General features: G+C 67.6%; 171 protein-coding genes, 2 tRNA genes and 1 other RNA gene. 85 read left to right on the top strand and 89 right to left on the bottom strand.

Going from position 1 to position 173,748, the window contains the following annotated elements; genetic code table 11:
- Positions 1 to 96 (top strand): IS3 family transposase (locus NHN26_RS17570; protein ID WP_331429120.1); only part of this gene is annotated, 96 nt, incomplete at its 5' end.
- Positions 97 to 667: 571 nt separating this feature from the next.
- Here NHN26_RS17570 and glmS read toward each other — a convergent pair.
- Entirely contained in the window at positions 668 to 2,488 is a 1,821-nt protein-coding gene (gene glmS / locus NHN26_RS07175; protein ID WP_253088815.1) for a glutamine--fructose-6-phosphate transaminase (isomerizing), read from the bottom strand.
- A gap of 4 nt (positions 2,489 to 2,492) precedes the next feature.
- A complete protein-coding gene (glmU, locus tag NHN26_RS07170) occupies positions 2,493 to 3,842 on the bottom strand; it encodes a bifunctional UDP-N-acetylglucosamine diphosphorylase/glucosamine-1-phosphate N-acetyltransferase GlmU (RefSeq protein WP_253088814.1) in 1,350 nt (449 codons plus the stop codon).
- 123 nt (positions 3,843 to 3,965) lie between these two features.
- Here glmU and NHN26_RS07165 point away from each other — a divergent pair, with 123 nt between their 5' ends.
- The 5 genes from NHN26_RS07165 (at position 3,966) to NHN26_RS07145 (ending at position 7,308) form a co-directional block, all read left to right on the top strand.
- Positions 3,966 to 4,643, top strand: coding sequence for an HAD-IA family hydrolase (locus NHN26_RS07165; RefSeq protein WP_253088813.1), 678 nt, complete (start codon positions 3,966 to 3,968; stop codon positions 4,641 to 4,643).
- A complete protein-coding gene (locus NHN26_RS07160) occupies positions 4,640 to 5,827 on the top strand; it encodes a DegT/DnrJ/EryC1/StrS family aminotransferase (RefSeq protein WP_253088812.1) in 1,188 nt (395 codons plus the stop codon). The genes NHN26_RS07165 and NHN26_RS07160 overlap by 4 nt, the downstream gene beginning before the upstream one ends.
- 83 nt (positions 5,828 to 5,910) lie before the next feature.
- Entirely contained in the window at positions 5,911 to 6,294 is a 384-nt protein-coding gene (locus NHN26_RS07155; RefSeq protein ID WP_253088811.1) for an NADH:ubiquinone oxidoreductase subunit NDUFA12, read from the top strand.
- A gap of 4 nt (positions 6,295 to 6,298) precedes the next feature.
- Entirely contained in the window at positions 6,299 to 6,760 is a 462-nt protein-coding gene (gene mlaD / locus NHN26_RS07150) for an outer membrane lipid asymmetry maintenance protein MlaD (protein ID WP_253088810.1), read from the top strand.
- Positions 6,757 to 7,308, top strand: a complete 552-nt coding sequence (locus tag NHN26_RS07145) for a DUF2155 domain-containing protein (protein WP_253088809.1) — start codon at positions 6,757 to 6,759, stop codon at positions 7,306 to 7,308. Before mlaD ends, NHN26_RS07145 begins: the two co-directional genes overlap by 4 nt.
- Here the strand turns inward: NHN26_RS07145 and aat are convergent.
- From aat to accB, 3 genes are read right to left on the bottom strand one after another with little or no spacing between them, the layout of a single operon-like run.
- Positions 7,272 to 7,916, bottom strand: coding sequence for a leucyl/phenylalanyl-tRNA--protein transferase (gene aat / locus NHN26_RS07140; RefSeq protein ID WP_253088808.1), 645 nt, complete (start codon positions 7,914 to 7,916; stop codon positions 7,272 to 7,274). The two genes, NHN26_RS07145 and aat, sit on opposite strands and share 37 nt — an antisense overlap.
- A 34-nt stretch (positions 7,917 to 7,950) precedes the next feature.
- Positions 7,951 to 9,300, bottom strand: coding sequence for an acetyl-CoA carboxylase biotin carboxylase subunit (accC, locus tag NHN26_RS07135; RefSeq protein ID WP_253088807.1), 1,350 nt, complete (start codon positions 9,298 to 9,300; stop codon positions 7,951 to 7,953).
- 12 nt (positions 9,301 to 9,312) lie between these two features.
- Positions 9,313 to 9,798: an acetyl-CoA carboxylase biotin carboxyl carrier protein gene (gene accB / locus NHN26_RS07130; protein ID WP_253088806.1), complete on the bottom strand. Its 486-nt coding sequence runs from the start codon at positions 9,796 to 9,798 to the stop codon at positions 9,313 to 9,315.
- Between the two features lie 272 nt (positions 9,799 to 10,070).
- Between accB and NHN26_RS07125 the strand changes: the two genes are divergently transcribed.
- Both NHN26_RS07125 and preA read left to right on the top strand, forming a co-directional pair.
- Positions 10,071 to 11,411 carry an NAD(P)-dependent oxidoreductase gene (locus NHN26_RS07125; protein WP_253088805.1) on the top strand — a complete coding sequence of 447 codons (1,341 nt, stop codon included), beginning with the start codon at positions 10,071 to 10,073 and terminating at the stop codon, positions 11,409 to 11,411.
- A gap of 3 nt (positions 11,412 to 11,414) precedes the next feature.
- Positions 11,415 to 12,719, top strand: a complete 1,305-nt coding sequence (gene preA, locus NHN26_RS07120; RefSeq protein WP_253088804.1) for an NAD-dependent dihydropyrimidine dehydrogenase subunit PreA — start codon at positions 11,415 to 11,417, stop codon at positions 12,717 to 12,719.
- 28 nt (positions 12,720 to 12,747) lie between these two features.
- Here preA and NHN26_RS07115 read toward each other — a convergent pair whose 3' ends face one another.
- Together NHN26_RS07115 and NHN26_RS07110 are read right to left on the bottom strand one after the other, a co-directional pair.
- Positions 12,748 to 13,080 carry a hypothetical protein gene (locus NHN26_RS07115; protein WP_253088803.1) on the bottom strand — a complete coding sequence of 111 codons (333 nt, stop codon included), beginning with the start codon at positions 13,078 to 13,080 and terminating at the stop codon, positions 12,748 to 12,750.
- Between the two features lie 129 nt (positions 13,081 to 13,209).
- Positions 13,210 to 13,824, bottom strand: coding sequence for a TetR family transcriptional regulator C-terminal domain-containing protein (locus tag NHN26_RS07110; RefSeq protein WP_253088802.1), 615 nt, complete (start codon positions 13,822 to 13,824; stop codon positions 13,210 to 13,212).
- A gap of 178 nt (positions 13,825 to 14,002) precedes the next feature.
- Between NHN26_RS07110 and aptA the strand changes: the two genes are divergently transcribed.
- Entirely contained in the window at positions 14,003 to 15,331 is a 1,329-nt protein-coding gene (gene aptA / locus NHN26_RS07105; protein WP_253088819.1) for an omega-aminotransferase AptA, read from the top strand.
- Positions 15,332 to 15,378: 47 nt separating this feature from the next.
- Here aptA and NHN26_RS07100 read toward each other — a convergent pair whose 3' ends face one another.
- Positions 15,379 to 16,215 carry a hypothetical protein gene (locus tag NHN26_RS07100; RefSeq protein ID WP_253088801.1) on the bottom strand — a complete coding sequence of 279 codons (837 nt, stop codon included), beginning with the start codon at positions 16,213 to 16,215 and terminating at the stop codon, positions 15,379 to 15,381.
- Between the two features lie 237 nt (positions 16,216 to 16,452).
- On the opposite strand from NHN26_RS07100, the gene NHN26_RS07095 reads away from it, so the two are divergent.
- The 7 genes from NHN26_RS07095 to NHN26_RS07065 all read left to right on the top strand — a co-directional run bounded on the left by NHN26_RS07095 (position 16,453) and on the right by NHN26_RS07065 (position 23,164).
- Positions 16,453 to 17,703, top strand: a complete 1,251-nt coding sequence (locus tag NHN26_RS07095) for a Zn-dependent hydrolase (protein ID WP_253088818.1) — start codon at positions 16,453 to 16,455, stop codon at positions 17,701 to 17,703.
- 99 nt (positions 17,704 to 17,802) lie between these two features.
- On the top strand, positions 17,803 to 19,257 hold the full coding sequence (gene hydA / locus NHN26_RS07090) for a dihydropyrimidinase (protein ID WP_253088800.1): 1,455 nt from the start codon (positions 17,803 to 17,805) through the stop codon (positions 19,255 to 19,257).
- Between the two features lie 24 nt (positions 19,258 to 19,281).
- On the top strand, positions 19,282 to 20,091 hold the full coding sequence (locus tag NHN26_RS07085; protein WP_253088799.1) for an ABC transporter ATP-binding protein: 810 nt from the start codon (positions 19,282 to 19,284) through the stop codon (positions 20,089 to 20,091).
- Positions 20,092 to 20,220: 129 nt separating this feature from the next.
- The gene (locus NHN26_RS07080) at positions 20,221 to 20,436 is read left to right on the top strand and encodes a hypothetical protein (protein WP_253088798.1); all 216 of its coding nucleotides are present in this window, start codon (positions 20,221 to 20,223) and stop codon (positions 20,434 to 20,436) included.
- Positions 20,429 to 21,304: an ABC transporter permease gene (locus NHN26_RS07075; protein ID WP_253088797.1), complete on the top strand. Its 876-nt coding sequence runs from the start codon at positions 20,429 to 20,431 to the stop codon at positions 21,302 to 21,304. Before NHN26_RS07080 ends, NHN26_RS07075 begins: the two co-directional genes overlap by 8 nt.
- Positions 21,301 to 22,149, top strand: coding sequence for an ABC transporter permease (locus tag NHN26_RS07070; protein ID WP_253088796.1), 849 nt, complete (start codon positions 21,301 to 21,303; stop codon positions 22,147 to 22,149). The genes NHN26_RS07075 and NHN26_RS07070 overlap by 4 nt, the downstream gene beginning before the upstream one ends.
- 22 nt (positions 22,150 to 22,171) lie before the next feature.
- On the top strand, positions 22,172 to 23,164 hold the full coding sequence (locus tag NHN26_RS07065; protein ID WP_253088795.1) for an ABC transporter substrate-binding protein: 993 nt from the start codon (positions 22,172 to 22,174) through the stop codon (positions 23,162 to 23,164).
- A 36-nt stretch (positions 23,165 to 23,200) separates the two neighbouring features.
- On the opposite strand, the gene argE is transcribed toward NHN26_RS07065, so the two are convergent.
- Positions 23,201 to 24,367, bottom strand: coding sequence for an acetylornithine deacetylase (gene argE, locus NHN26_RS07060; RefSeq protein WP_253088794.1), 1,167 nt, complete (start codon positions 24,365 to 24,367; stop codon positions 23,201 to 23,203).
- Entirely contained in the window at positions 24,364 to 25,578 is a 1,215-nt protein-coding gene (locus tag NHN26_RS07055) for a M24 family metallopeptidase (RefSeq protein ID WP_132696539.1), read from the bottom strand. Before NHN26_RS07055 ends, argE begins: the two co-directional genes overlap by 4 nt.
- A 192-nt stretch (positions 25,579 to 25,770) precedes the next feature.
- Between NHN26_RS07055 and NHN26_RS07050 the strand changes: the two genes are divergently transcribed.
- The 3 genes from NHN26_RS07050 (at position 25,771) to NHN26_RS07040 (ending at position 30,511) form a co-directional block, all read left to right on the top strand.
- Complete coding sequence (locus NHN26_RS07050) at positions 25,771 to 27,141, top strand: aspartate aminotransferase family protein (RefSeq protein ID WP_253088793.1); 1,371 nt, start codon at positions 25,771 to 25,773, stop codon at positions 27,139 to 27,141.
- Positions 27,142 to 27,404: 263 nt separating this feature from the next.
- On the top strand, positions 27,405 to 29,156 hold the full coding sequence (locus NHN26_RS07045; protein ID WP_253088792.1) for a type I secretion system permease/ATPase: 1,752 nt from the start codon (positions 27,405 to 27,407) through the stop codon (positions 29,154 to 29,156).
- A complete protein-coding gene (locus tag NHN26_RS07040; RefSeq protein WP_253088791.1) occupies positions 29,153 to 30,511 on the top strand; it encodes an HlyD family type I secretion periplasmic adaptor subunit in 1,359 nt (452 codons plus the stop codon). The genes NHN26_RS07045 and NHN26_RS07040 overlap by 4 nt, the downstream gene beginning before the upstream one ends.
- Positions 30,512 to 30,596: 85 nt before the next feature.
- Here NHN26_RS07040 and NHN26_RS07035 read toward each other — a convergent pair whose 3' ends face one another.
- The 3 genes from NHN26_RS07035 to NHN26_RS07025 form a co-directional block, all read right to left on the bottom strand.
- A complete protein-coding gene (locus tag NHN26_RS07035; RefSeq protein ID WP_290442860.1) occupies positions 30,597 to 31,640 on the bottom strand; it encodes a cytochrome-c peroxidase in 1,044 nt (347 codons plus the stop codon).
- Positions 31,641 to 31,848: 208 nt separating this feature from the next.
- Positions 31,849 to 32,442: a hypothetical protein gene (locus NHN26_RS07030; protein ID WP_253088790.1), complete on the bottom strand. Its 594-nt coding sequence runs from the start codon at positions 32,440 to 32,442 to the stop codon at positions 31,849 to 31,851.
- Positions 32,443 to 32,479: 37 nt separating this feature from the next.
- Positions 32,480 to 33,121, bottom strand: coding sequence for a hypothetical protein (locus tag NHN26_RS07025; protein WP_253088789.1), 642 nt, complete (start codon positions 33,119 to 33,121; stop codon positions 32,480 to 32,482).
- A 278-nt stretch (positions 33,122 to 33,399) separates the two neighbouring features.
- On the opposite strand from NHN26_RS07025, the gene NHN26_RS07020 reads away from it, so the two are divergent.
- A complete protein-coding gene (locus NHN26_RS07020; RefSeq protein ID WP_253088788.1) occupies positions 33,400 to 34,863 on the top strand; it encodes a caspase family protein in 1,464 nt (487 codons plus the stop codon).
- Positions 34,864 to 34,973: 110 nt separating this feature from the next.
- Here the strand turns inward: NHN26_RS07020 and NHN26_RS07015 are convergent, their stop codons facing one another.
- Entirely contained in the window at positions 34,974 to 35,672 is a 699-nt protein-coding gene (locus NHN26_RS07015; protein WP_253088787.1) for an OmpA family protein, read from the bottom strand.
- A gap of 130 nt (positions 35,673 to 35,802) precedes the next feature.
- Between NHN26_RS07015 and NHN26_RS07010 the strand changes: the two genes are divergently transcribed.
- The 4 genes from NHN26_RS07010 (at position 35,803) to NHN26_RS06995 (ending at position 42,241) form a co-directional block, all read left to right on the top strand.
- On the top strand, positions 35,803 to 36,567 hold the full coding sequence (locus NHN26_RS07010; RefSeq protein WP_253088786.1) for a PP2C family protein-serine/threonine phosphatase: 765 nt from the start codon (positions 35,803 to 35,805) through the stop codon (positions 36,565 to 36,567).
- 4 nt (positions 36,568 to 36,571) lie between these two features.
- Entirely contained in the window at positions 36,572 to 37,447 is an 876-nt protein-coding gene (locus tag NHN26_RS07005) for a M15 family metallopeptidase (protein WP_253088785.1), read from the top strand.
- Complete coding sequence (locus NHN26_RS07000) at positions 37,447 to 39,870, top strand: ImcF-related family protein (RefSeq protein WP_253088784.1); 2,424 nt, start codon at positions 37,447 to 37,449, stop codon at positions 39,868 to 39,870. Before NHN26_RS07005 ends, NHN26_RS07000 begins: the two co-directional genes overlap by 1 nt.
- Before the next feature lie 79 nt (positions 39,871 to 39,949).
- Complete coding sequence (locus tag NHN26_RS06995; protein ID WP_253088783.1) at positions 39,950 to 42,241, top strand: type VI secretion system Vgr family protein; 2,292 nt, start codon at positions 39,950 to 39,952, stop codon at positions 42,239 to 42,241.
- Here NHN26_RS06995 and tagF read toward each other — a convergent pair.
- The 14 genes from tagF to NHN26_RS17475 all read right to left on the bottom strand — a co-directional run bounded on the left by tagF (position 42,228) and on the right by NHN26_RS17475 (position 60,221).
- Entirely contained in the window at positions 42,228 to 42,713 is a 486-nt protein-coding gene (gene tagF / locus NHN26_RS06990) for a type VI secretion system-associated protein TagF (RefSeq protein ID WP_253088782.1), read from the bottom strand. The genes NHN26_RS06995 and tagF overlap by 14 nt on opposite strands.
- 3 nt (positions 42,714 to 42,716) lie before the next feature.
- Positions 42,717 to 46,250 (bottom strand): type VI secretion system membrane subunit TssM, encoded by a 3,534-nt coding sequence (gene tssM, locus NHN26_RS06985; protein WP_253088781.1) that lies wholly within the window; start codon positions 46,248 to 46,250, stop codon positions 42,717 to 42,719.
- A 3-nt stretch (positions 46,251 to 46,253) separates the two neighbouring features.
- Positions 46,254 to 47,609, bottom strand: a complete 1,356-nt coding sequence (gene icmH / locus NHN26_RS06980; RefSeq protein ID WP_253088780.1) for a type IVB secretion system protein IcmH/DotU — start codon at positions 47,607 to 47,609, stop codon at positions 46,254 to 46,256.
- Positions 47,610 to 47,613: 4 nt separating this feature from the next.
- Positions 47,614 to 48,948, bottom strand: a complete 1,335-nt coding sequence (gene tssK / locus NHN26_RS06975; protein ID WP_253088779.1) for a type VI secretion system baseplate subunit TssK — start codon at positions 48,946 to 48,948, stop codon at positions 47,614 to 47,616.
- Positions 48,949 to 48,958: 10 nt separating this feature from the next.
- Complete coding sequence (gene tssJ / locus NHN26_RS06970; RefSeq protein ID WP_253088778.1) at positions 48,959 to 49,414, bottom strand: type VI secretion system lipoprotein TssJ; 456 nt, start codon at positions 49,412 to 49,414, stop codon at positions 48,959 to 48,961.
- A 4-nt stretch (positions 49,415 to 49,418) separates the two neighbouring features.
- A complete protein-coding gene (tagH, locus tag NHN26_RS06965; RefSeq protein ID WP_253088777.1) occupies positions 49,419 to 50,675 on the bottom strand; it encodes a type VI secretion system-associated FHA domain protein TagH in 1,257 nt (418 codons plus the stop codon).
- Positions 50,672 to 51,718, bottom strand: a complete 1,047-nt coding sequence (gene tssG / locus NHN26_RS06960) for a type VI secretion system baseplate subunit TssG (RefSeq protein WP_253088776.1) — start codon at positions 51,716 to 51,718, stop codon at positions 50,672 to 50,674. Before tssG ends, tagH begins: the two co-directional genes overlap by 4 nt.
- Positions 51,682 to 53,553, bottom strand: a complete 1,872-nt coding sequence (gene tssF, locus NHN26_RS06955) for a type VI secretion system baseplate subunit TssF (protein WP_253088775.1) — start codon at positions 53,551 to 53,553, stop codon at positions 51,682 to 51,684. Before tssF ends, tssG begins: the two co-directional genes overlap by 37 nt.
- Positions 53,553 to 54,263, bottom strand: a complete 711-nt coding sequence (gene tssE, locus NHN26_RS06950; RefSeq protein ID WP_253088774.1) for a type VI secretion system baseplate subunit TssE — start codon at positions 54,261 to 54,263, stop codon at positions 53,553 to 53,555. The genes tssF and tssE overlap by 1 nt, the downstream gene beginning before the upstream one ends.
- A gap of 21 nt (positions 54,264 to 54,284) precedes the next feature.
- Positions 54,285 to 54,767: an Hcp family type VI secretion system effector gene (locus tag NHN26_RS06945; protein WP_253088773.1), complete on the bottom strand. Its 483-nt coding sequence runs from the start codon at positions 54,765 to 54,767 to the stop codon at positions 54,285 to 54,287.
- 34 nt (positions 54,768 to 54,801) lie between these two features.
- Entirely contained in the window at positions 54,802 to 56,313 is a 1,512-nt protein-coding gene (tssC, locus tag NHN26_RS06940; protein ID WP_253088772.1) for a type VI secretion system contractile sheath large subunit, read from the bottom strand.
- A gap of 3 nt (positions 56,314 to 56,316) precedes the next feature.
- Positions 56,317 to 56,850: a type VI secretion system contractile sheath small subunit gene (gene tssB, locus NHN26_RS06935; RefSeq protein WP_253088771.1), complete on the bottom strand. Its 534-nt coding sequence runs from the start codon at positions 56,848 to 56,850 to the stop codon at positions 56,317 to 56,319.
- Positions 56,851 to 56,880: 30 nt separating this feature from the next.
- Positions 56,881 to 58,059, bottom strand: coding sequence for a type VI secretion system protein TssA (locus tag NHN26_RS06930; RefSeq protein ID WP_253088770.1), 1,179 nt, complete (start codon positions 58,057 to 58,059; stop codon positions 56,881 to 56,883).
- A gap of 74 nt (positions 58,060 to 58,133) precedes the next feature.
- On the bottom strand, positions 58,134 to 60,221 hold the full coding sequence (locus NHN26_RS17475) for a protein kinase domain-containing protein (protein ID WP_290442859.1): 2,088 nt from the start codon (positions 60,219 to 60,221) through the stop codon (positions 58,134 to 58,136).
- A 144-nt stretch (positions 60,222 to 60,365) separates the two neighbouring features.
- On the opposite strand from NHN26_RS17475, the gene tssH reads away from it, so the two are divergent.
- From tssH to NHN26_RS06895, 5 genes are read left to right on the top strand one after another with little or no spacing between them, the layout of a single operon-like run.
- The gene (gene tssH, locus NHN26_RS06915) at positions 60,366 to 63,116 is read left to right on the top strand and encodes a type VI secretion system ATPase TssH (protein WP_253088769.1); all 2,751 of its coding nucleotides are present in this window, start codon (positions 60,366 to 60,368) and stop codon (positions 63,114 to 63,116) included.
- Positions 63,117 to 63,125: 9 nt separating this feature from the next.
- A complete protein-coding gene (locus NHN26_RS06910) occupies positions 63,126 to 64,226 on the top strand; it encodes a DUF2169 family type VI secretion system accessory protein (protein ID WP_253088768.1) in 1,101 nt (366 codons plus the stop codon).
- Positions 64,223 to 65,254 carry a beta-ketoacyl synthase N-terminal-like domain-containing protein gene (locus tag NHN26_RS06905; protein WP_253088767.1) on the top strand — a complete coding sequence of 344 codons (1,032 nt, stop codon included), beginning with the start codon at positions 64,223 to 64,225 and terminating at the stop codon, positions 65,252 to 65,254. The genes NHN26_RS06910 and NHN26_RS06905 overlap by 4 nt, the downstream gene beginning before the upstream one ends.
- A complete protein-coding gene (locus NHN26_RS06900) occupies positions 65,254 to 66,189 on the top strand; it encodes a DUF4150 domain-containing protein (protein WP_253088766.1) in 936 nt (311 codons plus the stop codon). The genes NHN26_RS06905 and NHN26_RS06900 overlap by 1 nt, the downstream gene beginning before the upstream one ends.
- Position 66,190: 1 nt before the next feature.
- Positions 66,191 to 67,243 carry a hypothetical protein gene (locus tag NHN26_RS06895; RefSeq protein WP_253088765.1) on the top strand — a complete coding sequence of 351 codons (1,053 nt, stop codon included), beginning with the start codon at positions 66,191 to 66,193 and terminating at the stop codon, positions 67,241 to 67,243.
- 3 nt (positions 67,244 to 67,246) lie between these two features.
- Here the strand turns inward: NHN26_RS06895 and NHN26_RS06890 are convergent, their stop codons facing one another.
- The 7 genes from NHN26_RS06890 to NHN26_RS06860 all read right to left on the bottom strand — a co-directional run bounded on the left by NHN26_RS06890 (position 67,247) and on the right by NHN26_RS06860 (position 72,510).
- Positions 67,247 to 67,585 (bottom strand): hypothetical protein, encoded by a 339-nt coding sequence (locus NHN26_RS06890; protein WP_253088764.1) that lies wholly within the window; start codon positions 67,583 to 67,585, stop codon positions 67,247 to 67,249.
- Complete coding sequence (locus NHN26_RS06885) at positions 67,585 to 68,007, bottom strand: DUF6484 domain-containing protein (protein ID WP_253088763.1); 423 nt, start codon at positions 68,005 to 68,007, stop codon at positions 67,585 to 67,587. Before NHN26_RS06885 ends, NHN26_RS06890 begins: the two co-directional genes overlap by 1 nt.
- Before the next feature lie 71 nt (positions 68,008 to 68,078).
- Positions 68,079 to 68,930: an ABC transporter permease gene (locus NHN26_RS06880; RefSeq protein ID WP_253088762.1), complete on the bottom strand. Its 852-nt coding sequence runs from the start codon at positions 68,928 to 68,930 to the stop codon at positions 68,079 to 68,081.
- Positions 68,931 to 68,934: 4 nt separating this feature from the next.
- Positions 68,935 to 69,792, bottom strand: a complete 858-nt coding sequence (locus tag NHN26_RS06875; RefSeq protein WP_253088761.1) for an ABC transporter permease — start codon at positions 69,790 to 69,792, stop codon at positions 68,935 to 68,937.
- The gene (locus tag NHN26_RS06870; protein ID WP_253088760.1) at positions 69,789 to 70,886 is read right to left on the bottom strand and encodes an ABC transporter ATP-binding protein; all 1,098 of its coding nucleotides are present in this window, start codon (positions 70,884 to 70,886) and stop codon (positions 69,789 to 69,791) included. The genes NHN26_RS06875 and NHN26_RS06870 overlap by 4 nt, the downstream gene beginning before the upstream one ends.
- A 56-nt stretch (positions 70,887 to 70,942) precedes the next feature.
- A complete protein-coding gene (locus tag NHN26_RS06865; protein WP_253088759.1) occupies positions 70,943 to 71,974 on the bottom strand; it encodes an extracellular solute-binding protein in 1,032 nt (343 codons plus the stop codon).
- Positions 71,975 to 72,135: 161 nt separating this feature from the next.
- Positions 72,136 to 72,510, bottom strand: a complete 375-nt coding sequence (locus tag NHN26_RS06860; protein ID WP_253088758.1) for a rhodanese-like domain-containing protein — start codon at positions 72,508 to 72,510, stop codon at positions 72,136 to 72,138.
- 168 nt (positions 72,511 to 72,678) lie between these two features.
- Between NHN26_RS06860 and uvrA the strand changes: the two genes are divergently transcribed.
- Positions 72,679 to 75,537, top strand: coding sequence for an excinuclease ABC subunit UvrA (gene uvrA, locus NHN26_RS06855; protein ID WP_253088757.1), 2,859 nt, complete (start codon positions 72,679 to 72,681; stop codon positions 75,535 to 75,537).
- Between the two features lie 4 nt (positions 75,538 to 75,541).
- Entirely contained in the window at positions 75,542 to 76,435 is an 894-nt protein-coding gene (locus tag NHN26_RS06850; protein WP_253088756.1) for a patatin-like phospholipase family protein, read from the top strand.
- 4 nt (positions 76,436 to 76,439) lie between these two features.
- On the opposite strand, the gene NHN26_RS06845 is transcribed toward NHN26_RS06850, so the two are convergent.
- The 8 genes from NHN26_RS06845 to NHN26_RS06810 all read right to left on the bottom strand — a co-directional run bounded on the left by NHN26_RS06845 (position 76,440) and on the right by NHN26_RS06810 (position 82,460).
- Complete coding sequence (locus NHN26_RS06845; RefSeq protein WP_253088755.1) at positions 76,440 to 76,769, bottom strand: excinuclease ABC subunit A; 330 nt, start codon at positions 76,767 to 76,769, stop codon at positions 76,440 to 76,442.
- A 138-nt stretch (positions 76,770 to 76,907) separates the two neighbouring features.
- Positions 76,908 to 77,114, bottom strand: coding sequence for a YgaP family membrane protein (locus NHN26_RS06840; protein WP_132693692.1), 207 nt, complete (start codon positions 77,112 to 77,114; stop codon positions 76,908 to 76,910).
- Between the two features lie 131 nt (positions 77,115 to 77,245).
- The gene (locus tag NHN26_RS06835) at positions 77,246 to 77,443 is read right to left on the bottom strand and encodes a YgaP family membrane protein (RefSeq protein WP_132693693.1); all 198 of its coding nucleotides are present in this window, start codon (positions 77,441 to 77,443) and stop codon (positions 77,246 to 77,248) included.
- Between the two features lie 96 nt (positions 77,444 to 77,539).
- On the bottom strand, positions 77,540 to 78,199 hold the full coding sequence (locus NHN26_RS06830; RefSeq protein WP_253088754.1) for a Crp/Fnr family transcriptional regulator: 660 nt from the start codon (positions 78,197 to 78,199) through the stop codon (positions 77,540 to 77,542).
- Complete coding sequence (gene mmsB / locus NHN26_RS06825; protein ID WP_253088753.1) at positions 78,196 to 79,068, bottom strand: 3-hydroxyisobutyrate dehydrogenase; 873 nt, start codon at positions 79,066 to 79,068, stop codon at positions 78,196 to 78,198. Before mmsB ends, NHN26_RS06830 begins: the two co-directional genes overlap by 4 nt.
- Positions 79,065 to 80,111 (bottom strand): enoyl-CoA hydratase/isomerase family protein, encoded by a 1,047-nt coding sequence (locus tag NHN26_RS06820; RefSeq protein WP_253088752.1) that lies wholly within the window; start codon positions 80,109 to 80,111, stop codon positions 79,065 to 79,067. Before NHN26_RS06820 ends, mmsB begins: the two co-directional genes overlap by 4 nt.
- Positions 80,108 to 81,253 (bottom strand): acyl-CoA dehydrogenase family protein, encoded by a 1,146-nt coding sequence (locus tag NHN26_RS06815; protein ID WP_253088751.1) that lies wholly within the window; start codon positions 81,251 to 81,253, stop codon positions 80,108 to 80,110. Before NHN26_RS06815 ends, NHN26_RS06820 begins: the two co-directional genes overlap by 4 nt.
- Before the next feature lie 73 nt (positions 81,254 to 81,326).
- Positions 81,327 to 82,460 (bottom strand): carboxylate-amine ligase, encoded by a 1,134-nt coding sequence (locus NHN26_RS06810; RefSeq protein ID WP_253088750.1) that lies wholly within the window; start codon positions 82,458 to 82,460, stop codon positions 81,327 to 81,329.
- Positions 82,461 to 82,773: 313 nt separating this feature from the next.
- Between NHN26_RS06810 and NHN26_RS06805 the strand changes: the two genes are divergently transcribed.
- Positions 82,774 to 83,337 (top strand): VPLPA-CTERM sorting domain-containing protein, encoded by a 564-nt coding sequence (locus NHN26_RS06805; protein ID WP_253088749.1) that lies wholly within the window; start codon positions 82,774 to 82,776, stop codon positions 83,335 to 83,337.
- Positions 83,338 to 83,392: 55 nt separating this feature from the next.
- Here the strand turns inward: NHN26_RS06805 and NHN26_RS06800 are convergent, their stop codons facing one another.
- On the bottom strand, positions 83,393 to 84,892 hold the full coding sequence (locus NHN26_RS06800; RefSeq protein WP_253088748.1) for a CoA-acylating methylmalonate-semialdehyde dehydrogenase: 1,500 nt from the start codon (positions 84,890 to 84,892) through the stop codon (positions 83,393 to 83,395).
- Between the two features lie 106 nt (positions 84,893 to 84,998).
- Here NHN26_RS06800 and NHN26_RS06795 point away from each other — a divergent pair, with 106 nt between their 5' ends.
- The 3 genes from NHN26_RS06795 to coaD all read left to right on the top strand — a co-directional run bounded on the left by NHN26_RS06795 (position 84,999) and on the right by coaD (position 86,985).
- Positions 84,999 to 85,892 carry a LysR family transcriptional regulator gene (locus NHN26_RS06795; protein WP_253088747.1) on the top strand — a complete coding sequence of 298 codons (894 nt, stop codon included), beginning with the start codon at positions 84,999 to 85,001 and terminating at the stop codon, positions 85,890 to 85,892.
- A 67-nt stretch (positions 85,893 to 85,959) separates the two neighbouring features.
- Positions 85,960 to 86,394, top strand: coding sequence for a CBS domain-containing protein (locus tag NHN26_RS06790; protein ID WP_253088746.1), 435 nt, complete (start codon positions 85,960 to 85,962; stop codon positions 86,392 to 86,394).
- A 99-nt stretch (positions 86,395 to 86,493) separates the two neighbouring features.
- Complete coding sequence (gene coaD, locus NHN26_RS06785) at positions 86,494 to 86,985, top strand: pantetheine-phosphate adenylyltransferase (RefSeq protein ID WP_253088745.1); 492 nt, start codon at positions 86,494 to 86,496, stop codon at positions 86,983 to 86,985.
- A 105-nt stretch (positions 86,986 to 87,090) separates the two neighbouring features.
- Here the strand turns inward: coaD and NHN26_RS06780 are convergent, their stop codons facing one another.
- Positions 87,091 to 87,234, bottom strand: a complete 144-nt coding sequence (locus NHN26_RS06780) for a hypothetical protein (RefSeq protein WP_253088744.1) — start codon at positions 87,232 to 87,234, stop codon at positions 87,091 to 87,093.
- Positions 87,235 to 87,475: 241 nt separating this feature from the next.
- On the opposite strand from NHN26_RS06780, the gene NHN26_RS06775 reads away from it, so the two are divergent.
- Complete coding sequence (locus NHN26_RS06775; protein ID WP_253088743.1) at positions 87,476 to 87,964, top strand: Atg14 domain-containing protein; 489 nt, start codon at positions 87,476 to 87,478, stop codon at positions 87,962 to 87,964.
- Positions 87,957 to 88,355 (top strand): cell division protein ZapA, encoded by a 399-nt coding sequence (locus tag NHN26_RS06770; RefSeq protein ID WP_253088742.1) that lies wholly within the window; start codon positions 87,957 to 87,959, stop codon positions 88,353 to 88,355. Before NHN26_RS06775 ends, NHN26_RS06770 begins: the two co-directional genes overlap by 8 nt.
- Before the next feature lie 6 nt (positions 88,356 to 88,361).
- On the opposite strand, the gene NHN26_RS06765 is transcribed toward NHN26_RS06770, so the two are convergent.
- The 6 genes from NHN26_RS06765 to NHN26_RS06740 all read right to left on the bottom strand — a co-directional run bounded on the left by NHN26_RS06765 (position 88,362) and on the right by NHN26_RS06740 (position 93,838).
- On the bottom strand, positions 88,362 to 88,856 hold the full coding sequence (locus NHN26_RS06765; RefSeq protein WP_253088741.1) for a hypothetical protein: 495 nt from the start codon (positions 88,854 to 88,856) through the stop codon (positions 88,362 to 88,364).
- 7 nt (positions 88,857 to 88,863) lie between these two features.
- Positions 88,864 to 89,226 (bottom strand): Grx4 family monothiol glutaredoxin, encoded by a 363-nt coding sequence (grxD, locus tag NHN26_RS06760; protein WP_253088740.1) that lies wholly within the window; start codon positions 89,224 to 89,226, stop codon positions 88,864 to 88,866.
- Positions 89,227 to 89,231: 5 nt separating this feature from the next.
- On the bottom strand, positions 89,232 to 89,474 hold the full coding sequence (locus NHN26_RS06755) for a BolA/IbaG family iron-sulfur metabolism protein (RefSeq protein WP_132693708.1): 243 nt from the start codon (positions 89,472 to 89,474) through the stop codon (positions 89,232 to 89,234).
- Positions 89,475 to 89,546: 72 nt separating this feature from the next.
- Positions 89,547 to 91,706, bottom strand: coding sequence for a phosphoribosylformylglycinamidine synthase subunit PurL (gene purL, locus NHN26_RS06750; RefSeq protein ID WP_253088739.1), 2,160 nt, complete (start codon positions 91,704 to 91,706; stop codon positions 89,547 to 89,549).
- A gap of 74 nt (positions 91,707 to 91,780) precedes the next feature.
- Positions 91,781 to 92,578, bottom strand: coding sequence for a lytic murein transglycosylase (locus NHN26_RS06745; RefSeq protein WP_253088738.1), 798 nt, complete (start codon positions 92,576 to 92,578; stop codon positions 91,781 to 91,783).
- Positions 92,579 to 92,932: 354 nt separating this feature from the next.
- Positions 92,933 to 93,838: a LysR family transcriptional regulator gene (locus tag NHN26_RS06740; RefSeq protein WP_253088737.1), complete on the bottom strand. Its 906-nt coding sequence runs from the start codon at positions 93,836 to 93,838 to the stop codon at positions 92,933 to 92,935.
- 154 nt (positions 93,839 to 93,992) lie between these two features.
- On the opposite strand from NHN26_RS06740, the gene NHN26_RS06735 reads away from it, so the two are divergent.
- The 7 genes from NHN26_RS06735 to NHN26_RS06705 all read left to right on the top strand — a co-directional run bounded on the left by NHN26_RS06735 (position 93,993) and on the right by NHN26_RS06705 (position 101,354).
- Complete coding sequence (locus NHN26_RS06735; RefSeq protein ID WP_253088736.1) at positions 93,993 to 97,391, top strand: indolepyruvate ferredoxin oxidoreductase family protein; 3,399 nt, start codon at positions 93,993 to 93,995, stop codon at positions 97,389 to 97,391.
- Between the two features lie 132 nt (positions 97,392 to 97,523).
- Complete coding sequence (locus NHN26_RS06730; protein ID WP_253088735.1) at positions 97,524 to 98,336, top strand: glutamate racemase; 813 nt, start codon at positions 97,524 to 97,526, stop codon at positions 98,334 to 98,336.
- Positions 98,337 to 98,393: 57 nt separating this feature from the next.
- On the top strand, positions 98,394 to 99,422 hold the full coding sequence (gene argC / locus NHN26_RS06725; RefSeq protein ID WP_253088734.1) for an N-acetyl-gamma-glutamyl-phosphate reductase: 1,029 nt from the start codon (positions 98,394 to 98,396) through the stop codon (positions 99,420 to 99,422).
- Between the two features lie 12 nt (positions 99,423 to 99,434).
- Positions 99,435 to 99,896 (top strand): cytochrome c maturation protein CcmE, encoded by a 462-nt coding sequence (gene ccmE, locus NHN26_RS06720; RefSeq protein ID WP_253088733.1) that lies wholly within the window; start codon positions 99,435 to 99,437, stop codon positions 99,894 to 99,896.
- Between the two features lie 104 nt (positions 99,897 to 100,000).
- Positions 100,001 to 100,612 carry a holin-associated N-acetylmuramidase gene (locus NHN26_RS06715; RefSeq protein ID WP_253088732.1) on the top strand — a complete coding sequence of 204 codons (612 nt, stop codon included), beginning with the start codon at positions 100,001 to 100,003 and terminating at the stop codon, positions 100,610 to 100,612.
- The gene (locus NHN26_RS06710; protein WP_253088731.1) at positions 100,603 to 101,211 is read left to right on the top strand and encodes a holin family protein; all 609 of its coding nucleotides are present in this window, start codon (positions 100,603 to 100,605) and stop codon (positions 101,209 to 101,211) included. Before NHN26_RS06715 ends, NHN26_RS06710 begins: the two co-directional genes overlap by 10 nt.
- Complete coding sequence (locus NHN26_RS06705; protein WP_253088730.1) at positions 101,208 to 101,354, top strand: hypothetical protein; 147 nt, start codon at positions 101,208 to 101,210, stop codon at positions 101,352 to 101,354. The genes NHN26_RS06710 and NHN26_RS06705 overlap by 4 nt, the downstream gene beginning before the upstream one ends.
- Before the next feature lie 27 nt (positions 101,355 to 101,381).
- Here the strand turns inward: NHN26_RS06705 and bmt are convergent, their stop codons facing one another.
- The 3 genes from bmt to NHN26_RS06690 all read right to left on the bottom strand — a co-directional run bounded on the left by bmt (position 101,382) and on the right by NHN26_RS06690 (position 103,391).
- Positions 101,382 to 102,392, bottom strand: a complete 1,011-nt coding sequence (gene bmt, locus NHN26_RS06700; protein WP_253088729.1) for a betaine--homocysteine S-methyltransferase — start codon at positions 102,390 to 102,392, stop codon at positions 101,382 to 101,384.
- 115 nt (positions 102,393 to 102,507) lie between these two features.
- Positions 102,508 to 102,822 carry a DUF1476 domain-containing protein gene (locus tag NHN26_RS06695; protein ID WP_253088728.1) on the bottom strand — a complete coding sequence of 105 codons (315 nt, stop codon included), beginning with the start codon at positions 102,820 to 102,822 and terminating at the stop codon, positions 102,508 to 102,510.
- 110 nt (positions 102,823 to 102,932) lie between these two features.
- Positions 102,933 to 103,391, bottom strand: coding sequence for an SRPBCC family protein (locus NHN26_RS06690; RefSeq protein ID WP_253088727.1), 459 nt, complete (start codon positions 103,389 to 103,391; stop codon positions 102,933 to 102,935).
- Between the two features lie 288 nt (positions 103,392 to 103,679).
- On the opposite strand from NHN26_RS06690, the gene purC reads away from it, so the two are divergent.
- The 6 genes from purC to NHN26_RS06660 all read left to right on the top strand — a co-directional run bounded on the left by purC (position 103,680) and on the right by NHN26_RS06660 (position 111,854).
- Positions 103,680 to 104,441, top strand: coding sequence for a phosphoribosylaminoimidazolesuccinocarboxamide synthase (purC, locus tag NHN26_RS06685; protein WP_253088726.1), 762 nt, complete (start codon positions 103,680 to 103,682; stop codon positions 104,439 to 104,441).
- A gap of 183 nt (positions 104,442 to 104,624) precedes the next feature.
- Positions 104,625 to 104,864 carry a phosphoribosylformylglycinamidine synthase subunit PurS gene (gene purS, locus NHN26_RS06680; protein WP_253088725.1) on the top strand — a complete coding sequence of 80 codons (240 nt, stop codon included), beginning with the start codon at positions 104,625 to 104,627 and terminating at the stop codon, positions 104,862 to 104,864.
- A gap of 14 nt (positions 104,865 to 104,878) precedes the next feature.
- Complete coding sequence (purQ, locus tag NHN26_RS06675) at positions 104,879 to 105,547, top strand: phosphoribosylformylglycinamidine synthase subunit PurQ (protein WP_253088724.1); 669 nt, start codon at positions 104,879 to 104,881, stop codon at positions 105,545 to 105,547.
- Positions 105,548 to 105,593: 46 nt separating this feature from the next.
- Positions 105,594 to 107,357 carry a sensor histidine kinase gene (locus NHN26_RS06670; protein WP_253088723.1) on the top strand — a complete coding sequence of 588 codons (1,764 nt, stop codon included), beginning with the start codon at positions 105,594 to 105,596 and terminating at the stop codon, positions 107,355 to 107,357.
- Between the two features lie 9 nt (positions 107,358 to 107,366).
- Positions 107,367 to 108,698, top strand: coding sequence for a sigma-54-dependent transcriptional regulator (locus NHN26_RS06665; protein ID WP_253088722.1), 1,332 nt, complete (start codon positions 107,367 to 107,369; stop codon positions 108,696 to 108,698).
- Between the two features lie 408 nt (positions 108,699 to 109,106).
- Complete coding sequence (locus tag NHN26_RS06660; protein ID WP_253088721.1) at positions 109,107 to 111,854, top strand: ribonuclease E/G; 2,748 nt, start codon at positions 109,107 to 109,109, stop codon at positions 111,852 to 111,854.
- A gap of 42 nt (positions 111,855 to 111,896) precedes the next feature.
- On the opposite strand, the gene NHN26_RS06655 is transcribed toward NHN26_RS06660, so the two are convergent.
- On the bottom strand, positions 111,897 to 112,124 hold the full coding sequence (locus tag NHN26_RS06655) for a sulfurtransferase TusA family protein (RefSeq protein ID WP_253088720.1): 228 nt from the start codon (positions 112,122 to 112,124) through the stop codon (positions 111,897 to 111,899).
- A 108-nt stretch (positions 112,125 to 112,232) separates the two neighbouring features.
- Here NHN26_RS06655 and NHN26_RS06650 point away from each other — a divergent pair, with 108 nt between their 5' ends.
- The 3 genes from NHN26_RS06650 to NHN26_RS06640 are packed head-to-tail and all read left to right on the top strand — an operon-like array spanning position 112,233 to position 115,576.
- Positions 112,233 to 112,985, top strand: coding sequence for a cytochrome c biogenesis CcdA family protein (locus NHN26_RS06650; protein WP_253088719.1), 753 nt, complete (start codon positions 112,233 to 112,235; stop codon positions 112,983 to 112,985).
- A 45-nt stretch (positions 112,986 to 113,030) separates the two neighbouring features.
- Positions 113,031 to 114,233: a hypothetical protein gene (locus NHN26_RS06645; protein WP_253088718.1), complete on the top strand. Its 1,203-nt coding sequence runs from the start codon at positions 113,031 to 113,033 to the stop codon at positions 114,231 to 114,233.
- Complete coding sequence (locus NHN26_RS06640; RefSeq protein ID WP_253088717.1) at positions 114,230 to 115,576, top strand: cytochrome P450; 1,347 nt, start codon at positions 114,230 to 114,232, stop codon at positions 115,574 to 115,576. The genes NHN26_RS06645 and NHN26_RS06640 overlap by 4 nt, the downstream gene beginning before the upstream one ends.
- A gap of 122 nt (positions 115,577 to 115,698) precedes the next feature.
- Here the strand turns inward: NHN26_RS06640 and NHN26_RS06635 are convergent, their stop codons facing one another.
- The 10 genes from NHN26_RS06635 to NHN26_RS06590 all read right to left on the bottom strand — a co-directional run bounded on the left by NHN26_RS06635 (position 115,699) and on the right by NHN26_RS06590 (position 122,595).
- A complete protein-coding gene (locus tag NHN26_RS06635; RefSeq protein WP_253088716.1) occupies positions 115,699 to 115,914 on the bottom strand; it encodes a ribbon-helix-helix domain-containing protein in 216 nt (71 codons plus the stop codon).
- Positions 115,911 to 116,093: a DUF4169 family protein gene (locus tag NHN26_RS06630; RefSeq protein WP_253088715.1), complete on the bottom strand. Its 183-nt coding sequence runs from the start codon at positions 116,091 to 116,093 to the stop codon at positions 115,911 to 115,913. The genes NHN26_RS06635 and NHN26_RS06630 overlap by 4 nt, the downstream gene beginning before the upstream one ends.
- Positions 116,093 to 117,487, bottom strand: coding sequence for a class II fumarate hydratase (fumC, locus tag NHN26_RS06625; RefSeq protein WP_253088714.1), 1,395 nt, complete (start codon positions 117,485 to 117,487; stop codon positions 116,093 to 116,095). The genes NHN26_RS06630 and fumC overlap by 1 nt, the downstream gene beginning before the upstream one ends.
- 75 nt (positions 117,488 to 117,562) lie before the next feature.
- On the bottom strand, positions 117,563 to 118,033 hold the full coding sequence (locus NHN26_RS06620; protein WP_253088713.1) for an SspB family protein: 471 nt from the start codon (positions 118,031 to 118,033) through the stop codon (positions 117,563 to 117,565).
- Between the two features lie 118 nt (positions 118,034 to 118,151).
- The gene (locus tag NHN26_RS06615) at positions 118,152 to 118,577 is read right to left on the bottom strand and encodes a nuclear transport factor 2 family protein (protein WP_253088712.1); all 426 of its coding nucleotides are present in this window, start codon (positions 118,575 to 118,577) and stop codon (positions 118,152 to 118,154) included.
- 92 nt (positions 118,578 to 118,669) lie between these two features.
- Positions 118,670 to 119,020, bottom strand: a transfer-messenger RNA (tmRNA) gene (gene ssrA / locus NHN26_RS06610).
- Between the two features lie 3 nt (positions 119,021 to 119,023).
- Positions 119,024 to 119,194, bottom strand: a complete 171-nt coding sequence (locus NHN26_RS06605) for a hypothetical protein (RefSeq protein ID WP_165899225.1) — start codon at positions 119,192 to 119,194, stop codon at positions 119,024 to 119,026.
- Complete coding sequence (locus NHN26_RS06600; RefSeq protein ID WP_132695319.1) at positions 119,191 to 120,315, bottom strand: YeeE/YedE family protein; 1,125 nt, start codon at positions 120,313 to 120,315, stop codon at positions 119,191 to 119,193. The genes NHN26_RS06605 and NHN26_RS06600 overlap by 4 nt, the downstream gene beginning before the upstream one ends.
- Before the next feature lie 7 nt (positions 120,316 to 120,322).
- Complete coding sequence (locus NHN26_RS06595; protein ID WP_253088711.1) at positions 120,323 to 121,282, bottom strand: sulfurtransferase; 960 nt, start codon at positions 121,280 to 121,282, stop codon at positions 120,323 to 120,325.
- Positions 121,283 to 121,554: 272 nt separating this feature from the next.
- The gene (locus tag NHN26_RS06590; protein WP_253088710.1) at positions 121,555 to 122,595 is read right to left on the bottom strand and encodes an extracellular solute-binding protein; all 1,041 of its coding nucleotides are present in this window, start codon (positions 122,593 to 122,595) and stop codon (positions 121,555 to 121,557) included.
- A 132-nt stretch (positions 122,596 to 122,727) separates the two neighbouring features.
- On the opposite strand from NHN26_RS06590, the gene NHN26_RS06585 reads away from it, so the two are divergent.
- From NHN26_RS06585 to NHN26_RS06545, 9 genes are all read left to right on the top strand, one after another.
- A complete protein-coding gene (locus NHN26_RS06585; RefSeq protein WP_253088709.1) occupies positions 122,728 to 123,249 on the top strand; it encodes a DinB family protein in 522 nt (173 codons plus the stop codon).
- A gap of 18 nt (positions 123,250 to 123,267) precedes the next feature.
- Positions 123,268 to 124,260 carry an MDR family oxidoreductase gene (locus NHN26_RS06580; RefSeq protein ID WP_253088708.1) on the top strand — a complete coding sequence of 331 codons (993 nt, stop codon included), beginning with the start codon at positions 123,268 to 123,270 and terminating at the stop codon, positions 124,258 to 124,260.
- Between the two features lie 107 nt (positions 124,261 to 124,367).
- Positions 124,368 to 125,597, top strand: a complete 1,230-nt coding sequence (locus NHN26_RS06575) for an aminotransferase class V-fold PLP-dependent enzyme (protein WP_253088816.1) — start codon at positions 124,368 to 124,370, stop codon at positions 125,595 to 125,597.
- Positions 125,598 to 125,610: 13 nt separating this feature from the next.
- Positions 125,611 to 127,032, top strand: coding sequence for a cryptochrome/photolyase family protein (locus NHN26_RS06570; protein ID WP_253088707.1), 1,422 nt, complete (start codon positions 125,611 to 125,613; stop codon positions 127,030 to 127,032).
- 65 nt (positions 127,033 to 127,097) lie between these two features.
- Entirely contained in the window at positions 127,098 to 128,309 is a 1,212-nt protein-coding gene (locus tag NHN26_RS06565; RefSeq protein ID WP_253088706.1) for an SAM-dependent methyltransferase, read from the top strand.
- 3 nt (positions 128,310 to 128,312) lie between these two features.
- A complete protein-coding gene (locus NHN26_RS06560; RefSeq protein WP_253088705.1) occupies positions 128,313 to 128,756 on the top strand; it encodes a TrgA family protein in 444 nt (147 codons plus the stop codon).
- A 10-nt stretch (positions 128,757 to 128,766) separates the two neighbouring features.
- Positions 128,767 to 129,894: an NUDIX domain-containing protein gene (locus tag NHN26_RS06555; RefSeq protein ID WP_253088704.1), complete on the top strand. Its 1,128-nt coding sequence runs from the start codon at positions 128,767 to 128,769 to the stop codon at positions 129,892 to 129,894.
- A gap of 51 nt (positions 129,895 to 129,945) precedes the next feature.
- The gene (locus NHN26_RS06550) at positions 129,946 to 130,977 is read left to right on the top strand and encodes a cysteine synthase A (RefSeq protein ID WP_253088703.1); all 1,032 of its coding nucleotides are present in this window, start codon (positions 129,946 to 129,948) and stop codon (positions 130,975 to 130,977) included.
- Positions 130,974 to 133,451, top strand: coding sequence for a DUF3772 domain-containing protein (locus NHN26_RS06545; RefSeq protein ID WP_253088702.1), 2,478 nt, complete (start codon positions 130,974 to 130,976; stop codon positions 133,449 to 133,451). The genes NHN26_RS06550 and NHN26_RS06545 overlap by 4 nt, the downstream gene beginning before the upstream one ends.
- Positions 133,452 to 133,633: 182 nt before the next feature.
- On the opposite strand, the gene NHN26_RS06540 is transcribed toward NHN26_RS06545, so the two are convergent.
- From NHN26_RS06540 to NHN26_RS06530, 3 genes are read right to left on the bottom strand one after another with little or no spacing between them, the layout of a single operon-like run.
- Positions 133,634 to 134,605, bottom strand: coding sequence for a quinone oxidoreductase family protein (locus tag NHN26_RS06540; RefSeq protein WP_253088701.1), 972 nt, complete (start codon positions 134,603 to 134,605; stop codon positions 133,634 to 133,636).
- A 3-nt stretch (positions 134,606 to 134,608) separates the two neighbouring features.
- Complete coding sequence (locus tag NHN26_RS06535; RefSeq protein ID WP_253088700.1) at positions 134,609 to 135,013, bottom strand: carboxymuconolactone decarboxylase family protein; 405 nt, start codon at positions 135,011 to 135,013, stop codon at positions 134,609 to 134,611.
- A 32-nt stretch (positions 135,014 to 135,045) separates the two neighbouring features.
- Positions 135,046 to 135,867, bottom strand: coding sequence for a cyclase family protein (locus NHN26_RS06530; protein WP_253088699.1), 822 nt, complete (start codon positions 135,865 to 135,867; stop codon positions 135,046 to 135,048).
- Positions 135,868 to 136,034: 167 nt separating this feature from the next.
- On the opposite strand from NHN26_RS06530, the gene aroQ reads away from it, so the two are divergent.
- The 7 genes from aroQ (at position 136,035) to NHN26_RS06495 (ending at position 143,321) form a co-directional block, all read left to right on the top strand.
- Entirely contained in the window at positions 136,035 to 136,472 is a 438-nt protein-coding gene (gene aroQ, locus NHN26_RS06525) for a type II 3-dehydroquinate dehydratase (RefSeq protein WP_253088698.1), read from the top strand.
- Between the two features lie 563 nt (positions 136,473 to 137,035).
- Positions 137,036 to 138,253: a tyrosine-type recombinase/integrase gene (locus tag NHN26_RS06520; protein ID WP_253088697.1), complete on the top strand. Its 1,218-nt coding sequence runs from the start codon at positions 137,036 to 137,038 to the stop codon at positions 138,251 to 138,253.
- Positions 138,254 to 138,487: 234 nt separating this feature from the next.
- Entirely contained in the window at positions 138,488 to 138,727 is a 240-nt protein-coding gene (locus NHN26_RS06515) for a helix-turn-helix transcriptional regulator (RefSeq protein ID WP_253088696.1), read from the top strand.
- Positions 138,728 to 138,858: 131 nt separating this feature from the next.
- Positions 138,859 to 141,195, top strand: coding sequence for a DUF5906 domain-containing protein (locus NHN26_RS06510; RefSeq protein WP_253088695.1), 2,337 nt, complete (start codon positions 138,859 to 138,861; stop codon positions 141,193 to 141,195).
- Positions 141,196 to 141,623: 428 nt separating this feature from the next.
- The gene (locus tag NHN26_RS06505) at positions 141,624 to 142,106 is read left to right on the top strand and encodes a hypothetical protein (RefSeq protein ID WP_253088694.1); all 483 of its coding nucleotides are present in this window, start codon (positions 141,624 to 141,626) and stop codon (positions 142,104 to 142,106) included.
- Between the two features lie 163 nt (positions 142,107 to 142,269).
- Positions 142,270 to 142,878: a recombinase family protein gene (locus NHN26_RS06500; protein ID WP_253088693.1), complete on the top strand. Its 609-nt coding sequence runs from the start codon at positions 142,270 to 142,272 to the stop codon at positions 142,876 to 142,878.
- On the top strand, positions 142,875 to 143,321 hold the full coding sequence (locus NHN26_RS06495) for a hypothetical protein (RefSeq protein WP_253088692.1): 447 nt from the start codon (positions 142,875 to 142,877) through the stop codon (positions 143,319 to 143,321). Before NHN26_RS06500 ends, NHN26_RS06495 begins: the two co-directional genes overlap by 4 nt.
- On the opposite strand, the gene NHN26_RS06490 is transcribed toward NHN26_RS06495, so the two are convergent.
- Entirely contained in the window at positions 143,318 to 143,803 is a 486-nt protein-coding gene (locus NHN26_RS06490) for a hypothetical protein (RefSeq protein ID WP_253088691.1), read from the bottom strand. The genes NHN26_RS06495 and NHN26_RS06490 overlap by 4 nt on opposite strands.
- Positions 143,804 to 143,851: 48 nt before the next feature.
- Here NHN26_RS06490 and NHN26_RS06485 point away from each other — a divergent pair, with 48 nt between their 5' ends.
- From NHN26_RS06485 to NHN26_RS06465, 5 genes are all read left to right on the top strand, one after another.
- Positions 143,852 to 145,246 carry a phage terminase large subunit gene (locus tag NHN26_RS06485; RefSeq protein ID WP_253088690.1) on the top strand — a complete coding sequence of 465 codons (1,395 nt, stop codon included), beginning with the start codon at positions 143,852 to 143,854 and terminating at the stop codon, positions 145,244 to 145,246.
- A gap of 2 nt (positions 145,247 to 145,248) precedes the next feature.
- The gene (locus tag NHN26_RS06480; RefSeq protein ID WP_253088689.1) at positions 145,249 to 145,530 is read left to right on the top strand and encodes a hypothetical protein; all 282 of its coding nucleotides are present in this window, start codon (positions 145,249 to 145,251) and stop codon (positions 145,528 to 145,530) included.
- An 85-nt stretch (positions 145,531 to 145,615) separates the two neighbouring features.
- A complete protein-coding gene (locus tag NHN26_RS06475) occupies positions 145,616 to 146,332 on the top strand; it encodes a hypothetical protein (RefSeq protein WP_253088688.1) in 717 nt (238 codons plus the stop codon).
- Positions 146,333 to 146,334: 2 nt separating this feature from the next.
- Entirely contained in the window at positions 146,335 to 146,592 is a 258-nt protein-coding gene (locus NHN26_RS06470) for a hypothetical protein (RefSeq protein WP_253088687.1), read from the top strand.
- Positions 146,589 to 146,957: a hypothetical protein gene (locus NHN26_RS06465; RefSeq protein WP_253088686.1), complete on the top strand. Its 369-nt coding sequence runs from the start codon at positions 146,589 to 146,591 to the stop codon at positions 146,955 to 146,957. Before NHN26_RS06470 ends, NHN26_RS06465 begins: the two co-directional genes overlap by 4 nt.
- A gap of 34 nt (positions 146,958 to 146,991) precedes the next feature.
- Here NHN26_RS06465 and NHN26_RS06460 read toward each other — a convergent pair whose 3' ends face one another.
- Both NHN26_RS06460 and NHN26_RS06455 read right to left on the bottom strand, forming a co-directional pair.
- Positions 146,992 to 147,396 (bottom strand): hypothetical protein, encoded by a 405-nt coding sequence (locus NHN26_RS06460; RefSeq protein WP_253088685.1) that lies wholly within the window; start codon positions 147,394 to 147,396, stop codon positions 146,992 to 146,994.
- Positions 147,397 to 147,453: 57 nt separating this feature from the next.
- Positions 147,454 to 147,813, bottom strand: coding sequence for a hypothetical protein (locus NHN26_RS06455; RefSeq protein WP_253088684.1), 360 nt, complete (start codon positions 147,811 to 147,813; stop codon positions 147,454 to 147,456).
- A 293-nt stretch (positions 147,814 to 148,106) separates the two neighbouring features.
- Here NHN26_RS06455 and NHN26_RS06450 point away from each other — a divergent pair, with 293 nt between their 5' ends.
- A complete protein-coding gene (locus tag NHN26_RS06450; RefSeq protein ID WP_253088683.1) occupies positions 148,107 to 149,558 on the top strand; it encodes an Eco57I restriction-modification methylase domain-containing protein in 1,452 nt (483 codons plus the stop codon).
- Here NHN26_RS06450 and NHN26_RS06445 read toward each other — a convergent pair.
- From NHN26_RS06445 to NHN26_RS06435, 3 genes are all read right to left on the bottom strand, one after another.
- Positions 149,555 to 150,550 (bottom strand): BsuBI/PstI family type II restriction endonuclease, encoded by a 996-nt coding sequence (locus NHN26_RS06445; RefSeq protein ID WP_253088682.1) that lies wholly within the window; start codon positions 150,548 to 150,550, stop codon positions 149,555 to 149,557. The genes NHN26_RS06450 and NHN26_RS06445 overlap by 4 nt on opposite strands.
- Positions 150,551 to 150,713: 163 nt before the next feature.
- Positions 150,714 to 150,788: transfer RNA gene (locus NHN26_RS06440), tRNA-Asn, on the bottom strand.
- Between the two features lie 68 nt (positions 150,789 to 150,856).
- Positions 150,857 to 151,765 carry an MBL fold metallo-hydrolase gene (locus NHN26_RS06435; protein WP_253088681.1) on the bottom strand — a complete coding sequence of 303 codons (909 nt, stop codon included), beginning with the start codon at positions 151,763 to 151,765 and terminating at the stop codon, positions 150,857 to 150,859.
- 73 nt (positions 151,766 to 151,838) lie between these two features.
- Here NHN26_RS06435 and NHN26_RS06430 point away from each other — a divergent pair, with 73 nt between their 5' ends.
- Positions 151,839 to 153,134, top strand: a complete 1,296-nt coding sequence (locus NHN26_RS06430) for an ATP-binding protein (RefSeq protein ID WP_253088680.1) — start codon at positions 151,839 to 151,841, stop codon at positions 153,132 to 153,134.
- A 75-nt stretch (positions 153,135 to 153,209) separates the two neighbouring features.
- Here NHN26_RS06430 and NHN26_RS06425 read toward each other — a convergent pair whose 3' ends face one another.
- Entirely contained in the window at positions 153,210 to 154,772 is a 1,563-nt protein-coding gene (locus tag NHN26_RS06425; protein WP_253088679.1) for an alkaline phosphatase, read from the bottom strand.
- Between the two features lie 686 nt (positions 154,773 to 155,458).
- Between NHN26_RS06425 and NHN26_RS06420 the strand changes: the two genes are divergently transcribed.
- A tRNA-Arg gene (locus NHN26_RS06420) sits at positions 155,459 to 155,535 on the top strand.
- Positions 155,536 to 155,618: 83 nt separating this feature from the next.
- Here the strand turns inward: NHN26_RS06420 and NHN26_RS06415 are convergent.
- The 5 genes from NHN26_RS06415 to NHN26_RS06395 are packed head-to-tail and all read right to left on the bottom strand — an operon-like array spanning position 155,619 to position 157,784.
- Positions 155,619 to 156,620: a tyrosine-type recombinase/integrase gene (locus tag NHN26_RS06415; protein WP_253088678.1), complete on the bottom strand. Its 1,002-nt coding sequence runs from the start codon at positions 156,618 to 156,620 to the stop codon at positions 155,619 to 155,621.
- Positions 156,617 to 156,811, bottom strand: a complete 195-nt coding sequence (locus NHN26_RS06410; protein WP_253088677.1) for a hypothetical protein — start codon at positions 156,809 to 156,811, stop codon at positions 156,617 to 156,619. Before NHN26_RS06410 ends, NHN26_RS06415 begins: the two co-directional genes overlap by 4 nt.
- Positions 156,812 to 156,815: 4 nt before the next feature.
- The gene (locus NHN26_RS06405; RefSeq protein ID WP_253088676.1) at positions 156,816 to 156,992 is read right to left on the bottom strand and encodes a hypothetical protein; all 177 of its coding nucleotides are present in this window, start codon (positions 156,990 to 156,992) and stop codon (positions 156,816 to 156,818) included.
- Positions 156,989 to 157,483, bottom strand: coding sequence for a MerR family transcriptional regulator (locus tag NHN26_RS06400; RefSeq protein WP_253088675.1), 495 nt, complete (start codon positions 157,481 to 157,483; stop codon positions 156,989 to 156,991). Before NHN26_RS06400 ends, NHN26_RS06405 begins: the two co-directional genes overlap by 4 nt.
- Before the next feature lie 52 nt (positions 157,484 to 157,535).
- Complete coding sequence (locus NHN26_RS06395) at positions 157,536 to 157,784, bottom strand: hypothetical protein (RefSeq protein ID WP_253088674.1); 249 nt, start codon at positions 157,782 to 157,784, stop codon at positions 157,536 to 157,538.
- A gap of 315 nt (positions 157,785 to 158,099) precedes the next feature.
- Between NHN26_RS06395 and NHN26_RS06385 the strand changes: the two genes are divergently transcribed.
- Positions 158,100 to 158,258 carry a hypothetical protein gene (locus tag NHN26_RS06385; protein WP_253088672.1) on the top strand — a complete coding sequence of 53 codons (159 nt, stop codon included), beginning with the start codon at positions 158,100 to 158,102 and terminating at the stop codon, positions 158,256 to 158,258.
- A 190-nt stretch (positions 158,259 to 158,448) separates the two neighbouring features.
- Here the strand turns inward: NHN26_RS06385 and NHN26_RS06380 are convergent, their stop codons facing one another.
- Both NHN26_RS06380 and NHN26_RS06375 read right to left on the bottom strand, forming a co-directional pair.
- Positions 158,449 to 159,513 carry a phage portal protein gene (locus tag NHN26_RS06380; protein ID WP_253088671.1) on the bottom strand — a complete coding sequence of 355 codons (1,065 nt, stop codon included), beginning with the start codon at positions 159,511 to 159,513 and terminating at the stop codon, positions 158,449 to 158,451.
- Positions 159,513 to 159,905 (bottom strand): HK97 family phage prohead protease, encoded by a 393-nt coding sequence (locus NHN26_RS06375; protein ID WP_253088670.1) that lies wholly within the window; start codon positions 159,903 to 159,905, stop codon positions 159,513 to 159,515. The genes NHN26_RS06380 and NHN26_RS06375 overlap by 1 nt, the downstream gene beginning before the upstream one ends.
- Before the next feature lie 145 nt (positions 159,906 to 160,050).
- Between NHN26_RS06375 and NHN26_RS06370 the strand changes: the two genes are divergently transcribed.
- Both NHN26_RS06370 and NHN26_RS06365 read left to right on the top strand, forming a co-directional pair.
- A complete protein-coding gene (locus NHN26_RS06370; protein WP_253088669.1) occupies positions 160,051 to 160,710 on the top strand; it encodes a hypothetical protein in 660 nt (219 codons plus the stop codon).
- Between the two features lie 96 nt (positions 160,711 to 160,806).
- Positions 160,807 to 161,214 carry a helix-turn-helix domain-containing protein gene (locus tag NHN26_RS06365; protein WP_253088668.1) on the top strand — a complete coding sequence of 136 codons (408 nt, stop codon included), beginning with the start codon at positions 160,807 to 160,809 and terminating at the stop codon, positions 161,212 to 161,214.
- Positions 161,215 to 161,365: 151 nt separating this feature from the next.
- Here NHN26_RS06365 and NHN26_RS06360 read toward each other — a convergent pair whose 3' ends face one another.
- Together NHN26_RS06360 and NHN26_RS06355 are read right to left on the bottom strand one after the other, a co-directional pair.
- Positions 161,366 to 162,700, bottom strand: a complete 1,335-nt coding sequence (locus tag NHN26_RS06360) for a type II toxin-antitoxin system HipA family toxin (RefSeq protein ID WP_253088667.1) — start codon at positions 162,698 to 162,700, stop codon at positions 161,366 to 161,368.
- A 1-nt stretch (position 162,701) separates the two neighbouring features.
- Entirely contained in the window at positions 162,702 to 162,950 is a 249-nt protein-coding gene (locus NHN26_RS06355; RefSeq protein ID WP_253088666.1) for a helix-turn-helix domain-containing protein, read from the bottom strand.
- Positions 162,951 to 163,242: 292 nt separating this feature from the next.
- Here NHN26_RS06355 and NHN26_RS06350 point away from each other — a divergent pair, with 292 nt between their 5' ends.
- Together NHN26_RS06350 and NHN26_RS06345 are read left to right on the top strand one after the other, a co-directional pair.
- The gene (locus tag NHN26_RS06350) at positions 163,243 to 163,494 is read left to right on the top strand and encodes a helix-turn-helix domain-containing protein (protein ID WP_253088665.1); all 252 of its coding nucleotides are present in this window, start codon (positions 163,243 to 163,245) and stop codon (positions 163,492 to 163,494) included.
- Complete coding sequence (locus NHN26_RS06345; RefSeq protein WP_253088664.1) at positions 163,494 to 164,810, top strand: type II toxin-antitoxin system HipA family toxin; 1,317 nt, start codon at positions 163,494 to 163,496, stop codon at positions 164,808 to 164,810. Before NHN26_RS06350 ends, NHN26_RS06345 begins: the two co-directional genes overlap by 1 nt.
- A gap of 18 nt (positions 164,811 to 164,828) precedes the next feature.
- Here NHN26_RS06345 and NHN26_RS06340 read toward each other — a convergent pair whose 3' ends face one another.
- From NHN26_RS06340 to NHN26_RS06320, 5 genes are all read right to left on the bottom strand, one after another.
- The gene (locus tag NHN26_RS06340) at positions 164,829 to 166,097 is read right to left on the bottom strand and encodes a DNA cytosine methyltransferase (protein ID WP_253088663.1); all 1,269 of its coding nucleotides are present in this window, start codon (positions 166,095 to 166,097) and stop codon (positions 164,829 to 164,831) included.
- A 27-nt stretch (positions 166,098 to 166,124) separates the two neighbouring features.
- Positions 166,125 to 166,931: a DUF6339 family protein gene (locus NHN26_RS06335; protein WP_253088662.1), complete on the bottom strand. Its 807-nt coding sequence runs from the start codon at positions 166,929 to 166,931 to the stop codon at positions 166,125 to 166,127.
- Positions 166,931 to 167,761, bottom strand: a complete 831-nt coding sequence (locus tag NHN26_RS06330) for a hypothetical protein (RefSeq protein ID WP_253088661.1) — start codon at positions 167,759 to 167,761, stop codon at positions 166,931 to 166,933. The genes NHN26_RS06335 and NHN26_RS06330 overlap by 1 nt, the downstream gene beginning before the upstream one ends.
- A 77-nt stretch (positions 167,762 to 167,838) precedes the next feature.
- Positions 167,839 to 169,623, bottom strand: coding sequence for a hypothetical protein (locus tag NHN26_RS06325; protein ID WP_253088660.1), 1,785 nt, complete (start codon positions 169,621 to 169,623; stop codon positions 167,839 to 167,841).
- A 46-nt stretch (positions 169,624 to 169,669) separates the two neighbouring features.
- Positions 169,670 to 169,894, bottom strand: coding sequence for a hypothetical protein (locus NHN26_RS06320; protein ID WP_253088659.1), 225 nt, complete (start codon positions 169,892 to 169,894; stop codon positions 169,670 to 169,672).
- Between the two features lie 252 nt (positions 169,895 to 170,146).
- On the opposite strand from NHN26_RS06320, the gene NHN26_RS06315 reads away from it, so the two are divergent.
- The 3 genes from NHN26_RS06315 to NHN26_RS06305 all read left to right on the top strand — a co-directional run bounded on the left by NHN26_RS06315 (position 170,147) and on the right by NHN26_RS06305 (position 173,653).
- The gene (locus NHN26_RS06315) at positions 170,147 to 170,617 is read left to right on the top strand and encodes a very short patch repair endonuclease (RefSeq protein WP_253088658.1); all 471 of its coding nucleotides are present in this window, start codon (positions 170,147 to 170,149) and stop codon (positions 170,615 to 170,617) included.
- A 211-nt stretch (positions 170,618 to 170,828) separates the two neighbouring features.
- Positions 170,829 to 171,419, top strand: a complete 591-nt coding sequence (locus NHN26_RS06310) for a class I SAM-dependent methyltransferase (protein ID WP_253088657.1) — start codon at positions 170,829 to 170,831, stop codon at positions 171,417 to 171,419.
- Positions 171,416 to 173,653: a DEAD/DEAH box helicase family protein gene (locus tag NHN26_RS06305; RefSeq protein ID WP_253088656.1), complete on the top strand. Its 2,238-nt coding sequence runs from the start codon at positions 171,416 to 171,418 to the stop codon at positions 173,651 to 173,653. The genes NHN26_RS06310 and NHN26_RS06305 overlap by 4 nt, the downstream gene beginning before the upstream one ends.
- Positions 173,654 to 173,748: the final 95 nt, after the last annotated feature.

Genomic DNA, 173,748 nt, shown 5'->3' with positions numbered 1-173,748 from the left:
GACTACATCGAGCGCTTCTACAACCCGCGCAGACGGCATTCGAAACTGGGCTACATCAGCCCCATGGAGTTCGAGGCCCGCGCTATGCTAGCTTAACCTGCTGTCCACGAAACCGGCAGCAGGCCATCGCCGCCGGCCATCCGCAAGGCCGACTGGACGAGTTGCTCCCGTGGAATTACCAGCCGTCAACCTGAAAACCGGGTGGCCGTCCAACGACGCTTACGTTCAAACTACAGGATCTGGATCCGATCCGGCTCCGCCCGCCCCGAGTTGTTCAGGAATCCGCCTGAGTTTTTATTTCAGTTTTCGCTAAGAAAGGCCCGCTTCGGCGGGCCTTTTTTCATACATACTCCGCGACGGGAGGATTTTTGGCCCGAATTGGGAGAAATTTTACCCCGACGGTCCCATACGCCCGTTGAAAAGAAAGGACTTTCTGGGGCGATCGGGAAGAACTATGATCGCAGGGACACGCAGTGCCTTGTGCAGCGCCTCCCCAGATAATCGGTGCAGCATGTAGTGGATGAGCGCAGCCTGCGTCTTGAACGCATCACCCTGGCTGGAGCGGATGTCCGCAAGTTGGCGTCGTGATAAGTGGCTCGGCTGGATATCCGGCCGACCACGATCCGTTGCCCATGACCAGTTCAAAAGTTCCTGGTGGTCCGAGCCGCTATTCCACCGTCACCGATTTCGCGAGGTTCCGCGGCTGGTCCACGTCGGTACCCTTGGCCACCGCCGTGTGATAGGCCAGAAGCTGGGCGGGCAGCGCATAGAGGATCGGCGCGAATAACTCGGGCACCTCGGGCATCACCAGCGTCTGCCAGACGCCGTGCCCCGCCTCGGCCGCGCCGCGCGCATCGGTCACCAGCAGCACCTTGCCGCCGCGGGCCATCACCTCCTGCATGTTCGACACGGTCTTGTCGAACAGCCGGTCATGGGGGGCCATCACGATCACCGGCACGGTCTTGTCCACCAGCGCGATGGGGCCGTGTTTCAACTCGCCGCTCGCATAGCCCTCGGCGTGGATATAGCTGATTTCCTTGAGCTTCAGCGCGCCCTCAAGGGCCAGCGGATACATCGCGCCGCGGCCCAGGAACAGGACGTCCTTGGCCTCGGACAGCTGGCGGGCGATGGTCTCGACCCGCGGTTCGGTGGCCAGCGCGGCGTTCAGCCGACCGGGCATCGAGCGCAGATCCTCAACATGCCGGGCCAGCCCGACCTCATCCAGCACCCCGCGCTGGCGCGCGGCCTCGAGCGCGACAAGCGCCAGGACGGCCAGCTGGCAGGTGAAGCCCTTGGTCGAGGCCACCGAGATCTCGGCGCCTGCAAGGATCGGCAGCGCGAGGTCGCTTTCCCGCGCGATCGAGCTTTCGGCGACATTGACGACCGAGACGATGCGCTGTGCCTTTCCGGCACAATAGCGCAGCGCGGCAAGCGTGTCGGCGGTTTCGCCCGACTGACTGACGAACACGGCCACCGTGCCTTCGGGGATCGGCGGCTCGCGATAGCGGAATTCCGACGCGATATCGACATCGACGGGCAGGCCCGCCAGTTGCTCGATCCAGTATTTCGCCGTCATGCAGGCCAGATAGGCGGTGCCGCAGGCGACCATCGTCAGGCGGCTGACGCGGGTGAAGTCGATGCCGCCGCCGGGCAGGACGATCTCGCCGCTTTCGCTGATGTAGTGGCGCAGCGCGTCGCCCATCACGCTGGGCTGTTCGGCGATTTCCTTGGCCATAAAATGCTTGTAGCCGGCCTTTTCCACCCGGGTCGCGTCGATCTCTATGGTGCGGATCTTGCGGTTCACGGGACGGCCCTGATCGTCGAAGAACTGGGCGCCCGCGCGGGTAACGATGGCGCGGTCGCCTTCCTCCAGGTAGGTGATCCGGTGCGTCAGCGGCGCCAGCGCGATGGCGTCCGAGCCCACGAACATCTCGCCCTCGCCATGGCCCACGGCCAGCGGGCTGCCCTTGCGGGCGGCGATCATCAGGTCGTTCTCGCCCTCGAACAGGAACAAGAGCGCGAACGCCCCTTCGAGCCGTTCAAGCGTGCGTTCGGCCGCCTCGCGCGGGGCAAGCCCCTGATCGAGGAAGACCTGCGCCAGATGCGCGACCGTCTCGGTGTCGGTGTCGCTTTCGAAGCCTGCGCCCTGCGCCACCAGCTCCTCGCGCAGCGTGCGGAAATTCTCGATGATGCCGTTATGGACAACCGCGACCCGACGCGCGCGGTGAGGATGGGCGTTGGCGACCGTGGGCGCGCCATGAGTTGCCCAGCGGGTGTGCCCGATGCCCGACTTGCCCGCCAGCGGATCATGCACCAGAAGGTCCGAGAGGTTCACCAGCTTGCCCACCGCGCGCCGACGATCCAGCTTGCCCGCGTTGATCGTGGCAATGCCCGCGCTGTCATAGCCGCGGTATTCCAGGCGTCTCAGCGCCTCGACGAGGATGGGGGCGACCTCGTGATCGCCCAGAATGCCGACAATTCCGCACATGAGTTCAATTCCCTTTGCGCCGGGCCTTTTCGGCCCGCAATCTTTCAAACAGTTTCGCCGCCAGCCCCGGCTTGTTGTCCTGCCGCGCCCGACCCAGCGCCAATGCGCCATCCGGCACGTTCGAGGTGATGACCGATCCGCTGGCGGTCATCGCGCCTTCGCCGATGCGGACCGGGGCCACCAGCATCGTGTCGGAACCGATGAAGGCGCGCGCGCCGATCTCGGTATGGTGCTTGAAGACGCCATCGTAATTGCAGGTGACGGTGCCCGCGCCGATATTGGCCTCTGCGCCGACGGTCGCATCGCCGATGTAACTCAGGTGGTTGATCTTGGCGCCCTCGGCCACCAGCGCGTTCTTGACCTCGACGAAATTGCCGACGCGCACGTCTTCGGACAGTTCCGCGCCCGGGCGCAGCCGGGCAAAGGGGCCGACGACCGCGCCGCGGCTGACATGGGCGCCTTCGAGATGGCTGAACGCGCGGATATGGGCGCCGGATTCGACGGTGACGCCGGCGCCGAAGATCACGTTGGGCTCGATCAGGGCATCGCGGCCGATCACGGTGTCATGGGCGAAGAACACGGTTTCCGGCGCGACCAGCGTGACGCCGTTTTCCAGCGCCTCGGCGCGGGCACGGGCCTGGAACGCCGCCTCGGCCCGGGCCAGATCGGCGCGGGAATTGACGCCCAGCGTCTCGGCCTCGTCACAGACCACGATGCCCGCAGAAAGGCCCCGCGCGCGCGCCAGTCCGACGATATCGGTCAGGTAGTACTCGCCCGCGGCATTGTCGTTGCCGACCGCGTCGATCAACTCGAACAACAGCGCGCAATCCGCTGCGATCACGCCGGAATTGCACAGCCCTATGGCCTGTTCCTCCGGGGTTGCGTCCTTGAATTCCACGATCGTGTCCAGCGCGTCGCCCGCCATGACCAGCCGCCCGTACCGGCCCGGATCGGCCGGTTCGAAGCCCAGCACGACAACCGCATGGCGCGCGCGCGCCTCGGCCATCGCCTCAAGCGTTTCGGGCCGGATGAAGGGGGTGTCGCCGTAAAGCACGATGGCATCGCCCGTGAACCCGTCCAGCACCGCGCGCGTCTGTGCCACCGCATGCGCTGTGCCCAGCTGTTCCTGCTGAACGACGACCGCAACATCCGGGTCGATGTCCAGTACCGCAGCGCGCACCGCGTCGGCGCCATGGCCCGCCACGATCACTGTGCGCTCGGGCGCAAGCGCGGCACCGGCCGCCATGGCATGCGCGATCAGCGGCGCGCCCGCCACCTCGTGCAGCACCTTGGGGCGGTCGGACTGCATCCGCGTGCCCTGGCCCGCGGCCAGGATGATCAGGGCTGTCGGCATGGGGCCTCTGCTCTTTCCTTTTGGTTGCATCCCTTTTATCGCGGATGCGTGGGCGCGCAACCGTCGCCCGGATCACTTGGCGTTTCGCTCTGTTTCAGGGCGCGCAACGGGCAGCGGGGGCACATGCGCACGGTCATCTTCGATCTCGACGGCACGCTCGCCGATACCAGCCGCGACCTGATCGACGCGGCGAATGCCTGTTTCGAGGATGTGGGGCTGGGCCTGCCGCTTGACCCGTTGCAGGACGCCACGACCGCCTTTCTGGGCGGGCGGGCGATGCTGCGGCTGGCGTTCCAGCGGCTGGGCGTGGCCGCGCCCGAGGCAGAGGTCGAGGCGCAGTTTCCCGTCTTCCTGGCCCATTACGCGCAGAACCTGGACCGGCATACGCGGATCTATCCCGGCGCCGTCGATGCGGTCGAGCGGCTGCGCAGCGCGGGCTACCGCGTGGGCATCTGCACCAACAAGCCCGAGGCGCTGGCCGAGGATCTGCTGGCGCGGCTGGGGGTGCGGGGCATGTTCGGCTCGCTGGTGGGCGCCGACACGCTGCCCGTGCGCAAGCCCGATCCGGCACCCTATCGCGCCGCGGTGGAACGTGCAGGGGGTGCGGTGCCGCTGTCGATCCTGATCGGCGACAGCGCAACCGACCGCAACACCGCGCGCGCTGCCGGCGTGCCCTGCGTGCTGGTCACCTTCGGCCCGGCCGCGGCTGAGATGCCCGCGCTGGAGCCCGAGGCGCTGTTGGCCGATTATGCCGAGCTGTTCGACCTGGCCGGGCGGCTGATTCCGCAGGCGGTGCCATGACCGACCGGTTCACCGGCAGCTTCACCCAGCAGGAGCCGATCCCCGACGAGGCGAGCGCGGCGGCCGTTGCGGTGATGCGGCATGGGCGGCTGCACCGCTACAACCTTGCCCCCGGCGAGGCGGGCGAGGTGACGGCGCTGGAACAGGACTTCGCGGCCTTCACCGGGGCGCGCTATTGCCTTGCGGTCGCCTCGGGCGGCTATGCGCTGGCCTGCGCGCTGCGGGCCTTGCAGGTCGAACCGGGCGAGGCGGTGCTGACCAATGCCTTCACGCTGGCCCCGGTGCCGGGCGCGATTGCCAGCCTTGGCGCGAGGCCGGTCTTCGTCGAGACGACCGAGGCGCTGACCATCGACCTTGCCCATCTGGAACGGCGGATCGAGGAAACCGACGCGCGGGTGCTGATGCTGTCCCACATGCGCGGCCATCTCTGCGACATGCCCTCGCTGATGGCGCTGTGTGACGGGGCAGGCGTCGCTGTCATCGAGGATTGCGCGCATACGATGGGCGCCGACTGGGCGGGCGTGCCATCGGGGCGGCATGGGGTGATGGGCTGCTATTCGACCCAGACCTACAAGCACATCAATTCGGGCGAGGGCGGGCTGATCGTCACCGACGATGCGGAACTTGCCGCCCGCGCGGTGCTGTTGTCGGGCAGCTACATGCATTTCGACCGCCACGGCGCCGCGCCCTCCGCCGAGGCGTTTGCCCGGCTTCTGGGCGAGGTGCCGAATGTCTCGGGCCGGATGGACAACCTGCGCGCCGCGATCCTGCGCCCGCAACTGGCCCGCCTGCCCGAACAGGTGGCGCGCTGGAACGGGCTTTACCGGGTGATCGAGGCGGGGCTGGCGGATGTGCCGGGGCTTGCGCTGATCGCGCGGCCGCCCGAGGAGGGGTTCGTCGGCTCGTCCTTCCAGTTCCGCCTGCCGGACTGGCCCGCGCCCCGGATCGAGGCGTTCCTGGCCCGCTGTGCCGCCCGGGGGGTCGAGCTGAAATGGTTCGGCGCCGCGCGCCCGCAGGGCTTCACATCGCGCTATGCCCATTGGACCTGGGCCGACCCGGACCCGCTGCCGCGGACCGACCGGGTGCTGGCGGGGCTGATCGACATGCGCCTGCCGCTGACCTTTTCGGAAGACGACTGCGCCCTGATCGCGCGCATCATCCGCGCCGAGGCAGGTGCAATCTGAACAGACCGCGAGGCCCGGGGCAGGGCACTGGACCTTGTGGCCCGCATGCGGCATATGTCGCATAGCACCACGCGGAGGATCCCATGGGCGTGATCGACGACCTTCTGAAATATGTCACCTGGTGGAACGCCGAAACGCTCGGCACGCGCCTGTTCACCGCCCGCCACGGCCAGAAGGTCGGCGAGGACGCACAGGGCAATGTCTTCTACCAGTCGAAGGACGGCACGCGGCGCTGGGTGATCTACAATGGCGAGGTCGAGGCCAGCCGCATTGCGCCGGACTGGCATGGCTGGCTGCACCACACCTATGCCGAGGCCCCGACCGAGAAGCCGCTTCCGCGCAAGTCTTGGGAAAAGCCGCATCAGGAGAATCTGACCGGCACGCCGCTGGCCTACGCCCCGCCGGGGTCGATCCGCAGGCCCGAGCCCGCCCCGCGGCGGGATTACGAGGCGTGGCAACCCGAATAGCACCATGGCCGAGAATACCACGACAGAGGTGATCACGGGCGGCGCGGTGCTGGCGCTGGCGGTGGGGTTCTTCCTGTACGCCAGCCAATCCACCGGCATCGGCGGCGCCGCGGGCAGCTATGAACTGACGGCAAGCTTCCGTTCGGTCGAGGGGGTCAATGTCGGCACCGATGTCCGGCTGGCCGGCGTCAAGGTGGGCACCGTCACCGCGCTTGAGCTGAACCCCCAGACCTTTCGCGCCGATGCCCGTTTCACCATGAAGAAGGGGATCGAACTGCCCGATGACAGCGCGGTTCTGGTTTCGACCGAGGGGCTTCTGGGCGGCACCTTTGTCGAGATCATCCCCGGCGGCTCGCCCTTCAACCTGTCGCCAGGCGACGAGATGCTGGACACCCAGGGCTCGGTCAGCCTGATCTCTCTGCTGATGAAGGTCTTTACCGCAACCGCCGACGAGGCGGGTCGATGACCGGCGGGCGGCTGGCCCTTGTCCTAATGCTGGTCGCCGCGCCTCTGGCGGCGCAGCAGGAACCCGTCTGGGATCCAGACAGCTGGACGACCGAGGGCTGGTCGGTCGGTCCGCTCGACGACCTGCCGCCGGGCGAGACGATGCTGAACGAGCAGTTGCTGGGCGAGCCACTGCCGACGATCGAGCAGGAAGACCCGCTTGTGATGCTGCCGGTCGCGCCCGACCCGCAGGCCGATCCGGCGATCCGGACCGAAACCGCGCAGGCGGGCGCGGTGCTGCGCGGGCTTGACCGGGTGTCGGGCGAGGTGGTCGATCTGGACCTTGCGCCTGGGCAGGGCGCGCGGGTGGGGCGGTTGCAGGTGATGCTGCGCGAATGCCGCTATCCTGCGGACAACCCGGCCTCTGACGCCTTTGCGCTGATCGAGATTTCCGACGAGACGGGGGTTTCGCGGCTGTTTTCGGGCTGGATGTTGGCGTCAAGCCCGGCGCTGAACCCGTTGGACCATGCCCGCTACGATGTCTGGGTCCTGCGCTGCAAGAGCGCCTGACCCGAGGCGGGCGTCTGGGGGCCGGTGAAATCCGCCTGCCCGGCCAGTGCCGCCCCAAGCTGCCGCATATAGGCGTCGCGGCCGATCTCGATGGCGCCGAGGCTTTGCAGATGCGGCGTCAGGAATTGCGCGTCGAACAGCTGGAAACCGCCCGCGCGCAGCCGGTCCACCAGATAGGCCAGCGCGATCTTTGACGCATCCGTGCGGCGCGAGAACATGCTTTCGCCGAAGAAGGCCGCGCCCAGCGTCACGCCATAGACCCCGCCGACCAGCGTGTCGCCCTCCCAGACTTCCAGCGAATGGGCGTGCCCCATCGCGTGCAGCTCGCGGTACAGCGCAAAGATCGTGTCGTTGATCCAGGTCTCGTCGCGGTCCGCGCAGCCCGCGACGACGCCTGCGAAATCGGTGTCGATGCAGGTCATGAAGGGATCGCGGCGGATATGCCGGGCGAGGCTCTTCGAGATGTGAAAGCCGTCGAGCGGAAAGATCCCGCGCCGCCGCGGCCGGACCCAGAAGACCTCCGGATCCTCGCGCGACTCCGCCATGGGAAAGATGCCCGCAGCATAGGCGTTCAGCAGAACCCGGGGCGTCAGTCTGTCGGCCGTCATTCCCTCGATCCCGGCGGGCCGGAGCGCGAGTCCGTCAGAGATCCGGCCCGGCCTCCAGCCAGCGTTCCAGCCAGTGGATGTTGTAATTGCCCTTCTGGATGTCAGGCTCCAGCAAGAGCGAGCGGAACAGCGGTGCCGTGGTGTCCACGCCATCCACGATCAACTCGCCCAGCGCCCGGTCAAGCCGCGCCAGCGCCTCGCCCCGATCGCGGCCATGCACGATCAGCTTGCCGATCAGGCTGTCGTAATAGGGCGGAATCGAATAGCCGTCGTAAAGCGCGGAATCCATCCTGACGCCCAGACCGCCGGGCGCGTGATAGGCGGTGATCCGGCCCGGGCAGGGGGCAAAGTTCGGCAGCCGCTCGGCATTGATCCGCACCTCGATCGCGTGCCCGTTCAGCACCAGATCATCCTGGTCGAAGGACAAGGGCCGCCCCTCGGCCACGCGGATCTGTTCGCGCACGAGATCCACGCCAAAGATCGCCTCGGTCACGGGATGTTCGACCTGCAAGCGGGTGTTCATCTCGATGAAGTAGAATTCGCCGTCTTCGTACAGGAACTCGATCGTGCCCGCGCCGCGATAGTTGATGCGCGCCACCGCGTCGGCACAGATCTTGCCGATCCGCGCCCGCGTCTCGGCGTCGATCGCGGGGCCGGGTGCCTCCTCCAGAACCTTCTGGTGCCGTCGCTGCAGCGAACAGTCCCGCTCGCCCAGATGCACCGCGCGGCCCTGTCCGTCGCCGAAGACCTGGATCTCGATATGGCGCGGCTTCTGCAGGTATTTCTCGATGTAGACCTCGTCATTGCCGAAGGCCGCCTTGGCTTCGGCACGCGCAGTCTGGAAGGCGCGTTCCAGATCGTCGGCGGTCTTGGCCAGCTTCATGCCCCGCCCGCCGCCGCCCGCGGTCGCCTTGACGATGACCGGATAGCCCATGTCTCCCGCAAGTTTCCGGGCGGTCTCGACATCGGGCACGCCGCCATCTGAGCCCGGCACGCAAGGAACCCCCAGCGCCTTCATCGTTTCCTTGGCGGTGATCTTGTCGCCCATCATGCGGATGTGCTCGGCCGAGGGGCCGATGAAGGTCAGGCCGTGATCCTCGACGATCTGCACGAAGCGGGCGTTCTCGGACAGGAAGCCATAGCCCGGATGGATCGCCTGAGCGCCCGTGATCTCGCAGGCCGAGATGATGGACGGGATCGACAGATAGCTTTCGGTGCCCGGCGGCGGGCCGATGCAGACGCTTTCATCGGCCATCCGCACATGCATCGCATCGGCATCGGCGGTCGAATGCACCGCGACCGAGCGGATGCCCATCTCGCGGCAGGCGCGGATCACGCGGAGCGCGATTTCGCCGCGGTTCGCGATCAGGATCTTGTCGAACATGCGCCGCCCGCCCTATTCGAGGATCATCAGCGGTGCGCCATATTCCACCGGGGCACCATCCTCGATCAGGATGCGCTTGACGGTGCCCGAGCGTGGCGCCGGGATGTGGTTCATCGTCTTCATGGCCTCGATGATCAGCAGCGTCTGGCCTTCGCTGACCGTGTCGCCGACCTTGACGAAGGCATCCGAGCCCGGTTCGGGTTGCAGATAGGCGGTACCGACCATGGGCGAAGTCACCGCGCCCGGATGCTGGGCGGGATCGTCCACGGGGGCGGTGGCGGGCGCGCTGGCCTGCGTGGCGGGCATGGCAAGGGGCGCGGGCGCGTGCATCACGGGGGCGGCCATCGGCGCGGGCAAGGACCGCGACACCCGCACGTCCAGCGAGTCGTCCTCGCCATATTCGCGCTTCACCTGAAGCTCGGTCAGGTCGTGTTCGCGCAGCAGTTCCGCCAGCGCCTGGATGAAGGCGACGTCCGCCTCGTGGGAAGTCTTGGTCATGCCTGTCCTCGATCGGTCGCGATCCGGCCCGTCGCGGGGCCGCCCGCTTCGTGAATTGGGCCGCTTATACGCGAGGGTCACCCCCATGGAAAGCGGGTGCGGCGGTTTTTGCCGATGGGGGCCTGCCGCCGTCTCTGCTCATTCCTTGGGCAGCATCCTCTGCCGCTCCGGCAAACCGGCCGTCTCTGCCACTACCTCGGAATTTACCGTTTGATAAAATCCGTTGCTGTGGCAGGCTGCACCGAAAAGGGAAGGCAGCAGGGAGGGCCGGAATGGCCAATACGCCACTTACCCCCGGGGTCGTTTCCGGGCGCCTCGCGCCCGAAGCCTACCGCGACAATTTCGCCGACAAGACGCCGCCTTTGACGGCGCATGAGGCACGGGTTGCCGCTGACCGCTGTTATTTCTGCCATGACGCGCCCTGCGTCGCGGCCTGTCCCACCGCCATCGACATCCCGCTCTTCATTCGAGAGATCGCGACCGGGGCGCCCAGGGCGGCCGCGCGGACGATCTTCGAGCAGAACATCCTGGGCGGCATGTGCGCCCGCGTCTGCCCGACCGAGCAGCTTTGCGAAGAGGTCTGCGTGCGTGAGGTGGCAGAGGGCAAGCCGGTCGAGATCGGCCGGCTGCAGCGTTATGCCACGGACACGCTGATGGCCGCGGGCGGGCACCCCTACACGCGGGGGCAGCCGACCGGCCGGCGGATCGCCGTGGTGGGGGCGGGGCCCGCGGGGCTGGCCTGCGCGCATCGTCTGGCGATGAAGGGGCACGCGGTCGACCTGTTCGACGCGAAGCCCAAGGCGGGCGGGCTGAACGAATACGGCATCGCCGCCTACAAGACGGTGGACGGCTTCGCCCAGGCCGAGGTGGATTGGCTGCTGGGGATAGGCGGCATCGCGGTCCACAACGGCAGGGCGCTGGGGCGTGACCTCTCGCTCGACGGGCTGCGGGGGGACTACGACGCGGTGTTCCTCGCGATCGGGCTGGGCGGCGTCAACGCGCTCCGCGCCGAGGGCGAGGAGAAATCCCATGTCCGCGACGCCGTCGACTTCATCGCGGATCTGCGGCAGGCCGACGACCTGTCGACCATCGCCGTGGGCCGCAACGTGGTGGTGATCGGGGGCGGCATGACGGCGGTGGATGCCGCGGTCCAGTCGAAACTGCTGGGCGCCGAGACGGTGACCATCGTCTACCGCCGTGGCCGCGACGCGATGAGCGCCTCGGAAGAGGAACAGAACCTCGCCGCGTCCAAGGGCGTGCGCATCGTCACCGGGGCCGCGCCCCTGCGCATCCTGGGCGAGGGCGCGGTCGAGGCGGTGGAATTCGCCTATACCCGCGAGACCGGGGCAGGGCTGGAGATGACCGACGAGACCTTCCGCATCCGGGCAGACCAGGTGTTCAAGGCGATCGGCCAGAGCCTCGAGGGCGCGCCCGAGGGGCTGGCGCTGTCGGGCCGCAAGATCGCCGTGACCGGGCCGGGGCGGACCAGCCTGCCGGGCGTCTGGGCCGGTGGCGATTGTGCGGCGGGCGGCGACGATCTGACCGTGACGGCGGTGGCCGAGGGCCGCGACGCCGCCGAGGACATCCATGCAACCCTGATGGCGGAGGGCTGAGCCATGGCCGACCTGAGAAACGATTTCGTGGGGATCAAGTCGCCGAACCCGTTCTGGCTGGCCTCGGCGCCGCCCACCGACAAGGAATACAACGTCGTGCGCGCGTTCGAGGCGGGCTGGGGCGGCGTTGTGTGGAAGACGCTGGGCGAGGACGGCCCGCCCGTGGTCAATGTCAACGGCCCCCGCTATGGCGCGATCTACGGGGCCGACCGGCGGCTTCTGGGGCTCAACAATATCGAACTGATCACCGATCGCCCGCTGGAGGTGAACCTGCGCGAGATCAAGACGGTCAAGCGCGACTGGCCCGACCGGGCGATGGTCGTGAGCCTGATGGTGCCCTGCGAGGAGGAGGCGTGGAAGCGCATCCTCGCGCGGGTCGAGGAGACGGGCGCGGACGGGGTGGAACTCAATTTCGGTTGCCCCCACGGGATGAGCGAGCGCGGCATGGGCTCGGCCGTCGGGCAGGTGCCCGAATATGTCGAGATGGTCACCCGCTGGTGCAAGGCGAATACGCGCATGCCGGTGATCGTGAAACTGACGCCCAACATCACCGATATCCGGCTGGCCTCCCGCGCGGCGCACAAGGGCGGCGCGGATGCGGTGTCGCTCATCAACACGATCAACTCGATCACTTCGGTTGACCTCGACCTGATGTGTCCGGAACCCACCATCGACGGCAAGGGCACCCATGGCGGCTATTGCGGCCCGGCGGTGAAGCCCATCGCGCTGAACATGGTGGCCGAGATCGCCCGAGATCCGCAGACGCGGGGTCTGCCGATTTCCGGCATCGGCGGCGTGACGACATGGAAGGATGCGGCCGAGTTCATGGCGCTGGGCGCGGGCAATGTGCAGGTCTGTACGGCGGTCATGACCTACGGCTTCCGCATCGTGCAGGAAATGATCGCGGGCATGTCGGACTGGATGGACCGCAAGGGGTTCTCAACCCTGTCGGACTTTACCGGGATGGCCGTGCCGAACGTAACGGATTGGCAATATCTGAACCTTAACTACATCACCAAGGCGGTGATCGACCAGGAGGCGTGCATCAAGTGCGGACGGTGCTATGCGGCCTGCGAGGATACCAGCCATCAGGCGATCGGGATGACGCCCGAGAGGCGATTCGTGGTGAAGGACGAGGAATGCGTTGCCTGCAATCTGTGCGTCGATGTTTGTCCGGTCGAGGGCTGCATCACCATGCGCCGCCTGGCGCCGGGCGAGGTCGATCCGCGCACGGGAAAGACTGTTCCCGCGGACTACGGGAACTGGACGGCGCATCCCAACAATCCGGCTGTGCGCGCCACGGAATAGGCACGCGTGCCTGCGGCGGCTGTCCGGCTCAGACCTCGATGTCGAGCTGGCGTTGCGCCGGTTCGGCGGGAGGGGCGCTACTGCGCCAGAAGGCCGATGCCTCGCTGAGGCGCCGCTCCGCTTCGAGTTGGAGCGGAGTGGTGTCGAAGGTTGGCGGCGGACCCGCCGGGCGGTCCGGGTCGGGTGCGGGGAAGATCGCGCGCGGCGGCTGCTGGCCGCGCTCGCCTGTTTCGTTGCGGGTCTGTCCGGACGCGTTCCCGCCGCCCGTTGCCGCGACGGTTGTCGTCGCGGCAATGGCACTGACGGCGGTCACGCCGCTGTCCTGGATACCGACCGCCGGAATCGGGCCGATGATCTGCATTGGTCCCAAGCTCCTGCTCAGGCCCCCACCCCATGAAAAGATGTATTCAGCATGCGCGCGCGAAAAGGGTTTGGCGAGAAGATTTGCGGCTCATGGTTAACACCGTCCCGGTGGCGGGCGCGGGTCTGCTCAGGGGGTCAGCAGCCGGGTGAAGAGCGTGACCAGATGGCGCTCGGCCCCATCGAACGGATCGCCGCGATCCGGTCCCAGCACGGCGCGGACCTGCACGTCGAAATCGGCATAATGCTGGGTCAGCGCCCAGATCGAGAAGATCAGGTGCCAAGGGTCGACATCGGCAATCCGCCCTTCGCCGGACCAGCCCGCGATCACCGCCGCCTTCTCGTCCACCAGCTTTTTCAGTTCGCCGTCCAGCGTCGGTCCGATCCGCGGTGCGCCTTGCAGGATCTCGTTGGCAAATAGCCTGCTCTCGCGCGGAAAATCCCGGCTCATCGCCAGCTTGCGGCGGACATAGCCGAGGATCTCCTCGATGGGTTCGCCCGCGGGGTCGAGCGCGCGAAGCGGGTCGAGCCAGGTTTCCAGAAGCCCGGCCAGAAGCGTCTCGTGGATCGCCTCCTTGGAGGGGAAATAGTAGAGCAGGTTGGGCTTCGACAGCCCCGCCTCGGCCGCGATCCGGTCGAGCGTGGCGCCACGAAAACCATGCTGCGAGAATACCGCCAGGGCGGCATCGAGGATCGCACGGCGATTGCGGCGCTGGATGCGGGTGCGGGGGAGATGGGAAGTCATCAAAAAGGGATCGCTGGAAAACTCTCGGGTTTCGTTTACCATGAGCGCCGGCGGACAGTTCCCGACGGACATGGGGCGGTGCGCTTGACTGCCCCCAAGCCTCTGCTAGCGTGGTCCTGACCGCCCGGTCAAACGTTTTGCCCGCCCGATCCGGGCGGCCCGCCTTCTGGAGATGTTCATGGCCCTCGACCGCAACCCCGGCCCCAACGACCTGTCCGCCTTCTGGATGCCGTTCACCGCGAACCGCCAGTTCAAGAAGTCCCCGCGGATGTTCGTGGGTGCCGAGGGGATGTATTACAAGACGTCCGACGGACGAGAGGTGTTGGACGGCACCGCCGGGCTCTGGTGCTGCAACGCGGGCCATTGCCGTCCGAAGATCACTGAGGCGATCCAGAAACAGGCGGCCGAACTGGACTATGCGCCGGCCTTCCAGATGGGCCACCCCAAGGCGTTCGAACTGGCCAGCGCCGTGCGCGACATGGCCCCCGAGGGGATGGAGCATGTGTTCTTCACCAACTCGGGTTCCGAGTCGGTCGAGACCGCGCTGAAGATCGCCATTGCCTACCATCGCGCCCGCGGCGAAGGCGCGCGCACCCGGCTGATCGGGCGCGAGCGGGGCTATCACGGGGTGAACTTCGGCGGCATCTCGGTCGGCGGCATCGTCAACAACCGCAAGATGTTCGGCACGCTTCTCGCGGGCGTCGACCACCTGCCGCATACCCATCTGCCCGCGCAGAACGCCTTTACCCGCGGCCAGCCCGAACATGGCGCGCATCTCGCCGACGATCTGGAGCGGATCGTGGCGCTGCACGGGGCGGAAACCATCGCCGCCGTGATCGTGGAACCCATGGCGGGGTCCACCGGCGTGCTGATGCCGCCCAGGGGCTATCTGGAAAAGCTGCGCGAGATCTGCACGAAACACGGCATCCTGCTGATCTTCGACGAGGTGATCACCGGCTTCGGGCGGCTGGGCAGCCCCTTTGCGGCCGACCATTTCGGCGTGCTGCCCGACATGATGACCGTGGCCAAGGGCCTGACCAACGGCGTGATCCCCATGGGCGCGGTGCTGACGACGGCGGCCATTCACGACGCCTTCATGCAGGGGCCCGAGCACCTGATCGAGCTCTTTCACGGCTACACCTATTCCGGCAACCCGATCGCGTCCGCTGCGGGGCTGGCCACGCTGGAAACCTATCGCGAGGAGGGGCTGTTCGAGAACGCCGCGCGCCTCGCCCCCTATTGGGAGGATGCGCTGCACAGCCTGAAGGGCCTGCCGCATGTCATCGACATCCGCAACATGGGCCTGATCGGCGCGGTCGAACTGGAACCGATCGCGGGCGAGCCAACGAAACGCGCCTTCACCGCCTTCCTGAACGCCTATGAGGCGGGGCTCTTGATCCGCACCACCGGCGACATCATCGCGCTGAGCCCGCCGCTGATGATCGACCGGTCGCAGATCGACGAGCTGTTCGGCAAGCTGTCCGCCGTGCTGAAGGCGCTGGACTGATCCGACCGCAAGCGCCCGCCCGGACAGGCCGGGCGGGCGGCTGACTGTCAGCTTCCGCAGGCGTAGCCGAGGCTTGCCCGGTTGCCCTCGACCCCGCCCAGCGCGACCGAGCAGGCCCCGTCGGCCTCGACGCTTTCGCCCACGGCCAGCGTGGTGGTGGCAAGCCCGTTGACCGCAATGCGCGCCGTGCCCGCCGCCGCATCGACCCGCGACAGGAACACCCGCACCGCGCCATCGCCGAAGATCGCGGTCTCGCCCACAGCGATGCCTGTTCCATCACCGATCCCGGCCGGGGCAGCGGCGCTTTCGGTCGCCGTCGCGGCGCATTCGGCGCTGAGGCTGACCTTGCCATCCGCGATGGCATCGGCCGTCACGTCGCAGGTCTGGCCGTCCACCGCCAAGGTGACCGACCTGCCCGCCGCGATATCGGACATCATGCCGTTCATCGACAGCCGCGCCATCTGGCCCGCCGCGTCCACGCGCGAGACGAAGGCGCGGATCGCGCCATCGGCAAGGATCGCGGTCTCGCCCACGCCGGTGCCCGGCGCCGCTGCGGCGGCCGTTTCCGGGGCGGCTTCGGGCGCCTCGGCGGGGGCGGGTGCCGCGGCGGTCTGCGCGACCGATCCCGAGACCTCGCCCAGCCCCTGGACGGTTTCGGCCAGCCGGCTGCCCAGCGTGGCGGTCTCGGCGATCACCGCGGCCTGGGCGTCGGCGCGCTCCGTCACCTCGGCGAGCGAGCTTTCCAACTCGCCGATCCGGTCGTTGAGGGCGGCGACCCGGGACTCGATCTCGGCGTCCTCCGTGCCGGAGCGCTTCTGGGTCACCACGAAAGCAAAGGCCGCGGCCACAACCACCCCTCCGATCAGCAACGTGTTGTTGTTCATCTTTGTTTTCCTCCCTGATCTGTTTCCCAAGACTGCCCGCCCCGGTTGTCATTGGTCCCGTTTTGCCCGGGACGACGGCACTTTAACCGCTTGCGGCGCCGAATCGCGAAAATTTTTCGGCCGCCGCCCCGCGCCGCTTGAACTCGGGTCGGGGGGAGGCAAGAGTGATCGGCGACAACGCTCCGCAGAGGGCGTGGGCGGCACGACCGCAGGCAAACAGGTGAGGATGACGTGACCATGACAGCCCCCGGAGAGAACCTGAAGATCAACGGACAAAGGCTGTGGGACAGCCTGATGGAAATGGCGCAGATCGGCCCCGGCATCGCGGGCGGCAACAACCGCCAGACCCTGACCGACGCCGATGCCGAGGGTCGCGCGCTGTTCCGGCGCTGGTGTGACGAGGCGGGCTGCACCATGGGGGTGGACGAGATGGGCACCATGTTCGCCCGGCGCGAGGGCACGGATCCGGAGGCGCTGCCGGTCTATGTGGGCAGCCACCTCGACACCCAGCCCACGGGCGGCAAGTATGACGGCGTGCTGGGGGTGTTGGGGGGCCTCGAGATCATCCGCACGCTGAACGATCTTGGCATCCGCACGAAACACCCCATCGTTGTCACCAACTGGACCAACGAGGAGGGCACGCGCTTTGCCCCCGCGATGCTGGCCTCGGGCGTCTTTGCCGGCGTGCTCGAGCGGGACTGGGCCTATGACCGGCGGGATGCCAGGGGGCTGCGCTTCGGCGACGAACTGGAACGCATCGGCTGGAAGGGCGAGGAACCCGTGGGCGCGCGCAAGATGCACGCCTTTTTCGAACTGCATATCGAGCAGGGCCCGATCCTCGAGGCCGAGGGCAAGGAGATCGGCGTCGTCACCCACGGCCAGGGCCTGCGCTGGATCGAATGCACGGTGACCGGCAAGGGCCAGCACACGGGGTCCACGCCGATGTATCTGCGCCGCAACGCGGGCCGCGGGATGGCGCGACTGATCGAGCTTGTCCACGAGATCGCCATCGCGCGGCAACCGAACGCGGTGGGGGCGGTGGGGCACATCGACGTCCATCCGAACAGCCGCAACATCATCCCTGAAAAGGTCGTCTTCACGGTCGATTTCCGCAGCCACATCCTGGACACGCTGGACGCGATGGTGGCCGAGTTCCTAGCCCGCGCGCCGGGGGTCTGCGCCGATATCGGGGTCAAGTTCTCGTCCGAACTGGTCGGCTTCTTCGACCCCCCCGCCTTCGACCCGGTGCTTGTGGGCCGCGTGCGCGACGCCGCCGAGCGGCTGGGCTATTCCCACATGGACATCGTCTCGGGCGCGGGCCACGACGCCTGCTGGATCAACCGCGTGGCCCCCACCACCATGGTGATGTGCCCCTGCGTGGACGGGCTCAGCCACAACGAGGCCGAGGAGATTTCCCCCGACTGGGCCGAGAAGGGCGCGAACGTGTTGTTCCACGCGGTGGTGGAGACGGCGGAGATCGTGGGGTGAGCTTTCGAGGGCCGGGGGGCCAGCCCCCCGGACCCCCCGGGGTATTTTGACCAAGAAGAAGATCAGAGGCCGGGACAGGCTTCAACAGGGAGAAACGCAATGACCACCATCATCAAGAACGGCACGATCGTCACCGCCGATCTGACCTACAAGGCGGACGTGGCCGTGGAGGGCGGCAGGATCGTCGAGATCGGGCCGGACCTGAAGGGCGATGAAACGCTGGATGCGACCGGTTGCTACGTCATGCCGGGCGGGATTGATCCGCATACGCATCTGGAGATGCCCTTCATGGGCACCTATTCGGCGGATGATTTCGAGTCCGGCACCCGCGCGGCATTGTCGGGCGGCACGACGATGGTGGTGGATTTCGCGCTGCCGTCCCCGGGGCAGGGGCTGCTCGACGCGCTTCAGATGTGGGACAACAAGTCGACGCGGGCGCATTGCGATTACTCGTTCCACATGGCGGTCACTTGGTGGTCGGAACAGGTCTTCAACGAGATGGAGGCCGTGGTTCGCCAGAAGGGCATCACCAGCTTCAAGCATTTCATGGCCTACAAGGGCGCGCTGATGGTGAATGATGACGAGATGTATGCCTCGTTCCGCCGCTGCGCAGACCTTGGGGCCATCCCGCTGGTCCATGCCGAGAATGGCGACGTGGTGGCGGAGCTTCAGCGCCGCCTGATGGATGAGGGCAACACCGGCCCCGAGGCGCATGCCTATTCCCGCCCCCCCGAGGTCGAGGGCGAGGCGACCAATCGCGCGATCATGATCGCCGACATGGCGGGCGTGCCGCTCTATGTCGTCCATGTCTCCTGTGAAGAGGCGCATGAGGCGATCCGGCGGGCGCGGATGTTGGGCAAGCGGGTCTGGGGCGAACCCCTGATCCAGCACCTGACGCTGGACGACAGCGAATATGCCCATCCCGACTGGGACCATGCCGCGCGCCGCGTGATGTCGCCGCCCTTCCGCAACAAGCGCCATCAGGACAGCCTGTGGGCCGGGCTGCAATCGGGGTCTCTGTCGGTCGTGGCCACCGACCATTGCGCCTTTACCACCGCGCAGAAACGCTTTGGCGTGGGCGATTTCACCAGGATCCCGAATGGCACCGGCGGGCTGGAGGACCGGTTGCCGATGCTCTGGACCCATGGGGTCGGCACGGGGCGGCTGACGCCGAACGAGTTCGTCGCCGTGACCTCGACCAATATCGCCAAGATCCTGAACTGCTATCCGCAGAAGGGCGCGGTGCTGGTCGGCTCGGACGCCGATCTGGTGGTCTGGGATCCCGAGAAGGAAAAGACGATCCAGGCGGCGACCCAGCAATCTGCGATAGATTACAACGTGTTCGAGGGCCACAAGGTCAAGGGCCTGCCGCGTTTCACGCTGACGCGGGGGCGGGTCGCGGTCCATGACGGCGAGTTCCGGGGCGAGGAAGGGCATGGGCAATTCGTGCGGCGCGAGCCGAACGGGCCGGTGAACCGGGCGCTGTCGTCCTGGAAGGAACTGACCGCGCCGCGCAGGGTGGAGCGGACGGGGATTCCGGCAAGCGGGGTCTGAGGCAGGGGCAGGGTGGCGGGGCCTGTGGCCCGCCCGGGCAAGGGAACGATTGTGAAGTCTGCGGTAATCAAGGCGGATCACCTCGATCTGGTGTTCCAGACGAATGACGGGCCGGTTCATGCACTTAGCGATGTATCGCTGAGCATTGAAAAGGGCGAGTTCGTCAGTTTCATCGGGCCAAGCGGTTGTGGGAAAACGACTTTCCTGCGCTGTGTGGCGGCGTTGGAGCATCCGACGGGGGGCAGCCTGAGCGTGAACGGCATGACGCCGGATGCCGCGCGGCAGGCGCGGAGCTATGGCTATGTGTTCCAGGCGGCGGGGTTGTATCCGTGGCGGACGATTGCGAAGAACATCAAGCTGCCGCTGGAGATCATGGGTTTTCCCCGGGCCGAACAGGAGGAACGGGTCGCCCGCGTGCTGGAGCTGGTGGACCTGAAAGGGTTCGGCAACAAGTATCCCTGGCAGTTGTCGGGGGGGATGCAGCAGCGCGCCAGCATTGCCCGCGCGCTGGCCTTCGATGCCGATATTCTGCTTATGGATGAACCCTTTGGCGCCCTGGACGAGATCGTGCGCGACCACCTGAACGAGCAGCTTCTGGCGCTCTGGGCGCGGACGGGGAAGACCTGTCTGTTCGTGACGCACTCGATCCCCGAGGCGGTCTATCTGTCCACCAGGATCGTGGTGATGAGTCCCCGCCCGGGGCGGATCACGGATGTGATCGAGAGCCCGCTGCCGAAGGATCGGCCGCTGGATATCCGTGACACGGCGCAGTTTCTGGAGGTCGCGCACCGGGTCCGCGAAGGGTTGCGCGCGGGGCATGCCTATGACGATTGAGGCCGAAACCGGGTATCGGAATTCCATCGGAATTCCATCGGACTTTCATCGGACTTTGGGCCGCGCCCCGCGTGACGCCGCGACATCCGCAAATCGTTCGTCGCGTATGCGATCGGCAAGGGAGGGGGGATGCCCATGACGACCAGGCGCTGGGTCTGGCTGGGGCTGGCGGTGGTCTGGCTGGCGGTGGTGCTGGCCTGGGCCTTCGATCTGGGTGTCAGCGCCTCGCCGCTGCTGGGCTGGGTCGCCTTTCTGGTGACGGTGGCGCCGGCGGTTCTGGTGCTGCATCTGCTGGGCAAGCGGTTCGGCGCCACGCGCAGTCCGCGGAGGCCGCCGGATGCGTAGCGTCCTGCCGATCCTGACGGTGGTGATGGCGATCCTGGCGCTGTGGTATGGCGCGGCGGTGATGCTGAACCGGCAATGGACGCTGGATCAGGCGGCCCGCGCCGGGCAGGACCTGACAATCGCCCAGATCGTCGCCGACACGATGGCGCAGGACCGCCCCAAGCTGCCCGCGCCGCATCAGGTCGGGGCGGAGTTGTGGAACACCACGGGCGCCATGGTGCTGGAGGGCAGGGCCTTCACGCGGCGCAGCCTGATCTGGCATGGCTGGGTCACGCTGTCGGCGACGCTGGTGGGTTTCGGCATCGGGACCGGGCTGGGCATCCTGCTGGCCGTGGGCATCGTGCATAACCGCGCGATGGACATGAGCGTGATGCCCTGGGCGATCGCGTCCCAGACCATCCCGATCCTGGCCATCGCGCCGATGATCATCGTGGTGCTGAACTCGGTCGGCATCAGCGGGCTGCTGCCCAAGGCGATCATCTCGGCCTATCTGTCCTTCTTCCCGGTGGTGGTCGGCATGGTGGCGGGGCTGCGCAGTCCCGACCGGATGCAGCTTGACCTGTTGCGGACCTATTCGGCCAGCCCGTCGCAGGCGTTCTGGAAGCTGCGCTGGCCATCCTCGATGCCCTATCTGTTCACCTCGCTGAAGGTCGGCATGGCGGCGAGCCTTGTCGGCGCCATCGTGGGCGAGTTGCCCACCGGCGCGGTGCGGGGGCTTGGCGCGCGGCTGCTGGCGGGCAGCTATTACGGGCAGACGGTGCAGATCTGGTCGGCGCTGTTTGCCGCCGCGATCCTGGCCGCGACGCTGGTGGGGATCATCGGGCTGATCCAGCGGATCACGCTGAAGCGGATGGGGATGGCGCGATGATCTGGCTGGGCGGGGTCGCGGCGTTCTGGGCGGCGGCGCTGGCGCTGAACGTGTGGCTGTCGAACTCTGCCTGGCGGCGGACATGGGCCGTGCGGCTGGCGGTGCCCGCGATTTTCGGCCTCACGATCCTTGTGGTGTGGGAGGGGCTGGTGCGCGGCCTTGGTGTGCCGAGCGTGATCCTGCCGCCGCCCACGGCCATCGGCGCGCGGATCGCGTCCAGCACGTCGATCCTGTGGGTCGATTTCGTGCAGACCTTCGTCAAGGGGGCGCTGTCGGGTTATGTGATGGGCTGTTCGGCGGCGGTGCTGACCGCGATCGTGATCGACCGCTCGCCCTTCCTGAAACAGGGCCTTTTGCCGGTGGGCAATTTCATCGCGGCGCTGCCGATCATCGGCACAGCGCCGATCCTGGTGATGTGGTTCGGGTTCGACTGGCAGTCCAAGGCGGCGGTGGTCGTGGCCATGGTGTTCTTCCCGGTGCTGGTGAACACCGTGCAGGGGCTGGCCGCCAGCGATCCGATGCAGCGCGACCTGATGCGGACCTGGTCGGCAAGCTACGGCCAGACGCTGCTGAAGCTGCGGCTTCCGGCGGCGATGCCCTTCATCTTCAACGGGCTCAAGATCGCGACCACGCTGGCGCTGATCGGGGCCATCGTGGCCGAGTTCTTCGGCAGCCCCATCCGGGGCATGGGATTTCGCATCTCGACCGAGGTGGGGCGGCTGGCGCTCGACATGGTCTGGGCGGAAATTGCCGTGGCGGCGCTGGCCGGTTCGGCATTCTACGGCCTCGTTGCACTGGCCGAACGGGCGGTGACCTTCTGGCACCCCTCGCAGCGGGGCGAATAACAAAGGCAACACGGAGGTAACGATGAAACTGAGAATGACGACGGCGGCGCTGGCGCTGGCGCTTGTGCTGGGCGCGGGGGCGGCGCAGGCGGCGGACAAGCTGAACCTGCAACTGAAATGGGTCACGCAGGCCCAGTTCGCGGGCTATTACGTCGCGCTGGACCAGGGGTTCTACGCCGACGAAGGGCTGGATGTCACGATCAAGCCCGGCGGCCCCGACATCGCGCCGGTTCAGGTGCTGATGGGGGGCGGGGCCGATGTGATGGTGGACTGGATGCCGTCCGCGCTGGCCGCGCGCGAGGCGGGCGCGCCGATCGTCAATATCGCCCAGCCCTTCAAGTCCTCGGGCATGATGCTGACCTGCCTGAAGGAAAGCGGCGTCACCGGCCCCGAGGATTTCCCCGGCCGCACGCTGGGCGTGTGGTTCTTCGGCAATGAATACCCGTTCCTGAGCTGGATGAGCCAGCTTGGCATCCCGACCGACGGTTCGGCCGGGGGCGTGACGGTGCTCAAACAGGGTTTCAATGTCGATCCCTTGTTGCAGAAACAGGCCGATTGCATCTCGACCATGACCTATAACGAATACTGGCAGGTGATCGATGCCGGGATCTCGGCCGACGAGCTTGTGACCTTCAAGTATGAGGATCAGGGCGTCGCGACGCTGGAGGACGGGCTTTATGTCCTGGAGTCCAAGTTGGCCGACGAGGCCGAGGCGGACAAGCTGGTGCGCTTCGTGCGGGCCTCGATGAAGGGGTGGAAATGGGCCGAGGAAAACCCCGACGCGGCGGCGATGATCGTTCTGGACAATGACGAGACCGGCGCCCAGACCGAGACCCACCAGAAGCGGATGATGGGCGAGGTGGCCAAGCTGACCGCCGGTTCGAACGGCGCGCTGGACCCCGAGGATTACGCGCGCACGGTGGCGTCGCTGATGTCGGGGGGCTCGGATCCGGTCATCACGAAGGAGCCCGAGGGCGCCTGGACCCACGCGATCACGGATGCGGCGCTGCAATAACGCGCCCCGGCCCGGTCCCCGTCCCGGGGGCCGGGCCTAGCGGGTCAGGACGGTGGCCAGATTGTCCAGCATCGTCAGGCATTGGGAAAGCTGGTCGAGCGTGATGTATTCGTCGGGCTTGTGGGCCTGGGCGATGGACCCCGGCCCGCAGACGGCCGCCGCGCAGCCGATGGACTGGAACAGCCCCGCCTCGGTCGAGAAGGGCACGGTTTCGGCGCGGGCCTCGCCGGTCAGGTCCATCAGCAGGCGGCGGGCGGCGCTGTCTTCCATGGGTTCCAGTCCGGCGACCTCGCCCACCACGCGGGTCAGGATGGCGGCGGCTGGATCGGTGGCGCGCATTCGGGGCAGCAGGACCTCGTCCACATGGCGGGCCATCTGGTCCTTGACGAAATCCATGTCCGCGGCCTGGACGGGGCGCATTTCCCAGTCCACTTCGGCCCGGCCGGGGATCACGTTATGGGCATGCCCGCCTGCGATGCGGCCCAGGTTGATCGTGGTCCAGGGCGGGGTGAAGGGGCTGTTATGCGGGGCGCGGGTCTTCAGCGCCTCGGCCAGCTCCATCAGCCGGGCGACATAGCGCACCGCGGCCTCGGCGGCGTTCACGCCCGCGTCGGGGTTGGAGCCGTGACCCTCAAGGCCATGAAACTCCACCGAATATTCGCAGCAGCCCTTGTGCGCCTCGACGATGCGCATTTCGGTGGGCTCGCCGATGATCGCGACCTCGGGGCGGAGGCCGCGGGCGGCCAGTTCGGCCACCAGCGCCTGCCCGCCCAGGCAGCCCACCTCCTCGTCATGGGTGAAGGCGAAATGCAGCGGGCGTTTGAGGTCCAGCGCCGCCCAGACCGGCGCCATGGCCAGCGTCGCGGCGATGAAGCCCTTCATGTCGCAGGTGCCGCGGCCGTAAAGCCGCCCGTCGGCCTCGTGCAACCGGAACGGATCGGTGGACCAGTCCTGATCGGTCACCGGCACCACGTCGGTATGGCCCGACAGCACGATCCCGCCGCCCGCCGCGCGCGGGCCGAGCGTGGCGAACAGGTTGGCCTTCTGCCCGGTCTCGTCATGGAACAGGTCCACATGCGCGCCCAGATCGCCCAGCATGGCGGCGATATGGACGATCATCGCGAGGTTCGAGTCCGAGGACATTGTGGGGAAGGCCACCAGATCGGCCAGGATCGCGCGGGTGCTGTCCAGCCGGTCGGTCATGGCTTGACGTAGAGTTTGCGCGGGCGGTTGCAGAAGGTCTCGGCCGGGCCGTCCTCGCGGATCAGAATGGATTCGGTGATTTCCAGGCCCCAGTTCTCCATCCAGAGGCCGGGCATGAAATGGAAGGTCATGCCGGGTTCCAGAACGGTGTCATCCTCGGGGCGCAGGGAGATCGTGCGCTCGCCCCAGTCGGGCGGGTAGCTGAGGCCGATCGGATAGCCGCAGCGCGCGCCGCGGCGGATGCCTGCCCGTTCAAGGGGGGCGGCCAGCGCATTGGCGATGTCGCAGGCCCGGTTCCCGGCCTTGGCGGCCCATAATCCGGCCTCGATCCCTTCGAGCAGGGCGGCCTCGGCGCGGCGCATGTAATCGGGCGGCTCGCCCAGGAAGATCGTCCGGCAGAACGGCGCGTGATAGCGCCGGTAGCAGCCCGAGATCTCGAAGAAGGTGGCCTCTCCTTCCGCGAAGGGCCGCCCGTCCCAGGTCAGGTGCGAGGCCGAGGCATCCGCGCCCGAGGGCAGGAGCGGCACGATGGCGGGGTAATCGCCCCAGCCCTCGTCGGTGCCGGTGATCGCGTCGTGATAGAGATCGGCCACCAGCCGGTTCTTGGGCAGGCCGGGTTCGATCCGGTCGAGCACGCCGTCGATCATCTTTTCCGAGATCCGCGCGGCGCGGCGCATGAAATCCAGTTCCTCGTCGGATTTCACGGTGCGCTGCCAGTTCACCAGCGCCGTGGCGTCCACCAGTTCGGCCTCGGGCAGCGCCGCACGCAGGGTCAGGTAGGCCTTGGCGGAGAAATAGTAGTTCTCCATCTCGACGCCGATCCGCCTGGCGCCATAGCCCAGGTCGCGGATGATGTCCGCAAGCTGCTGCATCGGGTGGCGTTCGGTCGATTGAACGTAAGCGTCCGAATAATGGGTGATATGGGCGCCCGCCATCCAGACCGTGCGCACCGCGGCATTGGCGTCCATCTGCCGTCCCCACCACATCGGGTCGGCATCGTGGAAGACCAGAACGCCCTGATGGACATAGAAGGACCAGCCGTCATAGCCCGTGAGCCAGGCCATGTTCGAGGGATCCTCGACGAACAGGATGTCGATGCCGCGCTCTTCCATCGCCCGGCGCACAAGGCCCAGACGGCGGTCATATTCGCCCAGGCTGAAGGGCGCGTGACCCTCGGTGGCGTAGCCGAACTGGACGATTTCCTCGGTCATGGGGGCGATGGCTCCTGCTGGGCGGCGTGTCGGGCGATATCAGACCATGGCGCGGGGGGCGTCAATCTCTGTGGCGGGGGGCAGGGGTGGAGGCGGCGGGTCAAACCGGCTATGCCTGCGCCGAGCGATATCCCCGGCGGGGCTATCCGAGGGGCGCGCAAGGCGCCGCAACCGGGCGAAAGGACAGGCGCGATGCTGAGAAACGACCAGTTGGAACAATGGGACCGCGAGAGCTTTTTCCACCCCTCGACGCATCTGGGCCAGTTCGCCCGCGGCGAGGCGCCGGAACGCATCATCCGCACCGGGCAGGGCTGTTTCATCGAGGATCGCGACGGCAACCGCTTTCTGGACGCCTTTGCCGGGCTTTACTGCGTGAATGTGGGCTATGGCCGGTCCGAGATCGCCGAGGCGATTGCCGAACAGGCGCGGGAACTGGCCTATTACCACGCCTATGTGGGCCATGGCACCGAGGCCAGCATCACGCTGGCGAAAATGGTGATGGACCGCGCGCCGGCGCATATGTCGAAGGTCTATTTCGGGCTGTCGGGGTCGGATGCGAACGAGACGAATGTCAAACTCGTCTGGCATTACAACAACCTGCTGGGACGGCCCGAAAAGAAGAAGATCATCAGCCGCTGGCGGGGCTATCACGGCTCGGGGCTGGTGACGGGGTCGATGACCGGGCTGAAGGTGTTCCATGACCGCTTCGACCTGCCGCTGGAGCGGATCCTGCATACCGAGCCCGCCTATTACTATCGCCGTCCCGATCCCGACATGACCGAGGCCGATTTCGTTTCCTTCTGCGCGGCGGAGCTTGAGGCGCTGATCGCGCGCGAGGGGGCCGGAACCATCGCCGCCTTCATCGGCGAGCCGGTGATGGGCACGGGGGGCATCGTGCCGCCGCCCGCGGGCTATTGGGACGCGATCCAGCCGATCCTGGAGCGCCACGACATCCTGCTGATCGCAGACGAGGTGGTGACCGGCTTCGGGCGGCTGGGCAGCATGTTCGGGTCCGATCATTACGGGCTGCGGCCCGATCTGATCACGCTGGCCAAGGGGCTGACCTCGGCCTATGCGCCGCTGTCTGCCTCGATCGTCTCGCAGCGGATGTGGGACGTGCTGGCGCGCGGGACCGACGAATACGGGCCGATCGGCCATGGCTGGACCTATTCGGCGCATCCGATCGGGGCGGCGGCGGGGGTGGCGAACCTGAAGCTGGTGGACGCGCTGGGGCTGGTGCAGAACGCGGCCGAGCTGGGGGCCTATTTCGTGGCGGCGATGCGCACGGCGCTGGCCGATCACCCCCATGTCGGCGAGGTGCGCGGCGAGGGGATGCTGTGCGCGGTGGAACTGGTCGCGGACAAGGCGGCGCGGCGCTTCCACGATCCGGCGGGCAAGGTGGCCGGCGCGGTGGTGGCCGAGATGGCGCGCAACGGCGTGATCGCGCGGGCGATGCCGCAGGGCGATATCCTGGGCTTCGCCCCGCCTTTGTGCCTGACGCGGGACGAGGCCGACCAGGTGGTGGATGCGACCGCGCGGGCGATCCGGGCCACGCTGGGCTAGGGCCTGCGGCGGCGGGATCGTTGGCGGATTGTGGCCGCCATGTTTCGCGATTCCGACCGGGGCCGTCATCGCGAGCCTTGAATTCCGCCGCTGAACCGGCTTTGAGTATGCGCGAGTTCAGGCGCGCGGGGACGCCCGCCTGCCGGGGTCCGCAAGGGCCGAATGACATGAGGACGCCGATGAGCCCCTCGCGCGGATCGCCTGGCCCTGCCGCGCGATCCGAGCGTCGTGCGCAAGGTGGCCGCCCGCGCAAGGCCGGACCGATGAGCAAAGCCGACGACCGGAACGAATTCACGCTGGCCAAGGCCAGGAGCAGTCGCCTGCTATGGGCCGTGGCGCTGTTCAGTTTCTTCACCAACCTGTTGATGTTGACCGGTCCCCTGTTCATGCTGCAGGTCTATGACCGGGTGCTGGGCTCGCGGTCCGAAGAGACGCTGGTGGCGCTGTTCCTGCTGGTGGCGGCGCTTTACGTCTTTTACGGGTTGCTGGAATTCGCCCGGGGGCGGGTGACTGCGCGGATCGGGGCGCGGCTTCAGGCGGTGTTCGGGCGGCGTGTCTTTGGCGCGGCGATCGAGCGGTCGGCGCTGCGCAACGGGCAGGGGCCGGGGGGGACGGCGCTGCAGGACCTTGATTCGGTGCGCGGCGTCTTCGGCTCGCCGGTGCTGCTGGCCTTTTTCGACCTTCCCTGGACGCCGGTCTTCCTGGCCGCGATCTTCCTGTTTCACCCGATGCTGGGCTGGTTGTCGCTGGCGGGGGCGGCGCTGCTGGTGGTGGTGACGCTGGTCAACCGGATGGTGACGCAGAAGGGGCTGGACGGGTCGAACCAGCTGGCCCATGCCGCGCAACGTCTGGCGCGGCAGGCCGAGGAGGGCGGCGCGCTGGTCTGGTCGCAGGGCATGGCGCCGGTCATGTCGGAACGCTGGGCCCGGCTGCAGGAAGAGGCGGGCGCGCGGGGGCTGAATGCCAATGATCGCACCGGCAGCTTCAGCTCGTTCTCGAAGGCGTTCCGCTTTTTCCTGCAATCGGCGATCCTGGCGCTGGGGGCCTGGCTGGTGCTGGGCGGCGAGTTGACGCCGGGGGCGATGATCGCGGCCTCGATCCTGATGGGGCGGGCGCTGGCGCCGGTGGATCAGGTGCTGGGGCAATGGCCCGCGATCCAGCGCGCGCAATCGGGCTGGCGCAACCTGCGGGAGTTCCTGACCTCAGTGCCCGCGCGCCGCAAGCCGACCGACCTGCCCGATCCCAAGGCGCGGCTGTCGCTGAGCGGCGTGGCGCTGCGCGCCTCCGCGCAGGGCGCACCGCCGATCCTGTACGGCATCAGCTTCGAGGTGAATCCGGGCGAGGCGCTGGGCGTGATCGGCAAGAGCGGGGCGGGCAAGACGAGCCTGGCCCGGCTGATCCTGGGCCTGGTGCCGCCCAGCGCGGGCGAGGTGCGGCTGGACGGGGCCACGCTGGACCAGTTCGGCCCCGAACGCCTGGGCCGTCTGATCGGCTGCCTGCCGCAGGATGTGCGCTTCTTCGACGGCACGGTGGCCGAGAACATCGCGCATATGGCGCTGGAGCCGAACCCGGCCCGCGTGGTGGCGGCCGCGCAGCTTGCGCGGGTGCACGAGATCGTCCTGCGCCTGCCCAAGGGCTATGACACGCCGCTGGTCGAGGGCGACGGGCTGTTGTCGGGCGGCCAGCGCCAGCGGCTGGCGCTGGCGCGCGCGCTGTATCACGACCCGGTGCTGCTGGTTCTGGACGAGCCCAATTCGGCGCTGGATGCCGATGGGTCGGAGGCGCTGAACGTGGTCGTCTCGGACATGAAGAAGGCGGGGAAATCGGTGATCGTGATGACCCACAGGCCATCGGCCATCGCGGTTTGCGACCGGCTGCTGGTGATCGACAACGGCCAGCAGAAGGCGCTGGGGCCGCGCGACGAGATCGTGCGCTCGCTGATGCGCAATGCGGGCGATGTGCAGCGCTCCATCGGATCGGTGCGCGGCACGACGGTTCAGGGGGCGGGCGGATGAGCGAGGCCGACAGGAAGGCCGCCGCGCCGCCCGCGGGTCCCGCGGCTGCGCCCGGTGCGGCGAGCGGTCTGCCGGGGGCGCGCATGCCGCTGGCGGTGGGGATCGTGGCGATCGTGCTGCTGGTGGGCGGCCTGGGGGGCTGGTCGGTGGCGACCAGCATCGCGGGCGCGGTGGTCGCGACGGGCACGGTCAAGGTCGAGAGCGACCGGCAGGTGGTCCAGCATCCCGAGGGCGGCGTGGTCGGCGAGATCCTGGCCCGCGACGGCGATGCGGTCGCGGCGGGGGATGTGGTGCTGCGGCTGGACGGCACCTTCCTGCGGTCGGAACTGGCCATCGTCGAGCGCCAGCTGTTCGAGATCGAGGCCCGCAAGGCGCGGCTGGAGGCCGAGCGCGACGGGGTCGAGACGCTGGTGATCGGCGAGTTGTCGGGCTTCGAGCATCTCGATCCCGACTGGATGCGCGGCCAGATCGAGGGCCAGAAGAGCCTGTTCGCCGCCCGCCGCGTGGCGCTGGCCCAAGAGCTGGAACAGCTCGACGAGCAGAGGAGCCAGATCGAGAACCAGATCGAGGGCACGATGTCCCAGATCGCGGCGCTGGAAAAGCAGCTTGGCCTCGTGGAGCGCGAACTGACGGACAAGCAGACGCTGTATGACCAGAACCTTGTGCCGGTGGGGCAGGTTCTGGCGCTGCAACGCGACGAGGCGGGGCTGGAGGGCGAGATCGGGCGGTTGATGTCCCAGGCCGCCGAAAGCCGCGCGCGGATCTCGGAACTGGCGGTGCAGGCGCTGCGGCTGGTCGATACGCGCCGCGAGGAGGCGATCAGCCAGTTGCGCGACCTGCAATATTCCGAGATCGAACTGGCCGAGCGCCGCCTGAGCCTGGCCGAGCGGCTGTCGCGGCTGGAGGTGCGCAGCCCGGCCGATGGCGTGGTGTTCGGCTCCAGCATCTTCGCGGTGCGCGCGGTGGTGCAGGGCGGCGCGCCGATCATGTATGTCGTGCCGGGCGGTCAGGCCTTGCAGGTTTCGGCGCGGATCGAGCCGTCGGATATCGACCAGGTCTTTCCGGGCCAGCCGGTGTCGCTGCGGCTGACCTCCTATGACAGCCGGACGACGCCGGAACTGCCGGGCGAGGTGTTGCGGATCTCGGCCGACTCGCTGTTCGACGAGGCGACGCGCATGACCTATTACGAGGCGGTGATCCTGCCCGATACCAGCGTGCTGGCGGACATGCCGAATGTGCAGCTGATGCCCGGCCTGCCGGTGGATGTGTTCCTGCGCACCCGGGACCGCAGCCCGCTGTCCTACCTGGTGCGGCCGCTGAAGATCTATTTCGACAGGGCGCTGCGCGAGGAATAGCGCGGCGGGCGTCCCGCGACGGGCGCGAACGGAACGGGGCCGGCCATGATGGCCGGCCCCTTTTTCATGCGCGTGGTGCGCCGCCTCAGTTCGGCATGACCTCGGTGGTCGGGCGCGGCGTGGCGGCGGTCTCGGCCGGGAGCACCGGCAGCGTGATCGTCGGCACCTCGCCGGTCAGGCTGTGCAGGAAGGCGACGATCTTGTCGGCTTCCTCGTCGCTGACCTCTTCGCCCAGCTGCGCGGTGCCCATCACCTGCACGGCGACCTTGAGATCCCAGACATTGCCCGAGTGGAAATAGGGCGCGGTCACGCCGACATTGCGCAGCGGCGAGGCGCGGAAGACATATTCGTCGATCGCGGTCTCGGTCACGGCGAAGCGGCCCTTGTCGCCCTCGGGCAGGATGTCGGCGCCGGGCTTCTCGATCAGGCCGAACGGGTAATAGCCGTTGCCGCCGAGATTGACGCCGTTGTGGCAGGTCACGCAACCCTTGTCGACGAAGAGGACCAGACCCTCTTTCTGGACGTCGGTCAGCGCCATCTCGTCGCCGTTCATGAAGGCGTCGAAGGGCGCGGGGGTGATCAGCGTGGCCTCGAAGGCCTCGATCGCGCGGGCCATGTTGTCGAAGCTGACCGGGTCGGCCTCTTCGGGGAAGGCGGTCGAGAACCAGTCGCGATATTGCTGCATCGAGTTCAGCGTCGCCACCACGGTTTCGGGCGTGTTCGCCATCTCGACGCCCGCCTGGATCGGCCCCTTGGCCTGTTCCTTGAGGTCTTCGGCGCGGCCGTCCCAGAACTGGGCGATGTTGAGCACCGCGTTGAACACGGTGGGCGAGTTGCGCGGCCCCTTCTGCCAGCCATGGCCGACCGAGGTGCTCATGTTGTCGTCGCCGCCGGTGGTCAGGTTATGGCAGGAATAGCAGGAAAACACCCCCGAGGCCGACAGGCGCGGGTCGAAGAACAGCGCCTTGCCCAGTTCGATCTTCTCGGGCGTGACGCGGTTGTCGGGCATCTGCGGGATGGTCGAGGGCAGCGGCTCGAAATAGTCGAGCGCCATTTGCCGCAGGTCCGAGGCCGAGGCGGGCAGCGCCATCGCGGTTGTCAGGAGCGCGGTCGAGAGGAGACGTTTCATGGTCAGCACCGTTTTGCAAAGGTTCACGCGTTGTCGCGACCTTAGAACCCTTCCAAGCGCGGGCCTTGACCTGCATCAAGTCCCGGGCCGATTTGCCGGGGCTTTCGGTATCTCGTTGCATGCGATGGTAGACAAGGCGGTTGATTTCCAAGGAAAACAGCCCGATTCCGGCAGGGCTGCGACCTTTCGACCCTGAACCGGCGGCCCGTCAGGCCGAGCGCAGCAGCACCTTGGCCGAGCCGACGGCCGCCGCGATCCGCTGGTAATGCACCATGCGCCGCGCGGAGCCTTCGGCCGAGCGCAGCAGCGCGGTCTCGGCCTCCTGCAGGATCGTCGCGGCCTGCGCGGCGAGACGATTCAGGGCGTCGCGACGCACCGGCGTCAATGCCCGCGGCGAGATCGTGTCGGCCACCCGCACCCGGCCGCGCGGCAGCGCCGGATCGGCATTGGCCTCGGCGATGCGGCGCAGATCGCGGGCGGCGCGGGTGAGGATCTGCCCGGCGGCGCGGTAATCCCCGCCGGGCATGTCGCGGGCGACCCCTTCGAGCTGGGCGGCGAGACAGTCGATCGCATAGGCGCGCTGGGCGATGCGGGCGCAGAAATCGCGCCCGGCCTCGATCCGGGCCACGACCCGGTCGGTGGTGGCTGCACTTGCCGTGGCCAGCGTCAGCCCGGGTGCGGTGCCGGCCTGTGGCCGGGCAGGGTCCGGCGGCAAGAACTGTCCCGGCGCGCTGCCGGGCGCAAGCGCAAGGGCGGCGGACAGCGCGCCGGGCAGCACGAGACGGGAAAGGCGGGCGATCATCGGGCAAGCTCCTGATGGTGGGCGCGGTCGCGAGCGATCAGGCCGAGCGCAGCAGCACCTTGGCCGAGCCGACGGCCGCCGCGATCCGCTGGTAATGCACCATGCGCCGCGCGGAGCTTTCGGCCGAGCGCAGCAGCCGCGTTTCCGCCTCTTCGAGGATCTGCGCGGCGGCCGCGTTCACGCTGGCAAGTGCCTCGGGGCGCACCGGGGTCAGCGCCGGGGTGGTCTCGCCCGAGGGTTGGCGCAGCCTGATCTGCGGCTGGGTCCGGTCGCGATTGGCCGCAGCCAGGGCGCCCAGATCGCGCGCGGCCTGGGCAAGGGCATTCTTCGCGTCCTGATAGTCACCGCGCGGCATCTTGGCGGCGATCCGGCCGAGGGCCTTGGACAGGCAGTCGACGGTGTATTCCGGGCCCGGGACCTGCCTGCAGATGTCGCGCGCCTCGGCGATATCGAGCAGGATCAGGTCGGTCATCCCGTCGGATACGACACCGCGCGGCCCGTCCGGGGGCACCGGATAGAACTCGGGCGGGTCGATGGAGGGACCGCCATTGCCTTCCTCGATCTGAGAGGGGGGGTCTTCTTCTTCATCGTCGCCAATGTCCTGCGCATTGGCGGTGAAGGGCACGAGGAACAGCGCGAGCGTCAACGCAACTGCTGCGGGATATGCTCTGGTGGCCATGGGACGTCCTCCGGTTGGCGCGGCTGGGGAACCGGTCCGCCCGCTTTCCATGGGCGCATCCACCGACACGGCAACAGCCCGGCGGCGGTTGCGAGCACAGCCCCGTCACGACCATGACAACCCGAGAGAAACGCACCCCCAACCGTGCGAAAGCAACGTAACCCCAGAAGTTTACCACAATGATCGGCTCCGGCCAATCCACGCCGTTGCCGGGCGCGGTTCTCCCGCGGGACGAATCGGATAGGATGGCGCGGAACGGGTGGTTGCGGGGGTGTTCCATGCGCGTCTTTGTCCTGACCCTTGTGATCGCGGCGGCGGCGGCCTGGCCCTTGCGGGCCGCCGACCGGGTCGCGCTGGTGATCGGTGTGGCCGATTACGCGACGATCCCGCCGCTGAGAAACACCGTGAACGATGCCGCCGCGCTGGCCCGCACGCTGCGCGGGATCGGTTTCGAGGTCAGCACGATGCTGGACCCGGGTGCCGCGGATCTGCGCGCGGCGCTGGACGATTTCGGCTTTGCCGCCGAGACCGCGGATCTGGCGCTGATCTATTTCGCCGGGCACGGGGTCGAGGTGCAGGGGCAGAATTTCCTGATCCCGGCGGATGCGGCGGTGCGCTCGAACCGGGATGTCCAGGGGCAGGCGGTTTCGCTGGACGATCTGCTGCACGCGGTCGACCGGGCGCGGCGGATGCGGATCGTGATCCTGGATTCCTGTCGCGACAACCCGTTCGGCGACCTGATCGACACCAGCGCGCCGTTGGGTGGCGGCCGCGCGGGGCTGGCGCCGCCCTCGCCCGAGCGCGGCACGCTGGTCGCCTTTGCCGCGCGCGACGGGCAGGTGGCGCTGGATGGCGAGGGCGAGAACAGCCCCTTTGCGCTGGCGCTGATCGACCGGCTGGCGCAGCCGGGGCTGGAGATCTCGCTGATGTTCCGGCAGGTGCGCGACCGGGTGCTGGAGGCGACCGCCAACCGCCAGGAGCCGCATACCTATGGCGCGCTCTCGGGCGAGCCGTTCTACCTGGCCGGTCCGGGCGAGGCCGATGAGCGGGTGCGCGACGAGGATCGCCGCATCGCCTGGTCGAGCCTGCGCCCCGAGCAGGAATTGCAACTGGCCGCGCTGGCCGCCGAAGGCGATACCCGCTCGATCCTGGGGCTGGCCTATATGCGGCTGAACCCTGCAGAGGACCGGTTCGACCCGGCGGAGGCCGTGCAGTTGCTGACGCGCGCGGCCGAGGCGGGCTCGCCCGAGGCGCAGTTCGAGCTGGCCAAGCTTTACGAGGCGGGGCTGGGGGTGGCGCAGGACGAGGCGCGCGCGCTGGCGCTTTACCGGCAGGCGGCGGAGCAGGAATTCGCCGATGCGCTGAACGACCTGGCCTTCATGCATTTCCAGGGCGGGCTGGGCCTGCCGCGCGATGCGAAACGCGCGCTGGGCTATTTCGAGCGCGCCGCCGCGCAGCGCCATCCGCAGGCGATGTTCAACTATGCCGCGCTGATCGACGATGGGCTGGTCGAGGGCAAGGGCCCGGCCGAGGCGGCGGGCTATCTTTACGGCGCGCTGCGCTCGGGCAGCGCGGATGTGCTGGAGATCCTGACCGAGCGGCCGACCATGTTCAAGCCCGAGACGAGGCGGGCCTTGCAGGCGCTGCTGCGCGAGCACGCGTTCTATGGCGGCGCGATCGACGGGGAGTTCGGACCGGGCACGCAGCGGGGCCTGCGCGCGGCCTATGGCCTGGCCGACTAGTGGTCTGGCCGACCAGGCGGGTTTCGCCCCGGCTGGCGCCGGGGCGACCCGCCGGGGGGCGCTGCCCCCCGGACCCCCCGGGATATTTCCGGCCAGAAGAAGGGGGGGCGCTAGCTCAGGGCCTGGAACTCGACCCGGCGGTTTTCGGCGGCGCGGGGATTGGCGGTGTCGAACAGGAAACGCTTGCCCAGGCCGATGGCCTCGAGCCGGGCCGGGTCGATGCCGCATTCGTTGACGAAATAGCGCTGCACCTCCCGGGCGCGCAGGATCGAGAGCCGCTCGTTATAGGCGTCGCTGCCGGCGGCATCGGTATGGCCGACGATCCGGAAGCGGGCGATGTCGCTGGCCTTCATCACGCGGCAGAGCTGTTCGAGGCGCGGTTTCTGGTCGGGCGAGAGGGCGGCGGAGTCGAAGGCGAATTCGATCCGGACATTGACCTGGAGATCGGGGGCCAGCTGGCCGAAGACCACCGGGGTCGGTGCGGCGGGCGGTGCGGGCACCAGCGGGCGCAGCTCGGGCGGGGCAAGCCCCACCGTGCCGGTGGAGCCGACGCTCACGCCCTCTCCGCCCTCGGGCGGGGCGGCGGGGGGAGGCTCGGCCGCGGCGGCGGTGGTCGGGCCCTGCACGTCGTCGACGGTGACGAGCGTCAGGCCGCGGGTGCGGCCCATGCCGCTTTCCTCGGCGGCGCGGAACGCGTCGCGCTGGGTTTCGAAGACCCGCAGCAGGTCGCCATCGCTGATCTCCTGCGCGGCTGCGGGCGCCGCCCATCCGACCGCGACGCCCAGTGCCAGTCCAAGCAGTCCGCGCATGATCCTCCCCCCGAGAAATCCGTTCAGTTGCGGGACAGTCTACGGTATCCTCGGGCTGCGATCAATTCGCGAGCGGAACGGGGAGCGGCATGGCTGACCGGAGAGGGCTGCGCGCGGACGGAGGGGCGCGGTGAGCGCGCCGACGACGCGGGTGCCGGTGCCGGTGCCGGGGCTGGACATGCCGCGGCCGGTGGGCGCGGGGCTGACCCATCGCGGGCGGGTGCGCGAGCGCAACGAGGACGCGATCCTGACCGATCCCGACGGGGGCGAATTATGGGCCGTGGCCGACGGGATGGGCGGGCATGCGGCGGGCGATGTCGCCTCGGACATGGTGATCGACGCGCTGGCGGGCCTGCCGGACGAGGCGGCGCCGGTCGCGGGGATGATCGGGCGGCTGGAGGCGGCGAATGCCGCGATCGGCGCGCGGGCGCTGGCCGAGGGGCGCGGGCAGATGGGCGCGACGGTCGTGGCGGCGATGATCCGCGCCGCGGTCGCGCATCTGGTCTGGGCCGGGGACAGCCGCGGCTATCTGCTGCGCGGCGGGCATCTGCGGTTGCTGACCCGCGATCATACGCTGGTGCAGGATCTGGTGGAGCGTGGCGCGCTGGGGGCGGAGGAGGCGGAGCACCACCCCGAAGCGCATGTCGTCACCCGCGCGGTGGGGATGGGGGCGGGCTTTGCGGCGGAAAGCCTGTCGGTGCCGGTGGTGCCGGGGGACCGGCTGCTTCTGTGCAGCGACGGGCTGCCGCGCTGTGTCAGCGAACAGGCGATCGCCGCGATCCTGCTGGGCGCCGCTTCGCCCGAGGATGCCTGCCGGGCGCTGGTCGCGGCGGCGCTGGAGGCGGGTGCGCCGGACAATGTGTCGGTGATCGTGGTCGGGATCGAGGAGGGCTGAACCCGTGCGGGAAGGCGCGCTGATCGGGCCGATCATCATCGCCATCGGGCTGGTCGTCGCGGCGGTCAGTTTCGCGCTGGTCGGCGCGCTGCTGGAGCGCGCCGATCCGGCGGCCGAGCTGCGGCTGGGCCGCGCCGAGGACCGGCTGGCCGAGGCCGAGGCCGAGATCGCGCGCCAGGGTGCCGCGCTGCGCGAGGCGCGGGCCGACCTGGCGCGGCTGCGCGACGAGATGTCGTTGCTGGCGGGGCGCGCGCCCGCGGCTGGGTCCGTGGCTGGGCCCGGGGCCGGGGCGCCGGTGCTGCCCTCGCATGACGACGATCCGCCCGAGACCGAGGAATTGACCGAGGTGATGCAGCTGGCGCGGGCGCGGTTCAATATCGGCATCACCCAGCCCAACAACCGGGTGATGCTGGAGCTTCTGGGCAATCCGCGCGCGAGCTATTCGCAGGACTGCCAGCCGGTCACCGATCCGCGGCTGCGCGCGCTGCTGGAGACCCGCCGGATCGGGCCGATCACGGTGACGATGATCCGGCCCGCGCTCGACTCGCTGGAACGGGTGCTGGACCGGCTGGCCGAGACCGATCCCGACATCCATGCCAAGCTGGGCACCGCCGGGGCGCTGTGCGCGCGCAACATAAGGGGGTCGAGCACGGCGATCTCGAACCATAGCTGGGGCACCGCGATCGACCTGACGCTGGAGGGGATGCTGGACGCCTTTGCCGATGGCGGCACGCAGTTCGGGCTGCTGATCCTGGCGGAATATTTCAACGACGAGGGCTGGTTCTGGGGGGCGACCTACAGCCGCGAGGATTCGATGCATTTCGAGGTGGGCGCCGAGACGCTGCGCCGCTGGCTGGACGAGGGGCAACTGGACGGCTGATGGCGGGGCGCACCGATACCGGGGGGCTTGCGCGGCTGGCGGTGCCGGTGCTGGATTTTCTGGACGGGATGGCGGGGCGCGCGGGGCGCGAGGCGGAAATGCTGGCCGAGGCGCGGGCGCGGCTTGACCGGTTCGAGGCCGCGGCGCTGGCCGAGGGGGTGCCGGTGCAGGCGATCCGGCCTGCGCGCTACGCGCTGGCGGTGCTGATCGACCAGCGCGCGCGCAGCCTGCCGGGGCTGTCGGTACGGCGCTGGTCGGCGCTGGCGGGGCGGCAATTGTTCGACGGGCGCGACATCTCGCTGGACCGGGTGCGGGGCTTTCGCGACACCGCGCGCGGGCAGGGGCCGGAATTTGCCGATCTGGCGGGGTTTCTGGACGGGCTGCTGGACCGGGCCGAGTCGGCGCGGCGGGGCGCGGGGCGGCGGCGGTCGGGCTGGGCAGGCTGGGCAGTCGGGGGTGTTCTGGCGCTGGGGCTGGCGCTGGGGGGCTATGCGCTGGCGCTGGACTATCGCTTTCACGCCGATCTGGCCCGCGGCTTTCAGGACGAGGCGCTGGCGATCGGTCTGGACCGGGCGGATATCGGCGCCGATCTGGGCGCGCGGCTCGACCGGATGGCGGCGGCGGTGGCACGCGTCGAGCAGGCCGCGCGGGGGGCGCCGCTGCGCCTTGGGCCGTTCGACGCGGCGGGGCGGGCGCGGGGGGAGTATGCCGGGGCGGTCGCGCGGCATCTGCCCGGCGCGATGGCCGGAGCGGTGGCCGAGGCGCTGGCGGGCGAGGGCGAGGGGCTGGCGCTCTACGACACGCTGCGCGCCTGGTCGATCCTGACGGGCGAGGCAGAGTGGAGCGGGGCCTATCTGGCGGGCTGGCTGGCGGCGCGCGGGGCGGACGATCCGGCGCTGGCTGCATTGGTGACGCATGTGCCCGCGCTGACCGGCCCGCCCGCCGCGCTGCCCGCGCAGGATCCCGAATTGCTGGCGCAGGCCCGGCTGTTCGCCCGCGAGGCCGGGGAGGCGGAGCGCGCCTGGCTGGAATTGCGCCGCTCCGACGGGGCGGCGGCGCTGGCGCCCTGGCGGGCGGACGCCGCGGTGCCGGGGCTGGCCGAGGTGGTGATGCGCCGGTCGGGGCAGGCGATGGAGGCGCCGTTGCCGGGGCTGTTCACCGCGGCGGGCTGGGATTGGGCGCGGGATTATGGCGCGGGGCTGGCGGTGCAGACGGCGCGCGCCGTCGCGCCCGACCTGCTGGGCGTGGTGCCGCCGCAGGTCAATGCCGCGCCTGACCGGGTGATGGATGTGCTGCATGACCAGACGCTGGCCCATTGGCAGGGCTATCTGGCCGATCTGCGGGTGCGTCCCTTTGGCGACCGCGACGCCTCGGTGCGGATCTCGGGGCTGCTGGCGGCACCCGGTTCTCCGCTGGCCCGCCTGATCCGCGAGGTCTGGGCGCAGGCCGGCGGCGCGGACCGGCGGCGCGGGCATGCGCGGCAATTGCGGCTGGCCACCGTGTTCGGCCCGGCGATCCAGTATGTCGAGGCGGGCAAGATGGCCGAGATCGCGGCGCTGTTCGCCTCGCTCAACGTGGCGCTGGGCGCGATGGGCGAGGGCGACGAGGCGGCGGCGGAACGGCTGATGAGCGTGCAGGACCGCGCGGCCTCGGTCGAGGCGCTGAAGACCGCGCCGCTGGTCGTGGTGCAGATCGTCGAGGATGTGCTGGCGCAGACCTCGGCGGCGCATGCCGACATCCTGACCAACCCGGTGACGCGGCGCTGGCAGGCCGCCGTTCTGCCGCTGTGCAAGCGCACCGTCGAGGGGCGCTATCCCTTTGCCGAGGGCGCGCCCGCCGACATGGCCGATTTCACCGATCTGTTCGGGCCGCAGGGCGCGTTGCAGGCGTTCTTTGCCAGCACGCTGGCGCCCTATCTGGATACCAATGCGCAGCCCTGGCGCTGGAAGCCCGAGGCGCGGCTGGCGGGGCTGTCGCCGGAAAGTGCCGCGTTCTTCGAGCAGGCGCTGGGGGCGGCGGGCGGATTCTTCGATGCCGAGGGGCGGTTCGGCGCGGCGCTGACGCTGACGACGCTGGCCGAGCGGGGGCAGGCGGTGATGGCGGTGGGCGGGCAGGGCGTGCCGCTGTCGGCCGCGGCCGGGGCCGAGCGGCTGGTCTGGCCGGGGCCGGTGCCCGAGGCCGGGGCCGAGATCGGCTTTCGCGGCGAGGGTGGCGCGGTCGCGCTGGCCGAACCGGGCGCCTGGGGGCTGATCCGGCTGCTGGACGGGGTGCGGCTGCGCCGCCGCGACGAGGGGCGGCGGTTCCTTGTCGATTTCCGCAGCGCGACCGGGCGAATCTTCGTCGAGATCGGCTTCGAGGCGGCGCTGAATCCGGTCTCGGTGCGCCCGCTGCTGCGCGGCCTGAGCTGTCCGACGACGCTGTAGCGCGGCGACGAAAACCCGCCCAAGGCCGCCCGCCCGCGCTATACTGGCCCCGACGGGTCGCCAGAGGGGGGCAGGAGCCATGTTCGAGGACCGCCATTTCGCCGTCAGGACGCCGCTGGACGAGGATATCCTGCGCTTTGCCTATCTGGAGGGGCAGGACGAGATCTCGGCCCCGTTCCTTTATCGCGTGGGGCTGAACAGCCCGGATATCGAACTCGACGCGGCCGATCTGCTGGGGCGTCCATTCGCGGTGCGGGTCGGTGGGCAGGGCGAGGAGCCGCGCTGGTTCCACGGGCTGGCCGCCGAGTTCCGGATGGACCGGCTGCAGGACGGTTTCGCGCTGTACGAGGTCGTGCTGCGGCCCTGGCTGTGGTTCCTGGGCAATCGCAGCGACAACCGCATCTTTCAGAACATGAGCACCATCGACATCGTCGAGGAGGTGTTCGGGGCCTACCCGTCCGCAGCCTATGAAAAGCGGCTTCAGGGCAGCTATGCGCCGCGGGAATATTGCGTGCAATATGGCGAGAGCGATCTCGATTTCGTCCAGCGCCTGCTGGAGGACGAGGGCATCTTCTACTTCTTCGAGCACGACATCGAAGGACTCCGGTTGATCCTGACCGATGCCCCCGCCCTGCTTGTCGCGGCGGGTGATCTGGACGAGGTGGTGTTCGAGCCCGATGCCTTCGTGACCTTTCGCGATGGCGACTACATCACCCGCTGGCAGCCCTGCACCTCGGTCGTGACGGGGAAATATGTCCAGACCGATTACGATTTCGAGAAACCCTCGGCCGATCTGGCCACCCGGGCCGACGACCCGCGCGGGCACGAGATCGACGATGGCGAGCGCTATCATTATCCGGGCGGCTATGTGCAGGTGTCGGCGGGCGACAGGCGCAGCCGCATCAGGCTGGAGGAGGTGCAGGCGCCCGCCCGCCGGGCCGAGGCGACAACGACCGCGCCCGCCTTGCTGTCGGGGGCGAAGTTCAAGCTGACGGGGTTCCCGCGCGAGGCCGAGAATGACGCCTACATGATCCTGCGGGCCGAATACACGCTGCGCGAGGAACAGTATCGCTCCGGCCAGCGCACCGAGCGTCTGCCGCAGGGCTATGAGGCGCGGCTGGTGCTGGCGCCTGTCGCGCTGCCCTTCCGGCCCGAGCGGCGCGCCCGCTGGCCGGTGATGAAGGGGCCGCAGACCGCGACCGTGGTGGGGCCTGCGGGGGCCGAGATCTTCACGGACAAGTATTCGCGGGTGAAAGTCCAGTTCCACTGGGACCGGCTGGGCGGGCGCGACGAGAATTCGTCCTGTTTCGTGCGGGTCAGTTCCGCCTGGGCGGGGGCGGGCTGGGGCTTCATCCAGATCCCGCGGATCGGGCAGGAGGTGATCGTCGATTTCCTGGAGGGCGACCCGGACCGCCCGCTGATCACGGGCCGGGTCTACAATGCCGAGCAGATGCCGCCCTATGGGCTGCCCGGCAACGAGACGCAATCGGGCTGGAAGTCGATGTCCTCGCCCGGCGGGGGGGGCTGGAACGAGCTGCGCTTCGAGGACAGGAAAGGGTCCGAGGAGGTCTATTTCCAGGCCGAGAAGGACCATACCGAACTGGTCAAGAACGACGAGACGCGCACCATCGGCCATGACTGGGTCGAGGATGTGGGCAATGACGCGACGCAAAGCGTGGGCCATGACCGCACGGAATCGGTGGGCAACGACAAGTCGACAAGCGTGGGCAACAACCGCGTGGTCAAGATCGGGGTGAATGACGACGAAAGCGTGGGGTCGAACCGCAGCCTGACGGTGGGGGCGAACGAGACGATCTCGGTCGGGTCGAACTCGTCCGAGACGATCGGCGTGAACCACAGCCAGGCAGTGGGCGGGGCGCAGAGCATCGAGGTGGGCGGCGCGCGCAGCGATACCGTGGGCGGGTCCGAGACGCGGACCGTCGGCGGGGCGCAGACCCAGACCGTGGGCGTCACGCGCACGGTCACGGTGGGGGGCGCGCAATCGCATCAGGTGGGCGCTGCGGATACCTGGACCATCGGCGGCGGCCGGACGACCACAATCGGCGGGGCGGACGGGACCACGGTGGGCGGCAACCAGACGCTTGCGGTCGGCGGATCGCGCGGGACCGAGGTGGCGGGCGACGAGTCGCTGAAGGTCGGGGGCGCGATGGTGGCGAATGTCGGCTCGACCCTGTTCGTCGAGGCGGGCGACAAGATCACGCTGAAATGCGGGGGCGCGAGTCTCGTGCTGGAAAGCGGCGGCAAGATCACGCTGAAGGGCACGGATATCCTGCTGGACGGCTCTGGCAAGATCAATGTCAAGGCGGGCGGCGACGTGACGATCAAGGGCAGCAAGATCAACCAGAACTGACCGGGCCGAAGATCCGGGCAAGGGCCTCGTCCGGGCTGTCGGGCAGGCCGGTGCTGTCGGCGGTCCAGAGGCCGGGGGCGGGGTCGGTGCCGGGGATGGGCGCGGGCAGGGCGCCGATCAGCGCGTCGGGGTCGAGCATGCCTTCGGTCGCGGCAAGGGCGGCGGGCAGGGCGGCGGCGCACCACGCTTCGGCCGCCGCGCGGTCCAGCCCGGGCAGGTGGCAGCAGGCCAGCGGAAAGGCCCGCCCCGCCCGGTCGGACGAGGGCAGGATCAGCGCGGTCAGGCTGGTCCCGTTCAGGATCAGCGTGGCCCGGAGCCCCGCCGCGGGCCAGCTATCCGGCGCGCGGGCGTGGCGGGCAAGGTGGGTGGTCAGCCAGCGGTCGAGCGGCGCGCGCAGTCCCGGCGGCAGGCCGCGGGCGACGAAATCGCCCAGCCCGGGCAGCTTGCCGAACAGCGCGGTGGCGGGGGGCATGCCTCAGAATCCGTCGGGGCAGGAAAAGCCGCCGAAAAGCCCCAGGTCGAAGGGGTTGTCCACGCTGCCCGCGCGCAGGTCGAACCGCGCCGAGAAGCCGCCGCGGCCCAGCGTCAGGCGGAACAGTTCGGGCAGATCGGTCGGTTGCAGGCTGTTGGAGCGCAACAGCCGCAGGAACGCCCAGGCCCCGGTTTCCGAGGTGATCACCTCGGACGAGCCGTCGACCGGCGTGAAGGAGAGCGAGACCAGGTTGGTGCCGTCCGGTCCGGGCCAGGTCATCGGCATCGGGCGTGCGGCCGCGTTGAAATAGGCCAGCACCTGCCCGTCCACGTTCAGCGTCACGCGCGAGGCATTGGCCGAGAGATCCTTGGGTTCCAGCGAAAAGGCGATGACCGGCCCCGCGCCGCCGGGAAACAGCCCGTCGCGGATCGCGCGGGCGCGCTCGAACGGCACGAGACGGTCGTCGGTCAGCCCGAAATCCGCCCGCCAGCGCCAGGGCCGGGCGGTGCTGTCGACATAGGCGGCCAGATGCGTGGTGGTGAAGCTGTCGATCAGCCCGCCGGGGCCGAACAGGCGGGCGAAATCGGCGATGTTGACGTCGATCCGGCTGGCGCTGTCGAAGGGGTAGCGCCCGGCGGTGGCGGCGCGGCAGAAGGACAGCACATCCGCCCGCCAGCGCGCGTTGAGCTGCGCGAGCACCGCGTCGCGGGTGACGGCGATGGCATCGCCCGCGATCCCGGCGATCCAGTCGTCGACCGGGTCGGGCAGGATCGCGGCCTCGTTGGCGATGGCGCCGGTCAGTTGCGGCAGCCCGCCGCGGGCCAGCAGCGCGGCCTCGGGGTCGGGGCTGGCGGCGACGGTCTGCAATTCGTTCGACAGCGCGGTCAGCGCGGCGATGGCGGGGTCGAGGCTGGGGGGCTGGCCCGCGAGTTCCTCGATGGTGCCGCGGAGCGGGGTGAAATGGTCGGCAACCGGCGTGCCGGGCGGCGGCGCGTCGGGGCGCAGCGCGGCGATCTCGGAGACGGTCTTGACGGTTTTCGAGGCCAGCCGCCCGACCTTGCCCAGCGTCTTTTCCGCCACCCGCATCGCGCCCGCGGGCATGGCAGCCCCCGGTTCGGGCGGCCGGGTCAGGTAGGTTTCGGCGACGATGGCGCGCAGCAGCCGCCTGAGCGCGCTGTCGGCGCTGGAGAGATCCCTGAGATTGTTGCGCGCGACGGCCAGGTCGGTGATCGGCGCAAGCCGCAGGTCGCGCAGGACCTCGTCCCAGGTGGCGATGAAATCCTCGTAGTAGAGCTTGAGGATATCGCCCTCCAGCGTGGCGACCGAGGCGCCCGCGCTTTCCGGGCAGCCGCCCGCGAACACCGCCCGGTCAAGCGCGGCCTGCGCCGCGGCCTCGGGGACCAGCGGCAGGACGACCTCGTGAAAGCCCCGATAGGTGAAGGCGCCGGGCAGGCCGATGCGCAGCGTGCGTTCCGACAGCCGGGTGAAGACGCGCGCCCCGTTGGGGCCGGCATGTTCGGCCGGGATCCAATCGGGCAGGGCCGCGACCTCGGGCGCCTCCATCAGCGCGCGATAGGCGCGGGTGGCCAGCGGGATTGTGCAGACGCTTTCCAGCGCGGCGGAGATCAGCGCGGGATCGGGGGCGATCCGGTCCTCCTCGCCCGCCATGCGGTCCAGCGCGTCAAGCTGATAGGTCCGCGCGATGTTGGTGGGGAAGGGGTCCAGCGGCGCCTCGGCGGGCAGCGATTGCTGCCACCAGGCGCGGGCGAACTCGGTATTGTAAGGGGCAAGCCCGGTCATCATCTGGTAGACCTTGAGCGCGCCGAGCGTGTAATCGGGATCGCGCACCTTCTTCCACATCGTCGCTTCGAGCAGCGCGACCATGCGCGGTTCCAGGACGTTGCGCAGCGCGCGTTCATAGGCGATGCGCTGGGCGCGCTCGATCTCGGCCGCGGCCGAGGGGCCAAGCGCGGTCAGCACCCCGCGCGGCACGCGGGTTTCGGCATCGGCCACCTCGTCCACCGCGTCGAGCGCCAGTTCCAGGTCCAGCGGTTCGGTCGGCGCCTGCCGCGCGGCGACATTCGCCAGCCGCGATTGCAGCAGCGTCAATTGCCGTTCCTGGTCCGCGATGCCGCCCGAATAGCGCAGGAAGGAGAACAGGAAAAGCGCTGCGGCCAGCACCGTGACAAGGCCCGCGCCCGCCAGCGTGCCGCGGAAGATCCAGGCGCGGCGTTCCTCGGCGCGGGGATCGAAGGTGCCAAGCCCTGCCTCGGGAAAGATCAGCCGGGCCATCATGTCGTGCAGGAAATAGCTGCGCGTCTCGCGATGCGCCCGCGGTTCGGGCCGGGTGGCGGGCAGGCCGAAGCGTGCGGCAAGGCTGCCGACCAGCAGATCGACCGGGCTGCCCTCCTGCGTGGCCGAGGTGAGGTAGAAGCCGCGCAGCCAGGCGCTGTCCTCGTAACGGCTTTCGCCGAAGACGGTGTCGATCAGCACCTTCATCGGGCCGGTCAGCGCCTCGAGCTGGGCGGGGAAGCGGAAGGCTTCGCCCCGTATGGCGAGCGGCCGGTCCTCGGCGATGCGGGGGACGACGCGCTTTTCGATCTCGGCGACAAGGGCGGTCATCTCGCGCGCGACGCTCACGCCATCGACCCGCGCCTCGGTGCCCAGGGTGGCGCCCCATACCTGTTCGCGCCCGCGCGTGGACAGATCGGCGAAGAAGGGTTCGAAGCCGGGGATCAGGTCGGCCTTGGTGATCATCAGATAGACCGGCAGGCGCATCTGGAGCCGGTCGTAAAGCTCGGCCAGACGCTTGCGGATCTCGCGGCCATGGGCACGCAGCGCGGCCTCGTCGCCGGTCAGTTCCAGCACCGAGAGCGTCACGATCACCCCGTTCAGCGCGCGCCGCCCGCGATGGCGTTTCAGCAGGTCGAGAAAGCCGCGCCATTCGGCGGCGTCGGTTTCGGGATCGCTGGCCTGTTCGGTATAGCGGCCCGCGGTGTCGATCAGCACCGCGTCCTCGGTGAAGAACCAGTCGCAATTGCGCGTGCCGCCCATGCCGCGCAGGTCGTCGCCCAGTTCGATGGGGAAATTCAGCCCCGACTGGCGCAGCGCCGTGGTCTTGCCGGTGCCGGGCGGGCCGATGATGACATACCATGGCATGTCGCGCAGGAACTTGCGCCCGCCCAGCTTCGAGCGTTTCATCCGTTCGAGGATGGCCTGGAATTTCTCGCCCACCTCGGCCAGGTTCTCGGCCCCCGGCTCGGGCGGGGGGGCATCTTTCGGCTGGGCCAGTTCGGTGACGAAGACGCGGTTGGCGCGGGCGGCGCGGATCTGGCGCAGCAGTTGCGAGACCAGCCAGAAGATCACGATCAGCCCGATGGTGACGATCCGCGCCAGTTCGCCCGCCAGCGGCGCGGCCTCGCCCAGGCGGATCAGCGGGCCGTAGATCCAGATCAGCGCGCAGAGCAGAACGATCCCGATCAGCGTCCAGAAGAGCCGCGAGATCAGGAAGCCGAAGACCGCCTTGAGCCTGCCCATGGATCAGACCTTCTTCTCGATATGGATTTCCACCCGGCGATTGCGCGCCCGGCCCTCGCGCGTGGCGTTGTCGGCGATGGGCTGGGTGGCGGCGCGGCCCTCATGGGCGATAAGGCCGGGGGGCACGCCGCGGGCGATCAGCAGATCGGCGATGGTGCGCGCGCGGGCTTCGGACAGGCCCTGGTTCGAGGCGAAGGGGTTGGTGCGCTGCACCGGCACGCTGTCGGTATGGCCGACCACGCGCACGCCGCCGATCACGTCGAGATTGTCGACGATCACCTGTGCGATGGCGGCGATCAGGGGGGCGTAGACCTCGTTGATCTCGGCGCGGGCCGAGCGGAAAAGCTCGGGGTCGGGGGATTGCAGGGCAAGGATCGCGAGCGAGACATCCTCGCGCCCGGTCAGCGCGCCCAGCGCGTCGGGGGGGGCTGCCCCGGCAAAGAGCGGCAGCAGTTCCATCACCACGGGTTCGGCGATCAGCGCCGGGGTTTCCGGCACGGCGGTTTCGCGCAGGGGCCGGTATATCCCCGCGCGTTCGGGCGGGGGCAGGACCGAGGCCAGCGTGAACAACTGCTCGCCCCGCGACGACAGCCGCATCGACAGCCCCGCATAGATCAGCGTGATCGCCGCCAGCGCGACCAGCGCGATCGACCATAGCGGCACGCGGAAGCGCGGCGCCTCGTCGGCGGCGGCCACGCCCTGCCAATGCGGCGACAGTGCCCGGTCGGCATCGTCGGGACGGCGCAGCACGCGGGCCATCGCGCCGCGCATCTGCGCCAGCGCCCCGTCGCCCGCGGGGCCGGTGACCCGGTGCTTGCCGCGAAAGCCCAGCCCGAGGCAGAGAAAGGCCAGTTCCAGCATGTCGGGGTCGCGTTCGGAATAGCGCAGCAGATCCTCGGCCCGCTCGAAGAACCGCGTCCCGGCATCGACATCGCCCGAGAGCGAGACGACAAGCGGTTCGCGCGGCCAGTCGGAATGCCCGCCCCAGGGGGTGTTCAGCGCGACATCGTCCAGAAGGGCGGCGACGAACCACGCCGCCTGATCGGCGCGCGAGAGCGGCACGCCCTCGCCCACCGCGGCGTCGCGGGCATGGATCAGGTTGTCCAGAAGCCGCGCGCGCAGGGTTTCGGGGTTCTCGGGCGCCATGGCGCGTTCCAGTTCCGGGGCAAGGCCCAGAAGGGCGGCGAAGGCGTTCACCAGCGGGTTGGCCGAGGCGCGCAATTGCTGCACCCGCGGCGCGGCTTCGCCCGCCGTTCCGGGCCGGGCGGCCATGGTGGCGGGGCCGCGGGCCTGGCGCGCGGGGCGGATGCGGGTTCGGCCCGCGTCGTCGTCCAGCCCGAAGGGATCGTCGCGTGTCATCGCCTCACCTGCTGACCGCGTAGCAGTCGATTTCGGGTTCGCTGGCCAATTCGCCCGAGACCCCGATCACGAAGCCCGCGGCGTCGGCCAGTTGCGCCCAATGGTCGGAATGGCGGTCAAGCTCCAGGCAGAGCCGGTCGCCGTCATAGGGGATCTCGCGGGGCTGCGAATGCAGCGGTTTCAGCGGGATGCCGGGCAGCCGCGATTTCCAGAGCGTGTCGAACTCGTCCGCGGCGCCCACGGTCGTCTGGTTGACGAAGATTTGGCGCAGCTTTTCGTCGGACATGTCCGAGCCTACGCGCACCACGATGCGCGAGCTGTTCACAAGCTCGGGATTGCCCAGCCGCACGGTCCAGACATTGCGCGAATGCTTTCGCACCTCCAGCGGGCGGGCGCGGATCTCGACATGGCGCAGCGACAGGATCAGCGAGCGCAGCGTGTCGGCCAGCGCCTCGAAGGCGCGCTGGGGGTCCATGTGGTCATAGGCGGGCAGCGCCGACAGGCTGCGCGAATTCGATCCGAAGGTCGCCATCCGCCCGGCCAGCCCGGCCAGTTCGAGGAAGAATTCCGACGGGTGGAACAGATCCTGGGCCAGCATATGCGCGATCCGGGGCCGCGCGGTGTTGGCGAGTTCGAGGATCAGCAGGTTCTCGACCGAGGCCCCGCTGCCGCCCATCAGGAGCTTGCCATGCGCCTCGGTGATGCGTTCCAGACCGGTCGCGATTTCGTGGGCGAAGCGGGCATACCAGGGCGCGGCGGCGGTGATGAGCGCGGGGGGCAGGTGGCCCTCGTCCAGCGCGACGGCGCCATCGGCCTTGAGCCCGTCGATCCGGCAGATCGGCAGGGTGGCGAAGCCCGTCTCGTCCTGACCGGGCAGCAGGAGGCGGGGTTGCAGATGGGCGATCTCGATCTCCTCGGGCTCGGCGCCGTTCAGCACGGTGTCGCGGATCTCGACCAGCGCGCCGCGATAGCGCGCGCCTGCGGGGTCGGCATGATGCGGCTCGATCGTGGCCGCGCCGCTGCGTTCCAGCGGCACGGCGATGCGCACCAGCCCGGCGGGTGTGTCGGCGGCGATGGCCACCGGTTCGGGCGCGGGCATCGTTTCGGGCAGCGAAAAGGGCGTGCCGTCGGGCAGGATGCCCTGGGCCGTCTCGATCCCGACGCGGCCTGCCCCCAGCGCGGCGCGGTCCAGCACCAGCCGCCCGAAACCCCAGCTCTGGTGGCGTGCCGCGCCCAGCGCGCCGCGCACCAGTGCCTCGGTCCAGCGGTCCTGTTGCTGGAAATGCTGGGTGCGAAGGAACAGACCCTCCGACCAGACGACCCTGTTGCCCTCTCCCATTCCGCCGCCCTCAGACCGATGTCAGGCTGATGCCGCCCGGGCCGACGCTGACGACAAGCCCCATATTGCCCGAGGCGGGGGCGGGCATCTTGGCGCGGAAGACCTTGCCGCCCGGGTCGCGATAGCCCGCGACGACGCCGATCACGGCCGTCCCGGTTTCCAGCCCGATCACCCGCGTCGCCGCGGCGCCCGGGCTCAGCACGATCTGGTCGGCCTTGACCAGATCGCCGCCGAGGGCGGTCTGCGGGGTCTGAAGCGCGAAGAAATCCGCCCCGTCGAAGGCCGCCGCGCCGCGCAATTGCAGGATGCTGAGCGTGAGCGGCCGGTCGGCCCCGTCGGGTCCGGGGTTCATTCCGGCCGTGCCCTGTGCGCTGACCGTCAATGCCCCCGGCCCGGGGGTGCAGCCCGCCAGCAGCAGCGCCGCGCCGGTCCCTGCCAGCAATATCCGTCTGTCGATCCGTGTCATGGTCCTACCTCCCCTTTGCGTCTTCATAGGCTGTGCGGAACTCGGCCCCGATCTCGCCCAGGAAGCGATCCTCGGCCGACCGGGCGATCTGGGCATAGCGCTCCTCGTAAAGCTGCCAGAGCTTGGCGCCCCGCCCGCCGGCAAGCAAGGTCTGCAACCGGCCCTCGGCTTCGAGATCGCGTTCGATGGCGGCGGGGTCGAAGCGGTCGATCATCTGGCGCAGCGCGGCCTGCACGGCGATCCAGGTGCGCATCTGGTGGTCGGCCATGTCGCGGAACGAGGCGGCGATGGCGGCGTCGGGGGGCAGGTAGCCGGGGCCGCGCCCGATCGCCAGCGCCTCGACGGCCTCGCGCGATGTGGGCAGGAATTTCAACGGGTTGACCTCGGCCGCGCCGATCACGGTCTGGGCCACGCGGACATTCTGCTTTTCCTGGGCGCGGGCGCGCAGAAGCTGCATCAGCCCCTCGGTCAGCGCCCGGAAGCGCGCGCCAAGCGCCTCCATCTCGGCCTCGGGATCAGCGCCTGCGGGGGGCGGGTCGATGCCGAGACCGCGGTAGAAGGCGGCGCGCAGGGCGGCGTCCTGGGCGGGGGGTGTCGGGGCGGTCGCGGGGCGCCAGTCGGGGGCGGGCGGTTCCGCGGCGGGCGGTTCGGGCGGGGGGCGCTGGGGTTCGGCGGGGGCGTCGAAATAGCCGCCCGCGGCCGGGGGCGGCGCGGGGCTGCGGCGGGGGGGCGCGGGGTCCAGCGTGAAGGGGTCGTCAAACTGGAAGCCCGGCGCCTTCTGCGCGGGCTCGGGTTCGGTGAAATCGCCCGAGCGCATCGCGCCGCGGAAGCTGGGCGGCAGGTTGGCCGGGCGCTCGGGCGGTGGTTCGTAGGGGGGCGCCTCGCCGAAATCGAAGGCGAAGGGGTCGCGGGCCTTGGCGGGTTGAACGGGGTCGGGCCGCGCGGCGGCGCCCAGTTCGACGCGCAGGACGTAATCGCCCAGCCGCAGCCGCATCCCGTGTTCCAGCGTGGCGGTGTTGCCCAGCCCCAGCGGCCGATCCGCGCCATCGACGAACAGCCCGCCCGAGGATGTGTCGGTGACGATGAACCGCCCGGCCTCGCCATGGATGGCGCAATGCTGGCGCGACACGAAGCGGTCGGGATCGTCGATCCGCCAGTCGGCGCTGGCATCGCGGCCGATGGTCAGCTCGCCGTCCTCAAGGCTGCGGCGGGTTTCGGCCTGCGGATGGGGGCCGTGTTCGAGGATCAGCGTCAGCGTCATGCCGCCACCCTCCGGCTCGGGGCGGTGATGCGCGCCAGCCGCAGGTCGTCGGCATCGCGGCGGGCGCGGGGGCCAAGCCATGCGGTGCGGCCCAGGCGCGCGGCGCCAAGCTGCGCGGGCGGCACCGCGTCGGCGGCCAGCACCAGCCGCAGATCGGCGTCGATGCCATGGCCCAGCGCGAACAGGACCGCGCGGCGCAGCGCCTGTCGCGCGGGTCCATCGGCCATGAACGCCTCGTAGCGGGGGCGGTACAGGGGGCCGACCACGATCTCGACCCGCGCATGGCGCGCATAGGTCCGTGCGCCTGCCACCGCGCCGGTGCCAAGCCCGGCATGGGCGCGGCCAAGCCGGGTTTGCAGCGGCGCGGGAATGTCGGTCCAGACGCCGACAAACTCGCGCAGGGCGACCGGCGCGCCGATCACGTCCGACAGGAAGCGGGTCAACCGCTCGACCCCGCGCACCTGGCCGGAAAGCGAGGTGGCATGGCGCAGCGCCATCCGGTCGGCCCCCGGCCCGTCCGCGCCGCCCCCCGGCAGGCCAAGCCCGGCCAGCGCCCGCATCAGCGCAGCGGTGCGCCCGCCGGTGCCATGGGCGATCTGCACCTCGGGGCGCGTTTCGGCCCAGGCGCGCCAGTAAAGCGCGATCATCCGGTGTTGAAGGATGTTGCAGAAATCGAGAAAGGCGGTGTCGGCGCTGGCCCCGTCACGCCCGCCCGCGAACCAGCGGTTCGAAAGCCGCGCCATCACCCAGCGCGTCAGGTGCAGGGGCATCGGGCCTTCGGGACCGATCAGGCCCAGCACGTTGACCTCGACGCGCGGCGGGCTGCCGGGGGTGACGCCCTCGACATCGCGCGTGGCGAAACCCAGCCGCAGGTTCTGGCCCAGGCGCACCGGCTCGGCCTCGGGGCCGCCGCTGCGGCCGAAACGCTGCGCATCGGTTTCGAGCAGGCGCAACAGCTGGAAGAACCCGGTTTCGGCCGGGTCGAGCCCCGGGGGCAAGGCCCCGCTCAGATCGGGGCGCGGTGGCCGGGCGTCATCGGCCATGTCACCTCCTCCTGGCGTTGCATGAGCCGCGTGCGCGTGCGCACGAAGGAATTGATCGCAGCATAGCGGCCAAAGAGCCGGTTCAGAAGCGCGCCGAGCAGCAGCGTGGACGCACCCGAAAGAATGGTCTCGTCGGTGTCCAGGACGATCTCGGTGCCATGGCCGAAACAGGTGGGGCCGGGCAGGGCCAGCCGCGCCATCACCGGGGCGGAGCACACCCGCTGGATCGCGCGCGCGTGCCGGGCAAGGGCCGGGTCGCCGCGATCGGCGTAAAGGTCGAGCATGGCGCGCAGCGGTTCGGCGTCCGAGCCCTCGCCCGCAAGCGACAGGTGGTCAAGCGACAGCTGCGCGATCCAGCGCCAGGTCAGGGCGTCGAGATCGGCGGTGCCGCCGGTGCCCTGCGGCAGGCTGGCGGCGAGCGAGGGGCGCGGGCGGCGGATCGCGCCGATCAGGGTGACACCCGCCACCGGATCGCCGGTTTCCAGCGTCAGGGTGGGGCTGTCGTCGAGGATGGGCAGGTCGCGGTTGGTGACCAGCGCGCGGATGTCGAGCCGTCGCGCCAGCGTCGCGGGATCGGCGCCGGGCGGGTGCGAGAGGGCAAGGAACAGGTCGTCGCCGGGATAGCTGGTGCGGGTCTGGCCGCGGCGAAGCTCATCCTCGCCGGGGCGGCGGCGGCGGCGTTCGACGGCATAGACCTGTCCGGTGGCGCCGCGGTTCTGTTCGACGGCGTAAAGCGGCATGATGCGTGCCGATTGCCCCTCGCGGTCGGCATCCTCGACGCGCAGGATGCGGTAGATCTCGAAATCGCGCGGGCGCGTGCGGTCGGCATGGACGACATGATCCGCCCGCCGCGGGTCGATCTCGACGATGTTGCATTCCTTCTCGAACAGATTGACCAGCGGCGTCGCGAACAGGCGGAAATCCTCGGCAGTGACGGGGGCAAGCTCGGGGCGGGGGCGGTCGAGCAGGATCACGATCTCGACGCCCGCGGAACTGTCGCGCAGCACCGGGTTCAGCCCGTCGAGGCGGGCGTAATGGAACCGTTCGGGCAGCAGGAAATATTCGCGGACCAGCCGATAGCCCTCGAAGGCGGGGCGGACGCGGGGCAGAAGCGCCTCGGCATCGGGGATGCCGACCAGGTCGGGCGGGGCGGCCCTGCGGAAACTGCCGCCCATGGGCCGGGCCAGCACCCGGTGGCCCCAGCCGAAGATCGCGTCGAACAGCGCGCCGCCATTGCCCCGCCCGCCAAGGAACAGGTCGAGCCGATCGAGCGTCAGCCTGGCCAGCGGCGTCGGCCCGGAGGGTTCCAGCACCAGCCGAAGCCCGGCCTCGGCCCCCGCTGCCAGTGCGCCCGACAGCCCCGCGGCGCGAAGCGCGCCCACGTCCTGAAGATAGCCCGCCGCCGCGATCCGCACCGGCCAGAGCGTCACGTCCTGCGCGGTGGCATAGGTCGCGCGCGTCGACAGCCCCTCGCGCAGGCCCGCCACCAGCCGGGTGCCGCGCCGGACGACATGGCCGCCCGCCATGCCGTCCACCTGCGGGCCGGGGCGCAGGACGGCCATGCCCATCGCGGGGGCGGGCGCGGCAAGGTCGGGGTAAAGCGCGTCCAGCAGGTTGCGGACATGGCGGCTGGCCTCTGCATCGACCTTGAGGCGGGTGCGCGCGGCGAGGAAGGCGACGCCTTCGAGCAGGCGTTCGACATAGGGATCGGGGCAGGGCACGGAATCGAGCGCGAGATTGCGCGCGACGGTGGGGTGCAGCGCCGCGAATTCGGCCGCCAGCCCGCGGATATGGGTCAGTTCCTCCTCGTAATAGGTCAGGAACGCCCGGTCCATCACAGCACCTCGACCGTTGTCAGGGCCTGCCCGTTGTCGAGGTCGATGGTGGTGGAGAGCCGCAGCCGTTCGGGCACCGGTGCCAGCATCAGCATGCCGTCGATATCGACGCGCAGCCCCGTCTTCTGGCCGGTGCGCACCTGCACCTTGACGCTGTCGCGCCGCAGACGGGGTTCGAACACCTGCAGGAGCGTGCGCAATTCGCGGGCCAGCGTCTCGGTGTCGAAATCGCTGCCCGTGTGCCCGGCAAAGGCCGGGACGCCGAAATTCACGACCGAGCTTCGGACCTCGGGGAAATCGGCCAGCAGGTCGCCGGGGCTGTCCTGTCCGGCCCGCTCGCGGTCGGTCAGCAGGAAGCGGGCCTCGAGCCGCTCGATGTTGAACAGCGCCTCGATGTCGCGGCGCACCGCCTCGCGCAGGACATCCGCCGTGACGACGATGCCGCGGTCTTCCAGCCGCCGGCGCCGGGCGAGGCTGTCGGCCAGTTGCATCAGCCGCTTGCGGGTGGCCTCGTCCAGCCCGGCCTCGCGCTCGATCGCGCGGGGGCCGCCCGAGGCCAGCGCCTGCACCCGGTCCGCCCCCAGCGCCTGGGCCAGGTCGGCGGCCAGCGCGTCGGTCTCGGCGACAAGCCCGGGCAGGTCGTCGCGCAGCCGGTCCCAGAGGGAGGGCTGCACGAGTTCGCTTCTGGCGCTGGGGCCCGGGTCAGCCATCATCGGTGCCCTTTCGCGGCGTCACCGACCCGCGGCGATGTCGTATTCGATCTCGTGCTCGTCGCCGGCCGAATGGTCGTCGGCCTGGATGATATACTTGACCTTGACCTTTTCGGCGGCGAGCCCAACCATTTCGCTGATCGCCTTGGTGTTCTCGTATTCGCCGACGATCTCGTATTTCGAGATGGTGGTATTGGTCAGCGTGATCTGGAGATAGTCCAGATGCGCATCGCCCGAATCCTTGCGCACCATGATGACGACCTCGGCGAAGGACTTGCCCTGCATGCAGGCCAGCGCAAGATAGGGCGAGGAGGCGTCATACCACTTCCTGACCATCAGCGGGTTGATCTGCGCCCGGCCGCGGGTGCGCCCCGATCCGACCTGGGCATGGGATTCCTGCTCCATCAGCCAGTGCAGGTCGTAGAGGTCGATCTCCTTCTCGTGGTCGGCGCTTTTCGATTCGCCGTCGATATCGGGCACTTTCATGTAGGCGTTCAGTGTCATGGTCTCTCTCCCCGGTTGAAGGTCCTTCGGTCACTCATGACTTCACGGAGGGCAGTTCGGAGACAAGGCGCAGGCTCGCGTTGATGCCTTCGAGCTGGTAATGCGGGCGCAGGTAGAATCGGGCGTTGTAATAGCCCGGCCGCCCCTCGACGCTGTCGACCTGGACCTCGGCCATGGCGAGCGGGCGCTTGGCCTTGGCGGCGTCGTCGGCCATGGCGGGGTTGGCCAGGACGTAGCGGTTGATCCATTCGGACAGCCACACCTGCATGTCCGAGCGTTCCTTGAACGTGCCCACCTTGTCGCGCGCGATGGCCTTGAGGTAATGCGCGAAACGGCAGACCGGCAGCAGGTAGGGCAGGTTGGCCGAGAGCCGTTCATTGGCCTGGGCGGCGGGATCGACCAGTCTGCCCGCCCGCGCCTCGTCGTCCTGCAATGTATGCGCGCCGATGAAGGCGGCGACATCGGTGTTCTTGCGGTGCAGGATCGGCATCAGCCCCAGCTTGGCCAGTTCCGCCTCGCGCCGGTCGTCGATGGCGATCTCGGTGGGGCATTTCATCGCCACCGAGCCGTCATCGGTGGGGAAGGTGTGGACCGGCAGGTTGACGACCGTGCCGCCCGATTCCACGCCGCGGATCTGCGAGCCCCAGCCATACATCTTGTGGCTGCGGTTGATGTTCACGCCCATCGCGAAGGCCGCGTTCATCCAGACGTAGTGATCATGCTTGCCGTCGATCTGTTCCTCGAAGGCGAAGCCCTTGACCGGCACGGTTTCCGCCCCGTAGGGCAGCCGCGCCAGCACGCGCGGCATGGTCAGGCCGATATAGCGGGCATCCTCGGATTCGCGCAGGCTTTGCCAGCTTGCGTAATCGGGCGAGGACACGATCTGCGAGAGATCCTGCGGGTTGGGCAGTTCCTGCCAGCTTTCCATGCGGAACAGTTGCGGGGCGGCCGCGGCGATGAAGGGCGCATGCGCCGAGGCGGCGATGCCCGAGAGGTTGCGCAACAGCGTCACGTCCTTGGGCCGGTGCGAGAACTCGTAGGCGCCGATGATCGTGCCGAAGGGTTCGCCGCCGAACATCGAGTATTCCTCGGTGTAGAGCTTCTTGAAGACCGGGGACTGGTCCCACATCTGGCCCTCGTAATCCTCCAGCACGTCGGCCAGTTCGTCCTTCTTGATGTTCAGGACGCGGATCTTCAGCTTCTGGTCGGTCTCGGTGTTGTTCACCAGGTAATGCAGCCCGCGCCAGGTGCCTTCGAGCTCGCGCAGTTCGGCACAGTGCATCACCTCGTTCATCTGGGCGGTCAGCAGGCTGTCGATGCCCGCGATCAGCGACTTGATCGACTTGACCGCGTTGCCCGAGATCGTCGCGGTGCCGGCCTTTTCGGTCGCGGCAAGGGCAAGGTTCGAGACCAGCGCCTTGAGCTTGTCGGCATCGCTTTCCTTGATCCGGAAATCCTTTTCCAGCAGCGCGGAGAATTCGCCGAGATCGAGCGCCTCGGCCTCGGCGGCGGCGCCTGCGGCCTTCTGTTCCTGCGGATCGGCCATGGCTCAACCCTCCTCCCTGGTGGCCTTCATGGCCTGTTCGGCGGCCTGCGCGAGCAGGGGCTCGTTCTGAAGCAGTTGCGCGATGCGCTTTTCGGCGTCGATCTTGCCGTCCATGTAGCTGAGCAATTCCTCGAGCTGCTTGCGCATCTTGAGAAGTTCCGCCAGCGGCGGGATCTGTTCGGCCACCTTGTCGGGGGCGAAATCGCCCATGGTGGTGAAGGTCAGGTCGACGAAGATTTCCTCGTCGGCCTCGGCGCCCTCCTTGGCGGGCAGCTTGTTGGGCACGCGCGCCTTCACGCGGGGGCCGAGCGCCTCCATGAACTTGTTGAAGCGTCCGGCATCGGTTTCGACGAAGGTGCGGTCGTTCACCGATTTCTTCGCCTCGGGGGTTTCCGAGGCCCCGGCGAGGTCGGCCATCACCCCCATCACGAAGGGCAGTTCGATGGTGGTGGGGCTGCCGTAATGCTCGACCTCATAGGCGATCTGCACCCTTGGGGCGCGGTTTCGCTCGATCACCTTCTGCTTGCTCTCTGCCATGTCCTGACCCCTGTTCTGCCGTGTCCTCGTCTATTTCCTGCTGCCCTCGGGCACGCCTGCCATGGCGCGGAAATCCTTGAGCCCGCCGGGGGCGACCTCTTCCATCAGCTCCATGAAATCCATCGGCACCATGCGCCGCAGGCGCCGCGCCAGATGGGGGATGGGGCTGGAGGGTTCGGTGCGTTCGTAGAAGGCGATGATGAGGTCGAGCGCGCGTTCGACATCCTCGCGGGAATTGATCTGGAAGCCGTTCATGCTGCCGCGCTGGGCGGCGGGTGCGGGGGCGGGGCTATCGGGTGCGGCGGCGGGGGGCGCCGGGCTGTCGGATGCGGGGGCGGGATCGGCCCCGGCCCGGGTCTCGGCATGGGCGGCGGCGGCGGCGAGCGTGGCGCCCACCCGGTCGAGAAAGCGGTCGAGCGCGGCGAAGCGCAGCGCCTCGCCCGGGCCGAGGCCGAGCCGGTCGTTCACCGCGGCGGCCAGCGCATCGAGCGCGGCGCGCGCGGCGGCGCGGCTGTGGGACAGCGCGGCGAAGATCTCGGGGCTCTCGATCGCCAGTGCGCGCGTCGCCGCCTCGACCCGCGCGCGGCGCGCGGCATGGGTTTCGAGGATCTGCGCCTGTTCCTTCTGGCCGAGCCCGGAGGGGGATTCGCGCAGCACGTCATTGTCGGAAAGCTGCCCGGCGGCAAGGTCGGCGCCGGTGACAAGGCCCATGCCGCGGGCGTCGATCACCGCGTTCATTTCCAGATCGCCGAGCAGCCCGTTCTCGGCATTTTCCAGTTGCATCAGGGCGTTGATCCGCCGCAGCCCGGCCTCGCGCGGGGTCGGGCCGGGGCGCAGTTCGGGGTGGATGCTGTCCCAGAAGGCCGCGATACCGGCCGCGATCATCCCGGCCCCCTGCGCCAGCCCCGCATAGCCGGCATAGCCCCGGGCCGGATCGATGCCGCCTTCGTTCGACAGGGCGCGGGCGACGATCACCAGAAGCCGCAGATCGCGCCCCGCGCCTGCCAGCTCGGCCGCCGCGCTCAGCACCTCGGACCAGTCCACGGGAGAAACGGGGGACGGAACCGCGCCGGGCGCCTCGGTCCGTGCCTCCCGGGACGCGGGTTCGATCAGCCGTTCGATGGCCTGGAACCGCGGGTCGCTCCTCAGCTCGGTTCCAGACGGATTGTCCCCGTCAAGCGGGGCGAGAAACACGTCCAGATTGACCAACGCCCCCGTCCTTCATTTCGAATGACAGGGGAATCATTTCAGATGGTTTCGATTCTGGCAATGATCGTGAGCGGTTATTGACGAGCGTCAATGATCCGCGACGCCACGCCCAGCACCTCGCCCTCGCGCCCTTGCAGGGTTTCGGCCAGCGCCTCGGCGACCGAGGTCACGCTTTCGTCGCGCGGGCGGCGGAGGTCGAAAAGCGGGCTGCGCGACAGGATCGCGACGATCTCGGACTTGCCGAAATCGCCATCGGTGATGCGAAAGGCCAGAAGGCCGGGATCGGCGCGGAACTCCTCGATCGAGTGCAGCACCCGGATCCGGCGCAGGCCGCCCTCGACCCGGCCGATCTGGTCCAGGGCGTGTTCGGTGCTGTTGATCTGGGGCAGGACGTGAAAGACCTTGCCGGTATTGTCCACGACCATGACCCAGAGCGAGCCCTGGGTCAGGCTGGCGGGCGCCAGCACCTCGGCCACGGGGTTCTGGCCGACGCGGTAGATGCCGGTCAGGTTCGCCTCGCCGCTTTCGCCATCGCCCAGCCAGATCGACAGCGTCCCGCCGCCCATCGGTGGCAGGACCGCGCGGATCGCGCAGAGATCGCGGTTGAGCGTCCTTGTCTCGACCTGCGCGGTCCGGTCGCCGATCAGGGGGGCAAGGGCGGCCTCGATGGCGGGCTTGTCCTCGGGCGTGGCGATGTCGCCGGTGATGACGATGCTGGCGCCAAGCGGATAGGTGGCGTCGTCGGGGGTCTGCTGGTCGAGCCGGCCGCAGGTGGCCAGCCGGTCCAGCACCGCCTGCACCCGGGCGGCGTCCAGCCTTTCGGGGCCTGCGGCGATGGTGGTGCGCAGCGCGATGCCGCTGTCGGCGGACCAGGCGTCGAGCCGGGTGCGCAGGGCCTCGCGCGCGGGGGCATCGGGGGCCAGCCCCGTGACCTCGGCCGACAGGCCGGACAGCGAGAGTTCCCAGCGGTCCAGCGCGGCAAGCTCGGCCATCAGCGCGCCCGCCTGCATGGCCCAGTCCGGGCGCGGCAGGCCGGTGGCGAGCGTCAGCGCGGTGTCGGCAGGCGGCCGCCCCGTGGCCTGTGCGTAGGCGTCGGCAAGGGCGGTCACGGCGGCCGCGTCGGGGGCATTGCCCGAGATCCGGCCCGGCAGGTCCGGATCATGCACGGCCACCAGCCGGTAGGGCGAGGCGACGGGCAGAGGCTGGCGCAAGAGCGGGTCGAACAGCCCCAACGCCCAGGCCGCAAGCATGCCAAGGGCCGCCAAAGCGGGCAGGGCAAGCCATGCCCGGCCGCGCCGCGCCGCGGGCGCGGGTTCGGCGTGGCGGGTATGCGGCTTCAGCGCGGCCTCGATCCGGGCGACCACGGCGGCGGCATCGGCGGGCCGGGCGGCCGGGTCGGGGGCGGTCAGCGTGTCGATCAGCCCCTTGAGCGGTTCGGGCACGCCCTCGGTATCCAGCGGGGCCTGCTTGCGGCGCACGATCTCGCCGGGCGTGGTGCCGGGGAAGGGCACCTCGCCCCGCCACGCGGCCAGAAGCGAGGCGCCGAGCGCGTAGAGATCCGAACGCGGCTCGGCCCGGCCCTCGACCTGTTCGGGGGCGGCATATTCGTATTTGCCCGCGAACTGGTTGCCGACGATGGTGCGCGCGCCCGCGGCCATGTCCTTGGCGATGCCGAAATCTATGATCGTGGCCTTGTCCGGGTCGCCGCCGCGCAGGATGATGTTGTCGGGCGACAGGTCGCGATGCACCACGCCGCGGGCATGGGTCGCGACCAGACCGCTGGCGACGCGATGGGCAATCACCATCAGGTCGCGTTCGTCCAGCCGCCGGGCCAGCATCTCGTCATTCATCGACGGGCCGTCGATATAGTCCATCACCAGGAAGACATGGCCTTGGTCGGAGCGCGAGCATTCGGTATAGCGCACCACCGCGTCGTGGTGGATGTTGCGCATCTCCTCCTCGCGCTTCATCAGTTCGATATAGTCGACATTGCCCGAGAACCGCGCCGACAGCGCCTTGATCGCCACCTGCCGGCCCGAGATCTGGTTGCGCGCCAGATAGACCTCGCCGGTGCCGCCGCGACCCAGCACGCCCTCGATGTCGTAGGTGTTGTTCAGCACCTGGCCCCGGTGGAAGATGTCCGAGGGCATAGGGTCCTTCATCGGCGGGCCTCGCTCTGCACGCGCGCGGCGAAAAATCCTGTCGCCGCGGCGGGTTTCGGGCGTAGACTAGCACGCGCGCCGGGCGGCCGGAACCGATATGGCCCGCCTGTGCGCCGACCGGCAGGATGTCAGGGGGAGGCAGCCATGGCCCAGCGGGGCAGCCAGGAGACGATCAAGCGAAAGGAACTTGTCGGCAAGCTGAACCCGGTCTGCCTGAAGGCCTTCTCGGCCGCGGCGCAGGCGGCGAAGGCGCGCGGTAATCCTTATGTCGAGCTTGTGCATTTCGTTGCGGAGCTTGTGCGGTCGCCGAAGTCCGATTTCGAGATCCTGTTGCGGTCCGCGGGCGTCGATTTCGCCCGGCTGGAGGCCGACATCACCCGCGCGATGGACGCGCTGCCGCATGGCGCGGGCGCGGTCGAGGAATTTTCCGACCATATCTTTCGCGCGATCCAGGAGGCGTGGAGCCTGGGCCAGCTGGAATATGGCGACGAGGCGGTGCGCTCGGCCTATCTGCTGCTGGCGGGGCTGAACACGCCGGTGATCGAGGCGCTGCTTTACAAGATCAGCCTGGAATTCGACCGGATCGACCCGCGCGACATGGGCGGGCAACTGGATGCGCTGCTGCCCGACTCGGTCGAGGGGATGGGGGCGGGGCCGGAACAGGCGGCGGCGAAGAAAGCCGCGCCGGGCGGGCAATCGGCGCTGGCGCAGTTTTCCACCAACCTGACGGAACGGGCCAGGGCGGGCCGGATCGACCCGGTGGTGGGCCGCGACATGGAGATCCGCCAGATCATCGACATCCTGATGCGGCGGCGCCAGAACAACCCGATCCTGACCGGCGAGGCGGGTGTGGGCAAGACCGCGGTGGTCGAGGGTTTTGCCCAGCGGCTGGCCAGGGGCGACGTGCCGCCCAGCCTGAAGGGCGTGCAACTGCACCTGCTGGATGTGGGGCTGATGAAGGCGGGCGCCTCGGTGAAGGGCGAGTTCGAGAAGCGGCTGCGCGCGGTGATAGAGGAGGTCCACAGTTCCGACGTGCCGATCATCCTGTTCATCGACGAGGCGCATACGCTGATCGGGGCGGGGGGGGCGGCCGGGACGGGGGATGCCGCGAACCTGCTGAAGCCGCCCTTGGCGCGGGGCGAGTTGCGCACGGTCGCGGCCACCACATGGTCGGAATACAAGCAATATATCGAGCCCGACCCGGCCTTTACCCGCCGCTTCCAGGTGGTCAACGTGGCCGAACCCTCGGAAGAGGCGGCGGTGCGGATGTGCCGGGGCGTCGCGGGGGTGCTGGAGCGCCATCACAAGGTCGAGATCCTGGACGAGGCGCTGGAGGCGAGCGTGCAGTTGTCGCATCGCTACATTCCCGCCCGGCAATTGCCCGACAAGGCGATCAGCCTGCTGGATACCGCCTGCGCGCGCGTCGCCGTTTCGCAGCACGCCACCCCCGCCGCGGTCGAGGATATCGACCGCCGTCTTGCCGCGCTGAGGATCGAGCAGGGCATCGCCGAGCGCGAGGCGGCCATCGGCATCGACACCGAGAAGCGGATGAAGGGCATCCTTGCCGCGCTGGCCGAGGCCGAGGCCGAGTTTGCCGCCGCGAATGCGCGCTGGGAGGCGGAAAAGGCGCTGGTGGACGAGGTTCTGGACCTGCGCGCGGAACTGCGCGGCGGCGGTGCGGCGCTGGACCAGACCGGGGCGGTGGGCCACATGGCACCGGAAGCGGCCGCCTCCGAAGCCGGGGAAGAGGCCGCGCCGGCGGACGAGGCCGCCCCGCCGCCGCCGCCCATGATGACCGAGGCGGAGCGCGCCGAAAGGCTGGCGGCGCTGAAGGCGAAGATGGCGGAACTGGCCGAGCAGCAGGGCGAGAGCCCGCTGATCCTGCCGTCGGTCGACCGCAACGCGGTGGCCAGCGTCGTGCAGGACTGGACCGGCATTCCCACGGGCCGGATGGTCGCCAGCCAGACCGAGCGCGCGATCCACCTGCCCGAGATCCTGGGCCAGCGGGTCGTGGGGCAGGATCACGCGATGGCGATGATCTCGAACCGCATCCAGACCGCCTATGCGGGGCTTGCCGCGACCGACAAGCCGATCGGGGTCTTCCTGCTGTGCGGGCCGTCGGGGGTGGGCAAGACCGAGACCGCGCTGGCGCTGGCGGATGCGCTTTATGGCGGGGAACAGAACCTGCTGTCCTTCAACATGAGCGAGTTCCAGGAGGCGCACACGGTCTCGACGCTGAAGGGCGCGCCGCCGGGCTATGTGGGCTATGGCAAGGGCGGCGTGCTGACCGAGGCGGTGCGCCGCCGGCCCTATTCGGTGGTGCTGTTCGACGAGGTGGAAAAGGCCCATGCCGATATCCACGAGGTATTCTTCCAGGTCTTCGACAAGGGAATGATGGATGACAGCGAGGGGCGCCGGATCGACTTCAAGAACACGCTGATCCTGTTGACCTCGAATGTCGGCACGGACGAGATCATGGCGATGACCGAGGACGGCAAGGTGCATGCCGATCTGGACGATCTGACCGCCGCGCTGCGCGCGCCGCTTCTGCGGGTGTTTCCGCCCGCGCTGCTGGGGCGGCTGGTGACGATCCCCTATTACCCGCTGTCGGATGCGGCGCTGGAACTGATCGCGGGGTTCAAGCTGAAATCCATCGCGAAACGGCTGCGCAAGGGCCATGACGCGGACCTGGTGATCGGCGAGGGGACCATGGACCTGATCAAGGCGCGCTGCATCGAGATCGAGTCGGGCGGGCGGATGATCGACGCGATCCTGACCAACACGCTGTTGCCGGAACTGAGCCGCCAGATCCTGAACCGCACGCTGGACGGCTCCACGCTGGCGCGGGTGACGGTGACCGGCAGCGCGGAGGGGTTCGCCTACGCGTTCGATTGAGGCAAGGCCATGGAGATCCTGAACCAGACCCGTTTCGTCCCGGCCTTTACCCAGGGCATGGACAAGGCGGGGCGGGAGCATCTGGTTCTGGTGGTCAAGGGCACGTTCGACTTTCCCGAGACGGGCGAGGTGCCCCCCATTGCCGAGGATCAGCGCCCGCTGGTGATGGCCGACGAATTTACCGGCGCGCCGGGGTTTTCCGCGCCGCTTTGGGAAACCGATTTCGCCTTTCGCAAGGCGCGCTGCGACGTGGTCGTGAACGGGTCCGCCCATGCCCCCGGGGGGCGGCCGGTGCAGGGGGTGCGGGTCGGCATCCGGGTGGGGGACTGGTCCAAGACGCTGGATGTGATCGGGGCGCGGGAATGGCGCGTGGTGGGGCCGGTGGTCACCGCGACCGAGCCGCATCCCTTCACGAAGATGCGGTTTTCCTACGAGACCGCCTTTGGCGGGCCGGACCGGAGCGATCCGGACGATCCCGCGCCCGCGGTCTATCGGCCGAACCCGGTGGGGCTGGGCTGGGGGCAGGTGAGAAACCAGTCGCGCCTGTCGGGCCAGCCCCTGCCCAACACGCAGGAACCGGGCGTGGCCGTGACCTCGCCCTATGGCAATTACCGGCCCATGGCGCTGGGGCCCGTCGGGCGGGGCTGGCCCGAGCGGCTGAAATACGCGGGCACCTATGACCAGCGCTGGCAGGACGAGGTGTTTCCCTTCCTGCCCGCCGATTTCGACGAGCGCTATTTCCAGTGCGCCCCGGAGGATCAGCAGATCGACCCGCCCGGGCCGGGAACCGCCGTGATCCTGGGCCACCTGACGCCACGGGGGCGCGAGGCGTTCCGCCTGCCGCCCGAGACCGCGCTGCCGGTGACGATCTTTCGCGGGCAGGCGGCGGTTCTGGAGCGCAGGCTTCTGCCCGACACGCTGCTGTTCGATTGCGAGGCGCGGGTGCTGATGCTGGTCTGGCGCGTCTCGGTGCCGATCCGGCGGATCATCACCGAATTTTCCGGGGCCTGGATCGGCCCGCCGACCGAAGCGATGGCCCGCGCCCGCGCCGAGGGGCGGCGCTATGTCCGGGCCGTGGGCGTGCCCGAGCCTCAGGAAGACGAGGCATGAGCGCGCTGTCGATCCTTGCGGCGGGCATGGTGACGGCGGTGGGGCTGGATGCGCCCTCGTCCTGCGCGGCGCTGCGCGCGCGGCTTGACGGGTTTTGCGAGACGCGGTTCGCGGGGCCGGGTGGGGACTGGCTGATCGGTGCGCCGGTGCCCCTGCCGCGCAACTGGCTGGGCGAGAAGCGGCTGGCCCATCTGGCCGCGGGCGCCATTGCCGAGCTGTTCGAGGCGGTGCCCGGGGCGGCGGGGCAGGCGGCGCTGATCCTGTGCCTGCCCGAGGAGGAACGCCCGGGCCGCCCGCTGCGCGATGCCGCCGGGCTGGCCGCCCGGATCGGCGGGATCGTCGGGATCCCGCCCCGCACCCGCACCCAGATCGTCGCCCATGGCCGCCCCTCGGGCCTGGTCGCGCTGCGCCAGGCGGGGCGGATGCTGGCCGAGGGGGCGGCGGATCATGTGGTGGTGGCGGGTGTGGACAGCTACCTGACCGCGCCGGCCATCGCCCATTACCAGGGCAAGCGCCGGTTGCTGACGGCCGAGAACGCGAACGGCTTTCTGCCGGGGGAGGCGGCGGCGGCGGTGCTGTGCGGGCGGACCGGGGCCGGGCTGCGGCTGGCGGGGCTGGGGCTCGCGCGGGAAAAGGCGTTCCTTTACAACGGGCTCGACGCTGACGGGCTGGACCTGCCGCTGCGCGGCGACGGCATGACCGAAGCCTATGCCCAGGCGCTGGGCGCGGCGGGGGTCGGCCTGGCGCAGATCGACTACCGCATCGCCGACCTGATCGGCGAGCAATACTGGTTCAGGCAGACCGCGCTGGCCGCGCTGCGGCTGGAACGCGGCCGTTCCGAATTCCAGGACCTGTGGAGCCCGGCCGAGAGCCTGGGCAATGTGGGCGCGGCGGTCGTGCCGCTGATGATCGGCATCGCGCTATGCGCCGCGCGCAAGGGCTATGCGGGCGGCGATCCGGTGCTGATCGAGGCCAGTTCCGACGATGGCGCCTGCGGCGCGGCGGTGTTCCGGGCGGGGGCGGGCTGATGGGGGACGTGTACGCCAACGGGCTGGAGATCTCGGGCAAGGCGGTGCAGGCCCAGACCATCGCGGCCTTCCCCGATGTCTGCATGACCCCGCCCGAGAACCCCGCGACGCCGCCGGGCGTGCCGGTGCCCTATCCGAATTTCGCGATGGCGGGCGATACCGAGAACGGCACCTCGACGGTGTTCATCGGCGGCAAGACGGTCAACCTGAAGAACAAGTCCGACATGTCCAGGACCTCGGGAGACGAGGCGGGCTGTGCCGCGAAGAAGGGGGTCATCACCTCCAAGAACACGGGCAAGTCCTATTTCAACTCGTGGTCGCCGAACGTGAAGTTCGAGGGCGAGCCGGTGGTGCGGTTCTCGGACCTGACCACCAACAACCACGCCTCGCCCGCCGCCAACACGCCGCCCTGGGTGCATGTGGCCAAGCTGCATCTGGGCCGCCCGCTGACCGCGGCCGAAAAGAAATGCCCGCCGATGGGACCCTTCAACAAGGTCAAGTGCAAGAAGGGCAGTCACGCGCACCATATCGTTCCGGACATGTGCTATCGCACCGGCACGCGCGGTTCGACCGGTGGCCGGATGCCCGGCGCCCCGTCGCTGAACCAGGGCATGTGCGTCTGCCTGACCCACAAGCAGCATTCGGGGCTGCATTCCAGCCTCAATGCCGATCTGAAGAAGCTGGGGGCAAGGCCGATGGCCGTGGCCGGGGGCAAGAAGAGCGTGCCGGGCACCGCGCCGATGTCCAAGATCATGGCGAAATGCGCCCAGTCGATAAACTCGGTTCCGAACCTGTCCCCCGCCTGCAAGAAGCTTGCGGTCGCGATGGCAGCCAAGCAGGTCAAGGATGCCAAGATCGCGTCCAGACCGGGCCGCACCACCACCAGCCTGCCCAGCGGCAAGGCGCGGACCGTCATCAGGAGAGGGAGGTACTGAAATGTTTCCCAGGGGGTTGAGGATCGTTGCCGGGGATGCCGGGTTGCCCGGAACGGTGTGCATCGCGCTGTCCCGGCCGGATGCGGACGAGCCCTACAGCATGATCCTGATCCGCGAGGAGGGCTTGGCCCAGCCCTGGGGCCGGATCGACGTGGACCGCGCCATCGTCTGGATCACCTCGGGTCGCTACGCCTCCGGCGCGGCGCCGGTCTATGTGGCGCTCAGCGACGAGGGCGATGTCTATTTCCTAGATGAGGAGGAAACCCGGGACGAGAAGATCCCCGGCGCGGGCATCTTCAGCGACGATGCCGCCGGGCGCGGCGCGGTGCAGCGGATCTATGCCCATGGCGACCAGTTCACCGTGATCGGTCAGAACGGACAGATCTATCGCCGCCTTGGGCCGGGAGACTGGCGCGCGCTGTCGGAATCCGGCCCGCCGCCTGATGCGGAGGGCGACATCCTGAACGCCACCTGCTGGCTGGGGCTTTCGGATGGGACCAGCCTGGTCGGCGGCTTCGTCTATCCCTGGGGTGGGGACACGACTGCGGCCGAGGCGGCGCTGGAGGATGGCGATATCGACAGTTTCGTGGACCTGATGTTCGAGGACGAGCGCGACCAGTTCGGGGTTCTGTTTCGTGTGGCGGGCGCGCAATGGACGCGCATCGACCTGCCGACCGATGCGGTGATCGCGGATCTGCACGATCCGGGACAGGGGGCGGGCGTGCTGGTCGCGGCAGGGATAGGCACCGCGCTCGTGCTGCGGGAGGGCGACGAGGTCGACTTTCTGGACGGGCCGGATACCGACGAGGATTATGTGTCCCTTGCCGCTGCCGAAGGCGGTCTTCTGGTCGCGGCCGAGACGTCGATCCATCCCTGTAGCGCCGCGAGGATCGACGCGCCCCTGCGCGGACCGGACGAAGGGTTCGGGAACATCCTGCGTATCCAGCAGTCGGACGACGCGCTGTGGGCCTTTGACGCGGACGATCTGTTCCGGTTGCGGCGCGGGGCCTGGGAACGGATCGAGGTGCCGCGCGCCATCCTGCGCGAGGGCTGATCCTCAGCCCAGCGTCGCCGCCAGGTAGGCCCGCACCTTTGCAAGGTCGAGATCGGCGATGCGCAGCGCCGCGGCGCCGGGTTGCAGCATGCGCAGGACGAACAGCTCGCCCGGTTCGGGATATTCGGCAAAAAGCTCCTGGGCGATGCGCAGGCCGTCTGCACCCGCCACCCGCAGCCCGTCCAGATGCGCCTCCAGCCGCTCGATCAGGCGGGACAGGCGCAGGGCGTCCATTTCCTCGTTTTCCTCGGGGTTCAGCATGTGCCGGTCGTAGATTGTCCAGAGGAACGCGGCCTGTTCGGCGTGCTGGCGAACGATGTGGTCCAGGACCGTCGCGGGCATCAGTTCAGGTTGACCGAGCCGCCGCGGATGCGGTTCGCCGCCGAGGCGTGGCTGGTCAGATAGCTGCCGCGGATGGTGATGCGGCCATCCGCCAGCATCACGATGGATGCCTTGCCCACGCGCAGTTCCAGTCGGTCCGTGGCGGTGACGCGCACCGTCTCGCCATCGCGGATCACCAGCGGCGGGCGGTCCTGACGGGGCGGCTCGACCAGCTTGCCGACGATCAGCGGGCGGTCGCGGCAGCCTTCCTCGAACAGCAGCGCCACCTCGGCGCCGACATCCTCGGCGCCAAGCGCGGTCAGCGAGCGGGCGGGGATCGCGTGATCCTGCGCATTGCCCGCGAAGACGACCAGCGGCGCGCCCGCCTCGAAGCCGAGAATGACGCCGAGCGCCACGCCGTCGATCTGGTCGGTGCGGGTCATCTGGTCCAAGGCCCCTGTTGCCCGGATTGCGCTGTCATTCTTCCACAGAAGGTCCGCCGCGCCAAGCGGGCTCAGCCGCGGCGCTGAAAGGCGATCATCACGAGGGCCAGCAGCGACGAGCCCAGCATCAGCAGCAGCGAGACCGCGTTCAGCAGGGGTGTCGAGCCCTCTTTCAGCCGGTCGAACATCGCGATGGTCAGCGGCGCGTCCGAACCGACCAGCATCAGCGTCGTGTTGAAATTCTCGAAGCTCATCAGGAAGGCGACGACGAAGGCGCCGACCAGGGCGGGGGCCAGATAGGGCAGGGTGACGGTGCGCACGGCGGTCAGGCGGGAGGCGCCGAGATTCAGCGCGGCCTCTTCCAGCGTATGGTCGAATTTCTGCAGGCGCGCCCCGATGACCAGCGTGGCGATGGTGGCGATGAACGAGAACTGTCCGAGGATCACCAGTGCGAGGCCCGGGCGCAGCGCGTCGATGTCCCATTGCGCGATGTCCCACAGCCCGTTCGCGATGCGGCTGGAAAAGACCAGGATCGAGATGCCCAGCACGATGCCCGGGACCACCAGCGGCAGCAGCATCAGGACATAGAGCAGCCCCTGGCCCGGAAAGCGGTAGCGGTTGAACAGGAACGCGTTCGACAGCCCCACGCCGACCGACAGCACCGAGACGCAGGCGGCGACGAGGGCCGAGGTGCCGATCGCGCGCAGGATGGGGCGTTCGTGGAAGACGCCGATCCGGGGGCGGGTGTCGCCGAAGAACCAGTCCAGCGTGAAGCCCTGCCAGGGCAGCGACGGGAACAGGCTGTCATTGAAGGCGAAGACCGCGACGACCGCGAGCGGCAGTGCCAGAAAGACGAAGAACGCCGCCACATAGGCCGTCCAGAGGGCTTTCAGAAGGGCGGGCTGGGGGATCGTGGGGATCATCGCGCTAGCCCATGGTGCGGGCCAGGGTCTGGCCGGTCAGCCGCAGCATCGCCCAGACGATCACCGAGGACAGTGCCAGCAGCACGAAGCCGAAGGCCGCGCCCAGTTCCCAGTTGAAGCGGACGATGAACTGGGAATAGATCAGCTCGGTGAACCACAGGCTGTCCTTGCCGCCCAGCATCGTGGGCGTCAGGTAATTGCCCAGCGACAGCATGAAGACCACGATGGATCCCGAGACGATGCCGGGCATGGCATGCGGGATCACGATCTCGCGCAACACGCTGAAGGCATTGCCGCCCAGGTCGTAGCCTGCCTCGATCACCTCGTCGGGCAGGCTTTCCAGCGTGGTGACCAGCGGAACCACCATGAACAGCATGGAGGTATAGACCAGCCCCACCATGATCGCGGCGTCATTGTAAAGCATCTCGACCGGCTGATCGACCAGCCCAGCCCATTGCAGCAGGCTCGAGACCACGCCGGTTTCGCGCAACAGGATCATCCAGCCGAAGGTGCGCACCAGTTCCGACACCCAGAACGGCACGAGGCACAGCAGGAACAGCGCCGAGCGGGTGCGCCCGCGGGCGAGCTTGGCGATGTAGTAGGAGACCGGGAAGGCGATCGCGAGCGTCAGCGCCGTGGCGATCAGCGACATGATCGCGGTGCGGGCAAAGGTCCGCAGGTAGAGCGGTTCGTTCAGGAAGGTCAGGTAGTTGCCGAAGCCGAAGCGGTATTGCCCGACGCCCACCCGCTCGCGCAGCGAGACCAGCGCCATGTCGACATGCGGGATCAGGATCAGCAGCGACAGCCATAGCAGAAGCGGCATCAGCAGCAGGATAAGCCCGATCCGCGCCTCGGCCTTCATGGCGCGGCCCCGGCGGCGAAGCAATTGCCCTGATCGCCCGCCCAGCCGACATGAAGCTCGGCGCCGCGGGAAAGATCGGCGAATTCGCCCGATTGCGGCAGGTTCACCTCGATCTCCTCGGCGCCGGCCTGCACGATCACGCGGCTGGCCGCGCCGTTGAACAGAAGTGCCGCGACCCGGCCCGACAGGCGGTTGTCGAGCCCGGCCAGATCGGCGGCCGAGCGGGCGAGCCGGATCGCCTCGGGACGGACGAAGATCTGGGTCCGGTCGCCGGGGGAAAGCGGGCGGCCATGGCGTGCGCCGCGCAGCGTCAGGCCGCTGTCGGTGGCGATTTCCATCTCGTCGCCCTCGATCCGGGCGATGCGGCCGGTCCAGCGGTTGGTATCGCCGACAAAGCCCGCGACGAAGGCGGTGGCGGGGCGGTAGTAAAGTTCCTGCCCGGTGCCGACCTGTTCGAACCGGCCGTGATTCATCACGGCGATCCGGTCGGACATCACCAGCGCCTCGGACTGGTCATGGGTGATGTAGACGAAGGTGGTGCCGAAGGCGGACTGCATCTGCTTGAGTTCGACCTTCATGCGTTCGCGCAGCTTCAGGTCCAGCGCGCCGAGCGGTTCGTCCAGCAGCAGGACATCGGGTTCCAGCACCATGCAGCGGGCAATCGCCACGCGCTGCTTCTGGCCGCCCGAAAGCTCGTCGACCTTGCGCGCGCCGATGCCGGGCAGGCCGATCCGTTCGAGCGCCTCGTCCACGCGGCGCGCGATCTCGGCCCGGCCCATCCCCTTTCGGCGCAGGCCATAGCCGATATTCTCGGCGATGGTCATCATCGGGAACAGGGCCAGGTGCTGGAACACCATGTTCACCGGCCGCTTGTTGGGCGGCGTGTCCAGCACCGAGCGGCCGCGGATCAGGATGTCGCCCGAACTGGGGTCAAGAAAGCCCGCGATCATCCGCATGATCGTGGTCTTGCCGCAGCCCGAGGGGCCGAGGATCGAGAAGAACGCGCCGTTCGGCACGGCGAATGACACATCGTCCACAGCAAGCGCGGAACCGAAGCGCCGCGTCAGGCTGACACATTCGAGATCGGGGGTCATGGGCCGTCCGGGCTTGCGGCGGGGGGCAGGCGCATGGCCCGCCCCCCGCGCGCGGTTCAGTTCGCGGCCTTGACGCGGTCGAGCACGGCACCTTCCAGCGCCTCGAGGCCCGCGGGCACCGGCGGATACCAGTTGATGTTGTCGATCGCCTCTTGCGGGAAGCTTTCCTGGTAGCGCGCCTTGAGTTCGTCGGGGGCGAAGGCGTCGGCGCCCTGCGAGGCGGTGAAGTTGCCCGCGGCCTCGGTGATCATCGCCGCGACCTCGGGGCGCATCACGAAGTTGATCCAGGCATAGGCGGCGTCATCGGCCCGGCCCTTGGCGGGCAGCGCGAAGGTGTCGACCCAGCCCAGCGCGCCGGAGGCGGGCGCGACGAAGGTGATGTCGGGATTGTCGGCGTTCAGCTTCCAGCCGCCGGTATCCCAGGCCATCGCGGCCACCACCTCGCCCGAGCGGACCAGCCCCATCAGCTCGTCGCCGCCGCCCCAGTAGGTCTTGACGTTGGGCTTGCACTCGACAAGCTTGGCCTCGACCGTGGCCAGCATCTCGGAATAGGCGGCCTCGTCACCGTAAAGCGCGAAGGGGTCGATGCCCATCGCGAAGGCAAATCCGATCAGCGTGGGCCGTTTCAGCCGGTAGGAGACCTTGCCCGCCACCTCGGGCGCGCAGAGATCGGTGTAATCCTGCACCATCCCGGCCTGCGCGCGGTCGAGCACCAGACCGTCGGTGCCCCAGACATGGGGCAGGCCGTAGACCTCGCCGTTCACGGTGGTGTTGGCCTTGGTGGCTTCCAGCATCGAGGGGATGAACAGCGAGGCGTCGACCTTCGACAGGTCGATCGGCTTGTAGATGCCGAACTCCTCCTGCGGACCGGCGATCCGGTCCTGGCTGGGCTGGGCGAGGTCGAACCCGCCCCCGGCCGTGGCGCGCAGCTTGGCGATCATCTCCTCGTTGTTCGACAGCGTGACCTCGACCTTGTGGCCGGTTTCCGCCTCGAACATGGCGACGACATTCTCCGGGGCGTAGCCGCCCCAGGTCAGGAGGCGCAGGGTGTCCGCCGAGGCCGGGACGGCAAGGACCGCGAGGGTCATGGCGAGGCTGGACGCGGCAACAGCTTGGCGTTTTGTCATGGTCTTCCCTGTCGAGATGGTCTGGTTGACGTGCCGCCAGCTTGGTCCGCCATGCCAGCGCCGTCAATTCGTTTCGTCGTGACAGAAAGGCGGCGCGGTCGGCCCCCGCGGCCCGGTCCGGGCTATTTCTCGACCGGCAGCCTGGCGTTCAGCCATTCCAGGAAGCTGCCCATGTTGTAGACCTTGTCATAGCCGAGCTTCTTCATCACCCGCGCTGCCGCCAGCGAACGGGCGCCGGTCTCGCAATAGATCGCGAAGGTCCTGGCGGGGTCGAGCGCGGGGTCGAAATGCGGGCCGTTCGGGTCGGCCTTGTGGCGGATCATGTGCATCGGCACCTCGATTGCGCCCTTGCACTTGCCGAAGCGGGCGATCTCGTGCGGCTCGCGCACGTCGATCAGGATGATCTCGCCCTTCTCGGCCAGCGGCGCGGCGTCCCGGGCGCGAATCTCGTCGACATTGGGATAGAGCCTGAGCATCAGATCCACCATCTTGAACATCGGCGCGCACTCCTGTTGGCTGAGGTCGGGCGGACTATAGGCACCCGCGCCGGATTGTTAAGCGGCAATCGGCGGGCGCGCGCGCATGTTCGCCCTGTGTTCCCTTTTTCCCGTTGGGAATCCGGCACGCATCACCTATGTGTTGTTCCGTCATCCCCGGGGGCAGTCATGGCCGATCTGAAACGCATCGAGGTGCGCGGCGCGCGCGAGCACAATCTCAGGAATATCGACGTCGACATTCCCCGCGATGCGCTGGTGGTCATCACCGGGCTGTCGGGCTCGGGCAAGTCCAGCCTTGCCTTCGACACGATCTATGCGGAAGGCCAGCGGCGCTATGTCGAAAGCCTGTCGGCCTATGCCCGGCAGTTCCTGGACATGATGCAGAAACCGGATGTGGACCATATCAGCGGGTTGAGCCCGGCGATCTCCATCGAGCAGAAGACGACGTCGAAGAACCCGCGATCCACGGTCGGCACGGTCACCGAGATCTACGATTACATGCGGCTGCTGTTCGCCCGCGCCGGCACGCCCTATTCGCCCGCCACCGGCCTGCCGATCGAGGCGCAGCAGGTGCAGGACATGGTCGACCGGGTGATGGCGATGGAGGAGGGCACGCGCGCCTATCTGCTGGCCCCCATCGTGCGCGACCGCAAGGGCGAATACCGCAAGGAATTCCTTGAGTTGCGCAAGCAGGGCTTCCAGCGCGTCAAGGTCAATGGCGTCTTTCACGATCTGGACGAGGCGCCCACGCTGGACAAGAAGTTCCGCCACGATATCGACGTCGTGGTGGACCGGATCGTGGTCAAGCCGGGGCTTGAGACGCGGCTGGCCGACAGTTTCCGCACCGCGCTGGACCTGGCCGACGGGATCGCGGTGCTGGAAACCGCGCCAGCCGAGGGCGAGCCCGAGCGGATCACGTTTTCCGAGAAATTCGCCTGTCCCGTCAGCGGCTTCACCATCCCCGAGATCGAGCCGCGGCTGTTTTCCTTCAACGCCCCCTATGGCGCCTGTCCCGATTGCGACGGGCTGGGGGTGGAGCTGTTCTTTGACGAACGCCTTGTGGTGCCCGATGCCGCGCTGACCGTCTGGGACGGGGCCATTGCGCCCTGGCGCAAGGGCAAGTCGCCCTATTTCCGCCAGACCATCGAGGCCATCGCGCGCCATTACGGTTTCGACAAGGACACGCCATGGAAGCACCTGCCCGATGAGGTCAAGGCGGTGTTCCTGCATGGCTCGGGCGAGGAGGAAATCCCGTTCCGCTATGACGAGGGCGGGCGCATCTACAACGTGACGCGGCCCTTCGAGGGCGTGATTCCCAACATGGAGCGGCGCTATCGCGAGACCGACAGCGCCTGGATCCGCGAGGAGTTCGAGCGCTACCAGAACAATCGCCCCTGCCATGCCTGCGGCGGGCACCGGCTGAAGCCCGAGGCGCTGGCGGTCCGGATCGGCGGGCTGCATGTCGGTGAAGTGGTGCAGATGTCGATCCGCGAGGCGCTGGCCTGGGTCGAGCGCGTGCCCGACAGCCTGAGCAACCAGAAGAACGAGATCGCCCGCGCCATCCTCAAGGAAATCCGCGAGCGGCTGGGGTTCCTGAACAATGTGGGCCTCGACTACCTGACGCTGTCGCGCAATGCGGGCACGCTGTCGGGCGGGGAAAGCCAGCGCATCCGGCTGGCCAGCCAGATCGGCAGCGGGCTGACGGGGGTGCTTTATGTGCTGGACGAACCCTCGATCGGGCTGCACCAGCGCGACAACGGGCGGTTGCTGACGACGCTCAAGAACCTGCGCGACCAGGGCAATTCGGTGCTGGTGGTCGAACATGACGAGGAGGCGATCCGGGAGGCGGATTATGTCCTCGACCTTGGCCCCGGGGCGGGGGTGCATGGCGGCATGATCGTGTCGCGGGGCACGCCTGCGGAGATCATGGCCGATCCGGCCTCGGTGACGGGGCAATACCTGTCGGGCGCGCGCGAGATCGCGGTGCCTGCGACGCGGCGGCCGGGCAATGGCAAGAAGATCACCGTGGTCAAGGCGACCGGCAACAACCTCAAGGACGTGACGGTGGATTTCCCGCTGGGCAGGTTCGTCTGCGTCACCGGCGTTTCGGGCGGGGGCAAGTCGACGCTGACCATCGAGACGCTGTTCAAGACCGCCAGCATGCGGCTGAACGGCGCCCGCCAGACGCCCGCCCCCTGCGAGACGATCAAGGGGCTGGAGCATCTGGACAAGGTGATCGACATCGACCAGCGGCCCATCGGGCGCACGCCGCGGTCGAACCCCGCCACCTATACCGGCGCCTTCACGCCGATCCGCGACTGGTTCGCGGGTCTGCCCGAGGCGCAGGCGCGCGGCTACAAGCCGGGGCGGTTCAGCTTCAACGTCAAGGGCGGGCGCTGCGAAGCCTGCCAGGGCGATGGCGTCATCAAGATCGAGATGCATTTCCTGCCCGATGTCTATGTCACCTGCGAGACCTGCAAGGGCCATCGCTACAACCGGGAAACGCTGGAAATCCGTTTCAAGGGCAAGAACATAGCGGACGTTCTTGAGATGACGGTCGAGGATGCGCAGGAGTTCTTCAAGGCGGTGCCCGCAATCCGCGAGAAGATGGATGCGCTGGTGCGCGTGGGCCTTGGCTATATCCAGGTCGGCCAGCAGGCCACGACGCTGTCGGGCGGCGAGGCGCAGCGGGTGAAGCTGTCCAAGGAATTGTCGAAACGCGCCACGGGGCGGACGCTTTACATCCTGGACGAACCCACCACGGGGCTGCATTTCGAGGATGTGAGAAAGCTACTCGAAGTGCTGCACGAACTGGTCGAGCAGGGCAATTCGGTCGTGGTGATCGAGCACAATCTGGACGTCATCAAGACCGCCGACTGGATCATAGATATCGGCCCCGAAGGCGGCGATGGCGGTGGGCGGATCGTGGCCGAGGGCACGCCCGAAGAGGTGGCCGAGGTGGCGGCCAGCCATACCGGGCATTACCTCAAGGACATGCTGAAACCCCGCAACCTGGCGGCGGAATAGCGCCATGGTCCGGGGGCGGATCGGGGTGGCGCTGGGCTCGGGCGGGGCGCGGGGGTGGTGTCATATCGGCGTGCTGCGGGGGCTTGATGCGCTTGGGCTGTCGCCTGACGTCGTGGCGGGCTGTTCGATGGGGGCGCTGGTGGGCGCGGCCTATGCGGCGGGCCGGCTCGACGCGCTGGAGGAATGGACGCGCAGCATGACGCGGGCGCGGCTGGTCGGGTTGCTCGATGTCAGCCTGGTCAGCGGCGGGCTGGTCGAAGGGCGCCAGATTGCACGGGTGCTGAAGGATCTGGGTCTGCCCGAGCGGATCGAGGACCTGGACCGACCCTTTGCCGCCATCGCCACCGACATGGAGACGGGGCGCGAGATCTGGCTGACCAAGGGTGATCTGGGGGCGGCGGTGCGTGCCTCGGCCGCGCTGCCGGGGGTCATCAGCCCCTGTCACCACGAGGGGCGGTGGCTGCTGGATGGCGGGCTGACCAACCCTGTGCCTGTCTCGGCGGCCCGGGCGCTGGGGGCTGATATCATCATCGCGGTCAATCCCAACGGCAAGCGGTTCGGCCAGCTCTGGCAGGCCGCGCCGCCCGAGGGTGGACCCTTGTCGGCCATTGCCGAGGCGCTGCCCGATACGATGCGAAAGCAATTGTCCTGGCTGATGCTGGACGAACCGGGGCCGCGGCCGCCCAACTATCTGGATGTGGTCTCGACGGCCATAGATGTGATGACCGAGCAGATCCGGCGCAGCCGTCTGGCGGGCGAACCGCCGCATGTGCTGTTGAGCGCCCACCTTGCGCATGTCTCGGTGCTGGACCTGCACCGCGCCCCCGAGGCGATCGAGGAGGGCCGCCGCCTGGTCGAGCGCCATGCCGAGCAGCTTGAGGATGTGCGGGGATCCTGATGGGTCAGTCGATCAGACGGTCGAGGGCATCCACGATGTCGATCACCGCCCGCGTCCGTGGATCGACGCGGACAACCATTCCGTCATTGCGCAGATAGTAGTCCCAGCGCGGGTCAAGGCGCAGGCTGCGCGGTTCGCGCAGGATGTAATAGCCACCGCCGACCGGCGGACCATAATACCAGCCCGCGTCGCGCTGTTGCTTTTTGGCCAACCCCGGCGGCACGCAGGGCGGGGTCTTGTTGGCCAGTCCCGGCGGGCAGTGCGGCGGTTGCGCAGAGGCGTCCGCGGGAAGCAGCGTTGCGACCAGAACGGCAAGTGCCGCGTGTTTTCTCATGCCTGTCCTCCATGGCCGGGGTCCGGAGTGCAGCATGACCCCGGCGGGCAGCGCACGGGCGCCGCCCCGGTCTGCGCCTTCGGGTGAGGCCCCGCGCGCGGCGATCGGTCCTGTTGGCCCGATCGCTGTTCGGCCGACTCAGGCCTTGGTCTTGCGCGTGTCGATGCCGAGCAGGCTGTAGGGCGGGCAGGTGCCCATCGCCGCCGTGGCCAGCAGGACGATGCCGATGAGTCCGGCGATCCAGGCCCAGACACCGCCGAAGGTGGTGAAGGCGAGGATGAGCAAGAGCACGCCGATGACGGCCCGGACGGCCCGGTCGACCGTTCCCATATTCTTTTCGAACATTGGCTTTCTCCCTTGTTGGCGGGCCGCTTGATCCTTGCGGTCCCGATAGATGGAATCTGGACGGCCGGGCGGGCGTTTCAAGCCCGTCCGGCCGACGGGGCGCGCGGGAAGACGACGCGCCGCAGGGCTGATCAGCCCTTTTTCTGGCAGGTGTTCACGCCGATGAAGTTGTAGAGCGGGCAGGAGGACATCAGTCCGGTGGCCAGCGGGACGATGCCGATCAGCCAGAGCGGGCTGGCGTCGGTCAGGAACGCCCAGGCCAGGAGCATGAACGCGCCGATAGCGATGCGGGCAGTGCGGTCGATGCCGCCGACATTCTTCTTGAGCATGGGTCTTCTCCGATGGTGTGGAAGGGTTGCCGCCCGAGTTTCCCGGGCGTTGTGATCCCACCATGCGTCATGCCGGGCGGCGGGTCTGTGATCTTGTCACGCCGCGCCGTCGGCGGATGCCAGCCGGGCAAGTCCCGCGCGGTCGTGGATCGTCACCACGCCGCGGTCGACCTGCACCAGCCCCGCCTTGGCCAGCGCGTCGAGCCGACGCGAGACGACCTCGCGCGCGGTGCCGATGCGGGTGGCGATCTCCTGATGGGTGGCGCGCATGGCGCCGTCCTCGGAGGAGGCCAGCAATTCGGCCGCCAGACGGCTTTCGACGCGCTGGAAGGCGACCCGTTCCAGCAGCGCCATGATGGATTGCAGCCGCATCGCGAAGGCGCCGAAGACGAAACGGCGGAAGACCGGCGAGGCGTCCATGAGCCGCAGGAACATCTCGCGCGGCAGAAGCACGGCCTCGCAATCGGTGACGGTGATCGCCTCGCCGGTGTAATCCTCGCCGCCCAGCAGGCCGAGGGTGGATTGCACGCAGGACTGGCCTGGCTCGATTCCGTAAAGCAGGATCTCGCGGCCGGTGGGGCCGGTCAGGAAGACATCGACCCGGCCGGACAGGAGGATGGTGAAGCCCTTGGCCGCCTCGCCGGGGCAGAACAGCACCTTGCCCTTGGGCAGGCGCAGCACGGGCAGGTTTTCAAGCCGGGCGGCGGTGCCCGGCTCGATCCCCTCCAGCCCCTCTGCGCGCGACAGCCAGCTCATGCCCGGCCGCGTTTCTCGAAGCGGGGCAGCATCGCCGAGAAGTCGCGGCCCTTGCCGTCCTCCTGTTCGACGAAGGCGGCGTAAAGCTCGGCCGCGCGCTGGCCCATCGGCGTGTCGGCATCGGCGGCCTCGGCGGCCTGCTGGGCAAGGCGCAGGTCCTTGAGCATCAGTTCCGCGGCGAAACCGGGCCTGTAGTCGTTGTCGGCGGGGCTTTTCGGGCCGATGCCGGGGGCGGGGCAATAGGCGTTCATGGTCCAGCTATAGCCCGAGGAGGTCGAGACCACGTCGAACATCTTGCCCCGGTCCAGCCCCAGCTTGTCGGCCAGCGCAAACGCCTCGCAGGTGGCGATCATGGTGACGCCGAGGATCATGTTGTTGCAGATCTTGGCGGCCTGGCCCGCGCCCGAGGCGCCGCAATGCACCGCCTTCTGGCCCATCACGTCGAACAGCGGGCGGACCTTGTCGAAGGCGGCTTCGCTGCCGCCCGCCATGAAGGTCAGGGTTCCGGCCGCGGCCCCGCCGACGCCGCCAGACACGGGCGCGTCCACCGCCATCTTGCCTGCGGCCTCGGCATCGGCGGCGACGGCGCGGGCGCTTTCGACATCGACGGTCGAGCAGTCCAGCAGCACCGCGCCTGCCTCCATCACCGGCAGCACCTCGGCGGCCACGGCGCGCAGGATGGCGCCGTTGGGCAACATGGTGATGACCACATCCTGCCCGCGCGCGGCCTCGGCGGCGCTGGCGGCCGCGGTGACGCCTTCGGGGCAGGGGGCGGCAAGGTCGAAGCCCGTCACCTGATGGCCCGCCCCGGCAAGGTTCGCCGCCATCGGCGCGCCCATGTTGCCCAGTCCGATGAAGCCCACCTTCATGTTCTGTCCTCCTCAAGGTTCAGTTCGTCCGGCCCCAGCGGCGCCAGCATCGCCGCCACATCGGCCGCGGGGACCGCATTCAGGTCGGCATGGCGCCAGCTCGGGTTTCTGTCCTTGTCGATGATCGCCGCGCGGATGCCTTCGAGGAAATCCGCATGTTCCGGCGCGCGATGGGTGAAGCGGTATTCCAGCGCCAGCGCCTCGCGGATGTCGTCGCAGCCTGCAAGGCGGTTCTGCATCTCGATGGTGCAGGCGACCGAAAGCGGGCTGCCCCGGTTCAGGCGGGCCAGCGTGTCGGCGGCAAAGTCCGAGCCGTCGGCCCGCAGCGCGGCGACGATCCCGGCCAGATCCGGTGCGGCGAACAGCCGGTCCACCAGCGGCTGAAGCGCGGGCAGGTCGCCCGGCGGCGGGGGCAGCGCGGCGGCAAGGATGGCGTCGGGATTGCCGGTGGCGACAAGTTCGGCGATCAGGTCGGGCCAGTCGGCCTCGGCCACGAAATGATCGGCAAAGCCCGCAAGGATCGCGTCGGCCGGTCCCATCCGGCGGCCCGTCGCGCCCAGATAGGCGCCCAGCCGCCCCGGCGCGCTGGCCAGCAGCAGCGAGCCGCCCACATCGGGGACAAGGCCGATGCCGCATTCGGGCATGGCGATCTGGCTGGTCTCGCCCACGATGCGGTGGCTGCCATGGCAGCCCACGCCGACGCCGCCGCCCATGGTGAAGCCCTGCATCAGGCTGACCACGGGTTTCGGGTAGCCCGAGACCTTGGCGTTCATCCGGTATTCGTCGCGCCAGAATTTCTGGCCATAGGCGTAGTCGCCCTGCCTGCCGGTTTCATACATCACCGCGATGTCGCCGCCCGCGCAGAACGCCTTGTCGCCCTCGGCGTCGATCACGACCAGCGCGATGCCCGCCTCGTGCTGCCAGTCGTCCAGCGCCTTTTCGATCGCAAGGCACATCGGATAGGTCAGCGCGTTCAGCGCCCTGGGGCGGGTCAGCGTGATGCGGCCCGCGCGGCCCTCCTGCCGGATCGCGATCTCGCTCATCCGCGGGCCTCGATCATCTGGCGGGCGACGATCAGGCGCATGATCTCGTTTGTGCCTTCGAGGATCTGGTGCACGCGCAGGTCGCGGACGATCTTCTCGATGCCGTAATCGGCCAGATAGCCATAGCCGCCATGCAGTTGCAGGCATTGGTCGGCCACGCGGCTGCCCGCTTCGGTGACGAATTTCTTGGCCATGGCGCAGAATTTCGTGGCATCGGGGGCCTGGGTGTCCAGCTTCCACGCCGCCTGCCGCAGGAAGATGCGCGCGGCCTGCAACTCGATCTCGGCGTCCGCCAGCCGGAATTGCAGCGCCTGGAAGCGGTCGAGGCTCTGCCCGAACGCCTTGCGCTCGCCCATATAGGCGAGGGTGGCGTCAAGGGCGGCCTGGGCGGCGCCCAGGGAACAGGCGGCGATGTTCAGCCGCCCGCCATCGAGCCCCATCATCGCGTAGCGGAAGCCCTTGCCCTCCTCGCCCAGAAGGTTCGCGGCCGGGATCGCGCAGGCGTCAAGCTGCACCTGCCGCGTGGGTTGCGAGCGCCAGCCCATCTTGTCCTCGAGCCCGCCAAAGGACAGGCCCGGCGTGCCATCCTCGACGAGGAAGGCGGAAATGCCCCGGGGGCCATCCGCGCCGGTGCGGGCCATCACGATATAGGCGTCCGAATAGCCGCCGCCCGAGATGAACGCCTTGGTACCGGTCAGGCTGTAGCCCTCGTTCGTGCGTTCGGCGCGGGTCTTGAGTGCGGCGGCGTCGGACCCCGATCCGGGTTCGGTCAGGCAGTAGGACAGCACCTTGTCCATGGCGAGTGCCGGGGGCAAGAGGCGGGCCTTTTGTTCGTCGCTGCCGAAGCTGTCGATCATGCGGGCGCACATGTTGTGGATCGACAGGAAGGCCGCGACCGAGGGGCAGGCCATCGACAGCGCCTCGAAGACCAGCGTCGCGTCAAGCCGCGTCAGCCCCGCGCCGCCCGAGACCTCCGAGACGTAAAGCCCGCCGAAGCCCAGTGCGCCCAGCTTGGGCCACAGATCCTTCGGGATCGTGCCCGCCTCCTCCCATGCGCGGGCATGGGGGGCGATTTCCTCGGCGCCGAAGGCGCGGGCCATGTCGAAGATCGCGACCTGTTCCTCGGTCAGTGCGAAATCCATTGCTCCTCCCCCCAATTAATGAACGCTCGTTCATTTGACAGGCTGCCCGGCGCGAATGCAAGGGGGCCGGGCGTCACAGATCGGCGTTGTATTCCTCGATCAATGCGCGGATCACGTCCGCCACGGCCGCGTCGGCGGTCTTGCCCCCGGCGAGGGCCGCGGCATGGACGCGGCGCTGGCGGTCGGCCGAGGTGCCATCGGCGATCACGTCGCGCGCGGCCTGCACCTCGGCCCAGCAGCCCAGCGCGGCGGCGTCGGGTTCGAGCAGCGCGATCAGTTCGTCCAGCAGCTCGGGGAAGGGCACGACCTGCTTGCGGCCGAAATCGATCAGCCCCTCGCTTACGCCATAGCGCTGCGCGCGCCAGCGGTTCTCGCCCACGAGGAACCGTTCATAGACCCGCCAGCGCTGGTTCCGCCCGGCCAGCCGCCAGAGCATCCGCGCGATGCATTGCGTCAGCGCGGCGATCGACAGTGCATGTTCCAGCCGGGGCGAGACATCGCAGATGCGGGTTTCCAGCGTGGGAAACCGGGCCGAGGGGCGCAGATCCCACCAGATCTTCGTGGCGTCCTCGATCAGGCCCATACCGACCAGCGCGCCGACGGAACGTTCGTAATCCGACCAGCTTTCGAAGCGCGGCGGCAGGCCGGTGCGGGGCAGGTTGTCGAACACCGTCAGCCGGTAGGAGGCCAGCCCCGTATCCACCCCCTGCCAGAAGGGCGAGGAGGCCGACATCGCCAGAAGATGCGGCAGGAAATAGGACATCTGCGCCATCAGGTCGATGCGCTGGTCGGGATCGGGGATGCCGACATGGACATGCATCCCGCAGATCAGCATGCGCCGCGCGACGCCGGCCAGTGCGCGTTCCAGATCGTTGTAGCGGTCCTTGTCGGTGTGGTGCTGGTCCTTCCAGTCGGCGACGGGGTGGCAGGAGACGGCGATGGGGGCAAGGCCATGGGCTGCGGCATGCCTGGCGACCGTCGCGCGCAGGCGGCGCAGGTCGTCGCGGGCCTCGGGCAGGGTCGCACAGACGCAGGTGCCGACCTCGATCTGGCATTGCAGGAACTCGGGTGTCACCTGGGCGCCGAGATCGGCCATGCAGGCCTCCATCAGCGTCTTGGGGGCCTCGACCAGGGCGCAGGTGTCGGCATCGACCAGCAGGTATTCCTCTTCGATGCCGATGGTGAAGTCGGGGGCTGTGGCGGTCATCGGGATGGCCCTCCGGCGGTCGCATGCCTGCGCATTGTCAGCAGGAAACAACGGGGGCGGCAAGCGTTTCGCGTAGCCCGGGGCTTCGGGCCGGAGCGATTCGCAAGAAACAACCGGAGGGTGAGAATATCGCGGCGGCTATTGTGTCCGGGCGAACTGCCGTCGCGTCACCCGGGCGTCTAGCACAAGTCGGGGTTGAAAAAAGGCGGGCCCGCGCGGTTGCCTGTTTGAGATAACCCAAGATCGTCGTATTTTCGCCATGTTTAATGGTGGCACGCGAGGGGCGTTGCGGCGTGCATTTGAGGGGAATAGCATGAATATCTTGAAGACGACAGCGGCGGCGGCCGTTGCAGCCGTGCTGATGGCGGGAGGGGCGTCGGCGGCGACGGTCTATCACAGCACGGTCGATGGCGAGAATGATCCGTTCCCGAACTCCTTGCTGGGGTCGATGGCCCTGGCGAAATGCGACGATGGTGGGGATAAGGTCGAACTGTGTCTCAAATGGGAAGACGGGGGAGCGCCGGGGGATTACTCCGAGGCGTTCACCCTGACCTATGGCACCAGCAAGACCTTTGACTGGTCCTACGATCCGACCAAGGTCGTCGGCGCCGACCCGGTTCTTTACCCCACCTATCTTGCCGTGAAGGCCGGTGGTAAGGGCGCGAGCGGCGGGGGATATGTGATCTATTCGATCACGCCGGGTGACACGCTCGGGTCCGTTCTGGATTTCGCCGACTACATCGACAAGGACATCTCGCACGTCAGCTTCTTTGACGGCACTGCCAACGTGATCCCGCTGCCCGCCGCGGGCTGGCTGCTGCTTGCCGGGGTTGGCGGTCTGGCGGCGCTGAAGCGGCGCAGGAAGACTGCGGCCTGAAGCGCGGCGGCGCGACAATCGTGGAAAGGGCGGCCCTCGGGCCGCCCTTCTCGTTTCAGTCCATCTGCTTGAAGTGGAACTCGCCGCCTTCCTTCAGACCGCTCGGCCAGCGCGAGGTGACGGTTTTCGTGCGAGTGTAGAAGCGGAAGGCGTCGGGGCCGTGCTGGTTCAGGTCGCCGAAGCCCGACTTCTTCCAACCGCCGAAGGTGTGATAGGCCAGCGGCACCGGGATCGGCACGTTGATGCCCACCATGCCCACATTGACCCGGGCGGCGAAATCGCGCGCGGTGTCGCCGTCGCGGGTGAAGATCGCGGTGCCGTTGCCGTATTCGTGGTCCATGGCGTAGCCCAGCGCCTCTTCATAGGTTTTCGCGCGGACGGTGGACAGCACGGGGCCGAAGATCTCCTGCTTGTAGATCTCCATGTCGCGGGTCACGCGGTCGAACAGCGTGGGGCCGACGAAATAGCCGTTTTCATAGCCTTGCAGGGCGAAGTTGCGGCCGTCGACGACGATCTCGGCGCCCTGGTCCACGCCCGTCTCGATCAGGCCCAGCACGCGGGCCTTGGCCTCGGCGGTCACGAGGGGGCCGTAATCGACGTCATTGCCCGCGGTATAGGGGCCGACCTTCAGCTTCTCGATGCGGGGGACGAGTTTCTCGATCAGGCGGTCGGCGGTTTCCTCGCCCACCGGCAGCGCGACCGAGATCGCCATGCAGCGTTCGCCCGCCGCGCCATAGCCCGCACCCACCAGCGCATCCGCGGCCTGGTCCATGTCGGCATCGGGCATGATGATCATGTGGTTCTTGGCGCCGCCGAAGCACTGCACCCGCTTGCCGTTGGAACAGCCGCGGCCATAGATGTATTCCGCGATGGGGGTGGAGCCGACGAAGCCGATGGCCTGGATCAGCGGGTTGTCGAGGATCGCGTCCACCGCCTCCTTGTCGCCGTTGACGACCTGCAACAGGCCATCGGGCAGGCCCGCCTCCTGCATCAGTTCGGCCAGCATCAGCGGCACGGACGGGTCGCGTTCGGAGGGCTTGAGGATGAAGGCGTTGCCGCAGGCCAGTGCGGGGCCCATCTTCCACAGCGGGATCATGGCGGGGAAGTTGAAGGGCGTGATGCCCGCGACGACGCCCAGCGGCTGGCGCATCGAATACATGTCGATGCCGGGACCGGCGCTGTCGGTGAACTCGCCCTTCAGCATCTGCGGGGCGCCGATGCAGAACTCGATCACTTCAAGCCCGCGCTGCACGTCGCCCTTGGCGTCGGGGATGGTCTTGCCATGTTCCGAGGACAGCGCCTCGGCCAGCTTGTCCATGTCGCGGTGGATGAGGCGGACGAATTCCATCATCACCCGGCCGCGTTTCTGCGGGTTGGTCGCGCCCCAGGCGGGCTGGGCGGCGGCGGCGGCGGCGATGGCGGCATCCATCTCGGCCTTGCTGGCCAGCGGCACGCGCGCCTGCACCTCGCCCAGCGCGGGGTTGTAGACATCGGCGAAGCGGCCCGAGGTCCCCTTGACCTGCTGGCCGTTCACGAAATGGGTCAGTTCCTTCATGGCAATCCTCCCGGGAATCCAGTGTGCGCGCAGGATAGTCTTGCAGAATTCCCCGGAAAAGCGGCAGTTTGCCAAAGGGGTTTTGCGAAAATGCAAGGACAGGGCCATGAACTGGGACGACATGCGGCTGTTTCTGGCGGTGGCGCGGGCCGAAAGCCTGACCGGGGCGGGCAAGGTGCTGAAGCTGGACCCCGCGACGCTGGGCCGACGCATCGCCCGGCTGGAGGAGGCATTGGGGGCGGCGCTGTTCGCCCGCTCGCCGCGCGGCTACGGGCTGACCGAGGCGGGCGAGCGGCTGATGGACCGCGCGATGCAGGCCGAACAGGCGCTGACCGAGGGGGCCGAGGAATTGCGCGGGCAGGGCGGGCAACTGACCGGCTCGGTCCGGATCGGGGCGCCGGACGGGGTGGCGAATTTCCTGCTGCCGCAGGTGACGGCGGCGATCTGCGACGCCAATCCGGGGCTGGAGGTGCAGATCGTGGCGCTGCCGCGGGTGTTCAACCTGTCGCGCCGCGAGGCCGACATGGCGATCGCGGTCAGCCCGCCCGAGACCGGGCGACTTACGGTGCAGCGGGTGACCGACTACCGGCTGCACCTTGTCGCCCATCGCGACTATCTGGCCCGGCATCCGCCGATCCGCGGCTTGGGCGATCTGATGGGGCACCGGATCGTGGGCTATATCCCCGACATGATCTTTGACAGCGAACTGGATTACCTGTCCGAGATCGGGGTGGAGCGGGTGCCGCTGGCCTCGAATTCGGTCGCGGTGCAATTGAACTGGCTGCGGGCGGGGGCGGGGCTGGGGATCGTGCATGATTTCGCGATTCCCGCGGCACCGGGGCTGGTCAGGGTGCTGCCCGACCTGGTGTCGCTGAAGCGCAGCTTCTACCTGATCCGACATGGCGGCGACCGCAAGCTGGCGCGCCTGAGCCGGTTCGCGGCCCTGCTGTTCGACGGACTTCGCGCAGAAGTTTCCCGCCTTGAGGCACGGACCGCTTGACAGGATGTCTCAGCGGGGGCGACGCTGTCTCACTGTCCCGATGGGGGACGTGGCGGGGAGAGGCGTGATGCAGGTTCATCAAATCCTTCAGTCCAAGCTGGTGCCCGGTGTGGCGACGGTGATGCCGGACACCACGGTGGCCCAGGCCGCGGCGGAACTGGCTGCACGGCGGATCGGCTCGCTGGTGGTCAGCGGCGAGACCGGCGCGGTCGAGGGGATCCTGTCCGAGCGCGACATCGTGCGCGAGATCGGCCGTCAAGGTCCCGGCGTGCTGGGACAGCCGGTCGAGGGGATCATGACCCGCGAGGTCCAGACCTGCGCGTTGACCGACAGCGCGCATGAGGTGCTGAGCCGGATGACCGAGGGACGGTTTCGCCACATGCCGGTGATCGACAAGGGGCGGCTGGTGGCGCTGGTCTCGATCGGCGACGTGGTCAAGGCGCGGCTGAGCGAGTTGTCGATGGAAAAGGACGCCCTGGAAGGGATGATCATGGGGTTCTGAACCGCGTGGCGCGGGGCTTGGGGCGCGGCGGATGCTGCACTTGCAAAAGCCGCGGAGATATTGTTGCGTGCGGGGAGAGACAGGAAGAAGGGGGTCCCCATGCGCATCGGACTTTACCCGGGCACGTTCGATCCGCTGACGATGGGCCATATCGACATCATCACGCGGGCCTGCGCGCTGGTCGATCGGCTGGTGATCGGTGTGGCGATCAATCGCGACAAGGGCCCGTTGTTCCCGCTGGAGGATCGCGTGGCGATGATCGAGGCGGAATGCGCGGTGCTGAGCGCGCAAAGCGGCACCGAGATCATTGTCCATCCGTTCGAGAACCTGCTGATCGATTGCGCCCGCGACGTGGGCGCCACGATGATCCTGCGCGGCCTGCGGGCGGTCGCGGATTTCGAATACGAGTTCCAGATGGTCGGGATGAACCGGGCGCTCGATTCCTCGATCGAGACGGTGTTCCTGATGGCGGATGCACGGCGCCAGGCGATCGCCTCGCGGCTGGTCAAGGAAATCGCGCGGCTGGGGGGCGATGTGTCGTCCTTTGTCACGCCCGCGGTGCGCGAGCGGCTGGTGGCGCGCTTCGCCTGAACCCGTCGTGATCCGGCGGAGCGCCTGCGGCGCAAGACATGAGTCTGGCGGCCCGTGCCGGGCCGCGAGTCGGGTATTTGGGCCAAGAAGAAGCACCCGTCCGGATCAGCGCCAGATGGCGATGTAATCGACGAGATCGACGAATTTCCGGGCCAGGAACAGGGTGGCGGCAGAGCCGGTCAGCAGGTGGTCGGCCGCCAAGGCAAGGGCTGCGAGGATCATCAGCGCGATCGCGATCCGGTTGCTCATCCGGCGGTGTCGGGCTGTTTGTGGAGGGGGGTGGATCGGCGCATCGCTTGGTCCTGTCGGCGGGTTGCCGCGCCTGGGGCGGGGTTGGGGCGGCAGATCAAGCATAGGCGGTAAGCCCTTGACTGGAAAGGGGGCGCATTCGCCCGAGCCTTGAGCTAAACTTGAGGCAACTTCCGTCGCACTGATTCGGTCGCGGGGGGCGGATGGCGACAAGGAAGACTCGACCGGGGAACAGGCAAAGATGAGCGATATCACCGAGTTCGAGCGACGGATCACTGCGGCGCTGGAACGGATCGGATTGGGTCTTGGCGGGCTTGAGCGGATCGACCCCGACCGGCCGGAGCCCGGCGAGCTCGAGGGGTTGCGCGAGGCGCTGGAAAGCGAGCGCAGCGCGAATGCCCAGTTGAACGAGCGCGTGAAGGCGATCCGCGAGCGGCAGGAGACGCAGGTTGCGCGGCTGGATCGCCGGGCGCATGAGATGACCGAGCGTGCCGAGACGCTGGAGGCCGAGGTCGAGCGTCTGCGGGCCGTCAATGCGCGGCTGCGCGAGACCAGTGCTGCGCTGCGCGCGGCCAATGCCGAGGGGCTGGGCGATGCGGCTGCGATAGATGCGGCGATGGCGGCCGAACTGGCTTCGCTCGAGGTGCTGCGCGCGGGCGATCGGGCGGAACTGGAGGCGATCATCGCCGATCTGCGGCCGCTGGCCGAGGGAGGCGCGAGCCATGCCTAACGTTTCGATCAGTATCGGCGGAAGGACATTCGAGGTGGCCTGCCAGGCGGGCGAGGAACCGTTCCTGCAGGCGGCCGCGCGGGCGCTGGACGCCGAGGCGGCGGTGCTGGCGGGGCAGGGGGGGCATCTGCCCGAATCGCGCATGCTGCTGATGGCGGGGCTGATGCTGGCGGACAAGGCCGTGGGGCTGGAGGAACGCCTGCGCGGGATCGAGGCCAAGCTGGCCGAGGCACGGGCGCGGATCGGCGAGCTTGAGGCGGCGCCCCCGCCCGCGCCCGAGCGTGTCGAGGTGCCGGTGATCCCGCCCAGTGTGAGCGACACGCTGGCCGAACTGGCCGCGCGGGCGGAATCGCTGGCCGATGCGGTCGAGGAGAAGGTGATGCGGGTCTGACGCTCGTCAGCGCCGCAGCACAGGCCGGATCAGTCCGGAAACCATGCGTGCGACCCATCCGGCCGGGCGCGACTCCTCGGGCAGTCTGAAGAACAGCAGGCGCCCGCTTTGGACCTCTTCGACGATCCCGTCCATCGCGAAGGCGAGCGGCACGAACACGCTGCGCGCGGGGCCGGTGGCCGGGGCCAGGCGGTGGCCGGGAGCGTCGTGGATGTCGAGCCGGGCGGTGCAGGCGCCGAGCTTCTGCGCCAGTGCGGGCGATGCGGTGGCGGGCAGCCGGGTGACCAGTTCTGCCGCCTCGGCCGAGACCTCGGGACGGCGGTGCTGTTCGATCACCGCGGCGATGGGGTCGTGCAGCACGAGGCGCGCGACCTCCCGGCCGAACTGGCTGCGGCTGTCGGTCGACAGCCGACAGGCCAGCGGGCCGCCGAGATAGCGCGCCACGCGATCGAGCGTCAGCCCATGCCCTGCCGGGCCATACCAGAGCCGCGCCCGCAGCATGACCGCCTCAGGCGTTGGCCGAGCGGATCTTGTCGGCGGCTTCCTTGGAATAGGCGACGCCCTTGTCGTCGAAGAGCTTGTCCAGCTCGCCCGACAGGGTCATCTCGGTGACGATATCGCAGCCGCCGATGAACTCGCCCTTGACGTAAAGCTGCGGGATCGTCGGCCAGTCCGAGAAATCCTTGATGCCCTGGCGGATTTCCTCGTCGGCCAGCACGTTGATGTCGCTGAACTCCACGCCCATGAAGTTCAGCACGCCCGCCACGCGGCTGGAGAATCCGCATTGCGGCATCTCCTTGGTGCCCTTCATGAAAAGAACGACGGCATTGGCGTCGATGGTTTCCTTGATGCGCGTTTCTGCGTCGGACATGGGGATCACTCCGGGGCTTTGGTGGTGAGGGCGAGCGCATGGAGCGCGCCGTTCGAGCCCTCCATCTGCTCTTTCAGGGCGGCATAGACGGCGCGCTGCTGCTGGACGCGGTTCAGGCCGCGGAAGCTTTCGTCGACCACCTCGGCGGCGTAGTGGTTTCCGTCGCCGGCGATGTCGGTGATGGTGATCTGCGCGTGGGGGAATTTCGCACGGATCAGGGCTTCGATCTCTTCGGGCGCGATGGCCATTCGGGGCTCCGTCCTGTTCGTCGTGGTCAACCTAAGCGCAGCGGCAAACCGCCGCAAGGGCTGCGTTGGGGCTTAGCCCAGCGCCTCGGCAAAGGCGCTGCGATAGAGGGCGGCAAGCTCGGCCAGCGGTGCGGAGGCGGCGCCGAAGCTGACCTTGTCACCGCCGAAGCGGCCGATGGTGGCCAGCGGCACGCCCGCCTTGCCCGCCGCGACCATCAGCGCCTCGGCGGCGTCGAAGGGGGCGGCGATCAGGTAGCGGGCCTGATCCTCGCCGAAAAGGGTGGGGGTGTCGGCGGCATCCAGATGCACGCCCACGCCGCCCGCCTCGGCCATCTCGAAGGCGGCAAGCGCAAGGCCGCCATCCGACAGGTCGGTGGCCGCCGTGATCAGGGCACGGTTGGCGCGGATGTACTCGCCATGCGCGCGTTCGGCGGCAAGGTCCACGGGGGGGGCGTCGCCATCCTCGCGGTTGAACACCTCGCAGAGCAGGGCGGACTGGCCCAGATGGCCGGTCGTGGCGCCCAGAAGCAGCGCCAGATGGCCTTCCTGCGGGGTTCCGGCGATCACCTGGTCGACATGGTCGATCAGGCCCACCGCGCCGATGGTGGGGGTGGGCAGGATCGGGCAGCCATCGGTTTCGTTGTAGAGCGAGACATTGCCCGACACGATCGGCAGGTCGAGCGCGCGGCAGGCGGCACCGATGCCCAGGATTGCGCCGACGAACTGGCCCATGATCTCGGGCTTTTCGGGATTGCCGAAATTCAGGTTGTCGGTGGCCGCCAGGGGGCGCGCACCGACGGCGCAGAGGTTGCGGAAGGCTTCGGCCACGGCCTGCTTGCCGCCCTCGACCGGGTTGGCGCGGACATAGCGCGGTGTGACGTCCGAGGTGAAAGCCAGCGCCTTGTCGGTGCCATGCACGCGCACGATGCCTGCGCCAAGGCCGGGGCGGCGGATCGTGTCGGCCATCACCTGGCTGTCATATTGTTCGTAGACCCAGTGTTTCGCGGCGTAGTTGGGGCTGCCGATCAGCGCCTTGAGCGCGTCGATCGGGTCGATGCCGGGCACCTCGGCCATCTCGGGGGCGGGGGGCGTTTCCACCGAGGGGCGGTCGTATTCCGGGGCCGAGGAGGCGAGTTTCGACAGCGGCAGGTCGGCCTTGCACGCGCCCTTGTGCAGGATGAGGAAGCGGTCTTCGGGGATCGTCTCGCCCACGATGGCGAAGTCGAGATCCCATTTCTCGAAGATCGCGCGGGCCTCGGCCTCCTTCTCGGGGCGCAGGACCATGAGCATGCGTTCCTGGCTTTCGGAGAGCATCATCTCGTAGGCGGTCATCGCGGTTTCGCGCTGGGGCACGGCGTCCAGATCAAGCCGGATGCCGAGGCCGCCCTTGTCGCCCATCTCGACCGCCGAACAGGTCAGACCCGCGGCGCCCATGTCCTGGATGGAAATGACGGCGCCCGAGGCCATCAGTTCGAGGCAGGCCTCCATCAGGCGTTTCTCGGTGAAGGGGTCGCCGACCTGGACGGTGGGGCGCTTTTCCTCGATCCCCTCGTCGAATTCGGCGCTGGCCATGGTGGCGCCGCCCACGCCGTCGCGCCCCGTCTTGGCGCCGAGATAGACGACCGGCATGCCGACGCCCGAGGCGGCCGAATAGAAGATGCTGTCGGCATCGGCGAGGCCTGCGGCGAAGGCGTTCACGAGGCAATTGCCGTTATAGGCGGGGTGGAACCGGACCTCGCCGCCCACGGTCGGCACGCCGAAGCAGTTGCCATAGCCGCCGATCCCCTCGACCACGCCATGCACAAGCTGCCGGGTCCTGGGGTGGTCCACCTGCCCGAAGGACAATGCGTTCATCGCCGCGATGGGGCGGGCGCCCATGGTGAAGACGTCGCGCAGGATGCCGCCGACGCCCGTGGCCGCGCCCTGATAGGGTTCGATGTAGCTGGGGTGGTTGTGGCTTTCCATCTTGAAGACCACGGCCTGACCGTCGCCGATATCGACCACGCCCGCATTCTCGCCCGGGCCGCAGATCACCTGCGGGCCCTCGGTCGGCAGGGTGCGCAGCCACTTCTTCGACGACTTGTAGGAGCAGTGCTCGTTCCACATCGCCGAGAAGATGCCAAGCTCGGTGAAGCTGGGCGCGCGGTTCAGAAGCCGCAGGATTTCCGCGTATTCCTCGGGCTTGAGCCCATGGGCCGCGATCAGCTCGTCGGTGATGGCCGGTTCCTGCATCTTGTCCCCCGCATGTCGGCTGTTGGGCGCTGTTTAAGCCAAGGCGCGGGGCGGGGAAAGGGGCCGCGGGGGGGTCAGCCGTCGATCCGCGCCCCGATTTCGGCCAGCGCGCGCTGGTAGACGCCCGCGGCGTTCCATTGCTTGAGCACCTCGAAATTGTGGCTGCCGGGCTGGTAGGACTCGCCGGGGCGCCAGCCCTTTTGCCGAAGGAAATTCGCGGTGGAGGCCAGCGCGTCGGCCATGTCCGTCAGGTCGGTCCGGCCGTCGCCATTGCCGTCCTGGCCATAAGTCAGGGCGTTGCCGGGCAGGAACTGGGTATGGCCCAGCTCGCCATGCATCGCGCCGATGGCGCCGGGCGACATCATGCCCCGGTCGATCATCCTGAGCGCGCCGATCAGGTGGGGGCGGAAGAAATCCGGCCTGCGGCAATCATAGGCGAGCGTCGCGGTGGCGTTCAGCACGTTGGCATTGCCCATGAAGCGGCCGAAGGCGGTCTCCATCCCGTGAATCGCGATCAGGAGCCCTGAAGGCACGCCATAGGCCCGTTCGAGCGAGGCGTAGAAGGCGGGGGTCTGCGCCTTGCGGCTGCGGCCCTGCTGGGCGATCACGTCGCAGCCGCGCTTCTGGCAGAACTCGGGATAGCTGAGGCGGAAGCTGCGCTGGTTGCGGTCGGCATTGATCGTGGCCTGGGCGTATTGGGTTGCGGCCAGCGCCGCCAGCCCGCGCTGGCCGACGCCCGCGCTGGCGGCTTCGCGGGCGAAGTCGCGTTTCCAGGCGTCGAAGCCCGCGGCGCTGTCCCCGCAGGGCGTGGAAAGCGCCGGTTCGGCCAGGCAGAGCGCGGCAAGGGCAAGGGCGAAGGCACGGATTCGCATGGATTTCCTCCGGTCGGTTCGGGGGAAGACTAGCGCGTGAGCCGGCATTGCCCAACGCCCTGAATCGTCGGGTTGCGATTTCGTCCTGACGGGGTGGCGGGGCTGCCATCCCGCGCCAGAATCTTCGCGTGCTGCCGAAGGACTGTTCAATCCGGTGCAGGAACTGCCCCGATTGCGGGCAGATCGTGTCCGGGCAGAAAAAAAGGCCGAGCGAAAGCTCGGCCCAAGTCCAACAGGGAGGTAAAGACGAAAGCAAAGTTCCGCCTTCGTCAAAGCAATTATGGACGCTCAGGCACAGGTTCAAGGCGAAAATCGTTGCCGGACCGCATGCCTGTCATGCGTGTGACAGATATCTCACAATCCTGACGTGTCTTTCTCGCGCTGGCGCTTTTCGGTGATCTGTTCTGTGATGAACTCGCGGAAGGCCGCGATCCTGCGGGAGGCGCGCAATTCCTCGGGATAGGCCAGGAAGACCGGAACCTCGTTCGATTCGATATTGGGAAGCACCCGGACAAGCTGCGGGTGATCCTCGGTCACGTAATCGGGCAGAACCCCGATCCCCAGCCCGTTCAGCACCGCCTGGAGCACGCCGAAATAGTTGTTCACCGTCAGGGTGGAACGGATCCGGTGGGTCATCAACTCCTGAACCAGCCGCGCACCGGCGCTGACCTGGGCTGTGGTGGTGTTCTGGCAGATCAGCCGGTGCTCGCCGAGATCGTCGAGGCTGGTGGGTGTGCCTTGGGCATCGAGATAGGGTTGCACCGCATAAAGCTGCATCCGCACGCCCATCAGGCGCAGGCGGATCAGGTCGGCCTGGCTGGGCTCCTTCATGCGGATGGCGACATCGGCCTCGCGCATCGGCAGGTCGAGCACCTGTTCGGACAGCATCAGGTCGATGCGCAACTCTGGGTAGCGCTCGTAGAGGATGGGCAGGCGCTTGGCCAGCCAGAGCGAGCCGAAGCCGGTGGTGGTGGTCACGCGCAATTCGCCGAAGACCTCTTCGACGCTGTCGCGGATGCGGGCGACGGCGGCCTCGAGCCGCTTGCTAATCGCGGTGGTGGCGTCGAACAGCAATTCGCCCTGCTCGGTCAGGATCAACCCCCGCGCATGGCGGTGGAACAGGGTCGAGCCGAGACTGTCCTCGAGCGCGCGGATCTGGCGGCTGACGGCGGATTGCGACAGGTGCAGCGTCTCGCCGGCATGGGTGAGGCTGCCCGCGTCGGCGACCGCGTGGAAGATCCGAAGCTTGTCCCAGTCCATCATGCAAATCCTGCAATGCCGGCATGCACGGCCGCGCCGCAGTCCTACAGGTGGGCCCTTGGTCATTGCAAACCAAGATCGGGCGCGGAATTGATTTTGTAGGTCATGGTTTTTGACCTAATATAACGAGGAGCACGCCAGGGGAGGGGCACGCATGATCCGTCAGGATGTCAGCCTTCACGATCGCTACGATCTGGCGAAATCGCCCGTGTTGCTGAACGGCACCCAGGCGCTGGTCCGGCTGATGCTGATGCAGAAGGCGCGCGACCGGGCGGCGGGGCTGAACACCGCCGGTTACGTTACCGGCTATCGCGGCTCGCCGTTGGGTGCCGTCGACATGACGATGGCACGTGCGAAGGCCGATTTGCAGGCGGCGGATGTGCTTTTTCAGCCGGGCCTGAACGAGGATTTGGCAGCCACGGCGCTGTGGGGCACGCAGCAGGCGGAACTGCGGGGCGAGGGCCGGTTCGATGGCGTCTTCGGGCTGTGGTACGGCAAGGGGCCGGGGGTGGACCGTTCGGGCGACGTGATGCGGCATGCGAACATGGCCGGAACCTCGCCCCATGGCGGGGTGCTGATGGCGATGGGGGACGATCACACCGGCGAAAGCTCGACCACCTGCCACCAGTCGGACTGGGCGATGGTCGATGTCTACATGCCGGTGCTGTCGCCTGCCGGGGTGCAGGAGATCCTCGATTTCGGGCTTTTCGGCTATGCGCTGTCGCGCTTCGCGGGCGTCTGGGTCGGGCTGAAGCTGATGAAGGACACGGTCGAGGTGACCTCCGTGGTAGATGGCCGCCCGGATCGCATGGCCTTCGTGACCCCCGATTTCCCGATGCCCGAGGGTGGGCTGAACATCCGTCTTGGCGATCACTGGGTCGCGCAGGAAGCGCGCATGATCGACCACAAGCGCTTCGCGGCCGAGGCGTTTGCCCATGCCAACCGGATCGACCGGCGGGTGTGGGGCAAGCCGGGGGCCAGGATCGGGCTGGTCGCGGCGGGCAAGAACTGGCTGGATCTGGTGCATGCGCTGGGGCTTCTGGGCATCGACGAGAGTGAGGCCGAGCGGCTGGGGATCAGCACCTACAAGGTGGGCCAGACCTTTCCGCTGGACATGAAGGGGTTCGCCGAGTTCGCCGAGGGGCTGGACCTGATCGTGGTGGTCGAGGAGAAGCGGAAACTCATCGAGGTGCAGGCCAAGGAGGCGATCTTTCACAACCGCCGGGGTCGGCGCATCTATGGCTGGAAGAATGACCGCGACGAGGAACTGTTCCCGACCCGCTTTGCGCTGGACCCGGTGCTGATCGCCGAGAAGCTGGGCGAGGTGCTGATCGAGGAGGGGCGCGGGTCCGACGGGCTGGTGGCGGCGCTGGAGCGGATCCGCGCGGCGCGGCGGGCGGACAATGCGCTGGATCTGGCCGCGCGGCTGCCCTATTTCTGCGCGGGCTGCCCGCATAACAGCTCGACCCGGCTGCCCGAGGGCGCGCGCGCCTATGCCGGGATCGGCTGCCACATCATGGCGATGTGGATGGATCGCGAGACATCCGGCTACACCCATATGGGCGCCGAAGGGGCGAACTGGATCGGCGAGGCGCCGTTCTCGACCCGCGGCCATGTGTTCCAGAACCTGGGCGACGGCACCTACAACCATTCGGGGCGGCTGGCGATCCATGCGGCCGTCGCGGCGGGTGTGAACATCACCTACAAGGTCCTCTACAACGACGCGGTCGCCATGACCGGCGGGCAGGGCAACGATGGCGGGCTGACGGCCGGCCAGATCGTGGCGGAGCTGATCGCGGCAGGGGTGCGCCGCGTCGAGGTCGTGCATGACGAGAAGGAGGCGGTCGACCCGAAAGCCTTCCCGCCCGGTGTGCCGCTGCATCCGCGTGCCGAGCTGATGGCGGTGCAGGAGCGGCTGAGCCGGATCGAGGGGGTGACGGCCTTGGTCTATATCCAGACCTGCGCCGCCGAGAAGCGCCGCCGCCGCAAGAAGGGCGCCTTTCCCGACCCGGATACGCGGGTGTTCATCAACACGGACATCTGCGAGGGCTGCGGCGATTGCGGGGTGCAGTCGAATTGCGTGGCCATCGTGCCGGCCGAGACCGAGTTCGGCCGCAAGCGGGCCATCGACCAGTCGGCCTGCAACAAGGATTTCTCCTGCCTCAAGGGGTTCTGCCCCAGCTTTGTCACGCTGAAGGGCGCGGCGCTGCGGCGCGAGGCGCGGGAGATCGAGATCGGCGACCTGCCCGAGCCCGTGCTGCCCGCGATCGAGGGGACGTGGAACATGGTCGTTACCGGGGTCGGCGGCACCGGGGCCGTGACCATCGGCGCGATCCTTGCCATGGCCGCCCATGTCGAGGGCAAGGGCGCGGGCATGATGGAGATGGCGGGGCTGGCCCAGAAGGGCGGTGCTGTGCATGTCCATTGCCGCATCGCCGAGCGGCCCGGCGATATCTCGGCGATCCGGGTGGCCACGGGCGAGGCCGATGCGGTGATCGGCGGCGATCTGGTGGTGACGGCGGGGGCGAAGACCATCGGGCTGATGACCACGGGGCGCACGGGCGCGGTGGTCAATTCCCATGACATCGTGACCGGCGCCTTTACCCGCGATCCCGGGTTCCGCGTGCCCTCGGACCGGCTGGAACTGGCCTTGCGGGCGCGGTTGAAGGACCTGCTGCAACTGATTGATTCGACGGAACTTGCGCATCGGCTGATGGGGAACACGATCTATGCCAACATGATCGTCACCGGGGCCGCCTGGCAGCGCGGTCTGGTGCCCCTGTCGCTGGCGGCGATCCTGCGGGCGATCGAACTGAACGGTGCCGATGCGGCGGGCAACCGGCGTGCCTTCGAGATCGGGCGCTGGGCGGCGGCGCACCCCGATGCGGCAGAGCGCGCCATCGCCACCCCGGAGGCGCAGCCCCGGACGCTGGCCGAGAGGATCGCCATGCGCGAGGCGCATCTGGCGGCCTATCAGTCGGCCCGACTGGCGCGCCGCTATCGCCGTCTTGTCGAGCGGGTGGCCGATCCGCGCCTGAAGGAGGCGGTGGCGAAAGGGTATCACAAGCTGCTTGCCTACAAGGACGAATACGAGGTCGCGCGGCTGCATCTGGAAACCGCCGCCAGGGCGCGGGCCGAGTTTTCGGGCGATTTCGAGATAAGCTATCTGCTGGCGCCGCCCTTCCTTGGCGCCAAGGGGCCGGACGGGCGGCCCGCCAAGCGGCGCTATGGCCCGCGGATGGAGCGGGTCTTTCGCCTGCTGGCGGGGATGCGGCGGCTTAGGGGCACGCCGCTGGACCCGTTCGGCTGGCAGGGCGAGCGGCGGCGCGAGCGGGCGGCGATCCGGACTTACGAGGCGGACATGGCCGAGGTGATTGCAGGGCTGACGCCGGATCGTCTTGAGGCCGCGGTGGCATTGGCGGAACTGCCGCTTTCGGTCAAGGGCTTCGGTCCGGTCAAGGCGAAGGCCGAGGCCGAGGCGGCGGAACGGCGCGCGGACTTGCTGGCCGCGTTCCGGGCGGGGGGCATGGCGCTGTGCCAGGCGGCTGAATAGCGGGTGGGTCAGCCGCGCGCATTGCGGCGATGGATTTCCGTCACAACTCGACTTATGAGTGGGAAAACAGCCCCGGGCGCCGCCCCTCCGGCGGCCCTGCCCGGGCGCCACGCACAGCGCAAGAGGCAGGCCATGGCAGTGGGTGTGTTCGATTCCGGTCTTGGGGGGTTGACGGTGCTGGATGCCGTCGCGCGGCGGCTGCCCGACGTGCCCTTCGTCTATTTCGGCGACAATGCCCATGCGCCCTACGGGGTGCGCGATGCCGAGGACGTTTACCGGCTGACCACGGCGGGCGTGAGCCGGCTGTTCGAGGCAGGCTGCGACCTGGTGATCCTGGCCTGCAACACGGCCTCGGCCGCCGCACTCAGGCGGATGCAGGAAAGCTGGGTGCCGAAGGACAAGCGCGTGCTGGGTGTGTTTGTCCCGCTGATCGAGGCGCTGACCGAACGGCAATGGGGCGACAATTCCCCCCCGCGCGAGGTGGCGATCAAGCATGTGGCGCTGTTTGCCACGCCCGCGACGGTCGCGAGCCGCGCGTTCCAGCGGGAACTGGCCTTTCGTGCCATCGGTGTCGATGTCGAGGCCCAGCCCTGCGGCGGCGTGGTCGATGCGATCGAGCAGGGCGACGAGATGCTGGCAGAGGCGCTGGTGCGCTCCCATGTCGAGGCGCTGAAACGGCGGATGCCGCATCCGGAGGCCGCGATCCTGGGCTGCACGCATTATCCGCTGATGGAGCGCGCCTTTCAGGACGCGCTGGGCCCCGAGGTGCGGGTCTATTCGCAGGCGAATCTGGTGGCCGAAAGCCTGGCCGATTACCTGGGCCGCCATCCCGGGATGCTGGGGCCGGGCACCGAGTCGATGTTCCTGACCACGGGCGATCCGGCGGCGGTGTCGAACAAGGCCACGCAATTCCTGCGCCGCCGCATCGAATTCCGTGCCGCGTGATTGCGGGCGTGGCCCGTCGCGTCTAGAACCCCATCCGTCACCAGCGGGGAGCGCAAGATGACCCATTCCGTCGCCATCCTGGGCGCCTCGGGCTATACCGGGGCCGAACTGGTCCGGCTGATCGCCACCCATCCCGACATGCGGATCGTGGCGCTGTCGGGCGAGCGCAAGGCGGGCCAGCCGATGGCCGCGGTGTTCCCGCATCTGCGTCACCTGGACCTGCCCGATCTTGTGCGGATCGAGGAGATCGACTTCGCCGCGGTCGATCTGTGCTTTTGCGCGCTGCCCCATGCCACCAGCCAGGAGGTGATCCGGGCGCTGCCGCGTAGCCTGAAGATCGTGGACCTGTCGGCGGATTTCCGGCTGCGCGATCCGGCGGCGTACGAGAAATGGTATGGCAAGCCCCATGCCGCGCCCGAATTGCAGGCCGAGGCGGTCTATGGGCTGACCGAGTTCTATCGCGACGAGATTTGCGCCGCCCGGCTGGTCGCGGGCACAGGATGCAACGCGGCGGCCGGGCAATATGCGCTGGTCCCGCTGATCCGGGCGGGCGTGATCGACCTTGACGATATCGCGATCGACCTGAAGGCAGGCGTTTCGGGGGCGGGCAGGGCGCTGAAGGAGAACCTTCTGCATGCCGAACTGTCCGAGGGGTTCCATGCCTATGCGGTCGGCGGCACCCATCGCCATCTGGGCGAGTTCGACCAGGAGTTCAGCAAGGCGGCCGGGCGCAGGGTCGAGGTGCAGTTCACGCCGCACCTGATTCCCGCGAACCGGGGCATCCTTGCGACCTGCTGGCTGAAAGGTGATCCGCAGGCCATCCATTCCGCCTTGGCAAGGGCTTACGAAGGTGAGACCTTCCTCCAGGTTCTGCCTTTCGGCGAGCATCCCTCGACCCGCCATGTGCGGGGGTCGAACTTCGTCCATCTGGGCGTGGTGGGGGACCGGCGGCCGGGCAGAGCGGTGGTGTTCGCGGCGCTCGACAACCTGACCAAGGGGTCGTCGGGGCAGGCGGTGCAGAACGCGAACCTGATGCTGGGGATCGCGGAGGAGACGGGGCTGATGCTGGCGCCGTGCTTCCCCTGACGGAGTGAGACGATGCGCGGACTGAAGAAGCAAAGACGGATACAGATCATCCTGGTGGCCTTTGTGGCGCTGGGTATTTCCACGGCGCTGATCGGCTATGCCATGCGGGACGGGATCAATTTCTTCCGCTCGCCCAGCCAGATCGTGGCCGAGCCGCCCGCGCCGACCGAGGTGTTCCGCATCGGCGGGCTGGTCGAGGAAGGCAGCCTTCAGCGCGGGCAGGGGGAGACGATCCGCTTTTCCGTGACCGATGGCGGGGCGGCGGTCCCTGTCACCTATACCGGCGTGCTGCCCGACCTGTTCGCCGAGAACCAGGGCATGGTGGGCACCGGCCGGCTGATCGACGGGGTGTTCGTGGCGCATGAGATCCTGGCCAAGCATGACGAAAGCTACATGCCGCGCGAGGTCGTGGACGCGCTGAAGGAACAGGGTGTCTACCGCCATGCCGAGGGCGAGGCGTCCGGCGGCACCTGAGCCCTCGTACCGGGCCGTTGCACCAGCGCACGGTGGTCTCGGGCCGCGTTAACCGCGACTGATACAATATGCCCCCCGCTTCGATTGACGAACGGGGGGTCTTCATGCGCACCGTCAGAGAGCTTGCGGAACAGATCGTCGCCCGGGAGGGCGGCTTCGTGAACGACCCCGACGATCCCGGGGGGGGCACGAAATACGGGGTGACGCTGGGCACGCTCAAGGCGCTGGGGATCGACAAGACCGGCGACGCCAGGGTGACCGAGGCGGATGTCCGCGCGCTGACCCGCGAGGATGCGGTCACGATCTTCATCGATCATTACTTCCGTCGCCCGCGCATCCACACGCTGCCCGGGCTGCTGCATGCGTCGGTCTTCGACATGTATGTGAACGCGGGCGGAAACGCGGTGAAGATCCTGCAACGGCTGTTCAACGACATGGGCCAGCGGATCGCCGTCGATGGCGTGATCGGGCCGAAGACCGCGCTTGCCGCCGAAACCGCCGCCGCCGCCGCGCCCGAGCATATCGTGGACGCCTATGGCATCGCACGGCGCAATTACTACTACGCCATCGCCGATGATCGGCCCGCCAGCCGCAAGTTCGCCCGGCGCCGCGATGGCGGCAAGGGCGGCTGGATCGTCCGTGCAGAGGAATTCATCTCGGTCCGCTATCACCTGAGCGAGGCCGAACACCGGGAAAGGACGTCGAAATGGGGCTGAAATTCGGGCTGGCCAACGTGCTGTTCGGGGTCGGGCGCAATGTCATCACCGAGACGGCCGAGGTCTTTCGCGTGAATGCCGAGGCCGCCGACCAGCGCGCGGCGGATCTGCAGCGTGCCGCGCTGGAGCAGTTCGGCCATGAATTCGCCCATCCCCAGCGCTGTCTGTTCGACCGGCTGGTGGATGGCATGAACCGGTTGCCGCGTCCGTTCCTAGCCCTGGGGACGGTGTTCCTGCTGGTCTCGGCGATGGTCGATCCGATCTGGTTCTCGTCGCGGATGCAGGGGATCGCGCTGGTGCCCGAGCCGCTGTGGTGGCTTCTGGGAGCGATCATCAGCTTCTATTTCGGCTCGCGCTACCAGGCCAAGGGGCAGGAGTTCCAGCGCTCGATCGCCGAGACCATGGCGCGGAGCCCCGTGGTGCTGGAGAACCTGCGCGCTCTGGACCAGCTTGAAAAATCCGTAACCGCCGCGCCGCGGCAGCCCGCCGCGCCCGCCACCGCCGCGGCGCCGGTCGATCCGCGTCCGGCACCGGTGTCGGCCCCGGGGCCTGTGGCGGGGCCGAACCCTGCGCTCGACGCCTGGAGGTCCACGGAATGAGCTTCGCGTTCGCCACCGATCTTTGCGTGCTGGGGGCGCTTGGCGCCATGGCCGCCTTCTGGAAACACGACCGGACCGAGCCCCCGAGCAGCGCGTTGGTGCTTGCGCTGATTGGGGTCGGCCTGGTGGTGGCGCTGTTCTAGGGCGGCGGCAGGGCGGCGGGCCTCCCGTCAGCCCCGCCTGCGCCGCCGGGGACGGTCCGGGCTGTCGGAATCGCCGGTTCCGTCCGAGGCCGAGGAAAAGCCGCCGAGCCGCGCGGCGATCTCGTCGAGGCTGGGGCGCGGGCCGGTGGGGCGGGTTTCGAGGGCCGTGCGCATGGCGCGCAGGTGGTCGGGCGTGGTGCCGCAGCAGCCACCGATGATCCGCGCCCCGCAATCGCGCGCAAGCACCGCGTAATCGGCCATCAGTTCGGGCGTGCCGTCGTAATGGATATGCCCATCGTGGTATTTCGGGATGCCCGCATTGCCCTTGGCGATGATCGGCCGTTCCGATCCGGCCGCGGCAAAGCCCAGCACCGTGCGCAGCAGGTCGGACGCGCCGACGCCGCAATTCGCGCCGAAGGCAACGGGTTTCCAGGCAAGCCGTTCCACCAGTTCGACCAGATCGGCCGCGGTCAGGCCCATCATGGTGCGGCCCGCGGTGTCGAAGCTCATCGTGCCGCACCAGGGCATGTCGGCCAGCCGGGCGGCCTCGGCCGCGGCCTTGTACTCGTCGGCCGCGCTGATCGTCTCGACCCAGAGGATATCGGCGCCGCCGGCCTTGAGCGCCTCGGCCTGCTCGTGGAAGATCTCGACCGCCGAGGCGAAGGACAGCGGCCCCATCGGCTCCATGATCTCGCCGGTCGGCCCCATCGACCCCGCCACGACGACGGGACGGCCCGCGGTATCCGCCACCTCGCGGCCCAGTTCGGCGGCAACGCGGTTCAGCTCGCCCACCCGGGTATGAGCGTCATGCAGTTTCAGCCGCGCGGCGTTGCCGCCGAAGGAATTGGTCAGGAAGATGTCCGATCCCGCCTGAACCGCGCCGCGATATAGCGCGCGGATCGCGTCGGGCCGGTCGGTATTCCAGAGTTCCGGTGCCTCGCCCGAGGACAGCCCGATATTGAAAAGATTGGTCCCCGTGGCGCCGTCGGCCATCAGCCAGTCGCGGGACGCGAGCAGGTGGGAAAGCGCGTCGGTCATCGGTCACGTCCTTTTCGAAACGGTGCTGCTGCCCGCCGGAGGGGGCCGCCGGTCGCGATCGAGGGAACGGGGCACGCGCCCGGCGGGGCCGCGCGTTCAACGAGGCGCGGGCGCCTCAGGTTTCGTTCATGATCTGGTCCTTGGCGACGGCCATCAGTTCGGACATCTTGGCGCGGATCGTCGCCTCGTCGGCACGGTCGCCGAGATCGCCGGCCACCTTGCGATAGACATCTTCTTCGCCGGGTTCCTCGAAATCGGCCTTGACCACCTGCCTGGCGTAGTCGAGCGCGGCATCTTCCGACATCCCCATCAACTCTGCCGCCCAGAGGCCCAGAAGCTTGTTGCGTCGGGCCTCGGCCCTGAACTGAAGTTCGGAGTCATGGGCGAACTTGTTCTCGAAGGCGTTCTCGCGATCTTCGAAGGTGGTCATTGGGGTCTGGCCCTCCTGGGATTCCGCATTCGAGAGCCATTTAAGGGAAGAACGCCCCGATGCCTAGGGGCAGCCTGCCCTTCGGGCACGGTTCTTCGCCCCCCGGGTCGTCATCCTCGGGCCGAGCGGTGCTCGGTCTCGCTGCGCAGGGCCGCCAATCCGCGCCGCAGCCCGGCATTCAGCGCGCGTTCGGTCAGCCCCGGCAGGAGGCGCGCAAGGCCCGAGGCCACGGAGGCCTCGATGGTGGCCAGCGTTCCCCCGTCGCGCGGCGCGAGTGTGAGCAGATAGCCGGCCTGAAGCTCGCCGGCACGTTCGATCCAGCCGATGCTGCCACAGGGTTCCAGCCGGGCGATCCGTGCGCACAGGGTCAGCCCGCGCGCATTGGTCCAGATCAGGGACGCGCCATCGGCAAGGGGGCCGCCGACATTCACCCTGCGGATGGCGGCGTTCCAGGCGGGCCAGCTTTCGAAATCGGTGAGGGTATGCCAGACCCGTTCGCGGTCGGCTTGTATGAACTCCTGTGCCAAGGTTCGCACAGGGGCTGCGTGATCGACCACAGGCCGGTCCATCAGCTTTCCTTTCGGCCCTTATCAGGGCTTGGCAAGTCACGCCCTACAACCAAAGGGCGAACGGCTTTCTACCCGAGCGGGAATTTTTTGCAGCCGAGAATGCAGGCGTCAATGCATACATTGGTCTCGGGTTGGCCGGTATGGGGCAAGGCGTGGCACCGCGGTCGCCCCCTGATCGTGCAACCGGGCCCGCCTGCGCCGCCTTGCGGCAGGACCGTCCTTGCCCTAAAAGCGCAGCACAGGTGCGCGGGGCGGTCGTCTCCCGCGCCATCCGGATTCGGAGTATCCATGGCAAGGCGCAAGAAGATCTACGAGGGCAAGGCGAAGATCCTGTACGAAGGCCCCGAGCCCGGGACGCTGGTGCAATATTTCAAGGACGACGCCACCGCCTTCAACGCCGAGAAGCATGACGTGATCGAGGGCAAGGGCGTGCTGAACAACCGCCTGTCCGAATTCTTCATGACCGGGCTGAACGCGATCGGGGTGCCGACCCATTTCATCAAGCGGCTGAACATGCGTGAGCAGTTGGTCCGCCAGGTCGAGATCATCCCGCTGGAAGTCGTGGTGCGCAACACCGCCGCCGGGTCGATGTCCAAGCGCCTGGGCATCGAGGAGGGCACCCCGCTGCCGCGCCCGATCGTCGAGTTCTACTTCAAGGACGATGCGCTGGGCGATCCGATGGTGACCGAGGAGCATATCATCGCCTTCGGCTGGGCCAGCCAGCAGGATCTGGACGACATGGTGGCGCTGTCGCTTCGAGTGAACGACTTCCTGTCGGGCGTGATGATGGCGGTCGGCATCAAGCTGGTGGATTTCAAGATCGAGATCGGCCGGATCTGGGACGGCGACTTCATGCGCCTCGTCGTCGCCGACGAGATCAGCCCCGACAGCTGTCGGCTGTGGGATGTCAAGACCGGCCAGCATCTGGACAAGGACGTGTTCCGCCGCGATCTGGGCAGCCTGACGGATGCCTATTCCGAGGTCGCCCGGCGGTTGGGCGTGCTGCCCACGAACGTAACCCACGCATCGAAGCCGACCCTGATCAATTGAAAGGGCAAGCGTGTCCGGCTTGTGTCATCACAAACCCGCCCCGGACATGACCCCACACGCGACGGCGCCCGCGGCAAGCACAGGCGCAGGTGATCCCAGAGGACGGGCGGGGGCGGCAGGGCCGCCCGCGACCCGGGCAAGGCCCCGGGCAAGGGTCCGGGCAAGTCAAGGAAGGACGACAGGATGAAGGCCCGCGTGCATGTTATGCTGAAGGATGGCGTTCTGGACCCGCAGGGTCAGGCCGTGGCGCATGCGCTGGGCACGCTGGGCTTTCAGGGGGTGGGCGAGGTGCGCCAGGGCAAGGTGATCGACCTGGACCTGGCCGAGACCGACCGCGCCGCCGCCGAGGCGCAGGTGCGCGAGATGTGCGAGAAACTGCTCGCGAACACGGTGATCGAGCGTTTCGACATCGAGATCGGTTGAGGACGGGGACCGCGATGAAAGCTGCCGTTCTCGTCTTTCCCGGTTCCAACTGCGACCGCGATCTGGCCGTGGCGTTCCGCAATGCGGGCGCCGAGGTCACGATGGTCTGGCACAAGGACAATGCGCTGCCTGCGGATGTCGATGTCGTCGGCATCCCCGGCGGGTTCTCGTTCGGCGATTACCTGCGGTGCGGTGCGATTGCCGCGCGCTCGCCGATCACCCGCGCGGTGATCGAGCACACCCATCGCGGCGGCTATGCGCTGGGCATCTGCAACGGCTTTCAGGTGCTGACCGAGACCGGTATCCTGCCCGGTGCGCTGATGCGCAATGCGGGGCTGAAATTCATCTGCAAGCCCGTCGATCTGACGGTCGAGACCGCCGACAGCGCCTTTACCGCCTGCTACGCAAGGGGGCAGGGGATCACCATTCCCATCGCCCATCACGACGGAAACTACGTCGCCGATGCCGATCTGGTGGCGCGGCTGCGCGACGAGGACCGGATCGCGTTCACCTATCAGGACAATCCGAACGGCTCGACCGCCGGGATCGCCGGGATCCTTTCGGAAAACCGTCGGGTTCTTGGGTTGATGCCGCATCCCGAACGCGCCGCCGAGCCTGCCCATGGCGGCACGGACGGGGCGGCGCTTTTCCGCTCGCTTGTCGGTGCGCTTGCGCTGGCCTGAGCGGGGCGCGCTTGAGCGCGGCCGCGCCGAAGCGTAACCTGTCCGCATGCTGGGTACCCTTCGCCAGTCGAGGATCGTCCGCCCGAAAGGGGCGGGCGGCTGGGGCAAGCGCTTCGCGTTGCTCCTGCTGGTAGCGGTTGCCGTGGCGACGGTCTGGGTCACCAATACCTGGCTGACCGAGCGGTTCACCGAGAATACCCGCAACCGCGCGCAGGTCCGGCTGGCGCTGTATTCGGGCAGCGTGGTCAGCGAGTTGCAGCGCGCCTCGGTGGTGCCGCTGTTGCTGTCGCGCGATCCGATGCTGATCCAGGCGCTGGACAGCGGCGATTTCTCGCAAAGCTCGCAGCGGCTGATCTCCTATGTGGACGAGATCGGCGCGGCCTCGCTGATGCTTCTGGACAATGCCGGCCGGGTGGTGGCGGCGACCGACCGTGCGCAGATCGGCACCGACCTGCGCGGCGCGCCCTTTTTCGTCGAGGCCCAGCGTTCCAACGATACCGTGTTCATCACCTCGCGCACCGAGGCGGGCGCGTTTTCCTTCACGCATTCCCGTGCGATCACCTCCGAGGGCCGCAGGGCCGGCGTCATCGTGGTGGGCGTCGATCTGGCCAAGTTCGAGAAGAGCTGGGCGGGCATCGCGGATGCGATCATCGTCACCGACAGCGAGGGGCAGATCATCCTGTCCACCGAGCCGCGCTGGCGCGGGCGCACGGTCGACGAGGCGCTGGCCGTGCGCTCGCCGCCCTCGGCGATCCGGCGCGCGCTGCAGGTGACGGCCGATTGGGGCGCCTTGCCGCCCGATGCCTATCTGATGGGCGAGGCGGTGATGCGCAACGAGGCGCGCGTTCCCTTCCGCGGCTGGCGGATCGTCTCGTTTACCACCTATGTCTCGGTGCGCGAGAAGGTCAACGCGGTCCTTGCGCTGGAGATCATGGGCTTTGCCATCCTGCTGGCGGGCACCTTCTACCTGATGTCGCGCCGGGCACAGTCGCGTTCGAGGGTGTTCCAGCGCGAGACCGCCGAACTGCGCGAGCTGAATGCGCGGTTGCAGCGCGAGATCGCCGAGCGCGAGCGCGCCGAGCAGAACCTGCAGGTCGCCGAGCAGACATTGGCGCAAAGCTCGAAACTGGCGGCGCTGGGCGAGATGTCGGCCGCGGTCAGCCACGAACTGAACCAGCCGCTGGCCGCGATGAAGACCTATCTGGCCGGTGCGCGGCTGTTGTTGCAGCGCAAGCGGCCGGACGAGGCGCTGTCCTCCTTCCAGCGGATCGACGACCTGATCGAACGGATGGGGGCCATCACGCGCCAACTGAAAAGCTATGCCCGCAAGGGTGGTGACGCGTTCGAGCCGCTGGACGTGCGCTCCTGCGTGTCGGGCGCGTTGTCGATGATGGAGCCCCAGCTGAAGCGCCGCAAGGTCACGATCACCCGGACCCTGCCGCGCGAGCCGGTGATGGTGATGGCCGACCGGGTTCGGCTGGAGCAGGTGATCATCAACCTGCTGCGCAACGCGCTGGACGCCACGCGCGACTCGGCCGAGCCGCAGGTCGATGTCATCCTGTCGGCCGGCGAGACCGCGACGCTGACGGTGCGCGACAACGGTCACGGGATCGAGGATCTGGACCGGCTGTTCGAGCCCTTCTACACCACCAAGCAGCCCGGCGACGGTGTCGGGCTGGGCCTTGCGATCTCGTCTGGGATCGTCAACGACCTCGGCGGCCGACTGACCGCGCGCAACGGGCGCGAGGGCGGGGCCGTATTCGAAGTCCAGCTCCCGATACTGAACCGGGACATGGAAGCTGCGGAATAAGGACCAGGAATGCCACAGGCCATGAAGATCGCCATCGTCGACGACGAGCAGGACATGCGACAGTCGATCAGCCAGTGGCTGGCGCTGAGCGGGTTCGAGACCGCCACCTTCGCCCGCGCCGAGGACGCGCTGAAGGAGATCGGTCCCGATTTCCCGGGCGTCGTCGTCACCGACATCAAGATGCCGGGCATGGACGGGCTCTCGTTCCTGAAGAAGCTGATGAGCCTCGATTCCACGCTGCCGGTGATCATGATCACTGGCCATGGCGATGTGCCCATGGCGGTCGAGGCGATGCGGATCGGCGCCTATGACTTCATGGAGAAGCCGTTCAACCCCGACCGCATGACGGAACTGGCCAAGCGGGCGAGCCAGGCGCGGCGGCTGGTTCTGGACAACCGGGCGCTGCGTCGCGAACTGGGCGACGGCTCGGTGCTGGTCAAGAAGCTGATGGGCTTCTCCCCGGTGATGGAGCGGCTGCGCGAGGATATCCTGGATCTGGGACAGGCGGATGGTCATGTGCTGATCGACGGCGAGACCGGCACCGGCAAGACCCTGGTGGCGCATGCGCTGCATGCGGTCGGTCCCCGGGCGGGCAGGAAATTCGTGCAGATCGCCTGTGCCGCCTGCGATCCCGACGCATTGTCGGCCCGGCTGTTCGGCCCGGTCGAGGAAGGCGGCGCGCTTCCGGCGGTCGAGGAGGCCCGCGGCGGCACGCTGTGCCTTGAGGATGTCGAGGCGCTGTCGCCCGCCTTGCAGGCGCGGCTTCTGACCTTCATCAACGATCAGGGCAGTCCTGCGGAGACGCGCATCATCGCGGTGTCGAACCTGCAGGAGCAGGACAAGACCGTCGAGGACGTGCTGCGTCCCGACCTTTACTACCGGCTTGCGGCGATGAAGATCACGCTGCCGCCGCTGCGCAACAGGGGTGAGGATATCCTGACGCTGTTCAACCGGTTCTCCGAGCAGTTCGCCGAGGAATATGGCTGCGACGTGCCCGAAGTCAGCGCACAGGAGGCCGCGCAACTGATGCAGGCCCCCTGGCCCGGAAATATCCGCCAGCTCATCAACATTTCCGAGCGCGCGGTGCTGCAGAGTCGGCGCGGCTCCGGCACGATCGCCAGCCTGCTGATGGCAGACAACGAGGCGACGCGGCCGGTGATGACGACCGAAGGCAAGCCGCTGAAGGAATATGTCGAGGCCTTCGAACGGATGCTGATCGACAACACGATGCGCCGTCACAAAGGCTCGATCGCGGGCGTCATGGAAGAGCTTTGCCTGCCCCGGCGCACGCTGAACGAGAAGATGGCCAAGTACGGACTCAGCCGCGCCGACTATCTCTGAGGCGGAATGGGGCGGAAAAAGGCATTGTGTTTGGCGGTCAAGTGCCGCTAATGTCGCCCAGCGGTGCACTGTCCTGAGCGACATGCCCCTGCGACGAACGAGTTTCGCTGTTCGCGCGTGCCGCGGCAACATGTCCCGGAGCAGCACGAAACAGACCGATCGGGTTCGACAAGAACCCACCGCATCCCCGGGACCACAGCGGCCGCCGGGTACCACCAACGGATGCCGCGCCCCCATGCGGCATCGGAGACGAACCGCGATGGAGCGCGCCGGACAGAGCAGGCACGGAACGGGAAGGCCAAGCGCCGCCCGACGTCCGCTTGCGCGCGCCCACGCCCCAACAAGACACCCACCGCGCCGCGCTGCCCCCCCGGGGTCAGTCGGTCCGCCGTGGTGCAAAGAATTGACATGGCAAAGAAAATGCTCATCGACGCCACCCATGCGGAGGAAACCCGCGTGGTTGTGGTGGACGGATACAAGGTTGACGATTTCGACTTCGAAAGCGTCAACAAACGGCAACTCGCCGGCAATATCTATCTAGCGAAGGTCACCCGCGTGGAGCCCTCGCTCCAGGCGGCCTTCGTGGATTACGGCGGCAACCGCCACGGTTTCCTGGCCTTCTCGGAGATCCATCCGGATTACTACCAGATCCCGGTGGCCGACCGCGAGGCGCTGCTGGCCGAGGAACGCGCGCTCGCCGAGGCGATGGACGAGGACGAGGGGGGCGACAAGCCCCGCCCCAAGCGGCGCAGCCGGTCGCGCCGTTCGCCGAAGGACGAGGCGATGGAGGTCGAGTCCGCCTCCGAGGCCGATGTAGAGGTGCAACCGGAAGGCGAATCGTCCGAGCCCGAGGCGGAGACCGGGGACGACACTCCGCCGTCCGCCACGATGGCGGCTTCGGCCCGCAGTGACGATCCGGTCGAAACCCGCGAACCCGCCAGCATTCCCGGTATGGATGTCGTCGATCTGGGCGAGGAAGACGTGGCTGCCCTGCCGGTCGAGGATGCCGCCGATGCGGCCAAGCCCCGCCGTCCGAGCCGGCGTCGGCGCAAGCCCGCGCGCAAGTCGGGCGAGGCCCCGGCCGACACCGACGCCCCGTCGCCCGAGCCGGTGGCCGAGGAGGGCGAGGACAACAGCGTCGATGTTGTCGAGCGCGATGACCAGATCGAGTCGATCGCCGAGGAGGATGTGACCGAGGAGATCCGCAGGCCCAAGCCGCGACTGCGGCGCTACAAGATCCAGGAGGTCATCAAGGTCCGGCAGATCATGCTGGTGCAGGTGGTCAAGGAAGAGCGCGGCAACAAGGGCGCGGCGCTGACGACCTATCTGAGCCTCGCGGGCCGCTACTGCGTGCTGATGCCGAACACCGCCCGCGGTGGCGGCATCTCGCGCAAGATCACCAATGCCGCGGATCGCAAGAAGCTGAAGGAAATCGCGGCCGAACTTGAGGTGCCCGAGGGCGCTGGCCTCATCATCCGCACGGCGGGGTCGCAGCGGACCAAGTCCGAGATCCGGCGCGACTACGAATACCTGCAACGGCTGTGGGAACAGATCCGCGAGCTGACGCTGAAATCCATCGCGCCCGCGCCGATCTACGAGGAAGGCGACCTGATCAAGCGGTCGATCCGCGATCTTTACTCGCGCGAGATCGACGAGGTGCTGGTCGAGGGCGAGCGCGGCTACCGCGTGGCCAAGGACTTCATGAAGATGATCATGCCGTCCCACGCCAAGAACGTCCGGCATTACACCGAGCAGATGCCTCTGTTCGCGCGCTTCCAGGTGGAAAGCTACCTGTCGTCGATGTTCAACCCGACGGTCCAGTTGAAATCGGGCGGCTACATCGTGATCGGGGTGACCGAGGCGCTGGTGGCGATCGACGTGAACTCGGGCCGGGCGACGAAAGAGGGCTCGATCGAGGAAACCGCGCTCAAGACCAACCTGGAGGCCGCCGAGGAAGTGGCGCGGCAATTGCGGTTGCGCGACCTTGCCGGGCTGATCGTCATCGACTTCATCGACATGGAAGAGCGCAAGAACAACGCCGCCGTCGAGAAGCGCCTGAAGGACAAGCTGAAGAACGACCGCGCCCGCATCCAGATCGGCCGGATCTCGGGCTTCGGCCTCTTGGAGATGAGCCGCCAGCGGCTGCGCCCCGGCATGATCGAGGCGACGACCCAGCCCTGTCCGCATTGCCACGGCACCGGGCTGATCCGGTCCGACGACAACCTTGCGCTGGCGATCCTGCGCCAGCTTGAGGAAGAAGGCGTGCGCGCCCGCTCGCGCGAGGTGCTGCTGAAGGCGCCGATCGGCATCGTCAACTACCTGATGAACCAGAAGCGGGAGCATATCGCCCAGATCGAGGCGCGCTATGGCCTGTCGGTGCGGGTCGAGGCCGATCCGTTCCTGATCTCGCCCGATTTCTCGATCGAGCGGTTCAAGACGGCCACAAGGGCGGTTCCCGAAGTCAGCGCGCCGGTGATCTCGGTCGACACCTCCGACATGCCCGATCTGGCCGAGGAGATCGAGACAGCCGAACCCGAAGCCGCGCCCGCGGCTGTGGCGGTTGCCGGGGAAGAGGACAAGCCCAAGAAGCGCCGCCGCCGTCGTCGCCGCAAGAAGCCGGGGCAGACCGACGAGGAGGCGCGGCTGGAAGAGGCGGCGGCCGACGAGGACGAGGCCGAGGAAGGCGCCGCAGGCGAGGCGGAGGCTGTGCCGCTGGCGGATGCGGCCGAGGACGCGGGTGAGGCCGAGACAGCGCCCAAGAAAGGCCGCAGCCGACGCTCGCGAGGGTCCCGGGCAAGCAAACCAGAGCCCGCAGCCGAGCCCATGGCGGAGGATGCCGAGGCCGAGGCGATGCCCGAGCCAGAGGCGGAAGAGGCCGCGTCCGACGTTCAGACCGGGGCCGCGGCGATGCCGGAGCCCGAGGCGGCGGAGGCTGCGTCCGACGTTCAGACCGAAGCCGCGGCGATGCCGGAGCCAGAGGCAGCAGAGGCCGCATCCGACATTCAGCCCGAGACCGAAGCCGAGGCCCTGCCCAAGGTCGAGGCAGAGGCAGAGGTGCAGCCCGCACCGGCGCCCGAACTGGTCGAGCAAGGGGACGAATCCGCCAAGGCGGAGCCAGCATCGCGCAAGCGCGGCTGGTGGTCGCTGGGCCGTTAGGGACAACAGAAATGGCCCGGTTCCCCTTGGGGGCCGGGCTTTCTAGCCTCTACGGATCAGGTAAAACTGCGCGCCATCGCGCTCTTCCATGGCGATGAATTCATGCCCGGCCTCGCGGCAGAAATGCGGGATGTCGATCATGGCCATGGGATCATCGGCCCAAAGCCGCAGCACCCCGCCGGGGTCGATCTGCGCAAGCGCCTTGCGCGCCCTCAACACGGGCAGAGGGCAACGCAACCCCAGCGCGTCTATCTCGAGTGCCACCACCATCTTCGCGTGCGTAAGGCGCTTGCGGCGTCCTGTCCACGGCTTTGTGAGGCCGGGTGGCGTGACGAATGGCGCGGCTTGGGGTAAGCCCGAACCGAGCAAGGAGGCGGAATGTTCGGAATCGAGGTGATCGACGCTGGGCTTCTGCCCGCGATGCTGGTGGCGCTGGCCGCAGGTGTTCTGAGCTTTGTCAGCCCCTGCGTGCTGCCCATCGTGCCGCCTTATCTCGCCTATATGGGCGGGATCAGCATGGGCGAGCTGACTGGCCGGACCGGGACGCGGCGCAGTGCGCTGGCGCCCGCGCTATTCTTCGTGATGGGATTGTCCACGGTCTTTCTGCTGCTGGGTTTCACCGCCTCGGCCTTCGGCGCGTTCTTCCTGCAGAACCAGGAATGGTTTGCGCGTGCCGCAGGCGTGATGGTCATTCTGTTCGGGCTGCATTTCCTTGGCGTGTTCCGCATTCCGATCCTCGAGCGCGAGGCGCGGCTGGATGCGGGCGACCGGGGCGGTTCGGCCCTGGGGGCCTATCTTCTGGGGCTGGCCTTTGCCTTTGGCTGGACGCCCTGCATCGGCCCGCAACTGGGCGCGATCCTGTCGCTTGCCGCCTCCGAGGCGGATGTGGCCCGCGGCACGCTTCTGCTGGGGGTCTATGCGGCGGGTCTGGGCGTTCCCTTCATCCTGGCCGCGCTGTTCATCGAGCGGTCCATGGGCCTGATGAACCGGCTCAAGCGTCACATGAAGCTGATCGAAAGGTCGATGGGCGCGCTGCTTCTGGTGGTCGGTCTTGCCTTGGTGACAGGTGCCTTCAGCGCGTTCAGCTACTGGCTGCTCGAAACCTTCCCGGGGCTGGCAACTCTCGGTTGAACGACCTAGTCTTGCGCCGCGGCGGCGGCGAAGGGCTGGGGCGGGATGACGGGCAGCGGGGGGCAGGTCGGGCGGCGGCGGGTGCTTTACATCCCCGGCTTTGACCCGTTTCCGCCGCGCCGCTACCGTGAACTTTTCCGTCGCGAGGCCGCAGAACAGGCGCGCATCTCGGGGTTCGAGATCGCCATTCCCCCCGGCGGTTTGCCCGGGGGTTGGACGGTGAGGGCCCGGATCGAGGGTGCCGAGATCGAGACGCGGATCGAGGTGCTGGCCTGGTCGGATATCGTGCGCGCCTCGATGTCGTCCTCGATCCCCGCGACCTATGCGCAACTGGTCCGGACGGCCTGGACCTATCTCGGCTCGGGGGCGCTCTGGCGGCTTGCACGGCTGAGGAAAGGGCCGACCGTTGCGGCGCTCTACCCGATCGCGGTGCTGCTGGGGCAACTGGCCGTCGCGCTGATGCTCGCGCGGGGTCTTGGCGGGCTGCTCGCTCTGACCGGGCTGCCCCTTGCGGGCTGGCTGGGGCTGGTCGTGGTCTGGCCGGTGCTGGCGTGGTTTCGGGCGCAGGATGGCCGCGTCTTCGCCTGGTATCTGATGCATGACTTTGCGCACGCCGCCAGCCGGGGCGGCGCCTATCCGCCCGATCTGGAGGCGCGGCTGGCCGTCTTTGCCGACCGCATCGCCGCCGCGCTGACCGACGAGGTGGACGAGGTGCTGGTCGTCGGTCATTCCTCGGGCGCGCATCTGGCGGTGTCGGTTCTGGCCGAGCTTCTGCGCAGCGACCGCGTTCCTGCGAACGCCCCGGCGCTGTCGCTGCTGACGCTGGGGCAGGTCGCGCCGATGGTCGCTTTCCTGCCCCGGGCCTGGCGGTTGCGGGCCGATATGGCGCTGATGGCCGGGCAGGGGCCCATTCCATGGGTCGATGTGACCGCGCCGGGCGATGGCTGTGCCTTTGCGCTGTGCGACCCGGTGGCGGTGACGGGCGTGGCGCCGGTGCCGCAACGCTGGCCACTGGTGCTGTCGGCGGCTTTCTCGCAGACGCTGTCGCCCGCGCGCTGGCGGGCGCTGCGCTGGCGGTTCTTCCGGCTGCATTTCCAGTATCTCTGCGCCTTCGACCGGCCCGGCGCCTATGACTATTTCCGCGTCACCGCCGGGCCGCTGAGCCTTGGCGCGCGCTTTGCCGACCAGCCCCCGTCGCCCAGCCGCATCGCGACGCCCCGCAACCCCTTCACCTCGACCAGGCCATGACCCGGCCGCCCAAACCCGTTCCCCGACCGGACAAGGTCTCGCTCATCGGTTACATGCGCCGGTTCCGCAGCGATATCCTCTCGGCCCAGCCCGCGCGGCTTTACCGCGCCAGGATGGCCGAGTTCCGCACGCCGTTCTTCCACTCCTTCCTCGTGAACGAGCCCGATCTGGTGCGGTTGGTGCTGCAGGATCGGCCGCGCGACTTTCCGAAATCCGACCGGGTGCGGGTCGGGCTTGCGCCGCTTCTGGGGCAGTCGGTCTTTGTGACGAATGGCGCTGCCTGGGAACGCCAGCGCCGCATCATCGACCCGGCCTTCGAGGGGGGGCGGCTGCGCGATACCTTCCCCGCGATGGTCGCGGCGGGCGAGGCGGCGCTGGGCCGGCTGAAACCCGGCATCCGCGAGATCGAGGCGGTCACCAGCCATGCCGCGGCGGATGTGATCTTTCGCACGCTGTTCTCGATCGCGATCGAGGACGAGACGGCGGGCGCGGTGTTCCATGCCTTTCGCGACTACCAGCGCAGCCAGCCGCTGCTGAACCTCGCGGCCCTTCTTGCCGGTCGGGGCTGGAGGCCGCGGCTGCACGGGCGGCAAACGCGCGCGACGGCGCGCAGGATCCGCGACCTGATCGAGGGGCTGACGCAGGCGCGCGCGGCCGCGATCGCGGCAGGCATCGCGCCCGACGATCTGGCAACCCAGATCATGACGACGCGCGACCCCGAGACGGGACAGGGGTTCGATGCCGCCGACATGGTCGATCAGGTGGCGATCTTCTTCCTGGCCGGGCACGAGACCTCGGCCTCGGCGCTGGCCTGGGCGCTTTACCTGCTGGCAACCCATCCCGAAGCGCAGGACCGCGTGGCCCAAGAGGCCGCAGCGCTGCCCGAGCGGCCCGAGTTTTCGGACATGCGGCGGCTTGCCCTCACCCGCGATGTCTTTCGCGAGGCGCTGCGGCTTTACCCCCCCGTGCCGATGATGGTGCGCGAGGCGACCCGGGCGGAACGATTCCGCGATCGCGATGTGCCGCCTGGCGCCCAGATCGTGATAAGCCCCTGGCATCTGCATCGCCACGAACGGATCTGGGACCGGCCCGACGCCTTCGATCCGGGCCGCTTCGCCACGCCCGAGGGCCAGACATGCCTGCGCGAGGCGTTCATCCCGTTCTCGGCCGGTCCAAGGGTCTGCACGGGGGCCGGTTTCGCGATGGTCGAGGGGGTGCTTCTGCTGGCGATGGTGCTGCGCCGTTTCCGCTTTGCGCCGGTCAATGGCTGCGTGCCGGTGCCCGTGGCACATCTGACGGTGCGTTCGAAACACGGGATCTGGCTGCAGCTTGCGCGGCGTTGACCTGGGGCGGCGCAGAAGCTCTCGCGCGGGGCTGGCGCTGACGGGCTGGCGCAGCGGATTTCGGGGGGCGCGCAGCGGGGCAGATCGTCCATGCCCCGCGCCCTGGCAGCGATGACGAAGCCTTACCCGCGATAGTGGCTCAGCACATAGACCCGGATCGCCGAGGCAAGACCGGTTTCCATATCCCGCTCGGCGTCGATCTCGGCGGCCAGCGCGTTGATCGGCACGCCTTTCTCGGTCGCGATCTCGCGGAAGGCCGTCCAGAACACGTCTTCCAGCGACACGCTGGTGCGGTGCCCCTTGAGCGTGAGCGAGCGTTTGACCGGCCGGCCGTTCATTCGTCCTCGCGCCGGTGGGCGTCGAGCGTGGCACGGGCGCGGGTGTTTTCGGCGGCCTCGTGCGCCTTCTGGGCCTTGGTGCGGCCGAATTTCGCGGCGTTCTCGTCGCCCTTTGCGCGTTTCTCGGCGCGCTCGCGCGCCTTGCGGGCCGCGCGCAGGTTGACGACGCCGCCCGCCATCAGTCGGACGGCCCGATCATCTGCTCGGGCCGCACCACCCGGTCGAAGGTCTCGCCATCGACGAAGCCCAGCGCGATCGCCTCCTCGCGCAGCGTGGTGCCGTTCCTGTGCGCGGTCTTGGCGACCTTGGTGGCGTTGTCATAGCCGATCTCGGGGGCAAGCGCGGTGACCAGCATCAGGCTTTCGCGCATCAGCTTTTCGATCCGCGGCACGTTGGCCTGGATGCCGTTCAGCATCCGCTCGGTGAAGCTGTCCGCCGCGTCGCCCAGAAGCTGCATGGATTGCAGCAGGTTGTAGGCCATCATCGGGTTGTAGACGTTCAGCTCGAAATGACCCTGGCTGCCCGCGAACTTGATCGCGGCGTCATTGCCGATGACATGGGCGGCGACCTGGGTCAGCGCCTCGGCCTGGGTGGGGTTTACCTTGCCGGGCATGATCGAGGACCCGGGCTCGTTCTCGGGCAAGATCAACTCGCCCAGCCCCGAGCGCGGGCCGGAGCCCAGGAACCGGATATCGTTGGCGATCTTGTAGCACGAGCCCGCAACCGTCGCGATGGCGCCCGACAGGAACACCATCGCGTCATGCGCGGCCAGCGCCTCGAACTTGTTGGGCGCGGTGACGAAGGGCAGGCCGGTGATGCGCGCCATGTTGGCCGCCACCATCTCGCCCCAGCCCTTTTTCGTGTTCAGCCCCGTGCCGACCGCCGTTCCGCCCTGGGCCAGTTCGTGGATGCCGGGCAGCGCCATCTCGATCCGCGCGATGCCCTGACGGATCTGCTGCGCGTAGCCCGAGAATTCCTGACCCAGCGTCAGCGGCGTGGCGTCCTGGGTATGGGTGCGGCCGATCTTGATGATGTCGCGGAACTCGTCCGACTTGCGCTCCAGCCCGTCCAGCAGCTTGCGCAGCCCCGGCAGCAGCACGTCGCGCGCGGTCATCGCGGCGGCGATATGCATGGCGGTGGGGAAGGTGTCGTTCGAGCTTTGGCCCATGTTGACATGGTCGTTCGGATGCACCGGATCCTTCGAGCCGATCACCCCGCCCAGCAATTCGATCGCGCGGTTCGAGATCACCTCGTTGGCGTTCATGTTCGACTGGGTGCCCGAGCCGGTCTGCCACACCACCAGCGGGAAATGATCGTCGAACCGGCCCTCGATCACCTCGGACGCGGCCTTCACGATGGCCTTGCCGCGGGTGTCGTCCAGCGTGCCGAGCGTCATGTTCGCCTCGGCGCAGGCCTGCTTGACCACGCCCAGCGCGCGCACGATGGCGATGGGCTGCCGCTCCCAGCCGATGGGGAAATTCAGCAGGCTGCGCTGGGTCTGGGCGCCCCAATACCTGTCGGCTTGCACCTCCAGCGGGCCGAAGCTGTCGGTCTCGGTGCGGGTCTGGCTCATCGCGATCCTCCGGTCTGTCGTTGCTGACAGGCTATAGGCCGGGGAGGGACGCGGGGCAATGGGCCGGGCGGGGGGCTATTTGCGGAACTTGTCCAGGCTCACGACCTCGGCCTCGGTATGCCCCGAACTGTCGGTCAGGACGTTCGGGCCGGGGCCGTCCTCGTCATAACCCTCGTCGTCCTCGTCCTCGATCTGCTGGGTCTCGAAGCGCAGGCCGAATTCGACCGATGGGTCGACGAAGGTGCGGATCGCGTCGAAGGGGATATAGAGCGGTTCGGGCCGGTCGCCGAAATTCAGGGTGACCGAAAACCCGTCATGGGTCACCTCGAGATTCTCGAACCAGTGCTGGATCACCACCGTCATCTCCTCGGGGTAGCGGTCACGCAGCCAGTCGGCGAGGCCGACATCCGGTTGGGTCGTGTCGAAGGTGATGAAGAAATGATGATCGCCCGGCAGTCCGGTGGTGGCGATGCGGTCGAGCACCTTGCGGATCAGCTCGCGCATGGCAGCATGCATGAGGTTCCCGTAATCGATCCGGTCGGACATCGTCACCTAACCCTCGGGTTGAACGGCCCCAGCATAGGGGATTCGCAAGACAGGGGAAGGGGCTACCGGAAAAATCCGTCCCCGATCCCGAAGGCATGCCGGGACCGGATGCGATCGCCTAGCTGATCTTCTGTCCGCTCATCCCGATCATGACCGAATCGGAGGGCAGCAGGCCCAGTTGCTCGAAGAACGCGATGAAGTCGAAGCTGTTATAGGCCTCGGCGATCCTGTCGCCCTCGTAGCGGGCCATCAACTGGCCCATCACGCGCACCGGTTTGCCGTCACCCGGTCGTACCGCCGAGCATTCGATCAGGGCGGCGAGCCAGTCGCCCGATTCAACGGTCTTGACGATGCGCAGTTGCGGCGCCTCGACCAGATTGACCAGCGCCATCGCGAAGACGCCGATATCCTCGGGGCCGACCTGCATGTCGTCGATCAGGCCCGCGGCCTTGGTGTTGTCGGTGAAAAGTGAACCTACAGCTTCGAAATCGCCCTCGAGATAGACGCGGCGATACCAGTCCTCCAGTCGTTCGGTCCTGTTCATGCGCGTTCCCCTTTCTCTGATCGGATTTGTCCCAGAAAACGGTTAGCGAAGCATCAACGCTGGCACGCGTCCGGTTCGGATGATCCGGGGGAAGTGCAGGCTTCTGTTGCCAGGTGCCTGCGAACCCCGCCTTACGTTGCTAGACGCAAGGGCTTAGATTTGGTCTTGCGGACCGCTTACGCGGCCAGCGCCACCGGAGCACGGTTGTCATTGGCAACTATCATGCTTGCACCGATAACGGTGGTAGCTCACCGAGCGAAAGCATAACCCCTTTAGACGTCCGTCGATCCTGTTTCGGCCCCATGATCCCGCCAATGTGGGATTTTGGTGGAGCCGCCGGGTACCGCCCCCGGGTCCGATCCGCTTATTACGGGCGCGTTTATCGCCATAGTCCCTTGCGAGACATTTCGAATGTAGGCGGACGGCCCGAGTCGTGCAAGGGGGGGTCAGCTTCCGGGCAGCGAGGCGCAATGCGCCCCGCCCGAGGCCTGTCCCGAGCCGAGCGCCAGAAGGGGCGGCGCGGTAAAGGGGTCGAGCGGGCGCGAGGTCGCCAGATCGAGGGTCAAGACGCCCGCAACCGCGACCAGCAGGGCGACAACGATGGGTCTGCGGGTCATCGCCGCGCCTCCAGCCCCAGATAGGGCCTCAGCTTGATGCCGTACCATGATCCGGTGAAGGCCGCCGCGAACCAGGCCCAGCCGTGCAGCGAGCCGGTCGAGACACCGCTGAAGAGTGCGCCGATATTGCAGCCGAAGGCCAGCCGGGAGGAATAGCCCAGCAGGAACCCGGCGATGATGACCGCGATCCAGGCCTGGATCGGGTGGCCCGTGACCTTGGCGCTAAGCCCGTCGCGCCACCAGGCGGCAAGGGCTGCGCCCGCGATCAGGCCGATATCGGTCAGCGAGGTGATGTCGGTCAGAAGACTCTGCTCGATCCGCTCGACATTGGATGGCGCCGACCAGAAGGCCGAGCCCGACAGATCCGCGCCCAGCGCGGTTACCCCCTTGGCGACCCACAGCCCCAGTCCGTAGACCACGCCCCAGGGCTGGCCCGCGACCACCAGATGCAGGATCGCCAGCCCCGCCACGATCAGCGCCGCGGCCCAGAGACGGCCGGGCAGCATCCGCTTGCCGGGTTCGGCCACGGCAAGCGCGATCCCCGCCACCGCCGCCAGCGCCACCAGCGTCAGCGCCAGTCCCGCATTGCCCGACAGCGCCGCCACGGGCAGGCTGCCAAGCCCGGTCCACCAGGTCAGGTGATACGCCCCCGCGAAGCTGCCGATGCAGAAGAAGGGCAGGGCAACCGCGCTGACCAGATTGCCCGAGCCCGCATTGACCAGCGTGCCCGAGCCGCAGCCCAGCACGATCTGCATGCACATCCCGAAGACGAAGGCGCCGCCGATCATCGCATAGCCGACGGGGGCATGCGCGCCCACCAACTCGGTCGGGTTGGACGCAAGCAGCGGGAAGGCGATCACCGCCACCAGCCCGATGCAGATCATCTGCGCGACCATGCCGGTCGCGTCGCGGAACAGGATCAGCCGCCGCCACGGCCCGGTAAAGCCGAAGCGAAGCCCCTCCATCGCGAGGCCCAGCCCCAAACCGATCAGCAGAAGCGCGCCGTAGCGCGGTCCGGCCAGTGCCGCGACGGCCAGCGCCGCGGCAAGTGCCGCCAGGACCGCCAGCGCGCGGCCCCTCAGGCGCGGCGCGCTGCGCGCCTCAAGGGTGGTATCGCTCATGCTTTCCTCAATACTTGCCCGTCACACGGTTCCACAGGTTGCGGATCGGCCCTGGAACATTGTCCATCGCGTTTCCGGAATTGGCCCATCCGACCATCGAGTCGGGATAGAGCCGCACATCCTCGATACCCGCCAGTTCGCTCAGCGCGAACCAGTTGGTCGCGGCCCAATGGCCGGTATTGCAGAACGAGACCAGGCGGTCGCCCTGTTCGAAGCCGTTGGCGGCGGCAAGCCGCTCGACAATCGAAGGTTCGATCCGCGCGGGCGCGTCGCCGAACCAGCCCGAATGGATGAAATAGCGCGACTGCGGCAGGGTTCCGGGCCGGGCGGCGGCGTCATGCTTGGCATTGCCTTCCCAGAACTCGACCGGCCGGGCGTCGATCAGTTCGCCCGGCTGTCCACCTGCCACGATCGCCTCGATATCGGCGGTGGTGGCCAGCCATTCGTCGGAAAAGCTGACGGTGATGTCGCTGGGCGTGGGCGTGACCGGGCCGGTCTCCACGGGCAGGCTGGCCGCCTGCCAGGCGTTCATGCCGCCGTTCAGGATGGCAAGGGGCGCGACGCCGCTGGATTTCAGCGTCCAGTAGACCCGCGCGGCCGAGCCGAAATCGGTCTGGTCGCTGCCCTGGTGGACGATCACGGTGGGCCGGTCGGCCGTTACGCCCAGCGAGCGCAGCACCTCGGTCAGCCGGTCCTCGGGCACCAGCGCGCCGGGATTCTCGGACGGGCCTCTGAACAGGTTGTAGGGGGCATGCACCGCGCCGGGGATGTGTCCCGCCTCGAACAGGGTCTGTTCGCTGCCCTCGACCTTGCCGGGGCGGATGTCGAGGATCAGCGGGTCAACGCCATCGCGCGCCGCGTCTAGGGTATCGGCCTCGATCAGAGGGCCGAATTCGGGGGTCTGCGCCGCGGCGGGCAGGGCCGCAAGGACGAGGGCGAAGGCCAGGGGGGGAAGATGTTTCGTCATGTCGGTCACCTCTTTCTGATGGGCCGAACCTGTGGCGGCATAACGCGCGGCGCAATACCGCATGGCGCGACTCAGACTAGCGTGAATGCCGCAAAAAATCGCGCGTTCTTTGTGACTTTGTCGCTTGAGGCGTTTTTTCGCCCGCCCGGGCGTTTGCTGGAAACGGATTGCTCCGGCGGGCGGGAAAAAAGGACGCGGGCGTGACATTGCGGCCGCAGCCGGTCGGCCCGGGCAGGCGCCGCCCCCGGGGCCGGGGGCGGCGGCAGGCGGGATCAGAACCCGGCCTTGATCTTCTCGAACTCGGCGGACTGGCGTTCGCGCAACTGGCCCGGCATCGGAAGCTGGGTCAGCACGGGCGCGTCGATCGGACCCAGCCCCACCTCGGTCAGCGCCTCCTCGCCGATCGCGGCCATCGCGGCGGCATTGGCATGGCCGAAGCCTGCGGCCAGCAGCGCCTCGGTCGAGGACGGGTCGAGCAGCGCATTGATGAAGTCATAGGCCTTGTCCACCGAGCCCTGGCCGTCCTTGAGCTTGGCATAGCCGCACATCCACAGCGACGAGCCCTCGACCGCCTCGCGCTGGAAGCCGACGGGAAAGCCCTGTTCGGCCATGGTCGGCACCGTCTCGTTCCACGCCCAGGCGATCAGCACCTCGCCCGTGGCCAGAAGCTGCGCCAGTTCTGCGGGGTCCACCCAATAGGTGCGCAGGTTCGGATGCACCTCGCGCAGCCAGGCGGAGGCAGCGGCGAACTGTTCGTCCGTCGCCTCGGTCCAGTCGGTGGTGCCGGTCGCCAGATAGGCCAGGGCATAGGCGTCGTCGACATTGTCAGGCAGCGTCACCCGGCCGGCATAGTCGGGGTTCAGGAAGACCTGAAGCGAGGCGACGGCCTCGGCGGGCACCTGGTCGGTGTTGTAGGCGATGCCGGTCGAGCCGAAATCGCTGGGCACGAAGAATACCTCGGTCGCATCGACCAGCGCCTTGCCCTTCAGATCGGCATTGATGTCGGCCCAGGCGGCGATCCGGCCGGTATCCCAGGGTTCCAGGATTCCCGACTCTGCCCATTTCGTCACCGACCCCGCGCAGAGGTGGCTGACATCGGCCTTGAAACCGGAACGCAGCTTCTGGAAGGCTTCTTCCTCGTCGCCGAAGAAGGTGAAGCTGGGCGGCTGGCCATGCTGTTCGGCATATTTGGTGTGAAAGGCCGGATCCTCGAAACCGGAATAATCGAAGACCAGCAAATCGGGATCGGCGGCGAGGGCCGCAGAGCCGATCAGCGTGGCGGCGGAACAGGCAAGGAAGGTGCGCATCGTCATTCGTCATCCCTTTGGTTGCGGGGTGAGTGTGGGGGCACGCTAGCGATGCGCCGGTGCCCGCTCAAGGGGAATAGGGGGGACTCGCAACCGGCTCACGGCTCTGTCAAAAGGGGTGAGGTGAAGGAGGGCGGGATGGGCGCGACGCTGGTGACGGCCGACTGGTGCCGGATGATGGCACGTTACAATCGTTGGCAGAATCGCGCGGTGTTCGAGGCGGCGGGCGCCTTGCCACTGGAGGCGCGCGAGGCTGATCGCGGCGCGTTCTGGCGTTCGATCCGGGGAACTTTGTCGCACCTTCTCTGGGCCGATCATGCCTGGATGGCGCGGCTTGACGGCTGGGATGCGCCGGATCTGTCACGGGCCGACAGCAGCGATTTCGTCCCCGACTGGGTCGATCTGCGCTCGAAGCGGCAGATCACCGACGCCCGGATCAGCCGCTGGACGCAGGCGCTGACCGACGGGGCGCTGGCGGACGACCTGACCTGGTATTCGGCGGTGTCGGAGCGCATGGTCACGCTGCCGCGCGCGTTGTGCGTGGCGCACATGTTCAACCACCAGACCCATCATCGCGGCCAGATCCACGCGATGCTGACCGCTGCCGGGGCCGATCCGGGGCCCACGGACCTGCTTCTGTTGCCCGATCTTGCGGGCTGAGACCAAGGGAGAGAGAGGATGTTCAAGGCGCTGGTCGTCGAGAAGGACGAGGATGGCAAGACCCGTGCGGGCGTGCAGGATCTGGACGAAAGCCGCCTGCCCGAGGGCGAGGTGACGGTCGCGGTCGAGTATTCCACGCTGAACTACAAGGACGGGCTGTGCATCGGGCCGGGCGGCGGGCTGGTGCGCAGCTATCCGCATGTGCCGGGGATCGACTTTGCGGGCGTGGTCGAGGCAAGCGAGGATGCGCGTTACAAGCCCGGCGACCGGGTGGTGCTGACCGGCTGGCGGGTGGGCGAAAGCCATTGGGGCGGCTATGCCCAGAAGGCCCGCGTCAAGGCCGACTGGCTGGTGCCGCTGCCCGAGGAACTGACGACGCGCGCGGCGATGGCGGTGGGCACGGCGGGGTTCACCGCGATGCTGGCGGTCATGGCGCTTGAGGATCACGGGCTGAAACCGGGCGACGGGCCGGTGCTGGTGACGGGGGCGGCGGGCGGCGTCGGCTCGGTCGCGACGGCGATCCTGGCAAAGCTCGGCCACGAGGTCGTCGCCGTCACCGGCCGCCCCGAGACCGAAGCCTATCTGCGCGATCTGGGCGCGGCGCGCATCCTGCCGCGCGAGGAACTGACCGAGGTCACGAGGAAGCCGCTGGAAAGCGAGACATGGGCGGGCTGCGTCGATTCGGTGGCGGGCGCGATGCTGGGGCGCATCCTCAAACAGATGAAATACCGCAGCTCCGTCGCTGCCGTGGGGCTGGCGGGCGGCGCGGCCATCGAGGGCGCGTTGATCACGCCCTTCATCCTGCGCGGCGTGAACCTTCTGGGCATCGACAGCGTGCTGCGGCCGCAACAGGACCGGCTGCGCGCCTGGAGCCGGATCGCGACGGACCTGCCGCTGGACAAGCTCGAGGCGATGATCCGGCCCGCGGTGCTGGCCGATCTGCCCGCGCTTGGCGCCGATATCCTGAAGGGCCGCGTGCAGGGGCGGGTCGTGGTGGATGTGAATGCCTGAACCTGTTCGCGCCTAGCGCGAAGCCATGGTATTTCAAGGCTTTGCAATCATCCCGCCGGCCGTCTAGACAGGCAGGACAACAGATGCCCGACACCGCCGGAGCCAAGATGGTCGCGCTCGATCCCGAGTTTGTCCGCAACCAGTTCCCGGCCTTCCGGCAGAAGGACCTGCGCGACAAGGTGTTCTGCGAGAATGCAGGTGGGTCTCTTGTCTGCCGCTATGTGATCTGGCGCATCCACCGCTATTTCAACGAGCGCCGAGTCCAGCCTTATGGCGCCTATCCCGCCTCGCAGCAGGCGGGCGCCGAGATGGACGAGGCGCGGCTGCGGCTGGCCGCCCATCTGGGCGTGGTCCGCGACGAGGTGCATTTCGGCCCCTCGACCTCGGGAAATACCTATGTGCTGGCCCAGGCGTTCCGGCAATGGCTGGCCGAGGGTGATGCGATCGTGGTCACCGATCAGGACCACGAGGCGAATTCCGGGGTCTGGCGGCAACTGGCCGAGCAGCGCGGGCTGGCGATCCGCGAATGGAAGGTCGATCCCGATACCGGCCATCTCGATCCCGGGGCACTTGCTGCGCTGCTGGACGAGCGGGTGCGGCTGGTCTGTTTCCCGCATGCCTCGAACATTTTGGGCGAGGTGAACGATGTGGCCGCGATCTGCCGGATGCTGCGCGGCGCCGGGGCGCTGAGTTGCGTGGACGGGGTCGGCTACGCCCCGCATGGCCTGCCCGACCTGCGCCGTCTGGGGGCCGATATCTACCTGTTCTCGACCTACAAGACCTATGGCCCGCACCAGGGCGTGATGGTGATGCGGGGCGAACTGGCGCATCGGCTGCCGAACCAGGGCCACTGGTTCAACGCGGATGATACCGTCAAGCGGTTCAATCCCGCCGGGCCCGATCACGCCCAGATCGCGGCCTGCGCGGGGATATCGGACTATGTCGACGCGATCTATGACCACCATTTCCTGGGCGGGCGGGATGCGCGGGGGCGGGCGGACAAGGTCGCGGAACTGTTCCGCCAGCAGGAAACCGCGATCCTGACGCCGCTGATGGAGTATCTCGCCGGTCGGCCCAACCTGCGCGTTCTGGGGCCGAAGCGCGCGGACAGGCGGCTGCCCACCGTGTCGGTCGCGCTGTCCGAGCCCGCCGCGCAGGTGGCCGAGCGGCTGGCGCGGCACGGCATCCTTGCGGGCGGGGGCGATTTCTATGCGCGACGACTGTTGCAGGCGATGGGGGTGGACCCGGTCCGCGGCGTTCTGCGCCTCAGCCTGTTGCATTACACGCTGCCCGAAGAGGTTGACCGGCTGATTACCGCGCTAGATAGCGAGCTTTGAAACCGGAACCCGAATGTCCGATGCTTCCCCGATCCTGTGGTGGGTCCGCCGCGACCTGCGTCTGGCCGACAATCCCGCGCTGGCGTCAGCCTGCGGTTCGGGGCGACCGGTGGTGCCGGTCTTCATCCATGACGATTCCGTGGCGGCGCTGGGTGCGGCCGCGAAATGGCGGCTGGGGCTGGGGGTCGAACATCTTGCCCGCACGCTGGGCGCACGCAATTCGCGGCTGATCCTGCGCCGGGGCGATGCGCTGACGACGCTGCGTTCGCTGGTGGCCGAGACCGGCGCGGGCGCGGTGATCTGGTCGCGTGCCTATGACCCCGACAGCATTGCCCGCGACAAGGCGGTGAAGGCCGCGCTGACCGCGGACGGGATCGAGGTGCGGTCGGTTCCGGGCTTTCTGCTGTTCGAGCCCTGGACGGTCGAAACCGGGCAGGGGGCGTTCTACCGTGTCTATACGCCGTTCTGGAAGGCGGTGCGCGAGCGTCCCGTGGCCGAGCCGCAGCCCGCGCCGGGCATCATCCCGCGCCCCGAACGCTGGCCCGCGACCGAGGAAATCGAAAGCTGGCGCATGGGGGCGGCGATGCGGCGGGGTGCTGCGGTCGTCGCGCGCCATGCCTGCGTCGGAGAGGAGGCGGCCCAGGACCGCCTTGCCGCCTTTGTCGAGGCGCGGATCGCGGACTACAAGGCGCGGCGCGACTTTCCCGCAGCCAATGCCACCTCGCATCTGTCCGAGAACCTGACCTGTGGCGAGATCTCGCCCCGTGCCCTCTGGCATGCGGGGCTTTCGGCGATGGTCGCGGGCAAGGCAGGTGCTGAGCATTTCCTCAAGGAAATCGTCTGGCGCGAATTCGCCTGGCATCTGATGTGGCACAGTCCGCATATCGCGACGGCCAACTGGCGCGAGGGCTGGGACAGCTTTCCCTGGTCCACCGACGAGACCGCCGCCGGGGTGCTCGCCTGGAAACAGGGCCGCACCGGCATCCCCCTTGTCGATGCCGGCATGCGCGAGATGTATGTCACCGGCAGGATGCACAACCGCACGAGGATGATCGTCGCCTCCTACCTGACCAAGCACCTGATGACCCATTGGCAGGTCGGGCTGAAATGGTTTGCCGACCACCTGACCGACTGGGACCCGGCGGCGAATGCGATGGGCTGGCAATGGGTTGCGGGTTCGGGTCCCGATGCGGCGCCCTATTTCCGCATCTTCAACCCGGTCAGCCAGGCCGAGAAGTTCGACCCCGATCACGCCTATCTCGACGCCTGGATCGCCGAGGGCCGCGTCCGGCCGTCCGACACGGCGCTGTCCTATTTCGAGGCGGTGCCGCCCTCCTGGGGGCTGTCGCCTGCCGACCGCTATCCGGCCCCGGTCGTCTCTGCCGAGGAGGGGCGCAGGCGCGCGCTGGCCGCCTATGAGGCGCGCAGCGGCTGAAGGGGCATTGCGCGGTCGGGCGCGCATCTGCAAGAAACAAGAAAAAGGGGAACGAGGGAGCCGGGATGAGTGTCCTGACAACGACAAGAGGGCAGGCCAACCTGCCACGCTATTTTGCGCAGGTCTTCGATGTGGCCTGTTCCATGGCCCATGGGCGGCTGGATTTCGTGCTGCCCGACGGGCGCCGGTTCCGCGCCGAGGGCCGCGCTCCGGGTCCGGTTGCCGAACTGGACATCCACGATCCGGATGTGTTCGCCCGGCTGATCCGCGAGGGCGATCTGGGTTTCTGCGAAGCCTACCTGGACGAGGGCTGGTCCACGCCGGACCTGATGGCGTTCATGGATCTGGTTCATGCCGACAATGACGAACTGTTCGACGGATTCCTCGGCATGGGGCTTGTGCGTGCCTATGAGCGGTTCCGCTTCTGGCTGCAGCGCAATACCAAGCGGCAGGCCAAGCGGAACATCGCGGCCCATTACGACCTCGGCAACGGTTTCTACGGACTCTGGCTTGACGAGAGCATGACCTATTCCTCGGCGCTGTTCCGCACCGGTCAGGAAAGCCTGGAACATGCGCAGGAGCTGAAATACGCCTCGATGGTCGACGAGATGGGGGTGAAGCCCGGCGATCATGTGCTGGAGATCGGCTGCGGCTGGGGTGGCTTTGCCGAATACGCCGCCGCCAAGCGCGGGCTCAGGGTCACCGGGCTGACCATCAGCCGCGAGCAGCATGATTACGCGGTCGAGCGCATCCGCCGAGCCGGATTGTCGGACCGGGTCGAGATCCGGCTGCAGGATTACCGCGACGAGACCGGCACCTATGACGGCATCGCCTCGATCGAGATGTTCGAGGCGGTGGGGGAAAAATACTGGCCGGTCTATTTCGCCAAGCTGCGCGACTGCATGAGGCCGGGGGCGCATGCGACCTTGCAGATCATCACCGTGCAGGAACGTCGCTTCGAGATCTACCGCAAGGGCGTGGACTTCATCCAGAAATACATCTTTCCCGGCGGCATGCTGCCCAGCCACACCATCCTTGGCGACCTTGCCCGCGCGGCCGAGCTTGAGGTGACCCGCTCGATCGAGTTCGGCGAAAGCTATTCGCTGACGCTGCGCCGCTGGCACGAGAGCTTCAACGCACGCTGGGACGAGGTGGCGGATATGGGTTTCGATGCGCGCTTCCGGCGCATGTGGAACATGTATCTGACCTCTTGCGCGGCGACCTTCCACAGCGGAAACTGCGACGTGACCCAGTTCACCGTCACGAGACCCGCCTGATCCATGCCCACCGCAGCAAAGCTTGTCGCCGCCCTGCTGTTCGCTGCGGTGGCGTGGTTCACCTCTGACGCGCTGGTGCCGCAATTCCCCGAGGGCACAAACCTGGGCAATTTCGTCCTTGTCAACACGGTGATCGGCGTCTTTGTGGGCTGGCTCGTGATGGGGCGCCTTGCGGGCGAGGGCTATGGGGTTGCGCTTGCCTCGGGGCTGCGGACCTCGGCCGTGCTGGTGTTCTATGCGCTGCTGTTCCACGCGATCTACGAGATGCTGCGGCAGTCCACGCGGATGCGCTTTGACGGCGTCATGGACGCCCTGAACGGGATGATCGCCCTGATCGGCGAATATGGCCTCAAGCTTGTGACCGCTCCGGTCGCGATGGGGATCCTGATCCTTGGCGGGTTGCTGGCGGCGCTCGTCGTGGAGTTCGTCTCGCATCGCTGGAACTGAGGGGGCCTGATTGGATCGTCTGTTCCTTTACGGCACGCTCTGCCATCGGCCGCTTCTGGCGCGCGTTCTGGACCGGCCCGAGACCGATCTGGTGCTGACGCCCGCCCGGCTGGCCGATCACGCCGTTCACTGGGTCGAGGGCGAGAGCTTTCCGGCGATCCACCCGGCGCCGGGTGCGGTGGCCGAGGGGCTGTGTCTTGAGGGCGTCGATGCCGAGGCGCGCGCGCGGCTCGACTATTACGAGGGCGGATACGGGTTCGCGCTGGGCTTGGTCACGGTCGAGACCCGGGCAGGCCCCTGCAGCGCCGGGGTCTATGAGGCCCGCAGCCCGGCGCCGTGCCCCGGTGCCGCGTGGCGGCTTGCCGAGTGGCAGGCGCATTGGGGCGAAATCGTGACGCTGGCCGCCGAGGAGGTGATGCTGGGCTATCCCGGTCGCGATCCTGAATTGAACGCAAGGCGTTACCGGATGATCCTCGCGCGGGCGGCGGCGCGCATCCGGGCCCGTGAACCGGCGCCCGCGACGCTGCGCCGGCCCACCCGGCCCGACGATATCGAGGAATTCGCCCGCAGCCAGCCCTATGCCAATTTCTTTGCGGTCGAGGAATACGATTTCCGCCATCGCCGCTTTGACGGGGCCTGGAGCCCGGCTGTGAACCGCGCCGCCTTCTTCACCGCCGATGCCGCCACCGTGCTGCCCTATGACCCGGCGCGTGACGCGGTGCTTCTGATCGAACAGTTCCGCGTCGGCCCCTATGGCAGGGGCGACAGCGAATGCTGGTCGCTCGAGGCGATCGCGGGGCTGATCGACCCCGGCGAGACGCCCGAGACCACCGTTCGGCGCGAGGCGGTCGAGGAAGCGGGGATCACCCTTGGGCCGCTGCACCGGGTCTATGGCTATTATCCGTCGCCCGGCGCGAAGACCGAGTTCATCTATTCCTTTGTCGCCGAGGCCGACCTGCCCGAGGGCACCGGCGGGCTGGGCGGGCTGGCTGCCGAGGCCGAGGATATCCGCGCCCATGTCGTGCCCCTTGCCCGCGCGCTGGTTCTGGTCGAGACCGGCGAGATCGGCAATGCGCCGCTGATCCTGTCACTGCTGTGGCTTGCACGGAACCGTGAGAGGTTGCGGGCTTCGGGTTGAGTTCCAGCGCCTGCCCCCGTAGCACTAGAGGAAACGGGAGGCGAAGGCGGCATGGATATCGGCAGGGATCTTGCGGGGCTGATCGGCAACACGCCGCTTCTGCGGCTGAACGGCCCGTCCGAGGCGACGGGCTGCGAGATCCTCGGCAAGGCCGAGTTCATGAATCCGGGCCAGTCGGTCAAGGACCGCGCGGCGCTGTGGATCATCCGCGACGCCGTGGCGCGCGGCGCGCTTCGGCCCGGCGGCACCATCGTCGAGGGCACGGCGGGCAATACCGGCATCGGGCTGGCGCTGGTGGGCGCCTCGATGGGATTCCGCACGGTGATCGTGATCCCCGAGACGCAAAGCCAGGAAAAGAAGGACATGCTGCTGCTGGCGGGCGCCGACCTGGTCGAGGTGCCCGCCGCGCCCTATTCGAACCCGAACAATTTCGTCCGCTACTCGGCCCGGCTGGCCGCGCATCTGGCCGAAACCGAACCGAACGGCGCGGTCTGGGCCAACCAGTTCGACAATGTGGCGAACCGGCAGGCGCATGCCGACAGCACTGGCCCCGAGATCTGGGACCAGACCGGGGGCAGGGTGGACGGCTTCATCTGCGCGGTGGGCTCGGGCGGCACGCTGGCGGGGGTGGCGATGGCGTTGCAGCCCCGGGGCGTCAGGATCGGGCTGGCCGATCCCGAGGGTGCGGCGCTTTACAGCTATTACACCGCCGGCGCGCTGAAATCCGAAGGCTCCTCGATCACCGAGGGGATCGGGCAGGGGCGGATCACGGCGAACCTCGATGGGCTGAAACCCGATTTCTGCTGCCGCGTGCCGGATAGCGAAGCCTTGCCCATCGTCTTCGACCTGCTGGAGAAAGAGGGGCTTTGCCTTGGCGGATCGTCCGGCATCAACGTGGCGGGCGCGATGCGGATGGCACGCGAGATGGGGCCGGGCCATACCATCGTAACCGTGCTTTGCGATTATGGCACGCGCTATCAGTCGCGGCTGTTCAACCCCGACTTCCTGCGCGGCAAGGGCCTGCCGGTGCCCGGCTGGCTGGACGCGCCGCGCCGCGCCCTGCCGGAGATGTTCGAGGGATGAGCCGGGTGCTGCAACTGATCGCTCTGGTCCTGTTCGCGGCGCTTGCGGGCCCGCTGGCCGCGCCGATGGCCGTGGCCCAGCAGGCGGCGCCTGCCGGGGCGACTGACGCGGATGCGGGCCTGCCCGATTACGAAGCCTGGGAGCGGGTCGCCTCACGCGCCGAGGAATCCCTCTCGACGGGCCTCGCCTCCGATCAGGCCCTTTCGGAGCTGCGGGCCGAGCTGGCTGACTGGCGCACAAGGCTTCTGAATGCCCAGGGCATCAATGCCTCCCGGATCAAGACGCTGCGCGAGCAGATCTCGGCGCTTGGCCCCGCGCCCGCCGAGGGCGAGACCGAACCCGAGGAGATCGCCCGCCGCCGCGCCGAGCTGGCCCGCCAGCTTGCCGACCTGCAGGCGCCGGGCCTGAAGGCGGTCGAGGCGCACAGCCGCGCCGACGGCATGATCCGCGAGATCGACGTCCTGATCCGCGAGCGGCAGACCAGCAAGCTGCTGGAACTCGGGCCGACGCCCTTGAACCCCGTCAACTGGGCCAACGGCGCCCAGGCGCTGCGCAAGGCGCTGTCCGGCATGATGGCCGAGGTCGCAGATGCCTGGGCGACGCCGTCCGGTCGCCAGACCTTCCGCGAGGATCTGCCCGCCACGTTGCTGTTCCTGGCGATGGCTGCGGTGCTTCTGGCGCGGGGGCGGCGCTGGGTCGTGCTGCTGTCAGAGCGGCTGATCCGGTCGACCCGGCAGCGCGGCGCGGCGGTCTCGTCCGCGCTGGTCTCGCTGGGCCAGATCGTCGTGCCCACGGTCGGGCTGGTGCTGCTGGCCGCGGCGCTCGGATCGACCGGGCTTGCCGGACAACAGCTCGGCACGATTCTCGTCGCCCTGCCGGTGATCGGGCTGACCTTCTTTGCCGCGCGCTGGCTGGGCTCGCGGGTCTTTGCCGAGCATTCGGTCTCGCGCCGGCTGTTCGACCTGCGGCCCGAACGGATGGCCGAGGCGCGGTTCCTTTCGACCGGCATGGGCCTGGTCGTCGCCCTGGCGGGCCTCCTGGGACTCGTGGGCGAACTTGCCGCCTTTTCCAGCGAGGCGAAGGCGGTTCTGGGCTTCCCGCTGGTCGTCGTCGGGGGGCTTCTGCTGATACGGCACGGCCAGATCATGATCGCCCAGGGCCGCACCGACCCGGGGCCCGACCAGCAACGCCCCTATCGCAACCGGGTGATCGGTCTCGTCGGCCGCGCCGCGATCATGCTGGGGGTGATCGGCCCCACGCTCGGCGCGATCGGCTACAAGGAGGCGGCCGACTTCTTCACCTATCCGCCGATTCTGACGCTGGCGCTTCTGGGCCTTCTGATGGTGCTGCAGCGCTTCGTCGGCGACGTCTACAACCTGGTGACAGGCCATGACGATGCCGAGGGTGCGGGCGAGGCCCTGATCCCGGTGCTGCTCGGTCTGGTGCTGGCGGTGCTGGCGCTGCCGCTGCTGGCGCTGATCTGGGGCGCGCGCGTGGCCGACCTGACCGAGATCTGGGCACGGTTCCTGGCGGGGTTCACGCTGGGCGACACGAGGATTTCACCGGCCGATTTCCTGACCTTCGCCATCATCTTCGGGATCGGCTACGGGATGACACGGCTGGTGCAGGGCACGCTGCGCACCACGGTCCTGCCGAAAACGAAGATCGACCCGGGCGGGCAGACGGCCATCGTCTCGGGGTTGGGCTATGTGGGTCTTTTCCTTGCCGCGCTGGTCGCGATCACCACGGCCGGCATTGACCTCTCGTCGCTGGCCATCGTCGCCGGGGCGCTCTCGGTCGGCATCGGCTTCGGGCTTCGGACGATCGTCGAGAACTTCGTCTCGGGCATCATCCTGCTGATCGAGCGACCGATCAGCCAGGGCGACTGGATCGAGGTCGGCGGCGTGATGGGCATCGTTCAGGACATCTCGGTGCGCTCGACCCGGATCCAGACCTTCGACCGGACCGACGTGATCGTGCCCAATGCCGATCTGGTATCGGGGCAGGTAACGAACTGGACGCGGCAGAACCTGACGGGTCGGGTGATCCTGAAGGTCGGGGTCGCCTATGGCAGCGACACCCGCAAGGTCGAGAAGATCCTCCGCGAGATCGGCGAGAGCCACCCTCTGGCGATGGTCAATCCGCCGCCCACGGTGGTGTTCCAGGGCTTTGGGGCGGATGCGCTGGAGTTCGAACTTCGGGTCGTTCTGCGCGACATCAATTACGGTCTGTCGGTGCGGACCGAACTGAACCACGAGATCGCTCGACGCTTTGCCGAAGAAGGGATCGAGATCCCCTTTGCCCAGCGCGACATCTGGCTGCGGAACCCCGAAGCGCTGCGCACGCGGGCGCGTTCGGCCGGGCCGCCGGAGCAACCGCCCCGGCAGGAGGACGAACCCCAGCCGGAGCCGCAGGACGATACCGGGCCGGGAGAGATGGACGCGGACGGCCCTGATGGCGGCGGCACGCGATGAACGCCCCGCGCCGAGTGCGGTGCTTGTGATTGCGGCGTGGGGAGCGGGACCGATCGGGACCTTTGCCCGATAGACCTGGGCGCGAGGCGGATCACCGAAAGCGCCAACCCTTTGCTGACCGGGCCGCGCGGATCAGATGGATGCCGCGTCCGCTGCGTGTTGGGGCGGTCCCGGCGCGCCGGTCAGGGCAGCAGGACCGTGGCCCCGGTCGTTTCCCGGGCCTCCAGCGCGCGATGGGCTGCCGCCGTTTCGGCCAGCGGCCGGATCTGGCCGATCTGCGGGGTAAGGGACCCGGCGACGATGGCGGCGAAGAGGTCGGCGGCCCGGGCGCGCAATTCGTCAGGGTCAGCGATGAAATCGAACAGGACGGGCCGTGTGGCCGACAGGCTGCCCTTGGCAAGATCCGAGATGCGGAAGTCGTCCAGCATGCCCGAGGATTGGCCGAAATTCACGAACATGCCACGTTTCTTCAGGCAGGCGAGCGAGCCGCGCCAGGTGTCGCGCCCGACGCTGTCATAGACCGCATCGACGCCCGCGCCATCGGTGGCTGCCATCACCGCCGGGACGAAATCGCCGGCGCTGTAGTCGATCACCGTCTCATAGCCATGGTCACGCGCCATCGCCACCTTGTCCGGCCCGCCCGCCGTGCCGATGGCGCGCACGCCCTTTGCGGCCAGCCACTGGCCAAGCAGCAGCCCCACGCCCCCCGCCGCGGCATGGATCAGAACGCTCTGGCCCGCGCGCACCGCAAAGCTGTCATGGACCAGGTAATGCGCCGTCAGCCCCTTGAGCATGACGCTGGCCGCGATCTCGTCGGGGATTGCGTCGGGCAGCCGCACCAGCCGGTCGGCAGGCATGGCCCGCGCCGTGCAGCAGGCGCCGTTCGGCGTGGTATAGGCCACCCGGTCGCCGATTGCGAAGCCCGTGACGCCCGGCCCCAGCGCCTCGATCACGCCAGCGGCCTCGTCGCCGGGGATCAGGATGTCACCGGGCCAAGGGTAAAGGCCCGAGCGGAAATAGGTGTCGATGAAATTCAGCCCGACAGCCCGGTGCCGGACCAGGACCTCGCCCTCCTCGGGGGCGTGCATCGGCCAGTCCACCCAGTCCAGCACCTCGGGGCCGCCCGGCTCGCGCGCGATGATCGCCTTTTCCATGGGTTACGCTTTGAATTCCGGGTCAACGGGAACCTGAAGCGCCGTCACCAGCGCGTTGGTCTGCGCGGCAAGGCCGACGATGGCCAGCAATTCGCCAAGCATCTCGTCGGTCATGCCCTTGGCCCGCGCGCCCGCCGTGTGGGAATGCACGCAATATTCGCAGCCATTCGCGATCGAGACCGCCATGTAGATCATTTCGCGCGTGACCGGGTCAAGCGCGCCGGGCCGCGTCATCACCTGTTTCACCTGCGCCCAGGTCGATTCCAGAACCGCGGGCTGGTTCGCAAGCGCACGCCAGACATTGTTCACGAAATCGGTCTTGCGGGTGGCGCGGATGTCGTCGAACACCGCCTTCACGCGCGCATCCGCCTCAACCTCGGCATCGCTCCAGATCCTGACCGTGGCCATGGGCCCTCCTTCGTTGCGGATGGCGCGCCGGATCAGACCAGCGCGAAGATGCGGGCGGGTCCGCCGGTGCCGCCGCGATGCTTGGGCGCGCCGATCACCAGCGTCGCCCCCGCGGCGGGCACCTTGTCCAGATTGGCCAGGCATTCGATGCCGAAGCGGCCCGCGGGCAGCCAGGCGTAATGGGTGGCGAAATCGGCCGACGGCCCATGATCCAGCGAAAGCGTGTCTACCCCGATCGAGCCTGCGCGGGTTTCCTCCAGAAGCATCTGCGCGGCCTCGACATGGAAGCCCGGGTAATGCTGCTTGCCCTCGGCATCGGCGCCACGGAATTTCGGCCCGTCGACATGGGCGGCCCAGCCCGAATGCATCGCCACGCAGGCATTGTCGGGGATCTCGCCATGCGCGGCGATCCAGGCACGGATGTCATCGGGCGTGACCTGCGCATCGGCATCCCCGGCCGCACGCGCCGCGATGTCGATCACGCAAAGCGGCGCGATCAGGCTACCCACCGCGATTTCGTTCACCGCCGCGCCATCGGCCGAGAAATGCAGCGGCGCGTCGATATGGGTGCCGGTATGCTCGTTCACCCGGAATTCCGACAGGTTGAAGCCGTGTTCTGCAAAGGTGAATTTCTGCTCGGGGAAGAACTGCTGTTCGCCGAAATAGGTGGCAAAGCCCTCGTGCAACTCATGGGTCATGTCGGTGACGCCGCCATGGCCCTGCGCCAGCGCCGCGGGCGCCGAAGCCGTCACACCGGCGGCGGCCGCCACGCCAGCCCCGGCCGCGGCCCGGAAAAAGCCGCGCCGCGACAGCATCCGGTCCTTGACGCGGTTCATCACGCAGATATCGCACATCGTCTCTCTCCCTGTTGGCCGGGGCCGGTCTTCTGCCGCCCGCCGGGAAAGCCTAACCGGCCGCGCGGCGCTGTCAATTCGCGCCTTGGGGCCGCGGCCGGCGCGCGCGTTTTTGGGGCTGTCGCTTGGCCCCATCGCATGGAAAGATGCGCCCCGAGGAGATTCCAATGGGCAAGACGATCCACATCCTGAACGGGCCGAACCTGAACCTGCTTGGGCAGCGTCAGCCCGAGATTTACGGCCATGACACGCTGGCCGATGTCGAGGCAGCCTGCGCCGCGGTCGCGGCCGAGCGGGGGCATGCGGTGCGGCTGTTCCAGTCCAACCATGAGGGCGAGATCGTCGAGCAGATCCACGCGGCACGACGGGACGCGGCTGCCATCGTCATCAACCCCGCCGCCTACAGCCACACATCCGTCGCGATTCTCGACGCGCTGAACACCTTTGACGGGCCGGTGATCGAGGTTCACGTCTCGAACATCCACAAGCGCGAAAGCTTTCGCCACCACTCCTATGTCTCGCTCAGGGCCGACGGGGTGATCGCGGGTTGCGGGGTCGAGGGCTACGCCCTTGCTGTGCGGCGGCTGTGTTCGTTGCTGGGATAGACCGGCGGCAACAGGCGGCCCGTCGATACGGCAAGGATCGGCAGGGCCGGAGAGACGGCCGCAAGCCAAGACAGGCTCAAGGATCAACCCTCCGCTGGGTTGGCCTACAGGCGGGCCACTGAAGGCGTCGCTGGAACCCGCAGGTTCGACGGCCCATGCCGCGCCCCCGGCCAAAGCGCGCATGATGTCAGAAAGCGGGCCGCTCGATCTGCCTGCGTTACCCGAACCCGGCCTTGTCGCAGGTGTCGATTGACGCTCTCGCTCCGGCCCATCGCGCGCAGGCACAACCACGTCCCGGGCGACCAGAGAACAGGCCATCGAGTTTCAAGCGAATTCAAGGATTGGCTCCGGCGGTAGGGATCGAACCTACGACCAATTGATTAACAGTAGTTATAGACGCGCCACGCAGCCTACGGTATAGTCCCGGGAAGGTGTCCAAGTGCCTGTAAAGGCTGGGATACTGAGGACTACACGGGGCGTTACAGAGCCCCGCCCGACTTACCCGACCTCTGCCTGCCCCGTCTTAACACCGTCTTAGCCCGCCGCCCTGAAAGGAACAAACTATGAACACACAGCCCACAAAGCTCTCAAAGGACGTTCTGGACCGCCTCCCGCCCGCCGAACGCGGCCAGTACATCGTGCGCGACACGGAGGAGCCCGGCTTCTTCGTCGTGGTAGGCGCGCGCACCAAGACCTTCACCGTGCAGGTCGATGTCGTGACCCCTCTGGGCAAGCGGCAGACCAAGAAGCGGGCGGTGGGGAAGTGGCCGGAGGTCAGCGTGGCCGACGCGCGCCGCGCCGCCCGGGAGGCCAAGGTTGAGATCACCCGAGAGGGCGGCGGGCGCGAGGGCGGGGCGCTGACCTTCGGTGCGGCATGGGTCGAGCTGCGCGCGGCGATGGAGCAGGACGTGGCCGCAGGGCGGCGCAGCGCCGCGACCGTGCGCGGCTACGACTACTGCTACAGGCTCCTCTCCGACTGGGAAAAGACCCCGCTGGCAAAGCTGTCCGACAACGCGACCGAGGTGCGCAAGCGGCACCGCGAGCTCACCGCCCAGAGCGGGCCGTCATCCGCAAACGGGGCGATGGTGTTCCTGCGGCGCGTCTACAACTACGCGCGCAAGCGGCGGCTGGACCCGAAGCTGCCCCACTTCAACCCGGTTGACTCCATCGACTTCAACCCCCAGCGCCGCCGCGACACGGCCATGTCGGCATCGGAGCTGGCGGGGTGGTACAAAAAGCTGCTGGCGCTGCCCAACCCGGTGCGGCGCGAATTTCACCTGTTTTGCCTCTTGTCTGGGTCGCGGCCCGGGGCGCTGACCGTCGCGCGGTGGGAACACCTCGACATGCGGCGGCGCGTCCTGCACGTGCCCCTGCCCAAGGGGGGCGAGCGCCGGGCCTTCGACATGCCGCTGTCACGCGCGATGCTGGCCTGCCTCGCCCGGGCGCGGCGGGCGGGCCGGATGGTCAACTCCGTGAACGCCGCTGAGTGGATATTCCCGGGCGAGGGGGCGCGGTCCCACCGTGCCGACTTCGCAGGCCACATCGTCGCGTACCAAGAGGACCGCGAGGCGCTGCCCAAGTACGGCGGGGACCTGCGCCAGACCTACAAGACCCTGTCGCCCGAGGCGGGGCTGTCCAAGACTGACGTGATGATCCTCATGAACCATGCCGATGGCGACGTGAGCGACGGATACATGACGCGCTCCAAGGTGGCCGAGGACTACCTGCGCGGCCAGCAGGAGGCCATGAGCCGGTACATCATGGCGGCGCTGAAGCGGTGACGAGTCACTGGCCCGGCTCGCAGAAAGTCTTGCGTGACAACAATGTGGGGCTTTACCGGGCCGGGCCACGGCGCTATGCTGAGCCACTGACTAGGTAACTGCGCTGGCTGGCTGGGGTGTGCCACGCGCGGGGAGCGCCAGCAAGCAAATGGCGCGGGGCAACCCAGTGGGCGCGCGCGCCGATGCCCTGTCACCAACCTGACCGCCCGCTAGCGGTCTGAATTGGTGACTACCATGAATCCAGACATTGACGACATCGTGCGCCGCGTCGTCGCGCGCGTGAAGGATGAGCTTGTGACGCCCGAGTGGCTCACGCCGGATCAGGCTGCCGTCTACTGCGGCCTGACCACGCGGGGCCTTGAGGACCTGCGATACCGGCGGGTGGGGCCGGTGGCCTCCAAGGTCGGGGGCCGCATCGTGCGCTACCGCCGTGCCGACCTCGACGCTTGGCTTGAAGCGGGGCGCGGAGCATGAGCGGGGGGAACGAGAAACGCCCCCCGCTGGGGACGGGGGGCGCAGAGGATCAGGACCGGACGGGTCACCAGAACATCATCAACGGGGATACTATAACCCCGGATGATGCCGGAGCCGACCAAAATTCCTTGTTGACGTTCCTGCTGGGCTGGTCGGAAAGCGGCCCGTGGTGGCCTGCTGCAATGAAGCCGGACAAGGCCCCAGTGGTGCAGACCTTCACCGACCCGGCCAAGCTGGCCGAATGGCTGGCCCCGCGCATCGGGCATGAGAACCTGTACTTCCACGTCAACGACCTCTCGCCCGGCGTGGATAAGATGGCCGAGAAGGAGGACGTGACCCGCATCCGGGGTGCCCACGTTGACATCGACCCGCGCCCCATCGAGGGCGGGCCGGATGGCAGGACCCCCGAGGAACTGGCCGCACACTATGCCGCCGAACATGCCCGCATCCTCCGTCTGGTGACTGACCAGCCGCGCGAGGGCGAGACCGGCTGGCCCGAGGGGCTTGAGCGCCCGACCGTGATCGTGGACAGCGGCGGCGGCTTCCAGTGTTTCTGGCTCTATGGGGATGACGAGGAGGTGCCGCCCGATCTGGCCGATGGCATCAACCGCGCCATCGCCGCCCTTGTCGGCGGTGACGACAATGTAGCCAACGTCAACCGGATCATGCGCCTGCCCGGCGCAGTGAACGTGCTGAGCAAGTCGAAGCGCGCGAAGGGCCGCACCCCGGCCCGGACCCGGCTTGTCTGGGCTGACTGGTCACGCCGGTTCCGGGTGGCCGACCTCCCCGCGCCCGTTAAGCCCAAAGAGGCGAAGGCAGGCGGCGCAGCGGGCAGGGTGGTGATCTCCAAGGACCTGCCCAAGGTCGAAAGCCTTGATGACCTTCCCGCTGCCGTGGACGCCCGGACGCGGATGCTGATCGTGAACGGCGATGATCCTGACGACCCGGCGCGCTACCCGTCGCGGTCTGAGGTGTTGTTCGCGGTCCTCTGTGCGATGGTGCGCGCCGGGGTGGCCGACGATGTGATGGCGGCGGTGATCCTTGACCCGGACCACGGGATTTCCGCTCACGTCCTAGAACAGCCCCGGCCCCATGACTATGCCCAGAGACAGATCCAGCGGGCGCATGACGAGGCGGTTGACCCGCACCTTGCTGAGCTGAATTCCAAGCACATCGTCATCGAGAGCATGGGCGTGTCGGCCAAGTGCCGGATCATGGAGCGGCTGCCGACCCCGGACGGCAGGGGCGTCGTGGCCTTCCAGTCCTTCGAGGACTTCCGCAACCGCTACATGCACCGGTCGGTGGTCGTGGGCCGGGACAAGGAGGGGAACGATGTGAAGATGCCCCTCGGCAAGTGGTGGCTCCAGAACGCGGCCCGCCGCCAGCACAAGACGCTGGTGTTCCTGCCCGGTGGCGGCGAGATCATGGACGGCGACCAGTTCAACCTCTGGCAGGGCTTCGGGGTCCAGCCGAAGGCGGGCGACTGGTCGCTGATGAAGCAGCACATCCACGAGGTCCTGGCAGGCGGTGTCGAGGCGAACGCCGACTACATCGTCAAGTGGGCAGCCTATGCGGTGCAGCACCCGGACAGGCCCGCCGAGGCTGCGGTTGTCTTCCGTGGCGACCTCGGGACCGGCAAGGGTGCCTTCGGCAGGGCCATGCTGCGCATCTTCGGGCGGCACGGCGTCAGGACGCAGGGTGCAGCCGTCCTCGACAACCGCTTCAACGTCCACCTGCGCGACTGCTGCCTGCTCTTTGCCGATGAGGTCGATTGGGACAACCGCCGCAGCTCATCTCAGCTGAAGGGGATGGTGACGGAGGAGAGCCTGTTCATCGAGCCGAAGGGCGTGGACGCAACGAACCAGCCCAACTACCTGCACATCATCATCGCCTCGAACAACGAATGGGTCATCCCTGCCGCGCCGGGCGAGCGCCGCTTTGCCGCCTTCCACGTCTCGCCGCACAGGAAGGACGACAAGGCGTACTTCAACGCGCTGTTCGCTGAGATGGACGGCGGGGGCCTAGCGGCCATGTTGCACGACCTGCTGGCGATGGACCTGACCGGATGGCACCCGCGCTGGAACATCCCGCAGACGGGCGAGCTGTCCGCGCAGAAGCTGGCAGGGCTGACGGGGGCGGACGCCATCGCGCGCGAGGTGCTGATGGGCGCGGTCGGGGCCGGTGTAGAGAGGCCCACGAAGGGTGCTGACCGGGCCATCATGGTGCGCCCCCTGATCCGCTGGGCCATCGACAACCGGGTGGTGTCAGCCGACCCGGGAGAGCGCAGGATGACCGACGCGCTCAAGCGGATGGGATGCGAGCGGCGCAAGCTGACCTTCCAGAACGTGGGGCAGAGGTCGGCGTGGGCCCTCCCGCCGCTGGCCGAGGCGCGGGCGACGTGGGCCGAGAACCTCGGGCTGACTGTCGATTGGCCGGATGACGAGGACTGGTCGGACTTCCCCGGCTGAAGGAGCTATCCCGGTCGGCGCGCAACTATCCCGGTCGCGCGATGGACCGGGATAGCGTAACGCCCTGAAAATGTGGCGACTATCCCGGTTATCCCGATTATCCCTGTAAAAAATCGCGGAGGCTCGCGGCTGTGCCCCCGCCCAGAGGGGCAGCCCTCCCGGCGCTTCTGTCTCTACTCTATTTTTCCGGGATAATCAGGATAATCAGGATAGTAGTAGGAAATACATACACTTACGCTATCCCGGTTCTATCCCGATTATCCCGGTCGGCCTGGGGTGTGATGGTTCCCGTCCCTCTGGGCGGGGGGCACAGCAACACGGACCTGTCGCCGGACAAAAAGGAAATGCCGCCCAACAAGCCTTCGGCCCGGCCTTCGCCGCCGCCGCGCGGTATCCTCGGGCGAGATGCCAGCAGAGGAGTTTTGGCGATGGGGAATGCGAAGGTGAAGGTGCGGCCCGACAGCCGGGCGGGGCGTGTGATCGTTTTCATGCTCGACAGGTGCGAGGTGCCGAGGATGCCCAACTTGGACTCAGGCAAGATGACCTTCGGGGGAGCGTGGGACGACAGGCGCGACTACCGCTCCCGCCTTCGCCCGGGTATGGGTGTGGTCGATGCCGAGAGCCTCGTGTCCCTTGCCGCTGATAGCTGGGGCTTGGATGCGCGTGTCCACGACGCGCCGGAGGTCCGCCGGTACCTGTCTCTCTTGGGCAGGAATGAGGGGTGGCTTCACGACACAATTTACGAGGATGCCGTGGTGCTCTACTCGACCGCAGAGGCGCGCGGGCGCTGGATGGACGCCACGGACGGGAAGCATGACTTCCCGTCTTGGTGTCCGCCGCGCTGGCGCCTCTCGGACGGGACGCTGGCAGGCGAACCGCCCCTCGGGAAAATCCTCGCGCGTGGAACCTGACCCGCCCGGAAATCGGTATCCCCGGCCAGCCGATTTCCTCCACCTTCTCAATCCCCGTTTCGGCCCCGCGCGCCGCCCGTCCATCGGAGGGTTTCCGGGCTAGACGGCTTCCAGATGTTCCGCGTATGTTCCTCCCCGGATACAACCTAAGGGAGAGCAAGAAATGGAGAACAACAAGCCGCGCCGTGTCGCATTCTATGTGCGTGTCTCGACTGGGCACCAATCGACGGAAGTCCAGACCATGCGGCTGCGCGAGGTCGCGGCCCGGGCCAACTGGGATGTTGTCGCGGTCTATGATGAAACCGCCTCGGGCATCGCCCGCAAGCGGACGGCGCTTGAGAAGATGATGGCTGACGCCCGGCGGCGGCGCTTCGACATGGTTGCCGCCGTGGACGTGTCGCGCCTCGGGCGCAGCCTGCATCAGCTTGCCGGGCTGTTCGAGGAGCTGCACCAGATCGGGTGCGACCTCTACCTTGACCGTGAAGCCGTCGATACGTCTACGGCGGCGGGACGCGCCCTCCTCGGCATGGCGTCGGTGTTCGCGTCATTCGAGCGCGAGATGATCGCAGAGCGGACCCATGCGGGCCTTGCCCGGGCGAGGGCGCGGGGCAGCCGATTTGGGCGGCCACCGACCGGCGACGGCACATGCGAGGCTATCCGGTCCCTCCGGTCGCAGGGCCTCGGCATCAACAAAATCGCCGCTGAATTGAAGGTCGGAAAGTCGGTGGTGCAGCGGATCGCAGATGAGATGAAGGCGGAGGCCACAGCATGACAGATGAATCCAAGCCCGAGCTGCCGTCGCGGCGCGTCGTGAACGCAGAGGGCAAGAGCGAATGGCGGGTTGGCCGCCGGGGGTTGAAGGTGGTGGAGGAGCTGGCCGCCCGGGGCGTCGCAATCCCGACCATCGCCAAGGCCCTGCGCATGGGCAAGGAGACGTTCCGGCGCGTCCGCGACCGCCAGCCCGAGGTTCAGGAGGCGCTGGACCGGGGCCGGGCGATTGAGCATGACCGCCTCGTTGCCAAGCTGCACGAGCTGGCGATGGACGGCAACGTGACCGCCGTGATCTTTGCCTTGAAGGCCCGTCACTCCTACCGCGAGGGTGAGCCCTTGGAGGGCGGCGGCAGCGCCGTGCAGGTCAACATCAACCTGCCCTCCGCCATGACGCCCGAGGATTACCGCAAGATGGTGGACGTGACGCCGAAGGGTGACGGCTAGGGCATCGCCGCCGCGACCTCGGCAGTCACGTCGCGGACCCCGGGGGCGGACCACACGTCCTCCCGCAGGATGAATTTGTGGCTGTTGGTGTGGGCGACGTAGGTTGACCTTGCCTCCACTACATCACGCGGGATCAGCGCCGCCCTGACCACGCAGAAGTCATCATCGAAGATCACGCCCGCCAGCACGTCGAAGTGCCCGCCCGCGAGGTCGCGGATGGCCGACAGCTGGCGCGACGGGTTGCGCCGGTGGACCCGCCGCCCCTTGATCTGGAAGCGCGTCCCGTCCGGCCCGGTCGCATCATATCCCCGCTCAGAGTTCGGGGCCTGAGTCCAGCCGAAGGCGGCGCAGAACAGGTGTTCGGCAAGGTCGCCGGTCGGGTTGTTGGCACTGCGCACGACGCCCCGCGTCCGCAGCTCCTCGCCTATCTGGGCATGGAGCGCGAGGAGTTCGGCGGCGGTCAGTTGGGCAAGGTCAGGCAACAAGTATCTCCCGGGGCGGCATGTCACTGGTTCGGCTATACTATCCCCATGATGCACAACACCGCCACCATCGACATTGCGCCGACGCCGTTTCAGGCGCGCGTCCTGTCGCTGCCCCTCGAATGGGACCTGCTGCTGGACGGCGGGCGCGGCGGCGGCAAGACCTATGCCGTCATCCTTGAGGTTTTCCGCCGTGCCGAGCAGTGGGGCGCGCAGTCGCGGACCCTCATCACCCGCCGGACACAGGGCGCGCTGTCGGAGCTGGAGCACGAGCTGCTGTCCATCTTCCGGCTGAGGTACGGTACAGCCGCCCGCCACAACGCCAACGAGCACGTGTTCCGGCTGCCGAACGGGGCCTATGTCGAGCTGCGCAACCTTGAGAGCCACAAGGACCTGCTGCCCCTACAGGGCAAGAGCTTCGACTGCATCGTGGCGGAGGAGGTCGGGCAGTATGCCGACCTGAGCATGTTCGACTTCCTGCGCGGCTGCCTGCGGTCAGCGTCGGGCGTCCCCTGCCGCTTCATCATGACCGCCAACCCCGGCGGGCCGGGCCATGCGGTGATCGCCAAGCGCTTCATCTTCGGTCGCCCCGCTTGGGCACCCGTCACCGACCCCGTGTCGGGCCGCACCTACATCCGCTGCCCGTCGAAGCTGACCGACAACCCCCGGCTGCCCAGCGAGTACGGCGCGCAGCTTGCGGCAATCGCCAAGGTTGACCCGGGCCTTGCGCAGGCATGGATTGACGGCGACTGGACCGCCGTTGCCGGGGACTACTTCGGTGGCGTGTTCGATGAGGCCCGCAACATCGTGGCCCCGCCGGACCCTGCCGACCGCCCGTTCAGCCGCCCGGTTGACTGGGCCGTCCGGTACTCGTGCGACTGGGGCACCACGGCCCCGGCGGTGGTGCTGTTCGCCGGAATATCCCCGGGGGCGGAGGTGTCGGGCACCTTCATGCCGAAGGGGTCCTTCTTCATCTTCGATGAGGTTCACACCGCGTATCCAGATGACCTGAACCGGGGGACGCGCGCGCCGGTCTCGGAGGTCGCGTCGGACATCCTCGAAACCCTCGCCCGGTGGCGCATCCCCGCGCACCGCGCCTCAGGCATCCTAGACTGCGCGCAGTTCGCATCGCAGGCGTCCGACCAGGCGGCGGTGTCCGAGCTGTTCCGGCGCGAGGGCGTCCACTTCTGGCCGTCCGTCAAGGGGCGGCGGACGCTGCGCCTGCCGAAGCTGCGCGAGATGATGCAGGCGGCGGGCAGCGGCACCCGGCCCGGGCTCTACGTCTCCGCCCGCTGCGCCTACTTCCTGAACACGGTGCCGTACCTGGGCCGGTCGCAGCGCAACCCCGAGGACTGTCAGACCGATGGCCCCGACCATGCGCTTGACGCCTGTTCCTACCTCGTCAGCACCGACCCGCCGCGCCTGATCCGCCGGGTGCTGTAGCCGTGGCCGAGACGCGCGCGGAGGCATACGACACGGCGGCGGGGCTGCTCAGGAACCTAGGTTTCAGCGCCCATGTTGACCCGGCCTTCAAGCCGCCCGGCGCGGCGCGGCCCGTCGCCGCCATCGTGACGTGCGCGCCCGACCTGATCTTGGGCTATGCGATTGCGGTCACGGCCACCGACCCCGAGGCGCACCTCCCCGCGCAGCGGGCGAAGGTTGCCCGCGCCGCGCCCTACAAGGCAGGTGACCCCCTATGGGCGCACTGGGCTGACAACAACGAATAGGCCGCGACCGCCCAACACAACCCAAGGTATAGTCGGGGCGAAGGTGTGCCACTGGTGGTGCGCCAGAGGCAAGAGGAGCCCCGACATGGCCGAACCGGCACACGAAATCCCCCCTGACATTCCCACTGGACGGCTGCTCGGCAGGGCTGAGCTTGTCTCGCTGTCCGAGTTCGCCGCGCGGCGGGCCGCGAAGCTGGGCAAGGCCCTCGACACGCTGAACGCAGGCATCGAGGCGCGCGCCGCTGAGGCGGCGGACAGCCTCGCCCGCGCGGGCTTCGACCCCAAGGACCAGCAGGCGGCGGCGGACAAGGCCCGCGCGAAGGCGCGCGCCGAGGTCACGACGAACAGCAGCGATGCGCGCTGGGCCGACCTCCGGGAGCTTGCCGCAGCGGCGGACGGGCTGGCCCTGACCGAGGCGCTGTATGCGTCGCCGCAGGCCGTGCTTGCCCGGGCCGGTCTGGGGGACCCCCGCCGAACCGACCTCTTGAAGCAGCTCTCGGGCGCGGGACCCGCCGAGCTGCGCCAGATGGCGGCGCTGGCCGTCGCCAACAAGGATGCCGTCCTAGGGGCCGTCCTACAGACCGTGAACGACCGGCTGCCCCGGCGTGAGCGGCCCATCTCCTCGGCAGAGCTTGCCGCCGCCCTCGTGGGCGATGAGACGCGCGCCGTGCAGGCCGCAGTCGCTGGAATCAAAGCTACCGTCCAGAGGTCGCTGGTTGCCAACCGGGACTTTGAGCGGGGCCGCGCCTCGGCACTCGACAAGGTGAAGAACGCCCTGAACACCAACAAGAAGGAGGCCTGACAGTGGCCGTATTTTTAGTCCATCGGCCCCGGGGGGCTGAACACCTCAAGAACCCCGCCGCCATCCATGGTGCGCTTGTCGATGCCGTGGACGGCCCCGCCGCCATTGCGGCCGCAAACGCCCTCGCGCCGGACCTGAATGAGCCCTTTGCGGGCTACACGGCAACGCAGGTCGCGGCGACGGCGGCGGGCGGCTTCACGCCCGCCCTGATCGAGGGCGATGTGGTCGGCACCGCCTACGGCGCGAGGCGCGGGCGGTGACCCCGGAGCGTGACCGGCGGATCGTGGAGGGCTATGGCGTGGTGTTCGATGACGCCACGCGGCTCGCCCATGTCGCGCTGCTGGCTTGGGCAGCCGAACACCCGGACGGCGACGGCTGGCCCCGGCCCGCTGACGTGCAGCGCTTCGCCAAGTTCTACGGCGTCTCCGCCGCGCGCCTCGGGGGCCTTGTCGGCCTGCTGCCCCGGCGCGTCGGCAGGCGCGTGATCTGGGCCGACATGGCGCGCTCGCCCGAGGTCGGCCACCGCATGGGCATCGAGACGTTCAGCCGTGACGCCCTCGTGGGCTACGGCCTGTTCCGGGCAAGCTGGGCGCTCTTCCAGCGCGACGGCCTGACCCTGCATTGAAGGCGGGGCCGCGACCGGCCCCGCCCTTGAGCTTTCAGTTCGGCACCTTGCCAAAGCGGGGCCGGAGGTCCTCTTGGGTCAGCGCCTCCAGCGCATCCGTTGCGGCGCGCAGGCGCTCGCGCTCACCTTCCTCGGCACTGCCATTGAACCAGTCCAGCATGTAGGCCAGCGCACCGCACATCGTGGCGAGAAGTTCGGCACGGCTCAGCGGGGGTGAATGCCCCTCCCACTGTTCCAGCGTCAGCGCCGCAAGGTCTGTCAGCACCATCGCCGGTATGTCGGCATTGATGTTGCCGGGGCAGTCGGCTTCCTGAATCTCACGCCATGCAATGCGGAGGTCAGCGGCCAACTCGGCAAAGTCGGCCTCAGGTTCCCATTCGTCGTCATCGTCAGCCACGGTCGGGGGCCGATAGCCTGCAAAGTCAACAACGTCACCCATCGGGGTCTCCTTCATGGATTGAGCGCCGCCCGACACCGCGCCGGGCGGCGCGGGTTGTCAGAACGGCAGGTCATCCCCGACCGGCACGAAGTCCGGCCCGCGCAGGTCCTCGGGGTCGATGAAGATGTAGGCCCCGCCGGACCCCTCGCGGGGCTCCTTCTCGGGCAGCTCGTCCAGCGGCAGAACCTCGTCCAGCTTGCCGTGGGGATTGGTCAGGCGGACAAACTTGCCGCCGTCGCGCTCGCGCAGCCATGCCAAGGCGGACAGGCTGACCGCTGCGCCGCCCCGGGGCGAGCGGCCCTGACACCACAGGCAGATGTTGCCGTGGCCGTCCTCATAGGCATGGTGCCGTGACCCGCCGGGGCGGCGGTTGAAGTGCCGCGCGGTTGCGGCGTCGAAGGTTTGATGATCGCTCATGTGGCGTCTCCGATCTGGTCGGAGCGCTGGCAGGCGGCAGACATGCGCGTACAGCCAACACGCCAGCGCAACCGAAGTTACACTTGGTCATGTCGGCCCACCTCTGAATGCCACTGGGGAGGCGGTTACGGGCTCACGGTCAAAGCCCACCTGTCGAGAACATGGGGCTGGCCGGGCTGCATTGCAAGCACAAGTTTCCCCTGAGCAAAATGTACATGGCCTGCTATTCCTTGCCGGGCGGGGATAAGTCGGCTATCCCTAGTTCTTGAATTGTTCCAAGGGAGACAGACGCATTGGACGGCGCAGCACAGGCAACCGACACCCCCATTTCGGCGCTATCTGCCGCTGACCTTTTCCGCCGCGAGCTGTCCCCCTCGCTTGACGCCGCGCGGCGCAAGACCTTGGGCCAGTTCATGACGCCCGAGGCTGTCGCGCGCCTGCTTGCCAGCCGCTTCCGCGAGATGCCCAGCGAAGTCCGCCTCCTCGACGCCGGGGCGGGCATGGGCGCACTGACCGCCGCATTCGTCGCTGAGGCCGTCACCCGCCCAGAGCCGCCGCGATCCATCACCGTTACCTGCTTCGAGGTTGACGAGGCGATGGCCCTGATCCTTGCCCAGACCCTCGCAAACTGCGCTGACGAGTGCGCGGCGCACGGGATCAAGTTCCAGCACGAGGTGGTGCAGGATGACTACATCCTCCGGTCAGCCGAGCCGCTGCTGTCGGCTGCGGCGCGCTTCAACTGTGCGATCTTGAACCCGCCCTATGGCAAGATCAGGAGCAACTCGGGCTGGCGCGCTGCGCTGCGCTCTCAGGGCATAGAGACGGTGAACCTTTACACGGCATTCGTGGCGCTGGCCCTGCAACAGCTAGAGCCCGGCGGGCAGCTTGTCGCGATCACGCCCCGGTCATTCTGCAACGGCTCCTACTATGAGCCGTTCCGCCGCCTCCTCTTGGGCGCGTCATCGCTTGAGGCCCTGCACGTCTTTGAGTCGCGCCGCACGGCGTTCAAGGAGGATGAGGTGTTGCAGGAGAACCTCGTATTCCACGTCCGACGCGGGGGCACCCAGAACGGCGTCCTGCTGTCCACTGACCTGTCGGACGCCCGCGAGGTGCCCTTCGGTGAGATCGTCCGGCCCGGTGACGCCCATGCCTTCATCCGGCTGCCCACCGGCGGCGCGACGGCGGCGGACCTGATCCAGTCGCTTCCATGCAACCTTGCCGACCTCGGGCTGACCGTATCAACCGGGCGCGTCGTGGACTTCCGGGCGAAGGAACACCTGCGCCGCGACCCGGGGCCGGACACCGTGCCGCTGATCTACCCGGGGCACTTCGACGGCGGGGAAATCCGCTGGCCGAGGGAGGCGTTCAAGAAACACAACGCGCTGGCCGACTGCCCAGAGACGGCGAACCTGATGGTGCCCGGCGGAACCTACGTCCTGACAAAGCGCTTCACCGCCAAAGAGGAGCGGCGGCGCGTGGTCGCGTCGGTCTACCGGGGCGAGCGGGCCGGGTTTGAGAACCACCTCAACTACTTCCACGAGCGGGGCGCAGGGCTGCCCGAGGTGCTGGCAGACGGGCTTGCCCGATACCTGAACAGCGAGGCGGTGGACACCTACTTCCGCATCTTCTCGGGCCACACGCAGGTCAACGCCACCGACCTGCGCAACCTGCACTACCCGACGCGGGCGCAGCTAGAGGCGCTTGCACGTGCCGAGGACGTGGAGGCCGCAATCGCGGGCTTCTAGCCCTCCACGAGGAGGTGCTTGGCAGGGTCTGACTGGATCCAGATGTAGGTGCCGACCGCGACGTTGCCGTGGGCCGACTGCCTTGCAGCCGCTTCACGCCATGTCCGGTAGGTGGTCGTGAATCCCACGCCCGACTTGCCGCAGCGCGCCGCCATGCGATCCATCTGGGCAACCTTGTGGAAGTCCACTTCGCCGTCGCTGGTTACGGCTTCGATGACCCAAAGGTGGTCCGTCTCAGGGTGCCAAAGCAGGGCGTCGGGCATGGCATCCTCAAGGGTGAGGGTCACGCCCGCCGCAGCCATCTTCTCGCGCTCCTCGGGCGACACCCGGTCACCGTCGCTGTCGTCAATGTAGAGGACTTCATAGCCGGGAAGGAAGCGCGCAGCATAGTGGTCAACGCTTGCCCGGATCAGGTCGGCATGGCCGCTGTCCACCAGCTTGCGCGAAGCCTCCTCCATCGCAGCTTGGAAGGCCCGGCGACCCCGCGCGGCATCCTCGCCCGCCCATGCAGCGAGCATGTCACGCCATTCGGGCTCCGGTGCCTTCAGTATGGCGACAAACTCTGCATTCAGCCGGTAGCAGGAGTTGGGCGACTTCGCCTTGACGTGGCCAGCGATCATCTCCCCGTCAACGAGCGTCATGGCCTCTATCGCGCCCAGCTCTCGCAGCGGCTTGATCCAGTAGTCCCGGCCCTCGCGGTCCAGCTTGCCGTTGCCACGTTGCAAGATGCCGATGTGACAGGCGAGGTGGGCCGTGGTCGCGCCGTCCGCGACCCGGGTGCCCTGACGTGTCTTGGCGAACCAGCTTGGCGTTTCATCGTCCAGCAGCGCAAACACGCCGTCAACGAGGTCCGCATTGGTGCCCAGAGCAAGCGCCGTGAGAACCTCAGCGATCTTCGCCCGGCTCACCCCTTGCAGGGCGTCGGGCACCGGCGGGCTTCCTGCCTCAATGCGCTGATTCCTGATTGCCAAGACCTTGTCATGCAGCGCCAATGCCAATTCCCCCGATGCACCCTAGAATGTGCAAGGGATACAGCAGCTTGTCGGGGATGTGAACCTAAGACGGAAAAAGCGCCCGCAGGGGGCGCTCTCCGTCCTAGAACCCGTCTTAGCCTTCCGTCTTAGGAGGCTCGCGGGCCGTAAGTATCTGATTTATTGGCTCCGGCGGTAGGGATCGAACCTACGACCAATTGATTAACAGTCAACTGCTCTACCGCTGAGCTACGCCGGAACACGGGCGCCGTATAACAAGACGGTTTCGCCGCGTCCAGAGGGTTGCGTGAGAAATCTGCTTTCCGCTTACAGCCGGCGCCAGCACCCGTCGACGCTGATTGCATCATCCGGAGCAGCCAGGGATTTATCCGCCATCTCAATGAGATGCGCCAGGACGTTGCGGGTGGCGGCAGGCAGCAGGGCGGGGGGCGTGTCGGTGTAGATCGCCCGCGCAATCTGCGCGGCCGTGGCCGGGCCTGCGGCAATCGCGTTCGCGATCTGGGCCGCGCGCTTGCGCCGATGCGCGGTCAGTTCGGCGATGCGGGCGGCGCCGTCGGGCACCGGCGCGCCGTGGCCGGGGAACAGCACCCTCTCGGGCCTGGCGGCGAGCAGGTCGAGCGACGCCATGAAGGCGGCAAGATCGCCGTCGGGCGGCGAGACCATCGAACTGGCCCAGCCCATCACATGATCGCCGGTGAACAGCGCGTCCTCCCAGGCAAGGCAGATGTGGTTGCCCATGTGGCCCGGCGTATGCAGCACCTCGACCTGCCAGTCTTCGCCTGCGATCCTGTCGCCATGGGCCACGCAGGTGTCCGGGGCGAAATCCGCATCCACGCCCTCGCCGCCGCCAAGCCCCGCCAGACCGGCGAGATCGGCCCTGCGTCCGGCCGCGCTGTTCCCGAAGGCGAGCACCGGTGCGCCCGATGCCTGCGCCAGCGGGCGCGCCAACGGCGAATGGTCGACATGGGAATGGGTCACGAGGATATGGCTGATCGTCTCGCCGGGGTCGAGCGCGGCCATCAGCGCGTCACGATGCGCCGTGAGCGCGGGGCCGGGGTCGATCACCGCGACGCGGCCCCGGCCCAGAAGATAGGTGTTCGTGCCGCGACAGGTCATCGGCGAGGGGTTCGGTGCCAGCACGAGGCGCAGGCCGGGGCGCAGGCGGATGCAGGCGCCGGGAACGGGGTCTAAGCGGTCGTCGTCCATCGCGGTCATTCCCCTTTGCTCTCTTCCTAAGCGGGCGCGCGGCCGGTAAGGCTTTAGCATGCAGGCGGGCTGGATCAAAAGGATGCTGCCGCGGGGGCTTTATGGCCGGGCCGCGCTGATCCTGCTGGTGCCCATCGTCACGCTGCAACTGGTGGTCTCGGTCGTCTTCATTCAGCGGCACTTCGCGGATGTCACCCGTCAGATGTCGCGCGCCATCGTGCTGGAACTGGCCTATCTGGCGGAGCTGGTCGAGGAGGCGCCCGACCGGGAGGCAGCTCTGGCGCGGGCGCGGACGGTGGGCGGCCCGCTGGCGCTTTCTGTGGCGTTTCCCAAGACGGTGCCCGTGGGAGAGGCGCGGCTATTCTACGATCTTTCGGGCAAGTCGGTGACAGCGACCCTGGCCGTGGGATTGCCGGGATTTGTTGGAATCGACCTTGCCACCAGCACGCGGCTGGTGCGGGTCGGGCTGGAGACGCCGCATGGTCCGATGGAAGTGGGGTTCGACCGGCGTCGGGTCTCGGCCTCGAATCCGCATCAGCTTCTGGTGCTGATGGTGGTTACGGGCGTGCTGATGACGTTGATCGCCTATCAGTTCCTGCGAAACCAGTTGCGTCCGATCACGCGCCTTGCTGCGGCGGCCGAGGCGTTCGGCAAGGGGCGGGCGATGCCCTACAGGCCCGCGGGCGCGGCGGAGGTGCGGGCTGCCGGACGGGCCTTTCTCGACATGCGCGCGCGGATCGAGCGGCAGATCGAACAGCGCACGCTGATGCTTTCGGGCGTCAGCCACGATTTGCGTACGCCGCTGACCCGGCTCAAGCTGGAATTGTCCATGGCCGAGCAGACGCCCGAGACGGAGGCGATGCTCCGCGATCTGGCGGACATGGAGCAGATGATCGACACATTCCTCGATTTCGCCCGGTCCGAGGCGCTGGACGATCTCGGGCTTTGCGACCCGGCCGATCTGCTGCTGCGCGTCGCCGAACGGGCGCGCGGCATGGGCGGTCACTTGGAGATCGGTGACATGCCGTCCGGGCAGGACGTGTTGCTCCGCCCGCTGGCGGTCGAGCGGGCGCTGCAGAACCTCGTGAACAACGCGCTGCGCTATGGCAGCAGGGCGGCGCTGGGACTGTCGGTCAGTCCGGGGCGGGTGATCTTCACGGTCGAGGATGACGGCCCCGGCATCCCCGCGGATCGACGCGAACAGGCGCTTCAGCCGTTTCAGCGGCTCGATGCGGCGCGCGGTCAGGAGAAGGGCGGCGGGGTCGGGCTTGGTCTGGCCATCGCCTCCGACATCGCACGCGGTCATGGCGGCGAGTTGCGCCTGGGTCAAAGCACGCGGCTGGGCGGGCTGAGGGCAGAACTGGTGCTGGCGCGGTAGCGGGATGCGCCGCCGCGGCGAGGCGGCGACGCAAGGGGGCAGGGCGAGGACGCCCCGCCCGGGATCAGCCCCGGATCACGCCGCGCGGGCGCGACGACGCAGACCGGCCAGCAGCAGCAGGCCCGAGCCGAACAGCCACACACCCGCCGGCAGCGGCACCGGCGCGAGGTCGTCGCCGCCCAGCCCGCTCGCCTGCGCGATCACGCGGTAGACGGCGGTGTTGTCGATATAGGCACCGGAGTCATTGTGGGCGGTGTACTGCACGAGGCCCGGATCGATGCCGATGATCTCGCTCAGGAACAGGTCAGCGCCAGCGCCTTGGGCCCACATCAGCGTGTTCTCGTTGGTGTGGGTGCCATAGTGCCACTTGACGCCCGGCAGGTTGCCCTGGCCGTTGTTCTGGATCCCCTCGAACGCGATCGTGTCCGAGTTCGGGCCCATCGGCATGGCGTTGCCATGGTCGGTGAGCACGATCATCAGGGTTTCTTCCCAGGAAGAGAAGGTGCTGACCCAGTTGACCGCCGACGCGACGGAACGGTTGAAGTCCACCTGTTCCTCGATGATGCGGGTGGTATTGTTGGCATGCGCTGCCCAGTCGACGGCACCGCCCTCGATCATCACGAAGAAGCCGTCCTCGTCCTTGCCGAGATGGTTCAGCGCGCCCAGCGTCATGGTTTCCAGCGTGGGTACATTGGCGACAAGCGGCACCTCGAAGGCGTTGGCGCCGTTGAAATGGCCGCTGCGGTTGGCCTGCAGCGTGTCGTAGGTTTGCGCGAGGCCCAGAACCGGCCCGTCGATGACAAGCGAGCCATTGGCAAGCGCCTCGAAGCTCGCCTTGTCGTCGAAGAAGGTCATCGAGGGGGTGGCGCCGGTCACGTCGTCCCACACGCTTTTGGCGATATAGCCGCCGCCGCCGCCGGTCTCGTTGGCGAAACGCTCGCTGCCTTCGGGCCGCAGTTTGCCGTTGCTGTCATAGAGCGGGTGACCGCCGCCCATGACCAGGTCCAGCGTTCCGGTCAGCACCATCTGCTGGCTGATCTCGCCGTAATTGTTGCGGTTGATGTTCTGGGCACCGAAGGTCGCGGGCGTGGCGTGGCTGATCGGCACGCTGGAGACGACACCGACCGCCTTGCCCAGTTCATCCTTCATCTGCTGCGAGATGAAGGCCAGCGGCTGGCCGAAATCGTCGAAATCGATGGCGCTGTTATAGGATTTCTCACCGGTGGCCAGCGCGGTGCCGGCTGCGGCGCTGTCGGTATAGTCGCGCTTGATGTAGTCATAGCCCTCGAAATGGCTCGGGCGGCCGCCGAAATTGCCGTCGCTCGGCGTGGTGTCCCAGGCTTTGTCCGGGTCATAGGTGACCTGCGGCGTGCCGGTATTCGTCGGCTTGGTCGAGGTGTTGAGCGGGGTGGTGATCATGCCCAGCTTGACGTCGAAGCTGTCATAGGGCTGCTGGCCCTTCTTGCCATATTCCCAGTAGCTGGCCATGTCCCAGGTGCCCCAGGAGGCGCCGTCGGAGATGAAAAGGATCACGTTCTTGGCCGTGTCGAGGCTGGCGGCAGGAGCGGCGATCGGCGTTACGAGCGGAACACAGACCGAAGCCGCAAGGAGCGCGCGGCGGGAGATTTTGAACGACATTCTGTCCTCTTCGATGCGTTGGCGACAATGTTCACGCTGTCGGACCGAGCGCGGCTCGACCCCAGCGTGGTCGCAAGATCGTCGCGTCCTGTAAGGGAATCTCGGCACTCTGGTAACGTTTCTGCGACAATCCTGGGGCGATCGGGCAGGCCGGATTTCCCCTTGGGTAAGGCATTCGATCCAGGGCGAGGTCGGAGTGAAGGGCCGGACGGGCCGGGTGTCGCGCCGTTGCGTGAAGGGGAACAGCCGCAGTTCGACAAGTGGCCGCGGTGACCGGCCGCTGCGGCTTCGCGGGACGGTGTGGTTGAGCCGTAGGCCGACTTGCAGGCCCGGTTGGCCCTTGGTGTGACGGACATGCGCGAGAAGGTCGCGGGACTCGTGGCGTTGGCGCAGGATCGGCTATGGCAGAGGCCCAGTAGCTGGACGGTTTTCGCGATTCAGCGGCTGCAAACGCGACCGGCTGAAGCCTGGGACAGCGGGGATTTCAGAGGTTTACGATGAAGCCTCACGCAGGGAATGGCTCTGTTCGGGCCGAAGCCGGAGCCCGCAGTCGAAAAGCCGGATTCCAGCGGATCCATACCAATAAGGTTCTGATTTCGAGAATTTTTTCACGTTGTCCCGAGGCCGATTCGGCCGGATTTTTCGGCTTGCACAGCACCGACCGCCCGGGCACAACTTCCGCCAGCGGCCCCGTAGCTCAACTGGATAGAGCAGGCGACTTCTAATCGCCAGGTTGAGGGTTCGAGTCCTTCCGGGGTCGCCATGCATCCGTTTCTGCCGGATTGTCGCCTTTCCCATCAAGGGCTTGCGAAATCGTGTCCCGTTTCTGGGCTTGTGTGTCCCGTTTCATGCGCCCTCCACAAGCAGTTTGACCATGCGGCGCCGGTCTGCGGCGCGGGTGTAGCGTTCGACTTCCGACAGGCTCGTGTGGCCCGCCATGGCGGCGATCTGGTGGGTCGAGACGCCCTTTTCGGCCCAGTAGACGCAGAACGCCTTGCGAAGCCCGTGCAGCCGCGCCGCAATCCCGGCCGCCCTGGCCGCGTCGCCGAAGAAGTTGCCCAAGCCTGCGGGCGTGAAGGGCTTCCCCTTCGACGTCAGCAGGAAGGCCGGGGCAATGTCGGGCGTCCGGGCGATCACGGCCCGCAGCTCGGGCGTCAATGGCACCTCGGATAGAACGCCGGTCTTCTGGCGCCTGAAAGACAACAGGCCATCCGCGATGTTGCGGCGGCCGAGCTTCACCAGGTCCGCGCGGGCGGCGCCGGTGTAGAGCGCCAGATCGAAGACCAGCCGCTCGGTCGTCCCGACTGCCCACCGCCCCTGAAACTTCTCGATATCCTCGGCTCCGGCCGTGGCGAAGCCCTCGGATGCCGGGCGGTCGATCTTGAGCCCGCGGGTCGGATCGGTCGGAAGGAAGCGCAGCTTGTGCGCATGGGCGAAGACCTTCTTGAGCGCCTTCAGCTCGTTCACCGCGGCGTTGCCGCCCTTCGCGTAGAGCGCCGCCTCGATATCGGCGGCCGTGATGCTCGACAGCGGCCGGGCGCCTTGGGCCTTCACATAGCGGCGCAGGATCGCGGCGCGGTTCTGTTGCGTCGAAGGGGCGAGCTTCGCCCAGGCGGGGGATGCCTTGTGAAGGTCAACCGCCCAGGCGAATGTCCCGGCCTTCGGGGTCGCCGTGTTCGGGGGGCTGTGTTCCCAGCGCGCATGTTCCGCCGCCCAGGCGGCCGTCACGCGCGGATCGGTCGGGTGCAGCCCGTGAACGCCCAGGGCGATTTCCTTTTCGCCGCGCCGGTAGGAATGGAACCAGCGCCCGCGGCGCAACTTGGATCGGAGATAGGGCAGCTTCTTCATGCGCCCTCCGCCGAGAACGGCTTGCCGCGCCACTCGTCGCTGGCCGAGCTGGGGGCGTCGGGATAATCGAACGTCACGCCCTCCGGTCCGACGCGCGCGATCCGCACGCCCGGAAAAAGCTGGGCGACGGTCTCGTGAACGGCCTTGATCTGGCTCGGCGTCGGAAGGGACGGGGCGGCAACGCGCGCCATGGCTTCACACTCCCTTCAGAATGTCGCGGATCTTCGGCTCGATCTCGTCGGCGTCGAAGGCGTTGGGCTTGTCGTGCAGGGGCTCGAGGCCGACGCGGGCGCAGAACCGCCAGAAAGCAACGGTGGCGCCGCGATAGCCGAGCGTCCGGGCGAGGTCTTGGGCGAACCAGAGGCGCGTCATGCCGTGGCCTCGTCCTCGGTTCTTGATGCCAGCCGGGCGAATGCCTCGTTCACCACATGATGGACGTTCACCCAGAGCGCCGACTTGAAATTGCCCGGGCAGTATCCTTCAAGATCCGGATCAAGAATGAGACGCGGCCCCTCTGCATCGTCGGGCGCGTGCAAACAGATCACGTAGCCCGAAAAGAGCTGCAAGAGTGCCGCCGCCGGGGTGTTGCGGTAATGGAAAAGCGGCTTGGCCTTTTTCATGACGACGACATAAGCAAATTCGTTGGCTGCCTCGACGCCAACACCCCAGGAAACGAGTTCGCGCGTCAATGCCAGCACTGCCACATCGCCAACCGTAAACTCCGTCCAGCCTCGCGTTCTGTAGTCGCTCGACAGGTGCAGCTCATACCTCTGAAGCCAGTTCCGAAAGGCCTTCGGCGTGAGGTCGATTGCCGCTGCAACCGTCGAAAACCTGATCTTCTGCTTGATCTCAATCTCGTTCATGACGAGCCCTCTTGAGCACTTTTGCAGAAGATGCCCAAAAGGGCACTTCAAGTCAAGCCTGTCGTTCGGCCATCCGCGCCCCGCGCTCGGCCGCCTCAAGATCTTCAATGTCGCGGGCCAGTTCATCGGCGCGGCGGATCGCCTCCTCGATCAGAACGGTGCGAGCATTCGAGGCGCGGCGGGTTTCGATGTCGGCATCGGGCGGAATGTAGGCGCACATGCTGTGCAGTGCGTCCAGGCCGCCAAGAAGCGCGGCGAGATCGGCAGCGTCGTATTGCAGGTCGCAGAGTGTCTTCGTCATTGTCAGGATTCCCTTGTTCGGTTACACCATTAGAGCAACACTGCACTTTTAGCGCAGTCTGCACTATTGATGCAAGGTTGAAAATGACGCCCTCACAATGTCGCGCTGCTCGTGCCCTCGTGGCCATGTCTCAGGATCGTCTGGCCGAGGCTTCCGGCGTGGCCAAGCGGACTATCGCGAGCTTCGAGAAAGAGGACCATCAGCCCTACAAGCGAACGATTGCGGCTTTGTGCGCCGCCCTTGAGGCCGCGGGGGTCGAGTTCATCCAGGAGAACGGGGGCGGGCCAGGGGTAAGGTTGAAGAAAGGAGCCAGCAATGGATGATGATCTCGCCAATGAGTTGACGGAGGCGATTAAGAGGCAAAATGAGTTGCTTGAGCAGGCGAACGATTTGATGCCGAGCTTGATCGACGCGCTACGGGCCACGGCGCAAGAACTGTCAGATCTTCGACGGCAAATGCAGGACGGCAACTGAGCATGGAAAGGGCCGGACAGCGCCTCGCATGTCCGGCCCGCGCCGCGCCATCAAGGAGAATGGCCGCGCCCTGACGGGGTTCTGACGTGACTCGCCGTCCATACCGGGCCGCTTCGGTCCAGTCCTACCGCGCACGGCCAGCGCAGCGGCATGGGGCGATCAGGGACGCCCCGGGCGCCGCCAGCCCGTTCTAGGGCGCCTCCCGCTCGTGCCAATCGACCAGCTTCAAGGCAAGGTCCGGGTCGATCCCGGCTTCCTTGGCCTGCGCCATGGCGCCGATGATCGCGGACAGCGCCCGCGCCCGGCCGCCCGCGTCGAAGGCTTGCAGCGGGCGCAGGGTGTCGATCCTGACCGGTGCGCCCAGCTTCTGGGTCGCTTCCTCTGCCAGCAACTCGGCCAGCGGCTGAAGCTGCCATGTCGCAAGGTGGCGCTGCGCCTCGCGCACCATCGGGCCGGTTGTCGCCCGGTTCAGCAGGCCGGGCAGGACGCCGAAGGCCGCGCCGATCGCATCGCGGGCCGCCTGCATGGTCTCGATCGCCATAGCATCCTTGATATTAGGGGTCAGGTCTTCGCGGCGCTGGCCAAGCTGGGGGTTCATCCCCGCGGCCGTCGCCTGCGCCACGCCCTCGACCACCAGGACAGAGCCACGGCGCCCACGGAAGGCGGCGCGCATGTTGTCCATGTCGTCGGGTGCGCTGTCGGGCAGGGGCACGATCTGCGAACCGATGGGCGCGGTCTCGAAGGTCTCGGCCAGCGCGTTTTCCACCGCGTTCAACAGCCCGGCCGTGAGCTGCGCCCGCTTGAGCGGGGCGGTCCCGTAGTAGGGCGCGGCCGGGTCGCAGCCGATCCGCAGATGCAGCACCTCGGCCGCCAGCGCCGTGAAGGTCCGCCCGCCGCCCGATTCCGCGATGGACAGGCGATAGGCGCGGGGGCGGCCGTTCCGCGTTGTCAGATCCCAGTCCGAACAGGGGACCAGGCCCTCGTCGGTGATCAGAAACACCGCCTCGCCCCGCAGCGCCGCAGCCCGCCCCGCCAGCGCCATGGTGCGCCGGTCCAGCAGGTCGGTGCCGTCCACATCGGCCAGCGCCAGCCCGCTTTCCCAGAGCGAGACGCAGGTCTGCGCCGTCGCGGTCAGTTCCGCGATCCCGCGGGAGCCAGAGATATAGGCTTCCCTGGCCGCGATGATCTCGGCCGTGAAGCCCGAGGCCGCCGCGCGGGTTTCGGGCTTGCGCCGGAAGAAGTCGAACAGGCCCATTATGCCCTCCACCTGTTGAGCGCGCGCACCAACCCAGCGTCGGGCGCGTCACGGCCCGGCGACCAGGCGCGCGCCTGAATCTGTGCGTCGGGATAGGCGGGTCGGGTCACGGCCGACAGCTCGACCAGCTCGGCCGCGATCACGGTGCGCACCAGCCCGTCGCCGTGCCGGTCGATCCGCTCGCCCCCGGGCAGGACACGAAAGCCCGGAGACAGGCCGCGCACCAGCCCGGCCGCGTGTGCCGCCAGAAAGTCGCGCGCCCAGCTCGTGCCGGTGTCGATCTCGGCCTCGAGCTCGAGGGCCGCGTCGGTGTCCCGCGTCTCCTGCGCCGTGCCTTCCGCAGCGCGCATCGCGTCCTTTGCGCCGCGCTTTCTGCGCCGCGCCGCGTGCATCGCGTTTCCCGCATCGCGTCCCCTGCACCCCGTCCAACCAAGCAAACCCACCGAAACGGACTCCAAGCCCCTGACCCGCCTCCGCTGACGCTGGGAGGCGGGGGGCTTGGAGGAAGTTGGCAAGAAATAGGAGCGTAAACTTCACATGCGCCACCATCGCAAACTGACCGACGACGAACGCCGCCAGATCATCGAGGCCCGCGCCGGGGGCACCCCTGCTGCCGTTCTGGCCCCCCGCTTCGGCGTCTCGACCCGGACGATCTACAACACACTGAGCCGGGCCAAAGGCACGTGCCCTGGCCCCACCACGACGATCAGCACCCGCTTGAGCGCGCGCCAGCTTGCGGGGTTTCAGGCCGCACTGGCGCGTCGCGGCATCACCGACCAACCCGCCGCCCTGCGCCGCCTGATGGGGGCCGCCGACATCCTGCTGCGCCCGGCAGGTCCGGTCGTGCGCGACCATCTGCAAGCCTGGGGCGCGCTGGTCGCCACCGAGGGCGCTGCCGTCAACCACATCGCCCGCAAGCTGAACGAGGCGAAGCTGCGCGGGCGCCCGCTGCCTTTCACGGATGACGACATGACCACGATCCGCACCTTCGCCGGGGGCCTGGTCGAATTCGCCGAGGCGTTTCGCAGTCTGTGGGAGGCACAGCTGGCCAAGAAGGCGCGCGAGGTCGACAAGGCGCTGGAGGGGTTGGGGGCGCAGTCAGAAGCATTCGCCGACGCCAGCCAGCCAGCCAAATTTGTCTCGCAAATAAAACAGAAAATTGATTTTTGCGTTACTTGCAAAACAAAAAACGACTGAAGACATAGGGTGGGGGTTGCAACGGAGGGTTGGCACATCATATTTTTCGTATCACAAGTGAGACAAAAACAACTTTTCTGACCGAGATGCAGGACAATGACTGCCAGTACGGACAAAGCTGCACGCACCAAGGGGAGCGCGGTTCACCCCTCGATCGCCCGCGGTATCGCGCGACTCGGGCAGGACATCTCCCGCGCGCGCCGGGCGCGCCGGATCTCCACAACCGACATGGCGGCGCGCATGGGCGTTGGACGCAGCACGCTGCACCGCCTGGAACAGGGCGATCCGGGCGTCTCGCTGAACACTCTGGCGATGGCCCTTTCGGTTCTGGGGCTTTTCGACCGGCTGGCCGGCCTCGTCGATCCGGCATCGGATGAACTCGGCTTGATGCTTGCGGAGAAAACACTTCCGAAAAGGATCACGGCGCGCCGAAGGAACGCATCTTCGGAAAACAGTCCAAGTGCGGACGCGAGTGGCGCCGACGACGCGCCTGAGGGATGGTGATGCGGACAGCGCGAAGTCGTGACCAGTGAAAATTCGCGCCATATTTTAGGTCCTTACACCCCATCGGTAGCCAGCTTGGCATGGATGCCCGCGATTTCAGCGCTGTCGGCGCGGCAATCGAGACCGAGGATCTGGCGAAGGCCTGCCGCCTCTAGATCGGACTTGGCAGGTCCCGCATCTGCGCCGCACGCAGCATCGCATCGCTTGCGATCGGCTCGCTGACCGCCGCCGGGACCTGATCGCCCACCGCCAGAAGCGCCCGCTCCAGCGCAGGGCCCAGCCGATCTACCATGTCCTGTAACAACTCCAGGGCGCGGCCCTTGGGCAGACCCGCCGCGCGGCCCTCTGCCTCGAAATGGCGTGGCACGATCTCGTCGATGCCGTAATGGCCATCGATCGACATGGCGAGGCGGTAGCGCTTGCGCTGCAACCGGCCCGCGCGCACGACCGGAGCGACGCTCAGGATGTCATAGAGGGGCGCGAGCGTGAACCGCGCCCTGCGCCCCAGACGCAGGCTGAAGTTCTTGGCGTGCCCGTCCGAGGCCCCGATCAGGAAGAAGAAGATCTGCGCCCGGAAGAACGTCTCCCGATCCTCGATGGGCGTGTCGGATTCCCGCAGAAGCTCCATGATCTGCGCGACGCCGGGGCCGCCCAGCCTCTGGTATTTCATGGCAGAAGGATAACCCAACGACTGGCAGATATCTTCCTGCGGCAGGCGTTTCAGGGTTTCGCCCTGCCAGACGCGGTCGAACCGTTCGACCGAAAGCACGACCTGCCCGGGCAATGTGAGCTTTTCGACATGCGCGACGGGCAGGCCGATTTCGCGCGCCAAGGTCATGCAGAACAACTCGTTCTCGACGCTGTCGCTCAGGTCGATCTGCTCAGGGCCGGGAATGAGGCCCATGGGCGTCTTGAAAATATGGCTGGTCGGCGTGATGCCCCGCGGCTTGGCCCATTGGCCATTGATCCGCAGATAGGCCGTCTTCTCCTGCGCGCCGGCGATGGAAATCCGGAAATCCTCGTCGTCACCCAGGGCGAGCGGCGCGGCGGCGAGGTTCTTCAGATCGGTGACCATCTCTTCTTCCGAGATGACGCGATATTGCATGTCCTGTTCCGACGGAGCCCCGTCCAGCGGCAGGAATTGCAGCGCACCGACACAGTCGCGCCCGAGCACGGACAACAGAGAGAACACATCCTTGCCCTGCGCCCCGACACGCACGGCTATCTTCTCGCGCAGCTCGCCTTCGGCATCGGGCAAGAGGTTGTCGAAGGCGGCGACGACCGGATCGCCCTGCCATTTCAACCTGGTCAGCGGCAGGGCACTGGCTACCGGAAAAGCGGCCTCGGACGCGAGCCAGGCGGGATCGTAGGAGAAGGCGATGGCACCATCCGTTGCGCGGGTCAGCGTGCCAACCCGCGCCCTTGCGTACCAGACGGCGGTTTTGCTTTGGCGTGTGCGGCGACCAGCTCGAGCGATGCGTGCCATCCTAGCGCTGCCCTGGGTCCGCTATACGGTCCGTCGCGGACAGTTCCGCGCCGAGAGCCTCGAGAAGACGCAGGTAGACGTCAAGGCTGACGGACACGACACCGTTTTCGATGTCGGAAATGGTGGATTGCGCCGTTCCCGTCATCTCGCCAAGCTCCTTCTGGCTGATCTTCCGCGCCGCGCGCCGCGCCTTCAGCACGGCCCCGGCTTGGCGCAGGCTTCGGATGGGGTATGCGGGCAAGGTGTCCATGGCCCCCTGATAGCTCAAGGACGATATTTTGTCAATATAGCGCGAGAGCTATAAGCGTCGTATATAGCCCATGGGCTAATTCTCAATCTCTGTGCGTAGAGGAAATACATGCCGACCGGCATCAAGCAGCCATGCCGTACACGGTCTACGATCCACCACCACTTACCCGGCAGAAGGCGAAGACAAACCCCATGAAAAATATCCTCGGGATCATAAATCACAATTATCACCCGCAGAACATATTGACTCCATATGAACTCCCGATCATCGTCATCGGGAAAGGATTACCCGGATGGATCAGATCGCCCGCACCACCAAGGACCTCGGCCAGGTCCTGCGCGCCGCCCGCAAGGCCAAAGGCCTGACGCAGGCCGAGCTTGCCGCCCGCGCGGGCGTCTGGCAGCGCACGGTGTCCAACATCGAAACCGGCGCCAGCGGCGCCAAGGCGGAGACGATCTTCGACCTGCTCGCGGCGCTCGACCTCGAACTGCGGATCGTGCCGCGCAGCAAAATGACCCCGCGTGATCTCGAGGACATCTTCTGATGGGGCGCAAGCGCACCTATGCGCCGCTCGACGTCTACATGAACGGCCGCCGCGTGGGGCAATATTTCCGCGCGCCGGACGGGGCTTTCGCCTTCACCTATGCGCCGGAATGGCTGGCCTGGGAGAACACGCTGCCCATCTCGCGCGCCCTGCCCCTGCGGCCCGAGCGCTACACCGGCCCGCCAGTGACCGCGGTTTTCGAGAACCTGTTGCCCGACAGCGACCTGATCCGCCGCCGCGTGGCGGAACGCGTGGGCGCGGATGGTGTGGACGCCTATAGCCTGCTCGCGCGGATCGGGCGTGATTGTGTGGGCGCGCTGCAATTCCTGCCCGAGGGCGAGCAGCCGGGCGACGCCCGCGCGCTGATCGGTGAGCCGTTGAGCGACGCCCAGATCGGCACCATGCTGCGGGATCTGGCGCAGACCCCGCTTGGCATCCGGGCCGAGCAGGATTTCCGCATCTCCGTCGCCGGTGCGCAGGAGAAAACGGCGCTTTTGTTCCATGACGGCCGATGGGTGCTGCCCACCGGCACAACGCCGACGACCCACATCCTGAAGCCCGCCATCGGCCGCCTGCCCAATGGCATGGACCTGACCGACAGCATCGAGAACGAGCATTTCTGCCTGCGCTTGCTTGCAGGCTTTGGCCTGCCCGTGGCACGGACCGAGATCGCGGATTTCGCAGGAACGCGCGCGCTGGTCATCGAACGGTTCGACCGGTTGCGCGCCCGCGACGGCCGCCTGATCCGCCTGCCGCAGGAGGATTGCTGCCAGGCCCTGTCCGTGCCCCCGACCCGCAAGTACCAGAACGAGGGCGGCCCGGGCATCGTGGAGATCTGTGATCTGCTGACCGGCAGCGACGAGCCGCAGCGCGACCGGGCGGATTTCCTGAAGGCCGTGATCCTGTTCTGGCTGATCGGGGCGACGGACGGGCACGCGAAGAACTTCAGTATCGCCCTGATGCCCGGCGGGCGGTTCCGCATGACGCCGCTTTACGACGTGCTGACGGTGCAGCCCTCGCTGGATGCGGGGGCGTTGCAGATCAAGGACATGAAGCTCGCCATGCGCGCGGGCCAGGGGCGGCATTACCGCGTTTCGGACATCCACGGTCGGCACTTCGTGGAGACGGCGCTGGCGGCGGGGTTCTCGCGGGAACAGGTGGCGGGGGTGTTCGAGGACATTCGGGAGCGGGCGGAGCGAGCTTTTGACATGGCATTGGCGGAGATGCCGCCGGGGTTTCCCGAGGAGCTGGTGGCCTCAGTCAGGCTGGGGTTCGAGCAGAGGGTGATGCGGCTAGTATTGGAGCCGACGATCTGACGCACAGGCAATAGTGCTTCAGCCTATTTCGTTTTCCCAGGGATAGGTCGGTTGCTTCCCCGTCACTGCCGTTAGCGCAGCGCACACGACGGACATTCCCAAGTATGGTGGCACCGCATCACCAATCCACTTCGCCAGGGCTTTCCTCGGCTGTTCCTCGTCTACCGTACAAAAGCCATATCCATCAGGAAAGCATTGAATGCGCGCAGCTTCATGCGGTGTGATAAGACGTCGCCTGCTTGGATGAATGAAACGACCCTGGCCTGGCGTTCCAATCCCCGTCGTGATTGTCGGCGCTGGTTTGTCAGCATGCATTCTACCATACACAGAAGTGTAGGTTGTGCCGTCCCTGTGACAATCTGGACGCTCGCTGTTGGGAAGATCATGCAGGTCTTCATCAAACAAGAAATCTATACGCCGTGCGTTCTCCGGCCCTTGAACCGGTGACGTCTCGAAAGTGCTATTTCCAGCGTTGTCCACGAGGTCCCCGATTGCCCACAGAACATCTTGAGGAGCCTGCTTGGCAAGAATCATATCGGTTTTTCGACCGGAAACTCCATTCAAGATGCTTTCAAGTTCTTCTTGGGCGCCATCCAGAATAGCGACCATGAAATAACGGGCTCGGGTTTGCCATCCCCCCAATTCGTCCATCCTCAGGACGCGATCAGCAACTGCATATCCCTCGGACAGGAGAAGACGCCGCGCCAAATCAACGACGTCGCTGTGGGAACGAAGCACACCAGGAACATTCTCGATGACGACGGCACGAGCACCTAGGGCAACAACGATTGCTGCCGTAGCTACAAATAGATCGTTCCGAGGATCATTGCGCCGAGTATGATTGTTGAGGTTCGAATGCCCTTGGCAAGGAGGACCGGCAATGAGCAGGTCCGTCGATCCGACTTCCGCCGCCAAAGCACTGTGCAAGAGCTCTGGAGGGTAATCGAACACGGGATCAGGGCCCACGCGATCAACCGAGTAGTCAACGATCGTCGCCAACGACTCTGAAATCTTAGACCGTACAGGCAAAGAGCGCGCGTACACATCCATTGCAGGCGCATCTGCATCGGCAATCGCCTGGAACACTGCCCGCTGACCGAAACAAGAAGCGGCCAACGCAGCCCCCAACCCAAATCCGCCAGATCCACAAAACAAATCAATGACTTGAAGTGGAGGCCGAGCAGGGTCATCCCACTTGTGTGAGCCCCTCAAGAATCCTTGCCACCATTCCGAACGAGCCACATCGGCTTCGGAAGTGTGGCAGTCCGCTGCCACGTTCACGTTCATTTCACCACTTTCACGACGACTTCCAGGTCAGCTCTTGACCCAAGCCTTTGCAGCCGACGTCCGCGCCCACACCCGTTCGACGAAGGCTTTGCTCTGGCCTTGATCGAGTACCTCAACGGACACGTTGGCACAAGCCTTGGCAAGATCTTTCGCCAGCTGTCGGATCTCGGGAATAGTCAGCCTTGGCTTGTTTCGATCGGGCCCAGGGAACTGAAAATCAAGAAAAGCGCGCAGAAATGGACGGTGCTGTGCATACAGAACTCGAAGAAGATGACTCCGCCAAAATTCAACGGAACCGACTTTCGCAAATTCATAATGATCTGACGCGACTTCAGACGCCTCAATCAACTTTCCCATTTCCGCCCTAATCCAGAGCCGAAAAAACAGCACTTCTTTTGCGTTTTGCCCTACGAAGTTATTACGCCCGGGAAGATAGTTTTTCGGAGCCTGCTGATCTCGGCTGTCAAGGTCAAGGCTATCCTGATCCTTGTTCTTGCATGGGTATCGCGCCTCGATCAACTCGCGGCCCACTGCGCAAGCGACCCAGTACCAGAATTCCGGATCACGTAGAGCTTCATGATCGGGAAGCGATTCATGGAGAAGAACCGACCCTTTTGCCTCAAGGGCCTTTTCACCTTCGTCGGTCAGCAACGCTTGCAGTCGATGGACGACCGCGCCAACTTCAGTTGTCCAATCGAATTCGTCGCCTAGCGGCTTGATTTCGACCTTCGGGAGCTCCATCGGCAGGATGCGGGCTGCTGATTCATCACATGCTTCTTGCCACTTCTTGAACCAGGATTTCGCAGAGTCTTCACGTACAATAGGGTATGGCATTAGACTTTCTCCAGATCCTTGACCAGGCCACGGCTGTCATGAACAGTCGCTCGAAGTCTTGCTGGGTCGTCGATCAGCTTTTTCAGGTCACGCAGTGACAATGCGCGAGTTGTGCTCAAGTTCTTGGCGATATTCTCCAAGGGACTGCCGGACACGATTTCGGTGGCTTCCTTGATACCGTTGTCCGGAGCGGCGAGGACGGCGCACACGATCTCTGCATACAGCAGGGCGGTCACTGCTGGGTGCGTCTTGCCACTCGTGAACTTCTCATGGAGCTTTTCGCTCACGTAGGCGGTCGCACATGCGGTTCCCTCTTCATAGACGACGTTCAAATCGTCCACGTCCACCCAAACCATCGTTCCGGCGGGCAAGGCGCGTTCTTTGATCATCGCTTCCGTTAGGATCTCTATCCTAAAGGCCGACTGTCGCCGATCTAGGCCGATCGTGAATGTACCGCGCGATACCCAGCTTCCGATCTGCTCGGGCCAGCCAGAACCAAGGTCTTTCTCGTCGCGGAGGCAAATGGAAACGCCCAGTTCGAACAAACCCGTGAGCCTAGCATCGCCGAGCAACTGGTCCGGAATGTCCACAACCTCAGGCGCTTCGTCGCTCAATGTGTAACGCGCCACCAATTCTCTTCGAAGCATCTGCGGGGTTCGGAGCGTCACGACCAAATCGAACGCGGATCGACGCTGCCCGAAAACCTCGTCCAGGCGGGTTTCCGAAAGCTTGGGATACAGTCTGGGCGAAATCTCGGCCATCTGCATTTCATCGATGATCAATCGCCTCGTTGGAACCGGCGGGTCGCCGATCATAAGCACCAGCTCCATGTCGTCCAAAAGCGTCTCTGCCGCCTCCGCGCCGAAATAGGGCCTCAGCGTGCGAGGCTGCGATCTAACCCATGCGTTCAAGGCTGAATCTCCCCATCTACCGGCGTGACCTTCGGCACGAATTCCACCGTCCAATCGGATTCGTAAATTGCGCTCTCGACCGCAATCTCGACCTTCTCGCCCGGTGCGAGCGCGAGATGCCATTCCCCGTCGCCCTGAGTGGTAGCCGTCGCACCATCAAATGTCGCCGAAACGGCTATCGGGTCGATGTGATGCCCACCCTCGTCAACTGAACTGAGCCGCAAAGACAATGTGACGGCCAAATCTCCCTCGTGATCGTCCTTCAATTGCAGAAGCACTTTTCCAATCATCTTCAGTCCGCCTGATGCCTGGATAATGCGAACATCGGGCCGCAAGGAGACCGGCGTCTCACCTTTGCCGCCGCCTATCGGTTCACGTTTGCCAGTGGGACCGAACAGTTTCGCCAACTCTCGTTCAAGTTGAAGAAATTTATTACCGCTCGATTTTTCCGGTGGCCGGGCAGTTTTCTGGAATGTTCTCAGCTCATGCCAGATCCTGCTGTGGATCGCTTGGACAATCTCTCGTTCGTTCTTTGCCGGGTCCAACCTGTCTGCATTTGCATCCCACCGATCATGTTCGGGCGGCTCAGATCGCCGCAGGATATCGTCGATCCCGTCGTCCGCGAGAAATACGCCTACCACCGGAGGGTTGCTGACCTGCCTTTTGCCATAATACTGCACGACCATACCGGGAGAACGCACCAAGGCGATCCTATCGCGCAGGTCTTCCTTGTCGGATTGCTCGTCGATTTCCTCCGGGGCGGTCATCACGAAAAGCCCCAATTGTCCAATCGTACGCCCATCGACACGGTGAAAATTCGCTTTGCGTCGTGACTTTCCGCTCTGTTCGGGTGATCGACCGAGCGCGACGTCGAGAGCATCGATGAAGGGGCGCAACTCGGGGTCTTGTAGTGGACGCGCGTGAAGCCGCTGACCCATTTCATCGACAAGCGTCACACGGAAATTGTCACGGCGAATCTTGGGCCACCAAGACCGCTCCACACCACGCTTGATATCTTCCATGGACAGAGGGCAGTCGACGATTGCGATCGTCGTGCCCACGTCATCTTCATCTCGAACCAGATCCAACTCGCCAGCGAGGCGATCCGCGTCGGCACCGGTGAAGGCGTCGTAACGGATGGCATGAGCGAGCTCTACCGGCTGGCCGAAAAAACCACGCCCGCTGGTTCGTTGGCCATTGAATTCGTGTGCCTGATGGTAGGCGCAGCCCATCAAAAGCGACAGCGGCTGCCCCTGACGATCCAGCGTACGGGAGTAAACGAACACGACAGCGATACGCGACGATGCGCTATAAACGGCCTTGCCGAAACCATAGGAACCACCCGACGCACCGCCCTCGGCGATCTTCTGGCTGCCGCCGATCTCCATGAGGAGCTTTCGCATTTTCGAACTGGGCGATGTCGGATCTCCAGCCAACCCGGTCGTGCCGGAATCCACGACTTGCAGCACGCGCAGCGCCTCGGGCTTTTCGGCCAAGGCGTTCGACTGATGCAGACCGAGCACGGCAACGCGTTTGGCAAGGGAATCCAAACCCGCTGCATGCCAGAAGCGGTCGAGATCGGCATCCTGATAGACCTTCATACGCAAAGAGACCTGCGCCGTTTCTCCAGGGCGAGCCGCATCGACACTGTTCTGCAGCGCCTCACGCGCAAGTCGCCCTGCTGCGTCCAGGCCACTTCCGTTGAAAATCGATTTGAAGACTTCGCCGCCCGCACCTCCGTTGACCGGCTCGTCTTCATAATGCCAATTCGCTTCCTGCACTCGCTCACACCCTTTCCACCGCTTCGTCCTGAAATTCCCTTAGCAATCAGAGCTTGAACTTGCCACCGACTCTGCTCTTGGGGGTCGCGAAGCGCTGCTCCACCTCATTCACAGAGTCCCGCAGAGCCTTGAGGACCTTTCGGACCTCTCCCTCGTCCCACTCGTACAGCGAGCGGTTCGAGAGGTTGCCGATGCGCGAGATCGCTTCCAGAGCTTTGTTTGTTCTGCTCTCCGCCAACTGCCGAAACTTGTCGTGCTTGGCTTCGTCCATGACTGTCTCTCCCGGGGCTTGCCGCCGAGCACCCTAGCTCGGCAGAACGGATGTCAGTTAGCCAACAAGTGAAAAAATCGCAACAGTATTCGTCAAATATTTTTCCTCAAGACAAAGGATTGCACTATTTATTGCGACCTTATCGCTGAATAATGTGTGAAGTCTGCAAACCATAGCGCCTTGCGACAGCTAACACGAAGCCGCTACGCTTGCAGCGTTGGCCTTCCACGGAGAAGTCTGGCAGATGGTGGCATGGCCGATACAGTGACAAGCGAAGTCAGATCACGGATCATGTCCCGTGTTCGGAGCAAGGACACGAAAGCAGAAGTGGCGCTACGCAAAGCGCTTCACGCCATGGGTTTCCGGTACCGGCTCAATCGACGCGGGCTGCCCGGGACACCTGACTTGGTCTTTCCCCGGCGCGGAGCAATCCTGTTCGTGCATGGATGTTTCTGGCACCGTCACCCGGGCTGCCGCCGCGCGACGACACCGGCCAGCAACGTCGAGTTCTGGGAGGAGAAGTTCACGCGGAACATCGCGCGCGACGCACGCAACATCGCCGAGTTGCGTGCGCTGGGTTGGCGCGTGGGGGTGATTTGGGAATGTGAGCTTCTGGGCGGCTCACCTGACAAGCTCCTTCAGCGCGTTGGGGCTTTCTTGCAAGGCGGCGACCAGGAACTGAGTTCTGGCCAAGAACACTACCCGGCAGCTGACCAACGATGACATTCGCCTGATCCGTATCCAAGCGCTTTGCGGGGCTTCCGCGAACGAGCTGCGCGCAGATGAAGGCGTACGTTAAGGACGAGGCTTTGCGCTGTGTATCGGGGCTACGGCCGCCAATTCGTTGAATTGGCACTGGAGAGTATAGCGGTAGCCCTGGTCAAATCCCTGATTTCTGGCGAAGATATGAGATCAGACCGGATGGAGCGCCATGTTGGCCGACTACTATGACCGCCACGCCGTCACCTTCATCGCGACCACGCGCGACGTCGACATGTCGGATGCCCGGGGGCGGTTTCTGGCGGTTGTTCCTTCGCGGTCTGATGGCCCTGCACGTATCTTGGACGCGGGGTCTGGGTCGGGGCGTGACGCGTTGGCCTTCCGGGTCTTGGGCCACGTCGTCAGGGCCTTTGATGCTTCGCCAGCGATGGTTGCCGCCACACAGTCGCATGCGGCGGTCCCAACCCGATTGATGCAATTCGAGGATTTCGCCTGGGAGCATTCGTTCGAGGGCATCTGGGCCTGCGCGTCCCTGCTGCATGTGGCCTATGCGGACCTGCCCGGAGTCGTCGACCGCCTTGCCGCCCATCTGGTTCCTAACGGCGCGCTCTACCTGTCATTCAAGCGCGGGACCGGCGAGCGGGTGAAGGACGGCCGCAGATTTACCGACATGATGGCGGAAAGTCTGGCGGCGCTCCTCAACCGTTCAGGCGTGTTCGGCGAACCTGACATCTGGGAAAGCCGCGATTGCCGCCCGGATCGGGCGTCAGAAGTTTGGGTGAATGCTGTGGTGGTCAAGCGATGAGTTGCAAGGCAGATGACCTGCCCTGTCCTCTCTGCGATGCTGCTGCCAGCGCCATCGTGGAATGCGACGCCCAGGTCATCCTGATCCGCCACGGCACGGGTCTCGCCCTTGCGCCCCGTCGTCATGTCGCCCGCTGGCGGGAGCTTTCTGCCGCAGATCAAGCTGCTCTCGCCGCCGGGATCGGCCCCGCGCAAGCCCTCCTCGAGACAGCGGGCACCACCGCGCGGGTGACCCTGGTCGAGACTGGCGGCCATGTCCACCTGCGCCTCGATCCGCCATTGGCGGCACCCGGTCCCCTGCCGGGCATGCCCCACGATCGCCCGCTGATCTCGGGCGGTGAAGATGCGCTGCACGCCCATCTGCGCCCACTCATTGATCGGGCGCGCGCCGTCGATCTGTCGGTGTCCTTCCTGATGACCTCCGGCGTCAGGCTGGTGCTGCCGCATCTGCGCGATCTGCTGGACCGTGGCGGCGAGCTGCGGCTCTTGACCGGCGATTATCTGGGCGTGACGGAACCGGCGGCGCTACGACTGATTGCCGACCTTGAGGGCGCACGCAGACTGCATGTGTTTCAGGCTGCGCAGATCCCGTTTCACCCCAAGGCCTGGATGTTCACCTTCGCAGGTGACGGCGGAGCGCTGATCGTCGGGTCGTCGAACCTGTCCCGGTCAGCGCTGACAGACGGCATCGAATGGAACCTGCGTCATGTAGATCCGGTCGATCCTGCCCCGCTTCTGGCCGCCCGCGCAGCCTTCGAGACGCTGCTGGCACGGCCCGAAGTGACCGAACTGACGCCCGCCTGGATCGACGCCTACGAGGCGCGTCGCATCGCGCCCCAGCCCACGGCCAGCGGCGCACCGATAGAAGCCCCGGAAACCGCCCCCACCCCGCACGAGGTTCAGGCCGAGGCGCTGGCAGCCCTGCGCGCGACCCGGGCGAAGGGCTATGGCGCGGGGCTTGTTGTGCTGGCTACCGGGCTGGGCAAGACATTCCTCGCGGCTTTCGACAGCGCGGATGCGGCCCGCGTCCTGTTCGTCGCGCATCGCGAGGAAATCCTGACTCAAGCCATGGCCGCCTTCCGCGCTGTCCGGCCTCGCGCCCGGCTTGGGCGCTACTCAGGTGAGGAAAAGGACGCCGAGGCCGACATCGTCTTCGCCTCTGTCCAGACTCTCGCGCGAAATGCGCATCTGACCCGGTTCGATCCGCGGGCGTTTGATTACATCGTCGTCGACGAATTCCACCACGCGGCCGCCGCAACCTATCGGCGGATCATCGACCATTTCCAGCCTGGCTTCCTGCTGGGCCTGACCGCCACGCCCGATCGCAGCGATGGTGGCGACTTGTTGGGGCTGTGCGAGGAAAACCTTGTCTACGAATGCGATCTCTGGTCGGGTATCGACCGGGGGCTTCTGGCCCCCTTCCATTATTTCGGCGTGCCCGACCCGGTCGAGTATTCCCAGATCCCCTGGCGCAGCGGGCGGTTCGACGAGGCTGCGCTGACCGAAGCGGTCGCCACCCAGGCTCGCGCCGAAAACGCCCTGGAACAGCTCGCGAAACGCGGCGGTTCGAAAACCATCGGCTTCTGCGTCTCCCGCCGCCATGCCGATTTCATGGCCCATTTCGCGCAAGCGCGCGGTCTGCGGGCCGTGGCGGTCCATTCCGGGGAAACCTCCGCCCCGCGGGCCAGCGCCCTGAAGGCGCTGGAGGACGGCGATCTCGACATCGTCTTTGCTGTCGACATGTTCAACGAGGGCGTGGACGTGCCCTCGATTGACACCGTGCTGATGCTGCGCCCGACCGAAAGCCCGGTGATCTGGCTACAGCAGCTGGGCCGTGGATTGCGCCGGTCGGCGGAAAAAACGCATCTGGCCGTCATCGACTACATCGGCAACCACCGGATTTTCCTGACCAAGTTCCGCACGCTTCTCAAGCTGGGCGCAGGTGACGGCGCGCTGCGGTTGGCGCTGGAGCGGCTGACCGACAAGCTGATCCAGTTCCCGGTAGGCTGCGAGGTGACCTATGACCTCCAGGCACTCGATATCCTGCGATCCCTGATCCGCCAGCCGCGCGATGGCGAGGAACTGGCCGCCTTCTACCGCGATTTCCGCGAGCGCCACAGCACACGGCCCACGGCGTCCGAAGTGCAGCACGCGGGCTTCAATCCCGGCCGGACGGGGCATGCAGGCTGGCTGGGGTTCGTGGGTAAGCGACCGCCCAGTACCCTCGTTGCCTGAGGTGGTCTGCTGTCCGAGATGACGCCCGTAACGACGGAGGTGTCAGATGGATAGCGATGTACAAACTTACGTAAGTTCTCACAGTGACGACGAAG

This window comes from Rhodovulum tesquicola (assembly GCF_024128855.1).
GTDB classification, from domain to species: Bacteria; Pseudomonadota; Alphaproteobacteria; order Rhodobacterales; family Rhodobacteraceae; genus Rhodovulum; species Rhodovulum tesquicola.
The sequence above is the reverse complement of the archived record's forward strand: the minus strand, read 5'-3'. Positions and strand labels throughout refer to the sequence as shown.

Bases quoted from the DNA above. Each gene is read 5' to 3' on its own strand.
- glmS (WP_253088815.1), bottom strand. From the start codon at position 2,488: ATGTGCGGAATTGTCGGCATTCTGGGCGATCACGAGGTCGCCCCCATC.
- glmU (WP_253088814.1), bottom strand. From the start codon at position 3,842: ATGCCGACAGCCCTGATCATCCTGGCCGCGGGCCAGGGCACGCGGATG.
- NHN26_RS07165 (WP_253088813.1), top strand. From the start codon at position 3,966: ATGCGCACGGTCATCTTCGATCTCGACGGCACGCTCGCCGATACCAGC.
- NHN26_RS07160 (WP_253088812.1), top strand. From the start codon at position 4,640: ATGACCGACCGGTTCACCGGCAGCTTCACCCAGCAGGAGCCGATCCCC.
- NHN26_RS07155 (WP_253088811.1), top strand. From the start codon at position 5,911: ATGGGCGTGATCGACGACCTTCTGAAATATGTCACCTGGTGGAACGCC.
- mlaD (WP_253088810.1), top strand. From the start codon at position 6,299: ATGGCCGAGAATACCACGACAGAGGTGATCACGGGCGGCGCGGTGCTG.
- NHN26_RS07145 (WP_253088809.1), top strand. From the start codon at position 6,757: ATGACCGGCGGGCGGCTGGCCCTTGTCCTAATGCTGGTCGCCGCGCCT.
- aat (WP_253088808.1), bottom strand. From the start codon at position 7,916: ATGACGGCCGACAGACTGACGCCCCGGGTTCTGCTGAACGCCTATGCT.
- accC (WP_253088807.1), bottom strand. From the start codon at position 9,300: ATGTTCGACAAGATCCTGATCGCGAACCGCGGCGAAATCGCGCTCCGC.
- accB (WP_253088806.1), bottom strand. From the start codon at position 9,798: ATGACCAAGACTTCCCACGAGGCGGACGTCGCCTTCATCCAGGCGCTG.
- NHN26_RS07125 (WP_253088805.1), top strand. From the start codon at position 10,071: ATGGCCAATACGCCACTTACCCCCGGGGTCGTTTCCGGGCGCCTCGCG.
- preA (WP_253088804.1), top strand. From the start codon at position 11,415: ATGGCCGACCTGAGAAACGATTTCGTGGGGATCAAGTCGCCGAACCCG.
- NHN26_RS07115 (WP_253088803.1), bottom strand. From the start codon at position 13,080: ATGCAGATCATCGGCCCGATTCCGGCGGTCGGTATCCAGGACAGCGGC.
- NHN26_RS07110 (WP_253088802.1), bottom strand. From the start codon at position 13,824: ATGACTTCCCATCTCCCCCGCACCCGCATCCAGCGCCGCAATCGCCGT.
- aptA (WP_253088819.1), top strand. From the start codon at position 14,003: ATGGCCCTCGACCGCAACCCCGGCCCCAACGACCTGTCCGCCTTCTGG.
- NHN26_RS07100 (WP_253088801.1), bottom strand. From the start codon at position 16,215: ATGAACAACAACACGTTGCTGATCGGAGGGGTGGTTGTGGCCGCGGCC.
- NHN26_RS07095 (WP_253088818.1), top strand. From the start codon at position 16,453: ATGACAGCCCCCGGAGAGAACCTGAAGATCAACGGACAAAGGCTGTGG.
- hydA (WP_253088800.1), top strand. From the start codon at position 17,803: ATGACCACCATCATCAAGAACGGCACGATCGTCACCGCCGATCTGACC.
- NHN26_RS07080 (WP_253088798.1), top strand. From the start codon at position 20,221: ATGCCCATGACGACCAGGCGCTGGGTCTGGCTGGGGCTGGCGGTGGTC.
- NHN26_RS07075 (WP_253088797.1), top strand. From the start codon at position 20,429: ATGCGTAGCGTCCTGCCGATCCTGACGGTGGTGATGGCGATCCTGGCG.
- NHN26_RS07070 (WP_253088796.1), top strand. From the start codon at position 21,301: ATGATCTGGCTGGGCGGGGTCGCGGCGTTCTGGGCGGCGGCGCTGGCG.
- NHN26_RS07065 (WP_253088795.1), top strand. From the start codon at position 22,172: ATGAAACTGAGAATGACGACGGCGGCGCTGGCGCTGGCGCTTGTGCTG.
- argE (WP_253088794.1), bottom strand. From the start codon at position 24,367: ATGACCGACCGGCTGGACAGCACCCGCGCGATCCTGGCCGATCTGGTG.
- NHN26_RS07055 (WP_132696539.1), bottom strand. From the start codon at position 25,578: ATGACCGAGGAAATCGTCCAGTTCGGCTACGCCACCGAGGGTCACGCG.
- NHN26_RS07050 (WP_253088793.1), top strand. From the start codon at position 25,771: ATGCTGAGAAACGACCAGTTGGAACAATGGGACCGCGAGAGCTTTTTC.
- NHN26_RS07045 (WP_253088792.1), top strand. From the start codon at position 27,405: ATGAGCAAAGCCGACGACCGGAACGAATTCACGCTGGCCAAGGCCAGG.
- NHN26_RS07040 (WP_253088791.1), top strand. From the start codon at position 29,153: ATGAGCGAGGCCGACAGGAAGGCCGCCGCGCCGCCCGCGGGTCCCGCG.
- NHN26_RS07035 (WP_290442860.1), bottom strand. From the start codon at position 31,640: ATGAAACGTCTCCTCTCGACCGCGCTCCTGACAACCGCGATGGCGCTG.
- NHN26_RS07030 (WP_253088790.1), bottom strand. From the start codon at position 32,442: ATGATCGCCCGCCTTTCCCGTCTCGTGCTGCCCGGCGCGCTGTCCGCC.
- NHN26_RS07025 (WP_253088789.1), bottom strand. From the start codon at position 33,121: ATGGCCACCAGAGCATATCCCGCAGCAGTTGCGTTGACGCTCGCGCTG.
- NHN26_RS07020 (WP_253088788.1), top strand. From the start codon at position 33,400: ATGCGCGTCTTTGTCCTGACCCTTGTGATCGCGGCGGCGGCGGCCTGG.
- NHN26_RS07015 (WP_253088787.1), bottom strand. From the start codon at position 35,672: ATGCGCGGACTGCTTGGACTGGCACTGGGCGTCGCGGTCGGATGGGCG.
- NHN26_RS07000 (WP_253088784.1), top strand. From the start codon at position 37,447: ATGGCGGGGCGCACCGATACCGGGGGGCTTGCGCGGCTGGCGGTGCCG.
- NHN26_RS06995 (WP_253088783.1), top strand. From the start codon at position 39,950: ATGTTCGAGGACCGCCATTTCGCCGTCAGGACGCCGCTGGACGAGGAT.
- tagF (WP_253088782.1), bottom strand. From the start codon at position 42,713: ATGCCCCCCGCCACCGCGCTGTTCGGCAAGCTGCCCGGGCTGGGCGAT.
- tssM (WP_253088781.1), bottom strand. From the start codon at position 46,250: ATGGGCAGGCTCAAGGCGGTCTTCGGCTTCCTGATCTCGCGGCTCTTC.
- icmH (WP_253088780.1), bottom strand. From the start codon at position 47,609: ATGACACGCGACGATCCCTTCGGGCTGGACGACGACGCGGGCCGAACC.
- tssK (WP_253088779.1), bottom strand. From the start codon at position 48,948: ATGGGAGAGGGCAACAGGGTCGTCTGGTCGGAGGGTCTGTTCCTTCGC.
- tssJ (WP_253088778.1), bottom strand. From the start codon at position 49,414: ATGACACGGATCGACAGACGGATATTGCTGGCAGGGACCGGCGCGGCG.
- tagH (WP_253088777.1), bottom strand. From the start codon at position 50,675: ATGACGCTGACGCTGATCCTCGAACACGGCCCCCATCCGCAGGCCGAA.
- tssG (WP_253088776.1), bottom strand. From the start codon at position 51,718: ATGGCCGATGACGCCCGGCCACCGCGCCCCGATCTGAGCGGGGCCTTG.
- tssF (WP_253088775.1), bottom strand. From the start codon at position 53,553: ATGGACCGGGCGTTCCTGACCTATTACGAGGAGGAACTGACCCATATC.
- tssE (WP_253088774.1), bottom strand. From the start codon at position 54,263: ATGGCTGACCCGGGCCCCAGCGCCAGAAGCGAACTCGTGCAGCCCTCC.
- NHN26_RS06945 (WP_253088773.1), bottom strand. From the start codon at position 54,767: ATGACACTGAACGCCTACATGAAAGTGCCCGATATCGACGGCGAATCG.
- tssC (WP_253088772.1), bottom strand. From the start codon at position 56,313: ATGGCCGATCCGCAGGAACAGAAGGCCGCAGGCGCCGCCGCCGAGGCC.
- tssB (WP_253088771.1), bottom strand. From the start codon at position 56,850: ATGGCAGAGAGCAAGCAGAAGGTGATCGAGCGAAACCGCGCCCCAAGG.
- NHN26_RS17475 (WP_290442859.1), bottom strand. From the start codon at position 60,221: ATGAAGGACCCTATGCCCTCGGACATCTTCCACCGGGGCCAGGTGCTG.
- tssH (WP_253088769.1), top strand. From the start codon at position 60,366: ATGGCCCAGCGGGGCAGCCAGGAGACGATCAAGCGAAAGGAACTTGTC.
- NHN26_RS06910 (WP_253088768.1), top strand. From the start codon at position 63,126: ATGGAGATCCTGAACCAGACCCGTTTCGTCCCGGCCTTTACCCAGGGC.
- NHN26_RS06905 (WP_253088767.1), top strand. From the start codon at position 64,223: ATGAGCGCGCTGTCGATCCTTGCGGCGGGCATGGTGACGGCGGTGGGG.
- NHN26_RS06900 (WP_253088766.1), top strand. From the start codon at position 65,254: ATGGGGGACGTGTACGCCAACGGGCTGGAGATCTCGGGCAAGGCGGTG.
- NHN26_RS06895 (WP_253088765.1), top strand. From the start codon at position 66,191: ATGTTTCCCAGGGGGTTGAGGATCGTTGCCGGGGATGCCGGGTTGCCC.
- NHN26_RS06890 (WP_253088764.1), bottom strand. From the start codon at position 67,585: ATGCCCGCGACGGTCCTGGACCACATCGTTCGCCAGCACGCCGAACAG.
- NHN26_RS06885 (WP_253088763.1), bottom strand. From the start codon at position 68,007: ATGACCCGCACCGACCAGATCGACGGCGTGGCGCTCGGCGTCATTCTC.
- NHN26_RS06880 (WP_253088762.1), bottom strand. From the start codon at position 68,930: ATGATCCCCACGATCCCCCAGCCCGCCCTTCTGAAAGCCCTCTGGACG.
- NHN26_RS06875 (WP_253088761.1), bottom strand. From the start codon at position 69,792: ATGAAGGCCGAGGCGCGGATCGGGCTTATCCTGCTGCTGATGCCGCTT.
- NHN26_RS06870 (WP_253088760.1), bottom strand. From the start codon at position 70,886: ATGACCCCCGATCTCGAATGTGTCAGCCTGACGCGGCGCTTCGGTTCC.
- NHN26_RS06865 (WP_253088759.1), bottom strand. From the start codon at position 71,974: ATGACCCTCGCGGTCCTTGCCGTCCCGGCCTCGGCGGACACCCTGCGC.
- NHN26_RS06860 (WP_253088758.1), bottom strand. From the start codon at position 72,510: ATGTTCAAGATGGTGGATCTGATGCTCAGGCTCTATCCCAATGTCGAC.
- uvrA (WP_253088757.1), top strand. From the start codon at position 72,679: ATGGCCGATCTGAAACGCATCGAGGTGCGCGGCGCGCGCGAGCACAAT.
- NHN26_RS06850 (WP_253088756.1), top strand. From the start codon at position 75,542: ATGGTCCGGGGGCGGATCGGGGTGGCGCTGGGCTCGGGCGGGGCGCGG.
- NHN26_RS06845 (WP_253088755.1), bottom strand. From the start codon at position 76,769: ATGAGAAAACACGCGGCACTTGCCGTTCTGGTCGCAACGCTGCTTCCC.
- NHN26_RS06840 (WP_132693692.1), bottom strand. From the start codon at position 77,114: ATGTTCGAAAAGAATATGGGAACGGTCGACCGGGCCGTCCGGGCCGTC.
- NHN26_RS06835 (WP_132693693.1), bottom strand. From the start codon at position 77,443: ATGCTCAAGAAGAATGTCGGCGGCATCGACCGCACTGCCCGCATCGCT.
- NHN26_RS06830 (WP_253088754.1), bottom strand. From the start codon at position 78,199: ATGAGCTGGCTGTCGCGCGCAGAGGGGCTGGAGGGGATCGAGCCGGGC.
- mmsB (WP_253088753.1), bottom strand. From the start codon at position 79,068: ATGAAGGTGGGCTTCATCGGACTGGGCAACATGGGCGCGCCGATGGCG.
- NHN26_RS06820 (WP_253088752.1), bottom strand. From the start codon at position 80,111: ATGAGCGAGATCGCGATCCGGCAGGAGGGCCGCGCGGGCCGCATCACG.
- NHN26_RS06815 (WP_253088751.1), bottom strand. From the start codon at position 81,253: ATGGATTTCGCACTGACCGAGGAACAGGTCGCGATCTTCGACATGGCC.
- NHN26_RS06810 (WP_253088750.1), bottom strand. From the start codon at position 82,460: ATGACCGCCACAGCCCCCGACTTCACCATCGGCATCGAAGAGGAATAC.
- NHN26_RS06805 (WP_253088749.1), top strand. From the start codon at position 82,774: ATGAATATCTTGAAGACGACAGCGGCGGCGGCCGTTGCAGCCGTGCTG.
- NHN26_RS06800 (WP_253088748.1), bottom strand. From the start codon at position 84,892: ATGAAGGAACTGACCCATTTCGTGAACGGCCAGCAGGTCAAGGGGACC.
- NHN26_RS06795 (WP_253088747.1), top strand. From the start codon at position 84,999: ATGAACTGGGACGACATGCGGCTGTTTCTGGCGGTGGCGCGGGCCGAA.
- NHN26_RS06790 (WP_253088746.1), top strand. From the start codon at position 85,960: ATGCAGGTTCATCAAATCCTTCAGTCCAAGCTGGTGCCCGGTGTGGCG.
- coaD (WP_253088745.1), top strand. From the start codon at position 86,494: ATGCGCATCGGACTTTACCCGGGCACGTTCGATCCGCTGACGATGGGC.
- NHN26_RS06780 (WP_253088744.1), bottom strand. From the start codon at position 87,234: ATGAGCAACCGGATCGCGATCGCGCTGATGATCCTCGCAGCCCTTGCC.
- NHN26_RS06775 (WP_253088743.1), top strand. From the start codon at position 87,476: ATGAGCGATATCACCGAGTTCGAGCGACGGATCACTGCGGCGCTGGAA.
- NHN26_RS06770 (WP_253088742.1), top strand. From the start codon at position 87,957: ATGCCTAACGTTTCGATCAGTATCGGCGGAAGGACATTCGAGGTGGCC.
- NHN26_RS06765 (WP_253088741.1), bottom strand. From the start codon at position 88,856: ATGCTGCGGGCGCGGCTCTGGTATGGCCCGGCAGGGCATGGGCTGACG.
- grxD (WP_253088740.1), bottom strand. From the start codon at position 89,226: ATGTCCGACGCAGAAACGCGCATCAAGGAAACCATCGACGCCAATGCC.
- NHN26_RS06755 (WP_132693708.1), bottom strand. From the start codon at position 89,474: ATGGCCATCGCGCCCGAAGAGATCGAAGCCCTGATCCGTGCGAAATTC.
- purL (WP_253088739.1), bottom strand. From the start codon at position 91,706: ATGCAGGAACCGGCCATCACCGACGAGCTGATCGCGGCCCATGGGCTC.
- NHN26_RS06745 (WP_253088738.1), bottom strand. From the start codon at position 92,578: ATGCGAATCCGTGCCTTCGCCCTTGCCCTTGCCGCGCTCTGCCTGGCC.
- NHN26_RS06740 (WP_253088737.1), bottom strand. From the start codon at position 93,838: ATGGACTGGGACAAGCTTCGGATCTTCCACGCGGTCGCCGACGCGGGC.
- NHN26_RS06735 (WP_253088736.1), top strand. From the start codon at position 93,993: ATGATCCGTCAGGATGTCAGCCTTCACGATCGCTACGATCTGGCGAAA.
- NHN26_RS06730 (WP_253088735.1), top strand. From the start codon at position 97,524: ATGGCAGTGGGTGTGTTCGATTCCGGTCTTGGGGGGTTGACGGTGCTG.
- argC (WP_253088734.1), top strand. From the start codon at position 98,394: ATGACCCATTCCGTCGCCATCCTGGGCGCCTCGGGCTATACCGGGGCC.
- ccmE (WP_253088733.1), top strand. From the start codon at position 99,435: ATGCGCGGACTGAAGAAGCAAAGACGGATACAGATCATCCTGGTGGCC.
- NHN26_RS06715 (WP_253088732.1), top strand. From the start codon at position 100,001: ATGCGCACCGTCAGAGAGCTTGCGGAACAGATCGTCGCCCGGGAGGGC.
- NHN26_RS06710 (WP_253088731.1), top strand. From the start codon at position 100,603: ATGGGGCTGAAATTCGGGCTGGCCAACGTGCTGTTCGGGGTCGGGCGC.
- NHN26_RS06705 (WP_253088730.1), top strand. From the start codon at position 101,208: ATGAGCTTCGCGTTCGCCACCGATCTTTGCGTGCTGGGGGCGCTTGGC.
- bmt (WP_253088729.1), bottom strand. From the start codon at position 102,392: ATGACCGACGCGCTTTCCCACCTGCTCGCGTCCCGCGACTGGCTGATG.
- NHN26_RS06695 (WP_253088728.1), bottom strand. From the start codon at position 102,822: ATGACCACCTTCGAAGATCGCGAGAACGCCTTCGAGAACAAGTTCGCC.
- NHN26_RS06690 (WP_253088727.1), bottom strand. From the start codon at position 103,391: ATGGACCGGCCTGTGGTCGATCACGCAGCCCCTGTGCGAACCTTGGCA.
- purC (WP_253088726.1), top strand. From the start codon at position 103,680: ATGGCAAGGCGCAAGAAGATCTACGAGGGCAAGGCGAAGATCCTGTAC.
- purS (WP_253088725.1), top strand. From the start codon at position 104,625: ATGAAGGCCCGCGTGCATGTTATGCTGAAGGATGGCGTTCTGGACCCG.
- purQ (WP_253088724.1), top strand. From the start codon at position 104,879: ATGAAAGCTGCCGTTCTCGTCTTTCCCGGTTCCAACTGCGACCGCGAT.
- NHN26_RS06670 (WP_253088723.1), top strand. From the start codon at position 105,594: ATGCTGGGTACCCTTCGCCAGTCGAGGATCGTCCGCCCGAAAGGGGCG.
- NHN26_RS06665 (WP_253088722.1), top strand. From the start codon at position 107,367: ATGCCACAGGCCATGAAGATCGCCATCGTCGACGACGAGCAGGACATG.
- NHN26_RS06660 (WP_253088721.1), top strand. From the start codon at position 109,107: ATGGCAAAGAAAATGCTCATCGACGCCACCCATGCGGAGGAAACCCGC.
- NHN26_RS06655 (WP_253088720.1), bottom strand. From the start codon at position 112,124: ATGGTGGTGGCACTCGAGATAGACGCGCTGGGGTTGCGTTGCCCTCTG.
- NHN26_RS06650 (WP_253088719.1), top strand. From the start codon at position 112,233: ATGTTCGGAATCGAGGTGATCGACGCTGGGCTTCTGCCCGCGATGCTG.
- NHN26_RS06645 (WP_253088718.1), top strand. From the start codon at position 113,031: ATGACGGGCAGCGGGGGGCAGGTCGGGCGGCGGCGGGTGCTTTACATC.
- NHN26_RS06640 (WP_253088717.1), top strand. From the start codon at position 114,230: ATGACCCGGCCGCCCAAACCCGTTCCCCGACCGGACAAGGTCTCGCTC.
- NHN26_RS06635 (WP_253088716.1), bottom strand. From the start codon at position 115,914: ATGAACGGCCGGCCGGTCAAACGCTCGCTCACGCTCAAGGGGCACCGC.
- NHN26_RS06630 (WP_253088715.1), bottom strand. From the start codon at position 116,093: ATGGCGGGCGGCGTCGTCAACCTGCGCGCGGCCCGCAAGGCGCGCGAG.
- fumC (WP_253088714.1), bottom strand. From the start codon at position 117,487: ATGAGCCAGACCCGCACCGAGACCGACAGCTTCGGCCCGCTGGAGGTG.
- NHN26_RS06620 (WP_253088713.1), bottom strand. From the start codon at position 118,033: ATGTCCGACCGGATCGATTACGGGAACCTCATGCATGCTGCCATGCGC.
- NHN26_RS06615 (WP_253088712.1), bottom strand. From the start codon at position 118,577: ATGAACAGGACCGAACGACTGGAGGACTGGTATCGCCGCGTCTATCTC.
- NHN26_RS06605 (WP_165899225.1), bottom strand. From the start codon at position 119,194: ATGACCCGCAGACCCATCGTTGTCGCCCTGCTGGTCGCGGTTGCGGGC.
- NHN26_RS06600 (WP_132695319.1), bottom strand. From the start codon at position 120,315: ATGAGCGATACCACCCTTGAGGCGCGCAGCGCGCCGCGCCTGAGGGGC.
- NHN26_RS06595 (WP_253088711.1), bottom strand. From the start codon at position 121,282: ATGACGAAACATCTTCCCCCCCTGGCCTTCGCCCTCGTCCTTGCGGCC.
- NHN26_RS06590 (WP_253088710.1), bottom strand. From the start codon at position 122,595: ATGACGATGCGCACCTTCCTTGCCTGTTCCGCCGCCACGCTGATCGGC.
- NHN26_RS06585 (WP_253088709.1), top strand. From the start codon at position 122,728: ATGGGCGCGACGCTGGTGACGGCCGACTGGTGCCGGATGATGGCACGT.
- NHN26_RS06580 (WP_253088708.1), top strand. From the start codon at position 123,268: ATGTTCAAGGCGCTGGTCGTCGAGAAGGACGAGGATGGCAAGACCCGT.
- NHN26_RS06575 (WP_253088816.1), top strand. From the start codon at position 124,368: ATGGTCGCGCTCGATCCCGAGTTTGTCCGCAACCAGTTCCCGGCCTTC.
- NHN26_RS06570 (WP_253088707.1), top strand. From the start codon at position 125,611: ATGTCCGATGCTTCCCCGATCCTGTGGTGGGTCCGCCGCGACCTGCGT.
- NHN26_RS06565 (WP_253088706.1), top strand. From the start codon at position 127,098: ATGAGTGTCCTGACAACGACAAGAGGGCAGGCCAACCTGCCACGCTAT.
- NHN26_RS06560 (WP_253088705.1), top strand. From the start codon at position 128,313: ATGCCCACCGCAGCAAAGCTTGTCGCCGCCCTGCTGTTCGCTGCGGTG.
- NHN26_RS06550 (WP_253088703.1), top strand. From the start codon at position 129,946: ATGGATATCGGCAGGGATCTTGCGGGGCTGATCGGCAACACGCCGCTT.
- NHN26_RS06545 (WP_253088702.1), top strand. From the start codon at position 130,974: ATGAGCCGGGTGCTGCAACTGATCGCTCTGGTCCTGTTCGCGGCGCTT.
- NHN26_RS06540 (WP_253088701.1), bottom strand. From the start codon at position 134,605: ATGGAAAAGGCGATCATCGCGCGCGAGCCGGGCGGCCCCGAGGTGCTG.
- NHN26_RS06535 (WP_253088700.1), bottom strand. From the start codon at position 135,013: ATGGCCACGGTCAGGATCTGGAGCGATGCCGAGGTTGAGGCGGATGCG.
- NHN26_RS06530 (WP_253088699.1), bottom strand. From the start codon at position 135,867: ATGTGCGATATCTGCGTGATGAACCGCGTCAAGGACCGGATGCTGTCG.
- aroQ (WP_253088698.1), top strand. From the start codon at position 136,035: ATGGGCAAGACGATCCACATCCTGAACGGGCCGAACCTGAACCTGCTT.
- NHN26_RS06520 (WP_253088697.1), top strand. From the start codon at position 137,036: ATGAACACACAGCCCACAAAGCTCTCAAAGGACGTTCTGGACCGCCTC.
- NHN26_RS06515 (WP_253088696.1), top strand. From the start codon at position 138,488: ATGAATCCAGACATTGACGACATCGTGCGCCGCGTCGTCGCGCGCGTG.
- NHN26_RS06505 (WP_253088694.1), top strand. From the start codon at position 141,624: ATGGGGAATGCGAAGGTGAAGGTGCGGCCCGACAGCCGGGCGGGGCGT.
- NHN26_RS06500 (WP_253088693.1), top strand. From the start codon at position 142,270: ATGGAGAACAACAAGCCGCGCCGTGTCGCATTCTATGTGCGTGTCTCG.
- NHN26_RS06495 (WP_253088692.1), top strand. From the start codon at position 142,875: ATGACAGATGAATCCAAGCCCGAGCTGCCGTCGCGGCGCGTCGTGAAC.
- NHN26_RS06485 (WP_253088690.1), top strand. From the start codon at position 143,852: ATGATGCACAACACCGCCACCATCGACATTGCGCCGACGCCGTTTCAG.
- NHN26_RS06475 (WP_253088688.1), top strand. From the start codon at position 145,616: ATGGCCGAACCGGCACACGAAATCCCCCCTGACATTCCCACTGGACGG.
- NHN26_RS06460 (WP_253088685.1), bottom strand. From the start codon at position 147,396: ATGGGTGACGTTGTTGACTTTGCAGGCTATCGGCCCCCGACCGTGGCT.
- NHN26_RS06455 (WP_253088684.1), bottom strand. From the start codon at position 147,813: ATGAGCGATCATCAAACCTTCGACGCCGCAACCGCGCGGCACTTCAAC.
- NHN26_RS06435 (WP_253088681.1), bottom strand. From the start codon at position 151,765: ATGACCGCGATGGACGACGACCGCTTAGACCCCGTTCCCGGCGCCTGC.
- NHN26_RS06430 (WP_253088680.1), top strand. From the start codon at position 151,839: ATGCTGCCGCGGGGGCTTTATGGCCGGGCCGCGCTGATCCTGCTGGTG.
- NHN26_RS06425 (WP_253088679.1), bottom strand. From the start codon at position 154,772: ATGTCGTTCAAAATCTCCCGCCGCGCGCTCCTTGCGGCTTCGGTCTGT.
- NHN26_RS06415 (WP_253088678.1), bottom strand. From the start codon at position 156,620: ATGAAGAAGCTGCCCTATCTCCGATCCAAGTTGCGCCGCGGGCGCTGG.
- NHN26_RS06410 (WP_253088677.1), bottom strand. From the start codon at position 156,811: ATGGCGCGCGTTGCCGCCCCGTCCCTTCCGACGCCGAGCCAGATCAAG.
- NHN26_RS06405 (WP_253088676.1), bottom strand. From the start codon at position 156,992: ATGACGCGCCTCTGGTTCGCCCAAGACCTCGCCCGGACGCTCGGCTAT.
- NHN26_RS06400 (WP_253088675.1), bottom strand. From the start codon at position 157,483: ATGAACGAGATTGAGATCAAGCAGAAGATCAGGTTTTCGACGGTTGCA.
- NHN26_RS06395 (WP_253088674.1), bottom strand. From the start codon at position 157,784: ATGACGAAGACACTCTGCGACCTGCAATACGACGCTGCCGATCTCGCC.
- NHN26_RS06385 (WP_253088672.1), top strand. From the start codon at position 158,100: ATGGATGATGATCTCGCCAATGAGTTGACGGAGGCGATTAAGAGGCAA.
- NHN26_RS06380 (WP_253088671.1), bottom strand. From the start codon at position 159,513: ATGGGCCTGTTCGACTTCTTCCGGCGCAAGCCCGAAACCCGCGCGGCG.
- NHN26_RS06375 (WP_253088670.1), bottom strand. From the start codon at position 159,905: ATGCACGCGGCGCGGCGCAGAAAGCGCGGCGCAAAGGACGCGATGCGC.
- NHN26_RS06370 (WP_253088669.1), top strand. From the start codon at position 160,051: ATGCGCCACCATCGCAAACTGACCGACGACGAACGCCGCCAGATCATC.
- NHN26_RS06365 (WP_253088668.1), top strand. From the start codon at position 160,807: ATGACTGCCAGTACGGACAAAGCTGCACGCACCAAGGGGAGCGCGGTT.
- NHN26_RS06360 (WP_253088667.1), bottom strand. From the start codon at position 162,700: ATGGCACGCATCGCTCGAGCTGGTCGCCGCACACGCCAAAGCAAAACC.
- NHN26_RS06355 (WP_253088666.1), bottom strand. From the start codon at position 162,950: ATGGACACCTTGCCCGCATACCCCATCCGAAGCCTGCGCCAAGCCGGG.
- NHN26_RS06350 (WP_253088665.1), top strand. From the start codon at position 163,243: ATGGATCAGATCGCCCGCACCACCAAGGACCTCGGCCAGGTCCTGCGC.
- NHN26_RS06345 (WP_253088664.1), top strand. From the start codon at position 163,494: ATGGGGCGCAAGCGCACCTATGCGCCGCTCGACGTCTACATGAACGGC.
- NHN26_RS06340 (WP_253088663.1), bottom strand. From the start codon at position 166,097: ATGAACGTGAACGTGGCAGCGGACTGCCACACTTCCGAAGCCGATGTG.
- NHN26_RS06335 (WP_253088662.1), bottom strand. From the start codon at position 166,931: ATGCCATACCCTATTGTACGTGAAGACTCTGCGAAATCCTGGTTCAAG.
- NHN26_RS06330 (WP_253088661.1), bottom strand. From the start codon at position 167,761: ATGGAGCTGGTGCTTATGATCGGCGACCCGCCGGTTCCAACGAGGCGA.
- NHN26_RS06320 (WP_253088659.1), bottom strand. From the start codon at position 169,894: ATGGACGAAGCCAAGCACGACAAGTTTCGGCAGTTGGCGGAGAGCAGA.
- NHN26_RS06315 (WP_253088658.1), top strand. From the start codon at position 170,147: ATGGCCGATACAGTGACAAGCGAAGTCAGATCACGGATCATGTCCCGT.
- NHN26_RS06305 (WP_253088656.1), top strand. From the start codon at position 171,416: ATGAGTTGCAAGGCAGATGACCTGCCCTGTCCTCTCTGCGATGCTGCT.